Below are 224,490 nucleotides of genomic sequence, written 5' to 3'. Positions count from 1 at the left end.
CGAGCCGGGGCGCAGGATCGCTGTGGCGCTGCCACGCTGGTTGCCGGCCCAGTTGGACCAGCGGGCGGTGAGCGGTGCGGTGCCGACCATGCGCGCTCCTTGTTCATGAATATGAACTGACTTCATATCAGGAACGTTGTACCTGGTAAATACCGCAATTGCGATCCGCTCGTTGTACCGGTAGTCACGGACTCGTGACGTGGAGATATGTTCATCCGTCGAAGGGGGGTGGCGCCGAGTGTCCACACCAGCCGCCACGACCGGGCCGCTGCGCCGCGTACCGGTGCAGGGTCGAAGTGTCGCGCGGGTACAGCGCATGTTGGATGCCTGCGCCGAACTCGTCGACGAGGTGGGGTACGAGGGTCTGACGACGACCCTGCTCGCCGAGCGGGCCGAAGTGGCGATCGGGTCGGTCTATCAGTTCTTCCCGGACAAGCGGGCGATCGTGCAGGCGTTGACCCTGCGCACGATGGAGTCCTACCTGCAGCGGCTCGACGAGCGCTTCGCCTCCGACGAGATGACCCACTGGTGGGACGGCGTCGACGCGGGCATCGACGAGTACATCACGATGCACCGCACCGTCCCTGGCTTCCGTACTCTGCACTTCGGCGACGTGGTCGACCTGCACCTGCTCGATGAGCAGCGGGACAACAACGGCGTGATCGCCGACCAGTTGGCGCGGGTGCTCACCGAGCGCTTCGGGCTCACCGACGTGCCGAAGCTGCGCTTCGTCCTGGAGATCGCGGTGGAGGCCGCCGACGCGTTGATCAAGCTCGCGTTCCGGCGGAAGTCCGACGGCGACGAGCGGGTGCTGCTTGAGGCGAAGGCGCTGATCCGGGAGTACCTGCATCGCCAGGTCGACGGGCGCGACAGCGGTCGACCCGCCGCCGAGCAGCAGGCCGAGGCCGTCCAGCACGCCTGAGCCGGCGCGCGGGGCGGCCCGTCAGAGGAACGCGTGGCCCTCGCCCCGGTAGGTGGGCACGGTCGCCACGATCGCGTCCCCCTCGACCAGGTGCAGCTCGTTGACCCGTTCGCACAGCTCACCGGCCTTGGCGTGCCGGAACCACACCCGGTCGCCGACCTTCAGGGTGGCCGCCGCCGCGCCGGACAGCGGAGTCTGCACCTCGCCGGCGCCCTCCGTGGCGACGAGCTTCAGGCCGGCCGGCAGCCACGGCCGGGGCAACCGGCTGTCGGCGGCCTGGCCGGAGGCGATCCAACCGCCGCCCAGCACCGTCGCCAGCTCCGGCGTCGGCCGGCGGACCACCGCGCAGGCGAAGAACGCCGCGGGGGTGGGCCGCCAGGCGCGGTACGCGTCGAACAGCGTCGGCCCGTACAGGCCCGATCCCGCGGTGACCTCGGTGACCGCGGGATCGGCGCTTGTCGCGGCCACGCTGCCGGTGCCGCCGCCGTTGACGAACTCCAGGTCGGCGTGCTCGCGTACCGCCGCCACCGCCGCGCCCCGGCGGGCCAGCAACTCGCGGTACGACCCGCGCTGGGCCAGCCGGATCGCGCCGGCCAGCAGCGTCCTGCCCGGCGGCGCGTCGCCCAGGCCGGCGATCTGCGCCTCGTACGACATGAGCCCGACCAGCCGGAAGCCGGCGCGGCCGGCGACGGCGGCGGCGAGCGCGCCGGCCGCCCGGGCGCTGTGCACCGGCGAGCGGCGGACGCCGACGTGCACCCCGCGCAGTGGTCGCCAGGAGGCGTCCAGGTCCAGGCAGAGCCGCAGTTCGGCGCGCTGCCCCGGGGCGCGGACGGCGTCGATGAAGTCCAGCTGCCCGGTGCCGTCGATCATCAGGGTGATCGCGGCGGCGAGCGTCGGGTCGGCGGCCAGCTCGGCGAGGGCCGCCCGGTCGGCGCTCGGGTACGCGACCAGCACGTCGTCGCTCACACCGGCGCGGACCAGCCAGATCGCCTCGGGCACTGTGAACGCCATGACGCCGTGCCAGCCGGGTCGGGCGAGTGCCCGGCCGATCAGCTCCCGGCTGCGCACCGACTTGCTGGCCAGCCGGAGCGGTTTGCCGGCGGCGCGGTCGGTCAGGGCCGCCGAGTTGGCGTCGAAGGCGGTGAGATCCACCACGGCGTACGGGGGGTCGAGATGGGCGGTCGCCCGGTCCAGGCGGTCGCGCAGTTTGTCGCTTTCGATGGCCACGTGTGCACGCTAACTGTCCGACGGTGAATGCGAAATACCCTCGCGTACGTCCCGGGCTGCGGCCGGTGCCTCCGGCGGCCTAGGCTCAGCGAGCAGGAGAATGTCGCCGGTGGGGCGGCCCCCACCGGGTCTAGAGTGTTCCACCGGGGGTGCCCAGCGATGGGCCGGCACGTGGAGGTACGGCCATCGAAAGCCAGAACAGCGGCGAGTCGCCCGGCGTGTCGCGCGCGGGTGACCAGTCGGGCAACGCCGCCAACCAGTCCAGCTCCGGTCAGGTCGATCCGTCCGGCTACGCCGCGATCCGCTCAGTTCTGCGGATCAGGCCGTTCCGGCGGCTCTGGATCGTGCTCGGCGCGGCCTCCTTCGGCGACTGGCTCGGTCTGCTGGCCACCGCTCTCTTCGCCGCCTCCCAGGTGCAGGGCAGCACCGCCCAGGGCGCCGCGTTCGGCGGTGTGACAGCGATCCGGCTGCTGCCCGCGCTGGTGCTCGGCCCGGTGGCCGGCGTCTTCGCCGACCGGTTCGACAGGCGCTGGACGATGGTCATCTGTGACCTCCTGCGTTTCGTCCTCTTCGCGTCCATCCCGCTCTACGCCCTCACCGGCGCCGCGGGCGGTCTGGTGGTCGGCTGGGCGCTGATCGCCACCTTCCTGATCGAGTCGATCACCCTGCTCTGGATCCCGGCCAAGGAGGCCGCGGTCCCCAACCTCATCCCGCGGGCCCGGCTGGAGGCGGCGAACCAGCTCACCCTGATCACCACGTACGGCCTTACCCCGATCGCCGCCGCGATCGGCCTGGCCGTGCTCGACCGTGGTGTCCGTGGCGCCGTCGGCGGTGACCTGCCGAACTGGGCGGAACCGGCCCAGCTCGCGCTCTGGTTCAACTCCTTCTCCCGGCTCGCCACCGCCCTGGTGGTGGCCTTCGGGATCAAGGAGATCAGCGAGGCGCAACGCGGTGAGGCCGAGCGCTCCGAGCAGAGCATGTTCCGGCAGTTCTCCGAGGGCTGGAAGTACATCGGCAAGACCCCGCTCGTGCGTGGTCTGGTGCTGGGCATCTTCGGGGCGTTCGCCGGTGGCGGCATCGTCGTCGGCACGGCCAAGTTCTTCGCCAACTCGCTGGGCGCCGGCGACGCCGCGTTCTCGCTGCTCTTCGGCGCCATGTTCGCCGGTCTGGCCCTCGGCATCGGTCTCGGTCCGATGATCGTCAAGGACATGTCCCGGCGCCGGTGGTTCGGCATGAGCATCGTGCTGGCCAGCGCCGCCGTGATGACCCTCGCCTTCGCCATCCACCTGTCCATGGCGATCGTCGGCGCGGTCCTGGTCGGCGCCGGTGCCGGGATGGCTTTCCTGGCCGGCACCACACTGCTGGGCGGCGAGGTGGCCGACGAGGTGCGGGGCCGGGTCTTCGCGGTGGTGCAGATCGGCACCCGGCTGGTGCTGATCCTGGCTATCGGGCTCAGCAGCGTGCTGGTCGGCGTCGGCGGCTCCCGCAAACTGACAATCGCCGACCTCGGCATCTCCATCTCCTCCACCCGCCTGCTGCTGCTCGCCGCCGGCGCCGCCGGCATCTTCGCCGGGATCAGCGCCTTCGGCCAGATGGACGACAAGAAGGGTGTTCCCGTCCTCGCCGACCTCTGGGGCTCGATCCGTGGTCGCCCGCTGATGCCCTCCGAGCCGTTCGTCTCCGCCGGGCTCTTCGTGGTGTTCGAGGGCGGCGAGGGCGCCGGCAAGTCCACCCAGCTCACCGCGCTCGCCGAGCGGCTGCGCGGCCAGGGGCACGACGTCCTGGTCACCCGCGAGCCGGGGGCCACGGCCGTCGGCCAGCGGATCCGGTCGCTGGTGCTGGACACCTCCGGCGACGAGGCGCCCTCCCCGCGCGCCGAGGCGCTGCTCTACGCCGCCGACCGGGCACACCACGTGGCCGCAGTGGTCCGGCCCGCGCTGGTCCGTGGCGGTGTGGTGATCAGTGACCGGTACGTCGACTCGTCACTCGCGTACCAGGGCGCCGGGCGGACGCTTCCGGTCGACGAGGTCTCCTGGCTCTCCTCCTGGGCCACCGGAGGGCTCAAGCCGGACCTGGTGGTGCTGCTCGACGTCGAGCCCCGGACCGGCCTGTCCCGGGTGGCCTCGCGCAACGCGGGCGCCGACCGACTCGAGGCGGAGTCGATCGCCTTCCACGAGCGCGTCCGCTACGCGTTCCTGGACCTCGCCGCCGCCGACCCGAAGCGCTACCTGGTGCTCGACGCGTCCCGACCGGCCGACGAGATCACCGGCCTGGTGGTCCGGCGCGTGCAGGAGATGCTGGGTAAGCCGGGCGGCATCGTGCACCCCCGCCCCGCGCAGGGCCCGGACACCTCGGTGCAGCCGGAGTTATCCGACGCGGAGCTGGTGACGATGGAGCACAAGACCTGATGCCGGACGTCTTCGCCGATCTGGTCGGCCAGGACGAGGCGGTCGCCGAACTGCGCCGGGCCGCCGGCGCGGCGGCGGCCGTGCTGCGCGCCGGCGCGGCCGACCGGGCACCCGCGCTGATCGCCGCAGGCGCGGCCGGCGAGACCGCTCCCGGGACCGGCGACACCGAGCCCGGCGCGCTGGACCCGTCCACCGGGATGACGCACGCCTGGATCTTCACCGGGCCACCCGGTTCCGGTCGCTCGGTCGCCGCCCGCGCCTTCGCCGCAGCCCTCCAGTGCACGTACGGCACCGGCTGCGGCGAGTGCCCCGGCTGCCACACCACGATGGGCGGCACCAACGCCGACGTCCGGATGGTGGTGCCGGAAGGGCTCTCCATCGGCGTCGGCGAGATGCGCGCGCTGGTGTTGCGCGCGGCCAGCACCCCGTCCGGCGGGCGCTGGCAGGTGGTGGTCATCGAGGACGCCGACCGGCTCACCGAGGCGGCCGGCAACGCGCTGCTCAAGGCCATCGAGGAGCCGCCACCGCGTACGGTCTTCCTGCTCTGCGCCCCGTCCACCCACCCGGACGACATCTCGGTGACCATCCGGTCGCGCTGTCGTGTCGTACCCCTGCGGCAGCCGCCGGCCGCCGCGGTGGCCGAGGTGCTGGTCCGTCGGGACGGCATCGCGCCCGACGTGGCGCAGTGGGCGGCGGCCGCCGCGCAGGGGCACGTGGGCCGGGCCCGCCGGCTGGCCCGCGATCCGGAGGCCCGCAAGCGGCGTGAGGCGGTCCTCGCCGTGCCGCGCCGGCTGACCGGCGTCGGCGCGGCGTTCGACGCGGCGTCCGCGCTGATCGAGGCGGCCGAGGCGGAGGCCGAGGCGTCGGTGTCCGAGTCGGACGCGACGGAACGGGCCGCGCTGGAGACCGCGCTCGGCGCGGGCGGCACCGGCCGGGGCGCGGCCGGCGCGATGCGCGGTGCCGCCGGGCAGCTCAAGGAGTTGGAGAAGCGGCAGAAGTCGCGGGCCACCAGGGCCCAGCGGGACGCGCTGGACCGGGCGCTCGTCGACCTGGCCGGCTTCTACCGGGACGCGCTCACCATGGCGCTGCGGGCCCCGGTCGATCCCGTGCACACCGACACCGCCGCGCTCGCCGGCGCGGGGGCCCAGAAGTGGGACGCCGAGGGTTCGTTGCGCCGGTTGGAGGCCGTTCTCGCCTGCCGGGCGGCGATCGAGGCGAACGTCAAGCCACGGATCGCGGTGGAGGCGATGATGCTCGCCCTCTGGAAGGGCTGACCCGCAGCTCCAGCCGGTTGTCCACAGCCATCGACACGCGCGATTGCGGTGCGGTACGGTCCGGTGTGCCGTGGTGACGGTGACGGCACGCTCAGTGAGGGGCCATCCGGGAGGAGTCGCCGATGCCGCGGGGGGAGATCGACGAGGCCTGGATCGAGGAGGCGGTGCGGCGCTACCGCCGCATCGAATCGCTGCAGGCCGAGTTCGACCAGGCCGTCTCGACAGTCGAGGTCACCGTCCGGTCGCCGGACGGGCTGGTCGAGGTGGTGGTCACCGCCGGCGGGCGGATCACCGACGTCCGGTTCCTCGGGCCGCTGCACACCCGCAGCCCACGAGACGTGGCGGGCTCGGTGCAGGCCGCCGTCACCGCGGCCGCCGACGCCGCCGAGTGGGCCCGGGAGAAGCTGCACAACGAGACGTTCGCCGCCTACCGACCGCTCGCGGGGGCCTGACATGGACGCACTGCGCGCGCTCTCCGCGCGGCTCGACGAGGCGAGCGCCATCCTGACCACGCTGTCCCACACGGTCACCGCCAGCGACCCGGCCCAGGCCGCGTTCGGCGCGGACGCCCCGGGCCGCCCCGGCGAGATCGGTCGCGCGCTGCACCGACAGTGGACCGCCGCCACCGACGATCGGGCCCGCGAGGCGCGCGCCGCCGCCGCTCGGCTCGCCGCCGCCTCCTCGGCGGTCCGCGAGGCCGCCGACCGGTACGCCGAGGTCGACCGCGCCGCCCGCCGCCGGATCATCGGGGAGCCGTGATGGACCCGCTGGACCGGCTCGCCGAACCGGGCCTCAACCTGCTCTACCGGGTGGACGCGTTGCTCGCGGCCGGCGTTCCCGAGGGGCACCGCGTCTGGCCTCTGCTGCGCCGGATGCAGGTGCTGCCGGGTGACGCCGTCCGGGGCTTCCTCGACCTGCACCCGGCGCCGCTGGCCAGCGCCGGGCACGCGGTGCGCCGGCTGGTCCGGGGGTACGACGACGTCGGCGCCGCGCTCACCGACCCGGTGCTCTGGTCCGGCCCGGCCGCCTCGGCGTACGGGCAGGAGCGCGCCGCGCTGCTGCGCCATCTCGACGAGGGTCCGGAGAGCCTGGTCGGGCGACTGGAATCCACCGCCGGGTACGCGGACGCCCTCGCCGACTGGGTGGAGGGCAGCCGCCTCGCCCTGGCCCGGACGATGGCCGATGTGCTGCGCTCGGCCGAGGCGGTGGCCGTGGTCGCCGCCACCGCCACCGGTCCGCCGACCCGCCTGACGCCGGTCGGGCCGGGTGTCGCCGACGCGGCCGAGATCGCGGCGCGGGTGCTGGCGGTGCTGTGCGTCGCGTACGACGGCGCCGAGACACTGCTGCGCCAGTGGGCGCCGAGCCTGGCCGAGTCCACCTGGCGGTCGTCGATGGACGGCCGTCCCCGCTACGACCAGCCCACCCGGGTCGGCTGGTAGCCCATCGTCGCGTCCCCGGACAGGCCACGGCGTCGCTCGCGGGCGCCCGAGCAGAGTCGGCGCCCACGGCGACGCCGTGGTCTTCCCCCTGCACCCCCCGCAGGTCTGCCTCCACTCAACGCCGCCCGGAGACGTTTGTCCCGCACCCGCGGCCGGAATCAACCGTCCGGGCGAGGGTCAACGGCACGACGGGTGGCCCGACAATAGGTCGAGTCGACGGTCATGGATGCCGGTGTGCGGATCGGCCGCTGCGTCCTTTGCGGTGATGCGTCGTAAGGTGGGGGGATGGGCATGCTCTGCGCGGTCAGCTTCAACCGGTACGGGCGCCTCTACTACCTCGACCCGGGCGAGTTGCGCCCGCAGGTGGGCGACCGCGTGCTGGTGCCGACCGACGACGGGCCCGAGGTGGCCGAGTGCGTCTGGGCCGCCCAGTGGGTGACCGAGGAGACCGACGGCTTCCCCCGGCTGGTCGGGCTGGCCGGTGACGACGACCTGGCCCGGGACGAGGCGCTGCGCCGTCGTAAGGCCGAGGCGAAGGTGGCGGCGAAGCGGTTGATCCGTGCGCACGGCCTGCCGATGAAGGTGGTGGCCGTCGACCACGTCCTCGGCTCGGGCGACGGCGGCGGCGAGCGCAGCACCGTCTACTTCACCGCCCCGCACCGGGTGGACTTCCGGTCCCTGGTCCGCGACCTGGGCGCCACCCTGCACTGCCGGGTCGAGCTGCGGCAGCTCTCGGCACGGGATTCGGCGCGCGTCCAGGGCGGCATCGGCTCGTGTGGCCGGGACCTGTGTTGCGCGACGTTCCTGACCGACTTCGAGCCGGTGACGATCCGGATGGCCAAGGACCAGGATCTGCCGCTGAACCCGCTGCGCATCTCGGGGGCGTGTGGCCGGTTGATGTGCTGCCTGAAGTACGAGCACCCGCTGTACCAGCGCTTCCAGGAGACCGCGCCGGCCGTCGGCAGCCGTGTCTCCACCCCCGAGGGCGACGGTCGGGTGGTCGGCCACAGCGTCCCGCGAGACGCGGTAACCGTCCGCCTGGACGCCGACGGTTCCCGCTGCTCCTGCTCCCGCGCCTCCGTCTGCGCCCCCCGCCAAGCCCACGACCAGCACTACACCCCCTAACCCCCGGGGTCATCTTGTCGATCAAGAGCTTTGCGTCATTCGGAGCCCGAATTCTGACGCAAAGCTCTTGATCAACAGGTGGGTCAGGAGAGGACGATGGGGGGTTCGGTCAGGTGGGGGGTTAGCGGGGCGCGGGGGGTCAGCCAGCTGGCTGTGGGGGACTGGTCGGGGTTCACCTGCCAGTCGCGGGACACCCGGTCCACCCCGAGCGGGTACACCGTCAGCGTGCCGTCCGGGTCGATGCGCAACCGCAGGAACGACTTGGAGTCCTCGATGCCCTGCCCGGCGAACAGCTCGTTGACGTTCACCCCGAACGCACTGGCGACCAGCAGGTACGCCGCCACCAGCTGACTGGCCACCAGGCCGATGACCGGGCCGTACAGCACCGCCGCGGCGACCGCCGGCAGCGGCCACGGCCAGTCGTAGAACGGCAGCGCCAACCAGACCCAGGTGCCGCCGGCGGCCAGCGCCACCTGGGCCACGCCGTGGCTGACGCCGAGAATCCAATGCCGGACATGCCGCTTGCCACTGGCGCTGGGCGGCTTGGCGAACAGCACCGCCGCCACCACCGTCACGAGCACCATCAGCACCAGCGGGACGCTGAACAGTCGCTGGTTGGTGCTGTCGGCCCAGTTCGCCGTCGCACCCGCCATGGCCAGCATCAGCAGGGTGTGCAGGGTGCCGAGCAGCGTGGCGAAGCCGGGGTTGCGAAACGGCAGCCGGGCGAAGATGCCCCAGCCGTAGCGCCGGGAGCGGGCCGCGTCCGGATAGCGGGCCACCAGGTCGTACGGCTCTGTGCGGCTGGCCCGTCGGGTCAGCGTGTCCCGGGGCGGCACCTCGATGCGCTTCGGGAGCTTGTGCGTCGGGTACAGGTACGCGCCGCCGCCGCCACAGGTGATCAGCTGCCGGTCCGGGCCGGCATAGCGGGCGTAGTGGTGCAGGTCGCCGGAGAGCAGCAGACGCACCTGCGCCCCGGTCGGATCGATGATGGTCCGGATGAAGTAGTCGATCGAGTCGTACGCCGTGGGGATGTCGGCGGCCTTGACCCACGTCGGCGACGGCGCCGCGATGATCACCTTCGACTCGGGGGTGAGTCGCCGGGCCACCTCGTCGAAGTACGCCAACTGTGGGTCGTCCAGGTATGAGCCGGACTGGTCGTCGACGCCCAGCAGCCACCAGCCGGCCGGCAACTCCACGGCGAAGTACGACCGCGACTGCCCGGTGCGCCAGCCGGCGAAGTTACGGTCCCGGGAGCGGACGAACAGCCGCAGGAAGGCGGTCAGGCCGTCGTACCAGTCGTGGTTGCCCGGCACCGCGAACAGCGTGGGACCCTCGGGCGGGGTCGCCGGCAGCGCGGCCTGGTACGGCCCCTTGCACCGGTTCTCGTATTCCGCGTAGGCCGCCGACGGGTACACCTGGTCCCCGCCCATCACAAGGGTCTGCCCACGGGGCAGCCGGTGCCCGTCCACGGTCAGCTCCGGCTGCGCCAGCAGGTACGCGACGGAGTAGGTGGCGTGGAAGCCGTCACCGAGGTCGGCCACGTAGTCGAGCCAGAGCCCGCCGTCCGGCCCCGCCTGGCGGAAGATGCCGTCGCCGAAGGCGTTCTGCAACTCGCGCTTGTCCAGGTACGCGCCGAAGAGGATCGCCAACAGCGTCCGGATGCCGGTGCTGATCAGCAGGAACGGCGCCAGCCAGGGCACCGGCTTGCGGGGGGTGAAACCCAACTCCAGCGGGTCGGTGGAGCGCGGCCGGCGAGGGGCCCGCTCCCCGTCGGGTTGCTCGCCCGCCGGGGTCTGGTGATCGTCGCGTTCGTCACTCACGCGCCGCAGCGTAGTACCGCTCCCGCCGAGGTGCTGTCCGGTAATTAGCCAGATGGCGGTGGTTGTCCGGTTGGTGCCGGCGGCGGCGCGGGGGTATCCCGCTCGGTCCGGAGCCGGGGGGTGCCGTACACTTGCTGATCGTTGCCGCCTTAGCTCAGTCGGCTAGAGCGACGCACTCGTAATGCGTAGGTCGACGGTTCGATTCCGTCAGGCGGCTCCACGGAAAGGCCCAGGTCACCGGCTTCATCGCCGATCATGACCTGGGCCTTTCGCTGTGCCACCAAGGAGGCCAGAGCCGGTCCAAGGAGGGCAGCCACCTGCTCTGTCGTCGGCAGCTCGCCAGCCACGCACTCGATGAAGGACTCCGCTCGATGAAGGACTCCGCGATCTCCCAGAGCGGTCTGTCGACTGGGCTCCGAGGCCAGACGAAGGTGGCAAGACGCTCTTCGTCTTCGACGGGGGCGTGCTGATCAGGCGGCGCCACGCTCGCTGACCGGCCGGCGGCGCAGGTTCGGGTTCAGCAGGGCCGGGGGCAGGTAGGCCTGGTCGAGCCGGGTGACGTCGGTGCCGGGCGCGACGATCTCGTCGATCCGGTCGAGGATCTCGTCGGTGAGCGTGACGTCGACGCCAGCGAGCAGGTTGTCGAGGTGCTCCATCGTGCGCGGGCCGAGGATTGCGCTGGTCACGCCCGGGTGTGCGATGGCGAATGCCATGGCGAGGTGGGTCAACGGCATGCCTGCCTCGTTGGCGAGCGGGATGAGCTGCTCGACGACGTCGATCCGGCGCTCGTCGGTGAGGTGCCTGGAGAAGCGGGCGCGGCGCAGGTCGTTCTGCTCGCCCTTGCGGACCCGGCCGGTGAGCATTCCCTGCCCGAGCGGGCCCCACACCAGCGTGCCCATCCCGTAGCGCTGCGCGGCCGGCAGCACCTCGCTCTCGATGCTGCGGTTGAGGATCGAGTAGGGCGGCTGCTCGGTGTGGAAACGCTCCAGCCCGCGCCGCTCGGCGACCCACTGGGCCTCGATGATGTCGGATGCGGGCATCGTGGACGACCCGATCGCCCGGACCTTGCCACTGCGGATCAGGTCGGAGAGCGCGGAGAGCGTCTCCTCGATGTCGGTGTCGGGGTCCGGGCGCTGGATCTGGTAGAGGTCGATGTGGTCGGTCTGCAGGCGGCGCAGCGAGTCCTCGACCGCGGTCATGATCCAGCGGCGGGAGGCGCCTCGCTGGTTGGGGTCGGTGGCCGTGCCCGGCGTCCGGGGCAGCGCGTTCAGCCTGGGAAGGCCCACCTTGGTCGCGAGGATGACCTTGTCGCGGCGCCCCTTGAGGGCCCTGCCCACGATCTCCTCCGAGTCGCCGTAGGCATCGGCGGTGTCGACGAGGTTGATCCCCGCGTCCAGCGCCCTGTGGATGACCTTGATCGAGTCGTCAGGGTCGGGGTTCCCAATCACCGTGGCGAACATCAGCGTGCCGAGCGCGTACGGGCTGACCTTGATGCCCGTCCGGCCCAGGGTGCGGTACTGCATGAGCGTCTCCCTGCGGTATCGTCGTTATCTGGAAACTCTTTCCGGAACTATACGGAAAGCCTTTCCGGAACAGCAAGGGAGGCGCAGCCATGTCCGACAACACGGCAGATTTCAGTGTTCGCGATCGCGCCCCGCGCCGGCTGCGCACCGACGCGCGCCGCAACATCGAGTCCCTGCTCGAAGCGGCTAAGACGGTCTTCAGCACCGTCGGCGTCGACGCCCCCGCCAAAGAGATCACCGATCTGGCCGGCGTCGGCGTCGGCACGCTCTACCGGCACTTCCCGCAGCGCTCGGACCTGATCAAGGCCGTCATCGAGCGCGAGATCGACGCCTGCGCCGACGCTGCCCCGGCTCTGGCCGCCGCGCACGAGCCGGGGGTCGCCCTCGCGAAGTGGCTCGACCGGTTCACCGCGTTCGTCGCGACCAAACGCGGATTTGCCGCAGCCCTGCACTCCGGCGATCCGGCGTTCGACGGCCTGCCCGGATATCTCCTGCAGAAGCTGGGACCGGCCCTCGAGTCCCTGCTCGACGCCGCGACGGCCAGCGGCGAGGTCCGGGCCCGGGTCGGTGCCCAGGACCTGCTGTACGCCGTTGCCAAACTGTGTGCGCCCATGCCGGACGAGGAACCCGACTACGGGCGGCGCATGGTCGCGCTCCTCGTCGACGGACTGCGGTCCGGCGAATCCCCGCACTGAGACACCAGTCGACTCGCGCGGAGTTGAACGAACAGACGTCGGGCGGTGCGGCAGCACGAGCATCGGCGCGGGTCGGCCCTGAAGGTCATTCGATTCCGTCCGGCAGCTCCGCTCGAACCGGGTCTCAGTTCCGCGCCGACGATCAGCCGCGCGCCGGGGGGTCGTTGGCCCACGGCGAGTGCGGGTGCGCGGTACGGATCGCCATCCGCAACCACCGGCGTTGCTCGGGGAGTAACAGGCGGTCGGCGATGCTCAGGTCATGCTCGTCCTGCGGGCGTGGATCTCGCGCCTTCCACAGGAGTTGAGTGGCCAGCGTTCCGGTCGGTACGCCACGGACAGTCGCGACGGCCGAACTCCACCCGAGACTGATCCGTGGATCTCTGCGGTACCGCCAGACCGACTCGTCGCCGTCCTCCACGTTGACCTGAAGGACGAAACGATCGCGGTTCTCGTCGTGTATCCAGATATTGCGCAGCTCGGGGTCGTCAAGGTGCTCCGTCAACGGGAGAAGACGCCCGCTCATGGCCGCGATCGGCCGCAGCTGGGCGGGCATGCTGCCGAGCAGGGCTGGGAGCCCCGGCCGGAGGGTGCTGACGTCGATGTCGCCGTGCTGGCGGCTGACCGCGCCCAACCAGTGGTCGATGGCCCATCCACCGGAGAGCCACCAGCGGGCCGGACAGCGGCCGAGCAGCGAGCAGACGTCGGTGATGGAGAGCGCCGCCCAGACGTGCCGTTGAGGGTCGTACCGCACGCCCCCAGGCTGGCACCGACTCACACCGGACGCCAGGCTCCGCACCCGGGCCTGCTGGTAGCGCAGGTGCCGACCCACCGGGGTACGCCTGCGGTAGCGCCTCTGACAGAGGGGCTGGCCCGGTACGCGGAGGACTGCCGAACGTACTCAGCGATCCGCCCCCAGCGGAAACTCGCAGACGGTACGCCATGGGCTCAGGCCCGGCGTTCCGGCGATGAGTCGCACCATGTCGACGGCCGCGTTGATCGGCAGCTGCGCGGAGACCGTCTCGGCGGCGTGGCTCAGGGTGGGCTCGGGGGCGTCGCTACCGATGGTCAGGTGCGGCACCACCTCGGTGTGCGCCCCGGCATAGGGGGCGGTCTCGGGAAACCGCTGCCACACCGCCGCGGTGAGGTTCCGGAACGGACGGTCGGGCTGCGGTGCGAGCCATACGACCGTGTCGCCGAACCAGCCGATGTGAGTAAACGCAACCTCGAACCGCGGTATGCCGGCAATGGCCTTGCGCAGTACTGCCAGGACCTGGTCGCTGATCTGCTGCGGAGGCAGGAACGGGTAGAGGACTGTCACGTGTGCCGGCACGCCCCAGGAGGCAGCGGGGTCGAGGGATTCCCGAAACCGGCCCACCGCTTCCTCGGCCTCGGGTATCGGCACGATGAGCGCCGTCTGTGTCGGTTCCATCCCGGCAGTTTCCCGATCACGGCCGGTGCTCGTCCACGGGGTTTCGCCACCGGTGCTGCGTAGCGCCCGTCGGAGGAGAATCGCGCCCCTGCCGGCTCCGGCAGTACTCGCCCGGCGTCATCCCGAAGTAGGCCCGGAACGCCTGAATGAAGGCGCTGGGGCCGCTGTAACCACTGGCCGCGGCGGTCGTGGTCACCGATTCACCCACGGCGATCAACGTGAGCGAGTGATGCAACCGCAGCTGCGTCCGCCAGTGCGGGAACGACATTCCGGTCTGCTCCCGGAACAGCCGGCTGAGGGTACGCGCGCCGGCTCCCACGGCAGTGCCCAGCTCGCCGAGGGTGCGACGGTCGGTGGGGTCCTCGAGCAGGATCTCGGCAAGATCCCGCAGCCGGGAATCGGCCGGGTACGGCAGGCGAAGGCGCAGTGTGGTCGCACGTCGTAGCTGGTCGAGCGCCACGCGTTCGAGGTTGTCCCGTTCGTCGTCGGTCAGCTCCTCGCCGTCGGTGAGGCTGACGATCACCTCGCGCAGCAGCGGCGAGACGGCCAGGGCGGTCGGTTGATCCACGCCCATCGGATTCAGTGGGCGATCGAACATGATCGCGCGCATGTCGGTGGGCCCGTACGCCCGATGGGCGTGGGCGACCCCGGCCGGAATCCACACCGCCCGGTCCGGTGGCACCGTCCACATTCCCGTCGGCGTCGACACGGCCAGCACTCCGTTGCGGGGGCAGACAAGCTGGTGGCGTCCGTGGTGGTGCCAGTCGATCCGGTCACGGTCGGCCAGGGGTACCCGGGCGGGACCGTCCACATCTTGGCTGCTTGGCGACATAAGTCGGCAGGATATCGATAGCCGGCAACTGGGACGCTCGGGCATTCTTCCTCCGACACCCGCAACGAGAGAGCTGATGGTGGCGGAGACAAGCAGCCGAGCGAACCCGGCCAACCCCGAGTCGGTGCTGGCACTGGCCGAGGAGCTGGACAGGCAACCGTCGGCGTGGCGGCGGATGCGACTGTGGGGCGCGGCCCACGCGGTCGACGACCTTTATCAGGGTCTGGTGCCGGCCTGCGTCCCGTATTTCGTACTGGACCGCCATTACAGCTACGTCGCCGCAGGCGGGCTCACGCTCGCCGCGACCCTGGGCAGCTCGGTTCCGCAGCCCTTCATCGGTGTCGCCGTCGACCGTTATCGGCTGGACTGGCTGGCCGGGGCGGGAGTAACGCTCGCCGGAGTCGGGCTCGGCCTGTCCGGTCTCGTGGACAGTTACGTGGCGGTCTGGCTCCTGCTCTGCGTGTCGGGATTCGGCGTGGCGATGTTCCACCCGGCCGCCGGAAAGTCGGCACGGGTGGCGGCGGGCGACAGTGCGACAGCGATGAGCATCTTCGCCGCCGGGGGCAGTGTCGGGTTCTTTCTGGCGCCGGTGCTTGCCACTCCCGCACTGATCGCGATGGGCGTCGGAGCGACCGCGCTCTTCATCCCGCCGGCCGTGCTCATGGGGTTCCTGCTGTACCGGAACCGGCTGCGGCGACCGGCCGCGCGCACCGTCTCGCACAACGGCCGGGACCGCTGGGTCCCCTTCCTGGTGCTGACCTGCATCGAGACCGTCAGGTCGGTCGCCTTCTTCGGCGCGATCACCTTCATCGAGTTGTTCTGGATACGCCATCTGGGCGCGGGCCGGAGTCTCGCCGGGGCGGCGCTGGCGTGCTTCCTGGTCGGCGGAGTGGCCGGGACTCTGCTGGGGGGTCGGATCGCCGACCGCGTCGGGATGGTCCGCACCGTGCAGTTCGGCGCGATCGTCGCCGTTCCCGCACTCGTCGGCCTGCGGCTCACGCCCGGGGAGTACCCGCCGCTCGTCTTCGCCGTGCTCGCTGGCATCGCCCTGAACATCCCGTTCGCCGTGCTGGTCAAGCTGGGCCAGGACTATCTGCCGTCGCGGCCCGGCACGGCGGCGGGCGTGACCCTCGGGCTCGCCGTGAGCATCGGCGGCCTCCTCGCGCCCGTCCTCGGGGTGGCGGCGGAAGCCTGGGGCCCGCAGGGCGTGTTCACCATCATCTGTCTGATCCCCCTGGTGGCGCTGGCCCTCGGCGTGTTCCTCACCGAGCCGCAGAAATGACGGGGTACGCCGACCCGGGCGACACGGTGATCGAGGCCCGGGACGTCGATGTCGTGCGGGAGGGTCGCCTGCTGCTCGCGGATGTCAGCGTCACGATCCGCGCCGGGGAGCACTGCGCACTGATCGGGCCCAACGGTGCGGGCAAGAGCACGCTGCTCAGCGTGCTCGGCGCCGACCGGATCCGCGGGTGATCAGGGCTCTCGTCGACCGAAGGTGATGCCGCCGAGCTTGCTCTCGGGTGAGATGACTGTCATCTCGGCCTCGACCGCGAACCCGTTGTCGCGTAGCCAGGCGGCGACCTGCGCCGGCCGGCGGCGGTGCACGCGGATCCTCATGGGGTGACCGCCGTACCCCTCGGTCTTGAGGGTCGTCTCGTCGCCCACGTGGTAGCCGACCAGCAGCGGGCCTCCGGGGCGCACCACCCGCCGGAAGTGCGCGAGGACCTGACCGAGCCGCTCGTCGGGAATGTGGATGAGCGAGTACCAGGCGATCAGGCCGGCCACCGAGCCGTCGGGCAGGTCGAGATCGGTCATGGAGCCGACCTCGAATCTCAGGTCGGGGTGCTCGTGGCGGGCCACCGCGATCATTCCGGGGGAGAGGTCGATGCCGAAGGCGGCGATGCCCAGCTCGTTCAGGTACGCCGTGATGCGACCCGGTCCGCAGCCCACGTCGGCGACCGGGCCACCGCCTGCGGCGCGTACGTGGTCGGCGAACAACGCCAGAGCCGCCCGCTCATAGGGTGCCTGTGCCAGGAAGTCGCGGACCAGGTGCGCGTAACTGACCGCGACCGTGTCGTAGGACGTGCGGGTGTCTGCCAACCAGCCGTCGACACTCATGGCGGCCACGCTAGAGGGTCATGCCGGGGGCGGGCATCCGGCGCCACCGGTTGTCGACGCGCTACGAGTGTCAGCCCCGCTGTCCATACTGGAAATGCGGTCCTCATCCCCGAGCCGGTGGCCGTGTCCGACCGACCTGTGGAGGTGCCGTCCATGCCAGCCGCACCAGTGATCATCAGCCTGCCGATCGCCAATCGTCCGACCTCGTACCGCTTCTACCGCGACAGCCTCGGCCTCGAAGCGGTGGGTGAGCTGGCCGACGACGGCATCCCGGAGCCGTTGCAGTTCGTGGTCAACGACGGGCTGCGCCTGATGCTCATCCCGACCGGCGGCTTCGGTTGGGTGATCGGCGGACACGAGGTCGCCCCGCGGGGGCAGAGCGAGTGCCTGCTCGGCCTCGGGGCCGCCACCCCGGCCGAGGTGGACGCGGTCGTCGAGCGGGCGCGCGCCGCAGGCGGCGAGGTCGTCACCGAACCGACCGCACAACCATGGGGGTACGCGGGCGTCTTCGCCGATCCGGACGGCCACCTGTGGATGGTGTCGGTCACCCCGGAGTGACGTCCGGCAGGATCAGAGTCCGTAGTCGGACGCGGTTTGCCGGGAACGCCGCGGCGAGCCTGCGCCGTTAGGGTGACCTGGTGACGGTACGGGGGTTGCGGCGGATCATCGTGTCGGTGGCGGATCGGGAGCGCGCGCTGGCGCTCTACCGGGATGCGTTGGGGCTGACCGAGAAGTACCGCGCCGGTGAGATGGTGGCCCTGGCCGTTCCGTGTTCCGAGGTCGAGCTTCTGCTGCACGAACGCCCACCCACGCCCGGCTTGGCCGGCGTTGCGGTGAGCTTCCTCGTCTCGGACGTCGACGCGGCGACCGCTGCGGCGGTGAAGGCGGGTGCCCAGGTCGTTGACGCGCCAGCTGATCAGCCCTGGGGCGAACGACAGTCGGTGCTCACCGATCCGGACGGCCATGTCCTCTGCCTGGTGACGCCAGCGGCCTGACCGCCCGCCGGCCGGGGTCGGTCAGGTGTAGATCTTCCTGGCGTACTCCGGGCCGTAGTGCCTCTCCAGGTCCTCCAGGCTCTCGGGCGGCGCCTCGACCTCCTTGATCAGGCGTGCGCGGGTCGGCAGCACGTCGGGCTGCCAGGTCTCCGGCTGCCACAGCGCGGACCGCAGGAACGCCTTCGCGCAGTGGTAGAAGATCTGCTCGATCTCCACCACCACGGCGAGCACCGGCCGGTGCCCCTTGACGACCATGTCGTCGAACCAGGGCGCGTCGCGTACCAGTCGGGCCCGCCCGTTGATGCGCAGCGTGTCGGTGCGCCCGGGGATCAGAAAGAGCAGCCCGACGTGCGGGTTGTCCAGGATGTTGCGGTAGCCGTCGGCCCGCTTGTTACCCGGCCGCTCCGGCAGCGCGATTGTCGTGTCGTCCAGCACCAGCGCGAACCCGGCCGGGTCGCCCTTGGGCGAGACGTCGCAGGTGCCGTCCGCGCCCGCCGTCGCCACCAGGCAGAACGGCGAAGCGGCGAGCCACTGCCGGTCCCGCTCGTGCAGGCGGGCGCGGTCCTTGCTGGCGGCGCGTACACCCGGCGTCCCGAGCAGCTCACGCAGTTCCTCGTGCGAGGTGATCTCCACCGTCACGCGATCCTCCCCCAGCCGTTGACCCGGGTGGCGGCGCCACCGTCGCCAGCCTAGGCCCGCGTGGCCAGCGCGAGGTTTGCCCCCGGTCGCCCGGGGTACGGCCTCACCCGACACGCCCGCCGCTCATACCGTCCGCAGGAAAGCCGACCAGTGGAGGCCGGGAGATGGAGAGCCGACTCAAGGTACTGGGTCATCCAGTCCATCCGATGCTGGTCATGTTCCCGGTCGCGCTGCTGGTCACGGCGGTGCTCTTCGACATCATCGACACGGTCGGCGGGCCCGACTTCCTCGGCGAGGTCGCGTACTGGAACATCACCGTCGGCCTGATCGGCGGCCTGCTGGCCGCGGCGGCCGGCTCGTTCGACCTGCTGGCGATCCCGACCGGCACCCGCGCGAAGCGGGTGGGTCTGCTGCACGCGGGCGCCAACCTCGCGGTGATCCTGCTCTTCGCCGCCGTGTGGGCGGTCCGGCTCAACGCCGATTCGCGGGCCGCCGGTGGCGCGCTGATCGCCATCGAGGTGGTCGCGGTGGCGATCCTCGGCATCAGCGCCTGGCTCGGTGGCGAGCTGGTCGACCGGCTCGGTGTGGGCGTCGACCGGGACGCCGGTCTGGATGCGCCCAGCTCACTGCGGCCCACCACCCAGCGGATCGGAGACGTGCGATGAGCGAGCAGCAGCAGCCCGGCGGGTTCGGCCGGGGGTGGCGTGGCCGGCAACAGGGCTGGGACCCGATGGGCGAGTTGCAGTCGCTGCGCGCCGAGCTGAGCAGACTGGTCGGCGGTCGGGCCGGGTCGTCCGACGTCGAACTGACCGAGACGTCGGACGGCTGGCAGGTCGTCGTCCGGCTGCCGGGCGTCGCGCCCGAGGAGGTGGCCGTCGAGCTGGACGACCGCGAGCTGTGCGTACGGGCCCGCTCCGAGGCGGAGGTCAACGCCGAGCAGGGCATTCCCGGTGGCTTCGAGACGCGCGGTTTCGAGTACCGCATCGACCTGCCGTCCCGGGTCGACCCGGACGGCATCGACGCGGTCATGGACCACGGGCTGCTGCGCGTCCGCCTGCCGCGGGCGGCCCGGCCCACCGCGCGCACCATCACCGTCGGCCGCACCGGGCCGCGCTCGGCCGGCCCCTCCGCTGGTACGCCGATGGCGGCCGATCCCGCCGCGGACCGGGAGCTGCACCACCCGGACACCGTCGGCGAGATCGACCGGTCGTAGCGCGCCACGTGGTCACCCCGTCCCTGCTCGGCCCGACGGCCGGGCGAGTCGAAGACGTGCGCCGGATCGCGGTGCTGCGTGCCAACGCCCTCGGCGACTTCATCTTCGTTCTGCCGGCGTTGGACGCGTTGCGTGCCGCGTACCCCTCGGCGGAGATCGTGCTGCTCGGGGCGCCGTGGCACGCGAAGCTCTGGCGCGACCGGCCGGGCCCGGTGGACCGGGTGCTGGTGGTGCCGCCGGGCCCCGGCATCCGGGAGCCGGAGGCCGGTGAGTCGGCATCCACGATGGACGAGTTCGTGGCGGCGGCCAGCGGCGAGGGTTTCGACCTGGCGGTGCAGGTCCACGGCGGGGGCGCCAACTCCAACCCGTTGGTCAGCCGCCTCGGCGCCCGCGTGACTGTCGGGTTGCGCGCCGACGACGCGCCGCCGCTGGACCGGTGGATCCGCTACGTGTACTACCAGCACGAGGTGATCCGCTATCTGGAGACGGTGGCCCTGGTGGGTGCTCCGGCGACCACCATCGTGCCGACGCTCGCGGTCACCGACGCGGATCGGGCGGAGGCCGAGCGGGTGCTCGGCCCGCCGGCCCGCCCTCGGGTGGCGCTGCATCCGGGCGCCACCGACACCCGGCGTCGCTGGCCGGCCGAGCGGTTCGCCGAGGTGGCCCGTGCGCTGCACGGCGACGGGTACGAGGTGCTGGTGACCGGTACGCCCTCCGAGCGGGAGGTGGTGGACCAGGTGGTCGCGGCGGCGGGGGTGCCGGTCCGGCCGCAGGTGGGCACGCTCAGCCTCGGCGGGCTGGCCGGCTGCTACGCCGATTGCGCGCTGGTCGTCTCCAACGACACCGGCCCGCTGCACCTGGCCGCCGCGGTGGGCACGGCGACGGTGGGCATCTTCTGGGTCGGCAACCTGATCAACACGGCGACGCCGCTGCGGGGCCGGCACCGGCCGATCAGCTCCTGGATGGTGCACTGCCCGGTCTGCGGCGTGGACTGCACGCCCGGCATCTATCCGCACCGGCCGGGCGACGGCGAGTGCCCGCACCGCGACTCGTTCGTCACCGACGTGCCGGTGGTTGAGGTGCTGGAATCGGCCCGCGAACTGCTCAACCCGTAGGCGGCGCTCAGGCTGGCTGAGGGGTGTCCTCGTCGGCGAGGACCACCTCCCACGCCTCCACGTCCCGCTCGGTGACAGTGGTGGGGGTCTCCAGGTGGTAGGCGCCGCTGGGCAGGATGCCCGCCCCGCCGTGGCGGGCCAGCACCGCGAGCTGGGCGGCCACGTCCTCGCCCTGGTGCCGCTCGTGCACCCGCCGCCAGAAGTCGAAGCCCCCGGAGTCGACGAGCTTGGCCCGGTCGTAGAGCACGCACCCGCCGATCCAGGACACCTTGTACGCCCGCCACGCGCCCGGCGGCAGTGCCAGCTCGGCGGTGACGTGCAGCAGGTTGGCCGCCGAGTGGATGCGGGCGCGGTCCCACTCGGGGGTGCCCGGCCGGATCCGCTCCGGGACGGGCCGACCGGCCCACTCCTCGTAGTGCCGGTGCGTGTCCGGTCGTACGTCCTCGGTGTAGGACAGGCCGTGCACACCGTTGCCGACGAACCCGCAGCCCAGCTCCTCGATCGCGGCGACCAGCCGGTGCAGCGCCCCGGGTTCCAGCCAGACGTCGTCGTCGAGGTTGAGCACGTACCGGGCCGATGACGCGGCGAGCAGATAGGCGCGGTGCTCGGCCAACCCGCGGCGCGGCAGCCGGCGGGTCAACAGCACCGGGTGGCCCGCGTGCCGCAGCGCCCGGACCATGGTGGCCGCGGCGGGATGGGCGTACGCCGGATCGTTGTCGGACTGGTCGCTGACCACCACGCCGAAGCCGGGGACCCCGCCCTGGGCGGCGAGCCCGGCCAGGGTGACGGCCAGTTCGGCGGGCCGGTTACGGGTCGGGATCAACACGTCGACCAGCCGGTCGGCACGGAACTCCGCCGGGGCGCCGAGGGCGAGGGGCCGGTTCACGACGCCTGGGTGCGCGGGCTCAGCGACGGGTCGGTGGCGTGCGACGACGGCTCTTGGCTGTGTGACCGGATCCGGTCGATGATCGCCGAGGTGGACCGGTCCGGCACGTACCCCAGCGTGCGCACCTGACCGCCGAGTCGGCGCACCAGCGGCGCCTCCGGCACCAGCTCCGGCGGATAGTCGCCGCCCTTGACGTACACGTCGGGCCGGACCGCCTCGATCAGCGCGGCGGGCGAGTCCTCCTCGAACACCACCACATGGTCCACGCAGGAGAGCGCGGCCAGCAGGGCGCCCCGGTCCTCGACCGGGTTGACCGGCCGGTCCGGCCCCTTGAGCCGGCGTACGCTGCCGTCCGAGTTGACCGCCACGATGAGCAGGTCGCCCAGGGCGCGGGCCTGTTCCAGGTAGCGCACGTGCCCGGGGTGCAGCACGTCGAAGCAGCCGTTGGTGAACACCACGGACCGGCCCGCCTCGCGGTGCTCGGCGACGATCGCGTCCAACTCGTCGGTGCCGACCACCGCCGGGTGCCCGGCGGTCTCCGGTGGCATGTCGAGGGCGGCGAGCAGGTCGTTGCGCAGGCACACGCAGGTGCCGGTGTCCGACACGGTGATCGTTGCGGCGAGCTGGGCGAGTTGCGCGGCGGTGGGCAGCGGCGCGTCGGCGGCCAGGGCCAGCGTCATCGCCGCCAGGTAGGCGTCTCCCGCACCCACCGCGTGGCTCGCGGGGACCGGGGTGCTGTGGCTGCGCCGCCGTTCCCCGTCCGCGCCGCCGACCACCGCGCCGTCGGTGTCCAGGGTCACCGCGACCACGTCCGCGCCGGTGTGCGCGCGCAGTTCGGCGAGGCGCGACTCGGCCAGTACGGCCCGGTCCACGCCCGCTCCAGCCTCGGTGTTCACTGTGACGCCGGTGCCTGTGACGCTGAGGCCGTCGCCGGTGAGGGCCACCCGACCCTCGCCCGGGGTGGGCTCGCCGACCGGGCCGGGCCGGTCGTCGGCGCGGGCCCCACCCGGGGCGGCGCCGACGCTCAGCTCGGACGGCCCGTCGGCCGGATCGTTGTCGGGGTGTTCCAGGTGCAGGTCGGTGCCGGCGGTCGAGCGGTTCGCGCCACCGGCACGGGCCAGCAACCGGGTCGCCTCGGCGAAGCTGGGGGTGACCACAGTCGGCGCGAGCCCCCGCCAGTCGGCGAGGTCGTGGGCGTCCAGCGCGACAGTGGCGTACCGCTCGCGCTGCTCGACCAGCCAGGCGCGGACCGGCGCGGGCAGCGCGCCCAGGCCGTAGTCGCAGACCACCAGGGTCGGCGCCTCTCCGCCGGCGGCGGCGCGCAGCTCCTCGGTGGCGCAGTCCAGCGCCGTGAGCAGCCGGTCCACCCCCTCCGGGTCGAGCGCGTCGTCCGCGTCGCCGGAGTCCTCCCGGAGCAGGATCTGGTTGCCGGCGAGCATCCGCCGCTTCACGGGGGTGGGCCGACCGGGCTGGTTGACCGTGCGGTCCCAGACGCCGGCCCGGTCCAGACAGTCGTGCAGTTCGTCGCCGGCCACGTCGGCGCCGACCGGCGCCACCAGCACGGCCCGACCGCCGAGGGTGGCGACGTTGACCGCGGTGTTCGCGGCCCCACCGGCGGCGGAGATCCGTCGGCGCAGGGTGAGGACCGGGGCGGGCGCCTCCCGGCAGAGCCGGTCGGAGTCGGCAAACCGCCACTCGTCCAGCATGGCGTCGCCGATGATCAGGACCGGGCGCCCGAGCCAGCTCTCCACGACGGTGGCGAGCCGGCGCTGTTCCGCTGCTGCTCCTGCCATGCCTCCCCGGGTCCCCAGCGGCCCTCGGGACAAACCTGCGCCGGGACCGGGCTACGCCGCAGGTCGGCGGCCTTTCGTCCCACAGTCGTCGGCGGGGTGCCCGTCGTTACCGCCGTGGGGTGTTTCGGGCGTTGGCGCTCGGGAAGGGAGTTGAGGTACCCCGGAAAGGAGATGTACCGAGATGGCAGCGACACTGCAGGGCAAGAGGATCGCCTTCCTGGCCGCCGACGGCGTCGAGGAGGTCGAGTACGTCCAGCCGCGCGAGGCGGTCGAGAACGCCGGCGCGACGGCCGAGCTGGTCTCGCTCAAGCCCGGTTCCATCCAGTCCTTCAACCACCTGGACCAGTCCAAGACGTACGACGTGGACGTCACCGCGGACAAGGCGGACGCCGCCGGGTACGACGCGCTGGTGCTGCCGGGCGGGGTGGCGAACCCGGACTTCCTGCGGTCCGACCCGGACGCGGTGCGGTTCGTGAAGGCGTTCTTCGACGCCGGCAAGCCGGTCGGGGTGATCTGTCACGGTCCGTGGACGCTGATCGAGGCGGACGTGGTGCGTGGCCGGCGGATCACCTCCTGGCCCAGCCTGCGCACCGACCTGACCAACGCCGGCGCGACCTGGGTCGACGAGGAGTGCGTGACGGACGGCAACCTGACGAGCAGCCGCAAGCCCGACGACCTCCCCGCCTTCTGCGCAAAGATCACCAAAACCTTCGCCGCCTCCTGACCCCGCCCTCCCGAGTTGATCAAGAGGTTTGCGTCATCCCACCCGGCGTGTCGTGACGCGAACCTCTTGATCAACCTTGGGAGGCTCGGGGTTTTTTGGGGTGTGGGGCATGTTCTCCGGTGGTCGGGAAAGAGGGCTTGATGACCACCGAAGCCTCTGCCGCGCCGGTACTGAATCGCCAGCAGATCCGGCTGCTCATGCTGGGCCTGATGACGGGCATGCTGCTGGCCGCCCTCGACCAGACCATCGTCGGCACGGCCCTGCCGACCATCGTCGGTGAGCTGGGTGGGATCAACCACTACTCGTGGGTGGTCACGGCGTACCTGCTCGCCTCGACCGCGTCGACCCCGCTGTACGGCAAGATGGCCGACCTGTACGGGCGTCGCCCGGTCTTCCTCTTCTCGATCGGTACGTTCCTGGTCGGGTCGCTGCTGGCCGGCCTGTCGCAGAACATGACCCAGCTGATCGTCACGCGGGGCATCCAGGGTCTCGGCGCCGGTGGTCTGCTGACGCTGGCGTTCACGATCATCTCGGATGTGGTCTCACCCCGGGAGAGAGGCCGCTACCAGGGTCTGTTCGGAGCGGTGTTCGGCATCGCGTCGGTGGCCGGTCCGCTGGTCGGTGGATACTTCGCCGAGACCGACTGGCGGTGGATCTTCTACATCAACGTGCCGCTGGCGATCCTGGCCATCGTGGTCTGCTACCACGTGATGCGGCTGATCCCGTTCGAGCGCCGGAACCACGCGATCGACTGGCTCGGCGCCGGCCTGCTGGTGGCCGGGGTGAGTTGCCTCCTGCTCGCGCTGAGCTGGGGCGGCAACGAGTACCCGTGGGGTTCCGGGCTGATCATCGGCCTCTTCGTCGCGGGTGCGGTCCTGGCGGTGCTCTTCGTGCTCCAGGAGGCGCGGGTCGCCGAGCCGATCCTGCCGCTGCGGCTGTTCCGCAGCGCCACGTTCGCGCTGGCCAACTCCGCAGGCTTCGTGCTCGGTCTGGTGATGTTCGGGTCGATCATCTTCATCCCGCTGTACCTCCAGATCGTCAAGGGCGCCTCGCCGACCCGCAGCGGTCTGCTGATGCTGCCGATGATGGCCGGCATCATCGTGACCTCGATCCTCACCGGACGGGCGATGAGCCGGATCGGCAGGTACAAGTGGTTCCCGGTGGCCGGGGCGGCCACCCTGGTGCTCGGCATGCTGCTGTTCACGCGGTTGCAGGTGGGCACGTCGCTCTGGATGGCGTTCGGCTTCATGGTGGTGATCGGCGTCGGCCTCGGTCTGTGCATGCAGTCGCTCGTCCTCGCGGTGCAGAACGCGGTCTCCATCCGCGACCTGGGCGCCGGTACCTCGTCGGCGACGTTCTTCCGGTCGTTGGGCGGCTCGTTCGGGGTGGCGATCCTCGGCACGGTGCTCTCGTCGCGGCTCAACTCGCAGCTCGCCGACCGGCTGCCCGGTGCGATCGCCCAGCTTCCACCGGAGCAGCGGGCCGCTGTCGCGGCGAGTGGCGGCACGAACATCTCGATCAACGACCCGGCGACCATCATGGCCCTGCCCGGCGCCGTCCGGGCCGCCATCCAGGCGTCGTTCGTGGAGTCGCTGCACCTGGTCTTCCTGACCACCGGTCTCGTCGCCATCGTGGCGGTGCTGGTCACCCTGGCGCTGCCCAACAACGAGCTACGCGGTGCCGGCCCGCAGGGCGCCAAGGGCGGTGCCGACCCGCTCGGCGGAGAGGCGCCGGCGCCGGGCGGGAAGCCGCTGACCAAGGAATCGAAGGATGAGGCCGCGGCGGACATGGAGGCCAAGTCCCAGACGATGATTTGACCACGCCCGGTCGCCCTGCCAGCCGACGAGCCGGCTGGCAGGGCGAATTCGAGCGGAATTGATCAAGCCGGGCGGCGGTACGCGCCGTACCACCATGTCGCCGCAAGTTCCCGCGCTGCCGCCGCGTCGGTCCCGGGGTCGGCCGTGGTCGTGCTGACGTGGTCGGCGAGGAAGCGGTCGCCGCCGATCACGATCAAGCGGCTGGCGGCCGTGACGTCCAGGTCGGCGGGGGTACGCCCGGCCTGCTGCTCGGCGCGGAGGGCATCCGCCGTGCGCCTCACGAACCGTTCCAGCCCCGCTGCCCAGTACTCCCGGACCACCTCGTCGTACGCGGCGACCTCGCTGACCGCCGCAAGCACCGGGGCGTACGTCCGGTAGATCCGGATCACGTCGGCGAAGACCTCGGTCAGCCGCGCGAGCGGGTCGCCGGGCCCGCCCGGGTCCCAGCCGCTGGTGCGGTCGAAGGAACTCTCCCGCATGGTGCCGGCGAGGCGCATGAGCAGCTCGCTCTTGTCCCGGAAGTGGGTGTAGAAGGTCGACCGGGCCACTCCGGCCTCGGCCGCGATCCGCTGCACGCCGAGGTCGGTGAAGCGGGCGCCCCCCTGGAGCAGTCGCTCCGTGGCCGCCAGCACCCGTGCCTCGACGGCCGCCCGCCCGTCCGGGTTGGGCGGGCGACGTCGGGTGATCGAGGGCATGGTCGAGATCCTAGGTGGCCGGGGGCGCGACCGACGACGTACGCTCGTTGCCGGACACAGTGTCCGACACAGTGACCGCCGGAGTGCCGACGTGGCCTCCGACCCCCCACCACGAGGAGCAACACAGGTGAAGTACCGACTGCTGGGCACCACCGGGGTGTACGTCTCGGAGATCTCGCTCGGCGCGATGACCTTCGGTGGCAGCGGACACCCGCTCTGGGGAACCCTCGGCGGACTGGCGCTGCCCGAGGCGCAGCGGATGGTCGACACGGCGCTCGACGCGGGCGTGAACTTCGTCGACACCGCCGACGGCTACAGCGACGGGGAGAGCGAGGAACTGCTCGGCCAGGCGCTCGGCAAGCGGCGTCGCGACGTCGTGCTGGCCACCAAGGTGCACTCGCGCACCGGCCCCGGCCCCAACGACGTCGGCACCTCCCGCCTGCACATCATGCAGAACCTGGAGGAAAGCCTGCGCCGGCTGGGCACCGATCACATCGACCTGTACCAGATCCACAACTTCGACCAGGTCACGCCGATGGAGGAGATGCTGCGCGCGCTCGACGACGCGGTCCGACAGGGCAAGGTCCGCTACATCGGCTGCGCCAACTTCGCCGCCTGGCAGATCTCCAAGGCGCTCGGCATCTCCGCGCGGGAGAAGCTCGCCGGCTTCGTCTCCGTCCAGGAGTACTACTCCCTGCTGGGTCGGGACGTGGAGCGCGACGTGGTGCCGATGGCGCTCGACGCGGGCGTCGGCCTGACCGTGTGGAGCCCTCTCGCCGGTGGATTCCTCTCCGGCAAGGTCGGCCGGGACGGCGCCGTCGCCGACAGCGGCGCCCGCAGCGCCCAGCCCGGCTACTCCAGCTTCACGCCGTTCGAACCCGAGCACGCCTTCGCAGTGGTCGACGTGCTCAAGGGCGTCGCCGAGCGGCACGAGGTCAGCCCAGCCCGGGTGGCCGTCGCCTGGCTGCTGTCCCGGCCGGCAGTGACCAGCGTGATCGTCGGAGCCCGCAAGCACGAGCAGTTGGTGGACAACATCGCCGCCTCGGACCTCACGCTGACCGAGCAGGACCTCACCGAGCTGGACGAGGCCACCAAGCTGCCCGTCGCGTACCCGAACTGGATCCAGGAGGGGTTCTTCGCCGAGATGCGCTACCCGCAGTAGGACCTACTTGAGGATCAGCCGGTTGGTCTGCTCGAAGACGTCCAGGTCGGCCAGGGTTTCCAACACCGAGCCGGAGAGTGGGGTCGGGAAGCGGTCGCGGGGGAAGAAGCCGGCGTCGGTGGTCTCGTCGGTGACCCGGGTCAGCTGCCCGTCCCACTCCTCGACCTTGAACGCGGTGGTGAAGACCTGGTACGTGTGCCCGTACATGTTGGTGCTGGTCCGGTCCGGGCCGGTGTAGAGGGCGAACGCGCAGACCCGCAGCGCCCGCAGCCCGGTCTCCTCGCGGACCTCGCGGACCGCGCAGTCGGCGATCGACTCGCCCAGTTCCATGGCGCCGGCGGGCATGGCCCACTGACCGTTGTCTGAGCGTTGGATGAGCAGGATGCGCCCCGCGTTGTCGCTGACCACGGCTCGGGCGCCGACGAACATCAGCGTCCGGTCCCCGGCGAGCGCGCGCAACTGCCCCACGTACGAGTCGGCCCAGGAGATGCTCACCTGCGACAATTTACGGGGGTTCCCAACGTGTGACCGCCGACACTAGCTTGTTACCCATGCGTAGCACGATGATGGACGCCCCCCTGCAGGTCTCCCGGATCCTCGACCACGGCGCAGGGGTGCACGGCACCGCCGAGGTGGTCACCTGGACGGGCGGCGAGCCCCGCCGGATGACGTACGCCGAGGTGGGTCGCACCGCCGCCCGGCTGGCCCACGCGCTGCGCGACGAGTGCGGGGTGACCGGCGACGAGCGGGTCGCCACCTTCATGTGGAACAACAACGAGCACCTGGTGGCCTACTTCGCGGTGCCGAGCATGGGCGCGGTGCTGCACACCCTCAACCTCCGGCTCTTTCCCGACCAGGTCGCCTACATCGCCAACCACGCGCAGGACCGGGTGGTGCTCGTCGACACCACGCTCATCCCGCTGCTGGCCAGGGTGATCGGCGAGCTGAGCACGGTGCGGCACGTGGTGGTGGTCGGCGGTGGCGACCCCGCCCCGCTGGTGGCGGCGGCGGGCGACCGGATCACCGTGCACCACTGGGACGCGCTGCTGGCCGACCGGCCCGACGTGTACGACTGGCCGGAGGTGGACGAGCGGGACGCCGCCGCGCTCTGCTACACGTCGGGCACCACCGGCAACCCGAAGGGCGTCGCCTACTCGCACCGGTCCATCTACCTGCACTCGTTGCAGGTCTGCATGCCGGAGGGCTTCGGTCTCGGGCCGACCGACCGGGAGCTGGCCATCGTGCCGATGTTCCACGCCATGTCGTGGGGTCTGCCGTACGCGGCGTTCCTCTCCGGCGCGTCACTGATCATGCCGGACCGGTTCCTCCAGGCCGCGCCGATCGCCGAGATGATCGCCGCCGAGCGGCCCACCCTGGCCGGCGCGGTGCCGACCATCTGGACCGACCTGCTGGCCTACCTGGACAGCCACGACGTGGACACGTCCTCGCTCACCGAGGTGATCGTCGGCGGCTCGGCGTGCCCGCCGGCGTTGATGCACGCGTTCGACGAGCGGCACGGGATCGACGTCATCCACGCCTGGGGGATGACCGAGATGTCGCCGCTGGGGTCGGTCTCCCGGCCGCCGGCGGGGGCGACCGGCGAGCAGGCCTGGCGCTACCGCTACACGCAGGGTCGCGTGCCGGCCGGGGTGCAGGCACGCATCGTCGGGCCGCTGGGCGAGCCGCTGCCCGCCGACGGCACGGCCGTGGGCGAGTTGGAGGTCCGTGGGCCGTGGGTGACCGCGCGGTACGTCGGTGACGACGCCCCGGACGAGGAGAAGTTCCGCGACGGCTGGTTGCGTACCGGCGACGTGGGCATGCTCTCCCCGGACGGGTACATCACGCTCACCGACCGGGCGAAGGACGTGATCAAGTCCGGCGGCGAGTGGATCTCGTCGGTGGAGCTGGAGAACGCGCTGATGGCGCACCCGGCCGTGCTGGAGGCGTGCGTGGTGGGCGTGCCGGACGAGCGCTGGGACGAGCGGCCGCTGGCGACCGTGGTGGTCCGCGAGGGCGCGTCGGTGACCGCCGAGGAGCTGCGGGACTTCCTGGCCGGTTCGATCGCCAGGTGGCAGCTGCCCGAGCGGTGGGCGTTCATCGACACGGTGCCGAAGACCAGCGTCGGCAAGTTCGACAAGAAGGTCGTCCGTTCGCGGTACGCCGACGGTGAGCTGACTGTCCGGGAGCTGACAGCACCGTAACGTTTTACCGGGCACTGTCGCCTGTTGGGCAGAGGAGTTCTCCTGACATTCCTCCCCAGGGGCGGCCCCGGCGTTCGCACCGCGCCGGGGCCGCCCGCTCCACGCGGGGTTATCCCGCACCGTCATTGTTGCGAAAATTGTTCGCGTCTGTCCTGATGACGGGGAAATCGGGTGTCGCGCGATCCGTTCAGGCGTCGCTGGTGGTGATCAGCACCTTGCCCACCGCCGAGTCCTCGACCGCCTGGTGGGCCGCCGCCGTGTCGGCCAGCGGATAGTGGTGCAGCGGCAGACCGGCGTCCGCACCGACCCGGATACCACCCTGGTTGGCCGCCGCCGCCACGTCGATCACACCCTGCGCCTTGGCCGCCTTCGGCTCCGTGTAGACCAGCACGAACTGCCAGCGGGCGTTCACCACGTACAGCGGGCGGATCGGGAGCGTCACCTCGGTGCCGCCGTTGTCGGCGTACACGCAGACCGCGCCGCCCTGCCGGATCATCTGCACATCAGCCGCCGCGTTCGCGGCCGGCGCGACCTCCACGATCGTGTGGACGCCGTGCGGAGCGATCCTGCCGACCTCCTCGACCACGTCCTGCTCCCGATAGTTGATCACATGGGAGGCACCGGCCGCCGCCGCGAGCTGCGCCTTCTCCGCGCTGCTCACCGTGGCGATCACCGTCGCGTCGGCCCAGCGGGCGAGCTGGATCGCCGCGTTGCCTACCGCGCCCGCCCCGCCCTGCACCAGCACCGTGTGATCGGCAAGCGCACCGGCGCGCAGCGCGTCGGGCATGAACTCGCCGGCCGTCAGACAGCGGTGCGCGGTGAGGAACGGGATGCCCAGGCTGGCTCCCAGCTCGAACGAGGCGTCGCCCAGGGGAACCGCCTGGCGCACCGGCACCAGCGTGTACTCCGCGGAGGTGCCCCACGGCCGCTGCCAGGCCGCCTCCCAGATCCAGACCCGCTGGCCGATCAGCTCACGGTCGACCCCCTCGCCGACCGCCTCCACCACGCCCGCGCCGTCCTGCCCGGGGATCTGCCACCCGTCCGGCGGGAAGGCCCGCCGCGACTTCCAGTCCGTCGGGTTCACCCCGGACATCGCCAGCCGGACCAGCACCTCGCCCGCACCCGGCTCCGGCACCGGCCGGTCGACCAGCTCCAGCACGGAAGGGTCGCCGGTGCGCTCGTACACGATGGCTTTCATTCGTTGTTCCTTCCCCAGTCTGCCCGCGTCAACCCAGCCCCTCCACCAGCTCCGGCGTCAACTCACCGATCGACCCCAGCGTCACGACCGCGAGCCCGGCCGCGTCCGGGTCGAGGGGGTACGACAGGTGCGGCACCGCCACCACCCGCATTCCCGCCGCCGCGGCCGACCGCACGCCGTTGGACGAATCCTCCACTGCCGCGCAACGGGTCGGGTCGACGCCGAGACGCCGCGCGACGGTTAGGTAGACGTCCGGCGCCGGCTTGCCCCGCTCGGTCTCCTCGGTGGAGAGGGTCGCGCCGAACGCGCCGGTCAGGCCGGTGACGTCCAGCGCCGCCGCGATCAGCCGGGTCGGTGACGAACTGGCCAACCCCAGCGGCCACCGCGCAGCCAGCCGGCGTACGACCTCGTCGGCGCCGTCGATGAGCGGCACGTGCTCGGTGTAACGCCGGGCCATCTCCCGCACCACCTCGTCGGCGACCTGCCCGGCGCTGCGGCGCACACCCAGCTCACCGCTGAGGTAGTGGGCCCACTCACCGGTGCTCATGCCCATCAGCCGGCGCTGGGTGTCCGGCTGCCATGTCCCGCCGTGCTCGGCCACGTACGCCCGCCGGACCTCCTCCCAGACCGGTTCGGAATCCACGATCACACCGTCCAGGTCGAAAACCACCGCATCCACCACGGGCCCATCCTGCCCGAGAGGCGGACCGCCGGTCAGGCGGGCAGCGCGGGCAGCCCGATCGGGCTGTTCGGCGGGATCACCGTGTGACACGACCGGGCCATCGGCTCCAGCAGCTCACGCAGGCGGTCGGTGTCGTCCGGGCCGAGAGCCAGCCACGGATGCGCGGCGGCCCGGTCGGTGGCGTCCTCGATCGCCTGGAAACCGGCGTGACCGACGTCCGTGGCCGTGCCGTCGCCGGTCAGCCAGCCGCGCTGTGCCAGCCGCTCGCGGGCGGCCCGCCACTGCTCCTCGGACCAGCCCCGGCCGAGCAGGTTCTCCGCCGGCATGTCCACGGCGACCCGCCAGGCAAGCGTCTCCACCGGGTCCAGGCCGGCGGCCACCAGGGCGGCGTTGTGCCCGTCGCCCCGCAGCTCCCGCAGCGTGGTGGCGGCCTGCCAGAGACGGGCGAGGGGGTATTCCCCGACCGGCAGCGCCGCGTTGGCCGCGCCGAGCACCCGACCGGCGGTCTGCGCCGCCGAGGCGGCCCGCTCCAGCAGATCGGCGGCCTCGGCCAGGTGCGCCTCGGGCAGCTCGTAGGTCAGCTCGGCGAGGGCCTGCACGGCGCCGGTCAGCCGGGCGCGCAGGGCCTCCTGCGGGGTGGCGAGCCGCCAGACCGCCGGCAGGGCCCGGCTCACCATGGGTGGTGCGAAGTTGAAGAACGCGGCGATGACCGGGGCGGCCTCGGCGGCGCCCAGCGGGGCGGTCCGGCCGGCGAAGTAGCCGCGCCAGTAGCCGCGCAGCCCGACCGCCTCGTGCGCGGCCCGGGCCCGCGGGTGGAAGTAGGTGACCGCGTGCACCGGCTCGAAGTGCGTCCACATCAGCCGGGCGGTCCGCCCGGGCTCGTCCAGCGCCGTCACGTGCACCTCCGCGTCCCCGGTCCGCCTGGTCACCCCGGACGGCGGGCCGCCCGGGGTGACGCCGAACCTACTGCCGGAGGGTGACGGGCAGGAAGCCCCATGTGAACAAGTCCATCGCGCCGGGGTGACAACCGGGGCGATCCGGACGGGTCACTGGGCGGCGAGCACGTCCACCACGAAGCGCAGCGGACCGGTCGGACGCCCGTTCGCGTTCGCCTCGTCGTTGCCGTACGCCAGCTCGCCCGGGATGTCGAGCTGCACCCGGCTGCCCACTGTCACACCCACCAGACCCTGGTCCCAGCCGGGGATGACCTGGCCCACGCCGATGGGGAAGGTGGCCGGCTGGCCGGCGTTCCAGGACGAGTCGAACTCCTTGCCGTCCTTGTAGAAGACGCCCACGTAGTTGGTGGTGATGGTCTGGCCCTTCTTCACCGCCGGGCCGCTGCCCTTGATCACCGGGGTGACGGTGAGCTTCTTCAGCTCACCCTTGCCCGCCGTCACCTTCGGCTTGGTGCCCAGCGCCGGGTCGGAGCCCGCGGGCAGCTGCGGAGCCGGGGGCGCGGTGGGGGCGTCCGCGGCCGGGGCGGAGGCGGACGGGGTCGCGCCTGCCTGGTTGGCGGGCTTGTCGTCGCTCCGGTTCTTGTCGATCCACACGAAACCGCCGATCAGCAGCGCCATCACGGCGACGCCGGCGAGGCCGCCCGCCCACGCCTGGCGGCGGCGCTTCGCCTCGGCGGCCTTCTGCGCGGCCAGCTGGGCGGCGAGCCGCCGCCCCGCCTTCGTCGCCGGGCTCTGGCCCTCCGACCGGTTCTCCTGCGTGCGCTCGCTCACGTCGTCGACTCCCTGCTGCGAAGGTGTGGCCGGCACCCGGTGCCGGGGGGAAAGCCGACGCACACGGTACCCGCCCGGCGGCCTGCCGTGCCCGCCCCGGATGCCTCGGATCGCCCAGCGACGCCCTAGCGGGACGTTATTTCGGGATCACCATGAAGTCGGTCACGAACGACGTCACGCCTCCGTCGGCCGCGCGCCCGATCCAGGTGCCGTAGCAGCCGTCCCCCCAACCCGTGGCCACGGTGACGACATTGGCGCCGGTGGCCTCGTCGAGGACTGCGGTGATCAGGCCCCGGACCGGCGACACGGGCAGCTCGTCGGGGATGAACACCTCCTCCACCTGGTCGTGCTCCCAGCCGTCGAGGACGGCGAGCGCCGTCGGGTCGGCGAGCGTGCCGGCGCCCGCGTCCACCCCGTACCCGAAGTAGTCGTCCGGGCCGAGCGCGGCGACGTCCTGGTCGCCCGCGACGGCCGGCTCCCAACGGGTCGCCGGCTCGTCGGAGACCACCAGTTGCAGCGCGGCCACCCGACGGTCCACCTCCGCGCCCTCGCGCAGCACCACGGCCACCCAGGCGCGGGCGGGATACCGCCCCGGCGCCACGGTCACCGTGTACGGCTCGGCCTCCGGGCAGACCAGCGGGTCGCATCCGACCACCCGGCCGGTGGGCAGCACGACGTCGTCCACGGGGTGGGCCTCGATCAGGTACGCGCCGTACTCGTCGGTGAAGCGGGCACCGGGCGTCAACAACCGGTCCAGATCAGGGGTGTACGGCATGGGGGGCTCCTCCGGTGGCCAACGGCCGGCGGAGCGTACCCGGTCCGGCGGACACCCTTCGTCGCCGCCGTACGGTCAGGCGCTCTTGCGGGGTGCGGTCTTGCGCGCGGCCGTCTTCTTCGCCGGCTCGGCCTTCTTCGCTGCCGTCTTCTTCGCCGGCTCGGCCTTCTTGGCGGCGGTCTTCTTCTCCGCCGTCTTCTTCTCCGCGGTCTTCTTCGCGGGCGCCTTGGCGGCCTTCTTCTCGGCCGCCTTCTGGGCCGAGCGGGCCGACGAGATGGGCGTCGGCTCGCCGCCGCCCCCACCGCGCGCGGGCTGTTCGCCGCGTGCCGCACGGGCCCGGTCCACCGATGCCTTCAGCGCGGCCATCAGGTCCACCGCCGCCGCCGGTGCCTCCTCGGCCTCCTCCGGCTGGACGACCTCCCGACCCTCCACCTTGGCGTCGATGACCTCCTGCAACGCGGCCCGGTAGTCGTCGGTGAAGACGTCCGGCTCGAACTCGCCGGTCATCGAGTCGATCAGGGAACTGGCCATGGCCAGCTCCGGTGGGCGCACCTTCAGGTCCTCGTCGAGGAAACCGAAGTCCGGCTTACGGATCTCGTCCGGCCAGAGCATCGTGTTGAGCAGCAGCACACCCTCGCGGACCCGCAGGGTGGCGAGCTGTTCACGTTGGCGCAGCGCCACCTTGACGATGGCCACCCGCTCCGAGTCGGTCAGGGCGTCGCGCAGCAGCACGTACGGTTTGGTGGCCGTGCCTTCCGGCTCCAGGAAGTACGCCTTGTTGTAGAGGATCGGGTCGACCTGCTCGGCGGGCACGAACTCCAGCACGTCGATCGCCCGCGAGCTGGTCAGCGGCAGGTCGGCGAAATCCTCGTCGGTGAGGATCACCATCTCGCCGCCGCCGATGTCGTAGCCCTTGGCGATGTCGTCGTAGGTGACCTCCTCGCCGCAGACCGAGCAGGTGCGCTTGTAGCGGATCCGGCCGCCGTCCTCGCGGTGCACCTGGTGGAACCGGATGTCCTTCTCCTCGGTCGCCGAGTAGAGCTTCACCCCGATCGAGACGAGCCCGAACGACACGGCTCCCTTCCAGATGGCACGCATCCTGCGCTCCCTTCCCCGGTATCGACCATGCTCGCATCCGAAGGAACTCGACGCGAGGTGTTCGGCCTGCTACTACAGTCGGGTCGTGCCCGGCGTGCCGCTCAAGCCGATGCTCGCGATGACCGGGCCGCTCCCGGCGGGTGACGGCTGGGCGTACGAGTTCAAGTGGGACGGGGTCCGCGCGCTCGCCGACATCTCCGGCGGCGTCCAGCACCTGTACGCCCGCTCCGGCGTGGAGATCACCGCCGCGTACCCCGAGCTGGCCACCCTCCCCGAGCAGGTCGACGACGTGCTGCTCGACGGCGAGGTGGTGCTGCTCGGCCAGGGCGGGCAGCCGTCGTTCACGGCCCTCGCCGAGCGGATGCACGTCCGGGACCGCAACAAGGCGGCCCGGCTGGCGGCGGTCATGCCGGTCACGTACATGATCTTCGACCTGTTGCGCCGCAACGGCGAGGACCTGACCGGCTGGCCGTACGAGCGTCGCCGGGAGGCACTTGACGCGCTCGGCCTCGGCGGCGCCCGATGGGCAGTGCCGCCGGTGTTCACCGACGGCCCGGCGACCTACGAGGCGGCCGGCGAACACGGCCTGGAGGGCGTGATGGCCAAGCGGGTCGGCGCCGTCTACCGCCCCGGTGTGCGCTCCCCGGACTGGGTGAAGGTCAAGCTGGAGGTGACCGGGGACTTCGTCGTGGGCGGCTGGCGGCCGGGTGCACGCCGCATCGGTGGGCTGCTGGTCGGGGTGCCCGGCCCGGACGGCCGGTTGATCTACCGGGGTCGGGTCGGCGGCGGGATCGGGGCGGCCATCGAACGGCAGCTCCTCGCCGAGCTGGAGCCGCTGCGCTCCGGCGTGTCACCGTTCGCGCCGGGCGTGCCGCGCGAGGATGCCCGGGGTGCCATCTGGGTAGAACCCCGGGTGGTGGTGGAGGTGAAGTACGGCCAACGCACCCCCGACGGCCGGCTGCGCTTCCCCCGGGTGCTGCGGTTGCGCCCGGACAAGCCGCCGGAGGAGGTCGACGATGCCGGCTGAGAAGCTGCGGGTGGACGTCGAGGGCCGCCCGCTGGAGCTGTCCAACCTGGACAAGGTCCTCTATCCGGCGGTCGGCTTCACCAAGGGCGAGGTGATCGACTACTACACCCGGATCTCTCCGGTGCTGCTGCCGCACCTGTCCGACCGCCCGGTCACCCGGATCCGCTTTCCCAACGGGGTCGACGACAAGTCCTTCTTCGAGAAGAACAAGCCGGCCGCGACCCCGGACTGGGTGCGGGTGGAGACGCTGCCCGCGCCCGGGTCGACGAAGGGTCGGGAGACCATCGACTACGTGGTCGCCGACGATCTGCCCACCCTGGTCTGGCTGGCCAACCTCGCCGCGTTGGAGCTGCACACACCGCAGTGGAAGGTCGGCGAGGACCCGGACATGATGGTCGTCGACCTGGACCCGGGGCCGCCCGCCGGGCTCGCCGAGTGCTGCCCGGTGGCGGTGCTGATGCGTGACCGGCTCGCCGACGACGGCATCGACTCGTACCCGAAGACGTCCGGCAAGAAGGGCATGCAGTTGTGCTGCCCGATCGCCGGCACCCAGTCCGCCGACGACGTCTCCGCCTACGCGCGCCGGATCGCCCAGGAGCTGGAGAAGGCGCACCCCAAGCTGATCGTGTCGAAGATGGCGAAGAACCTGCGCCCCGGCAAGGTCTTCATCGACTGGAGTCAGAACAACGCGGCGAAGACCACAGTGGCGCCGTACTCGCTGCGCGCCCAGCGCACGCCCTCGGCCTCGACGCCGTTGACCTGGGACGAGGTCGAGGCCGGCGCCCGCGGCCGGAAGCCCGCCGTCCGCCAGTTCACCGCCGCCGAGGTCCTGGAGCGGGTCGAGGAGTACGGCGACCTGCTGGCCGCCCTGCTCGACGGCGGCCCGGAACTGCCCGGCGGACGCTAGCCCGGCCCGGTCATTCGGGCCGCCCACGTAACGGTGGGTGCGTGACCGGCGCCGTCGCCACCTGTCGCTCAGTGTGACTGCCCCAGCCGCCCCCGTTCGAACCGCTCAGCCCCTTTGCTCTGCTTCAACAGAGGAAACACCGGGATCTACCTGCTGTTCTGTTTTCAGGAGAAGATGACGGGCGAGGCGCGGCCTGCACGGAGCGTGTGTGTTTCCTTGGTTGAAGCAGAGCAAAGGGTGCGGAGGTTGAGGCGACCCCGGACGTACAGGTTGCGGTGTGTGACTGGCCGACGGCCCGACCGTGGGGTTGGACGCCACATCGAACGTCCCGGATGAGACCGGTCTGGCCGACAGCCGCTAGAGTGCGTCGATGCTTCAGAGTGAAGTCGTCGCCGCGTTGAGTGAACTTCGCGCGCTACGGGTCGAGCAGGACGGGCCCGCCCTGCTCGTCACCGTGCCGGCGATCGACGTGAGCCTGCGGCTCTACCCCGAGACGGTGGTGTGGCTCAACCACCTGACGTTGCCGCAGGGTGAGCCGATCCTCCAGGTGGTGGTCCGCCAACACGGCCGGGACCTGCGGATGATCCTGCTGAACGATGACGTCGCCTGGGAGCCGGCCGACCTCGACTCCCTGCTCGACTCCCCGATCCCGGTGCTACTGACGGACATGCCGGAGCTGGTGGCGTACAGCGAACTGGAACGGAACTCCGTCGGCGCCCTGCGGGCCTACGACGAGTCGAGGGCGAACCTGGCGGCGCTCGCGGGCACGCTGCAACTGCACCGGTGCGTCCTCGTCGCCGCCATGCGGCTCGGCCTTCGACCCCTCAACGCGGTACGGCTGTGGCACGAGCTGTGGTGCCGCGTCAGCGAGTTCGCGCCGGCCCCGTACTGGCCCGACCCGGACTTCGATCGGCTCCTCGTCGAGGCGGGGGTGCCGTTGACGCCGTACGAAAAGGTCCGAGCCGGGGATCGACCGGTCGAGATCGAGGCGTTGACAGTGGCCGACCTGCGGGCGGCGGAACCGGCGCTGACGGTCGGCCGGGCGGACGAGGCCGCGCTCGCCGCCTGGCGACAGTGGATGAAGCTGACGCCGAGGCAGTTCCACGAGGTGTTGACAGCGGAGCTGCCCGAGGCGCGTGTCGAGGTCTCGTTGTATGCCGACGGCGGTGCCGCGGTCTCGCTGCGTATCGCGCCGTCCGACGTCCTGCGGGTCCTGCTCGAACTGCGACTCTCCTTCCCGCGCCGGATGGCGATGCTGGACGAGATCCGCATCACCGAGGAGGCCACCGACACCGGGCTCTTCCAGCGCATCATGTCCAACCTGGAAAGGCTCACCCGGTCGCTGGGCCTGAAAGCGATAAAGGTGTACGCCACCGGGGACGGCAGCGTCGCGTTCGCCCGCGCCGGCTTCGACTGGGACCGGGATCCGGGCGACTGATTCCGCTCAGCGGTGCTGCTGTCGGGGCGTCAGCGTCCGCCGGATCCGGGCGGTGGCCGCCGGACCGATGGCCTCCTGGGTCGCCGTGAGCAGCCGCGCGCACAGCGCCCGGGCGGCGGCCAGGTCGGCACGGGCCCGGCCCGCGTCCCGCAGCAGCGTCGCGCGCTCGTCGTCCGCGACGGCTCGGATGTCCGCCACCTCCCGTCGGCGCACGCTGCGTACCTCGTCCGCCATCACCAGCACGAAGTCTGTCCGGTTCCGGTCGAGTGCGGTGGCGGTCGAGGCGGCCGGGCTGGCGGCCACCACCCGGGTGACCGCCTCGGCGGGCAGGAAGAACAGCGTCGTGGTGGAGTACCGACTGACGGCCGCCTGCTGTTGCCAGCGGGTGAGCAGCCCCGACTTGCCGTCGAGGAAGGGCGCCATCGCGAACGCGAAGTCCACGTCGACGGTGGCGAGCAGCGCGCGGGAGTCGTCGATGCCGCGTCGGAGCTGGTTGATCAGCACGGACTGGCGGTGCAGCAGGGCGGCGAACTCCGCCTGGTCGTCGGCCCGCGGCTCCGCACCGGAGATCATGGTGTCGGCCAGGCTCAGGAGACGGTCGCCGTTGAGGCACAACTCCTGCAACGTGAGGACCACGTCCAGCAGGTGGGCGCCGACCTCGGCGTCCTGGGAAACCGCCCGCCGATCCAGCAGCCTGGTGACGTACGAGTTGAGTATCTGAACCACAGTCGACAGCAGTTCACCCACTGCGCCGCCCCCTCCACGTGGTGTGGGGGTGAGTGTAATCGCCCAGGTCGCGGCACCCGGCCCAGTGCCGAACGTGATCAGCGTGCCGCCTCCGCCGGATCGGCCGGTACGAGCGACTGGGCCAGTCTGGCGTAGCTGTCACCTCCGTGGCCCGCCGCGATGACCCGTTCGATGATCGAGTGCACGGCCTGTAGCGGCGCGGGGTCGACACCGCGCGCGGCAGCGGCATCGCGGACGTGGGCGACCGCCGAGCCCGCCGACGCGATGGTGGACACGTCGGCGGCGAAGGTTCCGGACGTGAGTTGATCGCCGAACCGGTCGGCCATGTCGGGCAACAGGCCGCCGATTCCGCGGGCGAAGCGGGCGAACGCGGTAGGGGATATGCCCTCGGTGGCTGCCAGGGCGAAGGCGTGCGCGAGCCCGCCGACGGACATGGTGAACAGGTCGAGCAACGCCATCTCGTACGCCGCTGCCGTGCCGGCGTCGGCGCCGAGGTAGGCGCTGGTGCCACCGAAGCTCTCCAGCCAGAGAAGGCTGTCGTCGAAGAGGGCCCGCGGACCGCTGTAGAGGATCGTCGCGGCAGGTGTCCCGATGGTCGGCGCGGGCGTCAGGATCGCGCCGTCGAGATAGTTGACGCCCCGCTGCGCCGCCCAACCCGCCATGTCCCGTGCCTCGGCGGCGTGCCCGCTGCTGAGGTTGACGAACGTTCCTCTCGGCGGGCGTTCGAGCCCCGACAGGACGGCGCGGACCGCCCGGTAGTTGATGACGCAGGCGATGACGACCGATGCCCGGTGTGCCGCATCGGCCACCGTCGGAGCGAGCACCGCCCCCTGGGCCACCAGCGCGGACGCCTTGGCGGGTGAGCGGTTCCAGAGCACGGTGGGGTGGCCGGCGGCGAGCGACGCGGCGGCCAGGGCCCGGCCCATCGGGCCGAGTCCCAGGACGGCGACGGCTGCGGATTGATTGTCATGGCTGCGGTGAGTCACAGCGACGACGCTAAACCTTCACGTTGACGTGAAGGTCAAGCCCTGATCTGCTGTCGGTGTGCGGATCAGCGAACTGGCGCGGGAGGCGGGCACCACCCCGCGCGCCCTGCGCTACTACGAGGAGCAGGGCCTGTTGCGACCCGCCCGTCTCGCCAGCGGCTACCGTCACTACGACCCGCAGGCGGTGGGCACGGTGCGGCACATCCAACTGTTGCTGTCCGCCGGCTTGAACACCGCGGCGATCGCCGAGATCCTTCCCTGCATCCCGGACGACGTGACCGTGCTGGCCCCCACCTGCCCGGAGCTCCTCGACGCTCTGGCCGTGGAGCGCGCCCGCATCACGGCGTCCATGGATCGGCTCGGCGCCGCTCGCGATGTCCTGGATCGCCTCATCCAGGCCGGCCCCGCCGCCGGCGAGAGCGTCACCTCGCGGCGACACCAACAGCGGCCGAGCTAGGGCCCAGACGCCACCAGGCGCCCACGACCAGTGCCACGGTGATGACGGTGACCGCGACGTCACCGGCGAGGGCCGCCGCCGGGCTCGCCGGGGAGTACGGCGGCACCAGGTACGCGAACGCGGCGGCGCTGACCACGCTCGCCGAGCCCGCGGCGAGCACGTGCCGCTGCCCCCAGCGCGCGCCCGCCGACAGGTACGCGAGCACGGCTCCGACGGTGGCGGCGAGCGCCAGCGCGATGACCACTCCCGCCCAGCCGGGTGCCAGGTCGGTGCCGAAGTGGACGAGGACGACAAGCAGACCGACCCAGAGCGGGTGCGGCACCCGGCGGACGCGGCGCGGGTGCGGGCGACGCCAGCGGGGCAGCAGGGCCGTCGCGACCAGGGTGAGGACCACCGCCGTGGCGGAGGCCAGTTGAAGCGGGCTGGCCAGGAAGTTCTTCCGGCCCTCGGGAGAGGCGAAGACCAGCAGGCTGCCGAGCAGGTAGACCACAGCGACCACCGCCAGCCCCTGTCGTCCGAGCCACGGCCGAAGTCGCCGCTTCGCACCGAGGAAGGACTCGACGAACACGATCGGCGCGCAGATGGTCAGCACGACGTGGTTGCCCACGTAGTCGAACGCCTGCCGGAGGCTGAACCCGAGCCCCGGCACCAGCGACGCCTCGGCGGCGGCCCGGGTGTCGGCGTACTGCGTGTCATTCAGGTAGCCGGGGTTGAACAGGGACTGGTCCACCAGGCCGGCCTGGAGCACACCGAAAGCGGCGGCGAGCAGCACGATCGCCGGCCAGCCCGCGCCGAGGTGTCGGGCGGTCTCCCGGATCAGGATCGCCGCCCCGCCGTACATCGGAGCCAGGCCGATCACCACCGGGAGGAAGCCGTCGATGGCGAAGCCACCCCACGAACACTCGGCCGCCCAGGGCGCGAGCAGCAGCAACGCGACGACCGGCACGAGCCGGCGGCGCAACGGGGGACGGTCGGCGGGGTCGGGCTCGGTAGGCATGGGCACTCCTCGATGGCGCTGCGGGGTCGCCCGTAGCGTCAGTGGGCCACCCGGCCAGCCGCTATGGCCATCGGCCGACGAGGGGTACGACCAAAGTCGTTGCGTAGGGTGGTGCCGACGTCGCCACCCGGGGAGCGCCCAGATGCAGCCACACGCCACGGCCGACCTGTCGGACCCGTACACCGCCACGGAGATTCCGCTGCTCAGCTACCGCGACGAGGCGACCGGCGAGCGTGTCGACCTGACCGCCCAGCAGGTCGGCGCCTGGGCGGCGCGCAGCGCCAGCCTCCTGCGGGACGGGTGCGGGCTCGGCCCCGGCAGCCGCGTAGCGGTGCTGCTGCCGCCGCACTGGCGTACCGCAGCGGTGTTGTTGGGGGCTTGGGCGTGCGGCCTGGCGGTGTCGTTCCGACCGCGCGCCACGGCGGGCCTGGCGGTGCTGGAGCCCGGCGGCGACCGGCCGTTCGACGCGGTCTTCGTGACCCCCGAACGCCAGGACGACTGGTTGGAGGACGTGCCGGACGCCCCGCACCGCTACCTCGTCGGTACCGGGCCGGGTCGCCTGGCCGACGTGCCGCTGGGCTGGTTGGACTGGTCCGCCGAGGTGCTCCGCCACTCGGACGTCACACCCGACCACACCGCCATCCGCCCGTCGGATCCGGCGAGCGCGGACGGCACGACCTACGGCCAGTGGGGAGCGCTCGCCCGGGAGGTCGCCGGGATGCTGGACCTGCGCGCCGGTGACCGGCTGCTGGTCGACGCCGCCGAGCACGAGCAGCCGTTGAAGTGGTTGCTCGCGCCGCTGTCGGCGGGCGCGTCCGTGGTCATCAGCGCCAACCTCGACCCGGTGCGACGGGATGCCATCGTCGCCGCCGAGCGGGTGACCCGGATCCTCTGAGCCAGGTGACCGTCCCGGGGCCGAGCAGCGCACGCGCCGACCGAGGTTTCCGCTTCCGGCGTGCCCCCCGGCCCGGGACATCGGCTGATCCCGGGCCGGGTCCGTTGCCGATTCAGCCGAACGCGGCGGCCAAGGTGCCGGGCTCGTAGGAACCGCCCCGCTGGTGCACGATCACGGCGAGCCGGTTGGCCGCGTTGATCAGAGCGACCAGGGCGACCAGCGCGGCGACCTGGTCATCGTCATAGTGCTTGCGCACCTGAGCCCAGGTCTCGTCGGACACGCCCTGGTAGGCGTCGGCGAGCCGGGTGCCCTCCTCGGCGAGCGCGAGCGCCGCCTGCTCGGCCTCCGTGAAGACCGTGGACTCGCGCCAGGCAGCGACCAGGCTGAGCCGAACCGCACTCTCGCCGGCCGCGGCGGCCTCCTTGGCGTGCGTGTCGATGCACCAACCGCAGCCGTTGATCTGGCTCGCCCGCAGCGACACCAGCTCCTGCGTGGACTTCGGCAGCGGCGACTGCTGCAGCACCATGCCGGCGTTCGCGAACCGCTTGAAGAACTTCATGGCGAACTCGTTCTCGAACATGTTGAACCTGGCGTCCATCGTTCCGTCCTTAACTCTGGTGTTGGATCGGACGACCATGAGATGCCGGCGAGCGCAGCCCTGTGACGGCCGGGCAGGGTGACGACCGCCACAGGCCGGAAGGTGTCACAGAACGGCCGGCTCCGGCATCTGGTGGGTGACGCAGTCGACAGCGAACAGGAGTCACGCTGGTGGGCATGCCGCAGACCGCACCCGACGACCGGCCGGACCGGGCCACCGAGGCTTTCCTCGCCCACCGCAACCTGCTCTTCACCGTCGCGTACGAGATGCTCGGCTCGGCCGCCGACGCGGAGGACGTACTCCAGGACACCTGGCTGCGGTGGGCGGGCGTCGACCTGGGAGCGGTCCACGACCAGCGCGCCTACCTGGTGCGCATCACCACCCGCCAGGCGCTCACCCGGCTGCGGACGCTCGGTCGCCGCAAGGAGTCCTACGTCGGATCCTGGTTGCCCGAGCCGCTGCTCACCGCGCCCGACGTGGCCGAGGACGTCGCCCTGGCCGACAGCGTCTCGATGGCCATGCTGCTGGTGCTGGAGACGCTCGCGCCCACCGAACGGGCGGTGTTCGTGCTGCGCGAGGTGTTCGACCTCGAGTACGACGAGATCGCCGAAGCCGTCGACAAGAGCCCCGCTGCCGTCCGCCAGATCGCGCACCGGGCCCGGGCACACGTCTCGGCCCGCAGGCCCCGCCAGGTCGTCTCCGCGGCGGAAGCCCGGTGCGCGCTCGACGCGTTCCAGCGAGCGGTCGACATGGGCGATCTGCAGGGCCTGCTCGACGTCCTCGCGCCGGACGTGGTGTTTCTCGGCGACGGCGGCGGGATCAAGCAGGCAGTCCCGCGGCCGATCCTCGGTGCCGACAAGGTGGCCCGCGCCCTGGCATCTTTCTGGGGCAAGGTCCCGGCCAGCACGTCGTGGCGGCCGGCGCAGGTCAACGGCTACCCGGCGCTGATCGTCCACGTCGACGGCGAACTGGACACCGTCGTGGCCGTGCGCATCGACGGCGGCCTCATCACCGGGATCTACGCCGTCCGCAATCCCGAGAAGCTGTCCCACATGCAGCGGGAGAATGCCCTGAGCCGCTGACGCCAGGCGATAACAGCGCCCGTCGTGCCCCTGCCGTTACACCCCACATCAGGGCCGTACGCAGGTCTTTTGCTGCTGCCGTCGACGTGGTCTCATACCCGGAGACGACGTCGTCGAGCAGGTCATGACGACCCTGCGCCGTCTCCATCCCCCGAGAGGTGCACCGATGCACAGGAGACCAACTTTCCGACTGGCAGTCCTCACCGCCACCGCTGCGACGTTCCTGGCCTCCGGCGGCGCCTCCGGGGCGCTCGCCACCGCCGCCCCCGCGACTGCCTCCCCGGGTGTCGCGGCGTGCGACCCGGGTACCGCGGCGCGGGCCGCCGAGGGCGCCACCGCCCAGGAGCCGGCGCTGTACTCCAAGAACGAGGCCAACGCGTACGGCGTGATCAAGGACGCGCCGCGCCTGCCCAACGGCAGCATCACCGTGCCGACGGTCTTCCACATGGTCTCCGACCACCCGCTCACCGCCGCCGAGGCGACCAGGTGGAACACCCTGATCGCGGCCCAGATGAGGGTTCTCAACGACTCGTACGCGGGCCGTACGGCAGCCAACGCCTCCGACACCCCGTTCCGGTTCTCGCTCGTCGACACCACGTGGACGGTCAACAGCGCCTGGTACACGGTCGAGCCGGGCAAGAACGAGCGCGACATGAAGAAGGCGCTCTACACCGGCGACTCGGAGACCCTGAACGTGTACGCGGCCAACATCGGCGGCGGCCTGCTCGGCTGGGCGTACTTCCCGAAGGGCTACAACAACGGCCGCGACTACATCGACGGCGTGGTGATGCTCGACGAGTCGATGCCGGGCGGCACGGCCGGCAAGTACGCCCTCGGTGACACGCTGACGCACGAGGTCGGGCACTGGCTGATGCTGGAGCACACCTTCGCGCACGGCTGCTCCGCGTCCGGCGACTTCGTCGCGGACACCCCGCGCGAGGCGGCGCCGCAGTTCGACTGCCCGATCGGCGCGGACACCTGCACCGCGCCGGGGCTGGACCCGATCCACAACTTCATGGACTACACGCAGGACTCCTGCATGGACATGTTCACCGCCGGCCAGGCGGACCGGATGAGCGACGCCTGGGTGGCGTTCCGCGCCGGCGGCGCCGGCTGACGCAGGCGTTGTCGGGGGCTGGCGGGCTGCGTCCCGCCAGCCCCTTCGCGTTCCTCCCCACCGCTGGTTGAGCCCGCCAGCGTCCGTCCGCTGGATCGTGCCCCCTGAGGCGCCTAGAACAGTCGGCCTTCCTGGGCTACCTGCTCGGCAACGTTGTCCGGGCCAGACGAGCACCACTCGCGCAAGAACTTGTCCAACCTGCCGCTCGCTAATGCCCGTGCCACCTGGCCGAGGTCGAATATCTGGGCGATGTGCTGGTCATTGATGACGGGTTGGTTGAAGGTCAGGATCGCGTCATACAGATGACGCAGGGATTCCCGCCGGATCAGGAAGTTGTCGCCGGAAGGAATGAATTGGTCTGACCGCGCCCACCGAACGTCCGCCAGTTTGTCCACGTAATCCGCTCTCAAGAAGAGCGGATCGAGATTCGCTACGAGCGCACCCCGCACCTTCGTGGCTGCCGCATCATCTCGGTAATAGGAACTAAATTTCAGTAGCTGATACGTGCCTTTTTTTATGTCGTCGGTACGGCCAAGGCCTGGCTTGGTCTTGTTCGAGTCGATCTCATCGCCCCATCCATTGACCAGGTAGGCAAGTCTGAGGTTGCGGTCTCTCCGCTGTGTCTTCGGGATTCGGTAGGCCTCGTACAGCTCGATCCACGCGGAGAGGAACTCGAGAAAATTGCCGGGTTCCAAGAAGAACGACGAGAGCTCATCGTACGGCCAAGACCCGCCCCTCTTCTTTCCCAGTGGGACCAGCCAGTCCCGGTGTGGCACATAGAGGGCGAGGTCGACCTCGGCCAGATTCATGTCCACCAACGCGTGCTGCGGATACTCCGCTGGTTCTCCATCGCGGTCGGTGAGGAGCGGCTCGGGCAGCACGGCAACCAACGGAAAAGTGACCATCGGCGAAGCCTTGATCTCGAACAACACAATCAGGTCGTCACGGTATCCGATGGCGTCTACATCGTGCGACTGTTTCGTGATGGTCGCGATCTGGAAGGGCTCCTCGTTTGCGGCCGCAACCAGTTGGAGGAGTAGTGCCGTGGCGACCGTGGTGATCTCGCCGATGTGGTGACTGGTCGGCTTGTGTTGGGCGCCATTGAGCCTGCCCTCGAGCCCCTTGTCCAAGCAGCATCTCGGGCACTGCTTCAGAAACGAGTAGTACACCCGCGGCGAGCTCCCTTCCCGGTGGCAATAAATCCACCTGGAATTGACCACTCTGCCGTGCAGGTACTCGGCGTTCGTCACGAGGTCGAAAGCGGCCGCCAAAGAGAGGCCGAAGAGTTGCGAATCCTGAGCGGCCTTCGCCAGGAAGGGGTCATTCCCGGTGTAGTGGTCGCCGGTGCCGTCTCGGTATGCGCCCAGTACCGTGCCAAGGAGACGGCTGGCTGCCATACCGTCGATGTACTGGGTGCTCGTGAGGCTCGCATCCAACAAACGGGCCAGGTCAGCTAGCTTTTCCTTCGCAGCCGAATCGGCATGGAACGGAAAGTCCATTATTACGCCACCGACGCGAGGTCGAGGGTAAGCTGGCTTGCACTGATGTTCGGCAATCCGAGGGCTAGCAGCTGAATGCTGTTCTCAAAAACCCAGCGAACCGCCGGTACGCATACGGCGTCGCCGAAAGCGAACAATGCTTCCTGTTCCGACTCTGGGATGACGAAGTTGGGAGAGTTGCCGTGCATCGCAACCCCTTGCAATCGGGCGCTCTCCGACCCGAGAATCCTGCGGATCTGCACCTTCCCGCTCCGCACCCGCACCACAAATTGAATTGAGGAACCGCCCTTCGGGGTCCTCAAGCAACTTGCAAGCCCGTCAAAGCGCAGGTTGAAGATCTGCTCCCGAATCCCACGCCGGCGTCCACGGCGCACAGCGGTAAGTTGAAGGTCAGCTCCGGCCGCTGCCATCGCCTCAAGTTTCGGCCGATGATCGTGCTCCAGGTGGTCCCAAAAGTACTGGGTGCGCTCCTCGTTCCACCAGTGCGGATCACCTTCCGGGAGATCGACCAGGACATCGCCGAGCTCCAGGCGTCGGGACGGCAACTCCGGGAAATCGAAGAACATCCAGGGCAGGTCCCGGTTCCTCTGGAAGATGTGCTGCACCTTGTATCGGCGGATATGAGTATCCGGCATTTGGTTCGAAGTAGCCAACGCCTGATCTCGCACGCCAAGGATGAAGACTCGATTACGGGCCTGCGGCACAAAATGACGAGCGTCCACCTGCACGAGATCGATCGCATAGCCTAATTCCGAGATCTGCCTGAGCAGCAAATCGATGCTCGTACCCTCGTGCAGGGTAAGAAGCCCTGCAACGTTCTCGAGAAGAAGGAACTGCGGTGCGCGCCCCTCTTTGACGAGCTGTGCGATGTGGTCAAGAAAGGACCATACGATACCGCTGTGCTCGCCATTGATTCCACGCCTGCCGCCGGCCTGGCTGAGGTCGATGCACGGGAAGCTGGCTGTTGCCAGCCGGGCGGTCGGGATCTTCTCGGTAGGCAGCTCACGGATGTCGGAGTCATCGATGGGCGTCGAGTAGTTCCGCTTGTAGGCCGCTACCTTCCGAGGGTCGTTGTCGTTGGCGAGGAGGCATGACCACCCGAGGGGCGCAAGCGCCTCGTGGATCAACCCGACGCCGGCGAAGAACTCGACGAACGTCAGGTCCGAAGATGGAGCCGGGGAGCCCTGGGGGGCAGCCGTCCCGAGGGGCACGGGGGTCAGCGGTGATGGCACCCTGCGACCTTACGCGAGGACCTGCGTGGCGGACGAGCGACGGACCGTGTGCCGGAGACCGCTCCGCCCTCTGCCGGATGGCGACCTCGAAGGGCTGTTGCCCGCAGCGCAGTTGATCAACTAACTGTTCATCCGCGCTGCGCCCGCTTCTCATCAAGCTCGCCTGGCGAGTTCGCCAACGGCCGGCAGGGTCACCGAACGGCCGCGCCCACCGGCGTGCCACAGCACCTGTAGACCGGAGCGCTGGCATGCCCTCAACCGCACGGTGGTCCCGCCGCGTCGTGATCGCGGTGGCGTTCACCCTCACCCTGCTCGCCATGGCCGTCCCTGCCGAGGCCCACCCGTACGGCTATCCGCAGACGGTGACCATCGCGGCGGACGCGGCCCGTCCCGAGGTGGTGCATCTGACGTGGAAGGCGGGCGGCGTCGACGAACTGACCCTGCTCGGCGTTCACCTCGGCCTGCTGCCGCAGGACCGCGTCCTGCTCGACGGGGCCGTCGACACCCGGGACTCGGACGGCACTGTGCTCGCGTCGTCGACGCAGTTCGCGAGCTACCTGCTCCGGCAGCTCACGCTCAGCAGCGACGGTCACGCATGCGCCGGCACTGTCGGGAAGGCGAGCGGTCTCGCAGCCTCCGGTGTGGACGTCGGCTACACCTGCCCAGGTCCGGTCGGTGTCGCCCGCATTGAGGTCCGGATGCTGAGCGACCTCGACCCCGCGTACCGGACGGTGGCGACCGGGCCCCAGGGCAAACGCCAGGTGTACGGCGCCGACGCGTACTCCCACGACTGGGTGCTCGGGGACGTGCCCGCCGCCGTGGCCAGCGGGGCGAGCGATGTCGGCCACGACCGCGCCACCGCCTGGAAGGTCGCCGGGAGCGTCGGCCCCCTGCTGCTCCTCGCGGCAGTCGTCGCGCTGCTGCGACACCAGGTACGTCGCCGGCGGGTCGCCCACGCCCGCCCGTCCTGAGACCGGCCACCCGCTCTGGCCCCCCGTGCCCGCCGTGGTCGGCATTCCGGTGCTCGGCGTTGGCGGTTCCTCGCACCCAACAAAGGAGAAACCTCGCCATGACGCACGCTCCACGTGCGCGTAGGAAGCGATCACGCGGACTCCTGTCCGCGGTGGCGCTCCTCCTCATCGCCGACCGGCGACGACCCTCAGCCCCGCCCTCGCCGGAGCACAGACGACCCTGACCAGCGGTAACGCGCCGCTGATCAGCCTGAGCGACGGGCAGAACATCGAGGGTAAGGTCCCCGTCGTCGTCGAGCCGGTCACCGAGAACGATTCGGTGACCACGCTCGCGGTCGACGGCGACAAGATCAGCGCCGAGCGGACCGCCGGCACCGCCCACTTCGCCTTCGAGATGGGCGGCAACGGCACCGAGGCCCGCTACCGCAACTACATCACCGTCAACGGCCACACCGCCGCGGCCGACCGGGTGTACCTCCCGGACATCCCCGGTGGTCAGGTCGGCACGCTCGACTTCCCCGGTGACTGGCTGCAGGTCGGCACGAACACCATCACCGTCCAGGCCGGAGCGAACTGGGTCGACACGACCACCAAGACCGCCGTCGGCTACGAGGAGCTGCCGAACGGTGAGGGCGGCCGCTGCCCCAACTACGACGACTACGCGCTGAGCAGCATCAGCCTCAGCCTGCTCGGCGTGGTCGCCGACGGCGAGCAGAACCTGTTCAGCTACAACTTCGGCGACGGCACCTGCGGCAGCTCGGCGAAGTTGCTCAACCAGGCTCTGACCTTCGTCATCTCCGGCGAGCCGGGCAGCACGTCCGGCCTGCGGACCGACCTGGACACCACGAGGCTCACCAACGGTACGCACACCGTCAGCGCGACGACCCAGTCCGGCGCGAAGACGTCCGTGACCGTCGACGTCAACAACGCTCCGGCCGGCGCGGCGGCGGTCACCCCCGGTGACGGTGCCCGCGTACACGGCACCCAGCCCGTCATCGCCGCGCTGTCCAGCGGCGGCAAGGACCATGTCGAGTCGCTGGCCATCGACGACAAAACCGCCGAGAACGCGGAGGCGTTGGCCACCGGAACCGCCACCCTCGGCCTCGCGGTCGCGGCCGGCAACTCGATCGAGGCCCGCTACCAGAACTACGCGCTGGTCAACGGCCACCGGGTCGATCTCGGCGGCGACTACGGCGCCACCGGAGCCGAGGACGTCAGGCTGGCGTTCCCGACCGGGTTCCTGCAGCTGGGCGACAACGTCGTCGAGGTCCGCACCGGCGACTACAACGGCACCCTCAACGGCGCGACCTGCGCCAACCACGACGACTTCACCCTCACCCGGGCGGCGACGAGCCTCACCCTGAGCACTGCGGGCACGGTGACGGCCGGCACCACGTACCTCGTCACCACGAGCGGCACGACAGTGACGAAGGCGGAGACGACAGCCGCCACGCTGGCGCTGGGCGACGCCACCTGCGGGGCCAACCGGGACGCCGAGTTCCACTTCACCATCGACGGCGCCCCGACGACCCGTACCGTCGACACTCTCGGCAGCGGGGGCGACGCGCACCTCAAGGTGTTCGTCGGCGGCAACGGCAGCGACAACGGGTACGACAACAAGGTGCTGATCAACGGCATCCCGCTGGAGATCGGCATGTGGGAGAAGGAGGTCGCCGACCTCGCGTTCCCGAACGAGTGGCTGGTGCCGGGCGTCAACGCCGTGGAGTTCGTCGCGGGCAACGACCACGGCAGCGCCAAGCCCGGCGGCTGCGACAACTTCGACGACTTCACGCTGCGGGACTTCGAGCTGCTGCCGACCGGCGCGAAGGCGACCCAGCTGACCCGCTCGATCGCGCAGACCACTGTCACCATCGGTTCGGCGAGTTACCCCGCCGGCTCCCAGGTGACCACGTACCTCGGCGACGGCACCTGCGGCAGCAGCTACAACGCGGTACTGACCAGGACCGTCCTGTTCGACGTCACCGCGCCTGACGGCACGGCGCTGCCGGCGCTGGGCAAGCGCGCCGACGTGGACACGACCACGATCGCGGACGGCCCCCACACCATCAAGGCTGTCGTCGGGGAGAAGACCTCGACGCGGCGCTTCACCACCGACAACACCGCCCCGGAGATCTCCAGCAGTGTCCCGGCGGCCGGGCAGCGGCTGACGTCGACAGTCGCGCTCAACGTCACGATCAAGGACGCCTCCGGCGTGGTCGGTACGCCCGTCATCACCCTCGACGGCGCTCCCGTCAAGCAGGGCGACCAGATCGGCCACGGCCTGCCGGCCGGTGAGCACACCATCGCGCTGACGGCTACCGACGCGCTCGGCAACACCGCCACCCGCGAGGTGCGCTTCAGCAGCGCGAGCATCCCGGACGTCCCGACCGAGCTGAACTCGACGGTCAAGAACACCGACCCGCTCTCGGCCGAACTGTCCGCCCGGATCCCCGGCGCCGAGGGCGTCGGGCTGACCGCCACGTTCACCAAGGCGGACGTGGTCCTGCCGACCGGCGGCTACCTGGGCGAGGCGGCGGACGTGCCGACCACGCTCGACGTGCAGCACGACAAGACCGTGGACGTCGCCTCGCTGCGTCCGCTCGACGGCGCGACCATCGAAACCCCGTCCAGTCGTGGGGTGGTCTTCCAGCGGTACGACCTGCCGCTGGGCGCAACAAAGCAGGAGCCGACGCTGCGCTGGTCCGGCACCATCGATCCGGCGCGGATCGTGGCGCTGCGGGCGTGGGATCCGGCCACCAGGAAGTGGGTCGTGCTCACCAGTTCGCGGGGGCAGTCCGGGCAGGACACCGTCCTGACCGCGCAGATAGAGGCCGGCTACCGCGACGGCGGCGTGGTGCACGTGCTGGTCACCGGTGAGGACCCGTTCGCCGACGACCTGTCGCCGCACGACGCGTCGGCGCAGAACGACAAGGACCGCTTCGAGGATCCGAGTTCGTACGACTTCTCGTTGGCGCACTTCACCGACACCCAGTACATCACCGAGGGTGCGGCCGGCGGGACGTACGACGACTTCGACGGCAACGCCGAGCCCTCCGACGTCGAGACGGCCGAGGAGCAGGCGATCTGGTCGGCGGCGTACCGCGAGCAGATGCAGTGGATCGCCGACAACGCGGCCAGCCGCAAGATCGCGTACGCCGCGCACACCGGCGACGTCATCGAGAACGACTACTACGACCCGCTGGCCACCAACCCGGACGGCTCGTTGAAGCGGCCCGGTCTGCACGAGCAGGTCGAGAAGGAGCTGGCCACGGCCTCGGGCTTCCAGAAGATCCTCGACGACAACGGTGTCGTCAACCAGGTCATCGCGGGCAACCACGACGACCAGTTGGGCGCCGAGACGGGCCCCACGTCCCGGTTCAGCCGGACCTTCAGCGCGGACCGGTACTACGGGACGGCGAAGGGCTGGCCGAAGGGCACCGAATACCACGCCTGGGATGAGAAGACGAACGCCGACGGGTCGGTCACGCCGGGCAAGGACAACCAGAACAACTACCTGCTCTTCTCGGCAGGTGGCCTGGACTTCGTGGCGGTCGGCCTGTCGTACGGCGTGACGCCGGCCGAGGCCAAGTGGGCTGACTCGATCTTCAAGCGGTACAAGGACCGCAACGGGATCCTGCTCTCCCACGACTATCTGAAGCCGTCGGCCAACCCGGATGGGCGGGGTGCGGACTTTTCCGCTCCGGACGGCTCTCCGCTGTTCAGGCAGGTCGTCGAGGTCAACCCGAACGTCTTTCTGGTCCTCGCCGGTCACGAGCACGGCGTCGGCACCAACCTGAAGTCGAAGATCGGCGTGACGGTCAGCCACGACGTCGTCGAGCTGCTGGCGGACTACCAGTTCTATACGGTCACCGCCGCCGAGCTGTGGCCGACGCGGGTCGCTCCCGACGGCACCATCGACGTCAACGGCGACGGCAAGCCGGACCACAAGGCCACCGACCGGCTGCAGTTCGGCGCGAGTTTCCTGCGCCTGCTCCAGTTCGACGTGGACCGGGCCGAGATGCACATCGACACGTACTCGCCGTTCCTGAAGAACTTCGGTGCGACCGAGTACGACATCCGCCAGGACGGTAGCCAGCCCAAGCCGCGCTACAACGGCTCGGAGGACAACCTGACCCTGCCGGTGGATCTCAGCACCCGCAAGACGTCCTTCGGCACCGACTCGCTCGCCGCGTACGTGCCGGCCGGCACGATCGGCACCGACGAGGTGACCTCGAACGGCGTCGCCACGGCGACCTGGGACACGCTCCTGCCGGGCACCTCGTACGGCTGGATCGTCTCCGCGAAGAGCGCCGACGGCGGCGAGGCGGTGGCCCAGCCGGCCGTGTTCACGATCGCCAAGCAGGTCCCGACGATGACAGTCACCGTCGCCCCGACCAACTGGGGTACGGCGGCGACGGTGACCGTGCAGGTCGCGGCCGGCAGCACGCCGGTCACCGGCGCGGTGGAGTTGCGCGAGGGCACGACCGTCCGCGGTTCGGCCGCGCTGACCAACGGCACGGCGACGTTCACCCTGCCGGCGGGCCTCGCGGGTGGCCAGCACACGCTCACCGCGTCGTACGCGGGCGACGACCACCTCGCTCCGGTGCAGGCCACCGCCGTCCTGACGGTGAACCTGCCGGCCCAGTGGAGCTCGTCGACCGTCTACAACGACGGCGACCGGGTCACCTACCAGGGCCGGGTCTTCGTGGCCTCCTGGTACACGAAGAACCAGAAGCCGGGCGCCGACGCCAACGGCGCGTGGCAGGAAATCGCCATGACCGAGGACGGCACGGCGATCTGGACCGCGTCGCGGATCTTCAACGCGGGTGACTTCGCGATGTACGACGGTAGGAAGTGGCGGGCCCAGTGGTACACCCGCAACCAGAAGCCGGGTGACCGCAACGGGTCCTGGGAGGAGATCGCCCCGACCCCCCCGGACAACAGCCCGGCGGCCTGGACGCTCACGAAGGTCTACGACGCCGGCGACCGGGTGACGTTCAAGGGGCACGTCTACGAGGCGAAGTGGTGGACGCGCGGCCAGGAGCCCGGTGACAGGTCCGGTCCCTGGAAGCTGATCAAGTAGGCAGGTTCGCGTGAGGCCGGCCTGGGACCGATTCTGGTCCCGGGCCGGTGCGCGTCCCGTCACTCGTCAGGTGGAGCGGCAGCCTTCCGCCGGCTCTCACGTTTTTCCTGCTCATACGCTGCGCCGAAAGCAGGTGGACTCTCACCCGGCGGAGGGCAGATGGCGTCGAGGCGTACCCATCGGATGGTGGTGTCGGCCGTTGCCGGCGGCCTGTTCGCCCTCGGCGTGGTCGCGCCGGGTCCGGCGGCGGCGCCGCTGCCCCGCGCGGTCCGGGCGGACGGTCCTCCGGCCCCTGACACGCGCGAGCCGCGGCCGCCGCTGCTGCCGGCGGACTTCCGCGGCACCGGCCGGTACATCGTGCGGGACCTCGGCATCGACGTCCCGTTCAGCTGGCAGGGCCGCGACGGCAACAGCCAGATGGTCGCCGGCGGGCCGCAGCACCCGATCTGGTTCACGAACCTGATCTACGAGAACACCCTCTACACGCTCACCTACAAGTGGCCGAACATCCCGCTGTTCCCGCCGCGTCCGTGCAGCAAGGTGCCGGGGTTCTTCAACCGGCAGATCTTCAACGACAAGCTGAAGACCGCCCGCTATGTCGGCCCGGAGATCCTGCAGGGAGAGAAGGACCGGCACGTGGACCACTGGCGGGTGGGCGTGGTCGGGGGTTCCACAGTGCCGGGGGAGTTCTTCCGGTTCCCGCTCGCACTCGGCGACATCTACGTCGACCAGCACGACTCGGCCCGGTGGTGGCAGGTGTTGCAGTTCGGCCTGCAGAACCTCTTCGACCCGGAACTCGACGAGTGGTTCACGATGGACAGCTTCGACCTGCGCCCCGGCGAGGTCAACCTCCCCGACCGCTGTCCACCCCCCACCCCCTGACCTCCGGCCCCCGGCCCCGGCTGCGGTGATCAAGAGGTTTGCGTCACCGATCGGCCCGTCGGTGACGCAAACCTCTTGATCAACCCCGGGAAGGGTAGGGGTTGGTTACAGGGCGAACAGCAGGACTGCGTCGAGGAGGACTACCGCGGCCGTCGCGAAGTGGATGCCGAAGGCCACGGCCTTCGTTCCGCCGTTGCGCAGCACGATGAGGGTGTCGCCCAGCGGGACGAGCGCGACGACCAGCATGAACCACGCGACCGCGTCTGCAGTGGTGAAGGCGATCAGGGCGAGTCCGATCAGCCCGAAGGTGAGGTCCTTGAGCCCTTTGACCGTCAGGTAGGCGGGATCGCCGTCCGGCCGGGCCGGCACGCCGTACCCGGCGGCTGCGGCCTGCGGCACCAGCAGGAACCGCGCACCGATGAAGACGACGAAGAGGCTGAGCACGACGGCGAGTCCGTAGGCGAGGGGTGACAACATGATCCGCTCCAATTGCTAGCGCCGCTAGATGCAAGAGCGACGCTAGCAGAGCGACGACAGCAACGCTAGCAGTGCTAGGGTTTTGTCATGTCGACTCAGACGCGCCGGGAGCGCGAGCGGGCGGAACGGGAACGGGCCATCGTCGCCGCCGCACGCGACCTGGCCCTGGCCGAGGGCTGGGACGCGGTGACCACCCGGCGGCTCGCCGCTGAGATCGAATACAGTCAGCCCGTCCTCTACAGCCACTTCAAGGGCAAGGACGCCATCATGGCGGCGGTCGCCGTCGAGGGCTTCGCCGAGCTGGCCACCGCCCTGGCCGCGGCCCGGACCTCGGCCGCCGACCCCCGGCAGGCGATCGCCGACGTCGCCGCGGCGTACACCACCTTCGCCGAACAGCGGCCCGCCCTCTACGACGCGATGTTCACCCTCGCCGTGGACCTGCCGTTCGCCAGCCAGGACGTTCCGACCGACCTGGCCCGGGGGTTCGCCGAGCTGGCCGACGCGGTGCGTCCGATCGCCGGTGACGACGACCTGGAGGCGGTCACCGAGACGTTCTGGAGTGGCCTGCACGGTCTGGTCACGCTGATGCGCAGCGGCCGGCTCCGCCGCGCCGACCACGACCGGCGACTGGCGGTGCTGGTGAACCGCTTCTCTCGCTGAGCGTCGCCGCGCACGGCTGGCAGGGCCGTTGACCGGGTGGGTTGGTTGGTGCCGGGGGGCTCAGAGCTGGTTTGCCCGCTCCGGGCTCACCGGGGCCCCGAAGAATGCTGCGATCGGCTCGATGATCCTGCTCGGCGCCCGGTTCAGGCCGTCGTGGCCGCTGCGCGGGATCGGCAGGACCCTCGCTCGTGGGAGGGCGCGAGCCAGCTTCCCGTTGAGGTCGGCGTAGTAGGGCGGCCCCGCGGCCCCGTAGGCCAGCAGCACGTCCGCGCTCACCCCCGACCACGCCTCGGCCGGGCCGCCACGCAGTCGGATCTGGTTCGTCTCGTCGAGGGTCATCGGCAGCAGGTCGGCCATCGTCCGGCCGATCGGCGTACGCAGGAACGCCCGGACCAGCGCGACGCGGACCCGCAGCGGAAGTCTGGTGGCCGGGTTGTGGGTGTTGATGCCGGCGTCGGTGATGGCCATCGCGCGGGCGATGTCACCGTCGCGCGCCGCCTGTCGTGCCTCGTCGAGCCATGCCGTGGGGAAGCCACCGTCGATGTCGATCGCGATGTCGTAGAGCGCGAGCCGGTCGATCGGCAGCCGCACCGCGGCCTGCAGGGCGATGAAACCGCCGGAACTCTGCCCGATGACGTTGCGGGTGCCGGTGTGCTTCAGCACCGCGGCGAGGTCGTCGATGTCCTGGTCGAAGGTGTACGGCTGAGCGCGGGGGGTGGCGTCCGCCCGCCCTCGCCGGTTGTAGAGGTGCACCGTGAAGCGGTCGGCCAGCCGTTGGGCGAGCCGCCGGTAGACGTCGATGGTGATCCCGCCGCCGTGCACCACCACGATGCCCGGTCCGGCTCCTGTCGAGTGCAGCACGATCGACGCGCCGTCGTGTGCCGTGATCCGTTCCATGCGTGCCCACCCCCGATGGATGAAACTGCGAACACTGTACGCAGTTTACAGTGGATCGGTGAGCGACGCACCTACGAATTCCGACCCGGGCGGCGCCGACCGGCAGTCGATCTGGGCCCGCCCCGTACGCGGCAGCCGCGGCCCCACCCCGACCCACAACCGGGGCGCCATCGTCACCGCCGCCATCGCCCTGGCTGACGCCGAAGGAATCGCGGCGGTGTCGATGCGCGCCGTCGCCACCGCGCTGGGTGCCAGCGCCGGCGCGCTCTACCGCCACCTGTCGTCCCGCGACGACCTGCTGGACCTGATGACCGACCGGGTCGTCGGCGAACTACGGCCGTACCCGGAGCCGAACGCCGACTGGCTCGACGGCATGCTCCTGCTGGCTGGCCGGCAACGGGCGCTCTTCCGGCACCACCCTTGGCTGCTCGACACGATCAACCGGATGTCCGCGCCCGGCCCGGAGAGCCTGGCCTGGTTCGACGCCTGCCTGGGGGTTCTGGAGCCGGTCGACAGCGCGGTGACCGCCAAGTTCGAGGCCATCGGCATGATGACCGGCGTGGTGAGCCTCTTCGCCCGCAGCGAGGCCAGCTCCCGCTCGGTCAGCTTCGCCGAGGTGGACGTCGCGGCCTACCCGCACCTCGCCGCGGCGTTCAGTCGACCCGCGCGGCCGCCCGCCGAGCGCGATCTCTTCGACACGACCCTGCGGATCCTGCTGACCGGACTGCTCGACGCCGACCCGCCGGCCCGACCCTGAAACCCGCCCCGGCTTACCGCAGCCGCCCGCGTTCAGTCGACAGTCGGCAGCTTCGGGCCGAGGACGTCGTCGGCGTCGACGATCGTGTACGCGTACCCCTGCTCAGCCAGGAAGCGCTGGCGGTGCGCCGCGTACTCGGTGTCGATCGTGTCCCGGGAGACCACCGTGTAGAAGTGCGCCTGCCGGCCGTCGGCCTTCGGGCGGAGCACCCGACCCAGCCGCTGCGCCTCCTCCTGGCGCGACCCGAACGTGCCGGACACCTGGATCGCCACCGCCGCCTCGGGCAGGTCGATGGAGAAGTTGCCGACCTTCGAGATCACCAGTGTGCGGATCTCCCCGGTGCGGAACGCGTCGAACAGCCGCTCCCGCTCCTTGTTCGTGGTCGAGCCCTGCACGATCGGCGCGTCGAGGTACTCGCCGATCTGGTGCAACTGGTCGATGTACGCGCCGATCACCAGGACCTGGTCCTCCGGGTGCCGGTCGACGAGCGCCTTGACCACCGGCAGCTTGGTGCGGGCGGTCGCCGCCATCCGGTACCGCTCCTCGGCCTCCGCCGTCGCGTACGACATCCGCTCCGCGTCGGTCAGGGTCACGCGGACCTCGACGCACTCGGCCGGGGCGATCCAGCCCTGCGACTCGATGTCCTTCCACGGCGCGTCGTACCGCTTGGGGCCGATCAGGCTGAACACGTCGCCCTCCCGGCCGTCCTCGCGTACCAGAGTGGCAGTGAGGCCCAGCCGACGGCGGGCCTGGAGGTCCGCGGTGAACCGGAAGATCGGCGCGGGCAGCAGGTGCACCTCGTCGTAGACGACCAGGCCCCAGTCGCGGGCGCCGAACAGGTCCAGGTGGGTGAACGCGCCACCGCGCCGCGAGGTGAGCACCTGGTACGTGGCGATGGTGACCGGGCGGATCTCCTTGCGCTCGCCGGAGTACTCGCCGATCTCCTCCTCGGTCAGCGACGTGCGGGCGATCAGCTCCCGCTTCCACTGCCGGCCGGCGACCGTGTTGGTGACGAGGATCAGCGTGGTCGCCTTCGCCTCGGCCATCGCCGCCGCCCCGACCAGGGTCTTGCCGGCCCCACACGGCAGCACCACCACGCCCGACCCGCCGGCCCAGAACGCCTCGACGGCCTCCCGCTGGTACGACCGCAGCGTCCACGGCTTGCGCCCGTCCTTGCCGGCCTCGGCCAGCTCGATCGGGTGCGCCTCACCGTCGACGTAACCGGCCAGGTCCTCCGCCGGCCAGCCCAGCTTGAGCAGCGCCTGCTTGAGCCGGCCCCGCTCGGACGGGTGGACCCGGATCGTGTCGTCGTCGATCTTGTCGCCGAGCATCCCGGCGAGCTTCTTGCTCTTGGCCACCTCGATCAGCACCAGCCGGTCGAGCGCGCGCAGCACCAGCCCGTGCGCCGGGTCGTTGGCGAGCTGGAGCCGGCCGTACCGGTCCATCGTCTCGGCCACGTCCACCAGCAGGGCGTGCGGCACCGGGTAGCGGGAGTACTTGATCAGCGAGTCGACGACACCCTCGGCGTCGTGCCCCGCGGCGCGGGCGTTCCACAGACCCAGCGGGGTCAGGCGGTAGGTGTGCACGTGCTCCGGCGAGCGTTCCAGCTCCGCGAACGGCGCGATCGCCATCCGGCAGGCCTGCGCGTCGGGGTGGTCGATCTCCAGCAGCAGGGTCTTGTCCGACTGCACGATCAGGGGTCCACCACTCACGCCAGCGTCCTCTCCTCGGTTGGCCGTCCGGCCGGAACGGGTCGCATACCCGCCGCTGGCCGACCATCCAGTGTTGCACGGCGGAGAACGTCGAAAGAAAGATGAGCACCGGGTGCAACCAGGACGGCACTCACGAACGTCTAGCAAAGGGACGACTGTCCAGGGGAGGTGCCATGAGGCGTGTCCGGAGCACTTCCCGGCTGGTTGCCCTGGCGGTGGTCGTGCTGGTCGGTGCCGGCGCGTGCACGTTCGATCCGCAGTCCGGTGGGAGTGGTGGCGGGGGAGCCGCCCCGGTCGGTGCGGCGGAACAGGCAACGGGGGCGAGCGGCACGTCCGGGCCGGGCCAGCGCGGCCGGCCCACGCCGGCCGCGCCCACCCCGAAACCCTCCCGGAAACCCACGCCGAAGCCGACCCGCACGGCGTCGACCCCGACCCCGACCCCGAGCACCGGTACGCCGACAGTCGCCGGTTGTCCGCAGGGCCAGCACCAGCGAGCCGTGGAGACGTACCTCGCCCGGCTGGGCGGGTTCGGGGCCGTCACGGTCGACGGTCGGCAGTCCGCCGCCGACTGCGCCGCCATCAAGAAGTTCCAGAAGAGGTACGGCATTCGCCCCGTCGAGGGACGCGCCGGACCGACCACCCTGGACGTGGCCCAGCGACTCGCCACCACCGACACGAAAAGCTGCAAGGCCGGCACCGGCACCACCTTCTGCGTGGACCTGACCCGGCAGACCGTGTGGGCGGTCCGGGGCGGCAAGGTGATCATGGCGCCGACGGTGACGCGCACCGGCATGTCCGGCTACCGCACCCCGTCCGGCACCTACACCGTCAACTACCGCAATCCGAAGGAGTGGTCCAACCCGTACGAGGTGTGGCTGCCGTACTGGCAGCACTTCACCCAGGGCATGGGGTTCCACGAGACCACTACCTACCTGCACGACAAGTCGATCGGCTCGCACGGCTGCGTCAACCTGCTGCACGCCGACGCCGTCCGGATGTGGGAGCTGGGCAAGATCGGCACCCGGGTGGTGCTGATCGGCCGCCGCCCCGGCACCTGAACATCCCGCCCGACTCGGGGTTTATCCCCTGTCACAGCCGTCCCGGGAGTGACACTCTTGGGAGTCCAGGGCCGCACCGGGCGGGGAGGCTGGGCATGACGGTCGACCGTGACGTGATCGCAGAGCATGAACACGCGCCACCCGACGAGGTGTCCCGCGCGACAGTGGTCGCGTACGCCCTCGCCGCGGCGCTCCTCGTCGGGTGGTTCCTCTTCGGCTGGCTGGTGCTGCGGCAGGGCTTCGTCGACTCGGTCGGTGAGTCCGCCGGCGCCGGCTTCGCCCTGTTGCTGGCCGTCTCGGTGGTCGGCACCTTTCGGCGCAGCCGCCGCTGAGCTGGCACACCAGCGGCGGCTGAGCCCTGTTCAGTCCGCCAGCACCGCCGCCGTGATCCGGTGCAGCGCGAAGGTGTGCAGCATCTCGGTCCGCTCGTCCTCGGCCCGCAGGTAGCCGGCGCCGATCGACACCGGCTTGACCAGCCGGGACGCGGTCGCCCCGTGTGCGTCGACGTACCCGACCCAGACCAGCGCCTTGTCGCGGACCGCCTGCTGGAGCACGGCAAGTGCCTCGCTGTGCGTGTGCGCGGGCACCGGGCCACCGCCCAGCCCTGCTGCCCCGCCCCGGACGACGGCAGGCGCCCGGCGGGCCGCCCGCGCCGCAGCGTCGCCCCGCCGGATGTGCTCCACCACCCCGAGCAGCCGGGGCATCGGCAGCTTCGGGGCGGCCAGCGGATCGAGCGTCCTGGTGGTCACCGCGACCCGTGCCGGAGCACGCCAGATCCGGGGTCGGGACAACATCGTGCCGCCCGTGCCGTCCTCCTGCACCGGCGCGTACCCGGCGTCCCGCAGCGCGCCCAGCAGCCGGCTGACCTGGTACGGGGTGCTCAGCACCGTCGGCGCCAGCCGCCGCAGCGTCAACGACTCCAACCGCCGGTCGGCCAGCACCTCGGTGAGCAGCGCCTCGTCATCGCTGCGCAGGTACGCCCCGGCCGACCCGACCCGCAGCCCACCGTGCTTACGGGCCACGTCGTCCACCAGGTAGCTGAGCCCCTGCGGCACCGGGGTACGCGACCGTCGCCGGAACAGCTCGTGCAGGTCGTCGGCCGTGTAACCGGCGTCCAGCGCCCTCCGCACGCTCGCCGTGGTGACCCGGTGCACACTCGCCCCACCGGCCGACTCGGGTTCGGTGGTCGCCTCCAACTCGGCGGCCAGCGCCGGCTCGGGCGGCCCCGGCACCACCACGGTCAGGTCGGCCTGCACCAGGAAGTGATCGACCGGGGCGGGCAGCAGCGCGTCCAACGCCCGCGCGGCACTGGACGGATCGCCACTCTCCGCGTCCATGTGCAACCCCAGGGGGTCGCCGCCCGGCTCGTCGGCCGACGTCAGCTCGCCCAGCAACAACCGCCCGTACGAGGTGAGCGCCCCCAGGCCGGTCACGCCGAGCTGCGCCGCCTCGGCCAGCACCTCCCGGTGGGCGGCCTCCCGACCCCGGCTGCGCCGCGGCGCCCGCCAGTCCAGCAGGGCCTGCACCTCCTCGGCGGTGGGCGCGGTCGCCGGCTCCAGGTCGGCGAGCACACCGAGCACCGCTCGCCGGGTGGCCGGAGCACCGGCCCGCTCGGCTTCGGCGGACAGCGCGGTGATCGGCCGGTCCCGGTCGTCACGCCTACCGACCAGGCCGACCTGCCGGGTCATCGTCAGCCAGGCGTGGGCCAGGTGCTCCCACCGTTGGGCCAGCGAGGCGGCCCGCCACACCTCGTACCCGCCGGTCGGCAGCACCTGCTGATCCGCCCCGTACCGGCCGGTGGTCGAGCCGGGCATCTCCAGCTCACCGGCGAGCCCCGCCGCGTACGCCACCTCCAGCAGCAGCGCGGTGGTCGGCTCGTCCAGGCCGGCGGTACGCGCCAGTCGGCGCAGGTCCCGGACGCCGATGCCGCCGGAGCGCAGCACCGGCGCGGGTTCGGCCGCGAGCTGCTCCAAGAGCCCCTCGGTGTGCCGGACCACCTCCATCGTCTGCCCGGCGCCGGCCGAGTCGACCGCCTTGGGCTCGCGGGGCGCGGTGGCCACCGGCGGCGGGCTGGTGCGCAGCGGCCCGAGCGGGCCACTGTCGCGGCGCAGCAGGAGCCCCACCTCGCGGGGCAGCTCGACCGTGCCGCTGGCCGTCGACGAGCCGGCCGAGACGCTGACCAGCAGCCGGTTGTCGACCAGCCAGCGCACCGGCGAGCCGGTCGGCGCACCACCGTTGGTCGGGTCGGCGAGGACGGCGTCCTGCCCGCCGATCGGCGGTGCCTGCAACGCGCCCGGGGGCACGCTGCCCACGGGTGGTCCGGCCGCCAACCGGTCCAGGATCGCCCGGGCCGACGGGGGTGCCGCGAGCAGCGTCCGGCGCAGTTTCGCCGGGTCCGCGCAGAGCGCGGCCGTGCGCGGGTCCAGCTCCGCGGCGGGTCGGCCGAGGCCAGCGGGGTACGGGGAGACCTCGTCGACGGCCGGCACCACGTGCAGGGCGTGTTCGGGGCCGTACAGCAGGAAGAGCGCCCTCAGCCGGTTGACGGCGGCGCGGACGGCCGTCGGCGCCGGCGGGTGCGGCCCGGTGGTCGCCATGGCGAGCACGGCGTCGGTGGCCGTGGTGCCCTCGTCCGGGTGCCGGGTGAGCCGGGCGGCGTCGAGGATTCCGAGGGTGAACTGGTCCAGCCCGTCCAGGGCCCGGGCCACCGAGACCCGGGACTGGGCGCGGATGGCCAGGGCGGAGACGTCGGCCGGCACGGGCACGACGAGGTCCGGCCGGAGCTGGAGGAGCGCGGCCAGCGACTCGTCGGGCAGCGACCGCAGGTGGTCGGCGAGTGAGGTGGTCATCGTCTTTCCACGCTAGCCCGGGGTGGGGCTGTCGCGCCCCTCGGACGTCCGGCCGGTAGGCGGTCGCCCGGTAGGTTTCTCGACATGCGCGCGCTGACCGTCGGATTCGATCTCGACATGACCCTGGTTGACTCCCGGCCCGGCATCGCCGCGGCCTATCGCGCGCTCACCGCCAGGACGGGCGTACCGGTGGACGCTGACCTGGCCGTGTCCCGGCTCGGCCCGCCGCTGCGCACCGAGATCGCGCACTGGTTCCCGCCGGAGCAGGTCGAGGCGGCCGTGCTGGTGTACCGGGAGCTGTATCCGGCGTACGCCATCACACCGACGGTGCCGCTGCCCGGCGCGCGGGAGGCGATCGACGCGATCCGTGCCCGGGGCGGAAGGGTGCTCGTCGTCACGTCCAAGATCGGCCGACTGGCCCGGTTGCACCTGGACCACCTCGGCCTCGTGGTGGACGAGCTGGCCGGTGACCTGTTCGCCGAGCAGAAGGCGACCGCGCTGCGCGAGCACGGCGCGACCCACTACGTCGGTGACCACGTGGCGGACATGGTGGCGGCGGGTGTGGCGGGGGTGCCGGGAATCGCTGTCGCGACCGGGCCGTGCTCCCCGGATGAGCTGCGTGCGGCGGGGGCGAGCGTGGTGCTGGACGATCTCACCGGATTCCCAGCGGCGCTCGACGGCATGATCCAGCTAGCCTGGGAGCAGTAGCGGCTCAAGTGAAGCAGGGGTTTTCAGGTGCCTACGGGTCGAGTGAAGTGGTACGACACGGCCAAGGGATACGGCTTCGTCACCAGTGACGAGGGCGGCGACGTGTTTTTGCCCAAGGGTGCTCTGCCGGCGGGCGTCACCGACCTCAAGGGTGGTCAGCGGGTCGACTTCAGCGTGGTGGACAGCCGCCGGGGCGCGCAGGCCATGGGCGTAAAGCTGCTGGACGTGCCGCCGTCGATGGCGGAGCTGCGACGTCGGCCGGCCGAGGAGCTGCATGGTCTCGTCGAGGACATGATCAAGGTGCTGGAGGCGAAGGTCCAGCCGGACCTGCGCCGGGGCCGTTACCCGGACAAGAAGACGGCGCAGAAGATCGCTCAGCTGGTCCACGCGGTGGCGCGCGAGCTGGAGGTCTGAGGCACCAGGCCGGCGGTGGCGGCGCGGTCGAGGAGCGCCGTCACCGCGGCGAAGCCGGCCTCGCCCAGGTCGGCGGTGAACTCGTTGACGTAGAGGCCGATGTGCCGGTCCACCACGTCGAGTTCCATCTCCTGGGCGTGCGCGAGCACGTACTCCCGGCTGGCCGCCGGATCCGCCCAGGCCTGCTGGACGGACTCGCGAATCCATCGGGCCGCTTCCACCGGGTCCACGGCGCCGCGCCGGGCCAGGATCGCGCCGAGGGGGATGGGCAGCCCGGTGTCGGCCTCCCACCATTCGCCGAGGTCGACGAGCGCGGTCAGGCCGTGCCGGTGGTAGGTGAACCGCGCCTCGTGGATGACCAGCCCAGCGTCGTAGCGACCGGCCGCGACGCCCGGCATGATCTCGTGGAACGGCACCACCTCGATCCGAGCCGGTGCCTGCCCGGCTGACCAGAGCCGGAACAGCAGGTACGCGGTCGTCCGATCACCGGGCACCGCCACCGTGGCACCGGTCAGGTCGGCGCGGTCACCCCTGGTGAGGACCAGCGGCCCACACCCGCGACCGAGCGCGCCCCCGCAGGGCAGCAGGTGGTAGTCGTCGAGCAGCCAGGGCAGCGCCGCGTAGCTGACCTTCACCAGGTCGAACGCGCCCCGCTCGGCCGCCGTGTTGGTGACGTCCACGTCGGCGTACGTCACCTCGACCGGCGGCGCACCGGGCACCCGCCCGTGCACCAGGGCGTCGAAGACGAACGTGTCGTTGGGGCAGGGCGAGATCGCAAGGGAGAGCGCCACGCCCTCACGTTAGCCCCGCCCCCGGCCAGCAGCCCGCGCGCACCCCGCCCACTGTGATCCACGACGGCCCGCCCCGCCCGGGCCCGCCCCGCCCGGGCCCGGCCGCCCGGGCCCGGCCCGGCCCGGAGCCGGCCTTCCGGCCTCTCGGGCTTTTGGCCTCGGGCTCTCTGCCTCCCGGCGTCCCGGCCTTCCGGCGTCCTGGTCTTCCGGCGTCCCGGCCTTCCGGCGTCCTGGTCTTCCGGCGTCCTGGCCTCTCGGCCTCCCGGCGGGCGCCGGCAGTGTCCCCGTCGGGCTGGGCGGGGTGCTTCCGTTCAGCTCAGGCGGGGTGCTCGGCCGGCCTCCGGTCGAGGTGGGTGAGGTCACGTCGCGCCCTGTCGAGCTGCCCCACACATGGGGCGAGGTGACCGCCTGCGGCGAGCGGTGGCGGCGGTGGCGCGGGCGGTGAGCGGGCGCCGAGGGGCGATCTTGGTGGCTCGTCCCGCCCCATTCATGGGGCAGCTCGACAGGGCCCGACGGACTCGACAGGGCCCGACCGACCCGATCCACGAGGGCACCCACGGCATCCAGGCGCTTGGCTCGGCAGGGCCCGACCCGCTCGGCAGGGCCCCGATGGACTCGGCAGGGCCCGACCTGCTCGGCAGGGCCCCGACGGACTCGGCAGGGCCCCGACCGACTCGGCAGGGCCCCGACCGACTCGGCAGGGCCTGATGGATTCGGCAGCAGCCCGACCGAGGGGATACCCACAGCAGGGGTGACGTTGTCCACATGGTTATCCACAGGCGGAAGGAGGCCTGTTGACGGCGTTCGCCGGGCAGAAAACCATGGGTGGGTGGCAGTCGGAGGGGATGCGATCGATGTGGGCGCGGCGCTTCGTGATCTTCGTCGGCGTGCCGATCTGAGCCAGCGGGAGTTGGCTGAGCGGGCCGGCGTCCCGAAGAGCACGCTGGCGCGGATCGAGGCCGGTCAGGGTGGCGGGCCAGCCTTTCGGACGGTGGCGCGGCTGGTCGCGGCCGCGGGGGGCGAGCTCGCGCTCCGTCTGCCCGGCGACGAGCCCTCCACCGCGGGCGGCGGGCTGCTGGGTCTGCCGGCCGACGAGCCACGGGACGAGGCTGACCGTCGGTACCCGGCCCACCTCGACGTCCGGCGGGTCCGCACCCTCAGGGACTGGCCGGGCGCCTGGTGGGCGCACTCGTACACGCTCCCGGAGAAGTTGTGGCCGGTGCGGGTTCCGGAGTTGACGTACGACCTGGACCGGAAGCGGCGGGACTTGCGGCGGTGGCGGTCGGAGGCGCGTGCGCGGGTGGTCTTCCGGCGCGCGTCCGACGGGCTGCCGGCCACGTCCTGGCGGTTCCTCGCCGAGGTGCCCGGCGGCGGGCCGGTCGGTGAGCTGCGGGCCCATGAGCGGAGCGTCGACCTGCTCCTGGGCGAGGATCTGGACGACCGGCGTGAGTTGGTGCTGGAAGGTGTGGTCGTTGCCCCGGGCCTGCGGTTGCTTGGCATCGGGCGGCGGCTTGTCGAGCTGTTGGCGGAGGAGATGACACGGGCCGGCATTCGCGCCGCGCACGCGGTCGCCGAGTTGTTCGTCGACCGCGAGTTCCTTCGCGCCTGTGGGTTCGCGCTGCAGGCGACCAGACCGTCGGCGCTGATGCTCGAGGTGTCCGGGGTGCCCGCGGTCAGCGCAGCGCCGGAGCTGCCGTCGTCAGCGCGGTGAGGGCCTCGCGCAGCCGCCAGGCGTCGCGGTCACGGGGGCCGATGGGGTTGGAGATGGTGCGCAGCTCGACGAAGGGCACCCCGGCCTGCGCGGCGGCGACCGCGACCCCGTACCCCTCCATGGCCTCCGCGACCGCCTCCGGATGCCGACGGCGCAGCTCATCGGTGCTGGCGGCGGTGCCGGTGACCGTGCTGACGGTGAGCACCGGGCCGGCCGTAGCCGACGGCAGGGCCGCCCGGAGTGCCGCGAGCAGGCCCGGGTCCGCGGGCACCACGCTGCCTCCGCCGAGGAGCGCGGGCGGCATGCCCAGCTCGTCGATTCCGATGAAGCCGTCGGGTGACTCGGCGCCCAGGTCGGCGGCGACGCTGGCGGTGCCGAGCACCGTGTCGCCGACCGAGGCCCGCCCGGTGAAGCCGCCGGCCACGCCGGCGCTGACCACCGCGCGGTACGGGCGACCGGCCGCCTCGGCCAGGGCCAGCAGCCGTGCGGTGGCGGCACCCGCGACCGCCGGGCCCACCCCGACCGGGGCGACGGTGACGCTGGGGTCGGTCAGCCCGGCCCGTACGGCGTCCGCCTCGGCCGGCACCGCCGTCACCACCAGCAGGCCGGTCACGAGAGTGAGCCGGGGGACTCCCGGCGGGTCTCGTCGTCCGCTCCGCCGCCCGGGCCGCCGACGGACGAGGAGGGGCGGTAGATGTGGTAGCCCGGTGGCGCCAGCCCCGGCTCGTCGTGCTGCGGCGACTGGGCCTGGGTGGGAGCCGGCGAGGTGGGGGCGACATCCGCGGGCTCGGTCACCGGCTCGTCCTCGGCCAGCTCGTCGTCAGCCAGCGGCCGGCCGGCGAGCTTCTCGGCGCGTAGCCGAGCGGCGACCAGCACCCCCCGGACGGCGGCCAGGATGCCCACGCCGGCGGCGACAGCGATGCCGGTGCGGCCGTCGAACGGGACCAGCCCGAGCCCACCACCGACGACGAAGGCGAGCATCAGGACCGTCTCGGAGTGGGCGAAGGAACTGGCCCGCAGCCGCTCCGGGATGCGCTCCTGGATCGAGGCGTCCACGGCGAGTTTGGCCACCCCACTGACCAGCGCGGTCACCAGACAGAGCAGGGCCACCATCAGCAGCGAGAACTGGATGACGGCGAGCACCGCCACCCCCGCCACGATGATCATGCTGCTGGACTGGATGGCGGTCGGGCGGTGGATGCGCAACCGGGTGCCGACGGCGGTCGCCAGGAAGCTGCCGACGGCCAGCGCGCCGCCCACCAGTCCCAGCGCCCACTCCGCGCCCAGATCCCGGCCGAACACGTCGGTGGTCAGGTCGCCCTTCTTGATGGCGAAGGCGAGGAACAGCAGCAGGAAGCCGTACACCGCGCGCAGCGTCGCGGCGCCGATCAGGGTGGCGATCACCAACCGACCGGCAGGTCGGCCCCGGCCCAGCGGCCGGTCTCCGCGGCGGCTCAGCGCGCGCAGCGCGCGGGGGACCCGCTCCGGTGGCTCCGAGTCCGCCTTTGGCGGCAGCCGCAGGGAGATCACCATGCCGATCAGGAAGATCACCGATGCGACGCGCAGCGGCCACTGCGGCCCGAACCAGAAGGCCGCCAACCCGATCGGGGCCACCAGCGCCCCCGCCACCGTGCCGTAGACGCTGGCCCGTGCTCCGACCTGGGAGAGGCCCAGCCCTTCCGGCAGCAGCCGGGGCACCGCCGCGGACCGGGCCACGCCGTACGCACGCGACAGCGCGAGCACACCGAACGCGGCCGGATAGAGCCCGAAGCCGTGGATGTAGTCGGAGATCAGCCAGGCCAGGAACGCCCGGCCGAGCATGGTCGCGGCCAGCGCGTACCGCCGGCCGTGCCGGAAGTGGTCCAGCAGCGGGCCCACCACGGGGGCGAGCATCGCGAACGGCACCATGGTCACGAGCAGGTAGAGCGCGACCTTGCTGCGGGCCTCGCCGAGCGGCACGTTGAAGAAGATCGTCCCGGCCAGACCGATGGCGATTAGCGTGTCGCCCGCGCACGAGACGGCGTGCAGATCGAACAGGCGGATCATGCCGACCTCGCCGCCGGCGCCCCGCGTCCGGGCCCGACCGGCCCGGCGGGTCACCCAGCGGCCGCTGCCCACCGAACCACGCAGGAGCAGTCGGACGGCCCGGATGCCGGTGCCGACGGTCCGCCCGAGGACGGATCGCCCGGAGCGGGAGTACGGCGGCATGTGCACCATCCTCGCCCATCTGATCCAGGTACGCCGCACCACTGCGGTGAAAGGTTCCCCGGGAGTCCCTGTCACCCCTGCGGGGAGCATGGGGAACAATGGTCGGGTGACCAGGCCCGCCTCCACCCGTGCCGCCCGTCTCGACCAGGTCTGCGCCGACGCCGTCGAGGTGGCCCGCGCTGGCATCACCGAGGTGGACGCCGACGACGTCGGCGACCACCTGCAGGTCGTGGCCGAGGGTGAACGGCTGGTCACCCACTACTTCGAATGCCGTCTCGCCGGCTACCGCGGCTGGCGCTGGGCGGTCACCGTCACCCGTGTGGCGCGCAGCCGGACGGTGACCATCTGCGAGACGGTGCTGCTGCCCGGCCCGGATGCGCTGCTCGCGCCCGGCTGGCTGCCCTGGCAGGAGCGGCTCAAGCCGGGTGACCTCGGCCCTGGTGACCTGCTGCCGACGTCTCCGGAGGACGAGCGGCTGGTCCCCGGCTATCTGCTCTCCGACGATCCCGCGGTCGAGGAGACGGCCTGGGAGCTGGGTCTCGGCCGGGCGCGGGTCCTCTCCCGGGAGGGCCGTGCCGACGCGGCGCAGCGCTGGTACGACGGCGATCACGGCCCTTCGGCGGCCATCTCCACCGCCGCTCCGGCCGCCGCCCGCTGCGGCACCTGTGGCTTCTACCTGCCGCTGGCGGGTGCGATGCGCCAGGCGTTCGGGGCGTGCGGCAACTTCTACGCCCCGGACGACGGCCGGGTGGTCAGCGCCGACCATGGTTGCGGCGCCCACTCCGAGACGTTGATCGAGGCCGCCGAGACCGCGGTGGAGGATCTCCCGACGGTGTACGACGACAGCGCGGTCGAGGCCATGTCGGTCAGCCGTGCGCCGGGCTCGGTGGAGTCGGCCGAGCCGGCGGAGCCGTACGGGCACCCCTGAGCGTTCGCGCCGGCGTAGCCCGGTGCGCTCAGTTCGCGCGGCGGCGGCGGCGTCGGTTGGCGTCGTGACGCAGCATGACGGCGAGGCCGGGGAATCCCCACAGGAAACCGGCCAGGCAGGTCCAGAGCCAGTTCTCGTGGTGGTGCTCGGTCAGCCAGCCCCGGAAGAAGACCAGCAGCACCAGCCCGACGACCGCCCATGCGATCAGCCCGGCGACGGCGAACGGCACCATCGGTGGGTCCAGCGGCGCGGGGCGCGGTGGCTGGTCGTTCGGCATCGGGCAAGCGTACGCGATCCGCTTCCCCTGCCCGTCGGTGATCTGGGACGATGCGCGCGACAACCGGAAGATCACCTGCGAGGACCTGATGGCAGTATTGCCGCCCGAGAACGGCACACCTCCCGACCCCGCTCACCCGCGTAACGGCTTCGACCGGTTCTTCGAGATCTCCGCCCGCGGCTCGACGTTGAGCCGTGAGGTACGCGGTGGCCTGGCGACCTTCTTCACGATGGCGTACATCGTGGTGCTCAATCCTTTGATCCTGGGCGGTGCCGTCGACGGTGACGGCAAGTCCCTCCCGATTCCGGCGCTGGCCGCGGCGACCGCGCTGGTCGCCGGCCTGATGACCATCCTGATGGGTGTGGTTGGCCGGTTCCCGCTGGCGCTCGCCGCCGGCCTGGGCGTCAACGCCCTGGTGGCGTACGAGATCGCCCCCGAGATGACCTGGGCCGACGCGATGGGCCTGGTGGTGATCGAGGGTGTGATCATCGCGGTGCTGGTGCTCACCGGTCTGCGTACCGCGGTGTTCCGCGCGGTGCCCACGCAGATGAAGACGGCGATCGGCGTCGGTATCGGCCTCTTCTTGACCATCATCGGTCTGGTGGACGCCGGCTTCGTCCGGCGGATCCCGGACGTCGCGAACACCACAGTGCCGGTCGGCCTGGGCATCGGCGGCAAGCTGGTGAGCTGGCCGCTGCTGGTCTTCGTGGTGGGCCTGCTGCTCACGTTGGTGCTGGTGGTGCGCCGGGTCAAGGGCGCGATCCTGATCGGGATCCTGACCTCCACGGTGCTTGCCGTCATCGTCGAGGCGATCGCCAACATCGGCCCGTCGTTCGTCGACGGGAAGCCCAACCCGAAGGGCTGGGCGCTGAACGTGCCGGAGCTGCCCAAGACGGTGGTGGACGTGCCGGACCTGTCGCTGCTCGGCAAGTTCAACGTGCTCGACTCGTGGGGCCGGGCCGGCTGGGTGGTCGTGCTGATGTTCGTCTTCACCCTGTTGATCACGGACTTCTTCGACACCATGGGCACGATGGTGGCGGTCGGTCAGGAGGGTGGCCTGCTCGACGAGCGGGGCACCCCGCCGAAGGCCAAGGAGATCCTGCTTGTCGACTCGATCGCGGCGGCGGCCGGTGGTGCGGCCAGCACCTCCAGCAACACGTCGTACATCGAGAGTGCCGCAGGTGTCGGGGAGGGTGCCCGGACCGGCGTGGCCAGCCTGGTCACCGGCGTTCTCTTCCTGCTGGCGATGTTCCTGGCGCCGCTGGTGGTGATCGTGCCGTTCGAGGCGGCGTCGACGGCCCTGGTGGTGGTCGGTTTCCTGATGATGACCGCGGTGCGGACGATCGACTGGTCCGACTACGAGATCGCCATTCCGGCGTTCCTCACCATCGTGCTGATGCCGTTCACCTACTCGATCTCCAACGGGATCGGCGCCGGTCTGATCACCTTCGTGGTGGTCAAGCTGGCGCGGGGTAAGGCCCGCGAGATCCACCCGCTGCTGTACGGGGTGGCCGTGCTCTTCGTGCTGTACTTCCTGCGCGGGCCCATCGAGTCGCTGGTGCTCTGAGGCCGTCCGGGCGGGGGGTCGATCGTGATTCCCCGCCCGGAGCAGCACAAACATCCTCGTGAGCCTGGTCATAACGGATGTCGTTAGCCAGGCTCATTAGTTAAGCTAACTAACGTGATGGAGCGGACGGTGACGGCGGAACGCGTGCCACCGGCGCAGCTGGCTCCCCAGTTGCGAGATGCGATCACCCGACTCAACCGGCGGGTCCGACGGGCCCGGCCGGTCGGCGACCTCACGGTCACCCAGGTCTCCGCGCTCACCAGCCTGCGGCTGGCGGGCGCGATGACGCCCCGGGAACTGGCCGAGGTCGAACGGGTGCAGCCACCGACGATGACCAAGATCGTCGCGAAGTTGGAGGACCGCGGCCTCGTGCGGCGGACCCCCCATCCGACCGACGGTCGGCAGGTCATCCTCGCGGCGACCGAAGGAGGGCAGGCCGTGCTCGACCAGTTCGAGCGGGCCCGCGACGAATGGCTGGCCCACCGGCTGGCCGCGCTCGACGAGGACCAACGGGAGACCCTGCACAGGGCCGCCGAGATTCTCCAGCAGCTCGCTCGCGCCTGAGCCCGCGCGCGCCACTCCGGCCGTGCCGTCACCTGTCGATGACGCGTACGTCCGAGGAGGCGCACCAAGAGTGCAGGCCAAGCTGAGCACGATGTTCCAGTCCCTACAGGTCCGCAACTACCGGCTCTTCGCAACCGGACAACTGATCAAACTGATCGGTGTCTGGATGATGTTCATCGCCCAGGACTGGCTCGTCCTCGACCTCTCCGACAACTCGGCGACCGCGCTCGGCGTGGTGACCGCGTGTCAGTTCACCCCGGTGCTGCTGCTCACCCTGTTCTCCGGCCGGCTCGCCGACCGCTACGACAAGCGGGTGCTGCTGTTCGCCGCCAACGCCTTCTGGACGGTGCTGGCGCTCGGTATGTCCGTGCTGGTCCTCACCGACCTGGTGCAGCTCTGGCACGTCTTCGCGTTCGCCGCGCTGCTCGGCACCGCCAACGCCGTGGAGACCCCGGTCCGTCAGGCGTTCGTCTCCGAACTGGTCGGCACGCCGCTGCTGCCCAACGCGTTGTCGCTGAACGCCGCCGTGTTCAACTCGGCGCGGATCGTCGGCCCGGCGGTCGCCGGCCTGGCGATCGCCGCCTTCGACGTGGGCCCGGTGTTCCTCTTCACCGCGCTCAGCTCGGTCGCGCCGCTGGTCAACGTGGTCCGGATGCGGACGAGCGAACTGCACCGCGACGCGCTCCCACCGCGCGACGAGCGGGCGTCCGCGAAGGTCGTCGACGGGCTGCGGTACGTGTGGCGCCGCCCGGACCTGCTGTTGCCGATGGCGGTCATGTCGGTGATCGGCATGTCGCTGTTCAACTTCCAGCTCACCCTCGCCGCGCTTGCCAAGACGGTCTTCCACACCGGTGCCGCCTCGTTCGGCCTGTTCAGCACGGCGCTGGCGGTCGGCGCGCTCGGCGGGGCTCTCAGCGGCACCGGCCGACGCAGTCGGCCCTCGGTGTGGCTGGTGCTCGGCGCCGCGGTCGCATGCGCCAGCTTCGGCACCCTGGTCGGCTTCGCGGGGACGTACTGGCTGGTCGTGGCCCTGCTCGTGCCCACCGGCTTCTTCATGGTCTTCTTCGCCCAGGCCGCCAACCAGCGCGTGCAGCTCGGGGTGGACGCCGCCTTCCGGGGACGGGTGATGGCCCTGTGGGTGCTGGTGTTCCTGGGCACCAACCCGGTCGGCGCACCGCTCATCGGCTGGATCGCCGAGCGCTTCGGCGCCGGGGCGAGCATCTGGATGGGCGGGCTGGTCTCGCTGGCCACCGCGCTGATCGCGCTCACCTGGCAACTGCGCCGCTCCGGTGCGCGACTGCGCTTCCGGGTGCTGCCCATGCCCCGCTTCTACGTGACCTCCGCCGACTGCTGAGCTACCTGAAGGGCCCCTTCCGGTCGGAACGGGGCCCTTCGTGCACGCTCGGCAAACCTGGGGAAGTCCCGATCGGCGGATAGCGCGGATGCAGCCAAATCGCTGGCGAGGTGGCACGACGGGGCTTAGCGTCGATATGTGGGAGTCGAACGCGCGCTGATGCTTGCCCTGGCGTTCCTCGCCGTGGCCAGCCTCCCGGCGGCGTTCGCCCTGCTCTTCTGCGCCGACGAGATCATCGACCGGGTCGTCTGCGGCTGGTCCGAGTGGCGCGAGAGCCGGCGGGAGCGCCGCACCATCGCCCGCCTAGACCGGGCCATCGAAGCCGACGCGCTGACCCGCGACATCGACCTCAGCGAGTTCGACCGCACCGACCGTCGCCCGTTGGAACAGCTCGCCGCCGACCTGCGTCGCCTCGGCGGGCAGCGGCTCGGCGGCACCGGCCGGTCGATGGTCTGGCACGGCGCTGTCGTCCAGGCGTACGACGACCGGCTCCGGCTGGCCTGCCGCGCCCTCGGGATCACCGAGCACCTCACCGAGTTGTCCGGCGTCGACCAGGAGATCGAACGGGTACGGGTGGAGGGCGTCCTGCACGCCGCCGGTCTGACCCTGCCGGCGGCCCGGGCCGGGCACCGGCAACGGCACCGCTGACCGGCCGGTCGGTGCGGCTCTTCGTCGCGGTCTACCCGCCCATGGAGGCGGTCACCCACCTCGGCGCACGGGTGGCCCGTCTGGGCGTCGCGGCGGCGGCCGCCGCGGGCGTCCGGGTCCGGCTCGCCGACCCGGTGAACCTGCACCTCACCCTGGCCTTCCTCGGTGACGTCGAGGCCGCCCGGCTGGTCGAGGTGCAGGGCGCGCTCGGGCTCGCCGCGCTGTGGTTCCGCGACGGCCGGGACGCCCCGCCCCGGCTGAGTCTCGGCGGCGGCGGGGTGTTCGGCGACGGCCGGCACACAGTGCTCTGGGTGGATGCTCGCGGCGACGTCGAGGCGCTGCACGATCTGGCCCGACTGATCCGGGATCGGCTGCGCCGCGCCGGGCTGGCGTACGACGACAAGCCGTTCCGCCCGCACCTGACCGTGGCCCGGCCCGGCGACCGGGTCGAGCCGGCAGCCGTCGACGCCGATCGGGCTGCCCTGGACGACTATCAGGGACCCCAGTGGTCGGCCGACGAACTGGTGCTGGTCCGCAGTCACCAGGGGCCGGAGCCGCGCTACGAGCGTCTGGCCGCCTGGGCGCTGTGACGATCCACTCCGGATCGCCGATGTCGGGGCGTCAACCGCACGGGACACCGCGACATCGACGATCTCGGGAGCGGACCACCGTGAGTCGGCGGGGCCGTCCGCCGCCCTCCGACGTCGAGCGTCAGGAGGACTCGCGGGCGGCCGGGCCGCTGCCGAAGAGCACGTCGTCCCAGCTCGGCAGGCGCTTGCGCGGCTTGCCGCTGGCGTCGGTGGACTCGCCACCGGCCGCCGCCGCGGCCGTGCCGGTCCGGCGGGGCCGCAGCACCGCCAGCGACGGAACGGCCGGGACCTCCTTGGGCGCGTCCGAATCGTCGTCGAAGGCCGAGCCCTGGCCACCACCGAGCAGCGCGGCGGCACCGCCGCCGACCGGCCGCTGCCGGGGCGCGTCCGACCCGGCCAGAGCAGCCGGGGTACGCGGTTCCAGCCCACGCCCCGACGACGCGCCGAGGGGACGGTCCAGCGAGGCGAGCAGGGCGTCCCGACCGGCCCGGATCGGGTCCCGACCCGGACGCGGGTGCTCGGACGCGGCCGGCAACCCGTGCCCACCACGACTCGGCTCACCACGCGACGGGCCGGGCAGGCCGTGCCCACCCCGCTCCGGCGCCGGCTCCTGGCCGAGGATCGGCGTGGGTCGCTCGGCGCACAGGTACTGCGCCATGTCGTCGTGCGGCGTGACCGCCTGCCGGGTCTTGTCGAGATCCCAGATGGCCTGCGCGGTGGCCTTGCCGGACGGCCAGGTGGCGATGATCCGCCAGGTGCCGTCCTCACGCCGGTACGCGTCCCAGGAGATCTTCTCGGTGTCGATGCCGTGCTGGCTCAGCCGGCCGTTGACCACCTCGGCGAGGGGGGTCGGCTTCTCCGCGCCCTTGAGCCGGGTGCGACGGGCGTGCTGGGCGAGCATCGCCCGCTCCTGAAGCACCGGGCCGGCGTAACGCAGGACCCGGTCGACGGGCACCCCGGCGATCCGGGCGACGTCCTCGGCGGACTCACCGGAACGGATGCGGGCCTGGATGTCGCGAGGGGACAGCGAGGGAATCGGGTCGGCGGCCGTGGGCGCCACCGCGAGCGGCGGAGCGCCGGGCTCCGCGTGCAACGCGCCGGCGATCCGCTCGTCGATCGGAAGGGCGAGCAGGCGCCCGACCTCGTCGGCGAGCACAAGAGCATGGCCGTCCTCGGAGAGGGCGACGAAGCGTACTGGGCGCATAGCGTTGCCTCCGTCCCGCTTCGCTGGCCGCACGCCACGAGTCGGCCACCCAGGCGTCTCGGACCACCGTACGCGCATCTGTCTCGGGGTGGGGGAAGCGACACCCCGCATGTCGCGACTGAGCTGCGGCGATGATCACGGTGGGTGTCCATCGAGGCCCCGACGGACACCCACCGTGACGATGCTCAGAGGCGCTCGACGACGTAGTCGATCGACGCGGTCAGCGCCTCGACATCGGCCGGCTCGACGGCCGGGAACAGGGCCACCCGCAACTGGTTGCGGCCGAGCTTGCGGTACGGCTCGGTGTCGACGATGCCGTTGGCGCGCAGCGCCTTGGCGATCGCGGTGGCGTCCACCCCGTCGGCGAAGTCGATTGTCGCGACCACGTTGGACCGCAGCGCCGGGTCGGTGACGAACGGGGTGGCCACCGTGGACCGCTCCGCCCAGCCGTACACCGTGGCGGCGCTCTCCGCCGTGCGCTTGGCTGCCCAGGACAGACCGCCCTGCGCGTTCATCCAGTCGGTCTGCTCGGCCGCGAGGAAGATGGTGGCCAGCGCCGGGGTGTTGTACGTCTGCTCCAGCCGCGAGTTGTCGATCGCGGTCACCAGGTCCAGGAAGGCCGGGATGTAGCGCCCCGACGCCTTGATCTCGGCGGCCCGGTCCAGCGCGGCCGGCGACATCAGGGCCAGCCAGAGGCCGCCGTCGGAGCCGAAGCACTTCTGCGGCGCGAAGTAGTAGACGTCGGTCTCGCCGACGTTGACCTCCAGGCCACCGGCGCCCGAGGTGGCGTCGACCAGGAGCAGCGAGCCCTCGTCCGCACCGGCCACCCGGCTGATCGGCACGGCCACGCCGGTCGAGGTCTCGTTGTGCGGCGTCGCGTACACGTCCACGCCGGCCTCGGCGACCAGGGCCGGCGCGCTGCCCGCAGCGGCCTTGCGGACGGTCGGCTCACCCAGGAACGGAGCGTCGGAGACCGACTTGGCGAACTTCGCGCCGAACTCGCCGAAGCTGGCGAACTGGGCACGGTCGCGGACGAGGCCGAAGGTGGCGACCTCCCAGAACGCCGTGGTGCCGCCGTTGCCGATCACGACCTCGTAGCCCTCGGGCAGCGAGAAGAACTCGGCGATGCCGGAGCGCAGCCGGGCCACCTGGTCGCGGACCGTCTTCTGCCGGTGCGACGTGCCCAGGTAGCTGGTCGCCACCTCGGCGAGCGCGGACACGGCCGCCGGACGGACCTTGGACGGGCCGCAGCCGAAACGTCCGTCGGCGGGCTTGATCTCGTCGGGAATCCGGATGATCGGTGCGTCAGCCACGGTCTTGAAGGTCCTTCCGCATGGGCGAGGGCGGGCTCGGCGCGGACCGGCGGCGGGCGCGTACGCGGGCGCACGGCGGCCGGGATCCGTACCGGCGATCCGGCGACACTGCCGACCCTCATCCTCGCACCCGGTCCGGGCCGGGGAAGTCGGGGTCCCGAGGGCCGGCCTGAGTCCTTCGCCACACCGGGGCGTCGATCGCCCGGCGCGGCGTAAGGAAAGGGCCCCTCCGGACGTGGGGACGTCCGGAGGGGCCCTCGATGCCGGTCAGACGCCGTGCGGGATGGCGCTCCAGCCCTCGACGTCGCTGGGCTTGCGGGTGTTCGGGCCGACGTAGCGGGCGGACGGGCGGACCAGCCGCTGCAGGCGCTTCTGCTCCAGGATGTGCGCGCTCCAGCCGCCCATCCGGGCGCAGGTGAACATCGAGGTGAACATGTGCGCCGGCACCTCGGCGAAGTCCAGCACCACTGCCGACCAGAACTCGACGTTGGTGGCCAGCACCCGGTCCGGGCGGCGGGCCTGAAGCTCGGCGAGGGCGGCCTTCTCCAGCGCCTCGGCGATCTCGAAGCGCGGTGCGCCCAGCTCCTTGGCGGTGCGCCGGAGCACACGGGCGCGCGGGTCCTCGGCGCGGTAGACGCGGTGGCCGAAGCCCATCAGCCGCTCGCCGCGGTCCAGGACACCCTTGACGTAGCCCTCCGCGTCGCCGCTGCGCTCCACGGCCTCCAGCATGCTGAGCACGCGGGACGGAGCGCCGCCGTGCAGCGGCCCGGAGAGGGCGCCGATGCCCGACGAGATGCAGGCCGCCGCGTCCGCCCCGGTGGAGGCGACGATGCGGGCGGTGAAGGTGGAGGCGTTCAGGCCGTGCTCGGCGGCCGAGATGAAGTACGCGTCGACGGCCTTGACGTGCCGCGGGTCGGGCTCGCCCCGCCAGCGCTTCATGAACCGCTCGACGATGGTCTGCGCCTTGTCGATCTCCTTCTGCGGCACCGCCGGCAGGCCGAGACCACGGGCGGACTGCGCGACGAACGAGAGCGCGGTCACCGACACCCGGGCGAGGTCCTCGCGGGCCTGCTCGTCGGAGATGTCCAACAGCTGGCTGAGCCCCCAGTACGGCGCCAGCATCGCGACCGCCGACTGCACGTCGACCCGGATGTCGCCGGAGTGCACCGGCACCGGGAACGGCTCCGCCGGCGGCAGGCCCGGCCCGAACCGGCCGTCGACCAGGAGCGCCCACACGTTGCCGAACGAGACCTGGCCGATCAGATCCTCGATGTCGACCCCGCGATAGCGCAGCGCGCCACCCTCGCGGTCGGGTTCGGCGATCTCGGTCTCGAAGGCTACGACGCCCTCCAGACCGGGTTTGAAATCGGCCATGTCGCTCTCCTGGATCTGGTCGGTGCGCCTGATCAGCTGAGCCGGCCCGGTCGGCCGGGCGCCTTAGGCGACCCTCAGGGATGTGTTCGGAACATCTTGCCTGCTGCGTAACCGGATATGCGACCCGCTGCGACTGTGCTGCACACGACATCCCCGGACGCGCATTCTCCGCGCCACTCGGTGAGACTGGGCGATGCGGACTGGCCAGCGCGGAAGGGTGCTCGTCGGATCGCTGAAAAGGAGTGGGGACGTGACGGGCGACACACCTGCCCCGGCCGCGATGCGTAACGAGTACGCCGCGGACCTGGGCCTGACCGAAGCTGACCTGGCCGCCGACTGGCACCGCCAGTTCGACAGCTGGTTCGCCGACGCGGTGGCCTTCGGGCTGCCCGAGCCGAACGCGATGGTGGTGGGCACCGCCGACGCCGCCGGCCGGCCCAGCGGGCGGACGGTGCTGCTCAAGGGGTACGACCCCGAGGGCTTCGTCTTCTTCACCAACCACCTCTCCCGCAAGGGCGTCGAGGCGTCCGCCAACCCGTACGCCAGCCTGGTCTTTCCGTGGTTTGCCATGCAGCGGCAGGTGGTGGTCGCCGGGTCGATCGCCCCGGTCGACCAGGCGGTGACCGAGTCGTACTTCGCGAGCCGTCCACGCGGCTCGCAGGTGGGCGCCTGGGCCAGCCCGCAGTCGCAGGTGGTGCCGGACCGGGCCGCGCTGGAAGAGCGCTACCGGGAGGTGGCCGAGCGGTTCGGCGAGGCGACGGTCATCCCGCCTCCGCCGCACTGGGGTGGTCTGCGCGTCCGGCCGGAATCGGTGGAGTTCTGGCAGGGGCGGGCGGGTCGGCTGCACGACCGCCTGCGCTTTCGTCGTGTCGACGGAAGCGACTGGATCGTCGAGCGGCTGGCGCCGTGACGGGTGTGCAGGAGGCCCGGCCGCGCGGAGCGCGCCGCTGGGCGATCGACGTTCGTCCGCTGCGGGTTCCGGCGTACCGCCGGTTGTGGCTCGGCAACACGGTGGCGATGTTCGGCTTCCAGTTCACCGCCGTCGCGGTGCCGGTGGAGATGTACGCCCTGACCCGGGACTCGTTCTGGGTCGGTCTGCTGGGTGTGGCTGCCTTCGTACCCCTGCTGATCTTCGGGCTCTGGGGTGGCGCGGTCGCCGACGCCCGCGACCGCCGCGCGGTGCTGCTCGGCGGCTCATTGTTGCTCTGGGCATCCACTCTCGGTCTGCTGGTCCAGGCGCTGCTGAACGTGGGCAGCCCGGTGCTGTTGCTGGCGTTGATGGCGGTGCAGTCGGTGGCCTTCGCGATCACCTCGCCGGCCCGCAGCGCCATGCTGCCCCGGCTGGTGCCCGACGATCTGGTCGCGTCCGCCACCACCCTGAACTACACGACCTTCACCGCCGCCTCGGTAGCCGGCCCGCTCGCCGCCGGTCTGATCCTCTCCGCCTCGCCGGACACCACTGTGGTGCTGCCGATCGCGTACGGGTTGGACGCGGTGCTGTTCACCGCCATGCTCTGGGCCGCGCTGCGGCTGCCCTCGCTCCCACCCGAGCCGACCGCGGACGGCCAGGCCCGGCGTGCCGGCCTGGCCAGCGTGATCGACGGATTCCGGTACCTCGCCACCACGCCGGTGCTGCTGCTCTCCTTCGGCGTGGACCTGATCGCGATGATCCTGGCCATGCCGAGGGCGCTGTTCCCGGAGATCGCCCACGAGCGGTTCGGCGGCGGCGGCTCGGTCGGCCTGCTCTACAGCGCCATCGCCATCGGCTCCATGATCGGCGGGCTGACCTCCGGCTGGATCGGTCGACTCCGCCGGCAGGGGGTCGGCCTGGTGGTCGCGGTCGTCGGCTGGGGACTGGCGATCGCCGCGGCCGGGCTGGCCCACCAGCTCTGGCTGATGGTCCTGCTGCTCGCCGTGGCCGGCGCCGCCGACCTGGTCAGCGCCGTACTGCGCCAGTCCATGCTGCTGGTGTACGCGCCGGACCGGATGCGCGGCCGACTCCAGGGCGTCAACACGGTGGTGGTGGCCGGTGGTCCGCGCCTGGGTGACCTGCGGGCCGGCACCATGGCCGCCGGGCTCGGCGGAGGGGTGGCCTGGGTCGCCGGCGGGCTCGCCTCGGCGGTGCTCGTGGTGGTGCTCGCGGTCGCCTTCCCGGCGCTGCTGCGCTACCGGGCCACGACGGCGTCGAGCGGCGACCGGCCGTGACCGGTTAGGGTCGCCGGCATGGAAAGCCCCGACCAGCGCCCCTTCTCCGGCGCACAGTGGACCATCGCCGCCGCGGGCCACGAGGCAGTCATCGTGGAGGTGGGCGGCGGGCTGCGGACGTACCGGCACGACGGCGTCGACCTGCTCGACGGCTACCGCACCGACGAGGTCTGCCCCGGCTGCGCCGGGCAGGTGCTCGCGCCCTGGCCGAACCGGATCCGCGACGGTCGCTACCCGTTCGCCGACCGGACGCACCAGCTCGCGCTGACCGAGCCGGAGCGGCACGTCGCCATCCACGGGCTGGTCAACTGGGTGCCGTGGCGGCTGCTGGAGCAGTCCGCGGACGCGGTGACCCTCGGCTACGACCTGCCGCCGCAGCCCGGCTACGAGTGGCCGCTGCGGCTGGTCAGCCGGTGGAGTGTGAGCGCGGACGGTCTTCGGGCCGAGCACGAGGTGACAAACATCGGCGCCGAGGTGGCCCCGTTCGGCTTCTCGGTGCACCCGTACCTGCAACTGCCGGGTGTCGCGGTGGACGACCTGGTCATGCGGCTGCCGGCGCGTACGCGTGTGCTGGTGGACGGTCGGCTGCTGCCGGTCGGGGTGACCCCGGTGGCCGGCACCGAGTACGACTGGACCAGCCCGCGTCGGATCGGCGGCGCGGAGCTGGACCTCTGCTTCGGCGAGGTGATCCGCGACGCCGACGGCGGTTCCTCGGTGAGCCTGGCCGCGCCGGACTCCTCGTCCGGGGTGAGCATCTGGGCGGACGCGGAGTTCGGCTGGTGGCAGGTGTTCACCGGGGACGCGCTGACCGGCGAGCGGCACCGGCGTTCGGTGGCGATCGAGCCGATGACCTGCCCGCCGGACGCGTTCCGCTCGGGCAAGGACCTGCTCACGCTCAAGCCCGGCACGACCTGGCGTGGTGCCTGGGGCATCCGTCCCGGGGCCTGATGGAGTTCGCCGAGGTCGTCCGCCGCCGGCGGATGGTGCGCAACTACGACCCGGACCGCCAGGTCCCGCCCGACGTGGTGGATCGGCTGCTCGACCACGCCGTGCGCGCCCCGTCGGCCGGCTTCGCCCAGGGCTGGGGTTTCCTGGTGTTGGAGGAGGCGGCCGACCGGGAGCGGTTCTGGGCCGCCACCACGCCCGAGGGTGGCGGGCGGGAGCGCTGGCTGGCCGGTATGCGCCGCGCTCCCCTCATCGTGGTGCCGCACGCCAACGAGTCGGCCTACCTGCAGCGGTACGCGGAGCCGGACAAGGGCTGGACGGACCGGTCGACCGACCGCTGGCCGGTGCCCTACTGGTACGTGGACACCGGCTTCGCCGCGCTCCTGATGCTGCTCACCGCCGTCGACGAGGGGCTGGGGGCGTGCTTCTTCGGGATTCCGCCGCAGCGGCTCGCCGCCTACCGGGACGCGTTCGGCGTGCCGGCGGAGTACCACCCCATCGGTGCCGTCACAATCGGTTACCGCGCGCCCGGCCATCGGTCACCATCGCTGCGCCGAGGGCGGCGCGAAATGGACGAGGTGGTGCGGCGCGGGCGGTGGAGTTGAGTGCGGCGTCCCGTTCGTCGGAGTTGAGGATCGGGCGAGCGATAGCGAAACTGACATCAGGGAGCAGAACGTCGCGTGCGCTGGGCCGCTAGGCTGGCACGGTCATCGGTGCCGCGCCGCGCGGTGCCCGCCGCGGCCCGGCTCGGCGTCGTCGGTCGGCCCGGCCACGGGGAGGGGAGCGTGCCGTCGTGATCTTCAGAGCGGTCCGGGACGGGCGTCCCTATCCGGAGCACAACCTCACGCTCAAGCAGTGGGCGGAGATCCCGCCCCGTCCCCTGCGCCTGGACCAGTTGATCACCACCAAGCGTGAGCTGGCGCTCGACAAGCTCCTCGCCGAGGATTCGACCTTCTACGGCGACCTGTTTCCGCACGTGGTCCAGTGGAACGGCGGGCTCTACCTGGAGGACGGGCTGCACCGCGCCCTGCGTGCCGCCCTGCAGCAGCGCAACCAGATCCACGCCCGCGTGCTGGTGCTCTCGGGTGCGGGCGATCCCGCCTGAGGCTTCGTTAAGGTGACGGCATGACTGCCCTCGATCTGCTCGACCTGGACCCGTCGCTCAGCGAGGAGGAGCGGCAGATCCGCGACGTCGTCCGCCAGCTCGTCGACGAACGGGTCCGCCCACACGTCGCCGAGTGGTACGAGCAGGGTCGCGTCCCGGCCCGCGAGCTGGCCCGGGAGTTCGGCAAACTCGGCCTGCTCGGCATGCACCTGACCGGCTACGGCTGCGCCGGCGCCTCCGCCGTCGCGTACGGGCTGGCCTGCCAGGAGCTGGAGGCCGGCGACTCCGGGCTCCGCTCACTGGTCTCGGTGCAGGGCTCCCTGGCCATGTACGCCATCTGGCGCTACGGCAGCGAGGAGCAGAAGCAGCGCTGGCTGCCGGCGATGGCGACCGGCGAGGCGATCGGCTGCTTCGGCCTCACCGAACCCGACCACGGCTCCGACCCGGCGTCCATGACCACCCGGGCCCGCCGCGACGGCGACGACTGGATGCTCACCGGCGCCAAGATGTGGATCACCAACGCCCCGATCGCCGACGTGGCGGTCATCTGGGCGCGCACCGACGAGGGCGTCCGCGGTTTCGCCGTACCCATGGACACGCCCGGCGTCACGGCCCGCGAGATCAGCCGCAAGATGTCGCTGCGCGCGTCGGTGACCGGCGAGATCGTGCTCGACGACGTCCGGCTCCCCGCCGACGCCCAACTGCCCGAGGCGGTCGGGCTCAAGGCCCCGCTGAGCTGCCTGACCGAGGCCCGGTACGGCATCGTCTGGGGCTCGCTCGGCGCGGCACGGGACTGCCTGGAGACCGCCCTGTCGTACGCCACCAGCCGCACCCAGTTCGGTCGGCCGCTGGCCGGGTTCCAGCTCACCCAGGCCAAGCTCGCCGACATGGCCGTCGAACTGGTCAAGGGTCAACTGCTCGCGCTGCACCTCGGCCGGCTCGCCGACGACGGCCGGCTGCGCCCCGAGCAGGTCTCCGTGGGCAAGCTGAACAACGTGCGGGAGGCCCTGGCCATCGCCCGGCAGTGCCGCACCATCCTCGGCGCCAACGGCGTCTCCGGGGAGTACCCGGTGATGCGGCACGCGAACAACCTGGAGAGCGTCCTGACGTACGAGGGCACGTCCGAGATCCACCAGCTCGTCGTCGGGCAGCGGCTCACCGGGCTCTCTGCCTTCGCCTGACCTGCCCGTTTACGCATTCCGGCCGCTCGCCGCGCGCCTGTCGTACGGGGGCCGTACCGTCATTGACAGACGACGTGTCTGACGAGGACGGTGAGTGTGATGGCCCGCGACGCTGGCATCAACGAGCCCACGAGGGAGTTCCCCGGTTACCCGACCGGCGACGACCTCAAGGAGCGCTCGGCCGCGACACCCGACCCGACTCCGGACGGGCCGGGCGGCACCGACGGCCCCCCGAGCGGTGGTGCCGGCCCAGGCGGTGGGTCCGGTGGTGCGGCCCGCGGGCTGCTCCTGCTGCTCGGCGCCGCCGCGCTGGCAGTGGTGGTGCTGCTCGGTGTGCAGGTGACCGGTTTCCTGCCCGATTTCCGTAACCCGTTCGCCAAGGAGCAGACCGACCGCAGCCAGCCGCCGCTGCTGAAGTCGATCCAGGATCTCAGTCGCTACGTCGCCGCCGAGGGCAACTTCCAGGTCGTCGTCGACACCCAGAACGACCGGCGCAACGTCCCGGACTTCCTGCTCAACGAACGCACCCTGTTCGTCGGGGCCGGCAGCGTCGAGGCGTACGTCGACTTCGCCAAGATCGGTGAGGGTGCGATCGTGCAGTCCGCCGACGGCAAGTCGGTCGAGATCAAGCTGCCCGCGCCGCAGCTCGGCGAGACCAACCTCGACATGGAGAAGAGCTACGTCTTCGCCGAGCAGCGCGGCCTGCTCAACCGGCTCGGCGACCTGGTCGGCAACGACCCCAACCGGCAGCAGCAGGTCTACCAGCTGGCCGAGGAACGGATCACCGCCGCCGCCCGGGACAGCGGGCTCTCCGCCCGCGCCGAGGAGAACACCCGCAAGATGCTGGAGGGGCTGCTGCGCTCGCTGGGCTTCCAGCAGGTGACGGTCACCTACACGGCCCCCTGACCCCGGCGCTTCGGCTCTCGGGCATCGTCAGCACCTCGACACCGGGTGCCTCGATGCCCGGGAGCCCGGCTGGCGGTGCCCGGCTGGCGGCGGCCGGCTGGCGGTGCTCGGCTAACGGCGCCCGGCTAACGGTGCCCGGCTAACGGTGCCCGGCGAACGGCGGCCGGCGCTTTGGAATTGCAGCCGCGCCCGCCCCGACCACCGTCGGGGCGGGCGCCGTCTTCGGGCCGTCCTCGGCAGGTGCTCACCCGCCCGGGCCGCGCGTGCAGCGGCTCCCGCACCCCCCGGCGGCCCGTGCTCGTCATCCGTCCCCGCCGGCGGCCCGCCGCCGTCTGGGTGCGCGATGCGCAGATCTTGGACAGTTTCCGTCAGCTGCTGACGGAAACTGTCCAAGATCTGGAAGTGGAATGCCGGTTTGCCGTGCCGTGCCGTGGCCGGGAGGCCGGGAGGCCGGGAGGCCACCACATCGTTTGACGTGGTGGCCTCCGGACTGCGCTGTCGTGGTGGGTCAGTGGCCCGTGGAGGCGAGGTAGCGGTCCTCGTTGGGCATGAGGACCCAGAGGATCAGGTACACGATCACCTGGGTGCCGGGCAGCAGCAGCGACAGCAGGAACAGCAACCGGACCATCCCGGCGGACATGCCGAACCGCTGACCGAGGCCGGCGCAGACACCGGCGAGCATGCGCCCCTGGCGGGGCCGAACCAGTTTGCGACTCATCGTCGTACTCCCACTCTGCGGCTGTGCGCCGCGTCTGCAATCCACGGTACGAAGGGGTGGCCATCCCGCCCTCGGTCCCGAGGAGGATCGGCGACCCGTGGACCCGTAGGTGCATTACCCGGGCCAACCCTCCCCAACTCCTCCCACACCGCCCCGCGATCTTGCACTTTCTGTCGCGACAGAAGGTTCATACCCACCCGTATCGACGACCGAAAATGCAAGATCGGCGCGAGGGTCTGGCGGGGTCGGGGCTGGGGGTGGGCGGGTAGGCTCGCTGGTTGGGCACCCATACCCCGGGTGACCGACGGCCCCCCGACCGGGCGGCCACGAGCGGGGCCGCCTGACCGGTGGCCACGAACCGGGCAGATCCCGTACGACGGGAAACGCCGAGGAAGCGCAGCCATGATCAGTGTTTTCGACCTCTTCAGCGTCGGCATCGGGCCGTCCAGCTCGCACACGGTGGGGCCGATGCGGGCCGCCCGTACGTTCGTGCTCGGGCTCAAGGCCGACGGGCTGCTCACCGAGACGGCGCGGGTGCAGGCCGAGCTGTTCGGTTCGCTGGGCGCGACCGGCCACGGGCACGGCAGCGACCGGGCGGTGCTGCTGGGGCTGGCCGGTGAGGCGCCGGAGACGGTCGATACCGACACCGTCGGTCCGCGCGTCGAACGGATCCGCGCCGAGCGGCGGATCAGCCTGCTGGACGCGCACGAGATCGACTTCGACCCGGACCGGGACCTCACGCTGCACCGTCGCCGGTCGCTGCCGTACCACCCGAACGGGATGACCTTCGTGGCCTTCGACGCGGCCGGGGAGCAGATCAGGGCCCGCAGCTACTACTCCGTCGGCGGTGGCTTCGTGGTGGACGAGGCGGCGGCGGGCGCGGACCGCATCAAGCCGGACACGACGCGGGTGCGGTACCCGTTCCTGACCGGGGCGCAACTGCTGGAGGTCACCACCCGCACCGGCCTGTCGATCAGCGAGGTGATGCTCGCCAACGAGCGCTCGTGGCGCAGCGAGGCGGAGATCCGGGCCGGCCTGCTGGAGATCTGGCGGGTGATGCGGGAGTGCGTGCAGCGCGGCTGCGAGCGGGACGGCGTACTCCCTGGGGGTTTGAAGGTTCGGCGGCGCGCGGCGGAGCTGCGGCGCGGCCTGGAGGCGGACGCCGGGACTGCCGACCCGCTGCACGCGATGGACTGGGTGACGCTGTTCGCGCTCGCGGTCAACGAGGAGAACGCGGCGGGCGGCCGGGTGGTCACCGCGCCGACGAACGGCGCGGCGGGGATCATCCCGGCGGTGCTGCACTACTACGCCCGGTTCATTCCGGACGCCGATGACGACGGTGTGGTGCGGTTCCTGCTGACGGCCGGTGCGATCGGCGTGCTGTTCAAGGAGAACGCGTCGATCTCCGGCGCGGAGGTCGGCTGTCAGGGTGAGGTCGGCTCGGCCTGCTCGATGGCGGCGGCGGGGCTGGCCGAGGCACTCGGCGGCACTCCCGAACAGGTCGAGAACGCCGCCGAGATCGGGATGGAGCACAACCTCGGGTTGACCTGTGACCCGGTGGGTGGCCTGGTGCAGATCCCCTGCATCGAGCGGAACGCGGTGGCTAGCATCAAGGCGATCACGGCCGCCCGGTTGGCCCTGCGCGGCGACGGCGTGCACAAGGTGTCGCTGGACAAGGTCATCAAGACCATGCGGGAGACGGGCGCCGACATGAAGGTCAAGTACAAGGAGACGGCGCGTGGCGGTCTGGCCGTCAACGTGATCGAGTGCTGAACCCGTAGATTCGGGGCATTCGTTCACCGACTGCTAGCCTGGCGTCCGTTTCAGGAGGCGGGAGGCTGCGGTGACCTCTGGCGTCGCGGCCCTGTGGTCGCACCGCAACTCGCTGCGCATCCTGGTCCGACGGGACCTGGCGGTCAAGTACCAGCAGTCGGTGCTGGGCTACTTCTGGTCGCTGATCGAGCCACTCGGCATGGGCGCCATCTACTGGTTCGTCTTCGGGGTGCTCTACTCCCGGGACACCGGTCGGCACCTCGGCGAGGCGGCCGGGTCGTACCCGCTGTTCCTGATCACCGGGATCTTCGCCTGGATGTGGACCAGTTCGGCGCTGAGCGAGGCCACCAACGCGCTGACCGGCCAGTCCCGGCTGATCACCACGATGAACGTGCCACGGCAGGTCTTCCCGATCGGCCGGGTCACCGGGCGGTTCGCCGAGTACGCGGCCGGCCTGCCGATCCTGATCGCCATCGCGGTGATCTACGCGGCGCACGGCCGGATCCATCCCGGCTGGTCGCTGCTCGCCCTGCCGCTCGCGGTGGCGGTGCAGGCGGTGCTGCTGACCGGGCTGGCCCTGCTGCTGTCCGCGTGGAACGTGCTGATGCGCGACGTGGAGCGGTTCCTGCGACTGATCATCCGGGTGCTGTTCTACGCCACGCCGATCATCTATCCGTTCAGCCTGGTCCGGGAGTCCAACCTGCCGGGCTGGCTGAAGGTGGTGTACGAGCTGAACCCGCTGGTCGGGATCTTCCAACTGCACCACGCGATCTGGTACCCGGACGAGTTCCCGGACGCTCGGCTGCTCACCACCACTGTCGTCGGCAGCCTGCTGGTGCTGGCCGCCGGCTGGTGGTCGTTCCGCCGGTTGGAACCCGCTGTGCTCAAGGAACTCTGAGATGGCCACGCCGATCATCGAGGCGGACGGTCTGGGCATCCGGTTCGTCCGCAACCGTCGCCGCCAACTGCGGCTGCGCGAGCTGTTCATCCACCGGGGCGGGCGCGGCGCCCTACCCGGTCAGTTCTGGCCGCTGCGTGACGTGTCGTTCACCGTGGCGCCCGGTGAGACCGTCGGGGTCATCGGCCGCAACGGCACCGGCAAGAGCACCCTGCTGCGGTTGATCGCCGGGGTGCTCATCCCCGATGAGGGCGACATCCGGGTGCACGGCGCGGTGGCGCCGCTGTTGGAGTTGTCCGCCGGTTTCTCCAACGACCTGACCGGGCGGGAGAATCTGCACCTGGTCGGTGGGCTGCACGGACTGTCGACGGGCTACCTGAAGCGGCACTTCGACGAGATCGTCGAGTTCGCGGGTGAGCAGGTGGAACGAGCCATCGACACGTCGGTGCGGCACTACTCGTCGGGGATGAAGGTGCGGCTCGGCTTCGCGATCATCTCGCGCCTGCCGCACCCGATCCTGCTGATGGACGAGGTGACCGCGGTCGGGGACGCGGAGTTCCGCGAGAAGTGTTACGCGACGATTGATCGTCTGCTCGGAGAGGGGCGCACGCTGGTGCTGGTGTCACACAACGAAAAGGACCTGACCCGGTTCTGCCGTCGGGGGTTGTACCTCGACGCGGGCCGGTTGACGCTCGACGGCACCATCGCCGAGGCGCTCGACGCGTACAACGCCGCGGTTCCGCGGTGACGCTCGCGATCGTGCTCGCAGCCGGGACGCCCGCGGCGGGCCTGACCACCGCGTCCGGCGAGCCGCTGGCCGACCGGCTCGCCGTCCAGCTGCGCCGGGCCGGGGCGACCGAGGTGCGCTTCGCCGCCACCCTCGACGAACTGGCCGCGCTTGCCGATGACGCCGACGGGCCACTGCTGATCAGTGGCACCGACCTGGTGGCGCACACCGCAGTGCTGAGGCACCTCGCCACCAGTCCGGTGGGACCGACAGTGGCGCTGGTGCTGACCGACCCGCCGGTGCCCGGACGGACGGCCGTGCGCGAGGAGCGCGGCCAGATCGTCGACGCCGGCCCCCTGGATGCCCTCGACGGCGACGCCACAGGCGTGTTCGGTGGCGCGCTCCGGGTCGGCGTGGACGACCTGCCGAATCTCGCCGCCGCCGCCCGCGCCGCAGCGTCCGAGATGCTGCCCGTCGCCGCCCCGATCGGCCCGGCCGGTGACGTGTCGCCGCTGCCGGTGGCCGGCGGTGTGGGCTCGGCGGGCTCGGCCGCCGCCGGTGGTCCCGGGTCCGCCGTGGACCGGCTCGTCGCGGGTCTCGCGGCGCTCGGCACCCTGATCTTCGCCCAGCGGGTACGCCTGCTCGTGGCGCACCGCGTCGAGGACTCGGCCGGGTTGGTCGCCGCCGAGGCGGCGGTGACGGCTGTCGACGAGGACCGCGCCGAGCTGCGGCTGTCGGTGAAGGAGAAGGACGACTTCTTCTCCACGTACTTCGTCAGCACCTGGTCGCCGTACGTCGTGCGGCTCGCCGCCCGGCTGCGGCTCACCCCGACCGGGGTCACGGTGATCTCGGTGCTGTTCGCGCTGGCAGCCGCCGTGCTGTTCGGAGTCGGCGGGCGGCCCGCGCTGGTGGGCGGCGCGGTGCTGCTCTACCTCGGCTTCGTGCTCGACTGCGTGGACGGCCAGTTGGCCCGCTACACCCGGCACTTCAGCGCGTGGGGCGGCTGGTTGGACACGATGGCCGACCGGGCGAAGGAGTACCTGGTCTACGCCGGTCTGGGCTTCGGAGTCAGTCACGCCGGGCTGGGCAACGGCTGGGCCCTCGCCATCGCCGCGATGACGTTGCAGACCGTCCGGCACATGACCGACACCTGGTACGGGGTACTGCACGACGAGGCGGCACGCCGGCCCCGGACGGCGGCGGGTGCCAGCGGCGGCATCGGCGACCGGCTGAACGCCGCGTCGACGCGGGTGCAGGCGGACACCGGCTCGCTGTCGTACTGGCTGAAGCGGACCGTGGTGTTCCCGATCGGTGAGCGGTGGGCGCTGATCGCGCTGACCGTGGCGCTGTTCAACCCGCTGGTCAGCCTCATCGCGGTGCTGGTCTGGGGTGGGTTGGCTTTCGCGTACACCGGTGCCCTGCGCACGTTGCGGGCCCGCTGGATGCGGGTGCCGGTGCTGGACACGGTCGACGCGACCCTGCACCGCGACGACGGCCCGCTGGCCCGCCGGCTGCCGGTGGTCCGCCCGATGGGGCCGCTCACCCTGGCGGTGATCGCCGCGCTCGCCCCGGCGGTGCTGCTGGTCGCCGCCCTGCTGGACGACTCGCCGACGGGACTGCGGTGGGCGGTGCCGGTGGCGTTGCTGGTGCTGCTGGCCGGTGGCCTCGGCGCCAGGGCCGCGCACAACGGCCCCCTGGACTGGCTGGTGCCGGCGGCGCTGCGGGCCGCCGAGTACCTGTTCGCGATCGCCGTCGGGGTGGTCGGCGACGCGCCGGGCTGGCTGATCTTCGGCTACGTCTTCGTGCTCGCCGTGCACCACTACGACCTGACGGCCCGACTGGAGAAGCGGCAGACGGCGCCGCCGCTGCACCTCGCCACCCTGGGCTGGGACGGACGTTCGGTGCTGCTGGCCCTCGCGGCGATTGCCGGCATCGTGAGTATCGGCATGGCTACACTCGGTGCGTACCTTCTCGTGGTTTTCGTGGCGAGCGTCGTCCTGGCCTGGTTTGTCCGGCCGGCCCGTAGCGCGCGGGCGTCGGCCGCGCCGGTGGGCGCGGGAGGTGTCGCGCCGCGCTGACGAAGGGACGGCCGGATGACCCTGATCAGTTTCGTGGTGCCGGCCTTCCGGGTGCAGGGATATCTGCGCGAGTGCCTGGACTCGATCCTCGGCCAGCCGGAGACCGACCTTGAGGTGATCGCCGTCGACGACTGCTCGCCCGACGCCAGCGGCGAGATCATCGACGAGTACGCGGCCCGCGACCAGCGCGTCCGGTCGGTCCGGCTGTCGGAGAACGTCGGCCTCGGTCCAGCCCGCAACATCGGGCTGGACCGGGCTGTCGGCGAGTACGTGTGGTTCATCGACGGGGACGACTGGCTGGCGCCGGACTGCCTGCGGGAGGTGGCCGACCGGCTGCGCGCGACCCGGCCGGACGTGCTGCTGGTGGACCACGTCCGGACGCACTGGAACGACACCGCCACCCGCAGCGCGATGGCCGAGGTGTTCCCGGAGTCGCCCCCAGTTGCCACCTTCCGGCTGCGGGACCGGCCGGAGGCGATGCGGCTGCTGCACACCGCCTGGAACCGGCTGGTCCGCCGGGAGTTTCTGGTCGAGCTGGGACTGCGCTTCTCGGACGGCTGGTACGAGGACGTCTCGTTCAGCTACCCCGTGCTGATGGCGGCGCAGCGGATCGGCGTACTGGACCGGGTCTGCGTCAACTACCGGCAACGTCGGGCGGGCGCGATCACGAAGACCAGAGGGGACCGGCACTTCGAGGTGTTCCCGCAGTGGCACCGGGTCTTCCATCTGATGGACGCCTGGTCGCCGGCGGTGGACGAGCTGCGCCCGGCGGTCTTCGAACGGATGATCTGGCACTACCTGACCGTGCTCGGGAACGGTCAACGGATCGCCCCGGAACTGCGGCCGGCGTTCTTCGCGCAGATCACCGCCGACTACGCGCGGTGGCTGCCGGACGGCGGGTACCCGGTGCCGGAGGGCGTCGAGGGAATCAAGCACCGGCTGGTGGCGACCGGCCGGTGGCGGACGTTCAGCGCGCTGCGGGCCGCCAGCCGGGCCCGCGACACGGCACGGAGGCAGGCACGTACCGCCCGCCGTCGGGTCGGGCCGGTGGCCCGGCGCGGCGCGCGGCTGACCCGAGACGGGCTGCTGCGCGAGTACTACCGGGCCGAGCTGCGCCGGCCGGTGGACCCGACGCTCGCCGTGTACGCGGCCTACTGGTACCGCGGGTACTCCTGCAATCCGGCCGCGATCTACGAGGCGGCCCGCCGGCTGGCCCCCGAGGTGCGGGGCGTGTGGATCGTGCGCCGCGACCGGGTGGACGCCGTACCGGCCGGGGTGGAGTACGTCGTCGCCGGCACCCCGGCGTACTACCGGGTCCTCGCGCGGGCCCGGTGGTTGGTCAACAACGTCAACTACCCGGACTTCGTGCGCAAGCGGCCGGAACAGGTGCATGTGCAGACCCACCACGGCACTCCGGTCAAGGTGATGGGGCTCGACCAGCAGCGTTACCCGATCGGCGCGGGCCGGATGGACTTCGCCGGCCTGCTGCGCCGGGTGGACCGCTGGGACTACAGCGTCAGCGCCAACAGCTTCTCCACCCAGATGTGGGACCGGGCCTATCCGGCCACCTACACGACGCTGGAGGTGGGCTATCCGCGCAACGACCGGCTGGCCACGGCCAGTCCGGACGAGGTACGCCGGCTACGCGCCGAGTTCGGCATCGGGCCCGACGAGCAGGTGGTCCTGTACGCCCCGACGCACCGCGAGCACCTGCCCGGCTACCGGCCGCCCTTCGACCCGGACCGGCTCGTCGCCGCGCTCGGTGACTCGGGGCGGCTGCTGATGCGCAGCCACTACTTCCACGACCGGGAACGCCGGCCCGGCCGGCCGCTGGACTTCCAGCGGGTGCGCGACGTGAGCGGCTACCAGCGGGTGGAGGACCTCTATCTGGTCGCCGACGTGCTGGTCACCGACTACTCCTCGGCGATGTTCGACTATGCGGTGCTGGACCGGCCCATCGTGCTCTACACCCCGGACTGGGAGGCGTACCGCCTGGCGCGGGGTGTCTACTTCGACGTCACCGCGGAGCCACCGGGGGCGGTGGCCGCCACGTTCGCCGACCTGCTCGACCTGTTCCGCACGGACGCGGTGCGCTCCGACGCGGCGCACAAGGCCCGCCAGCACTTCCGGGGCCGGTTCTGCCGGCTGGACGACGGGCAGGCGGCCGAACGGGTGGTGCGCCGGGTGTTCCTCGGCGAGCAGCCCGAACCGTCGCCGGGCTGCTGACCGCAACGACGTCGCGTGCCGCGTAATAGCGGTGTCATGGGCCGAACATGAGACGTTTACCCGATGTGCGAAACGAATGATCCTGGTCACAGTCTTCTGGGGGTTCGGCCGACGACCTGGGGGAGGTGACGGTGAGCACCGTCGCGCTCAAAGATGTGAGCAAGGTTTTCAAGGACGGCACGTTGGCCGTCGACAGCATAAATCTGGATGTGAACGACGGCGAGTTCATGGTGTTGCTGGGGCCTTCCGGCTGCGGCAAGTCCACAGTGCTGCGCATGATCGCCGGTCTGGAGGATCCGACACAGGGCGCGGTGCTGCTGGACGGGGAACTGGCGAACGACCTGCCGCCACGCGACCGCAAGATCGCGATGGTCTTCCAGGATTTCGCGCTGTATCCGCACATGACAGTTGGCGACAACATCGCCTTTCCGTTGCGGCTTGCCGGTATCGAACCGGAGCCGCGCGGTGAGCGGGTCACCGACGTGGCGAGTGCCCTGGGCATCAATGACGTCCTCGCCCGCAAACCGGGCCAGCTCTCCGGCGGCCAGCGTCAGCGGGTCGCCATGGGCCGCGCAATCGTCCGACGACCGGGGCTGTTCCTGATGGACGAGCCCCTGTCGAATCTGGACAGTGGGCTGCGCGCCGAGCTGCGCGCGGAGATCTCCGGGCTGACCCGCGAGCTGGGTGTCACCACCGTCTACGTCACCCACGATCAGGCCGAGGCGCTGACCATGGCCGACCGGGTGGCCATCATGCGCCGCGGCGTGCTCCAGGACGTGGGCACACCCACCCAGGTGTACGGCCGTCCGGCGACGCTCTACGTGGCCGCCTTCCTGGGCAGCCCTCGGATGAACCTGCTGGAGGCGTCGGTCTACGTCCACCTCGACCGGTACGTCACGCTCAACCTCGGTGAGCAGTCGCTCTACCTGCCGTGGAACGACATCCGCAGCCGCGCTGTGGCGCACTACCACGGTGAGCGGATCGTGGTCGGGATGCGTGCCGAGGCGCTCACCCCGGTCGCCCCGGACAGCCCCGGTGACGTCCTGCGTGGCCGGATCCGCTACCTGGAGCACCACGGGCACGAGTCGCTGGCGTTCCTCGACATCGGGGCGACCGCGATCATGGTGGACGAGATGGGTGCGCCACTGGACCCGCCGCCCGTGGGCCAGCGGGGCCTGCGCCGGTTCGGTGCGGTGATGCAGCGGCTCACCGGCAAGCCGGTGGAGGCCGAGGACGTGCCGAACGGCGCCGCGCGCAGCACCAGCGTCCTTCCCGACCCGGGCCGGCACCACCGCCGCCCGGCGGAGTTGGCGGTGCGGCTCGCGCCCTACCCGGCGGTCACCGCCGGTCATCCGCTCGCCGTGTCGGTTCGGATGGACGCGCTGCACTTCTTCGACGAGCGCGGTGCCCGGATCGACGTGGGTTGGCGGTGACGCCACGCCGTAGCGGGGTGGCGGGAGGTCCGTCCGGTGTCCTACCGTCTGCCCACCTAGTCCAGTATGTGACACACCGAGAGGGGAACACCCGTGTCGGGTGACCGTCCCAGTCCGCTCGTCATCGAGCGCATCCTGCGCGACCGGCAGGGCATCTGGCAGCAGATCGTGGCCGAGGGCGACCTCAACGCGCTGACCGGGCGGATGCTGGCCAGCTCCGCCATCGCGCTCGCCTGCTACGGGGCGGTGCTCGGGGCGTTCCACAGCCCGCTGATGGCGCTCACGTCCGCGCTGAAGCTGCCGCTGCTGTTCCTGGTCACGCTGGCCATCTGCCTGCCCACGCTCTACCTGTTCAACCTGGTGTTCGGCGCCCGACTGTCGGTGCGCCAGTCGCTGGCGCTGGTGATGGTCGCGATCACGGTCACCTCGATGCTCGCGGTGGCGTTCGCGCCGATCAGCCTGTTCTTTCTGATCACCGCGCCCGACTACGGCTTCTTCAAGCTGCTCAACGTCGCGATCCTGACGCTGTCGGCGCTGGTCGGGCTGCGCTTTCTGACCGGCGGGATGCAGGTGCTCAACGACCACGGCCTGCTCGCCCCGGCGGTCCCCACGGCCGCGACCGCGGGCGAGGTCAACGCCCAGACGCCGGCGGTGCCGGCTGCGGTGCCCGCCGGTGCGGTGCCGGTCAGCGTGCCCGCCGGTGCGGCCCCGACCGCCGATGCGGGTGCCGAGCCGGTCGCCGTGTCGGCGGGAGCCGCGGTGGCGGGTTCGGCCGCGAACGGTGCCACGCCCGCCGCGACGCCGACCGCGCAGCCCGCGGCCCAGCCGCCGGCGCACGTCCCGGCCCAGTGGGGCGGCCAACCGGCCCCCGGCTCGTTCCCGCCCGGCTACCCGGCGGCGCAGCGCCCGTGGGCCACCCCGCCGGCCCGGCGCGGCGAGCCGACGCAGCGGCCGGCCAGCATGACGCTGCTCTACATCTGGATCCTGCTCTTCGGGTTCGTCGGCACCCAGTTGGCGTGGACGCTGCGGCCGTTCTTCGGTGACCCGGGTCAGGACTTCTCGCTCTTCCGTAGCATCGACGGCAACTTCTACGCGGAGATCCTGCGGACGATCGCCAACCTCTGACCCAAACGACTGCCGGGAAAACCCTGGTTGCCGCCCTTGGTTACCGACAAGTAACGTCGGGCTATGACCATCGACTCCCGCCAGGTGGCGGCCGGCATCCTGGAAGCGGTGCCGTTCGCCCGGACGCTCGGCATCGAATTCGTCGAGGTGGCACCGGAGGCGGACGGCGGGGTGCGGGCCGTCGTCCGGCTTCCCGACGCGCCGGCCACCCACAACCACATCGGCGGCCCGCACGCCGGGGCGATGTTCACGCTCGGCGAGACGGCCTCCGGCACGGTCGTGCTGGCCGCCTTCGGGCAGCTGCTCGACCGTTGCGTGCCGCTCGCCGTCCGGGCCGAGATCGCCTACCGCAAGGTGGCCCGGGGGCCGGTGCTGGCCACCGCGCGGCTCGCGCGCCCCGCCCCGGAGGTGATCGCCGAGCTGGAGTCCGGTCGGCGGCCCGAGTTCGCCGTCGAGGTGGAGATCGCCACCGAGGACGGCACGCCCACCTCCGCACTGACGGTGATCTGGACGTTACGGCCGAACTGAGCCACGCCACGGGCGGCCGAAAACGGGTTTGCGGGCCCGGCCGGGTGGTTAGATTCGTACCGTGCTGGGCCTACCTGCTCATGTGACCGCCTGTCTCTTCGATCTGGACGGTGTGCTGACGCAGACCGCCCGGGTGCACAACGCCGCCTGGACGAAGACGTTCGACGAGTTCCTGCGGCAGCGCGCCACGACGACCGGAGAACCCTTTCAGCCGTTCGACCCCGGCCCGGACTACAACCGCTACGTCGACGGCCGGCCCCGCGCCGACGGCGTCCGGTCGTTCCTCGCCTCCCGGGGCATCGTGCTTCCCGAGGGCAGCCCCGACGACCCGCCGGACGCCGACACCGTCAACGGTGTCGGCAACCGCAAGAACGTCCTGCTGCTGGAACAACTGCGCACCTCCGGTGTCGAGGTCTACCCGGGTTCGGTGCGCTATCTGCGGGCGGCGACCGCCGCCGGGCTGCGTCGGGCGGTGGTCACCGCGAGCGCGAACGGGCGCGAGGTGGTCGCCGCGGCCGGCCTGGAGGACCTGTTGGAGGCGCGGGTCGACGGGATTGTGGCCCGCGAGCAGAAGCTGCGTGGCAAGCCGCAGCCCGACACCTTCCTGGCCGGGGCCAGGATCCTCGGAGTGGACCCCACCCAGGCCGCCGTCTTCGAGGACGCGCTCTCCGGGGTGGCCGCCGGCCGGGCCGGCGGTTTCGGGTACGTGATCGGTGTGGACCGGGTCGGACAGGCCGACGAACTGCTCGCACACGGCGCCGACATCGTGGTGAAGGATCTCGCCGACCTGCTCGACGCGGGCGACGCCGAGCCGCCGGCACCACGTCCCGCCGGCGACACCGCTGGCCGGACGCCAACCGGCGACCGGGGTCTCGCGTGATCCGGGAACGGGCCTATCCCGTCGAGCCCTGGCACATCCGGGAGACCCGGCTGGACATGGACGTGCTCGCCCAGTCGGAGTCGGTCTTCGCGCTCTCCAACGGGCACGTAGGTCTGCGCGGCAACCTCGACGAGGGCGAGCCGCACGGCCTGCCCGGCACCTACCTCAATTCGTTCTACGAGCTGCGTCCGCTGCCGTACGCGGAGGCCGGCTACGGGTTCCCCGAGTCCGGGCAAACCATCGTCAACGTCACCAACGGCAAGCTGATCCGGCTGCTCGTCGACGACGAACCGCTCGACGTCCGCTACGGCGAGCTGCTGTCGCACGAGCGGGTCCTCGACATGCGGGCCGGCACCCTGCACCGGGAGCTGCACTGGCGCTCGCCGGCCGGCCGCGAGGTCAAGGTTCGCAGCACCCGGCTCGTGTCGTTCACCCAGCGGTCGGTCGCCGCGATCAGCTACGAGGTGGAGGCCGTCGACGGCCCGCTGCGGCTGATCGTCCAGTCCGAACTGGTCGCCAACGAGTCACTCCCGGCGCAGAGCAAGGACCCCCGGGTAGCGGCCGTGCTGGAATCGCCGCTGCAGGCCGAGGAGGAGCTGACCACCCCGGACGGCGGGCAGCTGATCCACCGCACCAAGGTCTCCGGGCTGCGGGTGGCCGCCGCCATGGAGCACGAGGTGCACGGCCCGGACCACACCACAATCGAGTCCGAGGGGTACGAGGACTGGGTACGCACCACCATCGGTTGCGTGCTCCGGCCCGGCGAGAAGCTGCGGGTGGTCAAGTACCTGACGTACAGCTGGTCCAGCCGCCGTTCGCTGCCCGCGCTCCGCGACCAGGTCGGCGCGGCGCTCGCCGGGGCCCGGCTGGACGGCTGGGACGGCCTGCACCGGGAGCAGCGCAACTACCTCGACCGGTTCTGGGACGCGGCCGACGTGCTGGTCGAGGGCGATCCGGAGATCCAGCAGGCCGTACGGTTCGGTCTGTTCCACGTGCTCCAGGCCGGTGCCCGAGCCGAGCAGCGGCCGATCTCGGCGAAGGGGTTGACCGGTCCCGGCTACGACGGGCACGCCTTCTGGGACACCGAGATGTTCGTCCTGCCGGTGCTCACGTACACCCAGCCGAGCGCGGTGCGCAGCGCGTTGCAGTGGCGGCACAGCACGCTGGAGCAGGCCCGGGAACGGGCCGAGACGCTCGGCTTCAAGGGCGCCGCCTTTCCCTGGCGGACCATCGAGGGGCCGGAGTCCTCCGGGTACTGGCCGGCCGGCACCGCGGCGTTCCACATCGCCGCCGACATCGCCGACGCGGTCCGCCGGTACGTGCTGGTCACCGGGGACACCGTCATGGAGCGGGAGATCGGGCTGGAGCTGCTGGTGGAGACCGCCCGGCTGTGGCGCTCGATCGGGCACCACGACCGGCACGGCCAGTTCCACATCGACGGTGTCACCGGCCCCGACGAGTACACGGCGGTGAAGAACGACAACGTCTACACCAACCTGATGGCCCAGCGGAACCTGCTCACCGCCGCCGAGGTCGTGATGCGCTACCGCGACGAGGCGTTCCACCTCGGGGTCACCGACGAGGAGGCGGCGAGCTGGCGGGACGCGGCGACCTCGATGCACGTGCCGTACGACCACGAGCTGGACGTGCACCAGCAGGTGGAGGGGTTCACCCGGCTGCAGGAGTGGGACTTCCCGCACACGCCCGCCGAGAAGTACCCGCTGCTGCTGCACTACCCGTACTTCGATCTGTACCGCAAACAGGTGGTCAAGCAGGCCGACCTGGTCCTGGCCATGCACTGGCGGGGGGACGCGTTCACCCCCGAGCAGAAGGTGCGCAACTTCCTCTACTACGAACGACGGACCGTCCGGGACTCGTCGCTGTCGGCCTGCACCCAGTCCGTGCTGGCAGCCGAGGTGGGCCATCCCGACCTGGCGCACATCTACCTGCGCGAGGCCGCGCTGATGGACCTGCACGACCTCAACGAGAACACGCGCGACGGCGTGCACATGGCGTCGCTGGCCGGCGCGTGGCTCGCCCTGGTCGGCGGGCTCGGCGGGCTGCGCGATCACGACGACGAGCTGTCGTTCGCGCCCCGGCTCTCCAGCCGGCTCACCCGCCTGGAGTTCTCCCTCCAGTGGCGCGGGCTGGCGCTGCGGGTGGACGTCCGGCCGCACCAGACGACGTACTCGCTGCGCCACGGTGGCCCGGACGACGTCGTGGAGCTACGCCACCACGACCAGATGCTGCGCGTCACCTGCGACGAGCCGGTGACCGTGCCGGTGCCGCCGGCCAAACCCTCGGGACCGCCGCCGGAGCAGCCACCGGGTCGGTCGCCGCTGTTGCGGCTGCCCGAGCACGAGCAGTGACGGCCGGGGCGGGAGTGTTCCCGCCCCGGCCGCCACGCGCGTACGTCAGACCGGCTCGCCGGTCGAGGGCCGTCCGATGGCGTCCCGCGGCGCGGCCGCCTTGGGATCGTCGGGCAGCCGGGCCGAGGCGGCCTGGTCCCCGAAGTCCTGGTTGCGCTCCGCGTCCTGTTCACGCTGGGCGCGCTCGGCCATCTGCTGCTGCCGGGAGATCTGCTGCTTGGCCATGGTGATCCTCGCGATCCGTCGGGGCGCGGGTGCGCCGACACGGTCTGCGGTCGGTCGTCGCGTACCCGGCGGCCCACCCGGCAAACGCCGTCCCTGTGGTGCGACGCGGCGGCCTGCGTGCGCGTGCGACGCGGCGGCCTGCGTGCGCGTGCGACGCGGCGGCCTGCGGGCGCTGCGGCGTGGCGGGCGCGGGCTGCGTGCGCGCGCGATGCGGCGGGCCGCAGGCGCGCGTGCGACGCGGCGGGCGGGGTAAGCGGGCCCAGAGGCGAGCACGCGGAGGTGCGGCATGGACGAAGAGCGCAGCACGGTGAGCATTCCGGTCCGGGGCGTCGAGCTTCCCGCCGATCTGATGCTGCCCGCACGGCCCGTCGGCGTGGTGCTGTTCGCGCACGGCAGCGGCAGCTCGCGGCACAGCCCGCGCAACGTCGCGGTGGCCCGGACGCTGACCGGTCGGGGCCTCGCCACAGTGCTCGTGGATCTGCTCACCCCGGCCGAGGACGAGTTGGACACCCGCACCGCCGAACTACGGTTCGACATCGGGATGTTGGCCAGCCGGCTGGCCGGGATCGTCGACTGGTTGGCTGCCGAACGCCCCGCAGGTGACGTGCCGATCGGTCTCTTCGGTGCCAGTACCGGCGCCGCCGCCGCGCTGGTCGCGGCCGCGTCCCGGGCCGACCGGGTGGGCGCGGTGGTCTCCCGGGGAGGCCGACCCGACCTGGCCGGCGCCGCCCTGGCCCAGGTGCGTACCCCGACGTTGCTGCTGGTCGGCGGCCTCGACGAGGAAGTGATCACGCTCAACGAGCAGGCGCTCACCGAGCTGGGGGAGGTCGGCAAGCTGTGGGTGGTGCCGGGTGCCACCCACCTCTTCGAGGAGCCCGGCGCGCTCGACCAGGTCGCCGAACACGCCGGGACCTGGTTCACCACCCATCTCGCCCGGACGACAGCCGCGCCGCGCCGCTCATGAGAGTGCCGGCGCGTCCGGGGTGGAGCGGTGGCGCAGGACGGTGTCGATGACCCGCCAGAGGACAGCGGTGATCGGAACGCTGACGAAGGCGCCGGCGATGCCCGCGATCAGGGTGCCGGCGGTGACCGCCACCAGGATCACGGCCGGGTGCAGGCGCACCTGGCGCTTCATGACCAGCGGCTCCAACAGGTTGCCCTCGATCTGCTGCACCGCGACCACAGCGGCGAGGGTGAGCAGGGCCGTCGTCGGCCCGTTGGCCGCCAGCGCCACGAGCACCGCCACCGCGCCGGCCACCGTCGCCCCGATGATCGGTACGAAGCCGCCGAGGAAGGTGATCAGCGCCAGCGGCAGGGCAAGCGGCACCCCCAGCAGCACCAGGGCCAGCCCGATGCCTATCGCGTCGATCGCGGCGATCAGCATGGTGCCCCGGCTGTACGCGCCAAGCGTCTGCCAGCCACCCCGGCCGGCCTCGGCCACCAGCGACCGGTTGGGACCGGTCATCCGGGACAGCACCCAGTGCCACATCGACCGGCCATCCTTGAGCAGGAAGAAGAGCAGCACCAGGGCGAGCAGCGCGGAACCCAGCACCTCGGTGGCCGTCCGGGCCCCCGACACCGGGTCCGGCGAACTGCCGCTGAGACCCTCGCGAGCCTGGTCGATCAGCTTGTCGAGTTGGGCGTCGCTGACCGGCAGGGTGGACGTGACGAAGTCGCGGCTGCGGTCCAGCCCCTGGGTCAGCTCCTGACTGAGCTGATCGAACTGGCTGGCGGTCAGGTTCCACACCAGCGCGCCGACCCCCACCAGGATGCCGAGCAGCAGCAGGACGGTGAGCAGCGCGGCAGGTGCCGCCGGCAGACGCAGGCGACGCAGCCGGAGCAGCACCGGGTCGAGCAGCGCGGTGAGGAAGATGGTGGCGGCCAGGGCGATGGCCAGCGGGGCCAGCAGGACGGCGATCCGACCCAGCAGGTAGAGCCCGGCGATGATCACCACCAGGCAGGCGCTCCACAGCACCGCGGTCCGGACCAGCCAGGGCAGGGTGGCCCACGCCTGGCGCGGCCCGGTGCCGCCGGTCGTCGCGGCGGTGCCCGTTGCGGACGCGGTGCCCGTTGTGGACGCGGCGCCGGTCGTGGACGCGGTGCCGGTTGTCGGCGCGGCGTCCGCCCCGGGTTCGTCTGCCGTCATGTCGGCCCTCCTCGATCTCGGCGAGGTCGGTACCCGGCCGGCGCTGCGCCGACACCCGAATCGCGCCAACGCTCGGCTCGCCCTCGGAAGTGACGGGCGCGTTCCGGACGGTCCGGGGCGTCCCGCCCGCGCGGATCGTACGTCGGCGCGGGCCGATCGGCCGGGCCTTCACCATCCCCGTCCGGACCGTCGGTGTTTGCGCCGACAGGCCTAGGGAACGCGAATGGGAACGACCCGAGGAGGAGGAGCGCCGTGGGTGACTTCATGGACAAGGCCAAGGACGTCGCGGACAAGCACGACAAGCAGGTCGACCAGGGCATGGAGAAGGCCGGCGACATGGCCGACAAGCGCACTGGCGGCAAGTACGACGACCAGATCGACAAGGGCGTGGACCAGGCGCAGGCGCGGACCGGTGAGGGTGACCAGGTCCGCTGACGAACCGGACGTCTCCCGGGCCGCCGAGGTGTCGGCGGCCCGGGATCGTCCCTGTCGGACGGTACGTCGGTCAGCGCTGCTGCTTCTCGCGTAGCTCGTCCATCGACGTCGGCCGGTCGCGCAGTGCGTCACGCATCCGGTCGATCATGCCGGTGCCGGGGGCGAGCAGCTTGTTCGCCGGGGGGTGGTCCGGCGCGTTCGGGTGGGGCCGGGTCGGCGCGATCTTCTTGAACGCCGTCACCTTCCCGGCCAGCTCGACCAGCTCCTCCCGAGCCGTGGCGGCGCGCAGCCGGGGGAAGAGGTCGTTCTCCTCGTCCTGCACGTGGTGGCGGATGGTGCTGGTCAGATGGGCGAGAAGCTCGTCGAAGCGGCTGTCGGACGGGTCGACCGATTCCAGGTCCTTCATCGTCCGTTCGGCGTCGGCGTGCTCGTCGATCTCGTGGTCCGCGATCTGGTCGCCGTCGGGCAGTGCCTTGCGCGCCGTCGGATAGACGTACGCCTCCTCGGCCACCGCGTGCCGGACCAGCTCGGCGATCACCACGTCGGTGAGCTGGCGGCGGTACTCGGGCGTGCCCTGGCGCGTCTCCAGCTCGACGAAGAGGGTCTCGACCTCGCGGTGGTCGGCGATGAGGATGTCGACGACATCCTCGTCGCCGGTGGTCTGTGGATTGTTCATCTGGGCCCCTTACCGGTTGCGGTCGGTGGGTGTGTGGCCCCTGGTACCCCGCAGCGGTCGGGCAAACCTACGGTCGCCGATGGATTTGACGGCGCGATCCGTGGTCGGTGGTCGCCCTGACGGCTGGTGCCGGCGGTGTCCTCTGGTGCGCGCGGGACGGAGGGGCACGATTGGTCGGACGTCCTCGGGGTAACCGCCGCCATGGCCGACGACCGCCCACCAGCCGACCGGGACCGGTCGCGGCTCGGCGAGGCCGCCGAGCGGAGCGGGCAGGTGGTCCAGCGGGTACGCCACCGCGGCGGGCAGGCCGGGCAGGTCCGTGCCCGGCAGTGGGAGATCACCCTGATCATCTCGATCCAGGCCGGGCTGGCCGCCACGCTCGCCGCCCTGATCGCCCAGCACTTCCTCGGCCCCGGCGCACACGTCTTCGCCCCTGCCGCCGCCGTCGGTACGATCGCGACCGCCATCGGTCAGCGCGCCCGCCGTACCTTCGAGCTGCTGTTCGGCGTGGGCCTCGGCATCACCATCGGTGACACGCTGCGTTTCTTCCTCGGCTCCGGGCCGTGGCAGACGGGTGTGGTGGTCGCCCTGGCCATCGCCAGCGCGCTGCTGGTGGCCGGCAGGGGCGGCGCGCTTGTCGGTCAGGCCGGTGGTACGGCGGTGCTGATCGCCACGCTGGCCCCGATGCAGCGTGGCCTGGAGCTGCCGAGGATCTTCGACGCGCTCGTCGGCGGCGCGGTAGGTCTCGTGGTGGTGGCGCTGCTGCTGCCGATCAATCCCCTTCGGGTGCTGGACCGCGCCGCCGCGCCGATCTTCGCCGTTCTCTGCGAACAGCTCGCCGAGCTGGCACAGGCCGTACGGCAACGCGACGGCGACCGGTCGCAGCGCGTCCTGGAGCGGCTGCGGGGTACCGAGGGTGACGTGGGACGTCTGCACGACTCGCTGAGCGGGGCCGAGGAGGTCGTCACCATCGCGCCGGCACGCTGGCACCGCCGCCAACAGTTCCACAGGTACGCCCGCAGCGCGTCGCACCTGGAGCGGCTCCTGCTGGACAGCACCGTCATGGCCCGCTGGTCGACGACCGCCCTGCAGTACGACGAACCGCTCCCGTCGGAGCTGGCGGACGCGATCGCCCGGCTGGGACGGGCGGTGGCGGAGATGCGGACGGAGTGCCGGGTCGGCGAGATCCCGCAGTGCACCCGGAAGCTGGTCGAGGAGACTGCCGAGCTGGCCGGACGGGCATCCGCCATCGGGGTCAGGTCGTTCGGCGACGCCCTCGTCACCGCCCTGCGCACCGCGGCCAGCGACCTGCTCCGGGCGGCAGGATGCGACCCCGACGACGCCAACCGGATCGTGCGCAGGGCGGCAGGTGCCGGCGAGGCGGCCATCTCCCCACCGCCCCGGCGTCATCTGCACCGCGCCCGGGCGACTCGGGCCACCCGGGCGCGTCGGCGAGCGAACCAGGCGGCCCGCAGGCGCGACGACAGGGCCGGCCTCTCCGCGAGGAAGAGACCGGCCCGGTGAACCGTCAGGATCAGGAGGAGTAGCCGCGCTCGGCGATCCAGTTGGCGACCTTCGGCAGGCTCATCCAGTACTCGCCGAGCGCCGGGTCGGCCGGGTCGGCGACGCGGATGTCGTCCCCGCCGTCGCGGTAGCCGACGAGCGTCAGGTAGTGGCCGCCCTCGTACGAGTGCGGGTTGCCGTCGGTGTCCACGGTCGTGCCCTTGATGTTGGCCACCACCGGCCGGCCGGCGTCGATCGCGGCCAGGACGTCCCGGCGCAGCTGCTCGACCTGGTCGGGTCGGGCCACCGAATCACGGATCTCGGTGGTCCGATAGCGACCGCCGGTCAGCTCGTTGAGCACGCGGGTGGTGTCCAGGGCCGACGGTGTGCCCGCCTCCGTGGTGCCGAGCCGCTTGGCCACCTCGTCCTGGGACAGCGCCTTGCCCTGCGCGGAGAGCGCGATCCGGGTCGCGGCGGGGCCGCAGTAGAAGAAGTTCGGCTGGGCCTGGTAGTCGACGTCGAGAATGCGCTCCGCGCTCCGGTTGGACTGGCTCGACGAGGCCGGGGCGACCTGCGCGGGGGCCGCCTGCGCGGCGACGGCGGGGCCGAGGGCGCAACCGCCGGCGACCAGCAGGCCGACGACTGACAGACCGCTCTTCTGCACGATCGGGTTCATGGTCGAGTCTCCGTTCGGGGGTGTGCCGCCTCCGTGGCGGTCTCGGCCGTGCGTACCGGGGACGTAACGGCCCTGCTTCGGCCGGCATTCCGTCGCCGGCTGCCGCTGGGGCGTCGTGACCAGGTGTAACGGCTACCGGCGGTGCGGGATTCCGCGAGACGGCATGCGACAGCGAGCCGGCCCGAAACGGGCATGGCGTCGCAAAGCGGACAGTGTGCCGGTGTGGCTCAGAGGCTCCCGAGCAGCCCGGTCACGGTGATCTCGATGACCACGCGCTCCGGATTCGGGCGCGGGGTCCGATACCGCTCGGCGTAGCGTCGTTCGGCCTCCGCGACTGCGGCTCGATCCGACCGGAGCACCGCCCGGCCCTCGATCGTCAACCAGCGGCGCCCGTCCACGTGGCAGACCGCCACCGGAGTGCCGTCGGCGCCGGCGGCGGCCACCTGGCGGGCCTTGCGGGACGTACCCGAGGTGATCACCCGGGCCAGCCCGGCCGCCGCGTCGAGTGTGACCCCGACGGGCACCACGTGCGGGGTGCCGTCGGCGCGCAGGGTGGTAAGTGTCGCCAGGTGCCGTTCCGCACAGAAGGCGGCCACCCGGTCGTCGCGGATGTCCAGCCGATGATCGCCCGCCACGCGTCCCCCGTCCTGCGCACCAACCTCGATCATCGTACGGAGCGGGCGCGGTCCGGATCCGGCGGTGCGTCCGGCTGCCCGGGCAGTCGACGGCCGGCCGCCCGGCGCTTGTGCACGAGCCGCGTGAGATAGATCAGCGCGCCGGCCAGAACGCCCATGTCGTCCAGGTAGATCGGGTCCGGGAGGATGTCCACCGGGAAGATCGTGTAGATCAGCGCCCCGTAGAAGGCGACCTTTCCGCCCGCGCCCAGCCCGGTCAGCAGCCGCCTCGTCCGCACCAGCCGTACCGCCAGCACCACCGCGCCGACAAGTGTGGCGAGGGCCAGGATGCCGGCGATCACCACGAGGACCCACGCCTGTCGGGACATGCCGTCACGCTAACCCACAAGCGCCGGCCCGGCCCGGTTCGCCGTGTCGCGGCGAACCGGAACCACCCGGCCGCCGAGTCAGAACGCGGGCACCGCCGCCCGACCCCGGGCGACCACCGCGTTCTCCCGGGTCTGCTCGGTCGATGGCCGGAGCACCTCGCTGAGTGGCAGCACCGACGCCGACTCCGCCACCCGCCGCCCGGTCGCCGCGTGAGCCTCCTCGCGGAGGCTGCGAGCCGCCGCCACGGCCAGCTCAGCGGCCCGCCAGGCCGCCTGCTCCCGCTCCTGGGCGGCGACGTGCCGGGCCGCCAGGTTGTCGCGGATCGCCCGCTGCAGCACGAGTTCCTGCTCGACGGGGTGCAGCCGCGGGTCCCAGCCGTCGCGGTGCGCGAAGACGTCGCTGAGTTGCTCCACCGACAGCTCCCGCCGCCAGTACGCGTCCAGCGCGGCCCGGTGCAGGTAGCGCTCGCGGTCGGCGTACTCGGCGGGGGTCCGGACGGTCTGCGGAAGCGGCATCGCGGCTGCCCCACCGAGCCGCCGTACGCCCGCCTCGGCCGCCTCCAGCGCCTGCCAGGCGGCTTCGACGGTCTCCTGCGCGGCCACCCACTCGGCCCGCCGACGCTGGGCGCTGGTGGTGGCGCGTTCGGCGGCCACCGTGACCTCCTGCGCGTAGCGGCTCTGCTCCCGCTCCTGGAGCGCCTGTTCGAGTTGGCTGGGCATGGCGGCGTTGCGGATCCGGACGGCCGGGTCGAGTCGGAGCCGGCCGGGGCGCAGCAGGAGCGCGGCGACGGCGACGACCACCACCCCGAGCAGGCTCAGCCAGATGGCGGCGGCCCGGGGCACGTCGGGCAGGACGGCGGAGAGGACGGTCTGCATGATCAGCACCTCGCGGTCGAACGACGGTATCGACGGATGGGTCCTGACGGCACCGGGCCGGTCGCTCGACTGGTGTCGACGCGCCGGGCTCCGAGTGGTCGGGGTGAGCTGCGGATGGCCGCCCCAGGCTCGGGCCGATCCCCGCTGGGCGGGAGGTCGGGAGCCGGATCGGGTCTGGCTGCGGGTAGCGCCGGTCGGCGGCGACCCGGGCACCCGGACGCACGACCCGGAGCCGGGTCGCGGGGAGCGTCGGGTGGCCTGACGGCCTGGTTCAGCTGGCGGGAGGGCCGCGTCGGGGCGGGGTGCCGCGGCCGGGCTCAACGGCCGGCGCGTGCTGCGCGCCCGCGAGGACCGGCCGGGTCGGCGCGGCGACGACTGCTTCGCTGCCCGGCCGGGGCGCGGCCGGCTGGCTCGTACGCTCGGTGGCCGCGACGGCCTCGGGTCGAACGGCGTCCACGCGGCTGCTCACGGCGCTGGGCCGCAGCTGGGCCTGGGCGGACGGCGGGGTCGCGGCGAGCGCGCCGCCGAGACCGACAGCGAGCACCAGTGCGGTGACCGCCAGCCGGGTCAGCTCCCGCAGTGACCACAGCACTGCCCACCGGGCTGGGCGGACCAGGGCTGCGGACGACACACGACCAACCTATCGCCCGAGCCGCCGTGGCGCAGCACGACAGCGGGCGCAACGGTGGTGACCGCCACCACCGTGAACACTGTGGACGGTGGTGACCTGCGGCGACACCGCCTCCGGGCACGACGGCCGGGGGCCGGAACACGGTGACCCCCGCCGCGACAGGCGGCAGGGGTCACTCGGGTGTCTCGTGCGGCGTTGGGCGCCGTCGGCGGGTCAGCCGGCGGTGCCGAGCACCGGTGGCGCGGCGTCCCCGCCGTCCTGCCACACCATCTCGTCCTCGGTCAGCCAGGTCAGCCGCTCGTCGGACTCGTCGTCCTCGGGGCGACCGTGCCCGCCGAGCACCCCGGGGCGGTTGCCACCCCGGCCGTTGCCCGTCAGACCCTGCCGCCCACCCGCTGCCGCCCGACCGGTCTCACCGCGGCGGCCGTCGATGCTCCGCCCGACGCCACTGGCGGAACGGTTCTCGGCGGCGGCAGCGCCGCCGGTCGGCCGGGCCGCCGTGGTGGGCGTGCTGCTCGACCCGGCGAGCGCGGAGGTGCGCAGGACGCCACCGGCCGGCGCCCCGCCCGGTGCCCCGAAGAGCAGGCTCGGCCCGCCCGAGGCGCTGGCAGCCACGGTGGTGGCCGGCCCGGACAGCCCGGCCAGGCCGGCCGCCCCGCCGGTGAGCAGGGCCCCGCCGAGCAGCGGGTCCGCGCCGGCGAGGGAGGTGGTGCCGCCGGGGTCGCTGCCGGAGCCCTCCGGCCCGATGACGACAACCGAGGTGCCGCCGTCGTGGCCGGGGACGGAACCGCCCCCGCCGGCCGGCGGAGGTGCCACCCCGTCGGGCGTCGTGACCGTGGCGCCGCCCGTGTGCGCGGTCAGGCCGGTGGCGGTCGGAGCGGCCGACGGCGTCGTGGTGGCCGGGCCGCTGCGCGGCGTCGGCCGGTCCTGGTTGGTCGTCCGCGGAGTCTCCGGGTGGGGGTGGGGCGGGTCGACCACGCGGTCGTAGGCGGAGAGGTCGTAGCCGGCGGCCAGTTCGGCCACCACGTTCACCATCCGCTGGTGGGCCTTCTCCTGCTCTTCCTTGTCCTGCTGGTGGCCCATGATGCCCCCGACCACGGCACCGGGCAGGCCGAAGGCGGCACCCTTGAGCGCGCCCGAGACGGCCTTGTCGTTGTCGTCGGTCTCCTCCGGGCTCTCGGCCTGCTTGTGCGCGGTGCGCAGCTGGCCGGCCATCATGGTGAGGCCCTGCTTGACGCCGGCCATGCCTTCGCCCAGCGCGTCGGAGTGGTCGACGATCAGCGTCAGCCGGCGCTGGAACTCCCGACCTGCCGAGCCCGTCCAGGTGTGGCCGAGCTTTTCGAGGTCGCCGCTCAGCTCCCGGCCGAGACCGTCCAGGATGCCCTTGAGGGCGGCCCACTGGGCGGCGATCCCGTCGATCTGCTCCGGCTTGCCGGCCATCACCGCGTCGTACAACTCGCGGTGGCTCTTGTCCTGGTAGCGCTGGGTGTACTCAGACACTGCCGTCCCCCTTCGGCTGCAACGCCCGGTCGACACCGGTCAGCGCAGCCGTGATGTCGGTGGCGTTGGCCGCGTTACGCGCCTCGGCGGTGCGGTAGTTGGCCAGGATGGTGCTGGTCGCCTGCTGCGCGGCCACCACCGCCTGCCGGAGCCGCTCGGCCTGCTCCACGTACGACTGGTGGACCTCGCTGTAGCGGCGCGAATTCTGGGTGGCGTCGGTGAACGATCCCAACGCCGGTGGGCTGCACTGCATCTCGGTGTTGAGCTTGCGCAGCACCGACTCGGCCTGGCTCAGCCGCGACGTCAGGTGTTGGTGGAAGTCCTCAAGGGACAGCAGGTCGACTTCCGTACGCCCGGTCATGGCAACATCCCCGTCGTTCTGGTTGACAACCGTCAGCGAACCAAGGTTAGTCCACTGCTGCGACACGGGGCGACCCGTCCGAACGGGTCAGTCGTCGGCGCCGGTCGATGCCCCGGGCGACCCGCCGCCCGTGCCCCCGCTCGTCGGGGCGACAGTGGCCGGCGTGGACGACGTCGGCTGCGGCACTGACGCGGACGCCGACGCGTCACCCGGTGCGAACTGCACGAGCGCGTCCTCCCGGTTGAGCGTGGGCCCGGTCGGGATCAACGCGAGCAGCGAGCCGGGAACCGCCAGCGGAGTGACCCCTTCGTAGCCGAGCGCCCCCAGCGTCTCGGCGGAACCGAGCGGGTACCGGACACCCTGCGGGCTGATCAGGTAGACCGTCGCGCCGGCGGCGCCGGATCCGCTGGTGCCGGCGCCGGGCGCGGCCTGGGCCAGTACGCCCTTGCCGCCGGGCAGCAGCACCGATTCGGCCGTACGCACCGTGTCCCGGTTGGTCTGGCGCACCGGCACGGAGCCGGGCTCGTCCGCCGTCAACTCCGCCGGAGCCCGGTCGAAGACCTCAAGCGTGGTGGTCGGGGGACCACCGGCGGCGCCGGCCCGGTACGTCGCGCAGAGCAGCGTCTGCCCGGCCCGGGCCTGGTACAGGGTGGGCAGGGTCCGGGGCATGCCGTCCGCGTCGAGCCGCTGCTCGGTCAACAGTCGACCGGCCTGGTCCGGCGTGATGTCGGTGATCTGACCGCCGCCACTGATGAGCAGCAGGGCGGTGATCTCACTGATCGAGACGAGACCCTCCCGCGCGAGCACGTAGTGCTGCCCCGCCGCCTGGAAGACCTGACCGATGGTCGCGGGTCGGCCGGCCACGCTCAGCCCGCTGCGCTCGCCCATGTCGGCCAGGGACGGCTTGCGCAGCGGTGGCCCGGCCGGTATGGCGTTGAGCAGTTGCTGCCCGACCGGCAGCGGCGCCGTGCCGGTCATCCGCAGCGCCGCGACCGCCTGGTCACCGCCGCGCACCTCCAACCGGGAGTTGCCGGTGAGCAGGTGCCGCTGACCGTCCACGGTGACCAGCACCGCCCGGTCACCGAGCGGCGCACCGCCGGGCAACGCACGGTCGATCACGACGCGGGTGGTGGAGTGGCGCGGGTCGGCCGGGTCGGGCACGTCGCAGACGGACCACGGCAGGCCGGTCAACGACTTGCGGTCCGGCAACGCGTCGGGTGCGCCGACGATGCCGACGGTGTGCCCCCGTGGCCGGTCGCGCAGCGCGGCCTGGGACATGGTGCGCACCGCGGGGTCGGGCTCGTTGAGGATCAGCCGTGCGGAGGCGTAGTTCAGCGTGGGATGCAGCTCGCCCTCGGCGAACACGTACGTCGCGCCGGTTTCCCGCTCGATGACCAGGGTGTTCTCTTCCAGCGGCGCGGCATTCCCGGTCAACTGGCCGTACGCGCCGACGCCACCGAGCACCACCGCCGCGGCGATCACACTGCCGAAGACCGCCATGCCGAGCCGTCGCATCGGCAGGTTGGTCGTCTCCGGATCGCCCGACACGAGCGCGGAGACGATCCGACGGGTGACGAAGCGGTACGCCTGCACCTGATCGCGGCGGGTCCGCATGACTTACCTCCGGCGGGGTGGATCCGCGACGATGTCCTCGGGGTGCCGTCGCGGGCTTCCCTACGATAAGGGGCCGACGGCGGGTCCTCGGGGCCGCCGCCGGATCGGTGCCGGGCCGACCCGGCGCAGAGTCGTACCGTCCAGGAGGGACTGTCAGCGATGACGCAGGTTCAGGCGCCACCCGCCCGAGCGGTCACGAGGCCGTCCGACGTCCCGGCGCGGGTCACCCCGGCGGCCGACCGGCCGGTCCGGGGTCGCATCGGTCCGGTGCTGGTCGGCCAGCTCGTCGTACTCGAGGTGTGCGCCATCGCCGTCTGGGCCGCGACGGCCGGGCCGAGCTGGCTGCTCGCCACGGTCGCCGCCCTGGCGGTGGCGGTCGTGGTGGCCGCGTTCGCCCGCCGTGGCGGTCGCTGGTGGTTCGACGACGTGCTGCTGCGTCGCCGGCTGCGCCACCGCCGTGAGCGGGCGGCGGTCGCGCTGGCCGACGGCACCGCCGTGGACCCCCGGCTGGCCGCGCTCGCACCCGAGCTGGGCGTCATCGAGTTGACCGACCGGGGCACCCGGCTCGGCATCGGGCAGGACGACCAGGGCTGGTTCGCCGCGGTCGCGCTGCAACCGGCCACCGGTGACGCGGTCGGTTCGGTGGACGCGGCGACCGTGGACCGCGCCCTGCGGGTGCTCGCCGACTTCTCGGCCCCGGTGTCCAGGGCCCAGGTGGTCGCGCACACCCTGGTCTGGTATCCGGCCCCCGGTGCGCCGCCGGCGGCGCACCGGACCGTCTGGGTGGCGCTGCGGCTCACGGTCCACGACGCACGGATCGAGACGGTGAGCCGAGGCGGCGGACTGGCCGGTGTCCACCGCACGCTGGCCGCCGGCATCGGCCGCTTGGGCAAGGCGCTGACGGCAGCCGGATTGGCCCACCGGCCGCTGGGTCGCGACGAGCTGCGCGCCGCAGTGGTGTCGGCCGCCGGGCTGGACCTGGTGCCCGAGCCGCCGACGGAGAGCTGGCGGGGGCTGGGCGGCGGCGGCTGGACGCACCGCTGCCTGACCCTGCGGGGCCGCCCGGACGCGCCGTTGGGTCCGCTGGTGGACGCGATCACCGCAACGTCGGCCCCCTCGCACACGGTGGCCGCCGCGGTGGCGCCCGGCGGGCGCATGGCGACGCCGCTGCTCCGGGTCGCGGCCATGGACAACCACGTCGAGGCGCTGGTCAAGGTCGTCCGGGAGGTCGCGCACCGCGCGGGCACGCCGGCCCGGCCGTTGGACGGGCAGCACGGCCCGGGCGTCTACGCCAGCGCGCCTGTCGCGTCGGCGCCCGTGGGCGCCGGCCGGCGGCAGTCCCGCTGACGGCGAGCTGACTGCTCCCCGGTCAGGGCCGCAGGTTGACGATCCAGCCGTACAGGCCGCAGACCCAGACGGCCAGCGGCACCAGCGCGATGATCAGCATGATCTCGACGATGTCGAGCAGCCGACCCCACACCGGCGAGATGCGCTTGCCGGCGACGGTCAGGCCATAGATCAGGCTGACCACTGCCGCCAGCAGCAGCCCACCGAGGACCAGGCCGAGCCGGACCGCGAGCGACCCACCGGCGAAGGTCGCCGCGGCGGCCAGGCCCAGCCCGACGGTGCCGGCGAGCAGCACCGGAACGCGCTGGGCCCGACCCAGGAGCGGTCGCGCCCGCAGCAACGACAGCAGGGCCAGCACCAGGCACAGCAGCACCGCCGGCAGGCGGCCGTCCAGGGCCAGCACCAGCTGCGCGCCCAGCACGAGCACCGCCACCGTCCACAGCAGACCGGTGAGGAACTGGTCCGCCCGGTCGCTGCGCTCGAGCACCTGCCGCCCGTTCACCGACTCGCTGTCGGTCTTCAGATCGTCCGGACCGGTCGGGATCGACGGCACCGGCAGCCGGGCCAGCCGGTAGGCCACCATCGGCAGCGCCGGCACCACGCCGAACGCGACAGCCGCCACGATCGCGGCCCCGGCGGCGGCGTCGAGGTCGAGGGTCAGGCAGAGCAGCGCGCCCAGACCCGTCCCCGCGCCCACCCCGATCGCGGCGAAGAAGAGGGGGTACCGGTCACCGACGGCCACCACGGCCACCGCCCCGGCGACCACCACGGCCGTGGCCGCGAGCAGGACGTGCGGACTGGCCAGCTCGGTCAGCTTGCGGTCACCGGCGAGCAGCAGCAGGCCACCGGTGCCCGCGTACACCAGCCCGACCATCGCCAGCACCGAGCCCGTCCCGCTGTCACCCGCCGCCCGGGCGAGCACCGCGGCGCCGACCAGCAGCGCCACCGCGACCAGCACGGCGGCCAGCGCGCCGGGCAGGTGGGGAGGGCCGGTGAACAGAGCGGCCAGGGCGCCGGCGCCGAACGCCGCCGCGGCGAACAGCACCGCGAACGACCTGGTCGCCCCGACCTGCCAGGAACCCGGCCGCTGGGTGGTCGCGGTGGCGACCGCGTCCACCACGTCGTCGAAGACGACCTCCGGAGCGGAGGCGGACCGGGGGTTGAAGTACAACACCTCGCCGTCGCGGACACCGAGCTGCGCCGCCGTACGACCACCGTCCAGAGGTGCACCACCCAGGCGGGACAACGCCCAGCCGCCGTGCCGCACCCCGTCGTCGGCCAGGTCCTCACCGGCGTAGCGCAGCAGGGTCGGCAGAAGGTCCGCCATCGGCACGTCCGACGGCAGGGCCAGATCCATCCGCGTACGAGGGGCCACAATGGTGATCCGGCTCAGACCACCGGTCGCCGTCTTCGTCGCCACAGTGGCCTCCTGGTGTCCATCTACGATCGGCGGGCCGGGATCCCGCGGTGCGGGTGCACCGCGCCCACGGGAGATTACCTACGATGACGGGCACGTACAGTGCCCACCCGCGGGCTTCGGGCCGCGCCGGCACGACAGCAGGGCCGCTTCTGGGGAGGAAACAGCCGTGAGCACGGTCGTGTTCCGCCGACCTCCGCGCCAGCCGGGGCCGGCCCTGCCGCGCGGTGAGGTGGTGCTGGAGTCCCCGCCCGAGCTGCCCGAGCCGACGCCCCGCGGGATGGGGCAACTGCTCATGATCCTGCCGATGGTCTGCGGTGTCGGTGCGATGGCGTTCCTCTACGCCGGCCGGGGCGGCGGCATGATGACGTACGTCGCGGGTGGCCTGTTCGGCGTCTCGATGCTCGGCATGGCCATCGGTTCGCTCAGCAACGGCGGCAACGACAAGGCCGAGCTGAACGCCGACCGCCGCGACTACATGCGCTACCTGGCGCAGATGCGCAAGCGCACCCGGCGAGCGGCGGCCCAGCAGCGGGACGCGATGAACTGGCGGCACCCCGAGCCCGACGCGCTCTGGTCGATCGCGGCGTCACGCCGGCTGTGGGAGCGGCGGATCACCGAGCCCGACTTCGGTGAGACCAGGATCGCGCTCGGCCCGCAGCGGCTGGCCGTGGAGATCGTCCCCCCGGAGACCAAGCCGGTCGAGGACCTGGAACCGATGAGCGCCATCGCGCTGCGTCGGTTCGTCCGCGCACACACCACTGTGCCCGAACTGCCCACCGCGTTGTCGGTGCGCGCGTTCAGCCGGGTGGTGCTGCGCGGCGACCGCGAGCCCGTGCTCGACCTGACCCGGGCGGCCCTGGGCCAACTGGCGACGTTCCACGCCCCGGACGACCTGGTCGTCGCCGTGGTCGCCGCGCCCGACCGGCAGCCCGCCTGGAACTGGGTGAAGTGGCTTCCCCACGCCCACCACAGCGGCCGCACGGACGCGGCCGGCGCACGTCGGCTGGTCTTCGCGAGCCTGGCCGAGGCCGAGGAGTCCCTCGCGGGCGAGCTGGCCGGGCGACCCCGGTTCGCCGCCGAGGCCAAGGCGCTGACCACCGCGCCACACGTGGTCGTGGTGGTCGACGGTGGCGAGATCTCCCCGACCTGCCAGCTGGTGGGCCAGGGGCTGCTCGGTGTCACCCTGATCGACCTCTCCGGGACGGTGCCGCGCGACGCCGGCCGCTGGCTGCTCTGCCTGGACGTGGGCGACGGCACCACCCTCGACCTGATCCGGGGCAGCTCGTCCTCGCGGCTCGGCCGGCCCGACCGGCTCACCGCCGAGGCCGCCGAGGGGCTGGCCCGGCAGATCGCGCCGTACCGGCTGTCGCAGCAGCAGACCAGCAACGAGGAGCCGCTGGCCCGCAGCACGGAACTGCCCGACCTGCTCGGCGTCGGCGACGCCGCGGCCGTGGACGTGCACCAGACCTGGCGGCCGCGCGGTCACCGGGACCGGCTGCGCATCCCGCTCGGCGTCGGCCCGGACGGCAACGTCGTCGAACTCGACTTCAAGGAGTCGGCGCACGAGGGTATGGGCCCGCACGGCCTCGTCATCGGCGCGACCGGCTCCGGCAAGAGCGAGCTGCTCCGTACGGTGGTGGCGGCGCTGGCGGTGACCCACTCGTCCGAGGAGCTGAACTTCGTCCTGGTGGACTTCAAGGGTGGCGCGACGTTCGCCTCCCTGGAGGCGTTGCCGCACACCAGCGCGGTGATCACGAACCTGGCCGACGAGTTGCCGTTGGTCGACCGGATGCGTGACGCGCTGGCCGGTGAGATGGTGCGCCGGCAGGAGTTGTTGCGGGCGGCGGGCAACTACGTGTCCCGGTTCGAGTACGAGAAGGCGCGGGCGGCCGGTGAGCCGTTGGCGCCGATGCCGAGCTTGTTGATCATTTGTGACGAGTTCAGTGAGTTGTTGGCGGCGAAGCCGGACTTCATCGACCTGTTCGTGATGATCGGCCGGTTGGGTCGGTCGCTCGGTGTGCATCTGTTGTTGGCGTCGCAGCGGCTGGAGGAGGGCAAGCTGCGTGGTCTGGACACGCACCTGTCGTACCGGATCGGGTTGCGGACGTTCTCGGCGGTGGAGAGCCGGATCGTGCTCGGCGTGCCGGACGCGTACGAGCTGCCGAACGCGCCCGGGCACGGCTACCTGAAGACGGACACCAGCACCATGCTGCGATTCCGGGCCGCGTACGTCTCGGGGCCGTACCGGGCGCCCGGCCAGCAGGCCTCCGCGTCGCAGGCCCTGGTGCAGCGCCGGATCGTGCCGTACGGCGTCAATTTCATCCCGGCGCAGGCCACGCAGGTGTCGGTGGACGCCATGCCGGAGCCGGAGCAGCCGGCCGACGGCAAGGCCGTCGCGATGCTCGACGTCCTGATCGACCAGCTCAAGGGCCGGGGCCGTCCCGCGCACCAGGTGTGGCTGCCGCCGCTGGCGGAACCGCCGGGCCTGGGCGAGCTGCTCGGCCCGCTGGCCGTCGACCCGACCTACGGGTTGTGCACGGCGTCCTGGCCGGGCCGGGGTCGCCTCACCGTGCCGGTGGGCGTGGTCGACCGCCCGTACGAGCAGCGCCGCGACCCGATGATGGTCGAGCTGGCCGGCGCCGGCGGCAACGTGGTCATCGTCGGCAGTTCGCTCAGCGGCAAGAGCACCATGCTGCGGTCGCTGCTGGCCTCGCTGGCGCTCACCCACACGCCGCGTGAGGTGCAGTTCTTCTGCCTGGACTTCGGCGGTGGCGCGCTGCGCAGCCTGGAACGCCTGCCGCACATGGCCGGGGTGGCCGGCCGGCGCGACATCGAGGCGGTGCGGCGCACGGTGGCCGAGGTCGTCGCGGTGCTTGACGAACGGGAGACGCGCTTTGCCCAGTACGGCATCGACTCGGTGGCGAGCTACCGCCGTCGCCGGGCGGCCGGCGAGTTCGCCGACGACCCGTTCGGCGACGTGTTCCTGGTGGTGGACGGCTGGAACACCCTGCGCCAGGACTACGAGGAGCTGGAGCAGACCATCACGACGCTCGCCAACCGGGGCCTCGGCTTCGGGGTGCACGTGGTGCTCACGGCGGTGCGCTGGGCGGAGATCCGGATCAACATGCGTGATCTGCTCGGCACCAAGCTGGAGTTGCGTCTGGGCGACGCGGCGGAGTCCGAGATCGACCGGCGCTCGGCGATGAACGTGCCGGAGAAGTCGCCCGGTCGCGGTCTGACCCGGGACAAGCTGCACTTCCTCACCGCGATCTCGCGGATCGACGGTCGGCGCGACATCGAGGACCTGAGCGAGGCGTCGGTCGCGCTCGCCGGGCACGTGGCGGCGAACTGGCCGGGGCGCCCGGCGCCGAAGGTGCGGCTGCTGCCCCGCCGGCTGCCGGTGTCCGAGCTGGCCCGGATCATCGACCGGTCGGCCCCCGGCCTGCCGATCGGCGTCAACGAGTCGGCGCTCGCGCCGGTCTACCTGGATCTGGCGAACGAGCCGCACCTGACGGTCTTCGGCGACGCCGAGTGCGGCAAGACCAACCTGCTGCGGCTGATCGCCCGGGGCATCACCGAGCGGTACACGCCGGCCCAGGCGCGGCTGGTGATCGCCGACTACCGCCGTGGGCTGCTGGGCGCGGTGGAGGGCGATCACCTGCTCGACTACGCGCCGTCCAACCAGGCGTTCGCGCAGGGGCTCGGCTCGATCCGTAGCGCGCTGTCCAACCGGCTGCCGGGCCCGGACGTGACCACCGCCCAGCTGCGGGACCGCAGCTGGTGGAAGGGCCCCGACCTCTACATCCTGGTGGACGACTACGACCTGGTGGCCTCCGGTGGCAGCAACCCGCTGAGTGCCCTGCACGAGCTGCTGCCGCAGGCCCGGGACATCGGTCTGCATCTGATCGTCACGCGTCGGGTCGGCGGGGTGTCCCGGGCGCTCTACGAACCCGTGCTGCAACGACTGCGCGAGCTGGACTCGCCGGGCCTGCTCATGTCCGGCAACCGGGAGGAGGGCGCGGTCTTCGGCACGTTGCGTCCGAGTCCGCAGCCGCCCGGGCGGGGCACGCTCGTCCGTCGACGCGACGGCCAGCAGTTGATCCAGACCGCCTGGTCCGAGCCGGCCTGACCGAGCCGTCAGACAGGGGTTGGCGGAGTCGGGCGGTCCAGTGTCGACGGCGGCGACGCGCGGTCGCGGGGCCGTTCGGGTCGGATTCCCGTCCGAACGGCTCGCAGGTGCGACGCGATTCACCGCCATCCATCGAACACGACCAGCCAGGGCTGCGGTGGCTGGACGGATTCCGCTACGGTCTTAGTTGGAGTGTCCGTCGGTGGGGTGTTGCTGCCTTGCCGCGGGGGAGGGGCGCGGCAAAGCCGCCGCCACAACATGACGGAAGGGTGTGAAGCATGGCGTTCGAGGTCGAAGCTGCGACTCTGCATACCGCCGCGAGTGACGTGCGGTCCACGCGCAGCGAGGTCGACGGCGAGCTGAAGAAGCTGTGGAACGTAGTCGACGACCTGGCCATGGCGTGGAAGGGTCAGGCGTCCACGGGGTTCCAGTCGTTGATGACGCGCTGGAACGAGGACACCGTCAACCTGCTGACCGCGATGGACAACATCGCGGACCTGCTCGACAAGTCGGGTACGACGCACCAGGTCAACGACGAGGAGCAGCAGCAGATGCTGGACAAGTTCCACTCTGCTCTCAACCCGTGATCCGTAGCCAGCAGAGGAGGAAGTCGTGACGATCAAGGTTGACTACGCGGTCCTCGAGAGCAGCAACCAGCAGATGCAGGCCATCTCGAAGACCATCGACGAGAAGCTCGACACGCTGCGGTCGATGCTGTCCAAGCTGCAGTGGGAGGGCGAGGACCGGACCGCCTACGAGCAGCACCAGGCGAAGTGGGACTCGTCGGTCCGGGACATCAACCGGATCCTGAACGAGATCGGCGGCGCCGTCGGTATCGCCCGCGAGAACTACGTCTCCACCGAGATGAGCAACTCCAAGGTGTGGGGCTGACACAATCACCGGTGCGGCTCCGGTCCGGCTTCGACCGGGCCGGAGCCGCACTGCGTTGGCGTCGGCGAGGTACTGGGAGAGCGATGCGTACGGGGAAGCCTTTCCGATCGACACGGGCCATGGGCGCGGCAGTGCTGGCGTTGTGCGCCGCGCTGGCGCCCGCGGTGACTGTCGCGCCGGCGCCGGCCCAGGCCGCCGACACGGTCCGGGGCATTCAGCAGTGGTACCTGGACTACCTCAAGATCTCTGCCGCCCACAAGATCACCAAGGGTGCTGGCGTCGTGGTCGCCGTCGTCGACACCGGCGTCGAGGCCAGCCATCCCGACCTGCGCGGGCAGGTGCTCGCGGGGCACGGCACCAACGCCATGGCTCCCCCGGACGGGCGGCGTGACGACGACAAGGTGAAGGGGCACGGCACCGCGATGGCCGGCATCATCGCCGGGCGCGGCGGGGGCGAGATGCATGTGTTGGGCATCGCCCCGGCCGCGAAGATCCTGCCCGTTGCGATGGGCGCGAACTTCAACGAACAGGACATGGTCCTGGGTATCCGGTGGGCCGCGGACAACGGCGCTGACGTCATCAACCTCTCGCTCGGCAGTGGCAACAGGGCGGCTTCCCCGGATGTGGTGGACGCCGTCAACTACGCGTTGAGCAAGGATGCCGTCGTGGTCGCCTCCGCGGGCAACGTCGAGCAGGGCGACCGACAGGTCACCTCGCCCGCCAACATCCCCGGCGTTGTCGCCGTCTCCGGGTTCGGCAAGCAGGGTGGCTTCTTCGCCGGGTCGGTGCAGGGGCCGGAGACCGTCATCGCCAGTCCGATGGACAGCATCATCGCGCCGGCGCCCGAAGGCGTCTCGCCGAACGGCTATGGGCTGGGCAGCGGCACCAGTTCGGCGGCCGCCCTCATCTCCGGGGTGGTGGCGCTGGTCCGCTCGGAGTATCCGAAGCTCGACGCGGCCAACGTCGTCAACCGGCTGATCAGAACCGCCCGCGACGCCGGGCGGGCCGGGCGGGACCCGCAGTTCGGCTTCGGCAGGGTCGATCCGGTCGCCGCGCTGACCCGATCGGTGCCCGCCGTCACGGCGAACCCGCTCCTGGAGGGCGCGGGCCGCCCGGCCGGCCCGACCCGCACCGGCAGCGCCGCGCGCCCCGGTGACGACGACGGGCCGGCGGTCGAGTTCGGGGTCTCGAACAAGGCCGGCGCGATCGTCCAGGTGGGGCTCTGCCTCGGCGTTCCGATCATCGGGCTGATCGTGCTGCTGGTGGTGCTGCGACGCCGCAGGCGGCGCCCATCGCCGGCCGCTGTCGGCCCGTACCCAGGCGCACCCGGCATGCCGCCACCAGGCTGGCCCGCCACCCAGCCGACACCGGCCGGGTACGGTCCGCCGCCGCAGCCCGTTCCGGGCTACGGTCCGCCGCCGGGCCAGCCGGGGCAGGGGTACCCGCCGGGCCATCCCGCGCCTGGTTACCCGCCGGCACCGACCGCTCCGGCGTCACCGCCGGGCGCGTCCGGCTGGCCGGGCTCGGGCCCGCCGCCACCCGGCCACCAGCAGCAGTGAACGCAGGCCACCAGTCAGGGTTTCGGGGAGGGGACCGATGACGGACGACAGAACCACCCAGCCGGAACGGTACGTGAACGACGACCTCTACATCCCGGTCCCGGTCGGCGGGGTGCCGACGGCGGGTCTGGCCGTGACCGGCTTGGAGATCGACAACGTCAACCACGCCGCAACGCCGAAGGGCCTGGTCACCGCGCCGGGTGAGGCCGGCGTCAAGACCGAGTGGGACGCGACAAGCCTGGACTCGGCCATCACCTGGCTGGAGACCCACGCCGCGTACCTGAACAAGCTGTCCTACGACATGGTCGACATCCAGGACCTGATGGGTGGCGCGGCCAGCGGCGTGGCAGGTGGGGCCGGAGGCCAGCCGAGCCCGCTCGGCGGGTTCGACTGGGCGGCCCGGTTGGCCGCCAAGCACCAGGGGCTCTACCAGGGCACCGAGTCAGGTGTCCGGAGGCTCTCGCAGAACCTGTACGACGCGGCGGAGGCGCTGCGCCAGGTCAAGCAGAACTACGAGACGGCGGAGGAACAGAACAGGATGTCCGCCGCCGACATGCAGCGTGTCTTCGGCGACGTGGCCGGCAACGGCGACGGCCGCTAGGACGGGGGAGGACGAAGGTGGGCCTGAGCTGGGAAGAGATGTGCCAGAAGGTCGTCATCGACGGCCGGCCTGGTGACGTGGAGAGCGCCGCCCTCGGCTGGGAACAGCTGATCAAGAATCTCAACAACGTCAAGCAGAGCCTCGACACCAACATCAAGGACCTGGGCACGACCTGGAAGGGTCCTGCGTACGAAGCGTTCAAGGGCCACATCGAGCAGATCTCCAAGGACACCGGGCAGATCGTGGCGGACGCGGAGAAGGGCACCGGCATCGTCCAGTCGCTCAAGACCGCCGCCGACAAGCTCACCGCGGCCCAGCGGGACTTCCCGATCCCGGCGACCTGCGTCAACGACGTCCTGGAGGCGCGCAACGCGAAGCTGACCCTCGGGGTCGGCTTCTTCGAGGCGAAGGTCTCGCCGGACTTCCTGGGCTGGCTCGACCCGGTGACCGCGATCGCCGACTGGATCAACGACCAGTCGGACGACGCGGCCCGCGTCTACGAGCAGGTGAGCGGCGACTACCAGGCCATCGCGCCTGGCACCCCGGGCGATGCTGGCCCGCTTGGCACGAAGGAACCGACGCACGAGATCCCCAAGCTGGACAACGGCGGCGGTGGCGGTGGCGGTGGTGGTGGTGTGCCGAAGCTCGGCGGCAGCCCGTCCACCGGGAGCCTCGGTGCCACGCCCTCGATCGGCGCCACAGGCATGCCGGACACCGGCAACCTGCCGGGCGGTTCCAGCGCCCACCCCGACCTGTCGAGTGGTTACGACCCCGGCACCGGTAACTACCCGGGCACCGGCGGCGTCCCGGGCGTCGGCGGTGCGGACGACCAGTTCAGCAGTGGCCTCGCCGGTGCGGGTGGCGGCGGTTCGCCAGGTCTCGGCTCCGGCCTCGGAGGCGGCGGCCTGGGCTCGGGCGGCCTGGGCTCGTCCGGCGGGGTCGGCGGCGGCGGTGGCGGCCTGGGCAGCGCCGGTGCTCTCGCGGGTGGCGGCGCGCTCGGCCGGGCGGTCTCGCCGGGCATGGGCCCGATGATGGGCGGCGGCGCGGCGGGTGCCGGTCGTGGCGGTGGCCGGGGCGCCGGTGGCCGACTCGGCGCGGGCGGCAAGCTGGGCGGCGGCATGGCACCCGGGATGGGTGGTGCCGCCGGTGGCGCCGGCGCCGGTCGGGGTGGCGCCGGGCGTGGCGCGGCGGGTGCCGGCGGTCGGGGCGCTGGCGCTCGCGGTGCCGGTGGCGTGGCCGGGACGGGCGGCGGTGCCGGCTACGGCGAGGAGGACACCGCCCGCAACACCTGGCTGGAGGAGGACGAGGACGTGTGGGGTGCCGACGGCGGTGGCACCTCCGGCATCCTGCGCTGAGCCTTTCGCGTCACGGCGCTGCTGCGGTCGACCGCAGCAGCGCCGTGACGTGTCTCAGGGGCCGACCGTTGCGGCGGCGGAGCCGACGCTCAGCCGGTGACCGGTTCGTCGGTACGTCGGCCGGGCCGCCAGCCGCGTCGGCGGCCACGCGCCATGATCGGTCGCGTGATCAGCAGCAGCACGGCGAGCAGAGCCCCCACCGCGGCGGCCCAGATCGCGACGGAGCGCTGCCAGCTCAGCGGATCGGCCGCCGGGGCCGGTGCGGCAAGCACGTCAACCGGCGGATTGGTGCGGGTGCCCAGCAGGCTCGACACCGCCCGGTACGGGTTGACCACGCCGTAGCCGACTTCGGCGTTGCGCCCCTGCGGCGGGTTGTCCGCCGTCCGCTCCAACCGGTCGGCGACCTGCTCCGGCGTGAGATCCGGGTAGGCGGCCCGAACCAGCGCGGCCACCCCCGAGACGTACGCGGCGGCGAAGCTGGTGCCACCCGTCGGTTCGGCGCGGTAGCCGGATCCACCCGGCGCCGGGCCGACGATGTTCAGTCCCGGCGCGGCGACGTCGACGAAGGTGCCGCTGACCGAGGTGCCCACGTGCCCGCCCTGCTCGTCCACGCCGCCCACGGCGATCACCCCGGGGTACGCCGCCGGGTAGGCGGGCCTGTCCTCCTGGGTCTCCTGCCGGTTGCCGGCGGCGGCGACCAGCACCACCCGCTTGGCGAGGGCGCGTTCGACGGCCTGTGCCAGTTCGGGGCGGGGCAGGGTCACCAGGGACAGGTTGATCACGTCGGCGCCGTTGTCGACAGCCCAGTCGATGGCTGCGGCGATCTGCCCGGGTAGCCCCTCGTCGTTGGTGCCCTTGGCGTCCGGCAGGACCCGGATGGGCAGGATGCGCGCCGCCGGGGCGATACCGCTGAACGGCACCCCCGTGCCGTCCTTGCCGGCGATGATGCCGGCGACCATCGTGCCGTGACCGGCCAGGTCACACTGCCCCCGGTTGGCCGGCAGGTTGTTGAAGTCGCGGCCCTCGAGCACCTGACCCTTCAGGGTCGGGTGGATGGCGGAGACCCCGGAGTCGATGACCGCTACCGTCACCCCGGCGCCCCGGGACAGCGGCCACGCCGAGGCCGGATCCACCCTCCGCAGCGCCCACGGCATCTGCACCAGGCCGTCCTCGCCGGCCGGGCCGCAGGTGGGCGCCGCCGCTAGCGCCGGAGAGGAGGGAACCACCAGGCCGGCGCCGAGCAGGACCGCTAGCGTTCCACTGAGGACAGCTCGGACGCCACGGCGGGACGGATGGGTCGCGCTCGGCGGCAGGCATTCGCGCACCCGCAGAGATTACCGCTGCACCGCGTCGGGCAGCGCCCGGCGACCGCCGTTCGGGGCGGGATCGGTGACCTCGCTCAGCTTCGGGCGCGACGACGCCGGCCGGGCGGGTACGGCTCGCCGTTCGAGGCCGGCGTGGAACGACGGTCAGGGCTCGCCGTTCGGGGCCGGCGTGCGACGCGGGTCCGGGCTCGCCGTTCGACGCGGGCGTGCGACGACGACGGTCAGGGTCGGGAGGAGACGTCGTCGGCGGGTGTTTCGGCGAACAGGGCGAGCAGGTCGCCGACCTGACGGTCGGCCTCGGCGGGGTGCCGGAAGTGGCCGGCGGGGTTCAGGGTGTACTCGTTGCGGCGCCCCACCCGGGTGCGGTGCAGGTAACCGCCGGCCTCCAGGTCGGCGACGATGGCCTGGGCGGCCCGTTCGGTGACGCCCACCTCGGCCGCCACGTCGCGCAGTCGTGCTGTGGGATCGCGGGCGATGGCCAGCAGCACATGCCCGTGGTTGGTGAGGAACGTCCAGTTCCGGCCGCCTCCGGCCGTCGCCGCGCTCGTCATCGTGGAGCCGCCTCTCCGGTTGTCCGCTTCACCCGCGTGCCCGCCAGAGGGGTCGGGCCAGGTGCCGACGGGCCGGCCCGGTCCCAACGACCGAAGGGCCGGTTCGGGGTCTACGTATGAAATCTAAATCACGCATATCTTGACGCATCTTGCGGTGCGTGTGACCGTTGAGCCCGAGCCAGCGCCCACCGCCGGCCCGGCTGAAGAGCCTCTTGAGCAGGTAAAACGCGTGGAGACGAGGTGCGGGAATGAGCCGTTCCGGTACGCCTGGAGGGCAGCCCGGTCCGCAGCGGGCCGCCGATCGAGCGTCGACGCCGACCGAGCCGGCCCGAGCGTACGCCGAGCTGGCCGCCGGCAACCGGCGCTTCGTCAGCGGGGCGCCGCGCCACCCCAACCAGGACGCCGGGCACCGGGCCGCCGTGGCCGACGGGCAGCACCCGTTCGCGGTGGTCGTGGGCTGCTCCGACTCCCGACTGGCCGCTGAGATCATCTTCGACCGGGGGCTTGGCGACCTCTTCGTGGTCCGGACGGCCGGCCACACCGCGGGCCCGGAGGTGCTGGGCAGCGTGGAGTACGCCGTGACCGTGCTCCGCACTCCACTGGTGGTGGTCCTCGGCCACGACTCGTGCGGTGCCGTGCAGGCAGCCCGCGAGGCGGCCGCCACCGGTGTCGCGCCCCCGGGGCACCTTCCCGCGGTCGTCGACGCGGTGGTGCCCAGCCTGCGACGTGCCGCCGCCGAGGGCGTGGACGACATCGACGGCATCGTCGACATCCACATCGCGCAGACCGTCGAGACGCTGCTCGGGCAGTCGCCCGTGCTGGCCGGCGAGGTGGCGCAGGGGCGGTGTGCGGTGGTGGGCATGTCGTACCGGCTCGCCGCCGGCGTGGTGCGCCCGGTGACCCCCGTACCGGCCGATGCGGCGACCTCGGACGACCCGGCAGCCTCCGCCGCCGCCTGACCCGACAACTGCCGCCCGGCGGCTTTCGCCGCGCCTGACCCGACGAGGGCCGTCCCGCCTGATGCGGGACGGCCCTCGGACTTCGTCGGGTGGATCAGAGCATCGACATGTGGACGTGGTCGGTGTGGTTCGACGGCCCGCTGTACGACTTCCAGCCGGTCGCCGGGAACCAGATCTGCCGGTTCCAGATCACGTAGTAGATGCCGAGGCGGTCGGCGTTGCGGATGAGGAACGCGGCGACGTTGTTGCCGTACATGCGGGTGTCGTTGTTGTGCCACGGGCTGAAGCCGCTCTTCTGCAACGACCAGTCACAGGCGCGGCCCTTCGGGTGCTCGTACGGGCCACCGTTGCGGTGGCAGCCGACGAACCGGTTGAAGCCGGCCCGCTTGACCTCCTTGTACGCGTGCAGGGTGCGCGGGGTGACGCAACCGGAGGTGGTGGGGTCGTCCTCGCTGCACGACTGCGGCTTCCAGTCACCGTCGGCGGTGCGACCCGGGCCGATCCGGGCGACCGGCGAGACGGCGTCGACCAGACCGCCGGTGAAACCCTGACCGCCGACCAGCGCGAGCGCCTTGTCCGCGTCGCGCTTGTCCTTCGCCATCAGGGCGGTCTGCTTCTGCTGCTCGCGGATCTCCGCGTCGAGGGCCAGCTTGGCCTGCTCGGCGCGGGACTTGACCGCGTTGACCTCGGCGAGCTTCTTCTCGTTGACCATGTTCATCTCGTCGAGCGCCGCGGCTCGGCGGACGAACGAGTCCGGGGCGTCGCTCTCCAGCAGCATCGCGATCGCGCCGACCCGTCCGGTCCGGTACGACTGGGCGGCGATCTGCGCGACCTGCGGGGCCAGCGCGTCCAGGTCGGCCTTGGCCCGCTGGACCTCCACCGCCAGCTCAAGCTGCCGCTTCTTGGACTTGTCCAGTTTGGACTTGGCCGCCACGTAGTCCCGGTTGGTCTGCTCGATGACGTCGGTGAGGAGCTTGGGTTCGTCTTCCTCTTCGTGCCCGGACGGTGTGGGGGTCGTCGGGGCGGCGTGGGCCGGGAGGGGGCCGGCGAACACGGTCAGCGCAGCGAGCACGGCCACCACGGGTGTCAACCAGCGGCGTAGGGGTGCCGTCACAATGTTCCCTTCCGTCGACCGCCGACCGGGTTAGCTGACGGGTTCGGGGCGGAAGTGGCCCCTACCGCTGTCGCGGATTCACCCCACGTACCTGGGTCCCCGGCTCGCCGGTTGGCGATTGGGCGGTGGCACCGCAGGCGCCGCTGCGCGCCTTCGTCGGTGGCCGGCAGCGAGGTTACCCGAGAATCCACCGCCTGAGCTACGTCCTGATGCCGACTAAAAGTGTCATTTCGCCATGGCGTTGAGTGACCAGTGACGCGGTTCTCAGGGCGAGTGCCCGATCCGGTCACGCTGAGGAGTGTCACCATGCCGTATCAGTGCTCCTGTTCGGCTCTGGCCACCCGGTGGTGGCGGTGGATGGGGGTGCGTTCCGCTCCGGGTCGGGTCCGTCGGGCCGACCCCCTGGCGGGGAGCTGAGAGCGGCCAGTGTCTCCGTCCGGTCCCGACGGGGGCGCGGTGTCAGGACGTCGGCGTCCGTGTCCTGCGTCGGCGTCGCCCCGGCCGCGGTCACCACGGCGGCCAGCCCGGTGGTGAGGGGTACGGCGGCGATCAGGCCGAGTGTGGCGACCGCGCTGCGGACGATCTCCTGGGCGAGGAATTCGCTGGTCAGGATCTGCCCGAGGGGGCGGGTGTCGGCGGTGAGCAGGAGCAGCAGCGGTAGTGAGGCGCCCGCGTACGCCAGGACGATGGTGTTGACCGTGGAGGCGATGTGCGCCCGGCCGACCCGGGTGGCCGCCCGGTAGAGCTGTAGCCGGCTCAGACCGGGGTTGGCGTTCGCCAGTTCGGTGACGGTGGCGGCCTGGGTGACTGTCACGTCGTCGAGCACCCCGAGTGAGCCGATGATGATCCCGGCGAGCAGCAGGCCGCGCAGGTCCACGTGGGCCTGGAACATCGACAGCGTGGTGGCGTCCTCGCTGCCGAAGCCGGTGAGCCGGGTGGCGGCCGTGGCGATGGTCGCGAGCACTCCGGTGAGCACCAGGCTGCCGAGGGTGCCGAGCACCGCGACCGAGGTCTGCGCGGTCACTCCGTGTGTCAGGTAGAGCACCACGAACATGATCAGGGCGGCGCCGACCACCGCCACCAGCAGCGGTGGCCGACCGGCGCTGATGCCCGGCAACACGAAGGTGAGCAGGATGGCGAAGCTGGCGGCCAGCCCCGCCAGCGCGGCCAGGCCCCGCCACCGGCCGAACGCGACGATCGCGGCGGCGAAGACCACCGCGAGCCACACCAGCGGCGTTCCGCGCTGATGCTCGGCGATGTTCCAGCTGCTGGTGGTGGGATCGGTCGGGTCGGTCAGCTCGACCAGGACGACGTCGTCGCCGACCTCGACGCGTGGAGCGCCGGGTCCGGCGGGGACGGGCGTCCGTACCTGCTGGCCGGCGCTCGGCCCGTCCTCGACCCGTACGTCCACCGTGCCGCACGGCCCGGTGGCCGGTGTGCCCTCCGGGCTGGCCGACGGCGGGCAGGGTTCGGTCACCACCCGGGTCACCGTGCCGTGGTGGCGCGGCGCGTCAGTGCCACCGCCGGCCTGCGGCGCCCCGTCCCGTGGCCAGAGCACCACGGCGGCGACGACGGTGGCCACGAAGAGCGGCACCACCGTCGCGACGAGGATCCGCCGGACCCGGGGCGGGGCGGGGCGGGCGGTATGGCTGTGGTCGGAACCCAATGCGAGAACTCCCAACGATCCGGTGCGGGGTACGTGCGGACGGGCCGGGCGGTTCACCTCCGCCGGACGAACGCGGTGACGAGCGCATCGAATTGCTGGTTGACGACCCGTTGGTTACCCAGGGTGATCCACTGGGCCGGCCGGTCGGCGCAGGCGCCGCGCCGTGGCGGCGCCGGTGCCCGACTGGGCGGCGGAGTCCGGTAGGCCATCGCCGGAGATGCTAGCCAGCCCAACTGGGTGTCGCAGGTCGTGGCGGAGTGTCGGATGGTCGAACCGCTCGCGCGGCCTGGGCCGGAGCGGCATGTTGGAGTCATGTCCGAGCCCGTCCCCGAGCAGGCCGCCGACCGGAACCGGCACGCGACGCCGGCCGCCCACGATCAGCACGCCGCCCACGATCAGCACGCCGGCCCGGAGAAGCGCGCTGGCCCGGAGAAGCACGCCGGCCCGGAGAAGCACGCCGGCCACGACAAGCACGCCGGCCACGACCCGGCGATGTTCCGCCGCCGGTTCTGGGTCTGCCTGGTGCTCACCGTGCCGGTGGTGCTGACCAGTCACCTGGTGATGGACCGGCTCGGGCTCCGATGGGACGTTCCCGGTCGCTCCTGGATCGGGCCGGTGTTCGGATCGGTGGTCTTCCTCTGGGGTGGCTGGCCGTTCCTGGTCGGCGCGGTGCGCGAGATCCGGGACCGGGCGCCGGGAATGATGCTGCTGGTCGCGATGGCGATCACGGTCGCCTACACGGCGTCGTTGGCCACCAGCCTGGGCGCCTTCGACCTGGATTTCTGGTGGGAGCTGGCCGCGCTGGTCACCATCATGCTGCTCGGGCACTGGCAGGAGATGAAGGCCATCGGGCAGGCCCGGGGGGCGTTGGCGGCGTTGGCCGCGCTGCTGCCGGACGAGGCCGAGCGTGTGGCGCCGGACGGGCGGCCCGAGCCGGTGCCGCTCAGCGCGTTGCGGGTGGGCGACGTGGTGCTCGTCCGGCCCGGGGGTCGGGTGCCGGCGGACGGCCGGATCGTCGACGGCGACGCCGAACTGGACGAGTCGATGATCACCGGTGAGTCGCGGCCGGTGGCCCGGTCGACGGGCGAGCGGGTGGTGGCCGGCACTGTCGCCACCGACTCGGCGATCCGGGTCCGGGTCGAGGCGCTGGGTGACGAGACAGCGCTCGCCGGCATCCAGCGCATGGTCGCGCAGGCGCAGCGCTCGGGTGGGCAGGCCCAACTGCTTGCCGACCGGTTCGCCGCCGCGCTGTTCTACGTGGCCGCCGGCACCGCAGTGGTGACGCTGGCGGTCTGGACCGCGCTCGGTGAGCCCGACCAGGCGGTGGTCCGTACGGTCACGGTCCTGGTGATCGCCTGCCCGCACGCGCTCGGCCTGGCCATCCCGCTGGTCGTGGCACTGTCCACGGCCCTGGCGGCGCGGCGCGGGATCCTGGTCAAGGACCGGTTGGCGCTGGAGCGCATGCGGACCGTCGACGCGGTGCTCTTTGACAAGACCGGCACGCTGACCCGCGGTGAGCACGCGGTGAGTGACCTGGTGACGACTCCGGGCCTGAAGCGGGAGGAGGCGCTGCGGATCGCCGCCGGCGTCGAGTCCGACAGCGAGCATCCGCTGGCCCGGGCGATCGTGACGGCGGCCGGGTCCGCCGGCCCGGCGCGTGGCACCGGCTTCCGGTCGCTGCCGGGCCGCGGCGTGCGGGCCACCGTCGACGGTACGGAGTACGCGGTGGGCGGCCCGGCGTTGCTGCGGGAGTTGGGTCGGCCGCTCCCGGACGACCTGGAGGTGGCGACCGGCCGGTGGTCGGCGCGCGGGGCCGTGGTGTTGTACCTGGTGCGGCTGCCGGGCACCGTGCTCGGGGCGTTCGCGCTCACCGACGAGGTGCGCCCGGAGGCCCGGCAGGCCATCGCCGAGCTCCGTGCCGAAGGCGTCCGCACCATCGCCATGATCACCGGCGACGCGCGGTCGGTGGCCGAGTCGGTGGCCGCCGATCTCGGCTTCCAGCCGGGGGTGGACGAGGTCTTCGCCGAGGTGCTGCCGGCCGAGAAGGACGGCCGGGTCGCGGACCTCCAGCGGCGAGGGCTGACCGTGGCGATGGTCGGCGACGGGGTGAACGACGCGCCGGCGCTGGCCCGCGCCGACGTCGGCATCGCCATCGGGGCGGGGACCGACGTGGCGATCGAGTCCGCCGGGGTGGTGCTGGCGTCGTCCGACCCGCGCGGTGTCGGTGCCGTGGTCCGGCTCTCGCGGGCGTCGTACCGCAAGATGCGGCAGAACCTGGCCTGGGCCGCCGGTTACAACGTGGTGGCGCTGCCGCTGGCGGCCGGCGTGCTCGCCTGGGCCGGGGTGGCGTTGAGCCCGGCGGTGGCGGCGGTGCTGATGTCGGCGTCCACCATCGTGGTGGCGCTCAACGCCCAGTTGCTCCGCCGGGTACGCCTCGACGCGGAGCCCGACTGACCGGCTCAGCCGCGCTTCATGAGCCGGCCGACGGCAGCCATCATCTCGGTGGCCATCTCGTCGGCCCGACCTTCGGCCGCCCCCTCGTGCATGCAGTGGCGGGCGTGCCCGTCGAGCAGGCCCAGGGCCACCTTGTCGAGCGCGGCCTGGATCGCGGAGATCTGGGTGAGCACGTCGATGCAGTAACGGTCCTCGTCGACCATCTTCTCGATGCCCCGGACCTGCCCCTCGACGCGGCGGAGCCGCGCGAGCAGTTGGTCCTTGCTGGCGGTGTAGCCGCGGATCGGTGTGGGTGTGGTCATGGCGACGAGAATAGCGTACCCCTGGGGGGTATGGTAACGTCCCTCGTGTCCGATACCCCCACCGGGTACCGGTACCTGACGGAGTACGAGTCTGCCTCGGCCTTACCCCTGGGGGGTATAGGCTGGCAGAAGACGAAGGGAGCGGTTCGATGGTCGACACGACGTACCAGGTGCGGGGCATGACCTGCGGGCACTGCGTCAGCGCGGTCAGCGCCGAGGTGGGCGCCATCGCCGGGGTGCGCGACGTGCAGGTGGATCTCGCCACCGGCCGGGTCACCGTCACCAGCGAGCAGCCCGTGGACACCGATTCCATCCGGGCCGCGGTCGACGAGGCCGGTTACGACCTCGTCGAGGCGTGAGCGGGAGGCCCGGGATGAACACCGTGACCAGAATGGGCGGGTTCGCCCTCGGTCTCGCGGCGGTCTTCGGCGCGGCGTACGGGGTCGGCCGGGTGGTCGATCCGATCGACCCGGTCGCCGAGAGCCGGCCCGGCGGCGGCGCCGCCCACGGCCCGGGCCCCACCGTGCACGACGAGGCGGCCGAGCGGGTTCCCGGCGGCCTGCTCGTCTCCGATCGTGGCTACACGCTCGTTCCGGTCGCTGCCCCGGCCGGCGAGTTCGCCTTCCAGATCGGCGGGCCGGACGGCCGCCCGGTGACCAGGTACGACGTGGCGCACGACAAGCGGATGCACCTGATCGTCGCCCGGCGGGACCTGTCCGGCTTCCACCACGTGCACCCGGACCTCGCCCCGGACGGCACCTGGCGGGTCGACACCCCGCTGGACGGCCCGGGGCAGTGGCGGGCGTTCGCCGACTTCACGCCCACCGGGGGTGAGGCGCTGACCCTCGGCGTGGACGTGACAGTCCCCGGTGAGCTGACCGAACGGCCGCTGCCCGCCCCGGCGACCAGCACCACGGTCGACGGCTACACAGTCACGCTGGCCGGCGTGCCGCAGCCCGGCCGCACCTCGTCACTGGCCCTGAGCGTCAGCCGCGACGGGCGACCGGTCACCGACCTGGAGCCCTACCTGGGGGCGTACGGGCACCTGGTGGCGCTGCGCCGGGGCGATCTCGCGTACCTGCATGTACACCCGGACGGAACACCCGGCGACGGACGCACCCGGCCCGGTCCGGAGATCTCCTTCTCCGCCGAGGTGCCGTCGGCCGGCAGCTACCGGCTCTACCTCGACTTCCGGCACGGCGGGCGGGTGCACACCGCCGAGTTCACAGTCGTCGCCGGCACCGCCCCGACCGGGGGCGACCCCACCCCGAGCGGGCCGGCGCCGACCGAGCACGGCACCCCCGGCCACGGGCACAACTGACGGGACCAGACGATGACCACCACCAGCAGACCACTGCCCGAGGCGCCGAACCGGATCGAACTGGCCATCGGGGGGATGACCTGCGCCGCCTGCGCCGCCCGGATCGAGAAGAAGCTGAACCGGATGGACGGGGTGAGCGCCACCGTCAACTACGCCACCGAGAAGGCCACCGTCCGGTACGTCGACAGCGTCACGCCTGACGACCTGATCGACACGGTGCAGAAGACCGGCTACACGGCGGCCCTGCCGGCTCCGCCGACGACCGAGCAGCCGGTCGACCCGCTGCGTGGGCCGCGTACCCGTCTGTGGGTGTCGGCGGTGCTCAGCGTGCCGGTGGTCCTGCTGGCCATGGTGCCGCCGTGGCAGTTCGACTACTGGCAGTGGCTCTCGCTGACCCTCGCCGCCCCGGTGGTGGTCTGGGGCGGGCTGCCGTTCCACCGGGCCGCGTGGACCAACCTGCGGCACGGCGCCGCGACAATGGACACCCTGGTCTCGCTGGGCACCCTGGCCGCGTTCGGCTGGTCGCTCTGGGCGCTCTTTCTGGGCGACGCCGGGATGCCCGGGATGACGCACCCCTTCCGCTTCGACATCACCCGCACCGACGGCGCCGGCAACATCTATCTGGAGGCGGCCGCCGGGGTGACGGTGTTCATCCTGGCCGGGCGCTACTTCGAGGCCCGATCCAAGCGGACCGCCGGGGCGGCCCTGCGCGCCCTTCTCGAACTCGGCGCCCGGGACGTGGCGGTGCTGCGCGACGGCGTGGAGACCCGGATCCCGGTGGACCAGCTCGCCGTCGGTGACCGGTTCGTGGTCCGCCCCGGCGAGAAGATCGCCACCGACGGGGTCGTCGACGAGGGCACGTCCGCAGTCGACGCCAGCATGCTGACCGGCGAGTCGGTGCCAGTCGAGGTCGGCCCGGGCGACGGGGTGGTCGGGGCGACGATCAACGCGGGCGGCCGGCTGGTCGTCACCGCCACCCGGGTCGGCGCGGACACCCAGCTCGCCCGGATGGCCGACCTCGTCGAGCAGGCGCAGAGCGGCAAGGCGGCCGTGCAGCGACTGGCCGACCGGATCTCCGGCGTCTTCGTTCCGATCGTCATCACCCTCGCGGTGGGCACCCTCGGCTGGTGGCTGGGCACCGGCGCTGGTCCGACCACCGCGTTCACCGCCGCCGTGGCCGTGCTGATCATCGCCTGCCCGTGTGCGCTCGGCCTGGCCACGCCGACCGCACTGCTGGTCGGCACCGGTCGGGGCGCTCAGCTCGGCGTGCTGATCAAGGGCCCGGAGGTGCTGGAGTCGACCCGCCGCGTCGACACGGTCGTGCTGGACAAGACCGGCACCGTGACGACCGGCCGGATGACGTTGGTGGACGTGGTGCCGGCCAACGGCGAGGACCGGGCCGAGTTGCTTCGACTCGCCGGTGCGCTGGAGGCCGCCTCCGAGCACCCGATCGCCCGGGCGGTCGCCGCCGGCGCCGCCGAGGCCGCAGCGTTGCCCCCGGTGACCGACTTCGCCAACCTCGAAGGGTTGGGCGTCACCGGCACGGTCGACGGTCGGAGCGTGCTGGTCGGCCGGCTCCGGCTGCTGCGCGAGCGCGGTGTCGACGTACCGCCGGAGGTCGATCTGGCCGTGCGGGACGCGGAGGCCGCGGGGCGTACGGCGATCGTCGCCGGCTGGGACGCACGGGCGCGGGGCGTGCTCGCGGTCGCCGACGTGGTCCGGCCGACGAGCCGGACGGCCGTGGCCCGGTTGCGCGCCCTGGGGCTCACCCCGGTCCTGCTGACCGGCGACAACCCCACCGTGGCCGCTGCGGTCGCGGCCGAGGTGGGCATCGACGAGGTGATCGCCGAGGTGCTGCCCGCCGGCAAGGTCGACGTCGTCCGGCGGCTTCAGGCGCAGGGGCGGTCGGTGGCGATGGTCGGTGACGGGGTGAACGACGCGCCGGCGTTGGCCCAGGCCGATCTGGGGTTGGCGATGGGCACCGGCACCGACGTGGCGATCGAGGCGTCCGATCTCACCCTCGTCCGGGGTGACCTGGACGCGGCGGTGGACGCCATCCGGCTGTCCCGGCGCACGCTCGGGATCATCCGGGGCAACCTGTTCTGGGCCTTCGGTTACAACGTGGCGGCCCTGCCGCTGGCCGCCGCCGGCCTGCTCAACCCGATGATCGCCGGTGCCACGATGGCGCTGTCCTCGGTCTTCGTGGTGGCCAACAGTCTGCGCCTGCGCCGGTTCCGTTCGGCAGCCGATCTCGGATTGTGACGACGGCGATGGTTGGGCGGCGGACGGCGGGGGTACTGCTGAGGTCGTAGCGACGCTCGCAATGGAGGTTGGCACATGGGTATCGATGACAAGATCAACAACGCCAGCGAGGACGCGGCCGGCAAGCTCAAGGAAGGCGCCGGTCGCGCCACCGACAACGAGCAGCTCGAGGCCGAGGGTCGCGCAGACCAGTCCACGGCCAAGCTCAAGCAGGCGGGCGAGAAGATCAAGGACGCTTTCAAGAGCTGACGTACGACGTAACCCGCACGCCGGGCCGGTGATCACTCACCGGCCCGGCGTGCTGTGTGTCCGGGGTCGTGAACCCTGAGATCCCCCTGATTCCCCTCGTCGTCCACACCGCCGTGCGGCCACACCTGCTAACTTCTGTTGGCATGTGCAAGGGCTGGTTATGAGTGCCGCTCCACCGCCGACCGGCGACGACCTGGTCCGGATGCTGGCCACCCTGGCCAACCCGCACCGACTGCGGGTCGTCGCCGCGCTGGCGCGGGAACGTGCCTATGTCAGCGGGCTGGCCCGGCAACTGGGCATCAGCCGAGCGCTGTTGCAGGTCCACCTGAGGAAGCTGGCGGCGGCCGGGCTGGTCACCGCCCGCCTGGAGTTGTCGGAGGACGGGAAGGCCATGAACTACTACGAGGTGGAGCCGTTCGCGCTCACACTCACCCCCCAGGTCATCGCGGCGGCGGTCGAGACGCTGACCGTGCCCGACTCGACCGAGCAGCCCGGAGCGGACCGATGAGCGAGCACGACTGGACCGAGGTCGTCGGCGCGATCGGCATCTTCGGCTTTCTGATCAGCGTGGTCACGGTGACAGTCGTCCAACTCGCCAAGACCCGGCGGGCCCGGTACGAGACGGCCCGGGCGGACGACTACCGCCGGCTCGCCGAGACGGCAGCCCAGGCCCAGGCCGAGAACGCCCGCCTGCTCACGGCCATGGACGGCCGGCTGGGCGGGATGGAAACCCGGATGGCCACGCTCGAACGCGTCCTGCGCGAGGTCGACTGACCGCACCGGACGAAGGTCCCGGGCCGTCGAGCGGCCACTCGACGGCCCGGGTGGAAGCAGCATCACCTCGCCCAGTGGGCGAGTTTCACCGGTAACGCTCCTTCGGGGAGAGGACAGCACCCCATGCCGCACGTACGCAAATCCGCCCTCGCCTGGGCGGTGGCCCTGGCCCTCACGACCGCCGGCCTGACCCCGGCGAGCCCGGCCGCCGCGCGACAGGCCATCGACTGGCAGCCCTGCCCCACGGACGCCACGGCCGACTGCGGCACCCTGTCGCTGCCCGTCGACTGGAACCAGCCCCGGGGCGAGCGCTTCGACCTGGCGTTGGCCCGCCGTGCCGCCACCGACCCGGCCGCCCGCACGGGTGCGCTGGTGTTCGGTCCCGGTGGACCCGGCGACAGCGGGGTCGACCGGGTGGTGACCGGAAGTTCCCGGTTCAGCGCCGAGCTGCGCCGCCGGTTCGACGTCGTCAGCTTCGACCCGCGCGGCACCGGCCGCAGCCATCCGGTGCTCTGCGCCCGGGAGTTGCTCGCCCGGCAACCGCAGCTGATCGCCGACCAGGCCCAGTTCGACGCCACGCTTGCCGGCAACGCGCTGCTGCGCGCCGACTGTCGGGCTCGCACCGGCCCGCTCTACGACCACGTCGACACGACGAGCGCCGCCCGCGACCTCGATGCCGTCCGCGCCGCCCTCGGCGAACGGCGGCTGACGTTCCACGGCAGCTCGTACGGCACCCTGCTCGGTCAGCGCTACGCGGAGCTGTTCCCCGACAAGGTCCGGGCCGTGATGCTGGAGGCCGCCGTGGACCACAGCCTCGGCGTCCGCGCGTTCGTCGACACCCAGGCGGTCACCGCCGAGGACGCGTTCGACGAGTTCGTCGCCTGGTGCGACAGGTCCGCCGACTGCGTCCTGCACGGTCGGGACGTCCGGGCGATCTGGGCCGGGCTGCACGACCGGGCCCAGCGTGGCCTGCTGACCGATCCGGACCGCGCCGGGGCCGCACTGCCCCCGTTCGAGCTGAGCCGGCTCGCGCACAAGCAGCTCTACGACACGGGGCGGTGGCCGGGCCTGGCCGAGTGGATCGGGAAGCTCCAGGGCGCCGCGACACCGGGCGTCAGCGCGCGTACGGCGGATGCCGTGGCGCCGTACCCCTTCGCGGTCTTCTGTCAGGACTGGGACCTGCCGGTCCGCGACTACCGCGAGTACGCCGCACACGTGCGCCGGGCGGCCCGGCTCGCGCCCGACCTGCGCTACCCGCCGGCGCTGTTCGCCCTGGTGACCTGCCTGGGCTCGCCGACCCCGGTCGCCGACCCGCAGCACCGCCTGCGGGTCCGCAGCGACGTGCCGCTGCTGCTCGCCGCCACCGTGCACGACCCGGCCAGCGGCTACACCTGGGCCACGAACGTGGCGCGGCAGCTGGGTCGGCACGGAGTGCTGCTGACGTACGAGGGTTGGGGCCACGGCAGCTACACCACCAGCCCCTGCGTGGGCCGAGCCGTCGACGCGTACCTGATCGACCAGGTGGTGCCCGCCCGGGGCGCCCGCTGCCCGGCGGTCGACGTGTCGAGCTGACCGACACCCCGGTCGCCGCGCGGCAGCGCCGTGCGGCGACCGGGCCGTGCCGTGGTCAGCGCAGGACGCGGTACGTCAGGCGCGGGACGGTCGGCCCGCCAGCCGGGCGGCTCTCCGCTCCAGATAGCGCTGCTCGGGAAGGCTCGTCGTGCCACGTGCCGCCGCCAGGTACGCCTCCCGCGCGGCGCCCGGCTCCCCGGCCAGCTCCAGCAGGTGCGCCCGGACCGCGGCGAGCCGGTGGTGCCCGGCCATCCGCTCGTCGGCGTCCAGCGGCGCGAGCAGGGCGAGTCCCGCCCGCGGACCGTCCACCATGGACACAGCCACCGCCTGGTTGAGGGTGACCATCGGGTTCGGGGCGAGCCGGGCCAGCAGCCGGTAGAGCGCCACGATCTGCGGCCAGTCCGTCTCCGCCGCCGTCGGCGCCTCGGCGTGCACCGCCGCGATCGCCGCCTGGAGCTGGTACGGGCCGGGTGGCGACCAGGTCAGCGCCTCGGTGACCAGGGCGACTCCCTCCGCGATGGCGCCGCCGTCCCACCGGGTGCGGTCCTGCTCGGTAAGCGGCACCAGCTCGCCGTCCGCGCCGACCCGGGCCGCCCGGTGCGCGTCGGTGAGCAGCATCAGCGCCAGCAGACCTGTCACCTCACCGTCGTCGGGCAGCAGCCCGTGCAGGACGCGGGCCAGCCGGATCGCCTCGCCGGTCAGCTCGGCCCGTCGCAGGTCCGGTCCGCTGGACGCGGTGTACCCCTCGTTGAAGATCAGGTAGAGCACCCGGAGCACGGTCCGCAGCCGCTCGGCACGCTCACCCGGCCCGGGCATCAGGAACCGGGCACCGGCCGCCTCGATCCGCTGCTTGGCCCGCCGGATCCGCTGACTCATCGTCGCCTCGGGCAGCAGGTGCGCCCGGGCGATCTGGGCGGTGCTGAGCCCGCCGACCGCCCGCAGCGTCAGCGCCACCTGCGCCGAGGGTGCCAGCGCCGGATGGCAGCAGAGAAAGAGCAGGGTGAGGGTGTCGTCGGCGTCCGCCACCGCCGGCTCCGCGTCGGCCGCCGGCGCCACCTGGGCGTACGCCGGCTCGCGCCGCGTCACCGCCACCTCGCGGTCCCGGCGGGCGCTCTCGCTGCGCCACTCGTCGGTGAGCCGGCGGGTGGCCACGGTGAGCAACCACGCGCGCGGGTTGTCCGGTACGCCCTGTCCGGGCCACTGCGTCGCGGCGGCGAGCAACGCCTCCTGGACGGCGTCCTCGCACCTGTCGAACTGGCCGTGCCGGCGGACCAGCAGGCCGAGGACCTGCGGCGCGAGCGTGCGCAGCAGATCCTCGACCGTCCGGTCGTCGGTCACATCTCCGTCCCGGCCTGTTCCATGACCGGGCGGACCTCCATCGCCCCGCCGAAGCGCACGTCCGGCCACCGGGCGGCGATCTCGGCGGCCCGCTGCGGGCTGTCGCAGTCGACTGTCAGGTAGCCGGCGAACTGCTCCTTGCTCTCCATGAACGGCCCGTCGACGATCTCCGGGTGACCGCCGGCGAGCCGGACCGTCTGCGTCTGCGACGGATCGGCCAGCGCCTGGCCGTCGACCAGCTCGCCGCTCTCGGTCAGCTCCTTCATGATCGTGTCCACCTCGCCGAACAGGGCGTTACGGTCCTTCTCGGGCAGCCCCTCGGTGAAGCCGGGCCGGTTCCAGATCAGCAGCATGTACTTCACGGCGATGCTCCTCGCTTGGCTGGTCGCTCCCCGGGCGGGGTGCGGCTCACCGGAGGGTCGGAGCCGACGCCCCGTTCCCTACCGCGTACCGAAGAAAATCGCAGAAATACTCTCCGGCGGTGGTCCCACGCCGTGCGGATCAGGGCCGGCCCGGCACCTGTCGGGGCCGCTGGCCGCCGCCGACGTCCAGCGCGGCCCGGTCGGCCGCCGAGGTGCCGGACGACCAGCCCTCGGCGTCGCGGACGCTGAGCCGGTGCCGGGTGACGCCCGGAAAGAGGGCGCCCAGCCGCTCCTGGACCGCCTCGCCGCGTGCGGCGAGCACCGGCAGCAGGCGTTCCGGCCCGGCCGTCTCGGCAGCCGCCTGGTCGGCCGCCTCGGTGGCGGCGCGCAGCCGCTCACCGATCCGCAGCGCGAACGCGTTGAGGAAGGACTCGTCCCACACCTTCGTCCGCCGGCCGGACCCCGGCCGGCGTTCGGCGCGACCGCGCAGCATGGCGGCGGTGGCCTGCACCAGCAGCGAGGTGTAGAGCAGCTCCACCGCCACGAGATCCGCCGGCCACCCCAGCACCGTGGTGAAACCGAGGTCGTCGGACCAGACCGCCTCGCACCGGTTCGCCGCCGCCACCTCCTGCACCAGCAGCGCCTTCGCCCCCGCGTACGGGGTCTCGGTGCCCAGCCGCACCCCGCCCGGCAGGTCGCCGCGCTCCGCCCCGGCCGCCAGCAGCGCCTCGTCGATGCTGTGCCGGGCGATCAGCTCCTGCGCCTTCCCGGTCAACGCCTCCGCCTCGGCCGGGAAGGTGGTCGACTCGGCCTTGGCGAGCAGCGCGCGTACCCGGTCCAGCATCGGCGACCCGCTGCGGCCCGTACCGGCGGTGCGGGGGACCGCAGCCCCGGTCGAGCCGGGCGGCGGGCGCAGCACCGCGATCGGCGGCAGGCTCTCCACCAGGGCGAGCACGTCGACCGCGGCGCGGAGTGCGTCGACCCGGTCCAGTCCCTCCGCGGCGGTCCAGGCGGCCAGCAGGTCGTGGCCGTCGTCCCGGCCCTCGGCGGCCAGCGCGCGCAGCTGGTCGTCCCACCAGTCGGGGACCGGCCCGGCCTGCTCGCGTCGCTGGGCGGCCAGCGCGTCCCGGACCAGCCGGGCCGCCCGCGCGTCGAGCCGCCGGGCGGTGATCCGGTGCACGTCGACCGGCTGCCAGCCGCGGGGCCAGAGCTGCCCGAGGCCACGGACCAGCCGACGCCGCAGGGCAGCGTCCACCACAGTGGCGCTGTCCGTCGCGCCGGTGCCGACCATCAGTCGGTCCAGCTGCCGTTCGGCCTGTCGTACGTCGGTGCCGCGCACCGCCGCGAGCGCGTCGGCGACGAGTTCGTCCGCGTCCGGCACAGGCACCTCCTCCGGTCTCCGTTGCCGGCGAGGCATCCGGCCCGCCCACCCAATGATCATGCCGGCAGGGCTCCGGCGGGCATGACTCGGCCAGTTTGGGGTAGTTCGGCCCTGACCCGGGTGGATGCGAGGTGTGTGGTGGTCGACAGCAGCCTGCCGCGGGAGCGTCCGGTCGCCGTGCCGGACGGCCGGTCGTCCACGCTAGCGGGCGTCCTGATCGGCGTCGCGATCATGGCCGCCGTGGACGAGATCGTCTTCCACCAGGTGCTGGCCTGGCACCACTTCTACGACCGGTCCACCCCGTCGGTGGCGCTGCTCTCGGACGGGCTGCTGCACGCCGCCGAGGTGATCGCCTTGGTCGGCGGGTTCTTCTGGTTCGCCGATCTGCGCCGACGGCTGGTCCTGTCACCACGGCTGGCCTGGGGTGGTTTCCTGCTCGGCGCCGGGGGATTCCAGCTCTTCGACGGGCTTGTCGACCACAAGGTGCTCCGGGTGCACCAGATCCGCTACGGCGTACACCTGCTGCCGTACGACGTGGTGTGGAACGTGGGCGGCGCGGTACTGCTGCTGGCCGGCGCGGCCCTGGTCTGGTGGACGCGGTCCCGCCGACCGGGTGACGGCCCCCGGTGACGGCAGCAGCTCCGGGCCCGGCGGCATGGGCGCACGGAGGCCACCCGGCGGACGGGCCGGGCTGGTTGCCGCTGTTCCCGGTCGCGGTGCTGGCCGTCGGCTACCTGCTGGCCGCCGTACGCGACACGCGCGGCTGGGACCATCGGCGAACCGCCGCCTGGCTGGCCGGCTGTGCCGTGCTGGCGGTCGCGGTCGGGCCGCTGGCCCACCTCCCGGACGACCCGCGCGGGCACATGGCGCAGCACCTGCTGCTCGGCATGCTGGCGCCGCTCGGGCTGGTCCTCGGCGCACCGGTGACGCTGCTGCTGCACGTCGCGCCCACCTCGACGCGTCGGCGGGTGGGCCGGCTGCTGCGCGCCCGAGGGCTGCACCTGATCGCCCACCCGGTCACCGCGGCGCTGCTGAGCACGGGCGGGCTGGCGCTGGTGCTGCTCACCCCGCTGTACGCGGCGGCGGAACGCCACCCGGCCCTGCACCACGGCGTGCACCTGCACTACCTGGCCGCGGGCTACCTGTTCGCCTGGTCGCTGGCCGGGCCGGACCCGGCGCCCCGCCGCCCCGGGCTCGCCGTGCGGGTCGGCGCGCTGCTCGGCGCGTCAGCCGGTCACGCCGCGCTCGCCAAGTATCTCTACGCGCGGGCCGGCAGCCTGCCCCCGGGGCTGACCGACCCGGACGCCGCGGCGTTCCGGTCGGCCGCCCAACTCATGTACTACGGCGGTGACATCGCGGAGCTGCTGCTGGCGGTGGCACTCTTCGCGACCTGGTACCGCCGCCGCCCACCCCTGGTGAGCAGGAGGTTCGCGTCACGACAGGATGCTGCCGTGACGCGAACCTCTTGATCAACTCTGCGCGGACGGGGCCGCCAGGGCGGCGGTGAGCCGCCGGAAGAACGCGCGGATGTCGTCCTCGCTGTGCGGCGTCTCGGCCTGGTCGTTCAGCGGGCCCGAGTAGCGCAGCGCCTGCTCCAGCGCGTCCCGCGTCACGGCCCGGTCACCCGGGTAGAGCCCGGCGGCCACCCCGTCGGCGACCCGGGTCACCACCGAATCGTCGAGCGTCCTGTCGAACTGGACCCCGTACAGGATCCCGTTGACGTGGCCCTTCCAACTGTCCGTACCCATGCTCGTCGACTCCCCTAGAAGATCCGGCCGCCATCCCAGCCCAGAATCGGAACCCCGTTGACGCCGTTGCGTTTGAACTCGGCGTCGAGATTGGCCATGTGGCTGGGCTCGGGCTGGTAATGACCGCTGCGCGCCGTGGCGTACTGGACCCTACCGTCCTTCACGACCAGCTCGCCGGCCGCGGCGACCGGGTTTCCGCCGCCCAGAGTGGAGTGGTGGAAGTCGCCGACCCGCTGGTAATTGGACGCGTAGAGATTGCCGTTGCGGTCCATCACGAAGATCGCCTGACCGTTTCCGCTGAACACGGTCTGCGCGCTCGACGTGTCGAACGGCTCGCCGTTGCGTGCGCTGCGCAGCACTCCGTCGCTGTCGAAGAAGACCCGGTGCTGTTCCAGCTCCTCGGGGCTGAGCCGGCGTACGGCCGTCGGAAAGTGTCCTCCGGGCAGATGCTCGTTGCGGTACTTGTCGAGCATTCCCTTGGTGTTGGAGTAGCGCGGGGTGGTGTGCGGGCCGGGCACGCCGGGCCGCTTCGGACCGCCCCGCTTCGCGCCCTTGCGGGCGAAACGGCGCAGCAGCGTCTTCGCGCGCTTCAACAGCTGCGGAATGATCTCCTTGACGACCCGTTCGATGACCTCCTTGATGACCCGCTGGATCGCCATCCGGGCCAGGCCGATCGAGACGGGGATCTGGGCCAGCGACGCGCCGAAGCTGGGTGCCGCCGCCGCCAACGCGATCGCCACCTGAATGACCAGGATCGTCAACTGGACGATCACGATGATCTTCTGCGTCAGGGTGATGATGGCCATCACCAGCAACGCCATGCCGATCAGTTCGGCCGCCTGCGCGCCGTCCTCGATGCGGCGCGGCGCACCCTCCTCGCCCTGCCACGCCTGCTCGAACGCGCGGATGTCGTCGCCGCTGTTGGTGGTGCTGACCTGCGCCGCGCCCGCCTGGGCCTCCCCGGCGGCCGTGCGCAGCCGGCCGGCGAACGCGAACCACAGTTGGGACGCCTCGAACAGCAACTCTTCGTCGGCGGTCGGCCAGGTGAAGCCGACCCAGCCCAGCGCCTCGGCGAGTTCAGGAGGTAGCTGCATACCCACTGGGCAGCTCCATCCTCGTGAAGAGTTCCGCGTTGGCGAGGTCGGTCGCCTCGTGCGCGTCGGCACCGAGGTCGAGGTTCTCGGCGGCCTCCAACAACTGGTCGGCCATCGACCGGTACACGTCGAGCGCGTGCGTCAGGACCTCGACGTACACGGCTCCGAAGAGGGAGCCCGCCTCGTCGGCGCCCCAGGGGTTACCCGACCCGTTCACCGTCGACTCGAGGCCGCTGACCGCCTCGCCGAGCTGCTGGCCGGTTGTCGCGATCGACGCGGCGGCGGCGTGCAGAGCGTCGACGTCCACCTGGATTCCGTCGGACATGGCTCAGCGACGATCCATCCGGCGGGTGGCCGCGTCCAGGTCACCGATCATCTGGTGGAAGCCGCGGAACGCCTCCGCCGAGACCCGTTCGAGCTGCTGGGTGAGGGCGGCGCTGTCGACCTGGGCCCCGGCCGTCAGGTCGGCCCGGCGAGCGCGCTCGTCGGCCTGCGCCGCCTGGACCGCCTCCAGGACGTACTCGGCGATCGTGCTGGTGCCGGCCCGGGACAGGCTCGGGTCGATCACCAGCGTCTGGAGCGCACCGAACGCGGAGACCTCCGCCTCGACGAGACCGTCACCGCCGGTGCCCCGCCCCACCATCTGCTCGGCGTCCGGCACCTGCCCGTCGGCGTCGCCCGGCTGCGCCGTGACAGCACCCGATGCCTGGCTCAGCAGGCGCATCGCCTCTTCGAGCGAGCCGCTCAGGCCGGACGGATCAATACCGCTCGCCATGCTCGTCCCCCCACGTCCGCAGTCCACCGTCGGTGCACGACGGTACCAATGCGAAACGCGTACGCGTGTCCCGGAAGTCGGCTGTGGATCAGTCCCAGGTGGACAGAACCGCGTCGACCGGAGCGACGTCGCGCTCCGGGGTGGGCGGGCCCGCCGGAGTACGGTCGAAGCGAGGTGCCGGAGCCGGTTGGATCCCGCCGTCCACCTCGACGAACGTCCCCCGGGCCGCGTTGTGCGGATGCCGGTGCGCCTCGCCCGGGGCCAGCACGGGGGCGACACAGGCGTCCAGGTCGGCGAAGACCGCCGTCCACTCGTCCCGCGTCCGCTCGGCGAACCGTTCGGTGAACCGCCTCCGCAGCTCGTCCCAGCCGCTCGGGTCGTACTGGTCGGGCAGGTCCGCCTCGTCGGCCAGGCCGAGACCCGCCAGCAGTACGGCGTAGAACGCCGGCTCCAGCGCCCCGACGGCCATGAAGCCGCCGTCGGCGGTGGCGTACGTGTCGTAGAAGGGCGCTCCTCCGTCGAGCAGGTTCCGCCCGCGCGGGGCGGCCCACAGGCCGGTGCCGAGCAGCCCGTGCAGGAACGAGGTGAGCAGCGCCGATCCGTCCACCATTGCCGCGTCGACGACCTGACCGAGGCCGGAGCGTTCCCGTTCCAGCAGCGCGGCAAGCACGCCAACGGCGAGCAGCATGCCGCCGCCGGCGAAGTCACCGATCAGGTTCAGTGGCGCGTGTGGACGCGCGTCGGCTCGACCCAGGGGCTCCAGCGCCCCGGCGACAGCTATGTAGTCGATGTCGTGGCCGGCCCGAGCCGCCAGCGGGCCGTCCTGGCCCCAGCCGGTCATCCGCGCGTACACCAGCCGGGGGTTGCGGGCCCGGCAGACGTCCGGGCCGAAGCCGAGCCGCTCGGCGACCCCCGGCCGGTACGCCTCGACGAGCACGTCCGCCCGCTCGACGAGGCGCAGCAGGTCGGCCACGCCGGCCGGGGACTTCAGGTCCAGCGCGGTGACCCGCCGGCCGCGCTGCAAGGGTCCACCGGTCGGCGCAGCGAGGCGTCCGGCGCCCGGGCCGCCCGGCCGGTCGACGCGTACCACGTCGGCCCCGAGGTCGGCGAGCACCATGCAGCCGAACGGGGCCGGCGCGAGGCTCGCCAACTCGACGACCCGCACCCCGGCCAGCGGTCCGCCGCGCGCGGCCGTCACGCGACGCCGGCCGGTTCGGCGGTACGGGCGGCGAGCCGGTCGGCCAGGTCGGCGGGAGGCGTGAACCGGTCGCCGTACCGTTCGGCCAGCTCGGCGGCGCGGGCCGCGAAGCCGGCCGGGCCGCCCGCGTACTGCCGGACGTAGCGGATCACGCCGCCGGTCCAGGCGGGGAAGCCGATGCCGAAGATCGAGCCGATGTTGGCGTCGGTCTCGGTACGCAGCATGCCCTCGTCGAGGCAGCGCAGCGCGTCCAGCGCCTCGGCGAAGAGCATCCGCTCCTGAAGGTCGGTGAACGGCACCGCCCGACCGGCGTCGGTGACCAGGTCGGCGAGGCCGGTCCACAACCGACCCCGGACGCCGTCGTCGTAGGAGTAGAAGCCGCGTCCGGCCGCGCGGCCCGGCCGGTCGTACGCGTCGACCAGCTCGTCGACGAGCCGGTGCGCGGGCAGCGGCAGGTATTCCGCGCTGGCCGCCTCGAACTGACGCCGGATCCGCTGGATCAGCGTGAGGCTCACCTCGTCGGCCAGCGCGAGGGGCCCGGTCGGGTAGCCGGCCTGCAACGCGGCCTGCTCCACCGACGCGGCCGGTACGCCGTCGGCGACCATGCCTACCGCCTCGTCGATGAACCGGCCGATGACGCGGCTGGTGAAGAAGCCCCGCCCGTCGTTGACCACGATGGGGGTCTTGCCGATCCGCCGGCCGAGGTCGAACGCGCGGGCCAGGGCCGGGTCCCCGGTCTGCTCGCCGACCACGATCTCCAGCAACGGCATCCGGTCCACGGGGGAGAAGAAGTGCATGCCGATGAAGTCGGCCGGCCGGTCCACGCCGGCGGCCAGCTGAGTGATCGGCAGGGTGGAGGTGTTGGAGGCGAGCAGCGCGCCCGGCGCGAGCACCGGCAGCACCTCGGCGAAGACTGCCTTCTTCAGGGCCGGGTCCTCGAAGACCGCCTCGATGACGGCGTCGCAGCCGGCGAGGGCGTCCACCTGGTCGGTGGTGGTGATCCGGTCCAGCACCGCCCGCGCGTCGGCCTCGGTGGCGCGGCCCTTGCGGACCCGGCGGGCCAGCAGTCGTTCGGCGTGCTCCCGGGCCCGCCCCGCGGCCTCCGGTGACACGTCCCGGACCACCACGTCGAGGCCGGCGCTGGCGCAGGCGTACGCGATGCCGGCGCCCATCATGCCGGCGCCGAGCACCGCCACCCGCCGCACCGGCGCAACGTCCACGGACGGTCGGGCGGCGCCGCCGTTGACGGCCTTCAGGTCGAAGAAGAACGCGCCGATCATGTTCTTGGCGACCTGCCCGGTGAGCAGGCCGATCAGGTGCCGGGTCTCCACGGTGAACGCGGTGTCCAGGTCGACCTGCGCGCCCTCCACGGCCGTGGCCAGGATCGCCTCCGGCGCGGGCAGCCGGGCGCCCTTGAGCTGCTTGCGCAGCGTGGCCGGGAAGGCGGGCAGCTGAGCGGCCAGGGAACGGCTGGCCGGGGTGCCACCGGGCATCCGGTAGTCCGGCCGGTCCCACGGCTGCAACGGGCGCGGGTTGGCGGCGATCCAGGCCCGCGCGCGATCCAGCATTTCCGCCTCGGTGGCGACGACCTCGTCGACCAGACCGGCCGCCAGGGCGTCGGCCGGGCGCATCCGCCGGCCGGTGAGCAGCACGGTGGTCAGCGCGCCGGCCAGGCCGAGCATCCGTACGGTCCGGGTGACGCCGCCGGCCCCGGGGAGCAGACCCAGGGTCACCTCGGGCAGGCCGAGCCGTGAGTCGGGCGCGTCCAGCGCGACGCGGTGGTGGCAGGCGAGGGCGATCTCCAGGCCGCCGCCGAGCGCGGAGCCGTTGACCGCCGCGACGACCGGGCGGCCCAGGGTCTCCAGCCGGCGCAGGTCCCGCTTGATGGTGCCGAGCAGCTCCGCCAGCGCGGGCGCGTCCTCGCGGGTCGCCCGGATCATCTCGGGCAGGTCGCCGCCGGCGAAGAACGTCGACTTCGCGCTTGTCACGATGACGCCGGTGAGATCGGGCTCGGCCTCCAGCCGGTCGAGCACCTCGCTCATCGAGGCCACGTACGCCCGGTTCATGGTGTTGGCGGATTGGTCGGGGTCGTCCAGGGTGAGCGTGACGATGCCGTCGGCGCCGCGGTCGTACCGGATGGTGGTGGTCATTGGTCTTTTCCCCCGGGTCAGCAGCGCTCGAGAACGGTGGCGACGCCCATGCCGCCGCCGATGCAGAGGGTCACCACGGCGCGGCGCAGGTCGCGGCGCTCCAACTCGTCCAACGCCGTGCCGAGCAACATGGCTCCGGTGGCGCCCAGCGGGTGGCCGAGAGCGATCGCGCCGCCGTTGACGTTCACCCGGTCCGGGTCGAGGCCCAGGTCGCGGACGTACTTGAGCACCACCGCCGCGAACGCCTCGTTGATCTCGAACAGGTCGATGTCGTCGACTGTCAGCCCGGCGGCGGCGAGTGCCTTGTGGGTGGCCGGGATCGGGCCGGTCAACATCAGCGTCGGATCGGCGCCGGTGACCGCCGCGCCGGCGATCCGGGCGCGCGGGGTGAGGCCGAGGTCCCGGCCGACCTGCTCCGAGCCGATCAGCACCAGCGCCGCGCCGTCCACGATGCCTGACGAGTTGCCGGCGTGGTGGACGTGGTCGATCGCCTCCAGCCAGTGGAACTTCTGCAACGCCACCGCGTCGAAGCCGGCCGCCTCACCCATCGTGGCGAAGGACGGGGTGAGTCGGGCCAGCGCCTCCCTGGTGGTCTCCGGGCGCGGGTGCTCGTCGACGGTGAGGATGTCCAGCCCGTTGCCGTCGCGCACCGGCACCACCGAGCGGGCGAAGTACCCGCCGGCCATCGCCTTGGCGGCCCGCTCCTGCGACCGCAGCGCGTAGCCGTCCACGTCGTCGCGGGTGAAGCCCTCCATGGTCGCGATCAGGTCGGCGCTGACGCCCTGCGGCACGAACGACGTGGCCAGCGCGGTCTGCGGGTCGGTGGCCCAGGCCGCGCCGTCGGAGCCCATCGGCACCCGGGACATCGACTCGACCCCGCCGGCCAGCAGCAGGTGCTCCCAGCCCGAGCGGATGCGCGCGGCGGCCGAGTTGACGGCCTCCAGCCCGGAGGCGCAGAACCGGTTGAGCTGCACCCCGCCCACCTCGTCGGGCAGCCCGGCCAGCAGCGCGGCGGCCCGCGCCAGGTCGCCGCCCTGCTCGCCGACCGGGGTGACGATGCCGAGCAGCAGATCCTCCAAGCGGCCCACGTCCAGGCCGGGATTGCGCTCGCGCAGCGCGTCGATCAGGCCGACCACCAGCGAGATCGGCTTGACCCCGTGCAGTGCGCCGGTGTCCCGGCCGCGTCCGCGCGGGGTGCGGACCGCGTCATAGACGTACGCCTCAGAGGGCACGGGCGATCAACTCCTTCATGATCTCGTTGGTGCCGCCGTAGATCTTCTGGACGCGGGCGTCGGCGTACATCCGGGCGATCGGGTACTCAGTCGTGTAGCCGTAACCGCCGAACAGTTGCAGGCACCTGTCGATGACCTCGCACTGCCCTTCGGTCAGCCACGACTTCGCCATCGCCGCCGTGGCGACGTCCAGGTCGCCACGGGTGTGCCGGACGATGCAGTCGTCCAGGAAGACCCGGCTGACCCGGGTGCGGGTGGCGCACTCGGCGAGCACCATCCGGGTGTTCTGGTGCCCCATCAGGGTCTTGCCGAAGGCGGTGCGTTCCTTGGCGTACGCCACGGTCAGCTCGACCGCGCGTTCCATCGCGGCCACCGCGCCGACGCCGATGACCAGCCGTTCCTGCGGAAGCTGCTGCATGAGCTGGATGAAGCCCAGCCCTTCGGCGCCGCCGAGCAGGTTGGCCGCCGGCACCCGCAGCTCGTCGAAGAACAGCTCGGCGGTGTCGTTGGCGTGCAGCCCGATCTTGGACAGCAGCCGACCCCGGCGGAAGCCCTCCGGGTCGTCGCCCACCTCGCAGACCAGCAGGGAGACGCCTGCCGCCCGCTGCTCGGGGTCGGTCTTCACCGCCACGATGATCAGATCGGCCACGCCGCCGTTGGTGATGAACGTCTTCGCGCCGGTGACCAGGTAGTCGTCGCCGTCGCGGACCGCCCGCGTGCGCATCGCCTGGAGGTCCGAGCCGCCGTCGGGCTCGGTCATCGCGATCGCGCCGACCAGCTCACCGCTGCACAGGCCGGGCAGCCACCGTCGCTTCTGCTCCTCGCTGCCGTACGCGACGAGATAGCCCGTGACGATGCCACTGTGGACGGCCAGCCCGAGGCTGCTCTCCCCGGTGTACGCCTGCTCGTGCAACAGCACGGCCTCGTGGGTGAAGCCGCCGCCCCCGCCGCCGTACTCCTCGGGGACGGACAGGCCGAGCAACCCCAGCTCACCGGCCCGCCGGTAGTGCTCGCGGTCCGGGTGACCCTGGGCCAGCAGGCGGTCCGCGTGCGGCAGCACCTCCTTGGTGAAGAAGGTGCGGGCCAGGTCGGCGAGGTCGTCGTGCTCAGGTTCGCGCCAGGGCGAGGGGGAGCCATCGGGCGTCGGCATGTGCACCACCCTCGCGCGCTGTTGGCGGCATGTCAATAAGTCTGGATCAGCAGCCGGGCACAGGCTTGCGGGTCGTCCGCGAAGGGCAGATGTCCGCAGCCCGCCAGCGGCACGTGCCGGGCCGCCGGCAGCGCCGCGCGGGCCCGCCGGGCCTGAGTGGGGTACGGCAACACGAGATCGCGCGTACCCCAGGCGACAGTCACGGGGATGTCGTCGAGCGCGCCGGCCGTCTCTCGACGGACCTGCCAGCCGGCGAACGCGGCGCGTGCCACCGTGAAGCCCTGCGCGTCGGCCAGCGCCGCCGCCGAGTCGACGCACTCGTCGGGGTCGAGGTGACCCGGGTGGCCGTAGAAGAGGCCGCAGAACGCCACCCGCCCGGCCCGGCTCGCCAGCAGCCGGGGCAGCGCCGGCCGCAGCCCGCCGGCCGCCGACCGGGCCCCGCCGACCGCCAGTTGACACCAGCGCCGCCCGACCGACCCCCAGAACCCAATCGGCGAGAACGCGGTCACCGAGGAGGCCAGCCCGCGTCGCCCCAACTCCAACGCGATGCCGCCCCCGAGCGAGTTGCCGGCAACGGCGGGCCGGCGCACGCCCAGCGCGTCCAGGAACGCGGCGACCCGATCCGCCAGGTGTTCCACCGACCCGGGGGCCGCCCGCGCCAGCGCCTCGGGTGGCGTCGGTGGCTCCGACGGCTCCGGTGGCTCGGGCCACGGTGGGGAGGCGCCGAAGCCGGGCAGGTCCAGCGCGATCACGTCGTGGTGCCGGGCCACCTCGTCGAGCACCGGCTCCCACACCTGCCACCGACTACCGATGCCGTGGATGAGCACCAGCGGCGGCCCGTCACCACGCCGCGAGTGAGCGAGCCAGTCCGGGTCCCCACGGTGCATCCACCCACCCTCACACGCCGGATAGTCACCTCGGCAACCCCGATCACGTCGCGGTCGTGCCCCCAGTCGCGTCGATCATGAAGTTGTGGTGCCCGACGAAAGGGAAGCGCGCCACCATATCGCCCACCATTAGTCCATGATCGACGCAGGCTGGCGAGGCGGGGAGGGGAACTACTCGGGCTCGTCGCCGTCGGTGGGGCGCGGTGGGCGGTGCTCGGCGATCCACGCCTCCACGTCGGCACGCAGCCAGACCGTGGTGCCGTGCAGCCGTTGAAACGGCGCGGGGAAGGTCGGATAGCGGATGAGCTGGCGCATCCGCGTCCGGCTCACGCCGCCGAGCAACTCCTGCAGCTCGTGCGGGCCGACCAGCGGACCCGGTACCTCACTCATTGCGTCATCGAGAAGTTGAGTGTGCTACTCGGGCTCGTCGCCGTCGGTGGGGCGCGGTGGGCGATGCTCGGCGATCCACGCCTCCACGTCGGCACGCAGCCAGACCTTCATGCCGCGTAACTCTTGGTAGGGCTTCGGGAAACTCGGCCGCATAGCGATCTGCTGAAACCGGCTCCGGGAAACGTTCAGCCGTTGACCGATCTCGTACGGCCCCATCAGCTCGCCCGGCCCCTCGTCACCCACACCCGGAGACTAGGCACGTTCGCGTATCCCCAATCGGGGGTCCCCGAAAGGGGGTCCCCGTCTTGACAGGGGGCCGGTTCTCACTGAGAGTGGTCAGAGCATTGCTCTCGCTGTCGAGCCGAGCAGTGGGGGCGTCGTTCAACGAAGGGCTGGCCGATGGATCAGGCGACGGAGTTGGCGTGGCTTCGGGAGCGGGTCGGCGGATTGGAGACGGCGCTGCACTGCGCACGGAGAGAGTTGTTCGATCTCCGTTGTCGGCTGACGTTGATCGGCCGGGTCGTGCAGGACGTCGACCGGGTGCAGCGCGCTCCCGGGGTCGCGGTTGGTGCGATCAATGCGGCGCTCTACGCCGAGACGTCCAACCTGCGGCATCTCGGCCGGCACCTGATCCGGCGTCGGCGCGGAATTCAGTGATCACTTGATGCTCAGCAGCTCAGGAGCGGCACCGACAACTCGTGAGCATCAAGTGATCACGGTGAGGGTGGCGGCTTGCTAGTTGCGGGCCGACTCACGTCGTGCCGAGGCCGCCAGTCGCTCGGCGAGTGCGACGACGCGGTCGCGGAGTTCGTCCGGGCGTTCGATGACGAACGGCAGGTCGAGCGTGGCGAGCACGCCGGGCAACCAGTCGAGGCTCCCCGCCCGGATCTCCACGTCCTGCCAGCCTTCGTCCGCGCCCTCTCGCACCTCGGCGATGCTGGCCGGTAGCCGCCTGCGGATCTGCTCGACTGTTCCTTGTATCCGCAGCGATACCGCGTGCGGGTACGGCGCTCGTGCCATCGAGCTGAGAAGGTGCCCGGCCGGATCGTTTCCGGCGGGCGGCTCGAACGAGCCCGGCAGCGGTCTCGCGTCCGCGATGCGGTCGAGTCGAAGGGTTCGTTCCTCGCCGATCTCCGGATCGACCCCGGTGACGTACCACCGGCCGGCATGGTTGACCAGCCCGAACGGATGCAGCACGCGGACGCTGCGCCGGCCGTCGCCCGAGGTGTACTGCACCGAGATCGGCCGGTGATGGCGGACCGCCTCGGCGACGGCGAGCAGTACCTCGGTCTGCGGCGCGGGGAAGTCACCGGGTTCGGCGGTGAAGGCGAGGGACTGGAGTGCGGCGTCCAGTCGGTCCGCCGTCCGTGGCGGCAGGACGCGACGGATCTTCGCGGCGGCTGTCTCGCCCGCTGTGCCCGTTGCCGTCGCCAACCCGGCGCGGCGGCCGGCGATCAGGCCGAGGAGGACGGCCAGGGCCTCGTCGTCGTTGAACATCAGCGGCGGCAGGCGATAACCGGCGGCGAGCCGATACCCGCCGTAGCGACCGCGCACCGACTCGACCGGCAGGTCCAGGTCGACCAGGTGGCTCACGTAGCGCCGCACCGTGCGCGGTTCGACACCGAGGCGCTCGGCAAGCTCGGCCATCGTGCGGACGCCGCCGGACTGCAGGAGCTCCAACAGTGCGAGCACCTGCGCTGTCGGTCGTGCCACGGTCCGAACTTTATCAAGATACTGGCCCAAATCTGTCCAGTATTCGCTCTAGCGTGATCTCGACGGACCGTTAGCGACCGCTTTGAGCAGGGAGAAGACATGGACTTCGTCTCGATCCGCATCATCACCGACGAGATCAACCGCCTGGTCGGCTTCTACGAGAAGATCACCGGCGTGCAGGCGACCTGGGGCAACGAGGACTTCGCCGAATTGCGCACCGCCCACGGCACGCTGGCGATCGGCAGCACCCGCACCGTCCCACTGTTCGCGCCCGGCTCGGCCCGCCCGGCCGACAACCACAGCGTGATCATCGAGTTCCTCGTGGAGGACGTGGACGCGCTCTACGAGAAGCTGAAGAGCGTGGTGGACGACTTCGTGAACGAGCCCACGACCATGCCCTGGGGTAACCGGGCCCTGCTCTTTCGCGACCCCGACGGCAACCTGGTCAACTTCTTCACTCCGGTGACCCCGGGCGCGATCGCGAGGTTCCGCCGTTGACCGGTCGGCGGCGGCGAGGAGGTACGGGAGACCTCGATGCCGAAGCTGGCGGTGTGAGCTGCCGATAGGGTCGGGCAGATGAGTGTCGAGACGGCTCCGCGCCGCCGCAGGTTGGAGCCGGACGCCCGGCGCGGCCAGATCCTGGCCTGCGCGGTCCGGCTGTTCGGCGAGCGGCCGTACGCGGATGTGTCGACCACCGATGTCGCGCGGGAGGCGGGCGTCGCCCGGGGCCTGGTCAACCACTACTTCGGCACCAAGAAGGACCTTTACCTGGAGGTCGTCCGGGTCATGGTGACGATCCCCGAGGTTGCCCTGGAACGGCTGCCCAAGGGTGACCTGCGGACCCGTGTCGATGCCAGCGTCACCTGGTTCCTCGACGTGGTGTCCCGGCACAGCACCTCGTGGCTGGCGGCGGTCACCGCCCGGGGGATGGGCGGCGACGCCGACGTGGAGCGGGTGCTCGCCGAGGCGGAGGAGGTGGCGGCCGACCGGATGCTCGTCGCCGTCGGGCTGGCCGAGAAGGCCAAGGACCACGAGGAGCTGCGGGGGATGGTCCGGGCGTACTGCGGCCTGGCGACGTCCACCGCCCGGGAGTGGCTCCAGCGCGACGCGTTGACCCGCGCCCAGGTGCACCTGCTGCTCACCACCACCCTGCTGACCATCGTGGAGCAGGTCGTCCCGCAGGTCATCGCGGCCGGCGACCCGTCCTGACCACGGACGCCGGAGGCGCTTTCAGCGACGCCAGAACTGGCGGGGCGCGAACCCTTCCCGTCGCAGCCAGTGCTCGGTGTAGACGATCCGCTCCGCCTCGACGACCACGAGGGTGTCCTCGGGTGGCTCGGACAGCGGTCGCCCCCGCTCGGCGTGTTCGTTCTCCCAGCGGAACGCCGACCAGTAGTGCGCTCGGTCCGGATCCTTAGGACCGAGCACCCGGGCCGTGCCGAACAGTTGGGCCCCGCGGCTGCTCGCCAGCCCGACCAGGGGCGCGAAGATGCCGACGGACACGCGTGGATCGGCAGCGATGTTGCGCATCTTCGGCGAACGGGGTGCGGCGGTGAAGAGCACCGCGAAGTCGAGCGGGTAGTACCGCACCGGCGTGGCCAGCGGCCCGTCCGGACCCGTGGTCGCGAGCACGCACATGTTCTGCGACGACAGCAGGTTGCGGATGCGCTCCTCGAGCCGCTCGCGGTCGAGCCGCTTCGCCGGCGTGGGCCCGGCAAGCCACGGATTCGTCACCGGCAGGAAACCGTCGCGACCATGGCGAGCACCCTACCCACGTGGGCCGCGTGGACGGCCGCGGGCTCGGCGGGTGCGGGCGCATCGTTGGCGGGCCGCCAACAAGCTGTTACGGTCGGCCGCACCGCCGAGGGAGCCCGCCATGACCGACAGCGCAGCGACCGCCCGACCTCCCCGTCGGGTGCGGGTGGCGATCATCGGCTCCGGGTTCGGCGGGGTGGCGGTGGCCGCCGCGCTGCGTCGCGCCGGCGACGCGGACGTGGTCCTGCTGGAACGGGCCGACCGGATCGGCGGCGTCTGGCGGGACAACACCTACCCGGGCTGCGCCTGTGACATCCCGGCGCCGCTCTACTCGTACTCCTTCGCGCTGAACCCGGACTGGTCGCGGCGCTTCCCGCCGCACTCGGAGATCCTGGACTACCTGCACCGCTGCGTGGCCGAGCTGGGGCTGGCCGACAGTGTGCGGTTGCGTACCGAGGTCACCGACGCGTCGTGGGACGAGGCCGGCGCGTGCTGGCGGCTGCGTACCGCCGATGGCGCGGAACTGACGGCGGACGTCCTGATCCCGGCGGTCGGGCAGCTCTCGCGGCCGGTGGTGCCGGCGCTGCCGGGCGCGCAGCGGTTCGCCGGGCGGGCGATGCACACGGCCCGGTGGGACCCGGCGGTACGGCTGGACGGCGCCCGGGTCGCGGTGATCGGCGCCGGTGCCAGCGCGGTGCAGCTGGTGCCGGCCATCGCTGACCGGGCGGCCCGGGTCACCGTCTTCCAGCGCACTCCGCCCTGGACGCTGCCCAAGCCGGACCGCCGGCACGGGCGGCTGGGTCGGGCGCTCTACCGGCGGGTGCCGGCGCTGATGCGGGTGCCCCGGGCCGCGTTCTGGTCGGTCACCGTGCTCACCGGGCTGGCGGTGACCGGCAACCGGGCCGCCGCGGCGGTGCTGCGGGGTGTCTCGCGGGCGCAGCGGTGGTGGCAGGTACGCGACCCGGAGCTGCGCGCCCGCGTCACGCCTGTCGAGCCGATGGGCTGCAAGCGGGTGTTGTTCACCAACGACTGGCTGCCGGCCCTGGGCCGCGACGACGTCGAGCTGGTCACCGAGGCGATCATCGAGGTGACTGAGGACGGCATCCGCACCGCCGACGGCCGCGCCCACCCGTGCGACGTGCTGGTCTACGGCACCGGCTTCGCGGCCACCGACTTCCTGGTGCCGATCCGGGTCACCGGACGCGCCCGCCGTCAGCTCAGTGCGGAGTGGCGTGACGGCGCGTACGCGTACCTCGGGATGGCCGTGCCCGGCTTTCCCAACCTCTTCCTCATGTACGGCCCGAACACCAACACCGGCAACACGTCGGTGATCTACTTTCACGAGGCGCAGGCCCGGCACATCGCGCAGGCGGTCAGCCTGCTCGCGGCCGGTGGCGAACCTCTGGAGGTGCGCCCCGAGGTGGCCGCCGACTACGACGCGGAGCTGCAAAGCCGGCTCGGCGCGAGCGTGTGGACCGCCTGCCGGAGCTGGTACCGCACGGCCACCGGCCGGATCGTCACCAACTGGCCGGGGATGGCCGCCGAGTACCGCCGCCGTACCGCCCGGCTGGATCCGGCCGACTACGGCCGCACCCGTTGAAGGCTGCTGCTCAGGCGGCTCGCCGGTCGGTGCGCGCGGCCGGGGCGGCGTTGCGGTCGGCTGCCTGCGCCGGGTACGCCCCGGAGTGCACCACCCGCAGTGGCCGTTCGGTCTCGTCCGCGCCGAACCGCCAGCGCGACGGCGTCGGTTGCCGCTGCGGCGCGGGCCCCCCGGGACGCAGTCCGGGCCGCGACAGCAGCACGGTGATCAGGTAGCCGAACACCAGGAAGCCGTGGCTGACCAGGCGCTCCCCACTCACCGAGCCGGTGGCGAGGTCGTTGACCGACAGCAGCAGGAGCGTGCCGACGAACGCGCTGAGCATCGGCAGGAGACCCGCCGGAGGGCTGCGGCGTACCGCCACGAAGAGGAAGCCGGCCCCGACCGCCACGTTCCATGCGGCCGACTCGTGCCACAGGTGCTGCCCGGAGGCGTGCAGATGGTCGGCGGTCGCTCCCCGGCCCACCTGGGCCAGGCCGAGCACCAGCTGAACAGCCCCGAGCAGGCCGAGCGCCGCGCGCAGCCCGACGACCAGCCGGCCGCGGCCGGGCAGGCGGGGCCGCCAGCGCGACCGGCGGGCCGGCGGCGTGTCACAGGCGTCGGCGACCGCGTCGCCGGTGGCGCTGCCACCGACGGCGGCCAGGATCGCGTCGGTCCGGTCGGGCACATCGGTGACCAGTCGGGTACGAACCCGGCGCGTCACCGCGACCGCCGCCGCGAACCAGGCCCGGCACTTGGCGCACTCGTCCAGGTGCCCCTGCGCCGCCGCCCCCTCGGCGGCGGTCTCCTCCCCGTCCAACTGCGCGGACAGGACCTCCCGCCACTGCTCACACCCCATGTGTGGGTAGTCGGTCCGCAGGCCGCTCCGGTTCCCGGCGACCGTCACCCGTTGTGGAATACTCGCCGGATCATGACGCGCTACGGCCTGCTGATCCTGCCCGCCACCAACCGGGTGTACGCCCGCTCCGCCATCGACCTCACCCGGGCCGAGCTGGAGATCTTCGGCCGGTCGGCGCTCGACGGCCGGATCGGCGAGCTGGACACGGAGGTCGTCGGCGGGGCGACCTACGTCACGTTCAGCGGTGACGGGCTGACCGAACGGGACCTGGCCGTCCTGGGCAACCTCTCCGCCGGGTACGCGCTGTTCGAGATCGTCGGCGACCTGCTGCGCCCGGTCGAGTGGAGCCGGCTGGACCGCTACGACGACGACCTGCTCACCATCCAGAAGTACCCCGGCAAGACCAACGAGCAGTTCACCAAGCTGCTGCTCAACGTCACCCTGCTCGCGTCGGACTGGGCCGGCGAGTTGACCAGCCGCCGGTTCCGGGTGCTCGACCCGCTCTGCGGTCGGGGCACCACCCTCAACCAGGCGCTGATGTACGGCTTCGACGCCGCCGGGATCGAGCGCGACCAGAAGGACGTCGAGGCGTACCGCGCGTTCGTCACGACCTGGCTGAAGCAGAAGCGGGTCAAGCACCGGGTGCTGGAGTCGGGGCCGGTGCGGCGGGAGCGCAAGGTGGTCGGCCGCCGGGTGCGCATCGAACTGGCGCCGACCCGCGAGGAGCACAAGGCGGGTCGTACGCAGTTGCTCGACGTCGTCAACGCCGACACCACCCGCGCGGCGGAGTTCTTCCGCCCCGAGACCGTCGACCTGGTGGTCGCCGACGCGCCGTACGGCGTGCAGCACGGCAGTCGTACCGCCGATCAGGGTCTGACGCGTGACCCGCTGGCGCTGCTCGCGGACGCCGCGCCGGTCTGGGCGCGGCTGCTGCGCCCGGGCGGGGCGCTGGGCATCTCGTGGAACACCCACGTCGCCAGCCGCGAGGACGCGGCGGCGGCACTTGCCGACGCCGGCCTGACAGTTGTCGACGCGGAGCCCTACCGCGCGCTGCGGCACCGGGTCGACCAGTCGATCATGCGCGACGTGCTGGTGGCCCGCCGCCTGGCCTGACCCGCCTGGCCTGGCCTGACCCGCCTGGCCTGACCCGCCGCCCATCCCCTTCGGGCCCTTTGCTCTGCTTCAACCGGCGCAACAGTGTCGGTGCCTCGCTGTCGCCTCCGCTGAAGCAGAGCAAAGGATGGACAGCCAGCCCGCGTCTCCCCGGGCTGACGCGCCTTTGTGCCGCATTTCACCTGTTCAGTGGGCAGGTGTGAAAACCGCGTCAAGAAAAGGTTCGCCACCGTCATGGTCGCGTTATGACCCCTGCCGTCCGGCGGGTGGTGGGGCTTTGCTTGCCCCGGCGCGACCGGAAGGCGGTCGCGACGAACCTTTCCGGTAAGAGGAGTCAGCGTGTCTGACGTGGTGTTCGTGGTCCTCACGGTGGCGCTGTTCGCAGTGCTCGCCCTGGTGGTCCGGGCGGTGGAGAAGCTGTGAACGCGGTAAACGCCGTCGGTCTGGTGCTCGCGATCGTCCTGGGCGCGTTCCTGGTGTTCGCCCTGCTGTTCCCGGAGCGCTTCTGATGACCATGACAACAGCGGGCGTCATCTTCGTGCTGACGCTGGTGGCGGCCCTGGTCGCCGTCTACAAGCCGTTCGGCGACTACATGTTCCGGGCGGTCTCCGGTACCAGGCAGTCGCGGGTCGAGCGGGGGATCTACCGACTGGTCGGGGTCAACCCGGCCGCCGAGCAGACCTGGGGCGTGTACGCCCGCAGCGTGCTCGCGTTCTCGGCCGTCTCGCTCCTGTTCCTGTACCTGTTCCAGCGGGTGCAGAACCACCTGTGGCTGTCGCTGGGTTTCGACCCGGTGGTGCCGCACGGCGCGTGGAACACTGCCGTGTCGTTCGTGACCAACACGAACTGGCAGTCGTACTCGGGTGAGTCGACGATGGGCCACCTGGTGCAGATGGCCGGCCTGGCCGTGCAGAACTTCGTCTCGGCGGCGGTCGGCATCGCGGTGGCGGTCGCGCTGGTCCGCGGCTTCGCCCGCAGCCGCACCGGGCAACTCGGCAACTTCTGGGTCGACCTGACCCGGATCGTGCTGCGCATCCTGCTGCCGATCGCGGTCCTCGGGGCCATCGCGTTGATGATCGGCGGGGTGGTGCAGAACCTCTCCGCCGGCACCGACGTGAGCACGCTGACCGGCGGCACCCAGACCATCACCGGCGGCCCGGTCGCGAGCCAGGAAGTGATCAAGGAGCTGGGCACCAACGGTGGCGGCTTCTACAACGTCAACAGCGCCCACCCGTTCGAGAACCCCACGACCTGGACGAACTGGTTGGAGATCTTCCTGATCCTCCTGATCCCGTTCAGCCTGCCCCGGGTGTTCGGCCGGATGGTCGGGCAGAACCGGCAGGGCTACGCGATCGCCGCGGTGATGGGCATCCTCGCGTTCCTCAGCGTCGCCATCACCAACATCTTCGAGCTGGCCGGCCACGGCACCGTCCCGCAGGCGGTCGGCGCGGCGATGGAGGGCAAGGAGGTGCGGTTCGACGTGTCGAACTCGGCCACCTTCGCCGCCGCCACCACGCTCACCTCGACCGGCGCGGTGAACTCCTTCCACGACTCGTTCACCTCGCTCGGCGGCATGATGACGATGGTCAACATGATGCTCGGCGAGGTCGCGCCGGGGGGCACCGGTTCGGGCCTCTACGGCCTGCTCATCCTCGCGGTGATCACGGTGTTCATCGCCGGCCTGATGGTCGGCCGCACCCCCGAGTACCTGGGCAAGAAGATCGGGTCGCGGGAGATCAAGTTTGCCTCGCTGTACTTCCTGATCACGCCGATCCTGGTGCTGGTCGGCACGGCGGCGGCGTTCGCGACCGGCAACAACTCGACGGCGCTCAACGTCGGCCCGCACGGCCTCTCCGAGGTGCTGTACGCGTTCACCTCGGCCAGCAACAACAACGGTTCCGCCTTCGCCGGCATCACGGTGAACACCACCTGGTGGGACACCGCGTTGGGGCTGTGCATGCTGCTGGGCCGGTTCCTGCCGCTCATCTTCGTGCTCGCGCTGGCCGGCTCGCTGGCCCGCCAGGCACCCACCCCCGCGTCCGAGGGCACCCTGCCGACCCACCGACCGCTGTTCATCGGCATGGTCGTCGGCGTCACTGTCGTCCTCGTCGCGCTGACCTTCCTGCCCGCGCTCGCGCTCGGCCCGCTGGCAGAAGGGCTCTGACCATCATGAGGAACGAGGACATGTCCGTCACGTCCGCCCCGACAGAGCAACTGCCAGGCACCCCGGCGACGCAGGGCAACCGGGTCGGCGGGGGCCTGCTCGACCCCCAGCAACTCATCCGGTCCCTGCCGGACGCCGTACGCAAGCTCAACCCCACCACGTTGTGGCGCAACCCGGTGATGCTGATCGTGGAGATCGGCGCGGCGTTCACCACGGTCCTGGCGGTGACCGACCCGTCGGTGTTCGCCTGGGCGATCACCATCTGGCTCTGGCTGACCGTGATCTTCGCGAACCTGGCCGAGGCGGTCGCCGAGGGCCGGGGCAAGGCCCAGGCCGCCGCGCTGCGACAGGCCAAGCAGGACACCATCGCCACCCGGCTGGTCGACTGGAAGCCGGGCGCTCGGGCCAACACCTACCGCGACGAGGCGGTGCCCGCTCCGCAGCTGCGCCAGGGCGACATCGTGCTGGTCGAGGCGGGCGGCATCATTCCCGGCGACGGCGACATCGTGGAGGGCATCGCGAGCGTCGACGAGTCGGCAATCACCGGCGAGTCGGCCCCGGTCATCCGGGAGTCCGGCGGGGACCGCAGCGCGGTCACCGGCGGCACCAAGGTGCTCTCCGACCGGATCATCGTGAAGATCACCCAGAAGCCCGGGGAGAGCTTCATCGACCGGATGATCGCCCTGGTCGAGGGCGCCAACCGGCAGAAGACGCCGAACGAGATCGCGCTGAACATCCTGCTCGCCGCTCTCACGATCATCTTCCTGCTGGCCGTGGTCACCCTCCAGCCCTTGGCGATCTTCTCCAAGGCGTACCAGGCCGCCGCGCCGGACAGCGGGGCGATCACCGGTTCCGGTGTCACAGGTGTCGTCCTGGTCTCGCTGCTGGTCTGCCTGATCCCCACCACCATCGGCGCGCTGCTGTCGGCCATCGGCATCGCCGGCATGGACCGCCTCGTGCAGCGCAACGTGCTGGCCATGAGCGGCCGGGCCGTCGAGGCGGCCGGCGACGTCAACACCCTGCTGCTGGACAAGACCGGCACCATCACGCTGGGCAACCGGCAGGCCGCCGAGTTCGTACCGGTCGAGGGGGTCGACGCCGCCACAGTGGCCGACGCCGCCCAGCTCTCCAGCCTGGCCGACGAGACCCCGGAGGGGCGCTCGGTCGTCGTCCTGGCGAAGAACGAGTTCGGGCTGCGCGAACGCGAGCCCGGGGTGATGCCGCACGCCACCTTCGTGCCGTTCACCGCGCAGACCCGGATGAGCGGCGTCGACCTGACCCCGGACGCCACCGTCGACGGCGGCGCGTCGGGCACGGCCCGTCGGGTCCGCAAGGGCGCCGCCGCCGCGGTCATGAAGTGGGTACGGGAGAACGGCGGCCACCCGACCGAGCAGGTCGGCGAGATCGTCGACGCGATAAGTGGCACCGGCGGCACGCCGCTGGTCGTCGCCGAGCACGTCGACGGCGAGCCCGCCCGCGCCCTGGGCGTCATCCACCTCAAGGACGTCGTCAAGTCCGGCATGCGGGAGCGGTTCGACGAGATGCGCCGGATGGGCATCCGCACCGTGATGATCACCGGCGACAACCCGCGTACCGCGAAGGCGATCGCCGACGAGGCCGGGGTGGACGACTTCCTGGCCGAGGCGACGCCGGAGGACAAGCTCGCGCTGATCAAGCGGGAGCAGGAGGGTGGCCGGCTGGTCGCGATGACCGGTGACGGCACCAACGACGCGCCGGCGCTCGCCCAGGCCGACGTCGGGGTGGCCATGAACACCGGCACGTCGGCCGCGAAGGAGGCCGGCAACATGGTCGACCTCGACTCCGACCCGACCAAACTGATCGAGATCGTGGAGATCGGCAAGCAGTTGCTGATCACCCGCGGTGCGCTGACCACGTTCAGCATCTCGAACGACATCGCGAAGTACTTCGCGATCATCCCGGCCATGTTCGCCGGCCTCTACCCGAGCCTGGACACCCTGAACATCATGCGGCTGGCCAGCCCGGAGTCGGCGATCCTGTCCGCGGTCATCTTCAACGCCCTGGTGATCATCGCGCTGATCCCGCTCGCCCTGCGCGGCGTGCGGTACCGGCCGGCGGCCGCGTCGAAGCTGCTCAGCCGCAACCTGCTGGTGTACGGACTGGGCGGCATCATCGTGCCGTTCATCGGGATCAAGCTCATCGACCTGCTCATCCAGTTCATTCCGGGGATTTCGTGATGCGCATACCCACCTGGATCGCCCAACACCTCGCCGCCCTGCGCGCCGTGCTCGTCTTCACGGTGCTGCTCGGGCTGGTCTACCCGCTGGCTCTGGTCGCGCTCGGTCACCTGCCCGGCCTCGACCACAAGGCCGACGGCTCGCTGATCACCTCGGGCGGGACGACTGTCGGCAGCTCGCTCATCGGCCAGTCCTTCACCGACGCGGACGGCAACCCCGTCCCGCGTTACTTCCAGTCCCGCCCGTCGGCCGCCGGCGACGGCTACGACCCGACGTCCACCTCGGCCAGCAACCTCGGCCCGGAGAGCGTTGTCGACACCATCGCCACCGACCCGGAAGAGTCCAGCGAGAGCCTGCTCACCCAGGTCTGTGGGCGCAGCAAGGCCGTCGGCGAGCTGAACGGCGTCGACGGCCGCCGCCCCTACTGCACCGACGACGGGGTGGGCGCCGTGCTCGCGGTCTTCCGCGCCGACGGTCTGACCGGCCCGGTGACCCGGGTGGTAAGCGTCAACCAGGTCGCCCCGGCCACCCCGTTCGTGTCCTCGTACCAGGGGGTGACAGTGGAGCTGGCCCAGCCCGGCGTGGACTACGTCGCGGACGGTGGGGTCATCACCCCGATCCGGGGCGACGCGCCGGCCGACCCGGCGGTGCCCGCCGACGCGGTCACCGCCAGCGGCAGCGGGCTCGACCCGCAGATCAGCCCCGCGTACGCCGATCTGCAGGTGAACCGGGTCGCGCGGGAGCGCGGCGCGGACCCGGCGGCCGTCCGCAAGCTGGTCGAGGAGCACACCGACGGCCGTGGGTTGGGGTTCATGGGTGCGCCCGGCGTCAACGTGCTGGAGCTCAACCTCGCCCTCGACAAGCAGTTCGCCGCACGCTGAGTGCACCTCGGGCGGGGCCGTGCCGACCGGGCACGGCCCCGCCCGCCGATCTGACCAGGGAGGATGGTTCCCGTGCCACGCGGAGAACTGCGCATCTATCTCGGGGCCGCTCCCGGCGTCGGCAAGACGTACGCCATGTTGGAGGAGGCCCAGCGGCGGGCCGCGCGGGGCTCCGACGTGGTGATCGGCTTCGTGGAGACCCACGGCCGCCCGCACACCGCCGCGATGCTCGGCGACCTGGAGCAGGTGCCCCGCCGTGCGATGACCTACCGGGGCGCCGAGTTCACCGAGATGGACGTGGACGGCGTCCTGGCCCGCCGGCCGGAGATCGCGGTGGTCGACGAGCTGGCGCACACCAACGTGCCCGGCTCCCGGCACGACAAGCGCTGGCAGGACGTCCAGGAGCTGCTCGACGCGGGGATCGACGTGCTGTCCACGGTGAACGTGCAGCACCTGGAGTCGGTGAACGACGTCGTCGCCCAGATCACCGGCACCACCCAGCGGGAGACCGTGCCGGACGAGATCGTCCGCGCCGCCGAGCAGGTCGAACTCGTCGACATGACCCCGGAGGCGTTGCGCCGCCGGATGGCGCACGGCAACATCTACCGACCCGACAAGATCGACGCGGCGCTCGGCAACTACTTCCGGGTCGGCAACCTCACGGCGCTGCGCGAGCTGGCGCTGCTCTGGCTGGCCGACAAGGTCGACGAGCAGCTCGACAGGTACCGCAGCCAGCAGGGCATCGCCGCCACCTGGGAGGCCCGCGAACGCGTCGTGGTGGCACTGACCGGCGGCCCGGAGGGCGAGACGCTGATCCGCCGGGCGGCCCGGGTCGCGGCCCGCAGCAAGGGCGCCGACCTGCTCGCCGTGCACGTGGCCCGCAGCGACGGTCTGGCCGGCGCCGATCCCGCCCAGCTCGCCCGCCAGCGGGTGCTCGTCGAGAGCCTGGGCGGCACGTACCACCAGGTGCTCGGCACCGACGTGCCGGCCGCGCTGCTCGACTTCGCCCAGGGCGTGAACGCCACCCAGCTGGTGCTCGGGGCCAGCCGGCGGGGCCGCCTCGCGCAGATCTTCGCCCGGGGCGTCGGGGTGACCACCACCGCGCTCTCCGGCTCGATCGACGTGCACCTGGTCAGCCACAAGCAGGCCGGCAAGGGACGCCGGGCGGCGGCCGTGCCGGCGGCGCTGTCCCGCCGCCGCCGGCTGCTCGGCTTCGGCCTGGCGGTGCTCGGCATGCCGCTGCTCACCCTGCTGCTGAGGACCCTGCCCGACCTGACGCTGACCAACGACATCCTGCTGTTCCTCGCCGGGGTCGTCGGGGTCGCGCTGGTCGGCGGGGTGTGGCCGGCGCTGATCGCCGCGCTCGGCGGGTCGCTGCTGCTCAACTGGTTCTTCACCCCGCCGTACCGCACGCTGACCATCGCCGAGGCCGACAACCTGCTCGCCCTGGCCGTCTTCGTCGGTGTGGCGCTCGCCGTGAGCTGGATCGTCGACGTGGCCGCCCGACGTACGCGCGAGGCCGCGCGCGCCGCCGCCGACGCGCAGACCCTCGCCGCCGTCGCCGGTGGTGTGCTGCGCGGCGAACGTCCCCTGCCCGCCCTGCTGGACCAGCTCCGGGAGACCTTCGGGCTGCGCGCGGTGAGCGTGCTGGAGCTGGCCGAGGAGGCCAGCGGCCGCCCCGACCGGGCCCGCGAGGAGCACGCCTGGTGCGTCGTGGCGAGCGTCGGCGAACAGCCCGCCTGCACACCAGACGGCGGCGAGACCGCGGTACCCGTCGACGACCGGATCACCGTCGTGCTCAGCGGCCGGCGTCTGGAGGCCGCCGACCGGCGGATCGTGGAGGCGTTCGCCGCCCAGGCCGCCGTCGCGCTGCGCCAGGAACGGCTCGCCGAGGAAGCCGCCACCGCCCGGCCCCTCGCCGCCGCCGACCGGATGCGCACCGCACTGCTCGCCGCGGTCAGCCACGACCTGCGTACGCCACTGGCCTCGGCGAAGGCGGCCGTGACCAGCCTGCGCAGCCACGACATCGAGTTCGACGAGGCCGACCGCGAGGAGTTGCTGGAGACCGCCGAGGAGTCGCTGGACCGGCTCGCCCGGCTGGTCGGCAACCTGCTGGACATGAGCCGCCTCCAGGCCGGTGTGCTGGGCATCTCCGCGACCGCGATCGGCCTGGAGGACGCCGTACCCCTGGCGTTGGACGAACTTGGCCCGGCGGCCGCGACGGTCGCCACGGACATCCCGGCCGACCTGCCGGCGGCCACCGCCGACCCGGGCCTGCTGGAACGGGTGCTGGTCAACGTCATCGCCAACGCGCTGCGCTACAGCCCGCCCGACCAGCCCCCCACAGTCACCGCGAGCGCGCACGCCGGCCAGGTGGAGCTGCGGGTCATCGACCGGGGGCCGGGCATCCCGGAGGACCAGTGGGAGCACGTCTTCCTGCCATTCCAACGCCTCGGCGACCGGGACAACCAGACCGGCGTCGGCCTCGGGCTCGCCCTGTCCCGGGGGTTGGCCGAGGCGATGGGTGGCAGCATCACCCCGGAGACCACGCCCGGCGGTGGGCTCACCATGGTGCTGCGGCTGCCCGCCGCCGCGCAGACCAGCCCGGAGGAGCCGCAGGAATGACCCGCATCCTGGTCGTCGACGACGAACCGCAGATCCTGCGGGCCCTGCGGATCAACCTGCGCGCCCGCCGGTACGACGTGGACGTCGCCGCGACCGGGGCCGCCGCGTTGAAGGCCGCCGCCAGCCACCCGCCCGACCTGGTGGTCCTGGACCTCGGCCTGCCCGACATCGACGGCGTCGAGGTGATCCGTGGCCTACGCGGCTGGACCGCCGTGCCGATCATCGTGCTCTCCGGCCGGGCCGGCAGCGAGGACAAGGTCGCCGCGCTGGACGCGGGCGCGGACGACTACGTCACCAAGCCGTTCGGGGTGGAGGAGCTGCTGGCCCGCATCCGCGCGGTGACCCGGCGACTCGGCGGCCCCACCGAGGCCGTGCCGGCGCTGCGGATCGGCCGGCACACCGTCGACCTGGCCGACCACCGCGTCTGGCGTGACGACGACACCGAGGTCAAGCTGACCCCGACGCAGTGGGCCGTGCTGGAGAAGCTCCTGCGCCACCCCGGCAAGCTGGTCAGCCAACGTCAGCTCCTGCAGGAGGTGTGGGGCCCCGAATACCAGAACGAGACCAACTACCTGCGGCAGTACCTGGCCCAGCTGCGACGCAAGCTGGAGGACGACCCCGCCCGCCCCCGCCACCTCATCACCGAGCCGGGGATGGGCTACCGCTACCGCCCCTGACCCGTCGACACCCGCCGGCGGAGATTGAAGAATTTCGTACCGCAGCGGCAGCGGCGTGCTTCTGTAACCGTCCTCCTCCGGTTACCCCTGATGGAGCCCGCCTGGGTGCCGCTGGGGACGTACCCGTTCACGGCGGGCAGCGACGGGAGCGTGCTCATCCGTACGGAGAACACCGACGGCTACGTGGTCGCCGACGCGGTGCGCTTCGTGCCGGCCTGAGCGGGAAGTGCGGTCGGGTCCTCCCCGGGCGGCGTGCCGACGAGGACCGCCGGCGCGGTGGGTGCCGCCCGGTCGCCGACCCCGGGGTCGAGCGCCGGTGCCACCAGCAGCGGGTCGACCTGGATCCGGTCGATGCCGAGCGGGCGCAGCATGCCGCGTAGTGCCGACTCGCAGAGCGTCTCCCACGGCTGGTCCGCTCCCATCGCGGCGACCAGCAGCTCGGGCCGGGTGAACGCGATGCCCACCCGCTGTCCCTGTGGCGACCGGCCGGTCCGCACCGTGCCGATCATCCGTCCCGGCAGCTCCCGTACCGGAACGGCGTAGGTTCTCGGCACCGCGTGCCCGGTCGCGGTGATCTCTTCCACTCGTGCGCCCGGCACGGCTCGTCGGGCAACGGCGTCGCGGCTCATGCGGCGGATGCGATCCACGCCGGGGCGTCGTCCGGGGTACTTCGACCCGGCGGCGCGGCCAGGTCGAGCGCGCGCAGGATGGAGTGCGCCACCACCACCTCGACCCCGGCGCGGCGGCGCAGGTCGGCCACCGCGCGGTGCAGCACCGTCATGCTGTCCGCCGAGAGCCGCACCACCGCGTCGACGTCGGCGGCGATCCACCAGGCGGCGACGGCGCACGGCTCGTGCCGCAGGTACTCCACCAGGTGACTGCCGGGGGCGGACGGGCCGAGTCGGACGCTGACCAGCGCTTCGTGTCGTCGTTCGGGCTCGGCCGGCCCGGTCGCGGGCTCAGCGAAGCTGTCGTCGGTGCGGGGTGGCAGGTTCCCGCGTTCCCAGCGTGTCATCCGCCAAGGACTCATGGGCCCATCGTGTCCGCCGGACCGTGGCGCAGCGCCCGTCGATACGCCGTTTCGACGGGCCACCGCCAATTCTTGACGCCGCCTTCACACGCCCGGACCCCGTTCAGTTGGCGGGGAACCGCACGCCCACCAGCTGTTCGGAGACGGCCCAGAGGCGGGCCGCGTCCTGCGTGCTGCGCGCCGAGCGGTAGACGGCCAACTCGGTCGGCGCACCGGTGAACTGCCCCAGGCCGTCCGGACCGTAGAACCGGCCACCCTGCGCCAGCGGACTGGTCGCCGCGTAGAGGGCGGGCCGCAGCCCCGCGTCCACCGAGTGCACCAGGAGACCCCAACGGTTCAACCGTTTCATGACGGCGTGGTGCGGTGAGGGCCTGCTGCGGCCCAGGTTGGGGCCGGACGCGTACAGGTTGGTCATGGTGGTGCCGGGGTGGGCGACGTTGCTGACGATGCCCCAGCCACCGGCTCGACCGCGCCGGTCGAGTTCCAGCCCGAAGTGCAGCGCCGCCAGCTTGGAGGCGTTGTACGAGCGGACCGCGCCGTAACGGTGGGTGCTCTGCAGGTCGTCCCAGTCCAGGCGACCGGAGCGGGCGGCGCTGCTCGACATGGTGGTGACCCGCGCCCGCCCGGCCGTCAGCAGCGGCATGAGCCGCCCGGTCAACGCGAAGTGGCCGAGATGATTGGTGCCGAACTGCAGCTCGAAGCCGTCCGCCGTGGTGTGTCGGGTGGGCGGCGCCATGACACCCGCGTTGTTGATCAGAATGTGGATCGGCCGCCCCTCGCCGAGCAGCGCGTCGGCCAGCGCGGCCACCGAGTCCAGTGAGGCGAGGTCCAGCTTCCGGGTCGACACGGTGGCGTCCGGCACGGCGGCCCGTACGGCCTCCAGTGCGGCGTCGCCCTTGGCCGGGTTGCGGACCGGCAGCACCACCTCCGCACCGGCTCGGGCCAGCCGGGTGGCCAGGCCGAGGCCCAGCCCGTCACTGCCGCCGGTCACCACGGCGAGCTTCCCGGTCAGGTCCCCAACTGTCTCGTCGAGCACGACAACCTCCAGGTCGACGGTGTCCCTCATCGGTCACGCACAACCCTGGGCCGACCGTCGCCCGGCGCCCAGGGTGACCTTGTCCAGGGATCGGCGGTCCCTGGCTGGCGGACCGGTGTCGGGCACGCCCGCGTGGCGAGTAACGTTCCGAACGGACCAAGATCGGCGTACGAGGAGGCTCGATGCAGACGACGACGGTGGACATCTCGACCGGCGACGGGATCGCGGACGCAAGCCTCACCCGCCCGGACGGGGACGGCCCGTTCCCGGCGGTGCTGCTGTTCATGGACGCCTTCGGGCCTCGGCCCCGCCTCGTGGAGATGGCCGAGCGGATCGCCGAACGCGGCTACCTGGTGCTGACGCCCCACCTGTTCTACCGGGCCGGCCGGGCACCCCTGTTCGACCTGTCCCGACTCGGCGATGCCGACCAGCGCGGCGCGATCTTCGAGAAGATCATGCCGCTGATCGGCGCGTTGACCCCCGAGGTGATCAGCCGGGACAGCGCCGCGTACCTCGACTTCCTGGCGGCCCGCGACGACGTTCGGCCGGGCCCGGTCGCGATCACCGGCTACTGCATGGGCGGCACCAACGCGCTCCGGGCCATCGAGGCGCAACCGGACCGGATCGCCGCGATGGCCAGCTTCCACGGCGGGCGGATCGTCACCGACGCGCCGGACAGCCCCCACCGTGGCGTCGGCTCGATCACCGGCGAGGTGTACTTCGGCCACGCGGACGCCGACCAGTCGATGACGCCCGAGCAGATCGCCACGCTGGAGAAGGCGCTCGACGCCGCCGGGGTGCGCTACCGCTCCGAGGTGTACGCGGGCGCGCACCACGGCTACACCATGGCCGACACCCCGGCGTACGACGAGCAGGCCACCGAGCGCCACTGGGCGGCCCTGTTCGACCTGCTGGACCGCAGCCTGCCGGCGAGCTGACGCAGACGTCGCGCTGCGCCCCGGTCAGCCGCGCCCGTCGAGGTCGTCGCGCGGCCGGCCGGGCGTACGCGTCGTGACGCTGAACCGGCCGTCGGGCTCCATCCGCACCTCGCGGACGTGGGAGAGGTCGGTGACACCCTGCTGTCGCAGCAGGGTGTGCAGCTCCTCGTTGGTGATCAGCTCGCGGCGCATGTTGGCCCGGACCACCTCCCCGTCCCGCACCAGCACCAGCGACCCGGGCCGGATCAGCCGGGCGGCGGCCTGCCAGCGGTAGGCGACGGCGTTCAGCAGGTACGACCAACCGATGATCACGCCGACCAGCAGCACCCCGTCGGTGACCGAGTGGTAGCCGCCGGACATGCCGTTCTGCGCGGCGTCCGCGAGCAGCACGATGACCAGCAGGTCGGTGACGCCTGTGGTGCCGCTCTCCCGCTTGAGGATGACCCGCAGGAGGATGAACAGCGCGAGGTACATGACGCTGCCGCGGACCACGATCTCCAACAGCGGGGTGTCCGGGACGAACACCTCTTGCCAGTCGGCCACCAGGCGGCCTACCCGCCGCCCGGGCGGGCATGCCTACCCGCGGCGCAGCAGCACCGGGCCGGCGTCGATGCGGGTGCGGAACAGGGCGTACGGCTTGCGTCGCAGGTCCTGGCCGCGCTGGTACTGCGGCTGCCGGTGCAGCTGGTTGGCGGTGACGTAGAGGTACCCGTCGGTGGCCACCGACATGGTGTCCGGCCAGAGCAGTCGCGGGTCGTGCACCAGCGTCTCGTACGCGCCGTCCGGCAGTCGACGCAGCACCGCGTTCTGCTCGTACGCGGTGAGGTAGAGCCGCCCCGCGTCGTCGCTCTCCAACCCGTCCGAGGCGCTGCCCTTGTCGCCCTCGTCGACAACAGTCGCGGCGACCGCCTCCTGGGTGGCGCTCGGGTCGGCCAGCGCCTCGGTGGAGACGCTGTGCAGGCGCCGGGACGCCAACGGGCAGTAGTAGAGCCGGGTGCCGTCGGCGGAGATGGCGATGCCGTCGGAGCCCATGCCCACCGGCTTCGGCGGCCCGTCGGCCGGCCGCTCCAGGAACGGCCGGCCCTCGACCACCGGGCGGAACGACGTCAGCGGCTCCGCCTTGGTGGACGGGTGGTCGTGCAGCCTCCGCCAGGAGGCCCCGCTGGCCAGGTCCACCACGATGATCCCGTTCGGCCCGGCGAACGCGGAGTCGGTGATGTAGGCGACCCCCGCCTCGCCCCGGCGCAGGTCGAAGCGGACGTCGTTGAGGTACGTCGTCGGCAGCGCCACGTCCGCCGGGAAGGTGATCACCTGGGCGACCGTGTCGGTGTCCAGGTCGATCCGGACCAGCTTCGGCCCGCCCGGCTTGGTCGGCTGCAACATCGGGCTGCCGGTGTCCAGCACCCAGAGCCGGTCGGCCGGGTCCACCACGATGCTCTGCACCGAGACGAACGCGCCCGCGTCGTCGTCGCCGGACGGGTCGTTCCACGCCTGGTCGGGGTAGGGCGCCTCCCGGCCGTCGCGCAGCTCGACGACGGTGGCCGGCACCTCGTCACCCCACTTCGGGAAGTTGACGAAGATCCGACCCCGGTGCGAGACGCTCACCCCGGTCGGCATCGGGCCGGTGAACGTGTGCACCAGCTCCAGCTCGCCGAGCGGCTCGTCGCCGACCGGCCCGTTCATGACGTCCACCCAGCGCTGCTCATCGGCTCGCTCCCCACCCGTCGGCTGTTACCGCACTCGGGTGCGGTTCTTCCCGCCCGGGCGTCCGATATGCCTCCGATCAGCTCACTGGTGCGCCGGCCCTCGCGGCGGGCAGACCGGGGACCTCGACGTCCACCGCGAGCAGCGCGCCGTCCTGCGGGCCCGCCGCGTCCAGCCCCACCCGGGCGGTGCCGATGAAGAGTCGCCGCAGGTCGGGGCCGCCCAGGCAGATGCCGGCCGGCTGCCGGGCCGGCAGTCGGATCTCCGTGTCGAGGGTGCCGTCGGGCCGGTAGCGGCGTACCGCCGAGCCGCCCCACAGCGCGATCCAGAGGTGGCCGGCCGCGTCGAGCGTCATGCCGTCCGGGCCGCCGTCGGCGGAGGACAGCCGCAGGAACGGCTCTCGCCCGTGCAGGGCACCGGTGGCCGGGTCGACGGTGAACCTGTCGATCTCGCCGCGCGGGGTGTCGGCCAGGTACATGGTGGTGCCGGCCGCGTCGAACGCCGGTCCGTTCGGGATGGTCAGCCCGGTCACCGCGGGGACCGGCGCGGCGCCCGGGGTGAGGCGGAACAACGTGCCACCGCCGGGCACCATCGCGTACGTCATGCTCCCGGCCCAGAAGCGGCCGTGCGGGTCGGCGACCGCGTCGTTCATCCGGGTCGGCTCGGGCGCGTCGTCCACCAGCTCGGCCACCGGTCGGGGGTCGCCGCTGGCGGGCAGCACTGTGACGCCGGTCCCGGCGGCGGCCAGCCATTCGCCAGGTCGGTCGACCACCGGGGCGACCGCGCCGAGCGGCACGTCGAGGCGGCGCAGCTCCCGCAGCGGGGTCGGAGCGTCGCCGTCAGTCTCCAACAGTCGTCCGGCCAGCAGGTCGACCAGGACCAGCCGGTCGTCGACCCAGCGCAGGCCCTCACCCAACTCCAGCCGGTCGGTGCTCCAGACGGTCGGCTCGGTCAGCTCCATGGTGCTCCTTAACGGGGATCGTCAGCGGACCGTACCGCCGGGGCCGTGGTCGAGCAGCCCCAGCTCGGCCCGGTCGGGCAGGCCCTCCCAGTCGCCCCTGGTGGCGACGGCGAACGCGCCGGTGGTGACCGCCCGGTCCAGCCGGGCCGAGGCGTCCGCGCCGTCCAGCCAACCGGAGAGCAGGCCCGCCACGAAGGCGTCGCCCGCGCCGACGGTGTCCACCACCGGCACCGTCCGGGCCGGCCGGTGGATCGAGCCGGTCGCGCGGTGGCTTGTCGCTCCGTCGCCGCCGTGCTTGACGACGACCTCGCTCACGCCGGCCGAGAGTAGCGCCGGGACCGGGTCGGACGCGTCGGTCAACACCGGCAGTTCGTCGTCGGAGGCGACGACCAGGTCGATCGAGGGCAGCAGCTGTCGCAGCGCCGCCGCGGCCTCACCTGTGGACCAGAGCCGGCTGCGATGGTTGACGTCCAGGCAGACGGTGCTGCCCGCCGCGCGTGCCAGGCGTACGGCCGCCACGACCGCCTGGTACGGCCCGGCGCCCAGCGCGCAGGTGATGCCTGTGACGTGCAGCAGCCGGGGCGGCGGCCCCGGCGCGTCGAAGGCGCGCGTGACGTCGGCCGGGCCCAGCCGGGAGCCGGCCGAGCCGGCGCGGTGGTAGGTGACCCGGTTGATGTCGGCGACGCGGTTCTCGAAGAGGATCAGCCCGGTCGGCGCGGCCGGGTCGACGCGGGACCAGGTCAGGTCGACGCCCTCGGCGCGCAGCGTCCGGCGGACCAGCTCGCCCGGTTCGTCGGCGCCGGTGACACCGATCCAGGCGGCTCGGTGACCGAGCCGGGCCAGCCCGATGGCCACCGTCGACTCACTCCCGGCGACGGAGATCCCGGCGGTGCCGCCCAGCCGCAGCGGGCCGGTGGTGCGAAAGGCCGCCATCGTCTCGCCGAGCGTGAGCAGGTCGGTCATTGCCGTACCGCCGCGAGGAATGCGGCGGCGCGCTCGCACAGCGCCGCCGGGTCACCGCCGCGGACGGCGTCGCCGAGCAGCGGCGAGCCGACGCCCACCGCCACGGCCCCCCGGTCGAGGTAGCGTCGCGCGCCGTCGGCGTCGACCCCACCGACCGGCACGAACGCGGTGCCGGGGAACGGGTCGCGCAGCGCGCCCAGGTAGTCGGGCCCACCGAGGGACGCCGGGAAGAGCTTGACGGCTGTGGCGCCGGCGCTGTCGGCCTGCACGACCTCGGTGGGGGTGAGCGCCCCGGCGAGCACCGGCAGCCCGAGTCGGGCGGCCTCGGCGACGCTCGGTGCCACCGCAGGGGTGACGAGGAAGCCGGCGCCGGCCTCGGCGGCCGCCCGGGCGTCGTCCGCGCTGAGCACGGTGCCCGCGCCCAGGCCGAAGTCGGGCCCGAGGGCGGCCCGGGCGCGTCGGATGATGCCGAGCGCGTCGGCGCCGGTCAGCGAGACCTCGACCAGGGCGACGCCGCTCTCGGCCAGGGTGAGCACGGCGGTCAGCGCCGCGGCCGGGTCCGGGCCGCGCACGATGGCCAGCAACCGGTGGGTACGCAGCTCGTCGAGCAGGTTCATCGCGAATGTCCTCAGTGGGTGCGGTGGGCGGAGATGGTGAGTCGCCAGGCGACCTCGCCAGCGGGTGGGACGACCGCCGCGTCGGCCGGACCGGCGTCGGCCAGGTCGAAGGCGCTGCCGAGCATCGGCTCGACGCCGATGCTGCGGTAGGGGCAGTCCTGCGGCCAGCCGCCCAGGTTGCGCCAGAGCGCGGTGCTGCGGGGCTGGCCGTCGCACTCCAGCTCCATCCTCAGCCGGTCGTCGCCGTCGATCACCTGGACCCGTGGGCAGTCGAGCAGCACCGCGCCGACGGCCGTGCCGTCGTCCGCGCCGAAGGTGTCCAGCGTCAGCCCGGCGGGGGAGGGCCACGCCCCGGTGAGCCAGGGGGCGTCGGTGGGCCAGGTGCCCGGCGACAGGAGTGCGGCGGCCTCCGGGTGCAGCCGGGTGGGCGTGCCGGCGGGCGCGTCGAGGTAGGCGTCGGGGGAGAGGCCGAGCAGGGCGTGCGCGGCCCACACGAAGCGGTAACCGGGGTCGGCGGTCAGGCGGTAGTCGGCCACCACCACGCCACCGTCGTCGGTGAGCCGCCGGCTCAGCGTGAACGTCGGCCGCTCGATGACCACGGTGTCGGGGCCGACGGTTCGCCACGGGCGGGACCAGACCTCGCCGTGGTCGGGCTCGCCGCGCACGGTGGGCAGGCACTCCTCCAGCCCACCGGCGTCGACGAACGCGTCGCCGGGGCGGACCTCGTGGCGGCCCGGCTCCGGGCCCCGCCACAGCCACTGCCGGTCGCCGCCGCGCAGGCTGGTCCACCGGCCGCCGTGCGCCGCGTCGTACTCCACGCGCAGCGGGACCGACCGGGTCACCATTCCGCGAACGATCCGTCGGCGTGCTGCCAGACCGGGTTGCGCCAGGTGTGCGGGGTCTGCGCGGCCTTGCGGACCGCCGCCTCGTCCACGGTGATGCCCAGGCCGGGCCGGTCGAAGCGGGCGATGTGCCCGTCGACGAACCGGAACGGCTCCCGGTCGACGAGGTAGTCCAGCAGTTCGGAACCCACGTTGTAGTGGATGCCGATGCTCTGTTCCTGGATGAGGAAGTTCGGTGTCGCGAAGGCCACCTGGAGGCTGGCCGCCAGCGAGATCGGGCCGAGCGGACAGTGCGGGGCGAGCAGCGCGCCGTACGTCTCGGCCAGCGCGGCGATCCGGCGGACCTCGGAGATCCCACCGGCGTGCGACAGGTCCGGCTGGACCACGGCGACCCCGGCCTGCAACGGCGTGAGGAACTCGGATCGGCCGTAGAGGCGTTCACCGGTGGCCACCGGGATCGGCGTGCCGGCCACGATGTCGCGCAGGTGGTGGGCCTGGTCGGGCAGGACCGGCTCCTCCACGAACATCGGGCGCAGGGGGGCCAGTTCGGGCAGGACGCGACGTACGGCGGCCATCCCGGCGCGGCCGTGGAAGTCGAGGGCGATGTCCCGGTCCGGGCCGAGCACCTCCCGGGCGGCGGCGACCCGGTTGACGATCGCGTCGACGTCGGCGGAGGTGGGGATGGCCGAGAGCCGCCCGCAGGCGTTCATCTTGACCCCGGTGAGGCCGGCGGCGACCTGCGCGGCGGCGTGGTCGGCGACCTCGTCGGGCTCGTCCCCGCCGATCCAGGAGTAGATCCGCACCTTCTCCCGGACGGGGCCGCCGAGCAGGGCGTGCACCGGAGCGCCGTACGCCTGCCCGGCGATGTCCCACAGCGCCTGGTCGAGGCCGGCGACCGCGCTGGAGAGGATCGGGCCGCCCCGGTAGAAGCCACCCTTGGTGAGCACCTGCCAGTGCTGCTCGATGCGCAGGGGATCCGCACCGATCAGGTATTCGGAGAGCACCTCGACCGCGCTGCGCACCACCTCGGCGCGGCCCTCGACGACAGGTTCACCCCAGCCGACGAGCCCGTCGTCGGTCTCCACCCGGCAGAACAACCACCGTGGCGCGACCAGGAACGTCTCGATCCGCTCGATCTTCACTGACTGCCCCTTCGTCCCCGTGCCTTCTCGACGTCGCGGACGGCCTTGTCCAGCAACTCACGCATGGCGGTCTCGGCCGCCGACTCGTCCCGCTCGCGCAGCGCGTCGACCACGGCCCGGTGACTCGGCACCGGGTCGTCGTGCGCGGCGCCGCCGTGCACCAGCCGGTCCCGTTCGGCGAGACCCGTCTCCATCACGACCTCCATGCGTTCCAGCAGCTCGTTGTGGGTGGCGGCGAGCAGCGCGCGGTGGAAGGCGAGGTCGGCGGCGACGGCGGCGGCGGGGTCGCCGTCGGCCTCGGCCATCTCGGTCAGCGCCCGGTCGAGGGCTGCCACGTCGTCCTCGGTCGCGCGGCTGGCGGCGAGCCGGGCGGCGGCGGGCTCGATGATGGCGCGTACCTCGTGGAGCTGGTCGAGCAACCGCTGGTCGGCGCCCTCGGCGAACTGCCAGCGGATCACGTCGCCGTCGAGCAGGTTCCAGTCCGCCCGAGGCCGGACGAAGGTGCCGCGCTTCTGTCGGGCGTCGACGATGCCCTTGGCGGAGAGGACCTTCAGCGCCTCGCGCAGGGCCGTCAGGCTGACGTCGAACTCCTCCTGGAGCGCGACGATGTTCAGGGTCGCGCCGGCGGCGATCTCGCCGGTGAGGATGCGACGGGCGATCGCCTCGACGGTCTGTCCGTGGACACCGCGGCGTGCGTACTGTGCCAATGCTCTCCTGGCCTTCTCGCTGGTCGGTATCGATCTCTCAGGCCGAGGCTTTCACCGCGGTCCATCCACCGTCCACCACGAGGCTCGCGCCGGTGACGTAGGCGGCGTCCGGCGAGGCGAGGAAGGCGACGGTCGCGGCCACCTCGTCCGGGGTGCCGAAGCGTTTCGCCACAGTCTCGGCGATGCTGCGCGCACGGTCCTCTTCGGACACGTCGGCCCAGGCGGCGGTGAGGATCGGGCCGGGCAGCACCGTGTTGACCCGCACCTGCGGGCCGTACTCGACGGCGAGCTGGCGGCCGAGCGCGACCAGGCCACCCTTGGCGGCGGCGTACGCGGGCCGGCCGGGCAACCCGACCAGCGCGTGCACCGAGGAGATCAGCACCACCGCGCCCGCGCGTGCCCGCAGGTCGTCCAGGCAGGCGCGGACGCCGAGGAACGAGCCGGTGAGGCTGACGCCGAGCTGGTGGTCCCAGGACTGCCGGCTGGTCTCGTGGGCCGGGGCGACCCGCACGGCGTAGGCGGTGCTGACGAGGATGTCGACCGGGCCGAGGTCGGCCCGCACGGCGGTCACCGCAGCTGCCCAGTCGGCCTCGTCGCTGACATCGCCCACTACGGACAGTGCGCGGTCGCCACGGGCGGCCAGTTCCTCGGCCAGCGGGGTCGGGTCGGCCACGTCGAGCAGTGCGACAGCCGCCCCCTCGCTGGCGAGCCGTCGGGCGATGGCCGCGCCGATCCCACCCATCGCACCGGTGACCAGCGCGTTCTTGCCCTCAAGCCGGCGCATAGGCTGAACCACCTGACCCTCGCCTTGGTCTCGTCTAATCATTAATTACGAAGATATCTTGACAGCCGGCGACGGCCGATGCAACCTTCTGGTCACACACATTCACCTGGCCGACACATCGCGTCGTAACGCTGCGTGTCGTAGAGGAAGGACACCACCGTGAGCGACTTCGACCCCGGTCGCCGGCGATTCCTTGGCCACCTCGGGCTCGCCGGCCTGGGTGCGCTCGGCGCGAGCTCGTTCCTCAGCGCGTGCGCCAGCTCCGCCAGCGGGCCGGCGGCGGGCAACGGCTCGGGCGCGGTCACCATCCAGTCGAACCTCTCCTCGCCGCAGGCCAAGGCGGCGATGGAGAAGCTGATCGCGAACTTCAACGCGCAGGGCAAGGGCACGGCGAGCCTCAACACGATCGCCTCGGAGACCTTCCGGACCCAGCTCCCGACGTACCTCACCTCGGCGAACCCGCCGGACCTCTACACCTGGTACGCCGGTTCGGTAGCCAACGACTACGCGAGCCGCAACCTGCTGCTGGACGTCTCCGACGTCTGGAAGTCACTGGGCGACTACCCGCAGTCGCTGCGTACGCTCTCCACCGACGCCAGCGGCAAGCAGATCTTCGTGCCGATGAACAACTACTGGTGGGGCTTCTTCTACCGCAAGTCCAACTTCGCCAAGTGGGGCGTGCAGGAGCCGAAGACCTGGACCGATTTCCTGGCTCTCTGCGAGACGTTGAAGAGCAAGGGCGTCCCCCCGATCGGCATCGGTCTCGGCGACACCCCGTGGGTCGCCTCGGCCTGGTTCGACTACCTCAACATCCGTATCAACGGCGCCCAGTTCCACCGCGAGCTGCTCGCCGGCAAGCAGCGCTTCGACGACGCGAAGGTCAAGGCGGTCTTCACCCGCTGGCGCGAGGCCCTGCCCTACTTCGACCCCAAGGGCAAGGCGTACCCGTTCCAGGAGGCGACCACAGCCCTGCTGGCCGGCAAGACGGGGATGTTCCTGATCGGCACGTTCTTCGCCGACGCCGCCCCCAAGGACGCCCTCGGCGACCTGGACTTCTTCCGGTTCCCGATCATCGACCCGGCGGTCCCACTGGCCGAGGAGGCGCCGACGGACGGCTTCTTCGCCAGCGCGAAGACCGCCAACCCGACCGGCACCAGGGCCCTGCTCACCTACCTGGCCTCGACCGAGGCGCAGGAGGCCTACGTCAAGGCCAGCTCCGGCATCGTCCTGCCGGCCAACCCGAAGGCCAAGGCGTCCGACTCGCCGCTGGTGGTCAAGGGCAAGGCGATGCTCGACGAGGCCAAGGAGCTGACCCAGTTCTTCAACCGCGACTCCAGCGACGCGCTCCAGCCGACCGCGGACACCGCGCTGACCAAGTTCATCGACAAGCCGGACCAGATCGACGCGATCCTGCGGGAGTGGCAGGCCGGCGCCGAGAAGGTCTTCAAGGGCTGACGTGACAGCAACGATCTCCACGACTTCGGTCACCCCCATCCGGCGGCGGCGGCGGTCGGCGCGACTGTCGCCGCTGCTGGTGGCGTTCGTCCTGGTGCCGTTCCTGGTCGAGAGCATCTGGGTGTTCTGGCCGGCGCTCCAGGGCTTCTGGTTCTCGCTCACCCGCTGGGACGGCATGTCGCCGCCCTCCTTCGTGGGCACCGACAACTACGTCGAGCTGGCCGGCGACGCCACCTTCCGGGGCGCGCTGGTCAACACGGTGATCTGGCTGGTGCTCTTCGGCGGCCTGTCCGTGCTCGGCGGCTTCGGCATGGCGCTGGTCCTGCAGAAGGAGCGGCGCGGGGTCGGCTTCTACCGGGCCGCGCTGTTCACTCCCGTGGTGTTCTCGCTGGTGGTGACCGCGCTGGTCTGGCGGGTCTTCTACCAGCCCGACGGCATCGCCGACACGCTGCTGCGGGCCGTCGGGCTGGAGAGCCTGATCCGGCCCTGGCTCGCCGACCCGCAGACCGCCCTGTACGCGGTGATCCTGCCCGCCCTGTGGCGGCAGATCGGGTACGTCATGGTGCTGTTCCTGGCCGGGCTCAAGGCCATCGACCCGGCGCTGCACGAGGCGGCCCGGATGGACGGCGCCAACTCCTGGCAGCGGCTGCGGCACGTGACAATTCCCCAGCTCAAGGGGGTCAACGCGGTGGTGCTCTCGGTCATCGTGATCGACTCGCTGCGGTCCTTCGACATCGTCTGGTCGCTCACCAAGGGCGGCCCGTACCACTCGTCGGAGTTGCTGAGCACCTACATGTACTCGACCGCGTTCCAGAGCCTGCGGCTGGGCTACGCCTCCGCGATCGCCGTCGTGATCTTCGTGCTCGCGCTGGCGGTCATCCTCGGCTACCTGGTCCGCGCGTTCCGGGAGGAAGCGTGATGAACAAGCTGCGCACCGGGGCCTTCCACACCGGCATGATCCTGCTGTCGCTGCTCTGGCTCGGGCCGGTGCTCTGGGTCGTGGTGATGTCCACCCGCTCGTTCGACGACATCGCCGCGCACGGGGTGGGCAGTCTGCCCCGGTCGTTCACCCTGGACACCTATCGGCAGGCGTGGACCGACGGCGGCGAGTTGCGGGCCCTGATCAACAGCATGGTGGTCACCGTCCCGTCGGTGCTGTTGAGCCTCGGCCTCGCGGCGATGGCCGCGTTCGCGCTGAGTCGGTTCCGGATCCCCGGCCGGCGGACGATCCTGCTGTTGATGCTCGCCGGCAACCTGCTGCCACCGCAGATCCTGCTGATCCCGGTGGCCAAGTTCAGCGAGCTGACCGGCCTTTACGACACGCTCTGGGCGCTGATCGCGGTGCAGGTCGGCTTCGGGCTCGGCTTCTACACGTTCGTCCTGCACGGGTTCATGCGGGACCTGCCGGGCGAGATCCAGGAGGCGGCCACGATCGACGGTGCCGGCACCGCGCAGATCTTCACGAAGGTGATGCTGCCGCTGACCCGGCCCGCGCTGGCCGCTCTCGGCGCGCTCTCCTTCACGTGGATCTTCAACGACCTGCTCTGGGCGATCACCGTGCTGCGTACCGACGACAACATGCCGGTCACCCCGGCGCTGCTCGGCCTCCAGGGCCAGTTCGTCTCGTCCTGGAACGTCATCGCCGCCGGCACGGTCATCGCGGCCGTCCCCACCGTCGCGGTGTTCCTGCGCTTCCAGCGGCACTTCGTCTCCGGTCTGGCGCTCGGAGCGGTCAAGTGACCGCCGCGACCGGGCAGCGCTGGACGTTGCGCGGCACGCACACCGAGTACACAGTCGCCGTGCCCGCGCACGGCCGTTGGCTGGAGCTTGTCGCGTGGGGGCCGCACGGCGTCTCCGACGGCCCGTCGCCGGTCGCCTACGACGGCCCGGTGCCGTTCCTCACCGCCGGGGACGCCGCAGCCATCGAGTACGCCACCGACGCCGACCGCCCGTTCACGGGCGCCGACCTGGTGGTGGAGACCTCCGCCGGGGCTCGTCGGGTGGCCTTTCGCCACACCGAAGCGGTGGCCGACGCCGACCAGCGGGAGCTGGCCGTCGGATTCGCCGACCCGGTCACCGGGCTGCGCGCCACGGTGCACTACCGGGTGCCCTCCGGCACCGACGTGGTGCAGCGGTGGGTCGAGCTGAGCAACGACGGCACCAACCCGCTGCGGGTCATCCGCGCCGGGTCGGGCGGCTTCTGCGTACCCACGCCGCACGGCGCGCTGCTCAGCCACCAGTGGGGGCAGTGGGCGCAGGAGTTCCAGCTCTCCCACGTCGAGCTGGGCCACGGCACCTTCACCATCGGCAGCTCCCAGGGCGTGCCGGGGCACCTGCACGTGCCCTGGCTGGCCGTGCGGGACACCGCCGAGCCGGCCGGCCCGGCCTGGGGGATGGCACTGGCCTGGACCGGGTCGTGGGAGATCAGCGCCGAGCGGGACACCGGAGGGCTGACCCGGGTGCGGGCCGGCCGCCAGCTGGTCGACGGCCCGCTGGAGCTGGCCGCCGGCGAGTCGCTGACGCTGCCGGTGGTCACCGGCGCGTACAGCCCGGACGGCCTGGACGGGCTGGCCCGGGTCTGGCACACCCACCAGCGGTTGCTCGCCGCCGACCGGCTCACCCCGCGCCCGGTGCTCTACAACTCGTGGGAGGCCACCTACTTCGCCGTCGAGGCGCAGAGCCAGTTGGCGCTCGCCCGGATCGCCGCCGAGCTGGGCGTGGAGACGTTCGTGGTGGACGACGGCTGGTTCGTCGGCCGCAACGACGACACGGCCGGGCTGGGCGACTGGACGCCCGACCCGGCGAAGTTCCCGGCCGGGTTCGACGCGTTCATCGCCGAGGTCCGGGCGCTCGGGCTGAACTTCGGGCTCTGGGTCGAGCCGGAGTGCGTCAACCCGAAGTCCGCGCTCTACGCCCAGCACCCCGACTGGGTGTACGCCGTCGACGGTCGTCCGCTCACCCCGGTCCGCAACCAGTACCTGCTCGACCTGGGCCGGCCGGAGGTCGCCGAGTTCGTGCACTCCACTGTGGATGGTCTGCTGCGCCGGTACGACATCGACTACCTGAAGTGGGACTTCAACCGTCCGCGTACCGAGCCGGGACGGCCGGGCGGGGTGGGCCCGCTCGACCTGGACGGCGCGCACGTCGCCAACCTGCACCGGATCTACGAGCGGCTGCGCCGGGACCATCCCGGCGTGCTGATCGAGGCGTGCGCTGGTGGCGGCGGGCGGACCGACCTGGCGATGGCCGCCCGGGCCGACGTCTTCTGGCCCAGCGACAACACCGGCCCACTCGACCGGCTGGCCATCCAGTACGGCTTCCTGCACGCCAACGCCCCGCACCTGCTCAGCTCCTGGGTCACCGACGCGCCCGGCCTGTTCGATCCCCGGCCGCGCACGCTCGCGTTCCGGTTCGTGCTGGCGATGGCCGGGGTGCTCGGCATCGGCGCGGACATCCGGGCGTGGACCCCCGCCGAGCGGGTCGAGGCGGCCGGCTGGATCGCCCGGTACAAGGAGATCCGGGACGTCGTCACGACCGGCGAGGTGCACCTGATCGGCGGCCCCGACCAGGCCCGCTGCGCCGTGCAGTACACCGCGCCGGACCAGCGGCGGGTGGTCGTCCTCGCCTGGCACACCGGCCGGCTCGACGGCGCCGGCCTGCTGCCGTCGCGCCCGGTGCGGCTGCCGCTGCGCGGCCTCGATTCGGCGGCCCGCTACTCCGACGGCGAGCGGCACTACTCGGGCAGCCACCTCGACGCGGTCGGCCTGCCCGTGCAGTGGAGCGCGACCCACGACGCCGACCTCATCGTGCTGACCCGCGACTGAGCTCGGAGCACCACCACCCCCACCCCCGAGGGACAGGAGTACCTCCATGCGCCTGAACCGACAGCTGACCGCGGCCCTGGCCGTGCTCGGCCTGGGCCTGGCCAGCCCCATGCCGGCCATGGCCGGCCCACCGCAGGCCGGCTCTTCGCTCGCTACCTCTCCGCTGGCCGGCCCACCGCAGGCCGGCCCACCGCAGGCCGGCCCACCGCAGACTGGTCACGGTCCCGGTCGCCCCGGCCACACGCCGGCCAGCGCCGGGACCGAGGACCAGGGCGCACCCACGTTCTTCGACAGTGGGCTCGCCCCGACGCCCTACCAGGGCTGGAACACCTACTTCGGCCTCGGTGGCGATCCCACCGAGGCCGAAGTCAGGTCGGTCACCGACCACATGGTCAACAGCGGCCTGCGCGACGCCGGGTACACGTACGTCTGGATCGACGGGAACTGGGCCGCGCCCACCCCGCGCGACGGGGCCGGCAAACTGGTCGCCGACCAGGCCCGCTTCCCGGGCGGGATGGCCGCGCTGGCCGCGTACATCCACAGCAGGGGCATGAAGGCCGGCATCTACACCGACGCCGGGCCGTACCTGCCGGGGCAGTGTGGGCTCGGCAGCAACGGCCACTACCAGGCCGACGTCGCCCAGTTCGCCGGCTGGGGCTTCGACGCCCTCAAGGCCGACTGGCTCTGTGGCCGGGCCGCCGGTCTCGACCCGGAGGCCACGTTCCGCGAGCTGGCCGACGCGGTACGCCAGTCGCCCCGGCCGATGCTGCTCAACATCTGCAACCCGGTCAGCTCGGACTGGGGCGGCGGCCCCTACACCCCGGAGCAGCTCTCCACCTGGAGCTACACGTACGCGCCGACCATCGCCGACTCCTGGCGGACGTACACGGACGTGGGGCTCACCGACCCGACGCCGCAGTGGGCGTTCCCGTGGGTGCTGCGCAACATGGACGTCAACGCGTACCACCCGGCGGCCACCGGGCCGGGGCACTACAACGACCCGGACTACCTGCTGCCGATGCGCCCGCTGCCCGACGGCGGGTACGAGCTGAGCCTCCAGGAGTCCAAGACGCAGCTCGGCATGTGGGCCATCATGGCCGCGCCGCTGGTGATCGGCTCCGACCCGCGTGGCCTGCCGAACGAGATGATCTCGGCGTTGACCAACCCGGAGATCGTCGCGGTGGACCAGGACCCGCTGGTCCGACAGGGCGTCAAGGTCGCCGACACCGGCACCGACGCGCAGGTGTGGAGCAAGGTGCTCACCGGGCCAGGCAAGCGGGCGGTCGCGCTGCTCAACCGGCACGACACCGCCCAGAAGATCACGGTGACCTTCGCGGATGTCGCGCTCGGCGGCGCCGTCCGGGTCCGTGACCTGTGGGCCCGCGCCGACGTGGACGCCCAGCCCGGCACCGCTGGCGTCCAGCCGTTCACCGGCTCGTACACCGTCGACGTCCCGGCGCACGGGGTGGCCATGCTCGGCCTCGCCGGCACCGAGCAGGTCGCCGGCGCCAACCTCGGCGGCACCGCCAGCGCCAGCCCCGCGCTGGTGCGGGTGGACGACACGCACGCCACCGCCTTCGTCCGCGACGCGCAGGGCGCGTTGGCCGTCAACACCCGCTCCGGTACGACGTGGGGGACCGCGTGGACGTCGCTCGGCGGCCCGGTCGGTGGCCGGATCCTCGGCCAGCCGGCCGCGTACGCCTCGGCCAACGGTCGGATCGACGTGTTCGTCCGCGGCACGGACAACGCCGCCTGGCAGCGTAGTTACGTCGGCGGCTCGTGGGGGCCGTGGCAGAGCCTCGGCGGCACGCTTACCGACGGGCCGACGGTGGCGTGGACCAGCCCGACACAGTGGACGCTCGTCGTCCGTGGCGCCGACGGCAAGCTGTGGACGCGTACCCCGACCAGCGGCTGGACCGGCGTCGGCGCTCCCGACGACCGGCCGGTCTACGGCCGGCCGAGCGCTGTCGTCGACGACGCGAGCGTGCTGCACGTGGCCGTGCGCAGCCGTACCGACGAGGTGTGGTGGCGCAGCCGGACCGGCGCCACCTGGTCGGCCTGGACCAACCTCGGCGGCACCACCAGCGGCAGCCCGACGCTGCTCGCCACCTCCGGGCGGGTCTATCTGTTCGCGCTGGCCGCCGACAACCGGCTCTGGCAGCGCAACCTGACCGACGGGGCGTGGGGCGGCTGGTTCCGTCGTGGCGAGTTCGCCACCGACGCGTTCCGGGGCGCCCCGGGGGCCGCCGCGGGCGCCAACGGCAGCGCCTGGCTGGCGGTGCGCGGCGGGGACGACCGGGTGCACCAGATCGTCCTCTGATCCGACGGTGGCGGGCCGCCGACCGGCGGCCCGCCACCTCCTACGGCCACGATTACAGTTTCGCCATGGACGACACCACCCGTGGCGTACGAATCAGACGCGGTGGCCCGGCGGACGCCGCCGCCGTACTGGCCATGCTCGATTCCGCGGTGGTCTGGATGAACGCGCGGGGCAACACCGAGCAGTGGGGCACGACCCCGTTCTCGGAGAAGCCCGGCGGGGTCGAGTTGGTCGACCGGTACCTGACCGAGAACCTTCCGTACATCGCGGAACTGGACGGAACGCCTGCCGGCGCCCTGGTGTTGGACTCCGGGCCTCCTGCGCGGTCACCGATCACGCCCGCCGAGGAGCCCGAGCGGTACGTCCGTCTCCTGGTCTCCGACCGACGATTCGCGGGTCGGCACCTCGGGTCGGCCCTGCTGGCACACGCCGTGCAGGAAACCCGGCGGGCCGGCGTGCGGTTGCTACGGGTCGACTGCTGGGCGGGCGGCGGTGGCGAGTTGGTGGCCTTCTACGAACGTCAGGGGTTCACCCGCACCGAGACCTTCCGCTCGGGAACCTGGCCGGGGCAGGTGCTGGCCCAGCGGGTCGGCTGACCGGTACCCGCTGGCCGGCGGCCTGGCCGGGGTGTCAGGTGCGGCGGATCAGGCCCGGCCCGGCGGTGATGTCGATGTCCCCGCTTCCGACCTCGTGCCCGGCTGCGCAGCGGAGCACCGCACGGACCGGTTCGCCGCAGTCGTGGTGGGTGGCGAGGACGCCGGGGCCGGCCTCGTCGGCGCTCCAGGTGTCGCCCCAGTTGCGCAGCGCGGTGATGACCGGCAGCAGTTCCTGACCCTTGCGGGTGAGTTGGTACTCGTGGCGGGTGCGCTGTCCCGGCTCCCGGTACGGGATCCGTTCGAGCAGACCGGCGGCGACCATCTCCTTGAGGCGGGCCGCCATCGCGGGCTCGCCGATCCCGACGCGGCGGACGAAGTCGTCGAAACGGCGCGTGCCGAGCAGTGCCTCGCGCATGATCAGGATCGTCGAACGGCTGCCCACGATGTCCATCGCCCGGGCGACGGAGCAGTTCTCCATCGACCAGGATTCGCGGTCGTCCCGAAGGTCCTCCATGCACCCAGCCTACCTGGCTTGCGCCGAAGCTAGCCAGGTGATTCACTGGGGCACCGCTGACTTTTGCATAAGCAAGTCAGCGGGACTCCAACCCGAGGACGCCTTGTGACCACCAGCAGCACGGCCCCGCCCGGGCCGGCCGTCACCACCCGTACGTCCGTTCGCGGTTCCCGACCGGTGACCCTGATCGCCATGTGCCTGGGCGCGATGATCACCTTCCTGCAGATCACCGCGACGGTCTCCGCCCTGACCACCATCCAGGCCGACCTCCGGGTCGATCCGACCACCGTGATCTGGATCCCCAGCGCCTACACCCTGGTCGTGGCGAGCCTGGTGATGTCCGCCGCCACGCTCGGCAACCGGTACGGACGCAGGCGCATGTTCGGCGCCGGAGTCGTCGCGATGATCGCCGGCGGCGCCGTGGTGGCCAGCGCCCCGACCGTGGCCTGGGTGATCGCCGGTCAGTTGGTAGCGGGCCTCGGCGGTGCCCTGATCCTGCCGAACAGCCTGGCGATCCTCGGTGCCACCTTCACCGACCCGCACCGCCGCACCGAGGTCATCACCGCCTGGTCGGCCGCCTCCGGCATCGGGCTGGCGATCGGCCCGCTCATCGCCGGTACGCTGCTGCGCCAGCACTCCTGGCACAGCGTCTACCTGTCGGTGATCGTGCTGGGCGTGGTCACCCTCGTCGTCGCCGCGATCGGGGTGGCCGAGTCCCGGCCCAGCGCCGGACGGCTCGACCTGCCCGGTCTGCTGCTCGGCACCGTCGCCATCGCCGCCGCCGTCTACGCCATGATCCAGGGCGGGCGCGACGGCTACGCCAGCGGTGTCGTGGCGACCGCGTGGGTCGTCTCGGCCGTCGCGCTTGTCACGTTCGTGCTGGTCGAGCTGCGCACCAGCACACCGATGCTGGACGTACGCCTGTTCCGCTCGCCGTCGTTCAGCGCCGTCATGGTCGTCGCCGCGGTGTCACTGTTCGGGTTCACCGGCGTGGCGATCCTGCTCGTCCTCTTCCACGAGCGTGCCCAGTCGCTCAGCCCGCTGGACACCGGCTGGCGCATGCTGGTGCTCTTCGGCGCGTACGTGCTGGTGGCCTTCGCCGCCGGTCGGACCATCCGGCGCACCGGGTTCAAGGCGCCACTCACAGTCGGTCTGGTGCTCGGCGCGGTGGCCAGCTTCGGGCTCGCGACGCAGGGGCCGACGACGGCGTTCGGGCACCGCTGGGCGTTGTTCGCGTTGTTCGGCGCCGCGAGCGGGCTGGTGGTGGCCCCCGCGACGGCGGCGGCGCTGGCCAGCGTGGCGCCCGCCCAGGCCGGCATGGCCTCCGGCGCGGTCAACGCCTCCCGTCAGGTCGGCTCGGTGCTGGGCTCGTCCCTGCTGGGCACGCTGCTCACCACCACGATGGTGGCCGACCTGCCCGACCGCCTAGCCGCCCACCAGGTCGGCGAACCCGTCCGCAGCGCCGTGCAGGCGGCGGTGGCCTCCGGCGCGACAGGCGACCAGCCGCTGCCCGCTCCGGTCCGGTCGGCGCTCGCCGAGGCGATGACCTCCGGGGTCCAGGCCGGTTTGCGGGTCAGCGGCATCGTCTTCCTCGTCACCGCCGTCCTCGCGCTCACCCTCATCCGTAACCGCCCCCACCAGCACTAGCGAGGCCCGGGGCCGGCGAGCGTCCGACTCCGTAATCAGGCGCCGATTGTGTTCAGATCCTCGATTGCGTCGGCCGGCAGCGTCAGGTCGGCCGCGGCGAGGTTCTCCCGCAGGTGTGCCAGCGTCGACGTGCCCGGGATCAACGCCATGGTGGGGGAGCGTTGCAGCAGCCAGGCCAGGGCGACCTGCTGTGGCGAGGCGCCCACCCGGGCGGCCACGGCGTTGAGGGTGTCGGACTGCAACGGGGTGAACCCGCCGAGCGGGAAGAACGCCGCGAACGCGATGTTCTCCGCCGCGCAGCGGTCGACGAGCGCGTCGTCCTGCCGATTGGCGAGGTTGTAGAGGTTCTGCACCGTGACCACCGGCGCGATGGCCTGGGCCTCGGTGAGCTGGTCGAGCGTGACGTTGCTGAGCCCGAGATGCCGGATCAGTCCCTGCTGCCGCAGCTCCGCGAGGGTGCCGAACTGCTCGGAGAGGGGATCGTCGCCGGTGCCCTCCGCCACGCCGACCCGCAGGTTGACCACGTCGAGGACCTCCAGGCCGAGGTGCCGGAGGTTGTCGTGGACCTGGGCCTTCAGCTCGTCCGGCTGGAGCGCGGGGAGCCAGGAGGCGTCGTCGCCGCGGCGCGCGCCGACCTTGGTGACCAGGTGCAGATCCTCGGGGTACGGGTGCAGCGCCTCGCGGATCAGCTCGTTCACCACCTTGGGGCCGTAGAAGTCGCTGGTGTCGATGTGGCGCACGCCCCGGTCGACCGCCTCGCGGAGCACCGCGAGGGCCTGCGCACGATCGCGCGGGGGGCCGAAGACGTGCGGGCCGGCGAGCTGCATCGCGCCGTAGCCCATCCGACTCAGGGTGAGGCCGTCGGCGGGGGTCAGGGCGCCGCCAGGAAGGTTGTCGCTCATGTCATTCCTCTATCCGTTGTCGTCGTGGATATGCGGACGGTCCGGAGATCGGCCTGCGACGACTGTCCGTCGGCGTCCGTCCGGGCGGCAGGGCGAGGTGTTCCTGGTAGTGACACAGCCAGTCACCGGGTCGTGGGGCGATCTACCGTCGACGGTATGGACGCCACCAACCAGCTCGGCGACTTTCTGCGCGCCTGTCGGGAACGGATCCGGCCCGAGGACGTCGGTCTCGGGCCGGGCGTCGGCCTGCGCCGGGTGCCCGGCCTGCGGCGCGAGGAGGTGGCGATGTTGGCCGGCATCAGCGCCGACTACTACCTGCGGTTGGAGCAGGGTCGTGAGCGGCATCCCTCGGTGCAGGTCCTCGACGCGCTCGCCGGGGTGCTGCGGCTGGACCCGGAGGCGACCGCGTACATGATCGGGTTGACCCGGCCGCGGTCGCGCCGGGCGGTCCGGCCGGCCGTCGAGCGGGTGCCGGCCAGTGTCCTGCACCTGGTGCGGGAGCTCCCGATGCCGGCCTTCGTGCAGAACCGCTACCTCGACATCCTGGCGTCGAACCGGATGGCGAGGGCACTGTCGCCGAATCTCGCTCCGGGCGCCAACCGGCTGCGCGCGGTGTTCCTGGACGCGGCGGAGCGGGAGTTGTTCCGCGACTGGCGGCAGGCGATGCAGAGCGTGGTGGGCCAGCTGCGCGCCGATTCGGCCGCGGACGCCGACGACCCGCGACTGACGGCGCTGGTGGGGGAGTTGTCGCTCAAGAGCGACTGTTTCCGCCAGTTGTGGGCCCGGCACGAGGTGCGGCGGCGCGAGGGTGTGGTGAGCCGGCTGCACCACCCCGAGGTGGGCGATCTCGACCTGTACTGCGACAAGCTCGCGGTCGCGGGCGCCGAGGGGCAGCTCCTGGTGATCTACCACGCCGAGCCCGATACGGAGTCGGCACGTTCGTTGGCGCTGCTCGGCTCGGTTGCGGCAAGCACGCCTGACGGCGGCGTGGACAGCCTGCGGCCCGGCGATCCGGCACGCCTGTACCCCGGCCCTTGAGGAACATCGAACGGCCGCCAGGGCATACCCGCGGGGTGGCGCCCGTTACGCGTTCCGCGGTGTCGTGGCCCCGCGATGACAGGCCCGGAACTCGACGCGACCAGGCGGTCGGAAGGTTACTTACGCACTTCAAGGTGCCTACTTCCCGACGGAGAGCTACCGAGCCACGATAGAGAAACACCCGGCCAGGGAGCCGATTTACCTGGCCTTTTACGAGAACGAGGTACGACATGTCGACTGCTTCCCTCCCCGGTGGTACGTGGAAGCTGGGAGACTCGACGGTGACCCGATTCGGTTACGGCGCCATGCAGCTGGCCGGCCCCTGGGTCATGGGACCTCCCGCGGACCATGACGGCGCTGTGGCCGTACTCCGCGAGGTGGTCGAGCGCGGTATCAACCACATCGACACCAGCGGCGCCTACGGGCCGCGAGTGACAAACGAGCTGATCCGGGAGGCGTTGCACCCCTACCCGGAAGGGCTGTTCATCGCCACCAAGGTCGGAGCTACCCGCGACGCTCAGGGTGGCTGGCCCGTCGCCCGGCAGCCCGAAGACCTCCGTAAGCAGGTCCACGAGGACCTCGAAGTCCTCGGTGTCGAGACGCTCGACCTGGTGAACATGCGTATGGGCAACGCCGAAGGCCCCCAGCCCGGATCGCTGGCCGACGCGTTCGGCACGCTCGTCGAACTGCAGCGGGAAGGCCTGATCCGCCACTTGGGCGTCAGCAACGTCACCGCCGAGCAGGTCGCCGAGGCGCAGGCCATCGCGCCGATCGTGGGCGTGCAGAACATGTACAACCTCGCTCACCGCCACGACGACGAGCTCATCGACCGGCTCGCGGCCGAGAACATCGCATACGTGCCGTTCTTCCCGCTGGGCGGCTTCTCGCCGCTGCAGTCCGAGGCGCTCTCGGCGGTGGCGGAGCGGTTGCGGAGCACGCCCATGTCCGTCGCGCTCGCCTGGCTGCTGCAGAGATCGCCCAACATCCTGCTGATCGCGGGTACCTCGAAGGTCGCCCACCTGCGGGACAACGTCGCGGGCGCCGGCCTCTCCCTGTCCGCCGCGGACCTCGCCGAACTGGATCGGATCAACCGATGAGGAAGAGCGTCTCCGGCTGACCGCGGGACCCGCTCCATCGGGGGGCAACTTCCCGATGGGAAGCTAGGACTACAAGGGGATGTGACGCACCCTGCGGTCCGAGGAGGGCGTGATGGCAGCACCGACGACGGCGGCCCAGCAACGAACCCAGAACAGGGACAACTACAACGCCTTCCTGGCCGCCTGCCCGAGCCACAAGATGCTGGAACGCATCTCCGGCAAATGGGTCACGCTGATCCTCTCCGCACTCGGCAGCGGCCCCGACTGCACCGGTGAGCCCAGACCGATGCGCTACTCGGAGCTGTCTCGCCTCCTGGCCGGCGTCAGCCAGAAAATGCTCACCCAGACCCTGCGCTCCCTCGAACGCGATGGCCTCGTCAGCCGCACCGTGACACCAACAGTGCCCGTCACGGTCTCCTACGAGCTGACCGAGCTGGGCCTCTCCCTGCACCACATGATGCGTGGCCTCAAGGTGTGGGCTGAAGCACACATGGACGACGTCGACACCAGTCGCGCGGCATATGACCACGCCACTGCCGTGAACTGAACAGGGACCCACGGGGGCAGCCGAGCACCGAGCCCCGCCAGGGCGTTGCCGCGAGACGCGGCCACGGTCGGCCCAGCGGGGTTGACGGGGCTTGTTTGTGAGTGCACACTTACAAACATGCGATCCACCGCCGAGGCCCGCCGGGCCACAGTTCTGAACGCCGCCGTGTCGGCGTTCGCGCGCACCGGCTTCCACGCCACCCCGGTCACCGCCGTGGCAGCCGCCGCCGGCATCTCCGAGGCGTACGTTTTCCGGCTCTTCGCCGGAAAGCTCGGGTTGTTCGTGGCCGCCGCCGGGGCGTGCTTCGAGCGGATCGTCGTGGCGCTGGAGGCCGGGGCGGAGCGTGCCGGCGACGTCGGCCCGGAGGGGGTCCTGGAGGCGATGGGCGACGCCTACGCCGAGCTGATCGCCGACCGTGATCTCCTGCTGTTCCAGGTGCAGGCGCAGGCCGTCACTGACGTCCCGGAGATCGCCGAGGCGGTGCGCGCCGGCTACCGGCGGGTCGCCACCTTCGTGGCGAGTCGGTCCGGCGCCAGCGACGCGCAGGTCCAGCAGTTCTTCGCGTACGGCCAGCTCTGCCATTTGATCGTGACCGCCGGCCTGGAGCAGGTGCCCGAGCCGTGGGCCCGCGCGCTGACCGCAGGCATCCGTCACCCCTGATCCCGACGTCCGCACCACCGGGCCGCTTCCGGGCGGCCCACTTTTTCGACCTGATAGGTGTGTGAGTGCACACTTACAAACAAGAGGAGACCGCGATGACAACCGACAGGATGATCACCGAAGTGGTCCTGCCCGGCGTGGTGGAGCCGGACGGGCTCCAGGTCAGCCGACGCGCGATGCCCGTTCCCGCCGCAGGTCAGGCGCTCGTCGAGGTCGAGGCCACCGGCATCTCGTACGCCGAACAGAGCATGCGCCGCGACCTCTACCCGGGCCAGCCGGCCTTTCCGTTCGTGCCCGGCTACGACCTCGTCGGCACCGTCCGGGCGGTGGGACCGGGAGGCGACGGCTCGCTGGTCGGCACCCGGGTCGCGGCGGTCACCAAGACCGGCGCCTGGACCACGCACGCAGTGGTGGGCGTCGACGACCTCACCCCGGTGCCGCCCGGTCTGGACCCGGCCGCGGCCGAGACAGTAGTCGTCAACGGGGTGACCGCCTGGCAGATGCTGCACGGCGCCCGCCTGCGGGCCGGGCAGACGATCCTGGTGCACGGCGCGAACGGCGGCGTCGGAACCGTGCTCGTCCAACTCGGACGCCACCTCGGGCTGCGGGTCATCGGCACCGCCGCTCCGCGACACCACGCGGCGCTGCGCGAACTCGGCGTCGAACCGCTGGACTACCGAGACCCCGACCTGGCCGCGCGGGTGCGCGCACTGTCTCCCGGAGGCGTCGACGCCGTCTTCGACCCGGTCGCCGGCCCGGGCGTCCGCACCTCGTACCGGCTGCTCGCCCCCGGCGGCACGCTTGTCGTCTACGGCACCGCCTCGGCCACGGGCTCCGCGCGCTCGATCGTCTGGGTCTTCGTGAAGCTGCTGGCCCGGCTCTACACCTGGAACGCCCTGCCGAACGGTCACCGGGTCCGGTTCTACAACTTCTGGGCCGGCCGTCGCACCCGGGCCGCGGCGTTCCGGCGTCGGCTGCGTACCGACCTCGGCATCGTGCTCGACCTGCTCCGTCAGGGCGTGATCGTGCCGCAGATCGCCGCCCGCTACCCGCTCACCGAGGTCTCCGCCGCGCTGCTCTTCGCCGAGGCCCGCAGCCGGCCGGGCAAGGTCGTGCTGGAGCCCTGACCGGGTATCACGTCGCCGAGGGACCCGGACGCGGGGCGGTGGCCAGGATGTCCGGCGCTCGCCTGCGGTTGGCCGGATCCGCGGCGGCGGTCATCGCCCGCGCGGCTGCCTCCGGCTCGGTGTCGGGTGGCACCACGAGCAGGTCGACCTGGTCGTCCCTGCCCGTCGTGGCGACCAGCACGGCAGGGTCGAGGGTGCGAACCAGCCGATGCGTACCACGTGCGGTCCGACGGCCAACCGATGTGAGCCGAGAGGCGGTCGGGGCCGGGACGGAGATCGTGGCGGCGGTTCGCGCGGTGGCGGGCATGACTCAGCCGTCCTGGCGGGGCGCCGGCGGAGCCGGGGCGACGCCGGTCCTCGACAGGGGGACCGAACTGGACGAGGGCCATCCCGGCGGGGGCGTCGAGGAACGGCGGCTGCGCATCCTGAGCTGGAGGATCCGGGCAGTGCCGGGAAGGGCGACGAGAAGGACGCCGATCACCGCCGCCAGCAGCAGCGCCACGCCGGTGGGAAGGGCCGCGTGCGTCCCGAAGAAGGACACCTCGGCCTGCTGCCCATTCTGAAGTACGAAGATCAGGAGCAGCAGGAGCATGACCGCGAACACCACTGCGACGATCCACAGATCCCCGATTCGCGATCGCTTCACCACCGGCGGCAGGGGAGCCGGGCGAGAATCGACGGGACCCTCGTGACCGTTGATGGTGGAGGGTTGGATGTGCCTGTTCGGGGGTGCGGTCATGACGATCCGCCGCCTTCCGATGGGTGCCCGGCACGGCTGACTGCCAGCGTGGCGGGCTGAGGGCGGGCCGTCGACAAACCGTCGCGGCCCGGCGAGCCGGTGCGGGGGGAGGGGCCGGCCATCGGTGCCACGGGAAGTCGGCGACCGGGTCGAATGGGTGTGCGGCGGCGAGTACTCCGAGCGTACGCCGCAGCGGCCGGGACCGCCGCGGCAGCGACCTCCGCCGGGTGGCACGGCCGGTGCGCGTGCAGCCGCACTGGCCGGGGCGTACGCTGGGCATGTCGCCCGGGGCCCCCGGTGGCCGCCGGATGTCGCCGCCACCAGCCCGTCAGGGCATTACCGATCGTCATCCCAACCGCTGCCGCGTGCTGATCGTCCTCGACCTTCGGCCCGCCAGTCGGATGCACCGGATACCGCACATTCGGTCTCCGATGACGGCAGCGGATGGCATCCCACCCGCGCTCGCACACCGCCGTCCAGGCACGATTCGGACGGCTCAACCAGGGGAGCACCAGATGAGGATCGCCAAGCACAGGATCGTCAGCGCGTTGCGCGATCGGGGTCAGCAGGCCCGGGCCGACTGGGTCGAGCGTGAGCTGCCGGAGCGGGTCGACCCGGCCAAGCACTCCGGGCTGCTCGCCACCCTGAACCTCGACCCCGCCGACCTCGCCGACGCGCCATCGGTGTGAAGGTTGCGCTGCTCGGGCCGATCGCCTGGCGCACACCCCCGCACCACTACGGTCCCTGGGAACAGGTGACCGGCCTGCTCGCCGAGGGACTGGCCAGACGAGGCGTGGACGTGACGCTCTTCGCGACGCTGGACTCGGCCACCTCCGCCCGCCTCGACGGCATCGCCCCGCGGGGGTACGCGGACGACCCGGACCTGGACGGCCGGGTGTGGGAGGCGATGCACGTCTCCCACGCGTTCGCCAGATCGGCGGAGTTCGACCTGGTGCACAGCCACCTCGACTGGCTGCCGCTGGCGTTCGCGGAGCACTGCCACGCCCCACTGCTCACCACCGTGCACGGCTTCTCCGGGGCGGGGATCCTGCCCGCCTACGCCCGAGCGGCATCGTCGTACGTGTCGATCTCGGACGCCGACCGGGCCCCGGAGCTCGACTACGTCGCCACGGTCCACCACGGCGTGGACCTCACCGGTCTGCCGTTCACCCGGGACGCCGGCCCCGGCCTGGCCGCGTTCGGTCGGATCCACCCGGACAAGGGCATCCACACCGCCATCGAGATCGCCCGCCGCGCCGGCCGGACGCTGACCATCTGCGGCATCGTGCAGGACGAGCGGTACTTCGCCGAGCAGGTGGCCCCGCACATCGACGACGACCGGGTCGTCTTCCTCGGTTCGGTCGGCCCCCGACGACGCGCGGAGGTGCTGGGCTCCAGCACCGCCCTGCTGCACCCGATCGCGTTCGACGAACCGTTCGGCCTGTCGGTGGTGGAGTCGATGGTCTGCGGCACGCCGGTCATCGCGTACGCGCGGGGCTCCATGCCGGAGGTCGTCGACGAAGGGGTGACGGGTCGCCTCGTCCACACCGTCGAGCAGGCCGTCGACGCGGTGACCCAGGTCGCCGGCCTCGACCGGGCCGCCTGCCGGGAACGGGCCCGGCAACGCTTCGGCGCGGACCGGATGGTCACCGACTATCTCGCCGTCTACGAGCGCCTCATCCGCCGTGGTGCCGCCGCACCCGTGGAGCGACAGGTCGTTCCCGACCGGGCGACACTTGTCTGATTCCCACCCGTAGCTGACCACCCCCTCCCGAACACGTTCCGCCGGTCACACACGCTGACCGGCGTACGCCGTCACCGCGTGAGGCTGCCCCCGTACCCGGGTGGCGGCCGACAACCGGAAGGCCCGACGTTCATGCCCAGCTACGGATTCCTCAGCACTCACCCGCCGACGCGGTGTGGACTGGCCACCTTCAACTCCGCCCTCGCCGCCCAGCTCACCGCGGACGGCACGCGCGGTGGCATCGTGCGGGTCACCGACCACGGCGACGACCAGCGGCCCGGGCCCGGCGTGGTGCACACCTGGTCGGCGCGGACCCCGGCCGGGTGGCGGGACGCCGCAGCCGTCCTGAACACCTTCGACGTGGCAATCGTCCAGCACGAGTACGGCATCTACCCGGGCACCGACGGCGAGGACGTCCTGCCGTTGCTGCGCCGGCTCACCGTGCCGAGCATCGTGGTCCTGCACACCGTGCTGCGCGAGCCCTCCGGCCGGCAGAAGTCCCTGCTGGAACAGATCGTCGCCACCGCCGGGGCGGTCGTCACGATGACCGACACCGCCCGCGACCGGCTGCTCATCGGCTACGACGTGCCGGCGGAGAAGGTGACGGTCATCCCGCACGGCGCCGCCGAACTCGCCGGCGTGCCCGTCGACAGGCGTACCCGTCCGCACCTGCTCACCTGGGGACTGATCGGCCCCGGTAAGGGCATCGAGTGGTCACTGCGCGCCCTCGCCCGGTTGCAGGACCTGGAACCGACGCCCACCTACACCGTCGCGGGCCGGACCCACCCGAAGGTGATCGAGCACCACGGCGAGACGTACCGGGCGGGGCTGCACCGGCTCGGCGCCCAACTGGGAATCGCGCACGCCGTGGACTACCAGGACGTCTACCACGACCAGCAGGCCCTCGGCCGCCTGATCCGCTCCGCCGACGTCGTCGTGCTGCCGTACGACTCCCGCGAACAGGTCACCTCCGGCGTGCTCATCGAGGCGGTGGCCGCCGGAGTGCCAGTCGTGGCCACGGCGTTCCCGCACGCCGTCGAGCTGCTCACCGGCGGGCCGGGCCTGGTCGTACCCCATCAGAACCCGGCGGCGCTCGCCCTGGCGGTCCGGCGGATCCTGACCGAGCCGGGCCTCGCGGCCCGGCTGGCCGGCCGGGTGCGGCCACTGGCCGCGGATCTGCGCTGGCCGGCGGTGGCAGCCCGCTACGGCACCCTCGCCGAGCGGCTCACCGCCGTCCGCCCGCCCGCAGTGAGCGTGGCGTCCGCATGACCGCGACCGCCGGCCGCTCCCGGGCAACCTCCGGCAGGCGGTGGATGACGGCGCCCGTGCCGAGCTTCGCGCACCTGGTCCGGCTGAGCGACGACACCGGCCTGTTCGAGCACGCCCGGCACGCCATCGTCCGCCGCGAGCACGGCTACTGCACCGACGACGTGGCCCGTGGCCTGGTTGTCCTGTGTCGCGAGCCGGAGCCGACCGAGGAGTTGCTGCGACTCGCGGAACGGTACCTCGCCTTCCTGACCCACGCGCAGGACGCCACCGGCGCCTTTCGCAACCGGCTCGGGCACGACAGGCGCTGGGCCGACGAACCCGGGCTCGGCGACTGGTGGGGCCGAGCGCTGTGGGGGCTTGGCACAGCCGTCGCCCGCAGTCCGGCCGCCTGGGTACGGGAGGAGGCGCTGGTCGCCTTCAGCCGTGGTGCGGCGCGGCGCTCCCCCGCGCCGCACGCGATGGCGTTCGCCGGGCTCGGCGCGGCCGAGGTGCTGCGTCGCCACCCGGGCCACGTGGCCGCGGCGGCGTTGCTGGCGGACGCGGCCAGCGCTGTCGGCCCACCGGACCCCGACTCGCGGTGGCCCTGGCCGCAGCAGCGGTTGACCTACGCCAACGCGGCCCTCGCCGAGGTCGTCATCGTCGCCAGTCAGCTGCGCCACGGTGGCCCGCCCCTCGACGAGGGTCTGCGGATGCTGGCCTGGTTGCGGGACGTCCAACTGCGCGACGGGCACCTGTCCGTCGTACCCGCCGCCGGGTGGCGACGTGGCGCCGTACGGTTTCACCACGACCAGCAGCCGATCGAGGTCGCAGCCCTCGCGGACGCCTGCGCCACGGCCGCCACGGTCACCGGCGACCCGGCCTGGGATGACGGGCTCCGGCAGGCGATCGGTTGGTTCCTCGGTGACAACGACCTCGGCACGCCGATGTGGGATCCGGGCACCGGCGGCGGCTACGACGGGCTGACCGCGCACGGTCCCAACCTCAACCAGGGCGCCGAATCCACCCTCGCGCTCATCTCCACCCTCCAGCACGCCCGGCGGTGGTCGTGACCGACGTCCTGGCCGTCCGGCAGGACGTCACCCTCACCCCCGATCCCCGCCGGGTCGTCGTCAAGCTCTTCGTCCCGGGCGAGGACGCGGCTGTGGTACGTACCCGCGCGCGGGCGCTCATCGAGCGTGTCGCGCACCTCGACGACGAAGAGACGGCCCGCCTGCTGCGGGACACCCTCGAACGGTTCGGTGCCCGGCACCGCGACCTCGCCGCGACGTTCCAGCATCATTACGACCTCGTGCGGCACCGCGCCGCCCGGACCGGGCACCTCTCGCCCACCAGCCGACTCCTGGTCGGCGCCTACTTCAGCCACGAGTACGCGGTCGAGGCCGCCGCCCTGTGCAACCCGTCGATGGTGGCCCACCCCGACCAGAGCGGGTTGAGCGCCGGGCAGCTGCGCGTGGCGGTCAGTCTCCGCCAGATCGGCGAGGGTCACCTGTCGTCAGTCGGATTCGCCAGTGCGGTTCTCGGGCCGGGCCGCCAGCTCACCGTCGCCGACCGGTCCGGCCCGCTGGTGGTCGGACAGCGCACGGGAGTGCGGCACCGCCGGGACCTGCTCGTGGCGGGTCTGGCCGAGAAGGACTGTGACAACGAGGTCACCGCCACGGTGCTGGACGCGCTGCCCGACCGGTACGACGAGGCGACGTTCGAGCGGGTCCTCGGTGATCTGCCGCCGGACCTGCTGTCCCGCAGCACCGGGCTGGACACGTTGGAACACCTGCGGCGCACCAACGCCGGCAGCTACGCCACTGCCTTTCCCGCCGGGACGGCTCTGCACGAACGTGTGCTCTGGCCGGCCACCCCGGCGGAGAGCAACGGCATGGAGGACGCCCGGTTCGTCCTGTTCACCGGTGGGTCGCGGCCGGTGTACCGGGCCACCTACACCGCCTACGACGGCCGGAGCATCGCCACCCGGGCGCTGGTGAGCCCCGATCTGCGCCACTTCGAGATGACCCCGATGCGGGGGCCGGGAGCCCGCAACAAGGGGATCGCACTGTTCCCCCGTACCGTCGGCGGTCGGCACCTGGCGCTGTGCCGCGCCGACGGCGAGACCATCGGTCTGACCGTCCTGGACGCCGACAACCGCTGGCAACACCCGGTCCCGTTGCACGGGCCCCGGGACAGCTGGGAGCTGATCCAGGTCGGCAACTGCGGCTCTCCGATCGAGACCGAGGCGGGCTGGCTCGTGCTCACCCACGGCGTCGGCCCGATGCGCCGGTACGCGATCGGCGCGCTCCTGCTCGACCTGCGCCGACCGGATCGGGTGATCGCACATCTTCCCGGTGTGCTCCTGGCCCCCGAACGGTCCGAGCGGGACGGCTACGTGCCGAACGTCGTCTACTCCTGCGGCGGACTCATCCACGACGGCGAGCTGTGGCTGCCGTACGGCGCCAGCGACGCGCGGGTCGGCTTCGCCACCGTGCCGGTGTCGGCCCTGCTCACCGCGATGGCGCACGCTCCGCCCGAACACTGAGGGAGGGACTGAACGCCGACGGGCGGACGCGCCGCGGCGGTCGGATGGATCAGGCGAAGTCGGCGGCGAGGTGCCCGCGCAGCGTGGCCAACGATCGGGTGATCAACCGGGAGACGTGCATCTGGGAGACGCCGATCTGCTCGGCGATCTGGGCCTGGGTCAGGTTGCCGTGGAACCGCAGGCTGAGGATCCGGCGTTCCCGTTCGGGCAGCGTGGCGAGCGCCGGACCGAGAGCGACGCGGAGGTCGACGAGGTCGAACTCGTGGTCCCGCTCCCCGAGGGTGTCGCCGAGTTCCATGCTTCCGTCGATGCCGGTGGGTGTGGACAGAGAGGTCGCCCGGTACGCCCGGGCTCCCTCCAGCCCTTCCAGCACGGTCTCCTCGGAGACGTCGAGGTAGCTCGCGATGTCGGCGACCGTCGGCGAGCGGCCCAGGGTGTGCGTCAGCGTGCTGTTGGCGGCGCTGATCGACAGCCGAAGCTCCTGGAGGCGGCGCGGCACCCGCACCGACCAGGTGCGATCCCGGAAGTATCGCTTGATCTCCCCGACGATGGTCGGGATGGCGTACCCGCTGAAGTCGACGCCCCGCGTCGCGTCGAAGTGGTCGACCGCTTTGATGAGGCCGACCATCGCGGTCTGCGTCAGGTCCTCGTCGGGGGCGCCGCGCCCCGAGTAGCGCCGGGCCAGGTGGCGGGCGAGCGGCAACCACGCCTCGATGGCGCGGTCCCGCAGGGCCGGTCGGCGCGGGTCGTCGGCCGCGGTGGTGGCCAGCTCGACAATCAGTTCGTCCGTGCCGGCGTTCCGTCGGCTGGCAGCGGTGCTGACCGTGGGTTCGACAGTCGTGAGCATGGGCTGGTCCTCTCCGTGTCCGCCCGTCGACCAGGACGACCGGAGAGAATCCGATGTGCTGTCGACAGGACCACGACCACGGGCCTCGCCGCCGCGTCATGTCGTTTCAGGTGGTGCGGTGTGCACGTTACCCGAAAGTGCGGTCCATTACTAGCCGAAAGTATGAGATTGAGCAGCTGGATGCGCTGCAGCGGCGCGTCCTGGGGGTGCCCCGGCGGTCGGTCATCCGGCCGCCGGGGCACCTCGGTCAGGACTCGAGCTGTCGGCGTCGACGCAGAAGGAGCAGCAGGGCTGCGCCGCTGGCGATGGCGATACTGCCGACCGCGGTCAGGGCGGGCAGCAGGCCGCCGCCACCCCTACCGCCGGTGACGGGCAACTCGGTGCGAGTGGGGACCACTGTCGGCTGGCCGGTCGGCGTCCCGGTGGGCTGGCCGGTCGGCGTCCCGGTGGGCTGCCCGGTCGGCGTGCCGGTCGGGGTGCCGGTTGGCGTCCCGGTCGGGGTGCTGGTGGGCGTGCCGGTCGGTGTCCCGGTCGGGGTCGACGTGGGGGTTCCCGTCGGCTGGAGGCAGACGGGCGCGTTGATCGTGTTGGTGTCGAGGGTGACCGCCCCGGTCTGCGCCAGGGCGCGGCCCTGGAGGGTGGCGCCGGTGTTCATGGTGATCGACGTCTGGGCCAGGATGTTGCCCATGAAGCGGGTGCCGGTGCCGATCGTGGCCGAGCTGCCCACCTGCCAGTAGACGTTGCAGGGCGAGGCGCCGTTGATGAACACCACGCTGCTGTTCGAGGCGGTGATGAGGGTGGAGTCGATCTGAAAGATGAATACCGCCGCCGGGTCGTTCTGACTGTTGAGCGTCAACGTCCCGGTCAGCTGTGCGGCGCCGATCCGGTAGACGCCCGGAGTCAGTGTGGCGCCGCCCAGCTCCGCGGGCAGGTTGGTGAACGGCGTTCGACCGGCGGCGTCGTTGTACGCCGTGGTCAGGTCATTCTTGGCCTGCAGTGCCACGGCGTCGCCGAGGTGGATCTCCCCGCCGACGATGCCGGGCGGAAAGCCGGGTGCGGTGTTGCCGGGGCTGACGCCGAGGCTCTGCGCCAGGAAGCTCGGCCCGGTGTTGGTGGCCGTTGAGCCGGCCAGTACGGAGAAGTTCGCCGCCGTTCCGAGATTGACCGGCGCCTCGGCCGCGCTCGCGCCGGTGCCGCTGAAGATGAGGACGGCGACGGCCGCGCCGCCGGCGGCGACGGCCGTCAACGCGGACATGACCGCGCGCCGAGGTCGGCGCAATAGTGTGGTTGTCACGATGTGCCCTTTCACGAATGCGTCTCACCGGACGTCGGCCGAGTCGGCAGGTGGCACCCGCACTCCGAACCGCAGATGGGACGTAATCGGACTTTTTCATATCTAATACCTCAAAACTGACCTAAACCCAATATCGCTTTAGCTGACCGGTATTCGCCTTTCGGCGGGCAGGGGCCGCCGGCAGCAGGGAGTCCCTCGTCTCCTGCACCCTTCGTACGTTGGCAGTTCGCCGTCGGGCTTCTACGGTGGTCAGGACACGGGAGGTGGAGCTTGGTCGACGCCGGCGATGCGTCGCGTTGGTTGCAGCTCAACGCACCCCGGGGCGGGCCGGACGAGTTGTCGCTTCTGGTCACCCGGGCCGCGCCGGCAGTCGGCGCCACCGAGATCGTGATCTATCTGGCCGACTACAACCAGTCCTGTCTCGTGCCACTGCTGGGCGCCGGTATCGCCCGGGACGAGCTGACTATCGAGACGACCCTGGCCGGTCGGGCGTTCACCACCCTCGACGTGCAGCGTGCCGCCGACAATCCGGACCGCCTCTGGGTGCCCCTGCTGCTCGGCTGCGAGCGGCTGGGCGTGCTGGAGGTCGTGTCGCCGGCCGCCGCCGACACGGCGTTGGACGGGCCGGCCTGGGAGTTGGCGGTCAATGTCGCCCAGGTCCTGGTGAACCGTCGGCTCTACGGCGATGTCGTCGAGCGGATGCGGCGGCGCCTGCCGATGCAGGTCGCCGCCGAGATCGTCTGGGGGCTGTTGCCGCCGCTGACCTTCGCGACCGACGACCTGGTGATCACCGCGATCCTCGAACCGTGCTACGACGTCGGCGGCGACATCTTCGACTACGCGCTGAACGGCGACGTGCTCAGCCTCGGGCTCTTCGACACCTGCGGGCACGGCATCAAGGCGAGCACCCTGGCCTCGCTGGTGGTCAGCGCGTACCGCAACGCCCGCCGGTCCGGCCTCGACCTCGTCGACACGGCCATCAGCATCGACCGGTGGGTGCGCTCCGAGCACCCCAGCTACTTCGCGACAGCGCTGCTCGCCGAACTGGACCGGCGCACCGGTCAGCTCCGGATCATCAACGCGGGTCACCCCGGCGCCATGTTGCTGCGCGACGGCAAGGCCATCCGGGAGCTGCCGGGGCCTACCGCGCTGCCGCTCGGTCTGGGTCACCTCTCCGAGGCAAGACCCCAGGTGTACGAGGAGGAGCTGCACCCGGGTGATCGCATCCTCGCCTACACCGACGGCATCACCGACGCGAGGAGTGCCGACGGTGAGCGGTTCGGGCGGGACCGCCTCGTCGACTTCGTCAACCGCGCCCTCAACGACGGGCTGCCCAGCCCGGAGACGATGCGCCGCCTGGTGCGCGCCGTCCTCGCGTACCAGGACGAGCAACTCGACGACGACGCCACGGCCCTGTTCCTGGAGTGGCAGCCTCCGCACCTGCCGTTGGGGCATCTGCGGCACATCACCGCGCCCCAGCCCTGACCGCCGAGTGGGATTTTGCACTCCCAGTGCACTTGTCTCCTCATTCGAGGCTGTCTAGCGTCACACCATGGCTGACTCGTGGACCTTCGCCGTGGCCCGTGCCGACCTGCGCCACACCACCATCGCCGACTCCGGGGAGCCCGCGCCGCCCGACGGTGCGGCGCTGCTGCGCGTGGATCGCGTCGGCCTCACCGCCAACAACGTGACCTACGCGGTGCTCGGCGATGCGATGCGCTACTGGGAGTTCTTCCCGCCCGGCCCGCGAGGGCTCGGGCCGCAGTGGGGTCTTCCGCCGCTGTGGGGCTTCGCCGACGTGGTCGCCTCGACGGTCACCGGGGTCGAGGTCGGCCAACGGGTCTACGGTTACCTGCCGCCCGCCGGCCACCTGGTGGTCCGCCCGGACCGGGTGGACGCGTCCGGCTTTCGCGACGCGAGCCCGCACCGGGCCGAACTGCCCTCGCCGTACAACGCGTACCGGGCGACGGCCGGAGACCCGGTCTACCAGGCCGATCAGGAGGACCTGCTGATCCTGTTCCGGCCGCTGTTCTTCACCTCGTTCATGTTGGCCGACCAGGTCGTCGACAACGACTTCTACGGCGCGCGGTCGATAGTCCTGTCGTCGGCGTCCAGCAAGACGGCGTACGCCGCAGCGTCCGAGCTGTACGGTCGCGGCCCGCGACTGGTCGGGCTCACCTCGCCCGGCAACGTGGCGTTCACGCGGTCACTCGGGTGCTACGACGACGTCATCGCGTACGACGACATCGACGCCCTCGACGCGGTCGCCACCGTGTACCTCGACCTGTCCGGAGCGCCCGCCACCCGGGCCGCGCTGCGCGCCCACCTCGGCGACCGGCTCGTCCGGGACATCGCTGTGGGGCTCACCAACCAGACGCCCAACGCGGAAGCCGCCGGGGAGGTCTTCTTCGCGCCGGTGCAGATGCGCAAGCGCGGCCGGGACTGGGGCCGCGACGGGCTCGACAGGCGGTTCACCGAAGCCTGGCAGCGGTTCGTCCCGGCGGCGAGCGGGTGGCTCGACGTGCGGGTCGGCAACGGTCCCGAGGCCCTGCGGGACGCGTGGCTCGACGTCCTCGCCGGTCGTACGCCGCCCCGGGTCGGTCACGTCGTCCAGCTGTGAGCCGGCCGCTACGGGACGATCGCGTCCACGTAGCCGCCGTCGACCCGGACCGCCGCGCCGGTGGTGGCGGAGGCGAGCGGAGAGGCGAGGTAGGTGACCATGTTGGCGATCTCCTCGGGCTCGATGAGCCGCTGGAGCAGCGACTGCGGCCGGTGCAGCCGCATGAACTCCCGCTGCGCCTCCTCCCAGGGCAGACTGTCGCCGACGAGTTCGGCCACGAAGTCCTCCACGCCCCCGGTGTGGGTCGGCCCGGCCAGCACCGAGTTGACTGTCACTCCGGTGCCGGCGGCGGCCTTCGCGAACCCGCGTGACACGCCGAGCAGAGCCGTCTTCGAGACGCCATAGTGGATCATCTCGGCGGGGATGGCGACCGCCGAGTCACTGGCGATGTACTGCACCCGACCCCAACCGCGTTCCATCATCTGAGGCAGGTAGGCGCGGGTCAGCCGGACGCCGGCCAGCACGTTCACCTCGAAGTAGCGACGCCACTCGTCGTCCGAGATCTCCAACGCCGGGGTGGGGCCGAAGACGCCGAGGTTGTTGACCAGGATGTCGACGTCGGGCAGGAGGTCGAGGGCGCGGGCCGTACCCTCGTCGGTCGACACGTCGGCGTCCACCTCGACGACCTCGGCGCCGGGGACCTCGTCGCGCAGCGCCGTGGCCGCGCGCCCGACCGAGGCGGCGGTACGGCCGTTCACTGCCACCCGGGCCCCCGCGCGGGCGAGCCCGACCGTGATGGCGGCGCCGATGCCCTGGGTCGAGCCGGTCACCAGCGCGGTCCTGCCGGCGAGATCGATCTGAACCGTCATGTCTGTCCTGTCCGTTCGCACCACACCGAACCCTGGTCGGGGGGACGGCTTCCGCAGCCTCGACCGTAGCCGCGCCGACCCGACCCGGCAGGACGAGTCGGTCAGCTCAGCGTCACGAGTCCCACGATCCGGGTCGGGGCGGAGGAACCGCCCGCGGGTTCGTTCGACACCCCGAACGTGCCGGCGGCAGCGACCGGACCGATGACCGTCGTCGACTCCCGGGCACCGGCGGTCAGCAGGCCGACCGAGCGGGCCGGCTCGGCACCCCGGATGAGCCACAGTTGGTAGGCCCGTCCCGCACCGGGGTCGGGCAGGTCACGCAGCAGGATTCGTCGCCGGCGCCCGGCCGGATTGGTGCCGGCCAGAAATGTTTCCGCGCAGCTCTGACCTGCCTCGGTGACCGCAGGTCCGCTTCGCCGCGCCCTGACGACGCCTGGGGCGCTAGGCTGTGGGTGCGGGCACCGATGGCCCATCGCCGGGCCCGCCCCTCCGCCTCCCCACGGCTTCGAAGCTGCCGATGACTGAGTCGAGCGCTGCCGTGCACATCTCCTGGAGCACCTTGTGCCCGATATGACCTCCGCCCGGAACCCCTTCACCATCGAGGGGGGAAGGGTCGTCGACGACGAGCGCAGTCCGGCCGCGGACGTCAGCGCAGCGTCCATGACCCGCCTGCGTACTCCGTTCGCGGCCGGGACCGAGGCCGGCGCGTCGGCCGACCGGCCCGACGGACCGGAGGAGAAAACCGTAATCTGACCCGCCGCCGCTCGTCTCCGATTCAGGAGGCGGTCAGCGCTCACGCGCGCCGACCGGACCGAGCGCACAAGGAGTGGGATCCATGTCGTCAACCGGTCGGGCAGCACCCGAACCCGGGCTGGTCGTCGCGGCTCGACAGGGCGACCGGCGCGCTCTCGACGACGTCGTGGCGGCCTCGCTTCCGCTGGTCTACAACATCGTCGGGCGGGCGCTGCGCGGCCATGCCGACGTCGACGACGTGGTCCAGGAGACCCTGGTACGGGTGATCCGGCACCTGCCCGCGCTCAACGATCCGACGGCGTACCGGTCCTGGCTCGTGGCGATCACCATCCGCCAGGTGCGCGACTGGGATCAGCGTCGCCGTGTCGCCCTCAACCGCGACGCCGGGCTCGACGCGATCCATAACGTGCCCGATCCCGCCTCCGACTTCGCCGGGATGACGATCCTCCGGCTCGGCCTCACCGACCAACGACGTGAGGTCGCCGAGGCGACCCGCTGGCTCGACCCGGACGACCAGGAACTGCTCTCGCTCTGGTGGCTGGAGGAGACCGGTGAGCTGACGCGGGCCGAGATCGCCGAGGCCGCGAGCCTGTCGCCGGGGCACGTCGCGGTGCGCATCCACCGGATGAAGGAGCAGATCCAGAGCGCCCGGGGCGTCGTCCGCGCCCTGCATGCCCGCCCCGGCTGCCCGGACCTGGGCGCGGTGGCGGCCGAGTGGGACGGCACTCCCAGCCCGCTGTGGCGCAAGCGGCTGGCCCGACACATCCGGGACTGCGCGTTCTGCGAGCGCCCGGGCGCCACGTTCCTGCCGATCGACAGGCTGCTCGCCGGGATGCCGATGCTGCCGCTGCCGGCCGGCCTCAGCGCCCACGTCCCGAGTGCGACGGTGCCCCCGGCCGCCGCCGCGCCGGCCGTCGGACCGCATCCCCCGGGCGTCGCCGAGCTCGCGGGGCACGCGCCCCGTGCTGTGGTTCCCTACCTGGCCGCCGCAGTGGTTGCCGCGGTCCTCGCGATCACCACGTTGGTGGTGGCGCTGCCGGACGATCCGGCCGCCGAGCCCTCCTGGGCCGTCCCGCCGCCCGTCGCGCCCACCACTGTCGCCTCCGCGTCCGCCTCCCCGAGCAGCGCGCCGTCACCGAGCGCGCGCCTGACGTCGAAGGCGCCTGTCGCACCGGCGGTCAGCTCCGCGCGCAAGGGCGTCGGGGTGTGGAACTTCGCCGGAGCGAGCCAGGCGTTGGCCAGCTCGAAGGCCGGTTGGTACTACACCTGGGGCACCCAGCACCCGGGGATCAGCACTCCGCGCGGCGCGACATTCGTACCCATGATCCGCAGCGCGGAGAACGTCACCGCAGCGGAGCTGGCCCGGGCCCGGGCCGCCGGGCCGCACCTGCTCACCTTCAACGAGCCTGACCTGCCCGAACAGGCGAACATGACAGTCGAGCAGGCACTGGACCTGTGGCCGCAACTGATGGCGACGGGCAGCAGGCTGGGCAGCCCCGCGGTCGCCTGGGGCGGCGCGGACCCGCGGGGTTGGCTGGACCGGTTCATGACCGGCGCAAAGGCCCGGGGTCACCGGGTGGACTTCATCACCCTGCACTGGTACGGCGCCGACTTCACGACCGCCGCGGCGGTCAACCAGCTTCGGCAGTACCTGCAGGCCGTCCACCAGCGGTACCGCAAGCCGATCTGGCTGACCGAGTTCGCTCTGATCCGCTACGACGGCGGGCGTCAACAGTTTCCGAGCCAGGAGCAGCAGGCGGCCTTCCTCACCGCGGCGGCGGACATGCTCGGCCAACTCTCCTACGTGCAGCGCTACGCCTGGTTCGGCCTCCCCGCCACGGACAAGGACCGGTCCGGGTTGTTCAGCGACGGCACCAGCGCGACGGTGATCGGCCGCGCGTTCCAGGCCGCGCGGTGAACGGGCGGGCCGGGCGGATCGTCGGCGTCGTCGCGACGCTGGCCGCGACGGCGCTGGCCGTCGGCCTGACCCGGGATGCGGGCCGCACGGACCGGGCCGCCGCGCCCGCGTCAGTCGCTCCCGCGCCGACTCCGTCCGTGCTGCTCAACGGCACCGACGACGCCTTCATCCAGCTGCTGCTCCCGATGAACGAGGGTGCGCTCTCGGTGATCGACGCCCTCGACGCCAGTCCGTCGGCCGCCGACCCCGCGCTGCGCGCCGTCCTCGGTGACATCCGGGCTGCGCACCGGGCCGAATCGGTGGAACTGCGCAGGCTGCTGGCTGCCGGCAACATTCCGGAACAGAACATCCACGCGGGGCATCAGATGCCCGGCATGGTCACCGACGCCGCTCTCGCCGAGCTGCGCGCCGCTCCCGAGCCCGAGGTGCGGTCCCGGGCGGTCGGTCTGATCCGGGCGCACCTCGCGCAGTCCGTCGTGCTGTGCCGGGGCGAACAGACCGCAGGGGGCAGCCCGGAGCTGAAGATGCTCGCCGGCCGGATCCAGGCGTCGCGAGCTGCCGAACTGGACGCTCTGGCAGGTCAGCCCGGCGGGACTGCTGCCCCGCCGGCCGACTGAGCCGGCGCTGCCCCGGTCAGATCGACGCCGGGTGGTCCGACTCGAACCGGGAGCGGGTGAGGAACGCCAGTTGGGCGCGCTTGCCCGGCATGTCGATCTCGGCATCGAAGGTGAAGCCCTCGATCTCCAGTCGGCGCAGCGCGAGGCGGTTACGAACGTCCGGCTCGACGACGATCCGCTGGGCGGCCGGGTCGCGGAACAGGAAACGGGCGAGGGCCGGGCCGACGGCGTCGGTCAGGCCGCGGGCCAGCTGCCGAGGAGGGTTGAGCAGCAGGTGCATCCCGACGTCCCCGGACTGCACGGCGTACCGCTCGCCGACCGGGTCCGCCTCGGGCTGGTAGCTCTGGAACAGACCGACCGGCTCCCCGTCGATCATGATCAGGTACGCGTGGTGCGTGGGCAGGCCGTCGACGAAGGCGTAGATCTCGCGGACCTCATCGAGGGTGTGTGACCCCATTCCCCAGAACGAGTTGCGGGGCAGGGTGACCCAGCCGTGCAACAGCGCGGCGTCGCGGTCGGGCGCGACGGGTGTCAGCGTCAGCTCGCCGAGTCCGGTGATCTTCTCCTGGTGTGTCATGTCGCGGGTCCTTTGCTGGTTGGGGTGATCGCGGCCGAGGTGACGTGAGGAGGACACGCGTTCCGCCGGCGAGGGAGTTAGGTTACCCTCCCCTAACAAAGGCTTGCCTTACCTGGAGGGGTGCGTGAAACGGAACTGGGAAGCCCTGGTCCTCAAGGCCATGGGAGGTCGGGACTTTCAGTTGACGGTGCGGGCCACCGAGTCGGTGGACGGGCACTACCAGCGGCTGCTCCTCGACGACGGCGGCCTGCTCGAGGCGTGCGGAGTCCACCCCACGATGTGGGTACGCCTGTGGTTCGACAACGACGGCCGGGCGCACCAGCGGGCGTACACGCTTGTCGACCCCGACCCGGCCAACGGCCGGTTCAGCCTCGAATTCGCCATCCACGACGGCTGCGCGGCCCGCTGGGCCACCACCGCGCAGGTCGGCGACACCATCGTCGCCACCGTCCAGGGCAGCGCCTTCCAACTGCCCGACCCGGCGCCCGAGCACCTCTACCTCGTCGGCGACGCGGCGTCCCTGCCGGCGGTGAACAGCCTGCTCGACGCCGGCGCCGACATCCCGGCGACCGTCTGGCTGGAGTACGCCCACGAGGGCGAGAAGGCCCTCGCGCCGCGCGCCCGGGCGCACCACGACGTCACCTGGGTGCCCCGCGACGCCGACCGTCAACACCTCGTCGAACGAATCCGCACCGACCTGCCCGCCAACGACGCCGCCCACTACTGGGTGGCCTGCGAGGCGGCCACCACGCGCGGCATCACCCGGCACATCCGCCGGACGCTGGGCGTCGACAAGGACCGGCTGACGTCGCTCGGCTACTGGCGAGCCCCGTGAGAGGCCGACTCGGCACCCTGACCGCGCTGTACGTCACCCAGTACCTCGGCATCGGCTTCATCACCGTCGGGCTGACCGCCATCCTGCGCGACGGTGGCACGTCCCTGGACACCCTCGCGCTGTTGCAGGTCGTCGGCCTGATCTGGCCCATCAAGTTCCTCTGGGCGCCGATCCTCGACAGGTACGGCTCCCCGCGCCGCGGCCACTACCGGTCCTGGCTCCTCATCCTGCAGAGCGCACTGGTGCTGGCCCTGCTGGCGCTGCTGCCGTTTCCCCGTCCGGCCGACGCGCTCGGCCCGGTCATCGCCATCTGCTCCGCGTACGTCTTCTTCTCCGCCACCCAGGACATCGCCGTGGACGCCGTCGCCGTGCGGATGCTCGGCGAGACGGACCGGGGGACCGGCAACGGCATCCAGGTGGCCGCGAGTTACCTCGGCAACCTGCTCGGCGGCGGCGCCTGCGTGCTGGTCTACGACCGGTTCGGCTGGGTGCCGGCGGTCGGCCTGCTGGCCGCGTTGACAGCTGCCGGGCTGCTGGTGGTGTGGCGGTTCTCCGAGCCCGCGCGGACCGATCGGGTGGACCGCGTCGGCACTGCCTACCGGGCTCTGCTGTCGGTGTTCGGCCAGCCCGGCTGCCGGTGGTGGACCTTCGGCGTCGTGCCACTTGTCTACGTCGGCGCGGGCATGGCGTACGCGCTGGTGACGCCCGCCCTGGTGGACGCGGGGTGGTCGCTGGGCCGGATCGGCGTGGTGACCGGCGTGGTGACGAGTGCGCCGGCCATCGTGGCGGGTCTGGTCGCCGGGGTGGGCATCGGCCGGTTCGGGCGCGGCCGGGTGCTCGTGGCGGGCGGCGTGGCCCTCGCGGTGTCGACGGCGATGCTGCTGCCGTTGCTGAACGGCCGCGCGTCGCTGGGCGGGACTGTCGTCGCTCTCTGCTGCTTCATGGTGGCCTACACGATCGCCAACGTCGTGCTCTACACGGTCAACATGGACTACTCGCGACCAGTTACCTGCGGCACGGACTTCACCGTCCTGTCGTCGTTCGGCCTGGTCTGTTCGTTCGTGGCCGCCTCGGTGGGCCTGGCGGCGGCCGACCGGTTCGGCTACCCGTCGGTCGCGATCGCCGCCATCGTGCTGGTGGCCGCCGGGGTCGCGGTCGGCCTCGCGCACCAGCGGCGCTTCCCCCGTACGCCAGCTGCCGTTCCCGGTTCGGCCGCCGAGCCCCTGCCCGCCGACGGCGTACGGACAGCGGTGTGACAGTCGTCCAGCCGGTCGCCGTCCAGGCGGCGGCCCGAGCGCCACACCGCTGGCTCATCCTGGCCGTGCTCTGCGTCGCCCAACTCGTCGTCGTGCTGGACAACACGATCCTGACCGTGGCGGTGCCGGTGCTCACCACCGAGTTGGGCGCCAGCACCGCCGACGTGCAGTGGATGATCAACGCGTACGCCCTGGTCCTGTCCGGGCTGCTGCTCACCGCGGGTGCCGCCGCCGACCGGTACGGCCGGCGGCGGATGCTGCTCGCCGGCCTCGTCCTTTTCGGACTCGGCTCGCTGGTGGCGGGTCTCGCGAGCACCAGCGGTCAGCTGATCGCCGCCCGGGCGGGGATGGGCGTCGGCGGGGCGCTGCTGGTCACCTCGACGCTCGCGGTGGCGATGCAGGTCTTCGACGGCCCCGAACGGTCCCGCGCGATAGGCATCTGGGCGGCCACCAGCGCGTTGGGCTTCGCGGTCGGACCGCCGATCGGCGGCACCATCCTGGCCCACCTGCCGTGGGGCGCGATCTTCCTGCTGAACGTCCCCATCGTGCTGGCCTGCCTGCTCGTGGGCCGGGCGCTCGTGCCGGAGTCCCGTGGCCCGGCCCATGGCCGACTCGACGTGTGGGGCGCCATGCTCTCCACCGCGGGGCTGACCGCTGTCGTCTTCTCGATCATCGCCGGGCCGGAGCGGGGCTGGGCCTCGACCGAGGTGCTCGGCACGGCTGTCGTCGGCGTGGTCCTGCTCGGGTTGTTCGTCCGCTGGGAGCGGCGGATCAGCCACCCCATGCTGGACATGCACTTCTTCCGGGACCGCCGGTTCGTCGGTGCGGTGTCCGGCGTCGTCCTGATCACCTTCGGGGCCACCGGCGCGCTGTTCCTGCTGACCCAGCACCTGCAGTTCGTCCGCGGCTACCCGGCCTGGGAGGCCGGCCTGCGCATGGCGCCCTTCGCCCTGTCCATCGTGCTGCTCAACGTCAGCGGCGTCGCCGCCGCCGTGATCCGCCGTCTCGGCCTGGCCGCCGCCATCGCCGTCGGCATGGCGTTGCTCGCGACCGGCCTCGCGGCGGTGACCCTCCTGTCCTCCGACGGGTACGGGGTGCTGCTGGGCGGCCTGCTCGTGATGGGAATCGGGTGCGCCCTGGCCAACCCGGCGATCGTGGAGGCGGTGATGAGCGCGATCCCGGCCGAGAAGGCAGGTGCGGGTGCCGGGGTGGACGGGACCATGACCGAGGTCGGCAGCAGTCTCGGCATCGCCGTCCTCGGTGCCGTGTTGAACGCCCGGTTCGCAGCGCTCCTTCCCCCCGCGCTGGCCGGCGCGGAATCGTTCCCCGCAGCCCTCGCCGCCGCCGACGAGGGGCCGCAACGGCAGGCGGTGACAGGTGCTTTCGCCTCCGCGTTGGAGACCGGGCAGTTGGTGGGCGCCGTTGCGGTCCTGGCCGGCGGCCTGCTCGCCGCCGCGCTGCTGCGCCGCGCGGGCTCCTCGCCGGCCCGGCGACGGTGACCCGCTAGGCCGGTGGCTCGACCGCCTCGACGAGCACCTGGAGCACGTGCCGGTACGGCTGCCCGGTGGCCCGGCTCATGCCCATCTCGCAGGTGCGGTTGCAGGAGGCGTACGCGTCGTGGTCGCGTTGGTTGACCTCGGCGGCCTGGGCGGCGGTGGCGCCGCTGGTGACCTCGGGATGCAGCAGCCCCCGGTCACCGGCGAACGCACAGCATCCCCAGCTGTCCGGCACGGTGACGGTGTCGGCGACCGCCCGGGCCACGGTGTGCAGGTCGTCGATGCCGCCGAGGTGGACTGTGGAGCACGTGGGGTGCAGGGCCAGCGAGCCCAGCCGCCGGGGTTCGGGCAGCTCCGGCAGGAGGTGTACGGCGGTGAAGGTCACGCTGTCGACGAAGCGCAGCGCGGCGTACCGTGCCCGGTCCTTCTCGGCCAGCGCGGCGGTCAGCTGGGTCAGCCCGTGGGTGCAGGAGGACGCGTCGCACACGATGGGCAGCCGGCCGTGGTTGCTGGCCGTCCACAGCGCCGCCAGGGTCCGCTCGGCCATCTCCCGGTGGCCGGCGGGGTAGCCCTTGGACTGCCAGGGCGTCCCGCAGCACAGGCCCGCCGTCCCGGCCGGCACGACGACAGGCACCCGCGCCAGCTCGCACAGGCGCAGGAACGCCGCCGCCGAGCCGCCGGACGGGCCGTCCTCCGGCGCGAAGACGCTGCCGATGCACGCCGCGAAGAACACCGCCCGTGCGTCCGGCGCGCTGCGCGGCTCGGGCCGAGGCCCGCCGCCGCGCGGCATGCCGTCGCTCCACTGTGGGACGAGTTCGGTGGCGCCGAGGGAACGGATCACCCCGGTGGCGGCGCGGGTCAGCGGTGTCGGCACGGCGTGCGCGGCGTTCAGCCCGACCCGGACGCCGGCCACGGCGCCCTTCCAGTGCCGGGCGACACCGCGGGCGGTGCGCTGGGCGAGTGGGCTGTGCCGCTCGGCGCGCAGCCGCTTCATCGCCGCGCCGGTGTCGATGCCGACCGGGCAGGCGGTGACGCAGAGGCTGTCGGCGGCGCAGCTGTCCACCGCGGCGTACTCGTAGTCGGCGGTCAGCTCCCGGCGGCGTTCCTCGTCTCCGGCAGCAGTGGCGAGGGCGATCTGTCGTTGCAGGACGATGCGCTGTCGGGGAGTGGTGGTGACGTCGGCGGTGGGGCAGACCGGCTCGCAGTAGCCGCACTCCACGCACGCGTCCAGCTCCGCGTCGACGGTCGGGACGGCCTTGAGCTGCCGCAGGTGCACCGTCGGGTCGTCGTTGAGCAGCACGCCGGGGTTGAGCAGGTCGCTCGGGTCGCACAGCCGCTTCAGCTCGCGCATCACGTCGTACAGCTCGTCGCCGTACTGTCGCCGGACGAAGGGCGCCATGGCGCGACCGGTGCCGTGCTCGGCCTTGAGTGTGCCCCCCTCGGCGAGCACGAGGTCGACCATGTCCTCGGTGAACCGGGCGTAGCGGTCGATCTCGGCCGGTGTGTCGAAGGACTGGGTCAACATGAAGTGCAGGTTGCCGTCGCGGGCGTGTCCGAAGATCACCGCGTCGGGATAGCCGTGCCGCTCGAACAGGCCGATCAGGCCGTCGCAGGTGCCGGTCAGGCGCGGCATCGGCACGGCGACGTCCTCCAGCAGGGCCGTGGTGCCGGGCGGGCGAGCGCCGGCGACCGCCGTGTAGAGGCCCTTGCGCAGGTGCCAGAGCCGGGCCCGCTCGCGCGGGTCGTGGGTCAGTTCGGTGCCGGCGACGGCGGGCAGCCGGTCGAGCACGGGCTGGGCGTCGGCAAGCGTCGCGGCCAGCCGCTCCGCGCTGTCCTCGGCGAACTCCACGAGCAACGCGGCGTGCCCGACGACAGTCAGCCCGCGCAGGGCCGGGCTCGCGTCGGGGTCGCGCTGGCTGACCCGCAGCGCGGCGGCGTCGAGCAGTTCGGCGGTACGCGCGCCGGCGGCGAGCAGGGCCGGCAACGCGTCGGTGGCGGCGCTGAGACCGGGCAGGATCAGCAGGCCGGTGGCGGCGTGTTGGTGGATCTCGACGGTCCGGAAGACGGCCTCGGCCACGAACCCGAGCGTGCCCTCGCTGCCGATCATCAGGTGGGCCAGCATGTCGACCGGGCTGTCGTGGTCGAGCAGCGAGTTCAGTCCGTACCCCATGGTGTTCTTCATGGCGAACAGCCGCTCGATCGTGGCGCGCGACGCCGGGGTCGCGCGCACCCGGTCGCGCAGGCGCAGCAGCCCGGCGTGCAGTTCGGGCTCGGCGGCGCGCAGCCGGTCGTCGGCGTCGCGGGCGGCGGAGTCGACGACGGTGCCGGACGGGAGGACGAAGCGCAGCGACTCCATGGTGCGGTACGCGTTGTCGGTGGTGCCGCAGGTCATCCCGCTGGAGTTGTTGGCCACCATGCCGCCGACCGTGCAGGCGGCCTCGCTGGCCGGGTCCGGTCCGAGCCGGCGGCCGTAGCGGGCCAGCCGGGCGTTGGCCTGCCGGATCGTCAGGCCCGGCTGGAGCCGGATGCGGCGGCCGTCGTCGAGCACCTCGGCGTGCCGCCAGTCGGTGCGTACGTCGACAAGCACGCCCGCACCGCCGGCCTGCCCGGCGAGGCTGGTGCCGCCACCGCGCAGGGTCAGCGGCACGCCGGCCTCCCGGGCGCCGACCATCAGCGCGCCCACCTCGGCCGCCGAGGCCGCGCGGACCACTGCCTGCGGCTCGAACAGGTACGGCGAGGCGTCGTGCGCCGCCGCCAGCCTCCGGGGCAGCTCGGCGCTGACCCGGGTCGGATCGTCGAGGTGCGGGCGCAGCAGGTCGGCCACCTCGCGGGCACGGACGCCGGCGGCGTTCGGCGCGGGAACGACGGTGCTCATGGGCGGATCCTCCCGGGAAAGGTGGTCAGTCGGCGATGATCAGCATCCGCTCGGGTGCGGTGTCGACAGGCGCCGGCAGCCGCAGCGGTTGGCGGCCGGGGGTGATGCTGCCGAGCACCGAGGCGTGCCGCGCGCCGGTGCCCGAGGGCAGGGCGCCCGGCAGCCCGTGCACGGTCAGGTAGCCCAGCAGCGCGAAGGCCAGCGCCTCCTTGGCGTCCGAGGCGACACCGACCTCGTCGCTCGACGTCAGGTCGACGTCGGGCAGCTCGTCGACGAGCAGGCCCATCAGGGTCGGGTTGTGTGCCCCGCCGCCGGAGACGACGAGCCGGGTGACGCCGTGCGTCCGGCAGGCGTCGGCCACCGTGACCGCCGTCAGCCGGGTGAGGGTGGCCAGCACGTCGTTCGGCTCCGGCGTGGGGGCGTCGGCGAGGGCGGCGAGCAGGTACGGCAGGTGGAACAGCTCCTTGCCGGTGCTCTTCGGGCCGGCCTGCCGGTAGTACGGCTCGTCGAGCAGCCGCCGCAGCAGGTCCGGGTTCACCTGCCCGGCTGCCGCGCCGCGCCCGTCCCGGTCGTACTCCTCGGTGCCGCCGCTGAAGTGGCGGACGGCGGCGTCGAGGAGCGCGTTGGCCGGCCCGGTGTCGAACGCGAGGGGATCCGCGTCCGGCGCGACGACTGTGATGTTGGCGATGCCGCCCAGGTTGAGTGCGGCGGGGACGCCGGGCAGGCCCCGCAGCAGCAACGCGTCGAACAGGGCGACCAGGGGAGCGCCCTGGCCACCGGCGGCGACGTCGCGGCTGCGCAGGTCGGCCACGACCGGAAGGCCGGTGGCCTCCGCGATCCAGGCCGGCTGACCCAGCTGGAGGGTGCCGCGGACCGTACCCGCCTCGACCCAGTGGTGCATCGTCTGGCCGTGCGAGACGACCAGGTCGGCGTGACCGTCGCACAGTTCCGCGACCGCCCGCACGCCCGCCTCGGCGAAGGTCTGACCGATGCCGGTGTCCAGCACGCAGATCGCCTCGGTGGTGGTCGCCGCGGGTGGCAGGGCCGCGGCGATCCGGGCGCGCAACCACTCGGGGTACGGGTGGCTGAGCCGGCCCAGCGGTCGCATCCGCAGGGTGTCGCCGCTCCTGTCGAACTCGGCTGCGGCGGCTTCGATGCCGTCGTAGGAGGTTCCGGACATCAGGCCGATCACGCGCATCGCGTCCTCCTTCACGCCCGGCCGGCGGGCGTCGCCGCGGCGTCGTCGTCGATGTCGTCGTCGCGCCGTCCATGGTCGTACGGCGTCTCCGGGGCCGGGTGGAACCGGCTCGACACCGCGCCGACGACCAGGGTGATCAGGACGCCGATCGGCACCAGCCACTGCGCGGCGATGGCGGTGGCGGTGGTGGTGCCGGCCGTCGTCACGTCGATCTTGACGAAGCGGACGATGTAGGTCATCACCGCCACGGTGACGAGGAAGGCGATGAACGCGTCGACCTGGTTGGCCCGCTTGACCAGGCGGCCGAGCAGGAACGCACCGAGCAGCGCGCCGTAGGTGTAGCCGGCGATGGTCAGACCGGTCAGGTAGACGTTTCCGGTGCTGGAGCTGAACGCGCAGGCGAAGACCGCCATCAACACGGCCCAGACCAGGGTCATCACCCGGGCGAGCCGGAGCATCGCGTCGTCGGACGGGACCTTGCGGAAGAAGCTGTGGATGAAGTCGGCGACCGTGGAGTTCGACATCGAGTTCAGCGCCGACGACAGCGAACCCATCGCGGCGCCGAGGATGCCGGCCACCAGCAGGCCCGAGATGCCGACCGGCAGGGCGTGCAGGATGAAGCTCGGGTAGAGGTTGTCGCTGCTGGCCAGACCGAGTTCCTTGAACGTCTGACCCTTGTTGTACGACCACAGCAGCGCGCCGACCAGGGAGAACGCGGCGAACTGGATGACCACGAAGACGCCCGAGGAGATCATCGCCTTCTGCCCGTCGCGCAGCGTGCGGGTGGACAGGATGCGCTGGACGATCAGCTGGTCCGAGCCGTGGCTGGCCATCGCGAAGATCGCACCACCGATGATGGCGGTGGGCAGGGCGAACGGGCTGGTGAGCACGTGCGCCAGATCGAAGTTGGTGTCGAAGAGCTGGAACTTGCCGGCGTCCAGCGCCTGCGAGTAGCCGTCGAAGCCGACGGCGTGGCTGAGCACCGCGATGGCCAGGATGGCTCCGCCCAGGTACAACCCCATCTGGATGGCGTCGGTCCAGATGACCGCCTTGATGCCACCGAGGTAGGTGTAGACCACGGTGATGAGCGTGAGGACCACGATGATGGCCTGGTAGCCGACGTGCAGGCCGAACTCGTCGAGGAGCAGCTTGATGGGGATGGCCGAGGCGAACAGGCGTACGCCCTCGGCGAGCAGGCGGGTGAAGACGAACGTGACCGACGCCAGACCCTGAAGTTTCAGGCCAAACCGCTCACCGAGGTACTGGTAGGCGCTGACGAACCCACCCCGTTTGTAGAGCGGGATGAGCACCGTGGCCACGACCACGCGACCGATGACGTAACCCAGGGCCAGCTCGACGTTGCCGAACCCCTGACCGCTGTAGGCGCCACCGGGCACGCTGATCACGGTCAGGACGCTGGTCTCGGTGGCCACCACGGAGAACGAGACGGTCCACCACGGCAGGCGGCCCTCGCCCACGAAGTAGTCCTTGGCGGATTTCTGCTTGCCGGACAGGCGTAGACCGACGAAGGCGATCACCACGAGGTACAGCACGATCACGACAAGGTCGAGTTGGCGCACGGTTCACTCCCCACGCAGCGGGTTGTCAATAAGTGACGTTGGCCCACAGTAACGCGAAACTTTTTGCCAGCGCCCGTCCGGGCTGGTTACGCTGTGGTTTCAGCCTGCTGATAGAGGGCGCGTCGGCCCAGCAGGACGCGCCCGTCGGCGCTCGGCGGCTGAACATCAGCGAGAGGAACGAACACCTGATGGACCTCAGCACCCTCGGCACCGAGACCCGCAACGACAAGACCAGCGACCTCGACCGGATGTCTCCCACCGAGTTGCTTCTCGCGATGAACGACGAGGACCGCTCCGTCGCGGACGCCGTTCGTCGGGCCGTGCCGGACATCGCCGCCGCCGTCGACGTCATCGTGGCCTCACTCCGCCAGGGCGGACGGCTGATCTACGTCGGCGCGGGCACCAGCGGCCGGATCGGGATGCTCGACGCCGTCGAGATCCCACCCACCTTCGGTACGACGCCCGACCGGGTCGTCGGTCTGCTCGCCGGCGGGGCACGAGCCTTCGGCGTCGCCGTCGAGGGCGCTGAGGACGACCCGAACCGCGCCGTCGCCGACCTCGACGCGGTAGGCCTGACCGCCCGCGACACGGTGGTCGGGCTCGCCGCCAGCGGCCGTACCCCGTACGTGGTCGGCGGGTTGGATCACGCCCGCGCGCGCGGCGCGGCGACCGTCTCCGTGGCCTGCAACACCGACGCCGTGATCAGCCGGCACGCCGACGTCGCCATCGAGGTGCCGACCGGCCCCGAGGTGCTCACCGGCTCCACCCGACTCAAGGCCGGCACCGCCGAGAAGCTCGTCTGCAACATGCTCTCGACCGCCGCGATGGCCCGGCTCGGCAAGGTCTACGGCAACCTCATGGTGGACATGAACGCCACCAACGCCAAGCTCGTCGACCGGGCACGCCGGATCGTCGCCGAGGCCGCCGACACCGACCTCGACACGGCCGAGCGGGCGCTCGCGGCGGCGCACGGGCACGCCAAGACGGCAATCGTGCTGCTGCTGGCCCACTGCACCGCCGAGGAGGCCGCCGCCCGGCTGCGCGCCGCCGACGACGACGTCCGGGCGGCCGTCGCGGCCTGACCACAAGGCGTCGCCAGTCGACGCTGCGGTGCTCCGGTAAGTCAGCGGTTGACGTAGGCGGCCAGGCCGCCGAGCTCCTCGCTCGCGATGAACACCGACCGCACGTTGAGGATGGCCTCCTCGACGTGGGACTCACAGCCCCACGCCGCATCACCCCACGAGTCGGCGATCTTGACCTTCGCCGGTGCGGCGCACCCCTGGGCGCCGCCGAGCTGGCAGTGCTCGGGATGCGGTCGGGCGGCCTGTGCGGCCGCCGCGGCGCGCATCCGGTCGGCGAGTTCCGCCGCCGCGGCGGCGCGCTGCTCTGCCTCGGCGCGCAGCTGCCGCTCGGCGCGTACCGCCTTGGCCAGCTCCTCGTGCGCGGCCTTGGCGCGGGCTTCAGCGGCGACCTTCGCCTGCTCGACGTGGTGGCGTTCGATGGCCAGGGCCGCGGTGTCGGCGAAGACCCGGGCCAGGGCGAGGTCGGTGTCCTGCGGGACGCGCGGGGTGCGGTGGTACATGGCGAAGGTGCCCAACAGGCTGCCGTCGCGGGCCAGGACCGGCATCGACCAGCAGGCGGCGAGCCCGGCCCGCTCGGCCAGGTCGCGGAAGTCGTCCCAGAACGGGTCGGTGGCGATGTCGGTGACGATCACCGGTTCGCGCCGGTGCGCGGCGGTGCCGCACGAGCCGACACCCTCGCCGGTGGCGATCCCGTCGATGGCCTGGTTGTAGAACTCGGGCAGGCTCGGTGCCGCGCCGTGACGCAGGTGCCGGCCGTCCGGGTCGGCGAGCAGCACGGAGACGAGCACCTGCTCCGGCGCCAGATTCTCGATGCAGCGGGCCATCCCGTCGAGCACCTCGGCCAAAGGCGCCTGGCGGGCGATCTGCTCCAGCATGGCGCGGTGCTCGACCATGAGCCGCTGGGCGTGCTTGACCTGTGTGGTCTCCACACCGATCACGCGGATCCCCGTCACGGTGCCACTGGCGTCACGGCGGGGCTCGTAGGTGAAGTCGAAGAACACCTCCCGCGCCTGCGGGCCGGTCCCCAGCACGATCCGGGCGTCCCGACCGGTGTAGGGCTCACCCGTGCGGTAGACCTCGTCCAGCAGGGCGACGAAGCCCTGACCGGCCAACTCCGGCATCAGCTCGGAGAGCGGGACCCCGGTGCGCGCCCGATCCTCACCGATGGTGGCGAAGAACGCCGGGTTCGCCGTCTCCACCACGTGCGTGGGCCCCACGAGCGACGCGAAAACGGCGATGGACTGCCCGAACAGCGCCCGCAGGTCCTCCTCGGCCGACTCCCCGGCACTCACCGCAGTCGACCGCTGGTCCGATACCGCCGTCATGCCGTGGTCGCCCCTCTCACGTACGACTTCGTCGGATGGCTCATGGTTCGCCGCCCGCTGACCGTCGCCAGAGTACGGGGGAGACCGCGACGCCGCCGTGCAGCGTACCGATGGCTGTCGTACCGGGGCGGTGGCGGCTCAGCCGCTCTCGTCCACGAATTTGTAGTAGCTCATCCGGAAGCGTTGCAGCAGGGCGCGCATGAAGTCGGGGCCGGCCTCCGGCGGCACCCGCTCCGCGCCGACCGGCACACCGTTGTCGTAGAAGTCCTGTGCGAGCGCACCCCACTCGGGGTCGAGGATGGTCAGCGACACCGCCTGGCCCGGCTGCCAACGGAACTCGGCCACCCGCCGGTTCGTGTGCTGGGCGAACGTGTACAGCGCCACGCGAGTCGCCGCCTGCTCGGTCATGCCTGCCTGCTCGGTCATGCCTGTCTCCTGGTTCACCACGGCTCCTTCGCTCACCACGGGCTCGGCGGACGGAACGCGTTCCACGCCTCGCCCGTGATCGTGCCTCGGCTGCGGATCTCGTTGAAACGGTCCATCGCACCGGACAGCGCCTGCTCGCTCAGGCCGGTGCCGCGCAGCCGGTCGGCCAGCACGGCCGGGTCGGTGGCCTGGATCCGGGCCATCGTGTCCGGACTGAGCGGCTGGTTCATCTGCTGCGCAACGAAGTCCGACCGCAGCGACTCGCCGTTCGACTCGGGGAACGAGTAGCCGTGATCGATGGCGACCAGGCGGCCGTCCGGGCCGGTCAGGTAGTTACCCATGTGCCGGTCGGTGTTGCCGCTGACGTAGTCGAGCACCGCCATCCGCTCGCGCTCCGCGACGGGGTAGTCGCTTGCGGGACGACCAGGGCTCGCGTTCTCCACGAACTCCTGCATCGACCCGGCCCCGTGCGGACCGTCCCACCGTGCCGTCGTGGGCACCAGGCCGAAGCCCAGATCCTCGTCCAGGCGCGAGGCGGCGACCTCCCGGGCGGCCAGTTGATTCTCCGGGATGGTGGAGCGCACCTGGACGAACTCGTTCTCCGGCACATTCGGCTTGTAGACACCGTGCGTGCCGTCGGTGAACGTCACGTCGTACGCGTCGTTGACGTGCCCACCGGGGTCGAGCTCGGTCATGCTGTGCACCTCCCTGCCGAGCAGCCGCAACTCGGCCTCGCTCGCATGATCGGGCACCAGCGGATCGGCTGTGGACCCGGGCTCCGCCGCGTCGGACCCGTCGGTGTCCGGTGGATCGTCGGCGCCGTGCGCCGTACCGCCGTCGTGCGGTGGCCCGGCGTCGTGCGGTGGCCCTCCGGCCGGCCCGGGCGGGCCGCCGTGCGCCGGGCCGCCGCCGGCCGGTCCCGGCCCGTGGCCCGCACCGGCCGGCCCGGGCCCGTCCTGCCAGGCCCACGGCGGCGCCTGCCCGCCCCCGCCCGCGGGATCGGTGTAACCCCGCGCGCCCGGGCCGGGAGCCGGCATGTCGGAAGGACTCGACCCGCCCGGGGTACGCCGCAGACCGCGCAGCGCCGTACGCAGGGTGTCGAGCAGTTCGCCGAGCTTGGACAGGATCGGCCGGAGCCGGCTGACGCTGCGGGCCAGCGCCGTGAGTAGCCCGGCGACCTTGGCGGCCCACTTGGCGACCAGCGTGGAGACCTGCGCCGCGACCAGTGGGGTGGCCGCTCCCAGGGTCAGCCCGGCCTCGGCGAGCCACTCCCACAGCCGGACGGCGAGGACCGAGACGAAGTCGGCGATCAGGTCCCGGACCAACTCCCGGACCAGCGCCACCAGCAGGCCCGCGCCCTCGACGACGGTGCCGATCAGCCCGGTGGCGTCCGCCAGGCCGGCGAGGTGGCGCACGTGCTGGTCGCTGTAACGGCGGTACGCCTCGGACGCGGGGCCCGTCCAGGTGGCGATCTCGGTGCGTACCGCCTCGGACAGGGCGGTGACCTGACCGGTGACCTGCCGCGAGACGTTGTGCCACGTCTGCGCGTACGCGGTGATCTGGTCGGGGTCGCCGGCCAGCCAGTCGAGGGCGTCGGAGAGCGGCTTGACGTGCTCGATGAGCCAGGCGACCCCCCACGAGACGATCGACCCGATCGGGTCGACGCAGGTCGCCAGCACCTCCATCGACGTACCGAAACCGCCGATGGTCGTGTCGATCCAGGACCCGCTCTCGATGCCGTGGCGCAGGTCCACCAGGCTCTCGACGAGGCCGACGCCGCTGTACGCGGCGGTGGTGTCCTGCCGGGCGGCGATCAGCGGGTTCGCCACGTCGGTGCTCATCGGTGCATCCGCCCGAGGGCAGCGGAGATCGTCCCGTCCGTCTGGTGGTAGGCGTCCACCGTCCCGTCGAGCGCCCCGGCCGCGCTGTGCAACGCCTCCTGCGCCGCGGCGAGCGCCTCCACCGCCGGCCCCTGCAGGAAGTCCAACAGGAAGGGGATCGCCTGGCAGACGGGCAGATGCCCGTACGCGCCGGCGCCCATCCGCACGTACGCCCCCGCGTCGTGCGCGGTGCCGATCGCCTCGGCGATCCGGTCGACGGAGCGGGCGTGCCCGGTCACCGCCGCAGTGGTGACCTCGAACCCGGCTGCCTCAGCGCCCACGGTCACCCCAGCCGGCGTACCTCTGCTCGTCCTCCTCCTCGGGCACCTCCGGGAAGCGCCGCTCGTAGCTGCCGACGACGGCGCGGGCGGTCTCGGAGTCGGCGCCCACGGTCTCCGCCGCGGCGTCCGCGACCTGCGGGGCCAACCGCCCCTGCGCCCGGCGCATGACCGCCAGCACCTCGGCGGCGATCTCGTCCGCCCGCCACCGCGACACCCGGTCGTCGAGTCGAAGGTCGGTCATGGCGCCGGACGCGGCGACGGTCACCTGGACCGCGCCGTCCGCGCCTTCGGCGGTCGCCGACAGCGCCGCGACCCGCTCCGACAACTCCTGCGCCCGGGCGGCCCGCTCGGAGATGTCCGCCGACCAGGAGGCGACGAACCGCTCGGTCGCCGCGCCGAAGTCGCCGCTGGGAAACTGCGCCATCAGACCTCCCCGTGTGACGGCTGCCGGCCGGCCGGGATGAGCCCGTGCGGCGCGGCCAGCACACGATACGCCCTGATCCTCCGACGTGGAGTCCGCCGACGACTGTGGTCAGGGGACGGTGGCCGATCGGGGCTTCCGCGTCCGGGTCGTGGTCGGAGGCCGTTCCGGCAAGCCGGAGGTCACCGTGATCATGTATGCGACCACGATCAGCGCCCGGTTCCCGGACGACCCGGGTTTCCTCGACCCTGACCCCGGCGGTCTGACGTCCACCGCAGCCGTGGGGA

Annotated in this window: 218 protein-coding genes, 1 tRNA gene and 1 riboswitch (1 of these 220 cut by a window edge); of the genes, 119 read left to right on the top strand and 100 right to left on the bottom strand. The window is 72.1% G+C overall.

What is annotated here, in order from left to right:
* Positions 1-90, bottom strand: the 5' end (the start) of a protein-coding gene (locus tag AB0B39_RS04950; protein WP_357573528.1) for a D-arabinono-1,4-lactone oxidase. Its footprint begins 1,227 nt before the window's first position; 90 of the gene's 1,317 nt are visible here — the first part of the coding sequence; its start codon is at positions 88-90; its stop codon lies off the left edge, out of view.
* A 226-nt stretch (positions 91-316) separates the two neighbouring features.
* Between AB0B39_RS04950 and AB0B39_RS04945 the strand changes: the two genes are divergently transcribed.
* The gene (locus AB0B39_RS04945) at positions 317-922 is read left to right on the top strand and encodes a TetR/AcrR family transcriptional regulator (protein WP_234584216.1); all 606 of its coding nucleotides are present in this window, start codon (positions 317-319) and stop codon (positions 920-922) included.
* Positions 923-943: 21 nt separating this feature from the next.
* Here the strand turns inward: AB0B39_RS04945 and AB0B39_RS04940 are convergent, their stop codons facing one another.
* A complete protein-coding gene (locus tag AB0B39_RS04940; protein WP_357491127.1) occupies positions 944-2,149 on the bottom strand; it encodes an amino acid deaminase/aldolase in 1,206 nt (401 codons plus the stop codon).
* 317 nt (positions 2,150-2,466) lie between these two features.
* On the opposite strand from AB0B39_RS04940, the gene tmk reads away from it, so the two are divergent.
* The 6 genes from tmk to ricT all read left to right on the top strand — a co-directional run bounded on the left by tmk (position 2,467) and on the right by ricT (position 8,395).
* Positions 2,467-4,557 (top strand): dTMP kinase, encoded by a 2,091-nt coding sequence (tmk, locus tag AB0B39_RS04935; protein ID WP_357492046.1) that lies wholly within the window; start codon positions 2,467-2,469, stop codon positions 4,555-4,557.
* Complete coding sequence (locus AB0B39_RS04930) at positions 4,557-5,831, top strand: DNA polymerase III subunit delta' (protein WP_357573527.1); 1,275 nt, start codon at positions 4,557-4,559, stop codon at positions 5,829-5,831. The genes tmk and AB0B39_RS04930 overlap by 1 nt, the downstream gene beginning before the upstream one ends.
* 122 nt (positions 5,832-5,953) lie before the next feature.
* A complete protein-coding gene (locus AB0B39_RS04925; protein WP_007454690.1) occupies positions 5,954-6,283 on the top strand; it encodes a YbaB/EbfC family nucleoid-associated protein in 330 nt (109 codons plus the stop codon).
* Position 6,284: 1 nt separating this feature from the next.
* Positions 6,285-6,590, top strand: coding sequence for a hypothetical protein (locus AB0B39_RS04920; RefSeq protein ID WP_357491123.1), 306 nt, complete (start codon positions 6,285-6,287; stop codon positions 6,588-6,590).
* A complete protein-coding gene (locus AB0B39_RS04915) occupies positions 6,590-7,270 on the top strand; it encodes a hypothetical protein (RefSeq protein ID WP_357491121.1) in 681 nt (226 codons plus the stop codon). The genes AB0B39_RS04920 and AB0B39_RS04915 overlap by 1 nt, the downstream gene beginning before the upstream one ends.
* A 285-nt stretch (positions 7,271-7,555) precedes the next feature.
* Complete coding sequence (gene ricT / locus AB0B39_RS04910; RefSeq protein WP_234584157.1) at positions 7,556-8,395, top strand: regulatory iron-sulfur-containing complex subunit RicT; 840 nt, start codon at positions 7,556-7,558, stop codon at positions 8,393-8,395.
* Positions 8,396-8,478: 83 nt separating this feature from the next.
* On the opposite strand, the gene AB0B39_RS04905 is transcribed toward ricT, so the two are convergent.
* Complete coding sequence (locus AB0B39_RS04905) at positions 8,479-10,215, bottom strand: metallophosphoesterase (RefSeq protein WP_357573526.1); 1,737 nt, start codon at positions 10,213-10,215, stop codon at positions 8,479-8,481.
* A gap of 143 nt (positions 10,216-10,358) precedes the next feature.
* On the opposite strand from AB0B39_RS04905, the gene AB0B39_RS04900 reads away from it, so the two are divergent.
* A tRNA-Thr gene (locus tag AB0B39_RS04900) sits at positions 10,359-10,435 on the top strand.
* Between the two features lie 250 nt (positions 10,436-10,685).
* Here the strand turns inward: AB0B39_RS04900 and AB0B39_RS04895 are convergent.
* Positions 10,686-11,738, bottom strand: coding sequence for an aldo/keto reductase (locus AB0B39_RS04895; protein ID WP_357573525.1), 1,053 nt, complete (start codon positions 11,736-11,738; stop codon positions 10,686-10,688).
* Positions 11,739-11,827: 89 nt separating this feature from the next.
* Between AB0B39_RS04895 and AB0B39_RS04890 the strand changes: the two genes are divergently transcribed.
* Entirely contained in the window at positions 11,828-12,433 is a 606-nt protein-coding gene (locus AB0B39_RS04890) for a TetR/AcrR family transcriptional regulator (protein ID WP_357491115.1), read from the top strand.
* 142 nt (positions 12,434-12,575) lie between these two features.
* Here the strand turns inward: AB0B39_RS04890 and AB0B39_RS04885 are convergent, their stop codons facing one another.
* The 3 genes from AB0B39_RS04885 to AB0B39_RS04875 all read right to left on the bottom strand — a co-directional run bounded on the left by AB0B39_RS04885 (position 12,576) and on the right by AB0B39_RS04875 (position 14,673).
* Positions 12,576-13,184, bottom strand: coding sequence for a hypothetical protein (locus AB0B39_RS04885; RefSeq protein WP_357573524.1), 609 nt, complete (start codon positions 13,182-13,184; stop codon positions 12,576-12,578).
* A 147-nt stretch (positions 13,185-13,331) separates the two neighbouring features.
* Positions 13,332-13,862, bottom strand: a complete 531-nt coding sequence (locus AB0B39_RS04880; protein ID WP_357491111.1) for a 2'-5' RNA ligase family protein — start codon at positions 13,860-13,862, stop codon at positions 13,332-13,334.
* Between the two features lie 16 nt (positions 13,863-13,878).
* Entirely contained in the window at positions 13,879-14,673 is a 795-nt protein-coding gene (locus AB0B39_RS04875; RefSeq protein ID WP_357491109.1) for a helix-turn-helix transcriptional regulator, read from the bottom strand.
* A 97-nt stretch (positions 14,674-14,770) separates the two neighbouring features.
* On the opposite strand from AB0B39_RS04875, the gene AB0B39_RS04870 reads away from it, so the two are divergent.
* Complete coding sequence (locus tag AB0B39_RS04870; RefSeq protein WP_357491107.1) at positions 14,771-15,976, top strand: MFS transporter; 1,206 nt, start codon at positions 14,771-14,773, stop codon at positions 15,974-15,976.
* Positions 15,973-16,167, top strand: coding sequence for an ATP-binding cassette domain-containing protein (locus tag AB0B39_RS04865; protein WP_357491105.1), 195 nt, complete (start codon positions 15,973-15,975; stop codon positions 16,165-16,167). The genes AB0B39_RS04870 and AB0B39_RS04865 overlap by 4 nt, the downstream gene beginning before the upstream one ends.
* On the opposite strand, the gene AB0B39_RS04860 is transcribed toward AB0B39_RS04865, so the two are convergent.
* Positions 16,168-16,812 carry a class I SAM-dependent methyltransferase gene (locus AB0B39_RS04860; RefSeq protein WP_357573523.1) on the bottom strand — a complete coding sequence of 215 codons (645 nt, stop codon included), beginning with the start codon at positions 16,810-16,812 and terminating at the stop codon, positions 16,168-16,170. It abuts the gene before it with no gap.
* A gap of 153 nt (positions 16,813-16,965) precedes the next feature.
* On the opposite strand from AB0B39_RS04860, the gene AB0B39_RS04855 reads away from it, so the two are divergent.
* Positions 16,966-17,370, top strand: a complete 405-nt coding sequence (locus tag AB0B39_RS04855) for a VOC family protein (protein ID WP_357573522.1) — start codon at positions 16,966-16,968, stop codon at positions 17,368-17,370.
* Positions 17,371-17,450: 80 nt separating this feature from the next.
* Complete coding sequence (locus AB0B39_RS04850) at positions 17,451-17,807, top strand: VOC family protein (RefSeq protein ID WP_357573521.1); 357 nt, start codon at positions 17,451-17,453, stop codon at positions 17,805-17,807.
* Positions 17,808-17,828: 21 nt separating this feature from the next.
* Here the strand turns inward: AB0B39_RS04850 and AB0B39_RS04845 are convergent, their stop codons facing one another.
* Positions 17,829-18,446 carry a pyridoxamine 5'-phosphate oxidase family protein gene (locus tag AB0B39_RS04845; protein ID WP_357573520.1) on the bottom strand — a complete coding sequence of 206 codons (618 nt, stop codon included), beginning with the start codon at positions 18,444-18,446 and terminating at the stop codon, positions 17,829-17,831.
* 164 nt (positions 18,447-18,610) lie between these two features.
* On the opposite strand from AB0B39_RS04845, the gene AB0B39_RS04840 reads away from it, so the two are divergent.
* From AB0B39_RS04840 to AB0B39_RS04830, 3 genes are read left to right on the top strand one after another with little or no spacing between them, the layout of a single operon-like run.
* Entirely contained in the window at positions 18,611-19,111 is a 501-nt protein-coding gene (locus tag AB0B39_RS04840; RefSeq protein WP_357491095.1) for a DUF2231 domain-containing protein, read from the top strand.
* Positions 19,108-19,659, top strand: a complete 552-nt coding sequence (locus AB0B39_RS04835) for an Hsp20/alpha crystallin family protein (protein ID WP_357573519.1) — start codon at positions 19,108-19,110, stop codon at positions 19,657-19,659. The genes AB0B39_RS04840 and AB0B39_RS04835 overlap by 4 nt, the downstream gene beginning before the upstream one ends.
* Before the next feature lie 8 nt (positions 19,660-19,667).
* Positions 19,668-20,774 carry a glycosyltransferase family 9 protein gene (locus AB0B39_RS04830; RefSeq protein ID WP_357491093.1) on the top strand — a complete coding sequence of 369 codons (1,107 nt, stop codon included), beginning with the start codon at positions 19,668-19,670 and terminating at the stop codon, positions 20,772-20,774.
* A gap of 7 nt (positions 20,775-20,781) precedes the next feature.
* On the opposite strand, the gene AB0B39_RS04825 is transcribed toward AB0B39_RS04830, so the two are convergent.
* Both AB0B39_RS04825 and rfaE2 read right to left on the bottom strand, forming a co-directional pair.
* Positions 20,782-21,660: a glycosyltransferase family A protein gene (locus AB0B39_RS04825; RefSeq protein ID WP_234584178.1), complete on the bottom strand. Its 879-nt coding sequence runs from the start codon at positions 21,658-21,660 to the stop codon at positions 20,782-20,784.
* The gene (gene rfaE2 / locus AB0B39_RS04820) at positions 21,657-23,453 is read right to left on the bottom strand and encodes a D-glycero-beta-D-manno-heptose 1-phosphate adenylyltransferase (protein ID WP_357491091.1); all 1,797 of its coding nucleotides are present in this window, start codon (positions 23,451-23,453) and stop codon (positions 21,657-21,659) included. The genes AB0B39_RS04825 and rfaE2 overlap by 4 nt, the downstream gene beginning before the upstream one ends.
* A gap of 181 nt (positions 23,454-23,634) precedes the next feature.
* Between rfaE2 and AB0B39_RS04815 the strand changes: the two genes are divergently transcribed.
* Positions 23,635-24,177 carry a type 1 glutamine amidotransferase domain-containing protein gene (locus AB0B39_RS04815; protein WP_357491089.1) on the top strand — a complete coding sequence of 181 codons (543 nt, stop codon included), beginning with the start codon at positions 23,635-23,637 and terminating at the stop codon, positions 24,175-24,177.
* A 140-nt stretch (positions 24,178-24,317) separates the two neighbouring features.
* Complete coding sequence (locus tag AB0B39_RS04810) at positions 24,318-25,994, top strand: MDR family MFS transporter (protein ID WP_357491087.1); 1,677 nt, start codon at positions 24,318-24,320, stop codon at positions 25,992-25,994.
* Between the two features lie 62 nt (positions 25,995-26,056).
* Here AB0B39_RS04810 and AB0B39_RS04805 read toward each other — a convergent pair whose 3' ends face one another.
* Entirely contained in the window at positions 26,057-26,689 is a 633-nt protein-coding gene (locus tag AB0B39_RS04805; RefSeq protein ID WP_357573518.1) for a TetR/AcrR family transcriptional regulator, read from the bottom strand.
* A gap of 127 nt (positions 26,690-26,816) precedes the next feature.
* On the opposite strand from AB0B39_RS04805, the gene AB0B39_RS04800 reads away from it, so the two are divergent.
* Entirely contained in the window at positions 26,817-27,851 is a 1,035-nt protein-coding gene (locus tag AB0B39_RS04800; protein WP_357491083.1) for an aldo/keto reductase, read from the top strand.
* A gap of 3 nt (positions 27,852-27,854) precedes the next feature.
* Here the strand turns inward: AB0B39_RS04800 and AB0B39_RS04795 are convergent, their stop codons facing one another.
* The gene (locus AB0B39_RS04795) at positions 27,855-28,346 is read right to left on the bottom strand and encodes an NUDIX domain-containing protein (protein ID WP_355134399.1); all 492 of its coding nucleotides are present in this window, start codon (positions 28,344-28,346) and stop codon (positions 27,855-27,857) included.
* Positions 28,347-28,402: 56 nt separating this feature from the next.
* On the opposite strand from AB0B39_RS04795, the gene AB0B39_RS04790 reads away from it, so the two are divergent.
* Complete coding sequence (locus tag AB0B39_RS04790; protein WP_357491081.1) at positions 28,403-30,052, top strand: fatty acid--CoA ligase; 1,650 nt, start codon at positions 28,403-28,405, stop codon at positions 30,050-30,052.
* A 187-nt stretch (positions 30,053-30,239) separates the two neighbouring features.
* On the opposite strand, the gene AB0B39_RS04785 is transcribed toward AB0B39_RS04790, so the two are convergent.
* The 6 genes from AB0B39_RS04785 to AB0B39_RS04760 all read right to left on the bottom strand — a co-directional run bounded on the left by AB0B39_RS04785 (position 30,240) and on the right by AB0B39_RS04760 (position 35,532).
* Positions 30,240-31,250: an NADPH:quinone reductase gene (locus AB0B39_RS04785; protein ID WP_357491079.1), complete on the bottom strand. Its 1,011-nt coding sequence runs from the start codon at positions 31,248-31,250 to the stop codon at positions 30,240-30,242.
* A gap of 28 nt (positions 31,251-31,278) precedes the next feature.
* Positions 31,279-31,932: an HAD family phosphatase gene (locus AB0B39_RS04780; RefSeq protein ID WP_357573517.1), complete on the bottom strand. Its 654-nt coding sequence runs from the start codon at positions 31,930-31,932 to the stop codon at positions 31,279-31,281.
* Between the two features lie 32 nt (positions 31,933-31,964).
* A complete protein-coding gene (locus tag AB0B39_RS04775) occupies positions 31,965-32,789 on the bottom strand; it encodes a hypothetical protein (protein ID WP_357573776.1) in 825 nt (274 codons plus the stop codon).
* Between the two features lie 189 nt (positions 32,790-32,978).
* The gene (locus tag AB0B39_RS04770; protein ID WP_234584188.1) at positions 32,979-33,695 is read right to left on the bottom strand and encodes an FKBP-type peptidyl-prolyl cis-trans isomerase; all 717 of its coding nucleotides are present in this window, start codon (positions 33,693-33,695) and stop codon (positions 32,979-32,981) included.
* A 100-nt stretch (positions 33,696-33,795) separates the two neighbouring features.
* Positions 33,796-34,434, bottom strand: a complete 639-nt coding sequence (locus AB0B39_RS04765; protein WP_357573516.1) for a DUF4241 domain-containing protein — start codon at positions 34,432-34,434, stop codon at positions 33,796-33,798.
* Between the two features lie 75 nt (positions 34,435-34,509).
* On the bottom strand, positions 34,510-35,532 hold the full coding sequence (locus AB0B39_RS04760) for a Ku protein (protein ID WP_357573515.1): 1,023 nt from the start codon (positions 35,530-35,532) through the stop codon (positions 34,510-34,512).
* Between the two features lie 85 nt (positions 35,533-35,617).
* Here AB0B39_RS04760 and ligD (AB0B39_RS04755) point away from each other — a divergent pair, with 85 nt between their 5' ends.
* The 3 genes from ligD (AB0B39_RS04755) (at position 35,618) to AB0B39_RS04745 (ending at position 38,904) form a co-directional block, all read left to right on the top strand.
* Positions 35,618-36,559 (top strand): non-homologous end-joining DNA ligase, encoded by a 942-nt coding sequence (gene ligD, locus AB0B39_RS04755; RefSeq protein ID WP_357491069.1) that lies wholly within the window; start codon positions 35,618-35,620, stop codon positions 36,557-36,559.
* Positions 36,549-37,466, top strand: coding sequence for a non-homologous end-joining DNA ligase (gene ligD, locus AB0B39_RS04750; protein ID WP_234584192.1), 918 nt, complete (start codon positions 36,549-36,551; stop codon positions 37,464-37,466). Before ligD (AB0B39_RS04755) ends, ligD (AB0B39_RS04750) begins: the two co-directional genes overlap by 11 nt.
* A gap of 370 nt (positions 37,467-37,836) precedes the next feature.
* Entirely contained in the window at positions 37,837-38,904 is a 1,068-nt protein-coding gene (locus tag AB0B39_RS04745; protein ID WP_357491067.1) for a hypothetical protein, read from the top strand.
* Positions 38,905-38,910: 6 nt separating this feature from the next.
* On the opposite strand, the gene AB0B39_RS04740 is transcribed toward AB0B39_RS04745, so the two are convergent.
* Both AB0B39_RS04740 and AB0B39_RS04735 read right to left on the bottom strand, forming a co-directional pair.
* The gene (locus AB0B39_RS04740; protein ID WP_357573514.1) at positions 38,911-39,651 is read right to left on the bottom strand and encodes a hypothetical protein; all 741 of its coding nucleotides are present in this window, start codon (positions 39,649-39,651) and stop codon (positions 38,911-38,913) included.
* Between the two features lie 77 nt (positions 39,652-39,728).
* The gene (locus tag AB0B39_RS04735; protein WP_357573513.1) at positions 39,729-40,637 is read right to left on the bottom strand and encodes an NAD(P)-binding domain-containing protein; all 909 of its coding nucleotides are present in this window, start codon (positions 40,635-40,637) and stop codon (positions 39,729-39,731) included.
* Between the two features lie 58 nt (positions 40,638-40,695).
* On the opposite strand from AB0B39_RS04735, the gene AB0B39_RS04730 reads away from it, so the two are divergent.
* Complete coding sequence (locus tag AB0B39_RS04730) at positions 40,696-41,094, top strand: MerR family transcriptional regulator (RefSeq protein ID WP_357491063.1); 399 nt, start codon at positions 40,696-40,698, stop codon at positions 41,092-41,094.
* Here AB0B39_RS04730 and AB0B39_RS04725 read toward each other — a convergent pair.
* Positions 41,060-42,091: a hypothetical protein gene (locus AB0B39_RS04725; RefSeq protein WP_357491061.1), complete on the bottom strand. Its 1,032-nt coding sequence runs from the start codon at positions 42,089-42,091 to the stop codon at positions 41,060-41,062. The two genes, AB0B39_RS04730 and AB0B39_RS04725, sit on opposite strands and share 35 nt — an antisense overlap.
* 142 nt (positions 42,092-42,233) lie before the next feature.
* Between AB0B39_RS04725 and AB0B39_RS04720 the strand changes: the two genes are divergently transcribed.
* Positions 42,234-42,986 carry a TIGR03089 family protein gene (locus AB0B39_RS04720; RefSeq protein ID WP_357491059.1) on the top strand — a complete coding sequence of 251 codons (753 nt, stop codon included), beginning with the start codon at positions 42,234-42,236 and terminating at the stop codon, positions 42,984-42,986.
* Positions 42,987-43,098: 112 nt separating this feature from the next.
* Here the strand turns inward: AB0B39_RS04720 and AB0B39_RS04715 are convergent, their stop codons facing one another.
* Positions 43,099-43,584: a carboxymuconolactone decarboxylase family protein gene (locus AB0B39_RS04715; protein WP_234584199.1), complete on the bottom strand. Its 486-nt coding sequence runs from the start codon at positions 43,582-43,584 to the stop codon at positions 43,099-43,101.
* A 176-nt stretch (positions 43,585-43,760) separates the two neighbouring features.
* Between AB0B39_RS04715 and AB0B39_RS04710 the strand changes: the two genes are divergently transcribed.
* Complete coding sequence (locus tag AB0B39_RS04710) at positions 43,761-44,666, top strand: RNA polymerase sigma-70 factor (RefSeq protein WP_357491056.1); 906 nt, start codon at positions 43,761-43,763, stop codon at positions 44,664-44,666.
* A gap of 166 nt (positions 44,667-44,832) precedes the next feature.
* Positions 44,833-45,783 (top strand): zinc metalloprotease, encoded by a 951-nt coding sequence (locus tag AB0B39_RS04705; RefSeq protein ID WP_357491054.1) that lies wholly within the window; start codon positions 44,833-44,835, stop codon positions 45,781-45,783.
* 113 nt (positions 45,784-45,896) lie between these two features.
* On the opposite strand, the gene AB0B39_RS04700 is transcribed toward AB0B39_RS04705, so the two are convergent.
* Both AB0B39_RS04700 and dcm read right to left on the bottom strand, forming a co-directional pair.
* Positions 45,897-47,282, bottom strand: a complete 1,386-nt coding sequence (locus AB0B39_RS04700; RefSeq protein WP_357491052.1) for a hypothetical protein — start codon at positions 47,280-47,282, stop codon at positions 45,897-45,899.
* Positions 47,283-47,284: 2 nt separating this feature from the next.
* Positions 47,285-48,514 carry a DNA (cytosine-5-)-methyltransferase gene (gene dcm / locus AB0B39_RS04695; protein WP_357491050.1) on the bottom strand — a complete coding sequence of 410 codons (1,230 nt, stop codon included), beginning with the start codon at positions 48,512-48,514 and terminating at the stop codon, positions 47,285-47,287.
* A 248-nt stretch (positions 48,515-48,762) separates the two neighbouring features.
* Here dcm and AB0B39_RS04690 point away from each other — a divergent pair, with 248 nt between their 5' ends.
* From AB0B39_RS04690 to AB0B39_RS04680, 3 genes are all read left to right on the top strand, one after another.
* Positions 48,763-49,485, top strand: coding sequence for a hypothetical protein (locus AB0B39_RS04690; protein ID WP_357573512.1), 723 nt, complete (start codon positions 48,763-48,765; stop codon positions 49,483-49,485).
* A gap of 319 nt (positions 49,486-49,804) precedes the next feature.
* Positions 49,805-54,568 carry a carbohydrate-binding protein gene (locus AB0B39_RS04685; protein WP_357573511.1) on the top strand — a complete coding sequence of 1,588 codons (4,764 nt, stop codon included), beginning with the start codon at positions 49,805-49,807 and terminating at the stop codon, positions 54,566-54,568.
* A 159-nt stretch (positions 54,569-54,727) separates the two neighbouring features.
* Positions 54,728-55,450 carry a hypothetical protein gene (locus AB0B39_RS04680; protein WP_357573510.1) on the top strand — a complete coding sequence of 241 codons (723 nt, stop codon included), beginning with the start codon at positions 54,728-54,730 and terminating at the stop codon, positions 55,448-55,450.
* 105 nt (positions 55,451-55,555) lie between these two features.
* Here AB0B39_RS04680 and AB0B39_RS04675 read toward each other — a convergent pair whose 3' ends face one another.
* On the bottom strand, positions 55,556-55,927 hold the full coding sequence (locus AB0B39_RS04675) for a DUF4267 domain-containing protein (protein WP_357491042.1): 372 nt from the start codon (positions 55,925-55,927) through the stop codon (positions 55,556-55,558).
* An 87-nt stretch (positions 55,928-56,014) separates the two neighbouring features.
* On the opposite strand from AB0B39_RS04675, the gene AB0B39_RS04670 reads away from it, so the two are divergent.
* Complete coding sequence (locus AB0B39_RS04670; RefSeq protein WP_357573509.1) at positions 56,015-56,587, top strand: TetR/AcrR family transcriptional regulator; 573 nt, start codon at positions 56,015-56,017, stop codon at positions 56,585-56,587.
* Positions 56,588-56,647: 60 nt separating this feature from the next.
* Here the strand turns inward: AB0B39_RS04670 and AB0B39_RS04665 are convergent, their stop codons facing one another.
* Positions 56,648-57,484, bottom strand: coding sequence for an alpha/beta hydrolase (locus AB0B39_RS04665; protein ID WP_357573508.1), 837 nt, complete (start codon positions 57,482-57,484; stop codon positions 56,648-56,650).
* Positions 57,485-57,542: 58 nt separating this feature from the next.
* Between AB0B39_RS04665 and AB0B39_RS04660 the strand changes: the two genes are divergently transcribed.
* Positions 57,543-58,241, top strand: coding sequence for a TetR/AcrR family transcriptional regulator (locus AB0B39_RS04660; RefSeq protein WP_357573507.1), 699 nt, complete (start codon positions 57,543-57,545; stop codon positions 58,239-58,241).
* Between the two features lie 32 nt (positions 58,242-58,273).
* Here the strand turns inward: AB0B39_RS04660 and AB0B39_RS04655 are convergent, their stop codons facing one another.
* Entirely contained in the window at positions 58,274-59,953 is a 1,680-nt protein-coding gene (locus AB0B39_RS04655; protein WP_234584207.1) for a DNA repair helicase XPB, read from the bottom strand.
* Positions 59,954-60,126: 173 nt separating this feature from the next.
* On the opposite strand from AB0B39_RS04655, the gene AB0B39_RS04650 reads away from it, so the two are divergent.
* Together AB0B39_RS04650 and AB0B39_RS04645 are read left to right on the top strand one after the other, a co-directional pair.
* Positions 60,127-61,011 carry a L,D-transpeptidase family protein gene (locus AB0B39_RS04650; protein WP_357573506.1) on the top strand — a complete coding sequence of 295 codons (885 nt, stop codon included), beginning with the start codon at positions 60,127-60,129 and terminating at the stop codon, positions 61,009-61,011.
* A 95-nt stretch (positions 61,012-61,106) separates the two neighbouring features.
* The gene (locus AB0B39_RS04645) at positions 61,107-61,343 is read left to right on the top strand and encodes a hypothetical protein (RefSeq protein ID WP_234584209.1); all 237 of its coding nucleotides are present in this window, start codon (positions 61,107-61,109) and stop codon (positions 61,341-61,343) included.
* Positions 61,344-61,373: 30 nt separating this feature from the next.
* On the opposite strand, the gene AB0B39_RS04640 is transcribed toward AB0B39_RS04645, so the two are convergent.
* Positions 61,374-63,857, bottom strand: coding sequence for a helicase-associated domain-containing protein (locus tag AB0B39_RS04640; protein ID WP_357573505.1), 2,484 nt, complete (start codon positions 63,855-63,857; stop codon positions 61,374-61,376).
* An 84-nt stretch (positions 63,858-63,941) separates the two neighbouring features.
* On the opposite strand from AB0B39_RS04640, the gene AB0B39_RS04635 reads away from it, so the two are divergent.
* Both AB0B39_RS04635 and AB0B39_RS04630 read left to right on the top strand, forming a co-directional pair.
* Positions 63,942-64,565, top strand: coding sequence for an HAD family hydrolase (locus tag AB0B39_RS04635; protein WP_234584211.1), 624 nt, complete (start codon positions 63,942-63,944; stop codon positions 64,563-64,565).
* 27 nt (positions 64,566-64,592) lie between these two features.
* Positions 64,593-64,979, top strand: a complete 387-nt coding sequence (locus tag AB0B39_RS04630) for a cold shock domain-containing protein (protein WP_357573504.1) — start codon at positions 64,593-64,595, stop codon at positions 64,977-64,979.
* Here AB0B39_RS04630 and AB0B39_RS04625 read toward each other — a convergent pair.
* Positions 64,940-65,770: a 1,4-dihydroxy-6-naphthoate synthase gene (locus tag AB0B39_RS04625; RefSeq protein ID WP_357573503.1), complete on the bottom strand. Its 831-nt coding sequence runs from the start codon at positions 65,768-65,770 to the stop codon at positions 64,940-64,942. The genes AB0B39_RS04630 and AB0B39_RS04625 overlap by 40 nt on opposite strands.
* An 829-nt stretch (positions 65,771-66,599) precedes the next feature.
* Between AB0B39_RS04625 and AB0B39_RS04620 the strand changes: the two genes are divergently transcribed.
* Positions 66,600-67,481: a GNAT family N-acetyltransferase gene (locus AB0B39_RS04620; protein WP_357573502.1), complete on the top strand. Its 882-nt coding sequence runs from the start codon at positions 66,600-66,602 to the stop codon at positions 67,479-67,481.
* On the opposite strand, the gene AB0B39_RS04615 is transcribed toward AB0B39_RS04620, so the two are convergent.
* Both AB0B39_RS04615 and AB0B39_RS04610 read right to left on the bottom strand, forming a co-directional pair.
* On the bottom strand, positions 67,444-68,094 hold the full coding sequence (locus AB0B39_RS04615; protein ID WP_234589019.1) for a futalosine hydrolase: 651 nt from the start codon (positions 68,092-68,094) through the stop codon (positions 67,444-67,446). The genes AB0B39_RS04620 and AB0B39_RS04615 overlap by 38 nt on opposite strands.
* A complete protein-coding gene (locus AB0B39_RS04610; protein WP_357491024.1) occupies positions 68,091-69,689 on the bottom strand; it encodes an MFS transporter in 1,599 nt (532 codons plus the stop codon). Before AB0B39_RS04610 ends, AB0B39_RS04615 begins: the two co-directional genes overlap by 4 nt.
* Between AB0B39_RS04610 and AB0B39_RS04605 the strand changes: the two genes are divergently transcribed.
* Positions 69,688-70,617 (top strand): DUF3027 domain-containing protein, encoded by a 930-nt coding sequence (locus tag AB0B39_RS04605; protein ID WP_357573501.1) that lies wholly within the window; start codon positions 69,688-69,690, stop codon positions 70,615-70,617. The genes AB0B39_RS04610 and AB0B39_RS04605 overlap by 2 nt on opposite strands.
* Before the next feature lie 28 nt (positions 70,618-70,645).
* On the opposite strand, the gene AB0B39_RS04600 is transcribed toward AB0B39_RS04605, so the two are convergent.
* A complete protein-coding gene (locus AB0B39_RS04600) occupies positions 70,646-70,894 on the bottom strand; it encodes a DUF2530 domain-containing protein (RefSeq protein ID WP_357573500.1) in 249 nt (82 codons plus the stop codon).
* A gap of 88 nt (positions 70,895-70,982) precedes the next feature.
* Here AB0B39_RS04600 and AB0B39_RS04595 point away from each other — a divergent pair, with 88 nt between their 5' ends.
* From AB0B39_RS04595 to thpR, 5 genes are all read left to right on the top strand, one after another.
* Positions 70,983-72,461: an NCS2 family permease gene (locus tag AB0B39_RS04595; RefSeq protein WP_234589052.1), complete on the top strand. Its 1,479-nt coding sequence runs from the start codon at positions 70,983-70,985 to the stop codon at positions 72,459-72,461.
* Positions 72,462-72,575: 114 nt separating this feature from the next.
* Positions 72,576-73,025, top strand: a complete 450-nt coding sequence (locus tag AB0B39_RS04590) for a MarR family transcriptional regulator (protein WP_357491017.1) — start codon at positions 72,576-72,578, stop codon at positions 73,023-73,025.
* A gap of 70 nt (positions 73,026-73,095) precedes the next feature.
* Complete coding sequence (locus AB0B39_RS04585) at positions 73,096-74,379, top strand: MFS transporter (protein ID WP_357491015.1); 1,284 nt, start codon at positions 73,096-73,098, stop codon at positions 74,377-74,379.
* Positions 74,380-74,517: 138 nt separating this feature from the next.
* Positions 74,518-75,027 (top strand): hypothetical protein, encoded by a 510-nt coding sequence (locus tag AB0B39_RS04580; protein ID WP_234589030.1) that lies wholly within the window; start codon positions 74,518-74,520, stop codon positions 75,025-75,027.
* A gap of 11 nt (positions 75,028-75,038) precedes the next feature.
* Positions 75,039-75,617 (top strand): RNA 2',3'-cyclic phosphodiesterase, encoded by a 579-nt coding sequence (gene thpR, locus AB0B39_RS04575; RefSeq protein WP_357573499.1) that lies wholly within the window; start codon positions 75,039-75,041, stop codon positions 75,615-75,617.
* Between the two features lie 121 nt (positions 75,618-75,738).
* Here thpR and sepH read toward each other — a convergent pair whose 3' ends face one another.
* From sepH to AB0B39_RS04560, 3 genes are all read right to left on the bottom strand, one after another.
* Positions 75,739-76,821 (bottom strand): septation protein SepH, encoded by a 1,083-nt coding sequence (gene sepH / locus AB0B39_RS04570; RefSeq protein WP_234589032.1) that lies wholly within the window; start codon positions 76,819-76,821, stop codon positions 75,739-75,741.
* A 185-nt stretch (positions 76,822-77,006) separates the two neighbouring features.
* Complete coding sequence (gene serC / locus AB0B39_RS04565; protein ID WP_357573498.1) at positions 77,007-78,134, bottom strand: phosphoserine transaminase; 1,128 nt, start codon at positions 78,132-78,134, stop codon at positions 77,007-77,009.
* Between the two features lie 267 nt (positions 78,135-78,401).
* Positions 78,402-79,508, bottom strand: a complete 1,107-nt coding sequence (locus AB0B39_RS04560) for a citrate synthase 2 (RefSeq protein ID WP_234589034.1) — start codon at positions 79,506-79,508, stop codon at positions 78,402-78,404.
* Between the two features lie 193 nt (positions 79,509-79,701).
* On the opposite strand from AB0B39_RS04560, the gene pdxH reads away from it, so the two are divergent.
* The 7 genes from pdxH (at position 79,702) to AB0B39_RS04525 (ending at position 85,850) form a co-directional block, all read left to right on the top strand.
* Positions 79,702-80,418, top strand: coding sequence for a pyridoxamine 5'-phosphate oxidase (gene pdxH / locus AB0B39_RS04555; protein ID WP_357573497.1), 717 nt, complete (start codon positions 79,702-79,704; stop codon positions 80,416-80,418).
* Positions 80,415-81,713 carry an MFS transporter gene (locus tag AB0B39_RS04550; RefSeq protein ID WP_234589036.1) on the top strand — a complete coding sequence of 433 codons (1,299 nt, stop codon included), beginning with the start codon at positions 80,415-80,417 and terminating at the stop codon, positions 81,711-81,713. The genes pdxH and AB0B39_RS04550 overlap by 4 nt, the downstream gene beginning before the upstream one ends.
* Positions 81,714-81,731: 18 nt before the next feature.
* On the top strand, positions 81,732-82,661 hold the full coding sequence (locus AB0B39_RS04545) for an aldose 1-epimerase family protein (protein ID WP_357491006.1): 930 nt from the start codon (positions 81,732-81,734) through the stop codon (positions 82,659-82,661).
* The gene (locus AB0B39_RS04540) at positions 82,661-83,263 is read left to right on the top strand and encodes a nitroreductase family protein (RefSeq protein WP_357573496.1); all 603 of its coding nucleotides are present in this window, start codon (positions 82,661-82,663) and stop codon (positions 83,261-83,263) included. The genes AB0B39_RS04545 and AB0B39_RS04540 overlap by 1 nt, the downstream gene beginning before the upstream one ends.
* 188 nt (positions 83,264-83,451) lie before the next feature.
* A complete protein-coding gene (locus tag AB0B39_RS04535; RefSeq protein WP_234589042.1) occupies positions 83,452-83,763 on the top strand; it encodes a type II toxin-antitoxin system VapB family antitoxin in 312 nt (103 codons plus the stop codon).
* 20 nt (positions 83,764-83,783) lie between these two features.
* The gene (locus tag AB0B39_RS04530) at positions 83,784-84,944 is read left to right on the top strand and encodes an acyl-CoA dehydrogenase family protein (protein WP_234589043.1); all 1,161 of its coding nucleotides are present in this window, start codon (positions 83,784-83,786) and stop codon (positions 84,942-84,944) included.
* 99 nt (positions 84,945-85,043) lie between these two features.
* The gene (locus AB0B39_RS04525) at positions 85,044-85,850 is read left to right on the top strand and encodes a DUF4230 domain-containing protein (protein ID WP_357573495.1); all 807 of its coding nucleotides are present in this window, start codon (positions 85,044-85,046) and stop codon (positions 85,848-85,850) included.
* Between the two features lie 508 nt (positions 85,851-86,358).
* Here the strand turns inward: AB0B39_RS04525 and AB0B39_RS04520 are convergent.
* Entirely contained in the window at positions 86,359-86,568 is a 210-nt protein-coding gene (locus AB0B39_RS04520) for a PspC domain-containing protein (RefSeq protein WP_234589045.1), read from the bottom strand.
* A gap of 402 nt (positions 86,569-86,970) precedes the next feature.
* Between AB0B39_RS04520 and AB0B39_RS04515 the strand changes: the two genes are divergently transcribed.
* The 10 genes from AB0B39_RS04515 to AB0B39_RS04470 all read left to right on the top strand — a co-directional run bounded on the left by AB0B39_RS04515 (position 86,971) and on the right by AB0B39_RS04470 (position 100,605).
* A complete protein-coding gene (locus tag AB0B39_RS04515; RefSeq protein ID WP_357490997.1) occupies positions 86,971-88,341 on the top strand; it encodes an L-serine ammonia-lyase in 1,371 nt (456 codons plus the stop codon).
* Between the two features lie 70 nt (positions 88,342-88,411).
* A complete protein-coding gene (locus AB0B39_RS04510; RefSeq protein ID WP_357490995.1) occupies positions 88,412-89,239 on the top strand; it encodes an ABC transporter permease in 828 nt (275 codons plus the stop codon).
* A gap of 1 nt (position 89,240) precedes the next feature.
* On the top strand, positions 89,241-89,987 hold the full coding sequence (locus AB0B39_RS04505) for an ABC transporter ATP-binding protein (protein WP_357573494.1): 747 nt from the start codon (positions 89,241-89,243) through the stop codon (positions 89,985-89,987).
* A 41-nt stretch (positions 89,988-90,028) separates the two neighbouring features.
* Positions 90,029-92,044 (top strand): DUF5941 domain-containing protein, encoded by a 2,016-nt coding sequence (locus AB0B39_RS04500; RefSeq protein ID WP_357573775.1) that lies wholly within the window; start codon positions 90,029-90,031, stop codon positions 92,042-92,044.
* A gap of 15 nt (positions 92,045-92,059) precedes the next feature.
* The gene (locus tag AB0B39_RS04495) at positions 92,060-94,270 is read left to right on the top strand and encodes a bifunctional glycosyltransferase family 2 protein/CDP-glycerol:glycerophosphate glycerophosphotransferase (RefSeq protein ID WP_357573493.1); all 2,211 of its coding nucleotides are present in this window, start codon (positions 92,060-92,062) and stop codon (positions 94,268-94,270) included.
* Between the two features lie 131 nt (positions 94,271-94,401).
* On the top strand, positions 94,402-95,703 hold the full coding sequence (locus AB0B39_RS04490) for an ABC transporter ATP-binding protein (protein WP_357490989.1): 1,302 nt from the start codon (positions 94,402-94,404) through the stop codon (positions 95,701-95,703).
* Between the two features lie 93 nt (positions 95,704-95,796).
* Positions 95,797-96,828 carry a hypothetical protein gene (locus tag AB0B39_RS04485; RefSeq protein WP_357573492.1) on the top strand — a complete coding sequence of 344 codons (1,032 nt, stop codon included), beginning with the start codon at positions 95,797-95,799 and terminating at the stop codon, positions 96,826-96,828.
* Positions 96,829-96,891: 63 nt separating this feature from the next.
* A complete protein-coding gene (locus AB0B39_RS04480) occupies positions 96,892-97,356 on the top strand; it encodes a DUF4442 domain-containing protein (protein ID WP_357573491.1) in 465 nt (154 codons plus the stop codon).
* Between the two features lie 61 nt (positions 97,357-97,417).
* Complete coding sequence (locus AB0B39_RS04475; protein WP_357573490.1) at positions 97,418-98,236, top strand: beta-phosphoglucomutase family hydrolase; 819 nt, start codon at positions 97,418-97,420, stop codon at positions 98,234-98,236.
* Positions 98,233-100,605, top strand: a complete 2,373-nt coding sequence (locus AB0B39_RS04470; RefSeq protein ID WP_357573489.1) for a glycosyl hydrolase family 65 protein — start codon at positions 98,233-98,235, stop codon at positions 100,603-100,605. The genes AB0B39_RS04475 and AB0B39_RS04470 overlap by 4 nt, the downstream gene beginning before the upstream one ends.
* Positions 100,606-100,650: 45 nt before the next feature.
* On the opposite strand, the gene AB0B39_RS04465 is transcribed toward AB0B39_RS04470, so the two are convergent.
* Positions 100,651-100,830 carry a hypothetical protein gene (locus AB0B39_RS04465; RefSeq protein ID WP_234591596.1) on the bottom strand — a complete coding sequence of 60 codons (180 nt, stop codon included), beginning with the start codon at positions 100,828-100,830 and terminating at the stop codon, positions 100,651-100,653.
* Between the two features lie 286 nt (positions 100,831-101,116).
* On the opposite strand from AB0B39_RS04465, the gene AB0B39_RS04460 reads away from it, so the two are divergent.
* Positions 101,117-101,794: a dienelactone hydrolase family protein gene (locus tag AB0B39_RS04460; RefSeq protein WP_357573488.1), complete on the top strand. Its 678-nt coding sequence runs from the start codon at positions 101,117-101,119 to the stop codon at positions 101,792-101,794.
* On the opposite strand, the gene AB0B39_RS04455 is transcribed toward AB0B39_RS04460, so the two are convergent.
* Complete coding sequence (locus tag AB0B39_RS04455) at positions 101,789-102,976, bottom strand: AI-2E family transporter (RefSeq protein WP_357573487.1); 1,188 nt, start codon at positions 102,974-102,976, stop codon at positions 101,789-101,791. The two genes, AB0B39_RS04460 and AB0B39_RS04455, sit on opposite strands and share 6 nt — an antisense overlap.
* Before the next feature lie 252 nt (positions 102,977-103,228).
* Between AB0B39_RS04455 and AB0B39_RS04450 the strand changes: the two genes are divergently transcribed.
* Positions 103,229-103,411, top strand: coding sequence for an antitoxin (locus AB0B39_RS04450; RefSeq protein WP_007454882.1), 183 nt, complete (start codon positions 103,229-103,231; stop codon positions 103,409-103,411).
* Positions 103,412-103,481: 70 nt separating this feature from the next.
* Here the strand turns inward: AB0B39_RS04450 and AB0B39_RS04445 are convergent, their stop codons facing one another.
* Positions 103,482-104,087, bottom strand: a complete 606-nt coding sequence (locus AB0B39_RS04445) for a hemerythrin domain-containing protein (RefSeq protein ID WP_357573486.1) — start codon at positions 104,085-104,087, stop codon at positions 103,482-103,484.
* A 201-nt stretch (positions 104,088-104,288) separates the two neighbouring features.
* On the opposite strand from AB0B39_RS04445, the gene AB0B39_RS04440 reads away from it, so the two are divergent.
* Positions 104,289-105,611, top strand: coding sequence for an FUSC family protein (locus AB0B39_RS04440; protein ID WP_357573485.1), 1,323 nt, complete (start codon positions 104,289-104,291; stop codon positions 105,609-105,611).
* A gap of 10 nt (positions 105,612-105,621) precedes the next feature.
* Here the strand turns inward: AB0B39_RS04440 and AB0B39_RS04435 are convergent, their stop codons facing one another.
* The 8 genes from AB0B39_RS04435 to eccB all read right to left on the bottom strand — a co-directional run bounded on the left by AB0B39_RS04435 (position 105,622) and on the right by eccB (position 112,251).
* Positions 105,622-106,266, bottom strand: a complete 645-nt coding sequence (locus tag AB0B39_RS04435) for a C39 family peptidase (protein ID WP_234590074.1) — start codon at positions 106,264-106,266, stop codon at positions 105,622-105,624.
* Positions 106,267-106,493: 227 nt separating this feature from the next.
* Positions 106,494-106,934, bottom strand: coding sequence for a TIGR03618 family F420-dependent PPOX class oxidoreductase (locus AB0B39_RS04430; protein WP_357490973.1), 441 nt, complete (start codon positions 106,932-106,934; stop codon positions 106,494-106,496).
* On the bottom strand, positions 106,931-107,269 hold the full coding sequence (locus AB0B39_RS04425) for a YkvA family protein (RefSeq protein WP_234590059.1): 339 nt from the start codon (positions 107,267-107,269) through the stop codon (positions 106,931-106,933). The genes AB0B39_RS04430 and AB0B39_RS04425 overlap by 4 nt, the downstream gene beginning before the upstream one ends.
* A gap of 78 nt (positions 107,270-107,347) precedes the next feature.
* Positions 107,348-108,145, bottom strand: a complete 798-nt coding sequence (locus tag AB0B39_RS04420) for a hypothetical protein (RefSeq protein ID WP_357573484.1) — start codon at positions 108,143-108,145, stop codon at positions 107,348-107,350.
* A gap of 271 nt (positions 108,146-108,416) precedes the next feature.
* Entirely contained in the window at positions 108,417-108,776 is a 360-nt protein-coding gene (locus AB0B39_RS04415) for a hypothetical protein (protein ID WP_357573483.1), read from the bottom strand.
* A gap of 213 nt (positions 108,777-108,989) precedes the next feature.
* On the bottom strand, positions 108,990-110,276 hold the full coding sequence (locus AB0B39_RS04410; RefSeq protein ID WP_357573482.1) for a WXG100 family type VII secretion target: 1,287 nt from the start codon (positions 110,274-110,276) through the stop codon (positions 108,990-108,992).
* Positions 110,269-110,637, bottom strand: a complete 369-nt coding sequence (locus AB0B39_RS04405) for a hypothetical protein (RefSeq protein WP_234590050.1) — start codon at positions 110,635-110,637, stop codon at positions 110,269-110,271. The genes AB0B39_RS04410 and AB0B39_RS04405 overlap by 8 nt, the downstream gene beginning before the upstream one ends.
* 87 nt (positions 110,638-110,724) lie before the next feature.
* On the bottom strand, positions 110,725-112,251 hold the full coding sequence (eccB, locus tag AB0B39_RS04400; protein WP_234590048.1) for a type VII secretion protein EccB: 1,527 nt from the start codon (positions 112,249-112,251) through the stop codon (positions 110,725-110,727).
* 159 nt (positions 112,252-112,410) lie between these two features.
* Here eccB and AB0B39_RS04395 point away from each other — a divergent pair, with 159 nt between their 5' ends.
* Positions 112,411-113,598 carry a type VII secretion protein EccE gene (locus AB0B39_RS04395; protein ID WP_357573481.1) on the top strand — a complete coding sequence of 396 codons (1,188 nt, stop codon included), beginning with the start codon at positions 112,411-112,413 and terminating at the stop codon, positions 113,596-113,598.
* Positions 113,599-113,620: 22 nt separating this feature from the next.
* Here AB0B39_RS04395 and eccD read toward each other — a convergent pair whose 3' ends face one another.
* Positions 113,621-115,018, bottom strand: coding sequence for a type VII secretion integral membrane protein EccD (gene eccD, locus AB0B39_RS04390; RefSeq protein WP_357490961.1), 1,398 nt, complete (start codon positions 115,016-115,018; stop codon positions 113,621-113,623).
* Positions 115,019-115,184: 166 nt separating this feature from the next.
* On the opposite strand from eccD, the gene eccCa reads away from it, so the two are divergent.
* The 6 genes from eccCa to AB0B39_RS04360 all read left to right on the top strand — a co-directional run bounded on the left by eccCa (position 115,185) and on the right by AB0B39_RS04360 (position 123,553).
* Positions 115,185-119,147 (top strand): type VII secretion protein EccCa, encoded by a 3,963-nt coding sequence (gene eccCa, locus AB0B39_RS04385; protein WP_357490959.1) that lies wholly within the window; start codon positions 115,185-115,187, stop codon positions 119,145-119,147.
* Positions 119,148-119,425: 278 nt separating this feature from the next.
* The gene (locus tag AB0B39_RS04380; RefSeq protein ID WP_234590029.1) at positions 119,426-119,734 is read left to right on the top strand and encodes a WXG100 family type VII secretion target; all 309 of its coding nucleotides are present in this window, start codon (positions 119,426-119,428) and stop codon (positions 119,732-119,734) included.
* A gap of 25 nt (positions 119,735-119,759) precedes the next feature.
* The gene (locus tag AB0B39_RS04375) at positions 119,760-120,038 is read left to right on the top strand and encodes a WXG100 family type VII secretion target (protein WP_354855539.1); all 279 of its coding nucleotides are present in this window, start codon (positions 119,760-119,762) and stop codon (positions 120,036-120,038) included.
* A 119-nt stretch (positions 120,039-120,157) separates the two neighbouring features.
* On the top strand, positions 120,158-121,597 hold the full coding sequence (locus AB0B39_RS04370) for a S8 family serine peptidase (protein WP_357573480.1): 1,440 nt from the start codon (positions 120,158-120,160) through the stop codon (positions 121,595-121,597).
* 37 nt (positions 121,598-121,634) lie between these two features.
* Positions 121,635-122,198, top strand: coding sequence for a hypothetical protein (locus AB0B39_RS04365; RefSeq protein ID WP_357490954.1), 564 nt, complete (start codon positions 121,635-121,637; stop codon positions 122,196-122,198).
* 17 nt (positions 122,199-122,215) lie between these two features.
* Positions 122,216-123,553 (top strand): WXG100 family type VII secretion target, encoded by a 1,338-nt coding sequence (locus AB0B39_RS04360; RefSeq protein ID WP_357573479.1) that lies wholly within the window; start codon positions 122,216-122,218, stop codon positions 123,551-123,553.
* Positions 123,554-123,642: 89 nt separating this feature from the next.
* On the opposite strand, the gene mycP is transcribed toward AB0B39_RS04360, so the two are convergent.
* The gene (gene mycP / locus AB0B39_RS04355) at positions 123,643-124,878 is read right to left on the bottom strand and encodes a type VII secretion-associated serine protease mycosin (protein ID WP_357573478.1); all 1,236 of its coding nucleotides are present in this window, start codon (positions 124,876-124,878) and stop codon (positions 123,643-123,645) included.
* A gap of 221 nt (positions 124,879-125,099) precedes the next feature.
* Positions 125,100-125,429 (bottom strand): MarR family winged helix-turn-helix transcriptional regulator, encoded by a 330-nt coding sequence (locus AB0B39_RS04350; protein ID WP_357573477.1) that lies wholly within the window; start codon positions 125,427-125,429, stop codon positions 125,100-125,102.
* Between the two features lie 248 nt (positions 125,430-125,677).
* On the opposite strand from AB0B39_RS04350, the gene AB0B39_RS04345 reads away from it, so the two are divergent.
* Positions 125,678-126,388 (top strand): carbonic anhydrase, encoded by a 711-nt coding sequence (locus AB0B39_RS04345; protein WP_357573476.1) that lies wholly within the window; start codon positions 125,678-125,680, stop codon positions 126,386-126,388.
* A gap of 94 nt (positions 126,389-126,482) precedes the next feature.
* Here the strand turns inward: AB0B39_RS04345 and AB0B39_RS04340 are convergent, their stop codons facing one another.
* Both AB0B39_RS04340 and AB0B39_RS04335 read right to left on the bottom strand, forming a co-directional pair.
* The gene (locus AB0B39_RS04340) at positions 126,483-127,502 is read right to left on the bottom strand and encodes a hypothetical protein (protein ID WP_234589620.1); all 1,020 of its coding nucleotides are present in this window, start codon (positions 127,500-127,502) and stop codon (positions 126,483-126,485) included.
* 4 nt (positions 127,503-127,506) lie between these two features.
* Positions 127,507-127,637: riboswitch (cyclic di-AMP (ydaO/yuaA leader) on the bottom strand.
* A 166-nt stretch (positions 127,638-127,803) separates the two neighbouring features.
* A complete protein-coding gene (locus tag AB0B39_RS04335; protein WP_357490945.1) occupies positions 127,804-129,168 on the bottom strand; it encodes a YibE/F family protein in 1,365 nt (454 codons plus the stop codon).
* 492 nt (positions 129,169-129,660) lie between these two features.
* Between AB0B39_RS04335 and AB0B39_RS04330 the strand changes: the two genes are divergently transcribed.
* Entirely contained in the window at positions 129,661-131,622 is a 1,962-nt protein-coding gene (locus tag AB0B39_RS04330) for a copper-translocating P-type ATPase (RefSeq protein WP_357492040.1), read from the top strand.
* 5 nt (positions 131,623-131,627) lie between these two features.
* Here AB0B39_RS04330 and AB0B39_RS04325 read toward each other — a convergent pair whose 3' ends face one another.
* Positions 131,628-131,924, bottom strand: a complete 297-nt coding sequence (locus AB0B39_RS04325) for a metal-sensitive transcriptional regulator (RefSeq protein WP_266248359.1) — start codon at positions 131,922-131,924, stop codon at positions 131,628-131,630.
* Positions 131,925-132,073: 149 nt separating this feature from the next.
* On the opposite strand from AB0B39_RS04325, the gene AB0B39_RS04320 reads away from it, so the two are divergent.
* From AB0B39_RS04320 to AB0B39_RS04290, 7 genes are all read left to right on the top strand, one after another.
* Entirely contained in the window at positions 132,074-132,283 is a 210-nt protein-coding gene (locus tag AB0B39_RS04320) for a copper ion binding protein (RefSeq protein WP_357490943.1), read from the top strand.
* Between the two features lie 14 nt (positions 132,284-132,297).
* On the top strand, positions 132,298-133,245 hold the full coding sequence (locus AB0B39_RS04315) for a hypothetical protein (protein WP_357490941.1): 948 nt from the start codon (positions 132,298-132,300) through the stop codon (positions 133,243-133,245).
* 12 nt (positions 133,246-133,257) lie between these two features.
* Entirely contained in the window at positions 133,258-135,507 is a 2,250-nt protein-coding gene (locus AB0B39_RS04310; protein WP_357573475.1) for a heavy metal translocating P-type ATPase, read from the top strand.
* 75 nt (positions 135,508-135,582) lie between these two features.
* Positions 135,583-135,756: a CsbD family protein gene (locus AB0B39_RS04305; protein ID WP_139583988.1), complete on the top strand. Its 174-nt coding sequence runs from the start codon at positions 135,583-135,585 to the stop codon at positions 135,754-135,756.
* A gap of 160 nt (positions 135,757-135,916) precedes the next feature.
* Entirely contained in the window at positions 135,917-136,264 is a 348-nt protein-coding gene (locus AB0B39_RS04300; protein ID WP_234589654.1) for a helix-turn-helix domain-containing protein, read from the top strand.
* The gene (locus AB0B39_RS04295) at positions 136,261-136,530 is read left to right on the top strand and encodes a hypothetical protein (RefSeq protein WP_357573474.1); all 270 of its coding nucleotides are present in this window, start codon (positions 136,261-136,263) and stop codon (positions 136,528-136,530) included. The genes AB0B39_RS04300 and AB0B39_RS04295 overlap by 4 nt, the downstream gene beginning before the upstream one ends.
* Before the next feature lie 123 nt (positions 136,531-136,653).
* The gene (locus AB0B39_RS04290) at positions 136,654-138,102 is read left to right on the top strand and encodes an alpha/beta hydrolase (RefSeq protein ID WP_357573473.1); all 1,449 of its coding nucleotides are present in this window, start codon (positions 136,654-136,656) and stop codon (positions 138,100-138,102) included.
* A 75-nt stretch (positions 138,103-138,177) separates the two neighbouring features.
* On the opposite strand, the gene AB0B39_RS04285 is transcribed toward AB0B39_RS04290, so the two are convergent.
* From AB0B39_RS04285 to AB0B39_RS04275, 3 genes are all read right to left on the bottom strand, one after another.
* Positions 138,178-139,440 carry a DUF6596 domain-containing protein gene (locus AB0B39_RS04285; RefSeq protein WP_357573472.1) on the bottom strand — a complete coding sequence of 421 codons (1,263 nt, stop codon included), beginning with the start codon at positions 139,438-139,440 and terminating at the stop codon, positions 138,178-138,180.
* On the bottom strand, positions 139,437-139,793 hold the full coding sequence (locus tag AB0B39_RS04280) for a YciI family protein (RefSeq protein ID WP_357573774.1): 357 nt from the start codon (positions 139,791-139,793) through the stop codon (positions 139,437-139,439). Before AB0B39_RS04280 ends, AB0B39_RS04285 begins: the two co-directional genes overlap by 4 nt.
* Positions 139,794-139,941: 148 nt before the next feature.
* Positions 139,942-141,183 carry a DUF2786 domain-containing protein gene (locus tag AB0B39_RS04275; RefSeq protein ID WP_357573471.1) on the bottom strand — a complete coding sequence of 414 codons (1,242 nt, stop codon included), beginning with the start codon at positions 141,181-141,183 and terminating at the stop codon, positions 139,942-139,944.
* Positions 141,184-141,321: 138 nt separating this feature from the next.
* Here AB0B39_RS04275 and AB0B39_RS04270 point away from each other — a divergent pair, with 138 nt between their 5' ends.
* Both AB0B39_RS04270 and AB0B39_RS04265 read left to right on the top strand, forming a co-directional pair.
* The gene (locus AB0B39_RS04270; RefSeq protein ID WP_357573470.1) at positions 141,322-141,813 is read left to right on the top strand and encodes a DUF2243 domain-containing protein; all 492 of its coding nucleotides are present in this window, start codon (positions 141,322-141,324) and stop codon (positions 141,811-141,813) included.
* Positions 141,810-142,652, top strand: a complete 843-nt coding sequence (locus tag AB0B39_RS04265) for a cytochrome c oxidase assembly protein (protein WP_357573469.1) — start codon at positions 141,810-141,812, stop codon at positions 142,650-142,652. Before AB0B39_RS04270 ends, AB0B39_RS04265 begins: the two co-directional genes overlap by 4 nt.
* Here AB0B39_RS04265 and AB0B39_RS04260 read toward each other — a convergent pair whose 3' ends face one another.
* The 11 genes from AB0B39_RS04260 to AB0B39_RS04210 form a co-directional block, all read right to left on the bottom strand.
* A complete protein-coding gene (locus AB0B39_RS04260; RefSeq protein WP_357573468.1) occupies positions 142,653-142,931 on the bottom strand; it encodes a hypothetical protein in 279 nt (92 codons plus the stop codon).
* 14 nt (positions 142,932-142,945) lie between these two features.
* Positions 142,946-144,025: a hypothetical protein gene (locus AB0B39_RS04255; RefSeq protein ID WP_357490923.1), complete on the bottom strand. Its 1,080-nt coding sequence runs from the start codon at positions 144,023-144,025 to the stop codon at positions 142,946-142,948.
* Positions 144,009-144,350 (bottom strand): hypothetical protein, encoded by a 342-nt coding sequence (locus tag AB0B39_RS04250; RefSeq protein ID WP_357573467.1) that lies wholly within the window; start codon positions 144,348-144,350, stop codon positions 144,009-144,011. The genes AB0B39_RS04255 and AB0B39_RS04250 overlap by 17 nt, the downstream gene beginning before the upstream one ends.
* 3 nt (positions 144,351-144,353) lie before the next feature.
* Positions 144,354-144,800 (bottom strand): YbaB/EbfC family nucleoid-associated protein, encoded by a 447-nt coding sequence (locus AB0B39_RS04245; RefSeq protein WP_357573466.1) that lies wholly within the window; start codon positions 144,798-144,800, stop codon positions 144,354-144,356.
* An 88-nt stretch (positions 144,801-144,888) separates the two neighbouring features.
* Positions 144,889-145,998, bottom strand: a complete 1,110-nt coding sequence (locus AB0B39_RS04240; RefSeq protein ID WP_357573465.1) for a CaiB/BaiF CoA-transferase family protein — start codon at positions 145,996-145,998, stop codon at positions 144,889-144,891.
* Positions 145,995-148,148 (bottom strand): 3-hydroxyacyl-CoA dehydrogenase NAD-binding domain-containing protein, encoded by a 2,154-nt coding sequence (locus AB0B39_RS04235; RefSeq protein WP_357573464.1) that lies wholly within the window; start codon positions 148,146-148,148, stop codon positions 145,995-145,997. Before AB0B39_RS04235 ends, AB0B39_RS04240 begins: the two co-directional genes overlap by 4 nt.
* A 17-nt stretch (positions 148,149-148,165) precedes the next feature.
* Positions 148,166-149,380, bottom strand: coding sequence for an acetyl-CoA C-acetyltransferase (locus tag AB0B39_RS04230; RefSeq protein ID WP_357573463.1), 1,215 nt, complete (start codon positions 149,378-149,380; stop codon positions 148,166-148,168).
* The gene (locus tag AB0B39_RS04225; protein ID WP_357573462.1) at positions 149,370-150,530 is read right to left on the bottom strand and encodes an acyl-CoA dehydrogenase family protein; all 1,161 of its coding nucleotides are present in this window, start codon (positions 150,528-150,530) and stop codon (positions 149,370-149,372) included. Before AB0B39_RS04225 ends, AB0B39_RS04230 begins: the two co-directional genes overlap by 11 nt.
* A gap of 32 nt (positions 150,531-150,562) precedes the next feature.
* Positions 150,563-151,417, bottom strand: a complete 855-nt coding sequence (locus AB0B39_RS04220) for an alpha/beta fold hydrolase (protein WP_357573461.1) — start codon at positions 151,415-151,417, stop codon at positions 150,563-150,565.
* Positions 151,418-151,588: 171 nt separating this feature from the next.
* On the bottom strand, positions 151,589-151,807 hold the full coding sequence (locus tag AB0B39_RS04215; RefSeq protein WP_357490909.1) for a hypothetical protein: 219 nt from the start codon (positions 151,805-151,807) through the stop codon (positions 151,589-151,591).
* A 24-nt stretch (positions 151,808-151,831) separates the two neighbouring features.
* The gene (locus tag AB0B39_RS04210) at positions 151,832-152,050 is read right to left on the bottom strand and encodes a hypothetical protein (protein WP_357490907.1); all 219 of its coding nucleotides are present in this window, start codon (positions 152,048-152,050) and stop codon (positions 151,832-151,834) included.
* Positions 152,051-152,206: 156 nt separating this feature from the next.
* Here AB0B39_RS04210 and AB0B39_RS04205 point away from each other — a divergent pair, with 156 nt between their 5' ends.
* The gene (locus AB0B39_RS04205) at positions 152,207-152,464 is read left to right on the top strand and encodes a hypothetical protein (protein WP_357573460.1); all 258 of its coding nucleotides are present in this window, start codon (positions 152,207-152,209) and stop codon (positions 152,462-152,464) included.
* 78 nt (positions 152,465-152,542) lie between these two features.
* On the opposite strand, the gene AB0B39_RS04200 is transcribed toward AB0B39_RS04205, so the two are convergent.
* The gene (locus tag AB0B39_RS04200) at positions 152,543-153,520 is read right to left on the bottom strand and encodes a YafY family protein (protein WP_357573459.1); all 978 of its coding nucleotides are present in this window, start codon (positions 153,518-153,520) and stop codon (positions 152,543-152,545) included.
* A 99-nt stretch (positions 153,521-153,619) separates the two neighbouring features.
* Here AB0B39_RS04200 and AB0B39_RS04195 point away from each other — a divergent pair, with 99 nt between their 5' ends.
* Complete coding sequence (locus AB0B39_RS04195) at positions 153,620-154,018, top strand: VOC family protein (protein ID WP_357573458.1); 399 nt, start codon at positions 153,620-153,622, stop codon at positions 154,016-154,018.
* Positions 154,019-154,096: 78 nt separating this feature from the next.
* Complete coding sequence (locus tag AB0B39_RS04190; RefSeq protein WP_357573457.1) at positions 154,097-154,729, top strand: TetR/AcrR family transcriptional regulator; 633 nt, start codon at positions 154,097-154,099, stop codon at positions 154,727-154,729.
* 21 nt (positions 154,730-154,750) lie between these two features.
* Here the strand turns inward: AB0B39_RS04190 and AB0B39_RS04185 are convergent, their stop codons facing one another.
* Positions 154,751-155,260: a pyridoxamine 5'-phosphate oxidase family protein gene (locus AB0B39_RS04185; RefSeq protein ID WP_357573773.1), complete on the bottom strand. Its 510-nt coding sequence runs from the start codon at positions 155,258-155,260 to the stop codon at positions 154,751-154,753.
* A gap of 136 nt (positions 155,261-155,396) precedes the next feature.
* On the opposite strand from AB0B39_RS04185, the gene AB0B39_RS04180 reads away from it, so the two are divergent.
* Entirely contained in the window at positions 155,397-156,875 is a 1,479-nt protein-coding gene (locus AB0B39_RS04180) for an NAD(P)/FAD-dependent oxidoreductase (RefSeq protein WP_357573456.1), read from the top strand.
* Between the two features lie 10 nt (positions 156,876-156,885).
* Here the strand turns inward: AB0B39_RS04180 and AB0B39_RS04175 are convergent, their stop codons facing one another.
* Positions 156,886-157,758, bottom strand: a complete 873-nt coding sequence (locus tag AB0B39_RS04175) for a zf-HC2 domain-containing protein (protein WP_357573455.1) — start codon at positions 157,756-157,758, stop codon at positions 156,886-156,888.
* Positions 157,759-157,782: 24 nt separating this feature from the next.
* Between AB0B39_RS04175 and AB0B39_RS04170 the strand changes: the two genes are divergently transcribed.
* The 8 genes from AB0B39_RS04170 to AB0B39_RS04135 all read left to right on the top strand — a co-directional run bounded on the left by AB0B39_RS04170 (position 157,783) and on the right by AB0B39_RS04135 (position 167,605).
* On the top strand, positions 157,783-158,823 hold the full coding sequence (locus AB0B39_RS04170; protein WP_357573454.1) for an SAM-dependent methyltransferase: 1,041 nt from the start codon (positions 157,783-157,785) through the stop codon (positions 158,821-158,823).
* A gap of 419 nt (positions 158,824-159,242) precedes the next feature.
* Entirely contained in the window at positions 159,243-159,332 is a 90-nt protein-coding gene (gene kdpF / locus AB0B39_RS04165) for a K(+)-transporting ATPase subunit F (protein WP_036390805.1), read from the top strand.
* Positions 159,332-160,987: a potassium-transporting ATPase subunit KdpA gene (gene kdpA / locus AB0B39_RS04160; RefSeq protein ID WP_357573453.1), complete on the top strand. Its 1,656-nt coding sequence runs from the start codon at positions 159,332-159,334 to the stop codon at positions 160,985-160,987. The genes kdpF and kdpA overlap by 1 nt, the downstream gene beginning before the upstream one ends.
* Positions 160,988-161,007: 20 nt before the next feature.
* Positions 161,008-163,203, top strand: coding sequence for a potassium-transporting ATPase subunit KdpB (kdpB, locus tag AB0B39_RS04155; protein WP_357490887.1), 2,196 nt, complete (start codon positions 161,008-161,010; stop codon positions 163,201-163,203).
* A complete protein-coding gene (locus AB0B39_RS04150; protein WP_357573452.1) occupies positions 163,203-164,084 on the top strand; it encodes a potassium-transporting ATPase subunit C in 882 nt (293 codons plus the stop codon). Before kdpB ends, AB0B39_RS04150 begins: the two co-directional genes overlap by 1 nt.
* A 72-nt stretch (positions 164,085-164,156) precedes the next feature.
* Positions 164,157-166,709 carry a DUF4118 domain-containing protein gene (locus AB0B39_RS04145; RefSeq protein WP_357573451.1) on the top strand — a complete coding sequence of 851 codons (2,553 nt, stop codon included), beginning with the start codon at positions 164,157-164,159 and terminating at the stop codon, positions 166,707-166,709.
* On the top strand, positions 166,706-167,386 hold the full coding sequence (locus tag AB0B39_RS04140; RefSeq protein WP_357573450.1) for a response regulator: 681 nt from the start codon (positions 166,706-166,708) through the stop codon (positions 167,384-167,386). The genes AB0B39_RS04145 and AB0B39_RS04140 overlap by 4 nt, the downstream gene beginning before the upstream one ends.
* 90 nt (positions 167,387-167,476) lie before the next feature.
* Positions 167,477-167,605, top strand: a complete 129-nt coding sequence (locus tag AB0B39_RS04135; protein WP_357490883.1) for a hypothetical protein — start codon at positions 167,477-167,479, stop codon at positions 167,603-167,605.
* Here AB0B39_RS04135 and AB0B39_RS04130 read toward each other — a convergent pair.
* The 3 genes from AB0B39_RS04130 to AB0B39_RS04120 all read right to left on the bottom strand — a co-directional run bounded on the left by AB0B39_RS04130 (position 167,566) and on the right by AB0B39_RS04120 (position 169,482).
* Positions 167,566-168,015: an SAV_915 family protein gene (locus AB0B39_RS04130; RefSeq protein ID WP_357573449.1), complete on the bottom strand. Its 450-nt coding sequence runs from the start codon at positions 168,013-168,015 to the stop codon at positions 167,566-167,568. The two genes, AB0B39_RS04135 and AB0B39_RS04130, sit on opposite strands and share 40 nt — an antisense overlap.
* Positions 168,012-168,416 carry a hypothetical protein gene (locus tag AB0B39_RS04125; RefSeq protein WP_357573448.1) on the bottom strand — a complete coding sequence of 135 codons (405 nt, stop codon included), beginning with the start codon at positions 168,414-168,416 and terminating at the stop codon, positions 168,012-168,014. Before AB0B39_RS04125 ends, AB0B39_RS04130 begins: the two co-directional genes overlap by 4 nt.
* Positions 168,417-168,519: 103 nt before the next feature.
* A complete protein-coding gene (locus AB0B39_RS04120; RefSeq protein WP_357573447.1) occupies positions 168,520-169,482 on the bottom strand; it encodes an SDR family oxidoreductase in 963 nt (320 codons plus the stop codon).
* Positions 169,483-169,634: 152 nt separating this feature from the next.
* Between AB0B39_RS04120 and AB0B39_RS04115 the strand changes: the two genes are divergently transcribed.
* On the top strand, positions 169,635-170,390 hold the full coding sequence (locus tag AB0B39_RS04115) for a dienelactone hydrolase family protein (protein ID WP_357573446.1): 756 nt from the start codon (positions 169,635-169,637) through the stop codon (positions 170,388-170,390).
* A gap of 24 nt (positions 170,391-170,414) precedes the next feature.
* On the opposite strand, the gene AB0B39_RS04110 is transcribed toward AB0B39_RS04115, so the two are convergent.
* The 9 genes from AB0B39_RS04110 to AB0B39_RS04070 form a co-directional block, all read right to left on the bottom strand.
* Positions 170,415-170,933, bottom strand: a complete 519-nt coding sequence (locus tag AB0B39_RS04110; protein WP_357573445.1) for a YetF domain-containing protein — start codon at positions 170,931-170,933, stop codon at positions 170,415-170,417.
* 33 nt (positions 170,934-170,966) lie between these two features.
* Complete coding sequence (locus AB0B39_RS04105) at positions 170,967-172,073, bottom strand: L-dopachrome tautomerase-related protein (protein WP_357573444.1); 1,107 nt, start codon at positions 172,071-172,073, stop codon at positions 170,967-170,969.
* A gap of 100 nt (positions 172,074-172,173) precedes the next feature.
* The gene (locus AB0B39_RS04100; RefSeq protein ID WP_357490877.1) at positions 172,174-173,055 is read right to left on the bottom strand and encodes an SMP-30/gluconolactonase/LRE family protein; all 882 of its coding nucleotides are present in this window, start codon (positions 173,053-173,055) and stop codon (positions 172,174-172,176) included.
* 21 nt (positions 173,056-173,076) lie between these two features.
* Positions 173,077-174,018, bottom strand: a complete 942-nt coding sequence (locus tag AB0B39_RS04095; RefSeq protein WP_357490876.1) for a sugar kinase — start codon at positions 174,016-174,018, stop codon at positions 173,077-173,079.
* Positions 174,015-174,635 (bottom strand): bifunctional 4-hydroxy-2-oxoglutarate aldolase/2-dehydro-3-deoxy-phosphogluconate aldolase, encoded by a 621-nt coding sequence (locus AB0B39_RS04090; RefSeq protein ID WP_357573443.1) that lies wholly within the window; start codon positions 174,633-174,635, stop codon positions 174,015-174,017. The genes AB0B39_RS04095 and AB0B39_RS04090 overlap by 4 nt, the downstream gene beginning before the upstream one ends.
* A gap of 11 nt (positions 174,636-174,646) precedes the next feature.
* A complete protein-coding gene (locus AB0B39_RS04085; RefSeq protein ID WP_357573442.1) occupies positions 174,647-175,480 on the bottom strand; it encodes a hypothetical protein in 834 nt (277 codons plus the stop codon).
* Positions 175,474-176,619, bottom strand: coding sequence for a galactonate dehydratase (gene dgoD, locus AB0B39_RS04080; protein WP_357573441.1), 1,146 nt, complete (start codon positions 176,617-176,619; stop codon positions 175,474-175,476). Before dgoD ends, AB0B39_RS04085 begins: the two co-directional genes overlap by 7 nt.
* Positions 176,616-177,326, bottom strand: coding sequence for an FCD domain-containing protein (locus tag AB0B39_RS04075; RefSeq protein ID WP_357490871.1), 711 nt, complete (start codon positions 177,324-177,326; stop codon positions 176,616-176,618). The genes dgoD and AB0B39_RS04075 overlap by 4 nt, the downstream gene beginning before the upstream one ends.
* Before the next feature lie 37 nt (positions 177,327-177,363).
* Positions 177,364-178,110, bottom strand: coding sequence for an SDR family oxidoreductase (locus tag AB0B39_RS04070; RefSeq protein WP_357490869.1), 747 nt, complete (start codon positions 178,108-178,110; stop codon positions 177,364-177,366).
* 159 nt (positions 178,111-178,269) lie between these two features.
* On the opposite strand from AB0B39_RS04070, the gene AB0B39_RS04065 reads away from it, so the two are divergent.
* The 6 genes from AB0B39_RS04065 to AB0B39_RS04040 all read left to right on the top strand — a co-directional run bounded on the left by AB0B39_RS04065 (position 178,270) and on the right by AB0B39_RS04040 (position 186,305).
* The gene (locus AB0B39_RS04065; RefSeq protein WP_357490867.1) at positions 178,270-179,565 is read left to right on the top strand and encodes an extracellular solute-binding protein; all 1,296 of its coding nucleotides are present in this window, start codon (positions 178,270-178,272) and stop codon (positions 179,563-179,565) included.
* Between the two features lies 1 nt (position 179,566).
* Entirely contained in the window at positions 179,567-180,484 is a 918-nt protein-coding gene (locus AB0B39_RS04060) for a sugar ABC transporter permease (protein ID WP_357573440.1), read from the top strand.
* Entirely contained in the window at positions 180,484-181,305 is an 822-nt protein-coding gene (locus AB0B39_RS04055; RefSeq protein ID WP_234586631.1) for a carbohydrate ABC transporter permease, read from the top strand. Before AB0B39_RS04060 ends, AB0B39_RS04055 begins: the two co-directional genes overlap by 1 nt.
* Entirely contained in the window at positions 181,302-183,389 is a 2,088-nt protein-coding gene (locus AB0B39_RS04050) for an alpha-galactosidase (RefSeq protein WP_357573439.1), read from the top strand. The genes AB0B39_RS04055 and AB0B39_RS04050 overlap by 4 nt, the downstream gene beginning before the upstream one ends.
* 46 nt (positions 183,390-183,435) lie before the next feature.
* Positions 183,436-185,709, top strand: coding sequence for a glycoside hydrolase family 27 protein (locus AB0B39_RS04045; RefSeq protein WP_357573438.1), 2,274 nt, complete (start codon positions 183,436-183,438; stop codon positions 185,707-185,709).
* 65 nt (positions 185,710-185,774) lie between these two features.
* Positions 185,775-186,305: a GNAT family N-acetyltransferase gene (locus tag AB0B39_RS04040; RefSeq protein ID WP_357573437.1), complete on the top strand. Its 531-nt coding sequence runs from the start codon at positions 185,775-185,777 to the stop codon at positions 186,303-186,305.
* A 34-nt stretch (positions 186,306-186,339) separates the two neighbouring features.
* Here AB0B39_RS04040 and AB0B39_RS04035 read toward each other — a convergent pair whose 3' ends face one another.
* Positions 186,340-186,819 carry a helix-turn-helix domain-containing protein gene (locus AB0B39_RS04035; RefSeq protein ID WP_357490859.1) on the bottom strand — a complete coding sequence of 160 codons (480 nt, stop codon included), beginning with the start codon at positions 186,817-186,819 and terminating at the stop codon, positions 186,340-186,342.
* A gap of 105 nt (positions 186,820-186,924) precedes the next feature.
* On the opposite strand from AB0B39_RS04035, the gene AB0B39_RS04030 reads away from it, so the two are divergent.
* On the top strand, positions 186,925-188,466 hold the full coding sequence (locus AB0B39_RS04030; RefSeq protein ID WP_357490857.1) for an MFS transporter: 1,542 nt from the start codon (positions 186,925-186,927) through the stop codon (positions 188,464-188,466).
* Positions 188,467-188,501: 35 nt separating this feature from the next.
* Here AB0B39_RS04030 and AB0B39_RS04025 read toward each other — a convergent pair whose 3' ends face one another.
* Positions 188,502-189,368: an oxidoreductase gene (locus AB0B39_RS04025; RefSeq protein WP_357490855.1), complete on the bottom strand. Its 867-nt coding sequence runs from the start codon at positions 189,366-189,368 to the stop codon at positions 188,502-188,504.
* Between the two features lie 156 nt (positions 189,369-189,524).
* On the opposite strand from AB0B39_RS04025, the gene AB0B39_RS04020 reads away from it, so the two are divergent.
* The 5 genes from AB0B39_RS04020 to AB0B39_RS04000 all read left to right on the top strand — a co-directional run bounded on the left by AB0B39_RS04020 (position 189,525) and on the right by AB0B39_RS04000 (position 193,837).
* The gene (locus AB0B39_RS04020; RefSeq protein WP_357490853.1) at positions 189,525-190,406 is read left to right on the top strand and encodes a helix-turn-helix transcriptional regulator; all 882 of its coding nucleotides are present in this window, start codon (positions 189,525-189,527) and stop codon (positions 190,404-190,406) included.
* A gap of 230 nt (positions 190,407-190,636) precedes the next feature.
* Positions 190,637-191,503: an aldo/keto reductase family oxidoreductase gene (locus AB0B39_RS04015; protein ID WP_234586616.1), complete on the top strand. Its 867-nt coding sequence runs from the start codon at positions 190,637-190,639 to the stop codon at positions 191,501-191,503.
* A 112-nt stretch (positions 191,504-191,615) separates the two neighbouring features.
* Entirely contained in the window at positions 191,616-192,050 is a 435-nt protein-coding gene (locus AB0B39_RS04010) for a helix-turn-helix domain-containing protein (protein WP_357490851.1), read from the top strand.
* A 117-nt stretch (positions 192,051-192,167) separates the two neighbouring features.
* Positions 192,168-192,710 (top strand): TetR/AcrR family transcriptional regulator, encoded by a 543-nt coding sequence (locus AB0B39_RS04005; protein WP_357490849.1) that lies wholly within the window; start codon positions 192,168-192,170, stop codon positions 192,708-192,710.
* A gap of 95 nt (positions 192,711-192,805) precedes the next feature.
* Positions 192,806-193,837, top strand: coding sequence for a medium chain dehydrogenase/reductase family protein (locus AB0B39_RS04000; RefSeq protein ID WP_357573436.1), 1,032 nt, complete (start codon positions 192,806-192,808; stop codon positions 193,835-193,837).
* 7 nt (positions 193,838-193,844) lie between these two features.
* On the opposite strand, the gene AB0B39_RS03995 is transcribed toward AB0B39_RS04000, so the two are convergent.
* Together AB0B39_RS03995 and AB0B39_RS03990 are read right to left on the bottom strand one after the other, a co-directional pair.
* Positions 193,845-194,144, bottom strand: a complete 300-nt coding sequence (locus AB0B39_RS03995; protein WP_357573435.1) for a DUF5994 family protein — start codon at positions 194,142-194,144, stop codon at positions 193,845-193,847.
* Between the two features lie 3 nt (positions 194,145-194,147).
* Positions 194,148-194,486: a lipopolysaccharide assembly protein LapA domain-containing protein gene (locus AB0B39_RS03990; RefSeq protein ID WP_357573434.1), complete on the bottom strand. Its 339-nt coding sequence runs from the start codon at positions 194,484-194,486 to the stop codon at positions 194,148-194,150.
* A 605-nt stretch (positions 194,487-195,091) separates the two neighbouring features.
* Between AB0B39_RS03990 and AB0B39_RS03985 the strand changes: the two genes are divergently transcribed.
* The 5 genes from AB0B39_RS03985 to AB0B39_RS03965 all read left to right on the top strand — a co-directional run bounded on the left by AB0B39_RS03985 (position 195,092) and on the right by AB0B39_RS03965 (position 200,113).
* A complete protein-coding gene (locus AB0B39_RS03985) occupies positions 195,092-195,265 on the top strand; it encodes a hypothetical protein (protein ID WP_357490841.1) in 174 nt (57 codons plus the stop codon).
* Entirely contained in the window at positions 195,262-196,320 is a 1,059-nt protein-coding gene (locus AB0B39_RS03980; protein ID WP_357573433.1) for a glycosyltransferase family 4 protein, read from the top strand. Before AB0B39_RS03985 ends, AB0B39_RS03980 begins: the two co-directional genes overlap by 4 nt.
* 132 nt (positions 196,321-196,452) lie before the next feature.
* A complete protein-coding gene (locus AB0B39_RS03975) occupies positions 196,453-197,589 on the top strand; it encodes a glycosyltransferase (protein WP_357573432.1) in 1,137 nt (378 codons plus the stop codon).
* 44 nt (positions 197,590-197,633) lie between these two features.
* Complete coding sequence (locus AB0B39_RS03970) at positions 197,634-198,638, top strand: glycosyltransferase (RefSeq protein ID WP_357573431.1); 1,005 nt, start codon at positions 197,634-197,636, stop codon at positions 198,636-198,638.
* Entirely contained in the window at positions 198,635-200,113 is a 1,479-nt protein-coding gene (locus AB0B39_RS03965; RefSeq protein ID WP_357573430.1) for a glycoside hydrolase family 130 protein, read from the top strand. Before AB0B39_RS03970 ends, AB0B39_RS03965 begins: the two co-directional genes overlap by 4 nt.
* A gap of 49 nt (positions 200,114-200,162) precedes the next feature.
* On the opposite strand, the gene AB0B39_RS03960 is transcribed toward AB0B39_RS03965, so the two are convergent.
* A complete protein-coding gene (locus tag AB0B39_RS03960) occupies positions 200,163-200,960 on the bottom strand; it encodes an RNA polymerase sigma factor SigF (RefSeq protein WP_357490831.1) in 798 nt (265 codons plus the stop codon).
* 247 nt (positions 200,961-201,207) lie between these two features.
* Positions 201,208-202,254, bottom strand: a complete 1,047-nt coding sequence (locus AB0B39_RS03955; protein ID WP_357490829.1) for an ice-binding family protein — start codon at positions 202,252-202,254, stop codon at positions 201,208-201,210.
* Positions 202,255-202,524: 270 nt separating this feature from the next.
* Here AB0B39_RS03955 and AB0B39_RS03950 point away from each other — a divergent pair, with 270 nt between their 5' ends.
* Both AB0B39_RS03950 and AB0B39_RS03945 read left to right on the top strand, forming a co-directional pair.
* On the top strand, positions 202,525-203,739 hold the full coding sequence (locus tag AB0B39_RS03950) for a PP2C family protein-serine/threonine phosphatase (protein WP_357490827.1): 1,215 nt from the start codon (positions 202,525-202,527) through the stop codon (positions 203,737-203,739).
* A gap of 67 nt (positions 203,740-203,806) precedes the next feature.
* Entirely contained in the window at positions 203,807-204,874 is a 1,068-nt protein-coding gene (locus tag AB0B39_RS03945; protein ID WP_357490825.1) for a DUF2855 family protein, read from the top strand.
* Positions 204,875-204,882: 8 nt separating this feature from the next.
* Here AB0B39_RS03945 and AB0B39_RS03940 read toward each other — a convergent pair whose 3' ends face one another.
* Together AB0B39_RS03940 and AB0B39_RS03935 are read right to left on the bottom strand one after the other, a co-directional pair.
* On the bottom strand, positions 204,883-205,683 hold the full coding sequence (locus tag AB0B39_RS03940; RefSeq protein WP_357490823.1) for an SDR family oxidoreductase: 801 nt from the start codon (positions 205,681-205,683) through the stop codon (positions 204,883-204,885).
* 101 nt (positions 205,684-205,784) lie between these two features.
* Complete coding sequence (locus AB0B39_RS03935; protein ID WP_357573429.1) at positions 205,785-206,156, bottom strand: anti-sigma factor; 372 nt, start codon at positions 206,154-206,156, stop codon at positions 205,785-205,787.
* Between the two features lie 362 nt (positions 206,157-206,518).
* On the opposite strand from AB0B39_RS03935, the gene AB0B39_RS03930 reads away from it, so the two are divergent.
* Both AB0B39_RS03930 and AB0B39_RS03925 read left to right on the top strand, forming a co-directional pair.
* A complete protein-coding gene (locus AB0B39_RS03930; protein WP_357573428.1) occupies positions 206,519-208,354 on the top strand; it encodes a sigma-70 family RNA polymerase sigma factor in 1,836 nt (611 codons plus the stop codon).
* Positions 208,351-208,971 (top strand): DUF305 domain-containing protein, encoded by a 621-nt coding sequence (locus AB0B39_RS03925; RefSeq protein WP_357573427.1) that lies wholly within the window; start codon positions 208,351-208,353, stop codon positions 208,969-208,971. Before AB0B39_RS03930 ends, AB0B39_RS03925 begins: the two co-directional genes overlap by 4 nt.
* Before the next feature lie 16 nt (positions 208,972-208,987).
* On the opposite strand, the gene AB0B39_RS03920 is transcribed toward AB0B39_RS03925, so the two are convergent.
* Positions 208,988-209,548: a GNAT family N-acetyltransferase gene (locus tag AB0B39_RS03920; protein WP_357573426.1), complete on the bottom strand. Its 561-nt coding sequence runs from the start codon at positions 209,546-209,548 to the stop codon at positions 208,988-208,990.
* Between the two features lie 124 nt (positions 209,549-209,672).
* On the opposite strand from AB0B39_RS03920, the gene AB0B39_RS03915 reads away from it, so the two are divergent.
* The 3 genes from AB0B39_RS03915 to AB0B39_RS03905 are packed head-to-tail and all read left to right on the top strand — an operon-like array spanning position 209,673 to position 213,138.
* Entirely contained in the window at positions 209,673-210,383 is a 711-nt protein-coding gene (locus AB0B39_RS03915; protein ID WP_357573425.1) for a siderophore-interacting protein, read from the top strand.
* Complete coding sequence (locus tag AB0B39_RS03910; RefSeq protein ID WP_357573424.1) at positions 210,380-211,639, top strand: MFS transporter; 1,260 nt, start codon at positions 210,380-210,382, stop codon at positions 211,637-211,639. Before AB0B39_RS03915 ends, AB0B39_RS03910 begins: the two co-directional genes overlap by 4 nt.
* Positions 211,636-213,138, top strand: a complete 1,503-nt coding sequence (locus AB0B39_RS03905) for an MFS transporter (RefSeq protein WP_357573423.1) — start codon at positions 211,636-211,638, stop codon at positions 213,136-213,138. Before AB0B39_RS03910 ends, AB0B39_RS03905 begins: the two co-directional genes overlap by 4 nt.
* A gap of 4 nt (positions 213,139-213,142) precedes the next feature.
* Here AB0B39_RS03905 and AB0B39_RS03900 read toward each other — a convergent pair whose 3' ends face one another.
* Genes AB0B39_RS03900 through AB0B39_RS03890 form a run of 3 tightly spaced genes read right to left on the bottom strand, consistent with a single transcriptional unit; the run spans position 213,143 to position 218,788 of the window.
* A complete protein-coding gene (locus AB0B39_RS03900; protein WP_357573422.1) occupies positions 213,143-216,010 on the bottom strand; it encodes an FAD-binding and (Fe-S)-binding domain-containing protein in 2,868 nt (955 codons plus the stop codon).
* Between the two features lie 25 nt (positions 216,011-216,035).
* A complete protein-coding gene (locus AB0B39_RS03895; RefSeq protein ID WP_357490805.1) occupies positions 216,036-217,208 on the bottom strand; it encodes an anhydro-N-acetylmuramic acid kinase in 1,173 nt (390 codons plus the stop codon).
* An 11-nt stretch (positions 217,209-217,219) separates the two neighbouring features.
* Complete coding sequence (locus AB0B39_RS03890) at positions 217,220-218,788, bottom strand: sodium:solute symporter (protein ID WP_357573421.1); 1,569 nt, start codon at positions 218,786-218,788, stop codon at positions 217,220-217,222.
* Positions 218,789-218,976: 188 nt separating this feature from the next.
* On the opposite strand from AB0B39_RS03890, the gene murQ reads away from it, so the two are divergent.
* The gene (gene murQ / locus AB0B39_RS03885) at positions 218,977-219,870 is read left to right on the top strand and encodes an N-acetylmuramic acid 6-phosphate etherase (protein ID WP_234586562.1); all 894 of its coding nucleotides are present in this window, start codon (positions 218,977-218,979) and stop codon (positions 219,868-219,870) included.
* A 41-nt stretch (positions 219,871-219,911) separates the two neighbouring features.
* Here murQ and AB0B39_RS03880 read toward each other — a convergent pair whose 3' ends face one another.
* The 5 genes from AB0B39_RS03880 to AB0B39_RS03860 form a co-directional block, all read right to left on the bottom strand.
* Positions 219,912-221,195: a GAF domain-containing protein gene (locus AB0B39_RS03880; protein ID WP_357490800.1), complete on the bottom strand. Its 1,284-nt coding sequence runs from the start codon at positions 221,193-221,195 to the stop codon at positions 219,912-219,914.
* A 138-nt stretch (positions 221,196-221,333) separates the two neighbouring features.
* The gene (locus AB0B39_RS03875) at positions 221,334-221,639 is read right to left on the bottom strand and encodes a hypothetical protein (protein WP_357573420.1); all 306 of its coding nucleotides are present in this window, start codon (positions 221,637-221,639) and stop codon (positions 221,334-221,336) included.
* 14 nt (positions 221,640-221,653) lie between these two features.
* Positions 221,654-223,462 (bottom strand): hypothetical protein, encoded by a 1,809-nt coding sequence (locus AB0B39_RS03870; RefSeq protein WP_357490798.1) that lies wholly within the window; start codon positions 223,460-223,462, stop codon positions 221,654-221,656.
* Positions 223,459-223,788 carry a hypothetical protein gene (locus AB0B39_RS03865; protein WP_234584290.1) on the bottom strand — a complete coding sequence of 110 codons (330 nt, stop codon included), beginning with the start codon at positions 223,786-223,788 and terminating at the stop codon, positions 223,459-223,461. The genes AB0B39_RS03870 and AB0B39_RS03865 overlap by 4 nt, the downstream gene beginning before the upstream one ends.
* Positions 223,772-224,206, bottom strand: coding sequence for a YbaB/EbfC family nucleoid-associated protein (locus tag AB0B39_RS03860; RefSeq protein WP_357573419.1), 435 nt, complete (start codon positions 224,204-224,206; stop codon positions 223,772-223,774). The genes AB0B39_RS03865 and AB0B39_RS03860 overlap by 17 nt, the downstream gene beginning before the upstream one ends.
* Between the last annotated feature and the right edge of the window lie 284 nt (positions 224,207-224,490).

Source organism: Micromonospora sp. NPDC049114, from assembly GCF_040648635.1.
GTDB lineage: Bacteria > Actinomycetota > Actinomycetes > Mycobacteriales > Micromonosporaceae > Micromonospora.
Note: the sequence above shows the minus strand (reverse complement) of the source record. Positions and strands in the feature narration are given on the sequence as shown.

Coding starts and splice junctions, on each gene's coding strand:
- AB0B39_RS04775 (WP_357573776.1), bottom strand. CDS start 32,789: ATGTGGACGCACTTCGAGCCGGTGCACGCGGTCACCTACTTCCACCCG.
- murQ (WP_234586562.1), top strand. CDS start 218,977: ATGGACCTCAGCACCCTCGGCACCGAGACCCGCAACGACAAGACCAGC.
- AB0B39_RS03860 (WP_357573419.1), bottom strand. CDS start 224,206: ATGGCGCAGTTTCCCAGCGGCGACTTCGGCGCGGCGACCGAGCGGTTC.
- AB0B39_RS04215 (WP_357490909.1), bottom strand. CDS start 151,807: ATGAGTGAGGTACCGGGTCCGCTGGTCGGCCCGCACGAGCTGCAGGAG.
- AB0B39_RS03975 (WP_357573432.1), top strand. CDS start 196,453: ATGCCCAGCTACGGATTCCTCAGCACTCACCCGCCGACGCGGTGTGGA.
- AB0B39_RS04700 (WP_357491052.1), bottom strand. CDS start 47,282: ATGGACTTTCCGTTCCATGCCGATTCGGCTGCGAAGGAAAAGCTAGCT.
- AB0B39_RS04295 (WP_357573474.1), top strand. CDS start 136,261: ATGAGCGAGCACGACTGGACCGAGGTCGTCGGCGCGATCGGCATCTTC.
- AB0B39_RS04715 (WP_234584199.1), bottom strand. CDS start 43,584: ATGGACGCCAGGTTCAACATGTTCGAGAACGAGTTCGCCATGAAGTTC.
- AB0B39_RS04120 (WP_357573447.1), bottom strand. CDS start 169,482: ATGAGGGACACCGTCGACCTGGAGGTTGTCGTGCTCGACGAGACAGTT.
- AB0B39_RS04835 (WP_357573519.1), top strand. CDS start 19,108: ATGAGCGAGCAGCAGCAGCCCGGCGGGTTCGGCCGGGGGTGGCGTGGC.
- AB0B39_RS04815 (WP_357491089.1), top strand. CDS start 23,635: ATGGCAGCGACACTGCAGGGCAAGAGGATCGCCTTCCTGGCCGCCGAC.
- AB0B39_RS04040 (WP_357573437.1), top strand. CDS start 185,775: ATGGACGACACCACCCGTGGCGTACGAATCAGACGCGGTGGCCCGGCG.
- AB0B39_RS04315 (WP_357490941.1), top strand. CDS start 132,298: ATGAACACCGTGACCAGAATGGGCGGGTTCGCCCTCGGTCTCGCGGCG.
- AB0B39_RS04405 (WP_234590050.1), bottom strand. CDS start 110,637: ATGACCGGGCGTACGGAAGTCGACCTGCTGTCCCTTGAGGACTTCCAC.
- AB0B39_RS04430 (WP_357490973.1), bottom strand. CDS start 106,934: ATGATCGAGGTTGGTGCGCAGGACGGGGGACGCGTGGCGGGCGATCAT.
- AB0B39_RS04010 (WP_357490851.1), top strand. CDS start 191,616: ATGGCAGCACCGACGACGGCGGCCCAGCAACGAACCCAGAACAGGGAC.
- AB0B39_RS04130 (WP_357573449.1), bottom strand. CDS start 168,015: ATGAGCCGCGACGCCGTTGCCCGACGAGCCGTGCCGGGCGCACGAGTG.
- AB0B39_RS04250 (WP_357573467.1), bottom strand. CDS start 144,350: ATGTCCGACGGAATCCAGGTGGACGTCGACGCTCTGCACGCCGCCGCC.
- AB0B39_RS04785 (WP_357491079.1), bottom strand. CDS start 31,250: ATGAAAGCCATCGTGTACGAGCGCACCGGCGACCCTTCCGTGCTGGAG.
- AB0B39_RS04840 (WP_357491095.1), top strand. CDS start 18,611: ATGGAGAGCCGACTCAAGGTACTGGGTCATCCAGTCCATCCGATGCTG.
- AB0B39_RS04640 (WP_357573505.1), bottom strand. CDS start 63,857: ATGACCACCTCACTCGCCGACCACCTGCGGTCGCTGCCCGACGAGTCG.
- kdpB (WP_357490887.1), top strand. CDS start 161,008: ATGTCCGTCACGTCCGCCCCGACAGAGCAACTGCCAGGCACCCCGGCG.
- AB0B39_RS04680 (WP_357573510.1), top strand. CDS start 54,728: ATGGCGTCGAGGCGTACCCATCGGATGGTGGTGTCGGCCGTTGCCGGC.
- AB0B39_RS04190 (WP_357573457.1), top strand. CDS start 154,097: ATGAGTGTCGAGACGGCTCCGCGCCGCCGCAGGTTGGAGCCGGACGCC.
- AB0B39_RS04290 (WP_357573473.1), top strand. CDS start 136,654: ATGCCGCACGTACGCAAATCCGCCCTCGCCTGGGCGGTGGCCCTGGCC.
- AB0B39_RS04530 (WP_234589043.1), top strand. CDS start 83,784: ATGACTGCCCTCGATCTGCTCGACCTGGACCCGTCGCTCAGCGAGGAG.
- AB0B39_RS04070 (WP_357490869.1), bottom strand. CDS start 178,110: ATGCGCCGGCTTGAGGGCAAGAACGCGCTGGTCACCGGTGCGATGGGT.
- AB0B39_RS03940 (WP_357490823.1), bottom strand. CDS start 205,683: ATGACGGTTCAGATCGATCTCGCCGGCAGGACCGCGCTGGTGACCGGC.
- AB0B39_RS04810 (WP_357491087.1), top strand. CDS start 24,318: ATGACCACCGAAGCCTCTGCCGCGCCGGTACTGAATCGCCAGCAGATC.
- AB0B39_RS04325 (WP_266248359.1), bottom strand. CDS start 131,924: ATGACCACACCCACACCGATCCGCGGCTACACCGCCAGCAAGGACCAA.
- AB0B39_RS04095 (WP_357490876.1), bottom strand. CDS start 174,018: ATGACCGACCTGCTCACGCTCGGCGAGACGATGGCGGCCTTTCGCACC.
- AB0B39_RS04435 (WP_234590074.1), bottom strand. CDS start 106,266: ATGAACCCGATCGTGCAGAAGAGCGGTCTGTCAGTCGTCGGCCTGCTG.
- AB0B39_RS04710 (WP_357491056.1), top strand. CDS start 43,761: ATGCCGCAGACCGCACCCGACGACCGGCCGGACCGGGCCACCGAGGCT.
- AB0B39_RS04245 (WP_357573466.1), bottom strand. CDS start 144,800: ATGGCGAGCGGTATTGATCCGTCCGGCCTGAGCGGCTCGCTCGAAGAG.
- AB0B39_RS04600 (WP_357573500.1), bottom strand. CDS start 70,894: ATGCCGAACGACCAGCCACCGCGCCCCGCGCCGCTGGACCCACCGATG.
- ligD (WP_234584192.1), top strand. CDS start 36,549: ATGCCGGCTGAGAAGCTGCGGGTGGACGTCGAGGGCCGCCCGCTGGAG.
- AB0B39_RS04605 (WP_357573501.1), top strand. CDS start 69,688: ATGTGCACCATCCTCGCCCATCTGATCCAGGTACGCCGCACCACTGCG.
- AB0B39_RS04235 (WP_357573464.1), bottom strand. CDS start 148,148: ATGACCACCACCATCCGGTACGACCGCGGCGCCGACGGCATCGTCACG.
- AB0B39_RS04860 (WP_357573523.1), bottom strand. CDS start 16,812: ATGAGTGTCGACGGCTGGTTGGCAGACACCCGCACGTCCTACGACACG.
- AB0B39_RS04425 (WP_234590059.1), bottom strand. CDS start 107,269: ATGTCCCGACAGGCGTGGGTCCTCGTGGTGATCGCCGGCATCCTGGCC.
- AB0B39_RS04025 (WP_357490855.1), bottom strand. CDS start 189,368: ATGAGCGACAACCTTCCTGGCGGCGCCCTGACCCCCGCCGACGGCCTC.
- AB0B39_RS04945 (WP_234584216.1), top strand. CDS start 317: ATGTTGGATGCCTGCGCCGAACTCGTCGACGAGGTGGGGTACGAGGGT.
- AB0B39_RS04520 (WP_234589045.1), bottom strand. CDS start 86,568: ATGAGTCGCAAACTGGTTCGGCCCCGCCAGGGGCGCATGCTCGCCGGT.
- AB0B39_RS04480 (WP_357573491.1), top strand. CDS start 96,892: ATGACCATCGACTCCCGCCAGGTGGCGGCCGGCATCCTGGAAGCGGTG.
- AB0B39_RS04560 (WP_234589034.1), bottom strand. CDS start 79,508: ATGGCCGATTTCAAACCCGGTCTGGAGGGCGTCGTAGCCTTCGAGACC.
- AB0B39_RS03985 (WP_357490841.1), top strand. CDS start 195,092: ATGAGGATCGCCAAGCACAGGATCGTCAGCGCGTTGCGCGATCGGGGT.
- AB0B39_RS04150 (WP_357573452.1), top strand. CDS start 163,203: ATGCGCATACCCACCTGGATCGCCCAACACCTCGCCGCCCTGCGCGCC.
- AB0B39_RS04545 (WP_357491006.1), top strand. CDS start 81,732: ATGGAAAGCCCCGACCAGCGCCCCTTCTCCGGCGCACAGTGGACCATC.
- AB0B39_RS03900 (WP_357573422.1), bottom strand. CDS start 216,010: ATGAGCACCGTCGTTCCCGCGCCGAACGCCGCCGGCGTCCGTGCCCGC.
- AB0B39_RS04005 (WP_357490849.1), top strand. CDS start 192,168: ATGCGATCCACCGCCGAGGCCCGCCGGGCCACAGTTCTGAACGCCGCC.
- AB0B39_RS04505 (WP_357573494.1), top strand. CDS start 89,241: ATGGCCACGCCGATCATCGAGGCGGACGGTCTGGGCATCCGGTTCGTC.
- AB0B39_RS04090 (WP_357573443.1), bottom strand. CDS start 174,635: ATGAACCTGCTCGACGAGCTGCGTACCCACCGGTTGCTGGCCATCGTG.
- AB0B39_RS04930 (WP_357573527.1), top strand. CDS start 4,557: ATGCCGGACGTCTTCGCCGATCTGGTCGGCCAGGACGAGGCGGTCGCC.
- AB0B39_RS04085 (WP_357573442.1), bottom strand. CDS start 175,480: ATGGTGACCCGGTCGGTCCCGCTGCGCGTGGAGTACGACGCGGCGCAC.
- AB0B39_RS04790 (WP_357491081.1), top strand. CDS start 28,403: ATGCGTAGCACGATGATGGACGCCCCCCTGCAGGTCTCCCGGATCCTC.
- AB0B39_RS03960 (WP_357490831.1), bottom strand. CDS start 200,960: ATGCTCACGACTGTCGAACCCACGGTCAGCACCGCTGCCAGCCGACGG.
- AB0B39_RS04460 (WP_357573488.1), top strand. CDS start 101,117: ATGGACGAAGAGCGCAGCACGGTGAGCATTCCGGTCCGGGGCGTCGAG.
- rfaE2 (WP_357491091.1), bottom strand. CDS start 23,453: ATGGCAGGAGCAGCAGCGGAACAGCGCCGGCTCGCCACCGTCGTGGAG.
- AB0B39_RS04635 (WP_234584211.1), top strand. CDS start 63,942: ATGCGCGCGCTGACCGTCGGATTCGATCTCGACATGACCCTGGTTGAC.
- AB0B39_RS04870 (WP_357491107.1), top strand. CDS start 14,771: ATGGTGGCGGAGACAAGCAGCCGAGCGAACCCGGCCAACCCCGAGTCG.
- AB0B39_RS04675 (WP_357491042.1), bottom strand. CDS start 55,927: ATGTTGTCACCCCTCGCCTACGGACTCGCCGTCGTGCTCAGCCTCTTC.
- eccB (WP_234590048.1), bottom strand. CDS start 112,251: ATGCGGACCCGCCGCGATCAGGTGCAGGCGTACCGCTTCGTCACCCGT.
- AB0B39_RS04320 (WP_357490943.1), top strand. CDS start 132,074: ATGGTCGACACGACGTACCAGGTGCGGGGCATGACCTGCGGGCACTGC.
- AB0B39_RS04525 (WP_357573495.1), top strand. CDS start 85,044: ATGGCCCGCGACGCTGGCATCAACGAGCCCACGAGGGAGTTCCCCGGT.
- AB0B39_RS04220 (WP_357573461.1), bottom strand. CDS start 151,417: ATGCACCGTGGGGACCCGGACTGGCTCGCTCACTCGCGGCGTGGTGAC.
- AB0B39_RS04300 (WP_234589654.1), top strand. CDS start 135,917: ATGAGTGCCGCTCCACCGCCGACCGGCGACGACCTGGTCCGGATGCTG.
- AB0B39_RS04135 (WP_357490883.1), top strand. CDS start 167,477: ATGGAGCCCGCCTGGGTGCCGCTGGGGACGTACCCGTTCACGGCGGGC.
- AB0B39_RS04140 (WP_357573450.1), top strand. CDS start 166,706: ATGACCCGCATCCTGGTCGTCGACGACGAACCGCAGATCCTGCGGGCC.
- AB0B39_RS04170 (WP_357573454.1), top strand. CDS start 157,783: ATGACGCGCTACGGCCTGCTGATCCTGCCCGCCACCAACCGGGTGTAC.
- AB0B39_RS03895 (WP_357490805.1), bottom strand. CDS start 217,208: ATGCGCGTGATCGGCCTGATGTCCGGAACCTCCTACGACGGCATCGAA.
- AB0B39_RS03920 (WP_357573426.1), bottom strand. CDS start 209,548: ATGACACACCAGGAGAAGATCACCGGACTCGGCGAGCTGACGCTGACA.
- AB0B39_RS04225 (WP_357573462.1), bottom strand. CDS start 150,530: ATGCCGACGCCCGATGGCTCCCCCTCGCCCTGGCGCGAACCTGAGCAC.
- AB0B39_RS04920 (WP_357491123.1), top strand. CDS start 6,285: ATGGACGCACTGCGCGCGCTCTCCGCGCGGCTCGACGAGGCGAGCGCC.
- AB0B39_RS03930 (WP_357573428.1), top strand. CDS start 206,519: ATGTCGTCAACCGGTCGGGCAGCACCCGAACCCGGGCTGGTCGTCGCG.
- AB0B39_RS04650 (WP_357573506.1), top strand. CDS start 60,127: ATGAGGCGTGTCCGGAGCACTTCCCGGCTGGTTGCCCTGGCGGTGGTC.
- AB0B39_RS03935 (WP_357573429.1), bottom strand. CDS start 206,156: ATGGGCCATCGGTGCCCGCACCCACAGCCTAGCGCCCCAGGCGTCGTC.
- AB0B39_RS04690 (WP_357573512.1), top strand. CDS start 48,763: ATGCCCTCAACCGCACGGTGGTCCCGCCGCGTCGTGATCGCGGTGGCG.
- AB0B39_RS04180 (WP_357573456.1), top strand. CDS start 155,397: ATGACCGACAGCGCAGCGACCGCCCGACCTCCCCGTCGGGTGCGGGTG.
- AB0B39_RS04855 (WP_357573522.1), top strand. CDS start 16,966: ATGCCAGCCGCACCAGTGATCATCAGCCTGCCGATCGCCAATCGTCCG.
- AB0B39_RS04020 (WP_357490853.1), top strand. CDS start 189,525: ATGGACGCCACCAACCAGCTCGGCGACTTTCTGCGCGCCTGTCGGGAA.
- AB0B39_RS04670 (WP_357573509.1), top strand. CDS start 56,015: ATGTCGACTCAGACGCGCCGGGAGCGCGAGCGGGCGGAACGGGAACGG.
- AB0B39_RS04745 (WP_357491067.1), top strand. CDS start 37,837: ATGCTTCAGAGTGAAGTCGTCGCCGCGTTGAGTGAACTTCGCGCGCTA.
- AB0B39_RS03880 (WP_357490800.1), bottom strand. CDS start 221,195: ATGACGGCGGTATCGGACCAGCGGTCGACTGCGGTGAGTGCCGGGGAG.
- AB0B39_RS04495 (WP_357573493.1), top strand. CDS start 92,060: ATGACCCTGATCAGTTTCGTGGTGCCGGCCTTCCGGGTGCAGGGATAT.
- AB0B39_RS04330 (WP_357492040.1), top strand. CDS start 129,661: ATGTTCCGCCGCCGGTTCTGGGTCTGCCTGGTGCTCACCGTGCCGGTG.
- AB0B39_RS04055 (WP_234586631.1), top strand. CDS start 180,484: ATGAACAAGCTGCGCACCGGGGCCTTCCACACCGGCATGATCCTGCTG.
- AB0B39_RS04015 (WP_234586616.1), top strand. CDS start 190,637: ATGTCGACTGCTTCCCTCCCCGGTGGTACGTGGAAGCTGGGAGACTCG.
- AB0B39_RS04665 (WP_357573508.1), bottom strand. CDS start 57,484: ATGGAACGGATCACGGCACACGACGGCGCGTCGATCGTGCTGCACTCG.
- AB0B39_RS04595 (WP_234589052.1), top strand. CDS start 70,983: ATGGCAGTATTGCCGCCCGAGAACGGCACACCTCCCGACCCCGCTCAC.
- ricT (WP_234584157.1), top strand. CDS start 7,556: ATGGGCATGCTCTGCGCGGTCAGCTTCAACCGGTACGGGCGCCTCTAC.
- AB0B39_RS04420 (WP_357573484.1), bottom strand. CDS start 108,145: ATGCAGACCGTCCTCTCCGCCGTCCTGCCCGACGTGCCCCGGGCCGCC.
- AB0B39_RS04380 (WP_234590029.1), top strand. CDS start 119,426: ATGGCGTTCGAGGTCGAAGCTGCGACTCTGCATACCGCCGCGAGTGAC.
- AB0B39_RS03970 (WP_357573431.1), top strand. CDS start 197,634: ATGACGGCGCCCGTGCCGAGCTTCGCGCACCTGGTCCGGCTGAGCGAC.
- AB0B39_RS04465 (WP_234591596.1), bottom strand. CDS start 100,830: ATGGCCAAGCAGCAGATCTCCCGGCAGCAGCAGATGGCCGAGCGCGCC.
- AB0B39_RS04610 (WP_357491024.1), bottom strand. CDS start 69,689: ATGCCGCCGTACTCCCGCTCCGGGCGATCCGTCCTCGGGCGGACCGTC.
- AB0B39_RS04045 (WP_357573438.1), top strand. CDS start 183,436: ATGCGCCTGAACCGACAGCTGACCGCGGCCCTGGCCGTGCTCGGCCTG.
- AB0B39_RS04395 (WP_357573481.1), top strand. CDS start 112,411: ATGACGCAGGTTCAGGCGCCACCCGCCCGAGCGGTCACGAGGCCGTCC.
- AB0B39_RS03945 (WP_357490825.1), top strand. CDS start 203,807: ATGGCTGACTCGTGGACCTTCGCCGTGGCCCGTGCCGACCTGCGCCAC.
- AB0B39_RS04895 (WP_357573525.1), bottom strand. CDS start 11,738: ATGCAGTACCGCACCCTGGGCCGGACGGGCATCAAGGTCAGCCCGTAC.
- AB0B39_RS04880 (WP_357491111.1), bottom strand. CDS start 13,862: ATGGAACCGACACAGACGGCGCTCATCGTGCCGATACCCGAGGCCGAG.
- AB0B39_RS04255 (WP_357490923.1), bottom strand. CDS start 144,025: ATGCAGCTACCTCCTGAACTCGCCGAGGCGCTGGGCTGGGTCGGCTTC.
- AB0B39_RS03870 (WP_357490798.1), bottom strand. CDS start 223,462: ATGAGCACCGACGTGGCGAACCCGCTGATCGCCGCCCGGCAGGACACC.
- AB0B39_RS04000 (WP_357573436.1), top strand. CDS start 192,806: ATGACAACCGACAGGATGATCACCGAAGTGGTCCTGCCCGGCGTGGTG.
- AB0B39_RS04445 (WP_357573486.1), bottom strand. CDS start 104,087: ATGAACAATCCACAGACCACCGGCGACGAGGATGTCGTCGACATCCTC.
- AB0B39_RS04515 (WP_357490997.1), top strand. CDS start 86,971: ATGATCAGTGTTTTCGACCTCTTCAGCGTCGGCATCGGGCCGTCCAGC.
- AB0B39_RS04205 (WP_357573460.1), top strand. CDS start 152,207: ATGGATCAGGCGACGGAGTTGGCGTGGCTTCGGGAGCGGGTCGGCGGA.
- AB0B39_RS04345 (WP_357573476.1), top strand. CDS start 125,678: ATGAGCCGTTCCGGTACGCCTGGAGGGCAGCCCGGTCCGCAGCGGGCC.
- AB0B39_RS04105 (WP_357573444.1), bottom strand. CDS start 172,073: ATGAACGGGCCGGTCGGCGACGAGCCGCTCGGCGAGCTGGAGCTGGTG.
- AB0B39_RS04370 (WP_357573480.1), top strand. CDS start 120,158: ATGGGCGCGGCAGTGCTGGCGTTGTGCGCCGCGCTGGCGCCCGCGGTG.
- AB0B39_RS03995 (WP_357573435.1), bottom strand. CDS start 194,144: ATGCCCGCCACCGCGCGAACCGCCGCCACGATCTCCGTCCCGGCCCCG.
- AB0B39_RS04035 (WP_357490859.1), bottom strand. CDS start 186,819: ATGGAGGACCTTCGGGACGACCGCGAATCCTGGTCGATGGAGAACTGC.
- AB0B39_RS04350 (WP_357573477.1), bottom strand. CDS start 125,429: ATGACGAGCGCGGCGACGGCCGGAGGCGGCCGGAACTGGACGTTCCTC.
- AB0B39_RS04645 (WP_234584209.1), top strand. CDS start 61,107: ATGACGGTCGACCGTGACGTGATCGCAGAGCATGAACACGCGCCACCC.
- AB0B39_RS04195 (WP_357573458.1), top strand. CDS start 153,620: ATGGACTTCGTCTCGATCCGCATCATCACCGACGAGATCAACCGCCTG.
- AB0B39_RS04280 (WP_357573774.1), bottom strand. CDS start 139,793: ATGCTGCTGATCTGGAACCGGCCCGGCTTCACCGAGGGGCTGCCCGAG.
- AB0B39_RS04305 (WP_139583988.1), top strand. CDS start 135,583: ATGGGTATCGATGACAAGATCAACAACGCCAGCGAGGACGCGGCCGGC.
- AB0B39_RS04915 (WP_357491121.1), top strand. CDS start 6,590: ATGGACCCGCTGGACCGGCTCGCCGAACCGGGCCTCAACCTGCTCTAC.
- AB0B39_RS04100 (WP_357490877.1), bottom strand. CDS start 173,055: ATGGAGCTGACCGAGCCGACCGTCTGGAGCACCGACCGGCTGGAGTTG.
- kdpA (WP_357573453.1), top strand. CDS start 159,332: ATGACCATGACAACAGCGGGCGTCATCTTCGTGCTGACGCTGGTGGCG.
- AB0B39_RS04455 (WP_357573487.1), bottom strand. CDS start 102,976: ATGACGGCAGACGAACCCGGGGCGGACGCCGCGCCGACAACCGGCACC.
- AB0B39_RS04115 (WP_357573446.1), top strand. CDS start 169,635: ATGCAGACGACGACGGTGGACATCTCGACCGGCGACGGGATCGCGGAC.
- AB0B39_RS04540 (WP_357573496.1), top strand. CDS start 82,661: ATGGAGTTCGCCGAGGTCGTCCGCCGCCGGCGGATGGTGCGCAACTAC.
- AB0B39_RS04125 (WP_357573448.1), bottom strand. CDS start 168,416: ATGAGTCCTTGGCGGATGACACGCTGGGAACGCGGGAACCTGCCACCC.
- AB0B39_RS04440 (WP_357573485.1), top strand. CDS start 104,289: ATGGCCGACGACCGCCCACCAGCCGACCGGGACCGGTCGCGGCTCGGC.
- AB0B39_RS04310 (WP_357573475.1), top strand. CDS start 133,258: ATGACCACCACCAGCAGACCACTGCCCGAGGCGCCGAACCGGATCGAA.
- AB0B39_RS04865 (WP_357491105.1), top strand. CDS start 15,973: ATGACGGGGTACGCCGACCCGGGCGACACGGTGATCGAGGCCCGGGAC.
- AB0B39_RS04805 (WP_357573518.1), bottom strand. CDS start 26,689: ATGCCCTCGATCACCCGACGTCGCCCGCCCAACCCGGACGGGCGGGCG.
- AB0B39_RS04890 (WP_357491115.1), top strand. CDS start 11,828: ATGTCCGACAACACGGCAGATTTCAGTGTTCGCGATCGCGCCCCGCGC.
- AB0B39_RS04765 (WP_357573516.1), bottom strand. CDS start 34,434: ATGCCGTACACCCCTGATCTGGACCGGTTGTTGACGCCCGGTGCCCGC.
- AB0B39_RS04725 (WP_357491061.1), bottom strand. CDS start 42,091: ATGCCTACCGAGCCCGACCCCGCCGACCGTCCCCCGTTGCGCCGCCGG.
- AB0B39_RS04760 (WP_357573515.1), bottom strand. CDS start 35,532: ATGCGTGCCATCTGGAAGGGAGCCGTGTCGTTCGGGCTCGTCTCGATC.
- AB0B39_RS04705 (WP_357491054.1), top strand. CDS start 44,833: ATGCACAGGAGACCAACTTTCCGACTGGCAGTCCTCACCGCCACCGCT.
- sepH (WP_234589032.1), bottom strand. CDS start 76,821: ATGCGCCCAGTACGCTTCGTCGCCCTCTCCGAGGACGGCCATGCTCTT.
- AB0B39_RS04720 (WP_357491059.1), top strand. CDS start 42,234: ATGCAGCCACACGCCACGGCCGACCTGTCGGACCCGTACACCGCCACG.
- AB0B39_RS04365 (WP_357490954.1), top strand. CDS start 121,635: ATGACGGACGACAGAACCACCCAGCCGGAACGGTACGTGAACGACGAC.
- AB0B39_RS04925 (WP_007454690.1), top strand. CDS start 5,954: ATGCCGCGGGGGGAGATCGACGAGGCCTGGATCGAGGAGGCGGTGCGG.
- AB0B39_RS04260 (WP_357573468.1), bottom strand. CDS start 142,931: ATGGGTACGGACAGTTGGAAGGGCCACGTCAACGGGATCCTGTACGGG.
- pdxH (WP_357573497.1), top strand. CDS start 79,702: ATGCGGACTGGCCAGCGCGGAAGGGTGCTCGTCGGATCGCTGAAAAGG.